The sequence below is a fragment of the Tunturibacter psychrotolerans genome (assembly GCF_040359615.1).
Classification (GTDB): domain Bacteria; phylum Acidobacteriota; class Terriglobia; order Terriglobales; family Acidobacteriaceae; genus Edaphobacter; species Edaphobacter psychrotolerans.
In genome coordinates this window covers 3,801,164-4,029,131 of sequence record NZ_CP132942.1, presented here as the reverse complement: position 1 = coordinate 4,029,131, position 227,968 = coordinate 3,801,164, and the positions used below count along the sequence as shown (strand labels likewise).

Sequence of the window (227,968 nt, the reverse complement as noted above, 5' to 3'; positions counted from 1 at the left end):
ACGGCAAGGGCAGAGGCGAGACGCGGGGGCCTCTCCACTGCGCTGGTCATGATGAAACTGTGAACAGCTTCGGTCGATATGACGAGCTTTTTGCTTTGGCGAGAAGCAGTGTGAGGAGTGGCGGCGAGAAGAGGGTGTGGAACTTACGTGGGAGTGCGGAGGAGTAGGTAGGCGCCGGTTATGCCGAAGAGGAGATCGGGTGTCCATGCGGCGAGGAGCGCAGGGAGGGTGTTGACGTTGCCGAGGGATTCGAAGATGAGGGCGACTACCCAATAGGTGATCGCAAGGCCGATCGCGGTGGCTATGCCGGTGAGCGAACCTTTCTTGCCCATCGATAGAGCGAAGGGGATGGCGAGGATAGCCATGACGAGGGTGATGAGTGGATAGGCGATTTTTTTGTTGAGCTGTACGCTGAGGCGTTTGGTGTCAAAGCCGGATTGCTTGAGGTCGCTGATGTAACGGGAGAGTTCGGTGTAGCTCATCTCCTGGGAGGGGATGTACTCCTTTTTGAAGTAGCTGGGCTGCTCGCGAATCTCGGGGAAGGTGGAGACGGTGAAGGGCTGATAGCTGGAGATCGTTTCGCCGGAGAAGGTGCGCTGCCAGCCGTTGTCGAAGATCCAATTGTTGACGTGGGGATCCCACTGAGCGGATGCGGCGAAGATGCGGCGCTGAAGGGTGAAGGTCGCGGGGTCGAACTCGAAGACGGTGAGGTTGGCGAAGGTGTCTTTTTCTGCGTTGAAGTATTGGTAGTAGAAGATGCGGTAGGGCTCGCCGGCGTTGTTGGTCTGGCCGGAGATCCATTGGCGGTCGGGGCGGGAGAACGTTTGGGTGGGTTTGTCTTTGATGATCGAGAGGAGTGCCTCCTGGCGGCGGTTGGCGGCGGGGAGGTAGAGCTCGTCGAAGATGAAGAGGCCGGCTGAGATGAGGATGGTGACTATTAGAACTGGCGTGATGATGCGGTAGAGGCTGATGCCGCTGGATTTCATCGCGGTGAGCTCTGAGGTGCGGCTGAGGGAGCCGAAGGTGACGAGAACCGCGACCAGGGCGCAGAGGGGCGTGACGTTGTAGAGGATATAGGGGATGAGGCTGACGAGGTATTCGCCTACGGTGATGAGAGGTGTGCGGTTTTTGAAGATGGGGCCGATGAGTTCGAAGAAGGTGAAGATGAGGAAGAGGGTGGAGAAGGAGCTGAGGACGATGGCGAAGTTGGTGGCGTACTCGCGCATGACGTAGTCGTCGAGCAGGAGAGGGAACTGTATGCGGGAGATGCTGCGGAAGCGGCGGAGGAGTGTGGCGATGTCATGCCGGGATCTCACGTTGGCCGACTCGTGACCGTTGCTGGTGAGGCGAGTGACGAGTTTGCTGAGCCAGATGCCGATGGTGGAGACTAGGCTGAGAGCGATGCCTCCGCGAGACATTTGATAGAGGAGGATGGCGCCCGCGGCGGCGAAGAGGAGGTTTGCTCCCCAGACGCCGAGGAAGGGAGAGAGCTTGCCGGATTGGGCGAAGGCTACTCCGACTGACGAGAGGAAGTAGTAGATGAAGACGAGAAGGATGGTGAGGACGAAGCCGGTGGATTTTCCTCCGCGCTTGGAGGAGATGCCGAGAGGGACGCCGACGAGCATAAGGACGAGGCAGGCGAAGGGATAAGAGAAGCGCTTGTTGAACTCGATGCGGTAGACGGAGGATTCGCGACCGCTAGAGGCTTTGATGGCGTTGGCGTTGCGCCAGAGCTCGGCGAGTGAGAGTGCCTGGATCGGCGTGTTGATGCGGCCGAGGTGGGCGTCTTCGGGGGCTTCGGTCTCGATGGGGACGTCGGTGCTGGTAAAGGTGGAGATGTTGTACTGGTTCGGGTCGGTAGAGGAAGTGTCGTGCTGGCCGCCGTTGAGGAGGTGGAGACGGATGGTCTGGGCGTCTGGCGTGTTGGGGGTGCCATTGACGACGACTGCCTGGTCGGCGGTGGTGATGTGAGGATCGGTTGGTTCGGTGAGGTCGGCGAGGAAGACATGGTGCCAGAGGGCGGCGCCTGCGGCGGGGGTAGCGTCCTGTACGTAGAGGACGCGGTCTTTGAACTCTTCGTAGAAGACGCGTGGCTGGACCTCGAAGGAAGCCTGCGAGGATTTGAGTGATTCGCCGAGGGCAATGAGGCCACTGGCGGCGCGGGGGGCGAGGTAGAGGGAGTTGAAGAGGCCCAGAACGAGGGCGACGGCGGAGACGATGGAGACGATGCGGACGAAGTCGATGGCGCCCATACCGCTGGCTCGCATGGCAGTGATTTCGCTGTCGGCGGCGAGGCGGGAAAGACCGAGGAGGATGCCTACCAGGACAGCCATGGGAATGGTGACGGTGAGAGCTGGCGGCAAAGTGAAGGCGATGATGCGGGCGACGTCTCCCGCTGTGGCGGAGTCGCGTACGACGAACTCGAGGATACGACCGAGATCGCGCATGAAGATGATGAATGTAAAGAGGGCTCCGCCGAGGAGGGCGTGCGAGGTGACTTCGCGGAGGATGTATCGGGTGATGATGCGCATTTGTTTGCTGCTTGGTTTGACTCGTTCAAGTGTATCGCGGGCGCGCCGGTTTGCTGGTTGAGAGGGAAGGGGTTAGCTCGGGAGCTTGGGGCGAGGCAACTCAGGCGGCGGTTATGCACTCCATCTTAGGGAGCACATACCGAACGAAAGGAAATCGCACGACTGGGAGTGGCCGGTGCGAGAGAAGTGTCTTGAGACGTGTCCGAAGTTACAACAGCTATAAGCAGGATTCAGGATTACGATGATTCGCTGATGTCGTTAGATATTTTCACCTCTGAACGTCGCGCCGCTGAGCTTTCGCCGAGCAGGATTTTGCTGGTGGATGATGATCCGGATATGCGTGCGTTGACGCGGACCTTTCTAGAACATGAAGGGTATGGGGTTTTCAGCTCTGGCGATGCGGAGCGGGCAGCGCAGATCTTTCGGAGTGTGCCGGAGATCGATCTTTTGGTGACCGATTTGTACATGCCGGGGAAGTCAGGCATGGAGCTGGCGCGGGAGTTGAAGGAGATTCGGAGTGAGCTGCCGGTGCTGATGATCTCTGGTGGGATGGTGGATGCCGCTCAGAAGCTGCGGCTGGAGCAGGAGGGATGGAGCTTTCTGGCTAAGCCGTTTCGACTTCCGGAGCTCCTGAGCACGGTGCATCGGATTCTTGCGCCAGCAGAGGCGCGGAGGTGGAAGGAGGCGCGGTAGGCTCCCTTCGGTGCGGGTGGCGTTAGTTCGGGTTATCTGTGTCAACGGTGGGCGTCGGAGCTAGCGTTTTTTCCATGAGGATGAAGTGGCAGGGAACGATGAGGATGTCTGGACGGACGTAGGGCGCTTCGCCGACGACCCGATATCCCTTCCGCTGATACCACGCGACAAGATCTGGCCTGAGATTAACGACGGAGATCTCGATGACGCTGGAGCCTTGTTCGCGGCAGAACTCTTCGCCGATCTCCAGTAGACGCGTTCCGATTCCGCCGCCCTGACGGTTCGGATCAATCGCGATCATTCCGATATAGCCGCGGTTGTGCTCGCGCAGTTCGGTGTAGATCAGACCGAGCAGCCCGACCGTGTCTTCGAGAAGCAGGAAGAAGCCCTTGTGGAGGTACTCTGCGACCTGCGAGGGATTGGTACGTTCGGTGCGCTTGAAGTAGTTGTCGGGGGCGAAGGCGCGGTTGATGAACGGGACCAGCAGGTCGGTGTCATCGATGGTGGCTAGTCGCAGACCGGCGACAGAATTCTCTGTTTGAAGAGTGCTCATTTTTTTCCTGACTGGTTTTGCGAGGATTTGGCGGCAGACTGTCGGTTTTTTCAGTGCGATTGTCTGGGCACTTTGACTGCTTTAGATGTTTCCGGATGCCCTAAGGGTTCGCGAGGAAGCGATAGCCGACGCCGCGGACAGTGACGAGGTGCTGGGGATCGGCGGGATCGTCTTCAATGTAGCGCCGTAGACGGACGATGAAGTTGTCGATGGCGCGGGTGTCTGTGTCCTCGTGGACTCGCCAGACATCTTCGAGAATGTCCTTGCGGGAGACGATGTGTCCTTCGCGTTCGGTGAGGTAGCGGAGGAGGTCGGCCTCCATGAGGGTGAGATGGGTGGTGCGGTTGGGGGCAATGAGCTCGAGGGCGTCGAATCGAATGGTGCGGTGGTTGAAGGAATATTCGTCGGTTTGACCGGTGGTCGAGGGCGGTGGAGTCGGGGTTGCGGTGTTCTGCCACGCGGTGCGGCGGAGGAGAGATTTGAGGCGTACGAGGAGGATATTCAGGTCGAAGGGCTTGGCGAGGTAGTCGTCGGCGCCGGCTTCGATGCCTTCTAGGACCTCTTCGGGGCGCGACCGGGCGGTGAGCATGAGGATTGGGGTGTAGCGGTGGGCTTCGCGTAGCGCTCGGACGATGGTGAAGCCGTCTGCGCCGGGGAGCATGCCGTCGAGGAGGATAGCGGCGATGTTTTCTTTCGGGGCGAGGAGGTAGGCCAGGGCGGAGTCGCCGTCGGATTCGTGATGGGTACGGTAGCCTTCGGCCTGCAGGTTGAAGAGGAGACCCTGGGCGAGGTGTTCTTCGTCTTCAACGAGGACGATAAGTGGGGAGTTGGGTTCGGTCATGAGTCTTCCCGGGTTGCTGTCGTGTTTCTATTTGTTACTGTTCTGGTCACGATTTGTGGAGGAGCTGTTCGATCAGAATGCGGAGCCCATTCCATGCAATCTGAACTCCGATGCAGAGAAGAATGAAGGCGACGACGCGAAGGATGCCGTGGGCTGTTGGGGGCGAGATGGTTCGGGCGATTTTGGGGGCGTATGCGTAGCAGAAGTAGATGAGGGCGGCGAGGAAGACTACCGCGATAAAGAGGCCCAGGTGGGCTAGCACTTTGTCCTCGATGCTTGTTTGTTGGTTGTGCACGCTCAGGGTGAGCATAACGACAATACAGCCGGGGCCCGCCGTGATCGGAAAAGTGAAAGGGTAGAACGCTTTTTGCCGGAGGCTGTAGATTTCATCTGGGGTGACGGCGGGAAGAGCGGCTTCGGTCTTCTCCGGGTTGGGGGCGCTGCTGTCTTTTTGATTCAGGAGGTCCCAGGCGATCATGGCTATGACGATGCCTCCGGAGAACTGAACGATGGGAAGAGAAATGCCGAAGAAGCCGAGCAGATACGAACCGATGAGTTCGATAACGGCTAAAAAGATAATGGTATTGATGGCGATACGGCGCGCAAGCCTGCGATAGATGTCAATGGGGGCAGCGCCGACGAGACCGAGGAAGATGAGCGCGGAACCGAGAGGGTTGATGAGTGGGAGGAGCGCGCTGAATCCCAGGGCGAAGTATTTCCAGACCAAAAGCATGGATGTTCACAAAGTTTTGGGATAACTACGAGCTTTTATGAATTGTACGTCGAGCTTTTGAAGGAGTCGTGTCGCTGGCCTGGGTTAAATGCTGCTAACGGAAGAATTGGGTGCGGCCAGGGGCAACGTGATGGTGATGGTGGTTCCCAGGCCTGGGCCGGGGCTAGTTGCGATCACTTCGCCGCCGTGCTGGCGGGCTATGTTTCGGACGAGGAAGAGGCCGAGGCCCGTGCCTTTGATCTTGGCCATGGCTCGACCGGGAACGCGGTAGAAGCGGGTGAAGATGCGTTTGAATTGGTTGGCAGGGAGGCCGACTCCGGTGTCGGTGACCTTGAGGGCAACCCATGTGTAGTTGGTGATCGCGAGAGAGCAGCGGATTTCGACGCCGTCGGGGGAGTACTTGACGGCGTTGTCGAGGACGTTGATGACCGCGGTGCGGAGGTCGTCGGCGATGCCCTGGGTGTAGAGGCGGACGGCGCCGGGAACAGGCTCGAGGACGATGCTTTCTGAGGCAAGGTGGTAGCGTTGCAGGGTGATGGCGATGCAGTCGGAGACGAGAGACTGCATGTTGATGAGGACGCGGTTCTGCTGTCGGTGGCGCTGGCCTAGTTGGCCGGCCTTCAGGACCTGCTCGACGGTGGCCAGGAGACGATCGGAGTCGGAGAGCATGATCTTGTAAAACTCCTGACGCTGCGATTCTTCGATGGGGCGGCGTTGGAGGGTCTCGAGGTAGAGGCGGATGCTCGCGATGGGTGTTTTGAGTTCGTGTGTTACGGCGTTGAGGAAGGAGTCCTGTCGCTCGTTGCGGCGGATTTCGCGGATGAGGAAGACAGTGTTGAGTACGACGAGGGCGATGAGCGCGGCGAAGAGGATGACACCAAGGATCGCGATCGCGAGGGTGCGTTTGTTCAGGATGATCCAAGTGATGTTGAGGGTGACGGCGAGGCCGACGGTGAGGACGCCCAGGGTGATGAAGGTGGCGATGGCTCCGCGGCGTCGGGTGATGTTCATAGCTTGGAGGAAGTATAGCGGGGTGGTGCTGCAGACGCTGGCTTCAACGAGGTGCAGAGCCGGCAGGGAATTGATGTCTGAGTCGCGAACGAGTGTGAAATGCGGTGTTGTCGACCGGTTTGATGGTGCAAACGTGTTGGTTGGGATAGGCCAGCTTATCCAATCGCAGTGGAAGACTATCCTGGCCGTGACGTTAGGGGTTTGCCTTCTTCCCCACCCGTCTCTTGCGCAACAAGCCTCCGTCCCTCTCGAGACGATCAAACAGCGCCTCAGCCTTCACCCAGGAGGCCATCCGTGCTCGCGCCCATCTCATTTGACTACGCAGTCATTCGCGTCGTCCCTCGCGTCGAGCGCGAAGAGTTCATCAACATCGAGGAGCCGGGGAGATAGTCGAGGGCGAGGTTGAGCCCGACGCTGGCGCGAAGGAGGTCGCGGATCTCCTGATCGGGTTCGTTGCGTCCGAGGGCGGGGTCGACCTGGGCGAAGACTAGTTCAGGAACGTTGAGGCCTAGGGTGCGGCCGATTTCGCCAGCGACGAGTTCTGCTACGAGAGCGAGGGGGCCCTGGCCAGCGCCGCGGAATTTAATGACGTAGAGGCCGAGGTCGTCAGCCTCGACAATTGCAGGAAGAGAGCCGCCTTCGCGAAGAGCGGTGACATACTGGGTGGCGCGGATGGTGCGAAGCATTGCTGCTTAGTGTAGCCGCAGAGAGCCTCTTTGGGTGCCAGTGGCTCTCTGCGGCTTGTGTCAGCGGACTTTGAAGTCGGCGCGGCAACCACGGTCTACCCAAAGGCCCCGACGGTCAACACCCCAGGTGTTGTCACGGACGCAGGGAGAGCCGCTGATTTGACGGACGAGTCGAACGTCGCCTCTGCCACCGATATCGCACCATCTTCTGTTGCCATCGTTGGACGAGCAGGTTATTACCGTGCTGGGTCCATATGCGGGAGGAGGCGGAGGTCCGCCGCCCCGACCGACAATGAACTCGGCGCGGCAGCCGCGGTCTACCCAGAGGCCCCGACGGTCGACACCCCATGTACTGTCGCGAACGCAAGCGGAGCCGCTGATCTGGCGGACCAGGCGTACGTCACGAGAGGGTCCGATGTCACACCAGTTTCGGCGGCCGTCATCGGAAGAGCAAGTAATGCGCGGCGGTGGCCCACCGTAGCCAGGTTGTGCGGTTGAAATAGAGGGGGCCGAAAATGCGGCTGCGATCAGAACGGTTGCTATTAGAAGGAGCTTCGTCGTGCGCGTCATCTTGCCTCTTTCGAGATTAAGATTTGTCACTGGCCCTTGCAGCGGTGGTTCCGGATGAGAATAGCGAGAAGTCAGGCGCTTGTCGAGGTTGGATGCGTTAAATTAGAAGGCCGTCACCTAGGAGGGATGACGGCCTTTCAATTTTGTTCGTTAGTTGGTTAGAGGACGCCGGCCGGTTTGGGGTTTTGGGGGTCAAATTTGGCGATCTGAATCTTTTCGGCGAGGCCGAGTTTGCTGAGGATCCAGATGCAGTAGTAGTTGATATCGAACTCGTACCAGGCGAGACCGTGACGTGCGCTGACGGGGTGGGCGTGGTGGTTGTTGTGCCAGCCCTCGCCACCGGTGAGGATGGCTACCCACCAGTTGTTGCGGGAGTCGTCTTTTGTCTCAAAGCGGCGCTTGCCCCAGAGGTGAGTGGCGGAGTTGACCAGCCAGGTGGCGTGAAGGCCGATCGTGACGCGGAGGAATGTTCCCCAGAGGACCATGCCGAGTGCACCAACGACATGGTGGCCTGCAGGTGCGAGGGCTGCTCCGAGAGCGACCTGAAGTACGCCGGTGATGACGAGAGGAAGGTAGTGGTACTTGCTCAGCCAGACGTGGACTGGGTCCTTGGTGAGGTCGGGAGCGTAACGGCCCAGGAGGGCAGTCTCGGAGTGAAGGGCACGGCCGGAGAGGATCCAGCCGGCGTGAGCCCACCAGGTGCCGTCGTGCGGAGTGTGGGGGTCGCCTTCGTGGTCGGAGTTCTGATGATGAACGCGGTGAGTGGCTACCCAGAAGATAGGACCGCCCTCAAGCGCGAGGCAGCCGCACATGGTGACGAAGTACTCGACCCACTTGGGAACTTTGTAGCCGCGATGAGTGAGCAGGCGATGATAGGCCACGCCGATGCCGACGTTGATCGCGAAGAAGTACATGACGAGGAAAACAGCGAGATTTTTCCAGGAGAAGAAGAAGAGGGAAGCGATCGCTCCGACGTGGAAGGTGCCCATGGCAATGGTGGTGATCCAGTTGATGCGGCCTTGCTGGTGCTCGCGACCCATGCGGAGGTCCTGCTTGATCTTCTGGGTGACTTCGGCGACGGCCGGAACTGTGGCGGCGAGATTGGGCGCTTTTACCGGAGCTTCTTCGATGGTGGTGAGGGGAGTCATAATTTGATCGCTGTCCTTGTGTTTCGGGTGCTTCTCAACTGCTAATACTGACGCTATCAGGGGTGACGAGGGACGTGGTGTAAGACTTTTGTAATGCCACCCAAACGTGGGAGTTGATAGGCTTGAAGTATGACAATTGGGACTAAAGTTGCACCGTTTAGCTTGAAGCCGTGGTTTAGCGAAAGAGTTTGGGGTAAGAGCGATCTGAGGCCCTGGTATGACGAGACCGGAACGAACGAGTTAGTAGGTGAGGCCTGGCTGACGGGGCCGCAATGTTTGGTGGAGACGGGGCCGCTTAAGGGGCAGACTTTGGCTGCGGTTGGGGAGAAGATGGGTGGCGAGTTTCCACTGCTGGTGAAGATCTTATTTCCGGCGGATAAGCTTTCCGTGCAGGTGCATCCAGATGACGCGCAGGCGAAGGCGATGGGAGAGACTCGGGGAAAGACAGAGTGCTGGTATGTGCTGGAGGCTGAGCCGGGGGCGACAGTCGCGCTTGGATTAAAACCTGGCGTGGGCGCGAAGGAGGTCGCGGCTTCTGTAGAAGGTGGGACGATGGAGATGCTGCTGGAGCATGTTCCTGTGTCGGTGGGGGACATGCTCTTTGTGGACGCAGGGACAGTGCATGCGATCGGACCCGGTGTCGTACTCCTGGAGACGCAACAGACGAGTGATGTGACCTATCGTCTGTATGACTATGGACGGCCGCGGGAACTGCATCTGGAGAAGGGTCTGCAGGTGATCAAGCCCAAGACTCAGGCCGGGAAGGTTGCGCCGCGAAAGATGGATGGGTTCATGCGGTTGATTGAGCAGAAATACTTTGTTGTGGATCGGTTTGAGCTGGGTGCGATGAGTGAAGAGACTGTGTCGCTCGATGGAGCGGGATGTCTCGTTGGGCTGGCGGGCAGAGGAGTGATCAGGACACCCGATGGGGAGTTGCAGTTGATTCCCGGGAAGGCTGTGGTCATTCCGATGGGAGACGTTAGCGTTGTTGTGGAGACGAGTTCCGGGGTTACGTTTGCGCGATGTGTGGCTCCGGTTTAGAGGAGTGATGTTATGACCGGTCGAAGCGCAAAGACTCCTGCAAAACACGTTGCTCTAATGCGCGGCATCAATGTTGGGGGGAAGAATATGCTGCCGATGAAAGAGTTGGTGGGACTCTTTTCGGCGGCAGGGTGCGGCGAAGTGGTGTCGTATATCCAGAGTGGGAATATTGTCTTCTGCGCGGAGGATAAGGTGGTGAAGCAACTCGATCGCGTGATTGCCAAGCAGGTGGAGGAACGGTTCGGGTTGAAGGTGCCGGTGGTGTTGCGGACTGCTTCGGAGCTAGATGCAGTGATCCGCGGAAATCCATTTTTGAAGGCTGGGGCTGCGGAAGAGATGCTGCATGTTTCTTTTCTGGCGGATCGGCCGAGCACCGATCTGGTGGCGGGGTTGGACTCTATGCGATCGGCGCCCGATGAGTTTGCTGTTGTGGGGCGTGAGATCTATATGAAGCTGTTGACTGGGGCGGCGAAGACGAAGCTGACGAATGCGTATTTCGATTCGAAGCTGAAGACCGTGAGCACGATGAGGAACTGGCGCACGGTTTTGAAGCTTGCAGAGATGACGGCCTGATTCGGCTTTGTTGGTTGCGTCGCGAGTTTGTTGTCGAGAGTTAGTTGAGGAAGACGCTTAGCTCGTTGGCGGCGTTGCGAAGATGGTTGAGGAAACGGCTCTGCATCTCGAGGACGGAGAGGCGGGGGGCGTTGCCGCTGAGATTGAGGGTGGCGACGACGCGGCCCGAAGCGGCATAGACGGGGACGGCGAGAGAGCGGAGGCCGACCTCGTACTCCTGATCGACGAGCGCGTATCCGTTGCGACGGACGTTGCGCAGGGCGAGGCGTAGCTTTTCGACTGAGGTGATCGTGCGAGTGGTGTGCGCGGTGAGTGTGGCTTTGGCGAGGTACTGCTCGAGTTGCTCGGTGGGGAGGTAGGCGAGGAGTACGCGGCCCATGCTGGTGCAGTAGGCGGGCAGACGGCTGCCGATATGGAGATCGACGGCCATGACGCGGCTGACCTGGGTGCGCGCGATGTAAACGATGTCTTCGCCGTCGAGTGTGGCTACGGAGAAGGACTCGCGGAGTGCGGCGGACATGCGCTCGAGGATGGGCTGGGCGGCGGTGGAGAGGGTGTTCGATGTGGTGTAGGTGTGGGAGAGGGTAAGCATCCGTGGACGGAGGGAGTAGCGCGAGCCGTCTTCTGCGCCCGCAAAGCCAAGCTTGGTGAGGGTGTAGAGGCAACGACGAACGGCGGCGCGAGAGAGACCGGTCTTTACGCTGAGCTGCGAGATGGTCATCTGGGGAGACTGCTGGGTGAACGCCTGGATGACGATGAGACCGCGGGCGAGCGAGGTCATGAAGTTGGGGTCGCCTGTGAAGATATCAAGGGATGAAGCGGGACTAGGTTTGGGTGCTGCGGGAGGAGCCGGAGGGAGGGAGGAATCGGACAATGCGAGGGTTTGGCGGGGGGTGAGGCTCATGCGGGTCTCTTTCCGTGACGTTATCGAAACGATTGTTCGATAGACGGACTATCACTACGATAAACGCACGCATTCAATATCGCAAGATATTACGAGGGGCCGGTTTGTATATCGGAGGAGGGTTTTAGCATTTACCGCAGTCACGGAGGAGCCCCAAAAGAATCACGCTTTTGTGGGGTTCTCCAGCAGGAGGGTGCTATCGATGGTCTAGAACGGCAAGCACATCTGCTGGTTCGGGGCGGACCCTAAAGTCAGCGTGAGCTTCTGCAAAGACGATGGTGTTGGTCTGATCGATGACGAAGACGGCGGGGAGCGGGAGGCGCCAGCTGGCTTCTGTGGCGTTGTGATAGCTAAGGCCGGCGTTGTTGAATGGGATGTTGATAAGAATGGACTGGTAGTAGCTGCGGAGGTCTGGCGGAATAGTGTGGGCTATGCCAAATTGCTCTGCGATGGTAGCGCCGCGGTCGGCAAGCAAGGGGTATTGCAGGCCGTGCTGCTCAAGAGTATTTGCGTTTTGGCGAGTGGTTTGAGGGGATATGGCAACGAAGATGGCGCCGCGCTTGCGCAGATCGGCGTGCAGATCGCGCCAGGCTTCGAGTTCGGTGACGCAGTAGGGATCCCAACGGCCACGGAAGAAGTTGATGACGAGCGGGCCGAGGGCGAGGAGATCGGTTGAACGGACAGGTTTGTGAGTGAGAGCGTCTTCGAGAGTGAAAGCCGGAGCTTGCGCCCCGGCTTTCAGTGTGCGGTCCTCGATGCCGGTGTTGAAGAGATCTTCGGTCGCCTTTTCGGAGATGGCGAGCCTTTCGGGCTGGACGAGGGCGCGTGTATTTTGCGTGATGCGGTCCAGTTGATCCTGAAGCGAGATGTTGAGAGCAGCGGTCACAACTACATTATTGCAGCTGTCTCTACGTTTTTGCTGGTGGTCTGGCTTTCAGCAACGTTCGTTTTGGCGTGGCAGGAAGCGGCGGCCCGGGACTGTTGCGCTACGGTTTTGTTGTGACTGGCGTTGGAGGCTACTGGAGCGGTCTTCATCTCCTTGATGAGAGTGACGAGACGGGCGAAGGCCTGTTCGCGCGCGGTTTTGTTGCCGGGCACGGTGTTGCCGGGATCTTCGCCGGCGCGCATGAAGCCGTGACCTGCCCCGTCGTAGGTGATGGGCTCATACTTTTTGCCAGCGGCTTTCATAGCGGCGGTAGTTGCGGGGATGGTGGCGCCGATGCGTGCGTCGTTGCCGGCGTAGAAGCCATAGACGGGAGCGGTGATCGTGGTTACGTCGGAGGGACCAGGTCCGTAGAAGACAAAGGCGGCGGAAAGATCTTTGCGATGAGCGGCGAAGGCGAAGGACTTGCCTCCTCCCCAGCAGAAGCCGGTGACGGCGATCTTACCGTTGGCTGCGGGGAGCTTCTTGCCGTAGTCCGCGGCTGCGTCGAGGTCGGCGTTGACGACGGCGGGATCGAGGCCAGAGACGGCTTTGACAGAGGCGTCCTGATCGGGGAAGGCGTCAGAGCCGCCGCCGTTGGGACCGAAGCCCGTGAGGAGGTCAGGGGCGATGACGATGAAGCCTTGCGCAGCTAATTCGTCGGCCATCTCTTTAGCCCAGTCGCTGAGGCCGAAGATCTCATGGATGAGAATGACGACGGGAGCTTTGGTTTTGACTTCGGGGTATATGACGAAGGCCTGGACGGTGCGGTCACCGTGCTTGAGAGAGACGTATTCATGATGGCGCGGGGAGGCCTCGAGGCGGGTTTTGGCCCAGTCCTGTGCGTGGATTGTAGCGGTGGCGAGGGGAAGGAGAAGAGCTACGGCAAAGAGTCTAATGGTGCGAGGCATCGTGAAAGTCATGGGGAGGAGTGTAGTACGCGATGGACGGGAGGGACAAGATGCCGCTCTTGATTTGTTGCCGAATTATTGTGAGTTCAATAAAGGCGCAGGAGTGATGCAACTTCGCAACGGCGATAGGTGGGCTTTTATACTTCGCGGATGGACAAGTTTCATTTGCGAGTTGCAGGGGAGGATGATGTTGCTGCGATCCGTGAGCTGATACAAGCATCGGTGCGGGGACTGCAGGCGGCAGACTATTCCTCAGAGCAAAGAGAGGGAGCGTTGGCTACGGTGTTCACCGTGGATAGTCAGTTGATTTCAGATGGCACGTACTTTGTGGCGATGGAAGAGGGCGGAGTAATGGCTGGATGTGGCGGGTGGAGCTTCCGGAAGACGCTGTATGGCGGGGATCATCAGGTGGAGAAGATTGAGTCGGAGAGGCTGGATCCCAGGTCGGACGCGGCGAAGATTCGAGCGATCTTTGTTCATCCTGATTTTGCGCGCATGGGGCTAGGAAGCCTGATTCTAGCCACCGCTGAAGAAGCCGCGAAGGCAGAAGGGTTCACTCGCTTTGAGATGGGCAGTACATTAACGGGTGTCACGCTCTACGGACAGAAGGGATATCGGGAAGTCGAACGCAGGAAGGTGCCGGTAGGCGGTCGAGAGACGATCGAGGTGGTGCGGATGGTGAAAGATATTGGCGAGATCTGCTGCGAAGGAGATCGTGAAGAAACAGAGAGCTTCTTTTTCAGATGACTCACCCCCACGCACGAGTGTCTTTTCCGAAAATTGAATTTTTCTTGGTGTGAGACTAGCTAACGAAAGATGGATCTCCGCCGTGGTCTCGATTCAAGCCGAGAAATGACTAGGTGTTGACGTTGGCGGGTGTGTAGTCTTCAGTTAGATGGAGGACCCACTCGATGGTTGAAATGCCGATGATTGCGAAAGGTGCTGATGAGCTTTACTTGCTGCCAGGGATGACGAATCGGCATGGCCTTGTAGCGGGCGCAACCGGAACAGGTAAGACCGTCACGCTGCAGGTCATGGCGGAAGCACTGAGTTCGATCGGCGTGCCCGTGTTCGCCGCGGACGTGAAGGGTGACTTGTCGGGTATCTCGCAGGCAGGGAAGAGTTCGCCGAAGTTCGATGTGCGCGTGAAAGCGATGGGATTCGGCGAGTGGAGCTTCGCTGGATGCCCAGTGGTGTTCTGGGATGTGTTTGGGAAACAGGGGCATCCGGTGCGTGCAACGGTGAGCGAGATGGGACCGCTGCTTTTGAGCCGGATTCTGAATCTGAATGACACGCAAACGGGCGTGTTGACTCTGGTTTTCAAGATCGCCGACGACAGTGGGTTGTTGTTGCTGGACATGAAAGACCTGCAGGCGATGCTGCAGCATGTGGGCGAAGCTGCGAAGGAATACCAGACGCAATATGGAAATATTTCGGCTGCGAGCATAGGTGCGATTCAACGGGGGTTGGTGGCGTTGGAGCAGCAAGGAGGAGATCTTTTCTTCGGCGAGCCAGCGTTGAACATCGATGATCTGTTGCAAGTAGATTCGAGCGGCAAAGGGGTAGTGAACATTCTGGCGGCAGATCAGTTATTGCAGTCGCCACAACTGTATGCAACGTTTTTGCTTTGGCTGATGAGTGAGTTGTTTGAGAAGCTGCCGGAGGTTGGCGATCTCGAAAAGCCGAAGCTGGTGTTTTTCTTCGATGAGGCCCATTTATTGTTCAACGATCTTCCTTCGGTTTTGCAGAATCGCATTGAGCAGGTGGTGCGGTTGATTCGGTCGAAGGGGGTTGGCGTGTTCTTTGTGACGCAGAATCCGATCGATGTGCCGGATACGGTGCTCAGTCAACTGGGCAATCGTGTGCAGCATGCGTTGCGGGCGTTTTCGCCGCGGGATCAGAAGGCAGTGAAGGCAGCGGCGCAGACGTTTAGGGCGAATCCGAAGGTGAATGTGGAGGCGGTGATTACCGAGTTGGGGGTGGGTGAGGCGCTGGTTTCGTTTTTGGATGAGAAAGGGATCCCCGGGATGGTGGAACGGGCGATGGTGTGTCCGCCGCATAGTCAGATAGGACCGATTACGCCGGAGCAGAGGGCTGCGATTATCAAGAATTCGGTAGTGGCGGGGGTGTATGAGACGGTGGTGGATCGGGAGTCGGCCTATGAGAGGTTGAAGGGGAAGGTGGGGGGTGGGGTGGCTGCGCCTGCGGGTGCTCCTTCGGCTGCGGGCTCGGGTTGGATGGGGAGTCTTGAGGCGGCTGGGAGTGCGTTGGGTGGAGTGCTTGGGTCGGGGGGATCGCGACGGGGGGATACTGTGCTGCAGGCGGCTGTGAAGAGTGCGGCTCGGACCATGGGGAGCACGGTGGGGCGGCAGTTGATCCGTGGGGTGTTGGGTTCGCTGTTGGGCGGGTCTAAACGGTAGACGGCGGCGATAGATTCACTGGCTACTTGGTGCAGGAGGAACATGTGCCGTAGACGAAGAACTCGTGGCTGGAGTACTTGAAGCCGCGGGGAAGCTTGGGGCGGGACTGCATCTCGCAGCCTTCGAGTTCGTGGACGGTGCCGCAGATGTTGCATTGGAAGTGGTGGTGGTGGGCCTTGCCGGCTACCTCGTAGCGGGTGGATTGGCCGGGAACATCGACGGGAGTGAGCCACTTGTCGTCGACCAGGCTGCCGATGTTGCGGTATACGGTGGCGATGCTTAGGGCGTCTACCTCTTTCTGGGCGAGGGCGAGGGCTTCGTCTGGGGAGAGTGGGCGATCCGCCTCGAGGAAGGCGGCGCGGATGGCGTCTTTCTGACGGGTGTTGCGGGTCTGAACCGTGGTTGGCATGAGTACGCTTGGCTAGCGTCTTATCCTAGCGTGTTGCGAAGATACTCTCAACTAGACGGTTTGATGGGGAGGGCTGAGTTGGCCCATTCGGTCGCGCGGAATGGGCCTGTCGCAGCTAGATAACCTTCATCAAGAGCAGGATGAGGACGATGAGCAGGATGAGGCTGATACCGCCTCCGCCGTAGTAGCCGAGGCCAGGTCCCATGCGATAACCGCCAAAGCCGAACACCAAGATCAGAATGAGCAGAAGGATAAGCATCTTTATTTTTTCTCCGTTCGGCGAAGTTTCGCCTGATGGAGGTGTGATGCGAATTTTGTTGCAGGCGCAATCGAAAAATTCTCTAGCCGTTCACTTTGCTGATACTCAGGTGATGTAGCGGGCACCCCCTCCCCCTACCCCCATGGGTATTTTGCAGGGAAGTTATTTGTTTGTGATGGTTTACAAAGGAGGTATCTCTGTAAAATATTGAAAACAGATTAGTTGCGCACAAAATACTTGTTTTGAGAGAGTTAGGGCGATCGGCTGAAGATTGCCCTCCTTACCCGCACGAAGGTGCCGACTAATTCGGACGCCTATTAACAGGATACCTGGTGGATAGGAGCGAATACGCAACGCGAAAAGTCGCGTCTGGAGCGGGTTTTAACGTTTCCGAGGCTTGACATGCGATTTTTAGGTTGTTTTGGTGATGAGGGATCGACTTCTCGGTATCGTTCGGTGCGGCAGTAGGGGCAATCTACCAAGTGATCCGCTGCGTGGCGGTATGCGGATTGGACTGCCTCAGCCGTGTCCATTTCGAGGGAGATGTCGTAAGGGGAGTGGGTTTCGGCGGGTAGCTCGCATTGCCGGCGCATCGCTTCGGTGAGGTTGTCTACGAGGAGGGAGCCCTCCGGACAGGATTGGATCGACATGTCGTGCCTCCTTTGAGAAAAGAGACTTCATAGAACGTACGATTTGGGTCCTGATTCGGATGGGCAATAAATGACCAGCCACATCGCATAAGTTTTGATGGGGCGCGGGTTGGATGGGGGATGTTGGTGCGTGGACGGGGAGGAGTCGCCTGAGGTCGCGGTCGATGCCTTTTGGCGTGGTTGATGAATTGGGCACGGGGCATAACATTGTTGCGTCTGAACGGTCTTACGGATATGAACGACGGCCCAAGCAGGTGAAGCGACTTATTTCATGGAGGCTGGTGCAATGACAAATCGAATGGCAGGAGCGATGGCGTCTGGCGTGGTGTTTAGTGTGGTTTTACTCGGTGCGGCTGGTGTCGGCTGGGGGCAAGGGGCCAAGGCGATGTATCCTGCGATGGCTCCGATAGAGCAGTACCGCGTGGCGAGCGTGGCGGAGGAGGTTGCGCTGGCTCGCAGTGCGGCGAATGTTGCCGTGAGTCGCGATGCCGAGGTGATGGTGCTCGGCAGTCATGGTTATGAGACTGCGGCGAAGGGGACGAACGGCTTCGTCTGCCTGGTCGAGCGTTCGTGGGCTACCAACTTCGATGATCCTCAGTTCTGGAATCCGAAGCTGCGCGCGCCGCATTGTTTCAATGCCGCTGCGGCACGGTCGGTGATGCCGGCGTACCTGAAGCGGACGGAGTTGGTGCTGTCCGGGATGCCGAAGGATCAGGTGGAGGCACGCATGAAGGAGGCGGTGGCGACGAAGGTGATTGGCGCGCCGGAGCAGGGGGCGATGTGCTACATGATGTCGAAGCAGGGCTATCTGAACGACTCGGTTGGGCACTGGCATCCGCATGTGATGTTCTTCCTTCCGACTACGGATGCTGCGAGTTGGGGTGCGAACCTCGACGGATCGCAGGTCTTCGCTGCGCAGGAAAACCCTGAGGCGGTGACGATTTTTATGGTTCCGGTGATGACGTGGTCGGATGGAACGATGGAGGAGATGAAGTGACGCTTTGAATGCTGTCGGCTAGTTTTCTTTTTCGAGTTCGACGACCATGACCTCCATCGGTTTTTCTCCGGCGTTGATGTCGGAGTGGAGGGTGTTGGGAGGCATGGCGGGGAGCCAGTAGGCTTTGCCTGTCTCCCATACGTGGGTCTCGGTGGCGCCGGACTGTTCGACGATGTTCATGGTGCCGCCGGTGAGCGCGATGATGACGCGGGGATGATCGTGGTGGTGCATGGCGAGGGGTTGGTTGGGAAGGACTACGGTCTTCCAGACCTTGACGTCTTCGTTTTCAAACTGCGGGGTGCGTTGGGTCTGGGCCGCTTTGTTTGTGACCTGCGAGATGACGGCAGAGGTGCTGAGCGCAGCAACGAGGAGCAGCGCGGCTCGGGTGAGGGGCTTCATGGGTGTCTCCTTTTGGCGATGAGTGTAGCACTCAGGGTTTCAGAGACGGTTCGCGCTTTGCGCTAGTGCCCACTCAAGCGACGAGGGTGCATGAATGGGGCACCCGGCAACCCGTCATGCGGTTTATCCCAGGTTCTTTGCGAAGTAATTCACTGTCTTTGCGCCGTTGTACAGAACGGCTTGTCCTACTTTTTCGAAACCCATTGCGAGATGGAACGCGTCCGATGCAGGGTTGGGCGGCTCTAAGTTCACTTCGCAGACGATTCGGTGTATTCCGGCGCGAGGTGCGGCAGCAAACAAATCTTCGTAGAGTAGCCTGGCAATTCCGTGGCCGCGCGCAGACTCTGCGACGATGACGCGATCTATGTAGACGAAGGATTGATACGCTCTCTTGAACCAGGCGAAGTTAGGATTCTGATAGGGAGCGGTGTGGTCCAGCGCGATCAGGAAAGCGGTTTTACCCTGATCTACACCTCTTGCATAACAAGCCATGCTCAAGATCGTGTTCAGGTGCGCGAGGTCTAACTCGGACGTTTCTTTGGCGTGGGCATTATTGAGTTGCAGGGTAATGCCTGCGTCGAGGCTGCCGAGATCTCTGTTAGTTCTCTCCATAGCCACCCTAGTCTATGGCTCAATTTTGAATTGGGCCATCCTCATCATTCGTTGCTGAGCCTTTTATGCCCCCAACACCGCCGAGTGGCTTGAACATCTTGCGCATCTGGAATGGTCGAGACGCTCTTTTTGGTTTGTTCTAAGCGAGGATGGTTTTAGGTTGCTTCTGAAAGATGCGATCTTTGAGGAGGATCGAGGGCCGTTCGAGAAGGCGAAAACTGAGAGTCGAGATAAAGGTATTGAAAGCCAAGAAGCCAAGCATCAACAAGAGACCGCCCGGCTGCAACCATGAGATCAGGCGCAGACGATGAAAGATATGCACGAAGAGGATGACACTTGCGGCGTGCCATACGTAAAAGCCATATGAGATACGTCCGAGATAGCGAAGTGGAGTCCACTCCAGAATAGAAACAAGCGGCGACCCGCAGATGCATTCTATGATCATCGCCGCAGCGAGCAGATCAATGAGAGTGTATCCCCAAGTCCAGGACGCATGTCCGTTGCGCATAAGCCAGAGCAGTCCAAACCATTGGACATGCATGTTCCACAGCAAAGAGCAGGCAACAGCGGCGGCGAGGACCAAAGCGAACGGTTTTCGCAGGACCCTAAGTTGAGAAATAGATAGAGTCGAAAGCACGGCGCCGGCAGCAAAGCCGTCGAGCTGATAGGGAGTAAGAAAGTATGCGTCCAGGTGTGGGTTGTGACTGGTCAGCACGAGTGTAGCCCTGAGAAGAGGAGAGAGGGCGACGACCGTCATCGCGAAGATGCGGAAGTGCTTTGTGGACATGAAAAAAACAATGAATGGCCATCCAAAGTAAAACTGCTCTTCGATAGAGAGCGACCACAGGTGGGTGCATAGACCAAATGCATCCGTCGGGTGAAGGACACGATGAATGTTGTAGGTATAAGTGGCTAGTGACCACAGTAAAGCTCGTTGATCTCGAAATTCGGAATTTAGATAGGAGGCCACAAAAACGAAGAATAGATACGCAAAATAGAGAGGAAGTATGCGGAGCGAGCGGCGAGCGTAGAAATGCTTGAGACGCTCGCTGAATGAGGCGATATCGTCTTTCGAGCTAAGCAAGAGGCCAGTAATGAGGAAACCGGAGAGAACGTAGAAGACCTGTACGCCAATCCAACCGATGGGCAGTACGCGAAGATGCATGAGAGCGACACCAACTGCACTAAGGGCTCGAAGCCCGTCAAGTCCCGGTACACGTCTATTCATTGAGCTCGTACTCTGCTGTTTAAGCTACGGTCACTTCAATTCATGTGATTCTATCTGCCGAATTTTTGTTTGCCTTGCATTTGGCTCATCATGCGTTGCTGGGCTTTGATGCCGCCACCACCGCCCAGGGACTTGAACATCTTGCGCATCTGGGAGTACTGGCGGAGGAGGTTGTTTACGTCTTGTACGCTGGTTCCGCTGCCGCGGGCGATGCGCTTGCGGCGGTTGCCGTTGATGATCTCGTGGTCGAGACGCTCTTTTTGCGTCATCGAGTTGATGATGGATTCGACGCGGGTGAATTGGCCTTCGTCTACGTTTTCGACGGCCTGCTGCATGCCGGCGAAGGGGCCGACCGAGGGCAACATTTTTAAGATGGACTTCATGCTGCCCATCTTTTTGATCTGACGGAGCTGGTCGCGGAAGTCGTCGAGGGTGAAGCCGTCGCCGGAGAGGGCTTTCTTGGCGAACTGCTCGGCTTTGCCGCGGTCGAGGGTGGATTCGGCGCGCTCGAGGAGGGTGGCGATGTCGCCGTGACCCATGATGCGGGAGACGATGCGGTCGGGGTGGAAGGGCTCGAAGGCGTCGGGCTTTTCTCCAGTTCCCAAAAACTTTATCGGCGCTCCCGTCACGTGGCGGATGGAGAGGGCAGCGCCGCCTCGTGCGTCGCCGTCCATCTTGGTGAGGATGGCGCCGGTGATGGTGAGGAGATCGTTGAAGGCCTTGGCGGAGTTGACGGCGTCCTGGCCGGTCATGGCGTCGGCGATGAAGAGGATCTCGGAGGGGTTGAGAAGCTTTTTGAGTTGCGCCATCTCGTCCATGAGAGAGGCGTCGATCTGGTTGCGGCCGGCGGTGTCGACGATGAGCATGTCGCAGCCGAAGTTGGCGGCTTCGCGCTTGGCTTCTTTGGCGAGGCGAAGGACGGCGTCGGTGCCGGGTTTTTCTTCGGTGAGTTTGCCCTCGTAGAGCTGGGCGGAGATGGAGCGGGCTACGATGGCGAGCTGCTCGCGGGCGGCGGGACGGTAGACGTCGACCGAGACGAGCATGGGGCGGTGGCCGGCTTTTTTTAGCCACTGGGCTAGCTTGCCGGAGGTGGTGGTTTTACCGGAGCCTTGCAGGCCGGCCATGAGGATTACAGATGGGGGCTGAGAGGCTTTCTGGAAGCGGGCAGCGTCGCGGCCCAGGAGATTGACTAGCTCGTCGTGGACGATCTTTACGATTTGTTCGGACGGGCTTAGGGCGGTGGCGACTTTTTCGCCGATGGCGCGGGTGCGGATGTGCTCGACGAGCTCGTTGACGACGGTGAGGTTGACGTCGGACTCGAGGAGGGCGAGGCGGATCTCGCGGATGGCGTCGGAGATGTTCTCGTCGGAGATGGTGCCCTGGCCGCGGAGGGTCTTGAAGGAACGCTGGAGTTTGTCGCTTAGGTTTTCAAACATGACTGCTACAAGTTTACAGGGAATGGCGGCGGAAGTGCGCCCTGCGCGGGCGGCGGTCACTTCGTGACTTGTATCACCCTTCGGTTGGCGCTCCCGTTGGTCGCGAGGGAATATCTTTGCCGACCAGCCGGAGGCTCGGGCGAAGCCGGTATACAGCCCACGAAGTGTGCGCTGCCCGCGTAGGGCGCTTTTTTAGCTTTAGTTGAGGACGCCGCCTTTGGCAAAGGTAATGGTGAGATCGACCAGGTGGGTGTTGGGGTCGGAGATAGCGTCGTAGGTGGCGGAGTAACCGGCGAGGGACTGGAGGGCGCTGTTGTTGTGGAGGAAGTTGGTGAGGTAGGTGGTGTCGTAGAAGTCTCCGGGGTTCATGTGCCAGGCGGAGTCGAATTGCTTCTGTTGCTCGGCGGAGAGGCCGAGGGCTTTGACGGTGTGGATGTGGTACTGCGGGCCGGGGTCGACGGTAATGGTGTAGGAGACGTGGTGGCTGAGGTGGTCGAAGGTGGCGGGGGCCTTCACCTTGGCGTCTTGAAAGCCTTTCGCGATGTAGGCGGCAGTGATGATGGACAGGCTTTGATTAAGAGCAGCGTCGGAGGCCATGTCCCCGGGCTTCATCTTGGCTTGTTTGTTGAAGTCGGCGGTGCTGATGATGTCGGAGCCGGGCCAGTTGAGCTGAAAGAGTTGGTAGGGCTGGCCCTCTTTGAGCGTGGCGGTGAAAGCGACGTCGATGCCACTGGGGGTGACCTGGGGCGGGGTCTGGGTGAGGTTGAGCACGGCCATGTCGAGGTAGCCCGCGTCGTGGTAGGCGCTGGTCAGTGCGTTGGTGATGGTAGTGCGGGTGGTGTTGGTGTCGAAGGGCTGATCGGTCTGGTTTTTGATTACGGGGTCGAGCCTGGGCTGCATGGTGGGCGAGGCGTGAACCACGGTGATCGTATGGACGCGGACCTGGGGGGAGTCGATGGCGAAGGCGATGGAGGTTGGGGTGGCTCCGGGCTGCGCGCTGACACCGATTGCCACGACGTTGGCGGTGACTCCTTTTTCGGCGACCATGGCTTTGAGGGCGGAGATGATGCTGTCCTTGAAGTCGCCGGTTGTGGGGACGACGCCGATGTAGAGGGGGACGCGAGCTTTGAGCGCGGCGGTGAGTTCGGCGGGAGACCACCAGACGAAGTTGGTGAAGGTGGCGGGCAGGAGATTCGAGTCCGGCATGGGCTTCAGGGTGAAGACGAGGCCTTTTTCATTGGAGGCAAAATTGATGTCTGAGAAGAGACCGGTGTCGCCGAGGTGCTGGGCGCCGGCTTGAAGCCCGTCTTGCGTCGAGGTCGCGCCGGGAGTTAGGCCGGTGACTTTGAGGAGATCGGCCTGCGAGTAGGCGGGGGCTCCTTCGAAGGCTATCGGAGGAATTATGAAGGTTTGGGCTGAGAGGGTGGTGATGGATGTTGCAAGGCAAAAGGTGAGGAGGGCCGATCGAATCGTCGAGAAGAGCATTGGAGGGAACTGTATCGCAAGGGAGGGCTTACAACAGAAATAATTTTCTGTGTGAGAAACGAAGGTGACGGGAAAGGTGCTGGCTAGGTGGGTACGTGGTTGATGGTGAACGCTTTTTCGGGGCGGAGGACGCGGATAATCGGTCTATGCAAGATGCGGGACAAGCTTCGGGGAACGTTCGAGTTGTGCGGGAGTTTGTTGCGTATCTGCGGGTGGAGAAAGGGCTTCGGCCCGCGAGTTGCGAGGCGTACCAGCGGGACTTAGAGCAGTTTGCCGAGCATGTTGAGATGCGGAATGGACTTCTGTTGGGAGCCGCGCAGGCGGATGTGAGTGGATTCATGGAGGGGCTGCGGGGGCATGGTGTGGAGTCGCGGTCGATTGCGCGGAAGCTGAGTTGTTTGCGTGGGTTCTATCGCTGGCTGCTGATGGATAAGAGAATTTCGCACGACCCGACGGTGAATGTGGAGACGCCTGCGAGCTGGAAGGTGCTGCCGAAGTCGCTGGCTGAGGGTGAGGTGGCGGAGATGCTGGAGCGGACTGCTGTTGCGGCGAGGAGTGATGATGCCGATGAGCTGGCGCTGCGGGATCATGCAATTTTGGAGTTGCTGTATGCGGGTGGGCTGAGGGTGGGGGAGATCTGCGCGCTGCGGGTGGAGGATGTACATCTCGATCAGGGGCGGGCGCAGGTGCGTGGCAAAGGCGATAAGGAGAGGATTGTGCCGTTCGGTCGGTCGGCGGTGGAGGCGCTGGAGAGGTATCTGACGGTGGGCAGGCCTGGGTTGGTGAAGAGTGGGTTGGAGAGGGCTAGTTATACCGTGCAGCGGGCGCTGTTTTTGAGTGTGCGAGGGAAGGCGCTGACACGGCAGTGGGTGTGGGAGATGGTGCGGTCGGCTTCGGGGACCGGGAGTAAGGCTAGTCCGCATATGCTTCGGCATAGCTGCGCGACGCACATGGTGGAGCATGGTGCGGATTTGCGCAGTGTGCAGACTTTGCTGGGTCATGCCGATATTGCTACGACGCAGGTTTATACGCATGTGGCGCTGGGGCATTTGAAGAAGGTGCATCGGGAGCATCATCCGCGAGGAAAGAGACGGGCTGAGGCGAGTTGAGTTGTAGTGGGATGCGAGAGCGGGCGCGCTTCGCACGATGCCCATCTCTCAAAGTCGAGACCCTTCGGCTTGTTCAGGGCAAGTTTGGGGCACCCGGTTTTCTGAGTGCCAGTCGATGCAGGTTAAGCAGAGTCCCTGAAAGTTGAGGATTTATGCGGGAAGAAGTCAGTGAATTCGACAGGTTAGCCGAGGGCTTTCTGGCGATGCTCGCGAATGAGCGCGGGGCGTCGGAGCATACGGTGCGGGCGTATGCGCGGGAGGTGCGGAGCTTTGCGGCGTATCTGGGCGAGACGTTAGGCAAGAGCTCGAACGTGGGTGCGGTGGAGCATCTGCATATTCGCGCTTACATGGGCGTGCTGTATGAACGGGGGTTGACGAAGGCCAGTGCGGCGCGGGCTCTGGCTGCGGTGAGGAGCTGGTTCAAATGGTTGGCGAAGGAGGGGAAGGTGGCGCAGAATCCTGCGCTGCTGGTGAGTACGCCGAAGCTGCCGAAGCATCTGCCGCGGGTGCCTAGTGTGGAAGAGGTGAATCGAGTTTTGAATTCGCTTGATGGCGAGGGTGCGGCGAAGAAAGATCAGGCTGAGGCAGCGGCGTGGCCGGAGCGGGACCGGGTGATCTTCGAGTTGTTGTATGGCTGCGGGATTCGGAACTCGGAGCTGGTGGGACTGAATATGGGCAGCGTGAAGTGGCGTGATGATGCGGTGTTGGTGAGAGGGAAGGGAAGGAAGGAGCGGCTGGTGCCGTTGGGAGACGAGGCCGCGGCGGCGCTGCGTGCGTATCTTCCGTTGCGGGAGGCGAAGCTGATGGCGGCGGGAAAAGGCGCGCTGGTGCATGAGGGGCCGCTGATGATGAACCTGCGGATGCGGGGGGACTGCAGGCTGACGACGCGGAGTGTGGGAAGGATTGTGAAGGCGATTGCGCTGAGCAGGGGGCTGGCGGCCGATGTGCATCCGCACACGCTACGGCATGCGTTCGGAACGCATATGTTGGAGGAGGGGGCCGATCTGCGGGCGATTCAGGAGATGCTGGGGCATGAGCGGCTGTCGACAACGCAGCGCTATACGCAGCTGACGGTGGGTCAGGTGCAGAAGGTGTATGACGAGACGCATCCTCGGGCGAAGTAATTTTTTGTGTGGTGGCCGGAGGGTGTTTTTGCTGGGTGTTTTGGTGAAAGCGGCGTTTCAGGTGTGGTGTTTTGATGGTGGGATCGTGGTGGTCTGTGGTGAGTTTGTGGTTTGTTGACCGTGCTTTTTTCGTGGTGGGAAAAGTGACAGACTTTTGAGATTTATTTTTGGGTACGTTGGTTTGAGAAGGCAGAGTTCGCGCTCACTTTGAATCCCGATGTCTTGAGAGCGACAAACGGGGTAGCCGCAGTTTGCAACTTTCTTCGATCCGGGCCGTCAATGTTTTTGCTGGCTTTGACTTTGCTTAGCATTTGGCGAAGACGTAAAAGTCGGCGAAGGATGTGTCGTCGGGATGAGCGGGGTCGTAGGGGTATTCGTTGGGCGTTGTTGATACGAGCGCCCACTCGGTCCGGTGTTTGGCGATCCAGTCGGTGAACCTGCGGTGGTGTACGTGCTTGTGGGGCCACTCCTTGACCATGTTGCTGGAGTAGACGATGACGAAGTTGTTGGCGGAGGCGAAGAGTTTTTCCATGTAGGCCTCGAAGACGTGGTCCTCGACGAGGTGGTAGATGACATCGAGGGACAGGGCGAGGTCGGCCCGGGTGCCTGGGGGGAGGAGATTGGCTTGGAAGAAGCGTTTGGTGGGGTCGCCAGTGAAGAGGCTGCGGCAGATCTCAACGGCTTTGGGAGAGATGTCGACGCCGGTGTAGCTGGGATAGTGGGCCAGTTTGAGTTGGGCGCCGTCGCCGCAGCCGTATTCGATGACGGAGGAGACTTGATTTTGTTCTACGAAGGCGTTGATGAATCGGGCTTTGAATTCGGCCAAGCGGTTGTAGCTGCCTGCACCGGAGTCGCCGCCCGCGCGGTAACGCTTGTCCCAATAGTCCACTGAGTTGGTGAATTGTGTTTTGCGAAGTTGAGCGAGTGCTGGTCCGAGTCCTGGCACGTTCTTCAGGAAAGACTTTACGCTAGCGAGCATCAAGTTCCTCATTTTCATGAATGGTGTGAGGCGTAACTCACCCTAGGTCTTTAGATGCAAGAGGAGGAGACGGGTTGGCAGACCGAAATTCTGTGGACTGTTTTTTTACGGACAGTTAACAATCTGAAGTTTTTATTTGTCCGAGTTCGTTGGCGTGAGGCCAAGGGAAAGAACGGCTTGAGGACGGGGTGGTGCATCCAATGAGCGAGAGGTACAGAATGCTGGGACAGTTTCGGCAGGGTGTGGGATTGGCGGCGGTGGGATTGGCCTTGATGGTGGGGCAGGGGTGTAAGAAGAAGCAGGCGCCTGCGGTTGCGCAGCCTGTGGTGCACGCAGCGCCGCGGCCCGCGCCGCCGGATTTTCCTGACGATCCTCCGGAGCCATTAAATGTCGATCAGCCTGTGCATCATGCTGCGCGGCACGTTGCGCCTCCTCCGGTCGTGCAGGCTCCGAGGCCGGTGGTTGATCCAAATGCGTTGGCTGAGGCACAGAGGCAGAGAGATGCGACGCTGTTTCAGCAGCAGCAGGCGGCTTCTCAAAGGCAGCAACAGGAGTTGAACGGAGTGGTTCAGCGAAGCTACAAACTTCAGCAAGATCAGCAGGCGGAGCCGCGAATCCAGGATCTTCCTGAGGTGCCGATTACGCAACAGGTCGTGCCTGGGCAGGAGCCCCCGCGAATTCAGGATAATCCGAACATGCCGCAGGCGCAACAGGCTGAGCCTGCGCCGACAGATGGGAACTCTGAGCAGCAGAGTGATCCGGCGCAACAGATGCCGCAGCCACAAAACTTCTAGGTTGCCAGTTTCAGCGGCTCGATATGAGTAGGATGTGGGCGGGCTCTGAGGCAGTGGCTGGGGAGATTTGGAAAGATTGTTGGGGGGCTATGGAGATTACGGTGCCTGGTCCGGTCTTTGTGGTGTGGCCGTTTTGGATGAGAGATGTGTTTGAGAAGGCCACCAGGACAGAGGGCGCGGATGGCGGCGGGACGGTACAGGGGGTGGTGCCGACGCAGAGGACGCGGCGGATGGAGAGGTGAGGGGAGGAGAATTCTGAGGCGTCGATGTTATGGGTGAGGGTGGCGGGGGCGGGGCCGCGGAATTCGGTGATCTTTTCGCTGAGGTGAGGAAGTTCGACGCGGAGGAAGTCTGAGGGGAGGTCGCTGAGATTTTCGATGGCGTGCCGCTCGATGATGCCGGGGCCGACGCGGAAGGCGCCGAGATGGGTAGGGGGACGGGTGATGGTGAAGGGTTTGGGTCGGTAGTGGATGATGTTTACGGGGCCGGAGTTGTTGAGGTAGACGAAGACGGTGGGGATGGCGGGGTGGTTGTGGACGGGGACCTTTTCGTGGGGGCCGTAGTGGACGCGAATGACTTTGAAGGTGTCGTTGGTGAGGATGGTGGTGTAGTTGGGGGGGAGGCTGGGGTTTTGCTGGGCTGTGAGGGAGATTGGGGCGGAGAGTAGCAATACCAAGGGGAGAAACTTGTTCAAGCGAGGCCTCCTGTGGGATGGCTTAGGGTGGCTGGGTGTTTGGGTAAGCGAGGGGATTGCCGTGGTGGGACAGCAGATCCCCTTCGGGGATGACAACTAGAACGACAACTGCAAGTGCAAGTCACTGCAACTGCAGGTGCAACGGCAAAACCAACTGCAACGGCAAAAGCGACTGCCACGGCAAAGCGACCGAAACTGCAGCGGCGTCGGTATTTGTTTAGTAGCGGGGGATGGTTGGGTCGATGGTGCGGGACCAGGCGTCGATGCCTCCGGCGAGGGATTGGGCATGCTCGAAACCCTGATTTCGCAACCACATAGTAACGCTGAGGGAGCGGGCGCCGTGGTGGCAGAGGACGACGATAGGGGCGTCGGGATCGAGTTCCGCGTGGGCGCGGGAGGGGATATCGCCCATGGGAATGAGGACAGAGTTGGGGAGGCTGGCGGATTGGAACTCCCAGGGCTCGCGGACGTCCAACAAAAGGGGGGCGTTGGGCTGCTGGCGGAGTTTGGAGAAGGCTTCTGCGGTAATTTCGGGCTCTAACATGATTTCAAGGATATCCTTGTAGATGGCATCGAGCACAGGGGCCTGACGGGTCTTAACGGGTCTTTGGTGACGATTGGTCAGTTTCAGCTGTTGAGTGGAGCGTGCCGGGTTGGGAATGTGGTTGAGCAGGGTGCATCCCGGTTGGTAAGCTTGTCGTTTTAATTAGGGAATTGATGGCTGCCTTGGAAGGTATTCCTGGGTTCTGGATTTCATTGGGGTTGGAGAGCGTGTTGGAAAAGGTTTTGATTGTTGAAGATGAGGTTCACGCGCGGAGTGGCCTTACAGAGCTGATTGAAAGCTGGGGCTATAGGGCGGAGTGTGCTGCCGATGGGATGGAGGGTCTGGAGAAGGCGGTCTCCTGGGCTCCGGCGATTGTTGTGACCGATCTGAAGATGCCGCGGATGGACGGCATGGAGCTGCTGAGCCGGATTGGCGAACTGCCGCAGAAGATGGCGGTGGTGATGCTGACGGCGCAGGGTTCGATTGAATCGGCCGTCGATGCGATGCGGCTTGGGGCGTACGACTATATTCCGAAGCCGGTGGACCCGCATCGTCTGAAGACGATTCTGCATAATGCGAGCCGGCAACGGGAGGCGGACGCTGAGCTAGAGGCGGAGGGAAGGCAGCAACGCGACACGGGCGTGCTGGGGCCGATGGTGGGCTCGTCGCCGCAGATGGTGGAGATCTTCTCGATGATCGAGAGGATTGCGCCGTCGAATGTGTCGGTACTGGTGACCGGCGAGAGCGGGACAGGCAAGGAGCTGGTGGCGCGGGCGCTGCATGACCTGAGTGCGCGGAGACTGAAGCCGTTTGTGGCGGTGAACTGCGCGGCGATTCCGGAGACGCTGATTGAGAGCGAGATCTTCGGGCATGAGAAGGGTGCGTTTACCGGGGCACTCGAGCGACGGGCTGGATGCTTTGAGCTGGCAGAGGAGGGAACGCTGCTGCTGGATGAGATTGGCGAGATGCCGATGGCGACGCAGGCGAAGCTGCTGCGGGTGCTCGAGGATCGGAAGCTGCGAAGACTGGGCAGCAAGATTGAGACGCCGGTGGATGTGAGAGTGGTGGCGGCGACGAATAAAGATCCTGAGAAGGCAGTTTCGAACGGAGACCTGCGTGGTGATCTGTATTACCGGCTGAATGTTTTTAATATCCAGATGCCTCCGTTGCGTGATCATTTGATGGACGTGTCCGCGATTGCGGAGAAGATGATCGATGATATGAACGAGCGACACCATTGCACGGTGGCTGGGCTGAAAGATTCGCTGATGAATCGGCTGGAGGGATACCAGTGGCCGGGCAATGTGCGGGAGCTGCGGAATACGATTGAGCGCGCGGTGATTCTTGCGGGCTCGGGGATGCTTGGGATTGAGCATCTGCCGCCGCACTTTGGGGAGCCGGGGTTCGCTCCACCTCCGAATAGAGTTGGTGGTATGGAGACCATTCTGGTTTCGCAAGAGGCGTCGTTCGAGGATGGTCAGCGACGGTTGGATGAGTCGAACTCGGTGCGGGTTGAGGTGGGGACTACGGTGGATGAGGCGGAGCGGCAACTGATTCTGAAGACACTGGTGGCGACGCATAACAACAAGACGAAGGCCGCGGAGATTCTCGGGATCAGTTCGAAGACCCTGCAGAATAAGCTGAAGGAGTATTCGAACGCTTCAGTGACGGAGTAACGATGCGGCTGAAGACGAAGCTCGTGCTTGCGGCGACGGGGTTGACGTTTGCGATCGTGCTGGTGCTGTCGGCACTGTTCGTGAGCGAGCTGTTGCGGCAGAGAATCGAACAGACGGCGGCAGCGAACGACGTGCTGGTGCACGAGGTTTGGCTCGAGACACGTAAGGCGGTGGAGGCAGGGCTGCGGGCGAATCCACCGGTGGACAAGAGCGATGCGGCGTTGCATGAGGCGGTGGTAAATGCGCTGCGGAGTCAGACGGCGCTGTCGGATGTGATGAATACGATTGTTCGCTACTCTCCTACCGTGCAGGACGTGAGTGTGACGGACGCGCATGGACTGACGCTGGTGAGCACGGACCCGGATGCGGTGGATGACAAGGCTGTGTTTCGGTTCAGTTTGGCGAGTGTGCAGAATGGGCCGATCTCGCGGCAGATGAGGGTTGTGTTCGGCAGGCCACGGGTGTTGGATATCTCGCAGTCGCTGGAGCGGAATGGGGTGCCGTTTCTGGTGGTGCATGTAGGGGTGCGGTCAACCTTTTTGAAGAACACGTATGAGCCGTGGCTGCTGGATGCGCTGATCTTTGCATCGCTGGCGGCGCTGGCGGCGATGTTGTCGGCTGGGCTGCTGGCGAATGTGGCGCTGCGTCCGCTTGAGGCTATCAGCGCGCGGCTGGAGATTTTGACGCGGGCTGCAGGAGCGATTCCGGAGCGGTTGGGGGAGAGCCGTGGTACGCGGACCGATGAAGTGGTTCGTGTGACCCGGACGCTGGACCGGCTGGGCGAGCAGATGCGTACACAGGAGGCCGGCTACACGGCGCTGCAGGCGAATTTGAACCAGATGCTGGATACGCTGCGCGATGGTGTGTTGCTGTTTACGGCGGACCGGCGCGCGGTGATGGTGTCGGATGCGGTGGCTTACTTTCTGGGAGCGCCTTTGAACGAAGATCACGAAAAGCTGGTGGGGATGCGGCTGGAGGAGATCTTTGCGCCGGATAGCGTGCTCGGAGAGGCGGTGTTGGAGGCGTTCGCCGAGGGCAGCCAGGTGAGTGCGCAGGCGATCACGCTGGAGGACGGGCGGCAGGTGCAATTCTCGCTGGACCGGATCGACGATGGGTTGAGCGGGGCGGGGAATGTGACGACGCTGTTGACGCTGCGGGATATGGAGTCAGTGGCGCAGCTCGGGCAGGAGATTGAAGTGGCGAGGAGGCTGGCTGCGATTGGGAGGCTGACGGCTGGGGTGGGGCACGAGGTCAAGAATCCGATTAATGCGATGGTGCTGCACCTGGAGCTGCTGCGCGGAAAGCTGGTGCCGGGTGGAGTTGAGGCGTTTGGCGGGGCGCAGCGGCATGTGGATATTCTGGCGGGAGAGATGCAGCGGTTGGACAGGGTGGTGCAGACGCTGGCGGACTTTTCGCGGCCGATGGAACTACATCTGCGGGAGCACGATCTGCGGCAGGTGGTGGGGATTGTGATGGAGCTGACGGCGGCCGAGATGCAGGAGAATCAAGTGCATGTCGTGGTGAATGCTCCGAGAGAACCGCTGACGGTGCGGGTGGATGCGCAACTGATGCAGCAGGCGCTGTTAAACTTGCTGCTGAATGGGATGCAGGCGATGCCCGATGGCGGGGCGATGGTGGTGCGGTTGAGGCGGGACCATCATTTTGCCGTTGTGGAAGTAATTGATGAAGGAGTAGGTATACCGCCAGAGCTATTACCGCGTATCTTCGAACTGTACTTCACCACCAAACCGAAGGGCAGCGGAATAGGATTGGCGATGACGTACAGGATTTTGCAGTTACATGGCGGAGCGATGGAGGTAAGATCCAGTGCGGACCCCAGTTCGGTCGAGCGAGGGACAACCTTTACGTTTCGGCTGCCGCTAGCGGCAGGAGCGGCCACCGAGAGCAGAAAGGCCGCCGCGGCTGGAGCAGTGCAGAAAGAGTTAGGGGAACGGGTTTGAAGGGTACGAGCAACATTATGCAGAAGATCGCATGGACGACTCTCTGGTTTGGTTTGGCAATAGGGTTGGCGGGCTGCCGGCATCAGCCGCTGCTCGCTCCGCTGCCGCCGGTGATGGCCCCGGTGGCGCTTGAGGACATTCCCGAGCCGGACAATCTTCCGATGGTGGAGGCGCCTCCGGAGAATCTGCCGCCGGTGCCGGTTTCGACCGAGGCGGGGAAACCGAAGCGAAAAAAGAAGCAGCCGCCGAAGGTTGTCGTGCCTGAGCCGGTGCCGGAGACGCAGGTGGCGAACGCTGCTGAGGCGCCGACGCCCGATGCTGCGGTCGGTGCGTTGACGGCGGGTGGCGAGACGAATCCGCAGACCAAGCAGGAGGCGGAGGATCTGATTGCCTCGATTGATAAGAGGCTGAATGCGCTGCCGGCGCAGAAGGTTGAAGAGCAGAAGGCCCAGGTGAGCAAGGTGCGGAACTTCTGGAAGGATGCGCAGGAGGCACTGAAGTCCGGCGATGCCGAGGGGGCGAAGACGCTGGCGACGAAGGCGAAGTTGTTGCTGGATGATTTGGAGAAGTAAGGGATACTCGTTGTTCCAGTAGCGGATCTGCGGGAGTCTCCGCTTCGCGATCTCAGCGTTATCAAAAGGTTGCGAGTTGGCGCACTTGAGCGTTGGGCGTAGTCGCGGCGCTTCGAACACAGACGATGTTCACACAATCGCGACGAGGATTATAATTCCGGCGGGCTCCGGGCCTGCTCCCCCCAAAATCTATGTTTTAGAGAGGCGATCATGAAATCGAGAATCTCGATATTTATGTCCGTGGCGGCGCTGTCGGCGCTGTCGGTTTGTATCCCGTATAGCGTTTATGCCCAACAAAACTGGAAAGCGGTGTTGGGCAGTCAAAGTAAAGATATGGGCAAGCTGGCCATCGCCTTTCTTCCGAACGAGCTTTGGATCCATGAGGGCGACAACATTACCTGGACCTCTGGCAGCGGTGAGATTCATACGGTGTCCTTCCTGATAGCTGGACAGGCGTACACCAATTTCAATGTGGGCTGTCCGGGGTTCTCGCCCAGTGGCACGAGTTTCGATGGCTCGAAGTGCGTCAGCGCCCCGCCGTTGGTGGAGGGACAAAATTTTACCGTGAGCTTTCCTAAACCTGGCAACTATAGCCTTGTCTGTCTGGTGCACCCGCACATGACTGGAGTGATCCACGTCCTCGCGGCGTCTGCGACTTTACCGCACGATCAGGCCTTCTATGACGCGCAGGGGGCGGAACAGCGGAAGAGTCTGCTGAACGATACCGATAAGCAGAGGGACATGGACGACATGCTGTCGGCGCACGTGCTGGCAAACAAGAACGGCGTGACTGCGGGCATTGGAGAGATGACCGTGACCGGCGCTGGATTTGAGTCGCTTTCCGTTGTGCGCTTTCTAAAGGGAACGATTGAAATTCACAAGGGAGACACGATCGAGTGGACCAATCTCGACCCGGCGTTGCCGCATACAATCACCTTCGGAGTGGAGCCGGCGAATCCCGTTCCTCCTTCCGGCAATGTGCCTTTGACTCTGGATGCGGACGGCGTATTGCATGCAACGATCAATTCGCAAGGGGACAACGTGCATTCGGGCCTTATTCTTGCGTCGCCGGAAAACCAGGTTGGCGTGCCACAGTCTCCTCCGGGCAACACGCGTTTCCGCATTACCTTCACGGAGGCGGGGACGTACAAATACATATGCGCGCTGCACGATGAGCTTGGCATGGTTGGCAAGGTGATTGTTCGGCCCTATTAGTCAATGACAAAGGGGCGGCGTCTATAGGCGTCGCCCCGAACCCCGCGAGGTTGCGGCAGAGAGCCGCGTCCTGGCGTCGGTTGGCACTTTTGTTGGTAGCGACAGAACTGCTATAGACTTACGCGGTGGCTCCGTGGCACTTTTTGTACTTCTTGCCGGAGCCGCAGGGGCACTCGTCGTTGCGGCCGACCTTTTCGCCAGCGTGACGAGGGCCGGTGCCGTTGGTTTCGGCAGAGGCTGAGCCTACGGAGCGGGCCTGCTCTAGTTCGCGTTGTTTCTTCTTTTGAAATTCGCGTTCGAGTGCATCGATAGTGGTGGAGGGAGCGCGGTTGGGTGGCGGTGCCGGTGCGTTTTGACGCGCGGCCGGAGCGTTGGTGTGTTGCGGTGGGCCGGATGGAGGAAGCGCGTTTTGGGGAGAGGCCGAGGCTAGCTGTTGCTGGGCTTGTTGGGCCTGGGCTAGAGCCTGCGCGTGGGCTTGTGCTTGTGCTAGCTGCTCGGCGGATTCGATGGGGGTGCCGTCGGGGCCGATGATCTGCATGCGGAAGAGGTGGCGTGCGGTGTCTTCCTGGAAGCGCATCATCATGCCTTCGAACATCTCGAAGGACTCTTTCTTGTAGGCGACGAGTGGATCTTGTTGGGCGTAACCGCGGAGGCCGATGCCTTCCTTGAGGTGATCCATTGCGAGGAGGTGATCCTTCCAGAGACCATCGAGGACCGAGAGCATGACGATGCGCTCGTGGTAGCGCATGGCTTCGGCGCCGAGGATCTGCTCCTTTATGTCGTAGCGGGCTCGAAGATTCTGGAAGATGGCTTCGCCTAGCTCGTGGCGATTGAGTGCGGTCGCGTCGATTTCTTTTTCGAGATGAGCGCCGAAGACGTCGTAGATCTGCGAGAAGAGAGGCTCGAGCTTCCACTCGTCGGCGTGGACCTTTTCGGGGGCGTTCTCGTCGAGGACGCTGGAGAGGATGGTGGAGGTGTAGTCGTCGGTGATGAGCTGCTTCTGATCGACGCCTTCCATGAGCTGGCGGCGAAGGCCGTAGACGGCTTCGCGCTGCTTGTTCATGACGTCGTCGTACTCGAGGACGTGTTTGCGGGATTCGAAGTTTTGAGTTTCGACGGCCTTCTGCGCGGCTTCGATGCGGCGGGAGATCATGCCGGATTCGATGGGGACGCCCTCTTCCATGCCGAGACGCTGGAGAAGCGTGGAGACCCACTCGCGGGCGAAGATGCGCATGAGGTCGTCTTCGAGCGAGAGGAAGAAGCGGGAGGAGCCGGGATCGCCTTGACGGCCGGCGCGTCCGCGAAGCTGATTGTCGACGCGGCGGGATTCGTGGCGTTCGGTGCCGAGGATGTGGAGGCCGCCTGCGCTGATGACGGATTCGTGCTCGGTTTTGGCTGCGCCATCGTGGGCGGCGGTGGCGGCGTCCCATGCGGCTTGTGTTGTTTCGAATTCCTGGCCGGTGTAGTAGAAGCGGACCATACCGGGGCCGGCTACGGGATTGATTGCGCCTTCGGCTGCGCTGACGGCGCGGGCTTGTTGTTTGCGGACGAGGTCTTGACGGGCCATGAACTCGGCGTTGCCGCCGAGGAGGATGTCGGTACCGCGGCCTGCCATGTTGGTGGCGATGGTGACCATGCCGAGACGACCGGCCTGGGCTACGATTTCGGCTTCTTTTTCGTGGAACTTTGCGTTGAGGACTACGTGGCGAACGCCTTTGCGTTTGAGGATCTCGGAGAGCAGCTCGGATTTTTCGATCGACGTGGTGCCGACGAGGACGGGCTGTTTTTCGCCGTGTAGACGGGCGATCTCGTCGGCTACGGCGAAGTATTTCTCCTTCGCGGTGCGGTAGACGACGTCGGGGTTTTCGATGCGGAGCATCTTGCGGTTGGTTGGGGTGACGACGATGTCGAGCTTGTAGATCTTGTCGAACTCCGCGGCTTCGGTCTCGGCCGTACCGGTCATGCCGCTGAGCTTTTTGTACATGCGGAAGTAATTTTGGAAGGTGATGGTGGCGAGCGTCTGGTCTTCCTTGCGGATGGCGACGCCTTCCTTGGCTTCGACGGCCTGGTGGAGTCCGTCGGACCAGCGGCGGCCGGGCATGAGACGGCCAGTAAATTCGTCGACGATGATGACCTCGCCCTCTTTGACGACGTACTCTACGTCGCGCTTGTAGAGGGAGTGGGCCTTGATGGCGACTTCGACGTGGTGCTTGAGGTCCCAGTTCTCGGGGTCTGCGATGTTGCCGATGCCGAGGAGGCCTTCGATCTTCTCCCAGCCCTCGTCGGTGACGGTGATGGAGCGGGTTTTTTCGTCAACGACGTAGTCGCCGGACCAGGTTTTGGTTTCGAGGGATTCGATGAGTTCGCCGAGCTCGAGCTTGGGGATGATGATGTTGACGCGGGCGTACTTGTCGGTGGTTTGGTCGGTGGGGCCGGAGATGATGAGCGGGGTGCGGGCTTCATCGATGAGGATGGAGTCGACTTCGTCGACGATGCAGTAATAGTGGCCGCGCTGAACCTGATCCTTGAGCTCGAACTTCATGTTGTCGCGGAGGTAGTCGAAGCCGAACTCGTTGTTGGTGCCGTAGGTGATGTCGGAGGCGTAGGCGTCGCGGCGCTGCTGGTCGTCGAGATCGTGGACGATGACGCCGACGGTGAGGCCGAGGAAACCGTAGATCTTGCCCATCCATTCGGCGTCGCGTTTGGCGAGGTAGTCGTTGACGGTGACTACGTGGACGCCGCGACCAGCGAGGGCGTTGAGGTAGCAGGGGAGGGTGGCGACGAGGGTTTTTCCTTCGCCGGTTTTCATCTCGGCAATCTTGCCGGAGTGGAGGACGATGCCGCCCAGGAGCTGGACGTCAAAGTGGCGCATGCCTACGGCGCGCTTGCCGGCTTCGCGGACGACGGCGAAGGCTTCGGGCAGGATGGCGGTGAGGGCTTCCTTTTCGGCGGCGTAACGCTCGTCGGCGTTCTCTGGGGTGTCGGCGATGTGGGAGATGGCCGCGGCGATGCGCTGGCGGAACTCGGCGGTCTTGTTGCGCAGAGCCTCGTCGGAGAGCGCCTGAATGGTCGGCTCGAGCGCGTTTATCTGCGCGACGGTAGGCTGGATGCGCTTGACGGCGCGTTCGTTACTGGTGCCAAAGACTTTTGCAATGACTGAGTTGAGCAAAACGATATCCTTCGGGGCGCATTTTGTCCCAAATACTAGTGTAAATGGTGCGGGAGGGTCGTGGGCTAACGGCTTGGCTGGCCGTTATTTACGCGGGAGAGAGTCGGGGCGCGGTTTAGGATTTCGAGCGCACGTAGACTGGGTCGCGTTTGAGGTAGGCAAAGCGGTATTTGGCGTCTTGTCCTGAGGGCGCGCAGAGATGGCCGGTGAAGGGGGCGTGGAGGACGTCGGTGCCGAAGGAGATCGCGACGAAGGCCGGGGAGTAACACTGGCTGTTGTCGTAGACTTCGCCGGAGACCCAGTGCAATTCGCCGGTGGCCTCGGCGTTCGCAGGGATGGCTACGGGGAGGATGATGGGGCCGGGGTGCATTCCGGGTGGGGATTCGAGGGAGATGGGAAGTTTGGTGTGAGAGGCGTCTTCGAAGACTAGCGCGGGCTGGCCGGAGACGGTGCAGGTTTGAGCACCGATGTTGCGTAGGACCAGGAGGGTGCCGGACTGCGACATACCGTCGAAGTTGCCGCCTTCGCTGTCGAAGGAGAGCGAAAGCTGCGCGGCGGTGCAGGCCAGCAGGGTCGACGCGGATTGCAGCGGGGTCGCGCTCGCGGAAGAGGCGAGGATGAGCACCACTGCGACTACTACATAGACCGCGTTCGAGGCTGGTTTGGTCACTGCGAGAATTTTAGTCTTTCTTTGCTGATCTGTTGAGATGTTTTCGTTGCGGTTGTATGCGGATGTTTATTTCGCTTGGTTGTCGGGCTCGAGGAAGCTGTATTCCTGTACGCAGCCTGGGAAAGTCGTTTGAACAGGTGCCTTCGGAGAGGGTAGCACTGATGATGTTTCGCGATGGTGAGAAGCGGAGGCACGATGTAAGCTGGCTTGTCAGTGCGGCTTTGGTTCAGGTGGAGCTTCTATGTTGAGTTACGCGCAGAGTAGCATGCTGGTGGTTGTGGCGATGCTGGTGTCAGTGTTCATGGTGCTGGTGCTCAACTGGGTGTGGCCGATTCCGAATCGTAAGCTTATCAACGATGTGACGGGATGGCAGCTGGGGATTCTGGGAACGACGTATGGCGTGATTCTGGGGTTCATGCTGTACACGGTGTGGATTGACTTTCGCGCGGCGGAGATCAATGCGGCGCAGGAGGCCAGCTCGCTGTTGAGTGTGACGCGGATTGCGTCGGCATTGCCGGCCGAGGAGCGGGAGGAGTTTCGAACGCTGGGGATGAAGTATGCCGATGCGGTGGTGCATCAGGAGTGGCCGGCGATGCAGCGCCAAGAGGAGAGTCGCGCTGGAGAGATGATCGAGGTAGATATGTGGAAGCTGCTTGCGGTGGTGAAGAACGACGCGAGTACGTCGAACAGTGTGGACCATCTGACCCAGGAGCTGAGTCAGCTTTCGGAGAGGCGGGGCTTGCGGGAGGAGCAGCTTCGAGTGCGGTTGCCGGTTGTGTTGTGGATTTTGCTGCTGGCGGGCGGAGGAGCGACGGTGCTGTCTTCGTGCATCCTGGGGAACGACAATAAATGGCTCCACTACTGCCAGGTGCTGGCGCTGACGTTTGTGGTTGCGGTGACGCTAACGGCGATTGCGGATCTGGCGAGACCGTTTGAGGGCTCGGTGACGGTGAGCCCGATTGCGTTTGAGCGCGTGCAGACGATCATGCAGCTGGATGCGCCACGGTAGCTGGAGTCACGTTCTGCGAAGGACGAGGAGCGTCATGTCGTCGACCTGGGGAGTTCCGGAGGCAAAGGAGTGGAGTGAAAAAAGGATGTCCTGTACGGCGGCCGCGGCGGAAGGCGAGTTTTGTTCGAGGACTGCGGCGAGGAGGCCCTGCTCTTCCCATTCGACACCGCGAGAGTTGATGGCTTCGGTGATGCCGTCGGTGTAGATGGTGAGGGTGTCGCCAGGGTTGAAGGCGAGGGTCTGCTCTTCGTAGGTAGCATCGGGGAGCAGGCCGAGGACAGGGCCGCCGCATTCGAGCCTGGTGACCTCGCTGTCGTTGAGCAGCAGAGGCGGATTGTGACCGGCGTTGACGTAGGTGAGGGTCTGCGCTGTGGGATCGTAGACGAAGAAGACGAGTGTGGCGTAGCGGCTGGCCGCGGAGGCTTCGTAGAGGAGGCGGTTGAGGTCTTCGATGACGGCGGTGACTGGGTCTTCGCGGTGATTGATCATGAGGCTGCGAAGCGAGGCGCGGAGGGTGGCCATGAGCAGGGCGGACGCAATGCCTTTGCCGCTGACGTCTGCGACGACACAGCAGAGGAGACCTTTCCAGGTGATGAAGAGGTCGTAATAATCGCCGCCGACCTCATCGGCGCTTTTATAAGTAGCTGCGGAGTCGATGCCGGGAACGGCGGGGAGAGACTGGGGCAAGAGTCGCTCCTGGACCTCGCGGGCGAGATCGAGTTCGCGGGTGACTTTGGCACGGTTGACGGCCTCTTCGCTGAGAGATTTTACGTGGCGGGCGGTCTCGAGACCGCGGCCCATCTGCTGGCTGAGTTCGCGGAGGAAGCGAAGCTCGTGGCGGAGGAAGTGCTTGCCCTCGGGTTTGGCTAGTGTGGCAAAGCCGCGTAAGCCAGTGCGGCCTTCGAAGGGTATGAGGAGTTGAGCTCCGAGGGCGTTGAGGGCGGCGATCTCATGGGAGGAGGCGAGGAGTTGCCAAGCGTCGGGCGTGTGCTTTTTGAAGGGGGAGGGCCTTCGTTCACGCTTGAGGCGGAGGATGGTGGCGGAGCTGGCGGGAAAGATGAAGCCGGAGGTAAGGTCGCGGGCGGCTCCCTGAGGGACGTAGTCGGAGTCTTCACGAAGCAGGATGTGGAAGGAAGAGAGGTGCAGGGCGGATGAGATGTTGCGGGGGCAGGTGACGAGCAATTCGTCAAGAGAGAGTGTGCGGCCGACTTCGAGCAGGATTTCTTCGAAGTGATCGCGAGAGGCATATCCGCTGGGGGTCAGCTTTTCCTTGAAGAAGCGGGTTATTTTCTTTTTTAGAGAAAGAGGTCTGTCGGTCATGTCAATTTTGGTGGAGCGGAGGCATGAAATCGCGGCCCCCTTATTGAAGCATAGGTATCTCCGTAGTTTCAGAGGTTCTTTTTTTAAAAGAAATGCGGGGAACGAGCACCACATTTTGCTGCGCAGTGATTTCTACGCAGGCAGAGTGCGAGGAGTTCCGTAAGAGTGGGTTTGGGTGACTAGTGGCCGCCCACGGCTTCGGGGTCGGGCTTGGCCATTTTGCTGGGCAGACGCATGATAAAGGGTAGCGGGGTAAGCAGGAAGATGGTGCACGCGAGGATGGCGAAGGCGTTTTTGTAGCTGAGCATGGAGGCCTGGCGGAGCATCTGCTGGTAGGCCTGGCCCATGGCCATCTGTGAGGCGTTGGCTGCGGACATTCCTTGCGACATCAGCATCTCTTTCATGTTGTCCATATAGAGGTTGTAAGGAACGCTGCCGCGGACGACGTTGGAGGAGAGAGCGACTTGCTGGACCTGCGAGTTGCGCGCGAGAAAGGTGGTGAGGAGCGCGGTACCGGCGCTGCCACCAAGATTACGTGCGAAGTTCGAAAGGCTGGAGATTTGATTGCTCTTGCTGGCGGGAACGCCGACGTAGTTGAGGGTGCTGATGGGGATGAAGATGAAGGCGAGGCCGATCACCTGCAACATACGCCAGAGGGTGACGGTGCCGAAGGCGGCGTTGAGGTCGAGGCGGGTGAGGTTGTAGATACCTATGGCTGTGACCAGATAGCCGAGGCAGACCATGAGGCGGGGATCGAATTTGCCGAGGCTGCGGCCGGCGACGAACATCATGATCATCATGACGAAGCCTGCGGGGGAGAGCACCATGCCGGCGCGTTCTGCGGTGTAGCCGAGTAGCCCCTGGAGATACTGAGGGATGAGGACGGTCGAGCCGAAGAGGACCATGCCAAGGACCAATTGTAAGAAGACGGCGGTGCCGAAGTTTCGATTTTTTAGCAGCTTGAGGTCGACGATTGGGTCGGGGTGGTGCCACTCCCACCAGGTGAAGAAGATGAGGGTGACGGCGGCGAGGATGGCGAAGGCGCGGATCATGGGGTCGCCGAACCAGTCTTTTTCCTGACCCTTGTCGAGGGTGAACTCGAGGCAGCCGACGCCCAGGGCCACGAGACCAAGGCCGAGGAAGTCGATTTTGAGGTGCTTGGCCTGCTCCCTGCGCTCTTTGAGGTGCGGTGGATCTTCGACCATGCGGTTGCTGAGGTAAAGCGAGATGAGGCCGATGGGGATGTTGATGAAGAAGATCCAGTGCCAGTTGAAGTTGTCGGTGATCCAGCCGCCGAGGGTGGGACCGATGGCGGGAGCGACGACCACAGCCATGCCATAGACCGCAAAGGCCTGCCCGCGCTTTTCAATGGGGAAGGTGTCGGCGAGGATAGCTTGTTCGCTAGGTGCGAGGCCGCCGCCGCCCGCGCCCTGAAGGATGCGCGCGACGATGAGAAGGGGAAGCGTGTTTGCGATGCCGCAGAGGAAGGAGCAGATGGTGAAGAGCGCGACACAGGTCATGTAGAAGCGCTTGCGGCCGAAACGGTTGGAGAGCCAGCCGGAGATAGGTAGTACTACGGCGCTCGAGACGAGATAGCTGGTGAGGACCCAGGTGGCTTCTTCCGAGCTTGCGCCGAGTGTGCCGGCGATGTGGGGCAGGGCGACGTTGGCGATGGAGGTGTCGAGGACCTCCATGAAGGTGGCGAGGGTGACCGTAAGGGCGATGGCCCAGGGGTTATGGTGCGGCTTCCAGGCAACTGGCGCGGCAAGGGCGGGTTTTGGCCGGGCGAGTGCTGGGGAGGGTGCGGTCATCGTTGCCATATCAGTCTCCTGATATGATATCAGCAGACTGATATGGTTTCTTTAAATTCGAACGGGAAAAGTAGACAGGCTGAGAGGAGACGGGCTGCGCTGATGATGAAGCGCATCCTAATTCATTTTCACAGCCAGATGGACGAGGCCCTGCGTCCTCAGGGAGTTACGATAGCGCAGCTGCGTTTGTTGAAGACGATTCGGGAAGAGCCGGGGGCGTCGGGGGCCCAGTTAGCTCGGTCGTGCTATATGACGCCGCAGTCTGCACAGTCGCTGCTGACGGGGCTTCAACGAGATGGATGGATTGTCCGGAGCAAAGGGCGAGGGAATGACCGGATCCTTGCGGCCCGTGTGACCCCTGAGGGAGAGAAGCTGCTGGAGACCGCGGAGAAGGCGGCGAAGTTAATCGAAGCGAAGTTGTGGCGGGGGGTGACCGAAGATTCGGTCGAGGCTTTGAATGGGGTGTTGGAGCAGTGTTTGGCGAATCTTGGGTCGGAATCGAATGGGGTCTAAATCGAACGGTTCTAATGGGTCTTAGGATTCGGCGGTGAGGGTTTTGAAAGAAGTCGGCCGGCATCAGGTTGGGCAGATGCCGGCTTGTGTCTATTCGGTTGATTTTTTGTGGAAGAGCGCGTGATTGATGTCGGGCCAGAACTCATGGAAGAGGAAGGTGCCGGCATCGATGCCGATGTTCTGGCCCCATCTGTCTGCTGTGTTGCCGAAGGTCCGCTCGCGCGATGGGTAGTAGAGGTTTGAGACGCCGGCTGCGGCACCAGCACCAACGACTTCACTGATGTTGAAGGTGTCGTGACCTGCGTCGTTGCGTGTGATGATGGCGCGGCTGAGAGAGTATCCTGCGCGTTTCCAGAAACCTCCTGTGCCCAGGGTGTAGTAGCGGGTGTCTTCGTGTGTGATGACGGGCACGATGAACTCGACGAAGTAGTTTTCGTTGGCTTGATCGACGAAGGCGTGCCAGTAATAACGGCCGTAGCCTGCCGCTCCCTGACCAAACTCCGGTGTGTTGTTGGTGGCCTGGTTGTAGCCTGCGACGATGCCTGGAAGGAAGATCGAGGAGTAGTCGAAGTTGTCGTGCGTGGCAGTGAGGAACTTCTCTTTTACGGTCTGCGGCGGGAGATGAACGTTTGCGCTGACGGCACGAAAGTTGGGAAATATGCCGAGGATGCGCTTGGTCTGCTGGCCTTCGCCCTGTGCGGCTTCGGCGGCTGAGTCGTGCGATGCCTGCTGAGCCTGGGCCTGGGGGGCGTCGGGATAGTCGGCGTTGCCGAGTGAGGATGAGGATGTTTCGATGCTTACTGTCTTGAGCGTGACTGGCTGATCCGAGAGGGAGGTAATGCTGTCCTGTGCGTGTGCGTTTCCGCAGAAAAGATACAGTGACAGGAACAAATTGGTGGTGCAGACTGCGTGGGATAGTTTTATTTTCATAGGCCTGGTCGTGTTCTTAGATAATTAGACGTGGATCTAGGATGTTTTGGCTAACTGAGAAGATTCATTCCGCCGTCATTTGATTGTCACACGCTCGAACCAGCGGTGTGACACGAGGTAGACGCAGATTTTCCCACTGTGATCTGTGCTTATCTGTGTTTGTCTCTGCCTAACGGAGGGTCGCGTGGAAGCGGAGACGAACGTAGTCTGCGGTCCAATTGCCGTTGGCGTCACATAGGATGGGCTCTAGCAGGGCGATGGTGTTGGTGACGGCAACGGCGCGATCGTGTGGATTGAGGCGGTCGAGGACGCCGTTGCGGAAGGTGTTGAGCCAGGACTCCATGCCGTTGGGTAGCGGCGTGGGGCGAGGAATGAGTTCGATCGATTGGACCGTGAAGCCGGCGGATTCGAGTAGTCGGCGATAGAGGGCGGGTGTGGGGAAGAAGCTCGCGGCGGTGGCCTCGGCATCGATGTGGAAGGGGGTGAGCGTGGCCTGGAGCGCTGTGCGGATTGCTGCGACGTTGCCGTGGCCGCCCATCTCGGCGACGAATCGGGCCTGTGGATTTTCGCTGCGGAGTGCGCGATGGACTCCTGAGAGCATTGCCTGGTGGCCGGAGATGCCGGTGATCCAGTGGAGCGCGGCGTTGGAGAAGACGGCGTCGAACTGATGGTTGTAGGGGAGGGCGGTGGCGTCGTGATGGTCTACAGAAAAGCTTGCGGGGCTGCGGAGGATGCGTTCATGGGCGGCGGCGAGCATGGAGGGTGAGGCGTCGACGCCGGTAACGATGGCGCCCGTCGCGGCGAGTTGTTCGGTGAGGGCACCGTCGCCACAGCCGAGATCGAGAATGTGTTCGCCTGCTTGTGGGGCGAGGAGTGCGACGACGCCCCCGGCGAGTGTGGCGACGAAGCGGCCGTTGGCGGCGTAGGCTTCGGTGTTCCAGGTCTGTCCGGTGGCGGGAGTCGTCATAGGGTCATTGTCCGACAGAGAGAGGGCGTCGATGAAGAAGATAAGAATTAACGACGGCCGGATAAGCGGAGCTGGATGGTTGGTCTTCGATTATCACGGTTTTTTGTCAGGGGATGGATGCGGTTCGGAGACCGGGCTTATCCAGATTTTTTGCGGTTCAATACTTCGAGAAGGACGACGGCTTCGTTGTGGTCGGTGTCCTTCGCGCTATAGAGGAGAGTGGCAGGTGCCTTGGCGATGGCTTGATGGAGCAGAGCCACCTGCTCGGAGTTATGTTTCAGCTCTGCCTGGTAGCGGGTTTTGAATTCGGCCCACTTTGCGGGGTCGTGAGCGAACCACTTTCGCAGATCGTTGGTGGGTGCGATCTCTTTGAGCCATAGGTCGACGCCGGCCTTTTCTTTGGTCAGGCCGCGTGGCCAGAGTCTGTCGACGAGAATGCGCGTGCCGTCTTCTTCGCAGGGTTCGTCGTAGACTCGTTTGATTCGGATGGTCAAGGTCGATTTTCCCGCCGGTGAAATCAGGAGCCGTAGCCGCGGTGCTTCATGGAGGCCAGTTCCTCGTTGCTGGGCCAGGAGATTGTCAGGAGAAAGACAGAGTCGCTCCGGGCTTCTACGTCGTGCCGGATAGAGGCGCCGAGGGTGAAGAGGGTTCCGGTGGGGAGATCGTGCGGCTTGCCGTTGACTGAGACGCGGATCTGACCCTTAAGGACGTGGAGAGAGAGGGTGCCGTCGGCGTGATGTTCTTTCATGCGGGCGTCGCTTTGCATAGAGATGAGGACGACTCTGAGGTCGTGTTTCTTGAATAGGGTCTTGGAGTAGAGGCCGGCTGGCCAGGGCTTTTTTTGCTCGGCGTCGGCAATCTCGCTGGCGAGGTCGAACTGCGCGATCTTGTCGATCATGGTGCCGTCTTGCTGGGAGGTTGTCATGGGCAGACGCTCCTTTGTTTGCTGAGAGTTTACTCCTCACACCGGAGAGATGCGATGGTGGATAGCGTGGACGAGAGCAAAGAGCGGTTGCGAGGCGGGGTGGGCGGTTGTTGCCTATACTTATGTTTCGCTGCGGTAGCAGATTGCGGCCGGCGGAAGAACGTTTTTGAGGAGTGGATCAGTGACTACGACGATGACAGCGGCAGTTGCGTTTGCGCGGGAGAATAAAGGGCGTTTTGTGGAGGAGCTGAAGGCGCTGTTGCGGATTCCTTCGGTGTCGACGGCTCCTGAACATGTGGGGGATGTGCGCCGAGCTGCGGAGTTTGTTGCCGCGGAGCTGAAGAGGATTGGGATGGAAAACGTTCGTCTGATTGAGACGACGACGGCGGGGCGGAAGGGGCATCCGATGGTGTATGCGGACTGGCTGCATGCGGCGCCGGGAGCTGATGGGAAGGCGAAGCCTACCGTGCTTTGCTATGGGCACTACGATGTGCAGCCGGCGGAGCCTCTGGATGAGTGGAAGACGCCGCCGTTTGAGCCTACGGAGCGCGATGGGAATATCTATGCTCGCGGTGCGGTGGATGATAAAGGGCAGATGTGGATGCATGTGAAGGCGCTTGAGTCGCTGATGTCGGCGGGTGGGGGGAAGCTTCCCGTGAATGTGCGTGTGATTGTCGAAGGCGAGGAAGAGGTTGGCGGCGAGGGGATCGCTGCGTTTGTGCGCGAGCATGGGGATCAACTGAAGGCTGATGTCGCGCTGGTGAGCGATACGGAGATGTTTGCACCAGAGTTGCCGACGCTGTGTGTGGGGCTTCGCGGGATGATCTATACGGAGATTGAAGCGCGTGGGGCGAAGGTGGATCTGCACTCGGGGATGTATGGCGGGGCGGCGCCGAATCCGTTTGTCGCTCTGGCGCAGGTGATTGCGAAGTTGAAGGATGAAAATGGAAAGATTTTGATTCCGGGGTTTTACGACAAGGTGCAGCAGCCTACTGCGGATGAGCTGAAGGCGTGGAAGGCGCTGCCGTTTGATGAAGAACACTATCGCCACACGGAGGTGGGGTCGACTGTATTGACGGGAGAGCCGGGGTTGAGTGTGCAGGAGCGGACGTGGGCGAGGCCGACGCTTGATGTGCATGGAATGCCGGGCGGATTTGTTGGGGTTGGGGCGAAGACTGTGATTCCCGCGAAGGCGGTGGCGAAGGTGAGCATGCGGCTGGTGCCGGATATGACGCCGGCGGAGAGCTTTGCGAAGTACAAGGCCTATGTTGAATCGATTGCGCCGAAGGGAGTGCAGCTCGAGGTGCGATTGATTCATGCGGGAGATCCGATTGTGGTGAGTACTGATAACGCTTACGTGAAGGCTGCTACGGAGGCGATGCGTGAGGTGTTTGGGAAGGAGACTGTGTTTGTACGTGGCGGCGGATCGATCCCGATTGTGGGGGATTTTGTGCGCGAACTGAAGATTCCGACCGTGATGATGGGGTTTGGGCTGCCGGATGACAACCTGCACGCGCCGAATGAGAAGTTTCATCTGGCGAACTTTCATCGGGGGATCGAATCGATTGTGCGGTTTCTGAGTGGTGTCGCGGCTTGATGCGGGAGGACCTGCCTCCGGTTGGTGGGTTTGTGCTCGCCGGGGGCAAGAGCTCGCGGATGGGGAGCGATAAAGCGCTTCTTGAGCTGGCGGGGAAGCCGCTTGTGCTGCATGCGACGACGAAGCTTCTACGGGTTTGCGCCGAGGTGAATGTTCTGGGCGGTGATACCGCACTGGGGCGATTTGCGCCATTGGTGCGGGATTTACATCCTGGATGTGGGCCGCTGGGGGGGATAGAGGCTGCGCTGCGGAGCTCGAAGTGCGACTGGAACTTGGTGCTGCCTGTGGATGTGCCGTTTCTGCCTACCTTTCTTCTGGATAACTGGTTGTGGTCGGTATTGCACAATTCTGCGGGTGAGGTCAGACTTTCGATGCTTGCAGTTGACGGTGCTCCGCAGCCTGCGTTGCTGATCATTCATCGAGAGATCGCGAGCTACCTGACTGCTTTTTTGGAGCGCGGGGAGTTTAAGTTGCTTCCGGCGCTTCGGTCGGCGTGCGATGAGATTGCGGCCAAACGGAATGTGAAGAGTGAAAGGGTTTTTGTGGAGATGCAGTGGGACGATCCATCTGCTCCGACTGTGACGGGCGACGGAGAGACGTGGCGAACGCCGACAGAAGCTCAGTGTAAGAACTCGGTTCGCTGGTTTGCGAACCTGAATACTCCGCAGGAGTTTGCAGACGCGGAACGGCATGTCGATGCGTTGGATACTTAGCGGGGGCGATGCGTTAGGCTAGATTTACGTCGTGATTTGGTTGGTGGGAGTGGTGATTATGGCTGAGCCGGATAAGAAGTTAGAGGGAGAACAGGTCGAGGTCACCGCGGATACGCCGCTTATTGAAAGCGTGTCGGAGGATGTGTCAGCAGAGGTCGGTGACTTTATTCAGCAGGCAGCTCAGCAGAATGAGGCGGCTGCGGACGCTTTGCCGGATGTGAAGAATAAGCCTGGGCCGTATATCTCGTTCGAGCATGTGTATAAGTCGTTCGGTGAGTTTGTGGTGTTGGAGGATGTGAGCTTCTACGTCTACCCGGGGGAGACGCTGTGCATTCTTGGCCGAAGCGGCGTGGGCAAGTCGGTTTCGCTTCAGATGCTGCTGGGTTTTTTGAAGCCGGATAAAGGAATGATCAAGGTCGCGGGTGAGAATATCTGTGGCTTCCAGGAGAAAGAGTTACAAGAGATTCGTCGGAAGGTGACGATGGTCTTTCAGAATGGAGCGTTGTTCGACTCGATTACGGTGGGGGAGAACGTCGCTTTTCCGATGCGCGAGCGCGGAGAGATGGCGGAAGACCAGATTCTGCAGGTAGTGAAGGGACTGCTGGAGATGGTGGGCGTGGCGGGGATGGAGGGCCTGCTGCCGTCCGACTTGTCGACCGGGATGAAAAGGTCGGTGGCGATTGCGCGGGCGTTGGCATCACAACCCGAGGCGGTGTTGTACGACGAGCCTACAACTATGGTGGACCCTCTAATGGCACATCTTCTTGGAGATTTAATCGAGCGGTTAAAACAGCAACTGCACCTGACCAGTATCGTTGTGACGCACGACATGCGACTGGCGAAGAAGTTGGCAGATCGAGTTGTGTTTTTGAGTGCAGGGAAGGCGATTTTCTTTGGAACCATGGAAGAAATGGAGCGAAGTCAGGACCCTATCCTTCAGGAGTTTCTGGCGCTTGACGAGTTGGTTACCCCAGTCTAGGAATTGTGAAGCGAGAGGCTACTTTTCTGGCTAAATCGACTTCAGTGAGTGCTTATACCGATGGTGCAAAGTATTGCGGTAACTGTTGCCAAGCTCCTGTCTGAGACGTATGCTCGAAGTAACACCAGTAATTCAAGTGACCCGCACAAACTGTAGCGATTTGCTTTTTTTAATCGACGGTATTCCTGAGCTCCGATTCAGGCATCCTAACGACTTAAGGCCCAGGATTATAAGTTGAAAGGCGTTCGCTATGGCGACACCGGATTATCTGCAGCAGGTCATTGTCTCAGAGAGAAAATACGCAGGCAATGGAAGGCGCGCGTCGAGAGCTGGCGGCGTATTCCGCAGGCCGTCGATCACTAGTACGGTCTGGGCGTCTCTTGACCTCGTGACGGTGGTGATTGCGGCGCTGGTGGCGTTACGATTTCGTGTGCAGCCGCCTGCCGATGTTTCTACTCTGCGTGTGTTACCGCACCTCATCAAATCTTCTCCAAATCTGCTGCCCTTCTACATCGGTTGGTATGGGGTCTGTCTGATCTTCTTTACGCGGTCATACAACCTGTATGGAACGATTCAGCACCACAGCGCGTTACATGAACAAAGGATGACGATCCAAGCCTCGTTGACCTCGGGGCTGCTCTTGTGTGGGACGCTTTACCTGTCGAGTGGCGAGGCGATCTCGCGGATCGTGGTTGCGTTGATGGTGTTGTTTACGACGGTGCTGCTGTGCTTGCGGCGCGCGTTGTGGCGGAAAATGGTCTACCGGCGATTCCGTGCGGGGATCGAGACGCGAAATGTTTTGATCGTGGGAGCAGGGCGTGTGGGGCATGCACTGAGGAACCATATCGACACACTGCAGCACCTGGGCTTTCGTTTCAAAGGCTTTGTTGCCTTGACCGAGCGCGAGGCGGAGTCCGGCAATGCGGACATGGTGGGTGATGTGAGGAACTGCCTGTCGCTGGCGCGGTCGCTGTTTGTAGATGAGATCTTTTTTTCTGTGCCGGCTGAAGAGAAGATGGTCATCAGCATGGTGGAGGAGGCTCGGATTGCGGGTATCGATGTCCGTGTGGTTCCGGATATGTATGACGGCCTGGCGTGGAATGCAAGGGTGGAGTATGTCGGCCAGTTTCCGACGATTCCATTGCATCGCAGGCATTTTCCAATGGGCGGATTCTTGTTGAAGCGGGTGCTCGACACTACGGTATCGGTGGTTGGTCTGTTGGTGACTTCGCCGATTATGTTGGCGATCGCTCTCGCGATTCGGTTGGACGGCCCCGGACCGATTTTTTACAAAGCGCAGAGGATTGGCCGAAAAGGGCGCACCTTCTCCTGTTACAAGTTCCGGACGATGGTGCAGAACGCGGACAAGCTGAAGGCAGATCTGGAACATATGAACGAGCGCGACAGTGTGCTGTTCAAGATCAAGAAAGATCCTCGGATCACTCGGGTCGGTAAAGTGTTGCGGAAGTATTCGCTGGACGAATTGCCACAGTTTTATAACGTGCTGAAGGGCGATATGAGCCTGGTCGGACCGAGGCCCCCCATGGCGGCTGAGGTGGAACAGTACGACCTTTCGCACCTGCGGCGGTTGGATGTGCTGCCGGGAATTACCGGATTATGGCAGGTGGAGGCGCGGCAGGACCCCTCGTTCGATAGTTACATTTCGCTCGATACGGCTTATGTGGAGAACTGGAACTTGATGATGGATCTTCGGATTCTGGCACGTACGGTGGGTGTGGTGTTAAGCGGGACGGGCTCCTAAATCGTTTTTTTGCGAGATTTGTAGATACCGCTTTTTCATGGGAAGACGGTATTGTGAGCCGCGGCTTCGATGTACGCCAAAACGAAAACATAATCTAAGCGGTAGACTTGAAGAGTGAAGATAGCGCTTGCCCAGATCAACCCGACGGTGGGGGACTTCGCCGGGAATACGAAGAAGATTCTTGAATATGCGGCTCGTGCCGAAGCTCTAAGCGTGGGTCTTGTGGTCTTTCCTGAACTGGCCGTGTGCGGCTATCCGCCAGCGGATCTTCTGGAAAAGGCGTCGTTTGTCGCGCGGGCCGAAGAGGTGGCGGCTGAGCTTGCAGAGTGGACCGCGGGTGTGGGGCGACCAGCGATTCTGTGCGGAACGGTGATGGCCACCAAAGCGAGTGTGGGCAAGCAGGTGAGGAATGTCGCGGCGCTGCTCGACGGGGGCAAGTTGAGCTTCGTGCAGCAGAAGATGCTGCTGCCGTTTTATGACGTTTTCGATGAGCAGAGATACTTTGAGCCAGCAGTGGAACAGACGCTGGTCTGTGTACGCGGTGAGCCGCTGGCCATCACCATCTGTGAGGACGCGTGGAACGACAAGAGTTTCTGGCCGCGGCAGATGTATACGGTGGATCCGGTTGAGAAGCTGATGGGGAAGTGGGAGGCGCAGTCGAAGGATCTGGTGGGCCGGCAGCGGGTTATTTTGAATATCTCAGCTTCGCCATATTGGCAGGGAAAGCCGCAGGTGCGCCAGAGCATGCTAGCTGCCCTGGCTCAGCGACATGGTGCGTTTGTGGCGATGGCTAATCAGGTGGGCGGCAATGACAGCCTAGTGTTTGACGGCTCATCTCTGGTGATTCGACCGGATGGCGAGGTGGTGGTGCAGGCTGCTTCGTTTGTCGAGGACCTGATTGTCTTCGATACCGAGGATGGAGCGGCTGTTGCAGCCGAGAAGCCGGTGGATGAAGTTGCTGCGATGTGGGATGCGCTGGTGCTTGGGACGCGGGACTATGTGAGGAAGTGTGGATTCAGCAAGGTGCTGGTGGGGCTGAGCGGGGGGATTGATTCGGCGCTGGTGGCGGCGATTGCGGTGGAGGCACTGGGCAAGGAGAACGTGATCGGTGTCGGGATGCCCACGGAGTACTCGTCGCTGGGCTCGATTGAGGATGCGAAAAAACTGGCGAAGAATCTTGGCGTGAGATTTGAGTTGCTGCCGGTTCATGACGTGTTCGCGCAGTTTCAGTTTTTGTTGCAGCCGCTATTCAAGGGGACACCGTTTGGACTGGCGGAAGAGAATCTGCAGCCTCGGATCCGCGGGACGCTGCTGATGGCGTTGTCGAATAAGTTCGGCGCGCTGGTGCTGACGACCGGGAATAAGAGCGAGATGTCAACCGGGTACTGCACGTTGTACGGCGACATGGTGGGTGCTCTGGCGGTAATTGGCGACGTCATGAAGACGCGGGTGTATGCGCTGAGCCGGTATGCGAACCGTGCGGGAGAGGTTATACCTCGGGCGACGATCTCGAAGCCTCCGTCGGCGGAGTTGCGACCGGGGCAGCAGGATACGGACTCGTTGCCGCCATATGACGTGCTCGATCCGATACTCGAGGCGTATGTGGAGCGGTACTGTTCGGCGGAGCAGATTGCCGAGGAGCAGGGCGTGGATGTGGCGCTGGTGAGATCGGTTCTGCAGCTGGTGGAGAAGAGCGAATATAAGCGGCAGCAGGCGGCTCCGGTGTTGAAAGTTACGAGAAAGTCGTTCGGAATGGGACGGCGATTTCCCATTGCGGTCAAAGTTCAGGTGTAATAGAGGAGCTGCGCGCATAGCGGCGGCGGAGGATGGTGTCTTTGAAGATTTCACAGTGGATGTTGGCAGGATTCGTGACGGCTCTAAGCGTTACGGTAACGGCGGGTGCGCAAACAGGGGCAGGAGCGGCGGCACAGCCGGCTCCGGCAGCGCAATCGGCACCGGCGGCACAGAAGGCTGGCGCTCCGTTGCAGTTGCAGAGCCTGGGACAGCAGACAAAGGCAGATCCATTTCCACCTGTGAATGAGAAGTTCTTTACGGCTTCTACGCCGACGGTGGATACGGTCAACGGTTTTTTGAAGGCGTTGTGGGGATATGATCCGAACCGCATCTGGCGGGTCGAGGCGATTCAGACTACCGCTGCTCCGAATGTGAGCAAGGTGGTGGTGTTTGTTTCGGACAAGAGTCCCAACGCAAAGGTGCAGCCGACAGCGTTTTTTGTGACACCGGATGGAAAGCATGCGGTTGCAGGCGATGCGGTCGTGCCGTTTGGCGTTACGCCATTCGCGGATCTGCGTAAGACGCTGCAGGCTCGCGCTGATGGTGCGACGCGTGGCGCGACGAGCAAGGATCTTCTTTTGGTCGAGTTTGCGGATCTGCAGTGCCCGCACTGCAAGGAAGCTCAATCCACGATGGACCAGCTGTTGAAGGACTTCCCGAACGCGCGTGTTGTGTACCAGAGCTTTCCGCTGGTCGATCTGCATCCGTTCGCGTTCAAGGCAGCGGCGTATGGGTACTGCGTGCAGAAACAGAAGAACGATGCGTACTTTGTTTACTCCGCGGCGGTGTTCGATACCCAGGGCGCTTTGACTCCGGAGACAGGGGATCAGACGCTGAAGGACGCGGTGACCAAGGCTGGGCTGGATCCGGCGGCGATCGATGCTTGTGCAGCGACTCAGGCGACCAAGGACCAGGTGACTGCTTCGATCAAATTGGCGCAGGATGTGAATGTCGAGCAGACGCCGATGCTTGCGGTGAATGGACATCTGTTGCCGCTGACTGGGATTCCTTACGAGACGTTGAAGACGATTGTGTCGTACCAGGCGTCGCTTGATGGAGTTAGCACGGGCGCGACAGGAGCGGCGGTGGGAAGCAGTTCGAACCCACCGACTTTAGGCAAGTAAGTAGAGATTGATTCAAAAGCCCCGGTCTTCCGACTGGGGCTTTTTTGTTTAGCTGGAAGAATTATTTAGCGGTGGTGGCGGTCGCCGATGAGTTTGACGGCGGCGAGAAGAAGCGTGAGGAAGCCTGTGGGGAGGCAGCCCATGGCGAGCATCAGCGAGAGCCAGCCGAGGTTTGTGTGGGGACCCTGGCGGGTGATGCCACCAAATGTCGTGAAGATGAGTGCGGCTGCGATGGCTCCGGTGCCGAAGATGAGGAGGCCGGTACGGAGGAGCTTGCGAGTGTCTGGCTGCATAGGGTGAGACGATTCCAGGCGGATGATGACGGGGATGGCGTTAGCGATAGGAGGCCAGCATGGCGTAGACGATGACGCCGGAGACGGAGACATAGAGCCATATCGGATAGGTCCAGCGCGCAAGGCGGCGATGCGCAGGAAAGCGGCCGGTGAGCGAGAGAAAGAAAGTAATCAGGATCATGGGAAGGCAGACGACGGCAAGAAGAATGTGCGGTGTCAGCAGAATCCAAAGATAGATGAAGCGAGCGATGGGATAGGCCCTGGGGAAGAGCATGTCGCCATGCAGGATGTGGTTCACGATGTAAGCGACGAGAAAGACGCTCGAGACGATGAAGGCGCCGAACATGCTGTTTCTGTGTGCAGTGATCTGGCGGCGACGGATGTAACGAAAGCCAAGGACAAGGAAGAAGGCACAAAGGGCATTGAGGACGGCGTCGAGTGCCGGCAGGAAGGCCAGGTGCGTTCCGGCGACGTCGACCGGAGGATGATAGTAGACCAGCCAGGCGAGGAAGAGCGAGGCAACTGCACTGATTCCGATGATGGCGGTGATGACTGAGGGTGGGGTGCGATAGTCGGGACTGACTGCGACGATGGGTGCGGGCATTTCGTTCCTTACTGGGTAGAAGATGGGTTAGAAGAGCAGGCGGCCCTGTGCGTTGAGAATCATGGCGAGCATCAGCAAGGGCAGATAGAGAACCGAGGTTTTGAGAAGATTGCGGGCGAGCGCGGTGTTGTCGGCCTCGTTGGAACCATGCAGAATGCGGGCAAAGCGGATGGTCGCATAGAGATACCAGAGGCCGAGAAGGGTCGCGACGATGGTGTAAGGGAGTCCAGTGATGTGGAACCAGCTGAGCCAAAGGCTGGTTGGGATCATGAGGACTGCGTAGAAGAGGGCTTGAACGACGGTGCTTTGCGCGGCGTAGCGGGCGTTCGGAAGATTTGGGGTGAGGCGGATTCCGGCGCGGGCGTAGTCTTCGCGGTACATCCAGCCGATGGCCATGAAGTGTGGGAACTGCCAGACGAAGAGGATGGCGAAGAGGGCGACGCCGGGCCACTCGATGACCCCGCGCGCGGCGGTCCAGCCGATGAGGGGCGGAAGAGCGCCTGGGAAGGCCCCGATGAAGGTGTTGATGGTGGTGACGCGCTTGAGCGGGGTGTAGATGGCGACGTAGCCGATGGCAGTGAGCAACGTCAGGGTGCCGGTGAGGAGGTTGGTGGTGTAGGCCAGATAGAGCGCGCCGAGAAACGTTGCTGCGAAGCCGAGGATGAGGCCGTGGGCGAGAGAGATGCGGCCAGCTGCCATGGGGCGGTCGGCGGTGCGGCGCATGAGTGAATCTGATTTTCGCTCGAGTGCCTGGTTGAGCGCGCTGCTGCCGCAGGTGACTACCGCGATTCCGATAAGCGCTTGCAGAAAACCTGCGTGGAAGGGACTGATTCCGCTACGGAGGCTGCCTAGATAGAAGCCGGCTCCAGCGGTGATGATGACCATCGTGGAGATGCGCAGTTTGAACAGGGTGGCGTAGTCGGCGAGCAGCGAGTGCGGCTTCGCGGGAGCGAGGACGTGATCGGTTGTCGCGGAGGTAGCCACAGAGTAAGGATAACGCGTTTGAGGTGCGGCGACGGGTTTGGCGTCGCCGCCTGGGCGCTATTCGGCAGACTCTCCGTGGACGGCTTCGGCGGCCATGGACTGCTTGGCCTGAGGGCGGAGGAGAGGGAAGAGGATGACGTCGCGAATGGATTTGGAGTTGGTGAGGAGCATGGTAAGGCGGTCGATGCCGATGCCTTCGCCAGCCGTGGGAGGCAGGCCGTAGCCGAGGGCGCGTACGTAGTCTTCGTCCATCTGGTGGGCCTCCGCGTCACCGCGGGCTTTTTCGGCCATCTGCTGCTCGAAGCGGGTCCGCTGGTCGTCGGGATCGTTGAGCTCGGAGAAGGCGTTGCCGACCTCGAAGCCGCCGATGTAGAACTCGAAGCGCTCGACCCAGTCTGGTTCGTCGGGCTTGTTCTTGGAGAGCGGGCTAACAGCCAGGGGAAAGTCATAGATGATGGTGGGCTGGATCAGCGGCTCCTCGATGCCCATCTCACCGCCACGCAGGGCTTCGGCTCGCAGCTCGAAGAGGTCGGAGATGGCTTTGCCGTAGGGTGCGCCCTTGTCGAGGACGAACTCGCGAACGAAGTGACAGTCCGCGCCGAGCCGATTGAGGGCGCGATCGAAGGAGGACTTTTCCGGATCGGCAAACTTCGCGCCTTCATTGAGCAGTGCTCTGAACTTTTCTTCGGAGGAAAAATCGTCGAACTTCGGCTGAATGGGTGCGTTTGGTGGCCACCACTTCATAATGGCCTCGCGCATGGAGAGTCTCGTCCATTTGCCTAGGTCGATCTCGTGGCCGTTGAAGTGGGTGATCGTGGTTCCATTAACTTCCTTGGCGACGTAGATGATGAGCTCCTCGCTGAGCTTCATCAGGTCGTGATAGTTCGCGTAGGCCTGGTAGAACTCGAGCATCGTGAACTCGGGGTTGTGGCGGGTGCTGATGCCTTCGTTGCGGAAGTTGCGATTGATCTCGTAGACGCGGTCCATGCCGCCGACGACGAGGCGCTTGAGGTAGAGCTCGGGCGCGATGCGGAGGAAGAGGTCGAGGTCGAGCGCGTTGTGGTGCGTGGTGAAAGGCTGAGCGGCTGCGCCTCCGGCCACTTGGTGCATCATGGGGGTTTCGACTTCGAGGTAGCTGCGTTGGTCGAAGAATTTGCGGATCGCGCGGAGGATCGCGGCACGCTTGACGAAGACTTCACGGACGTTCGGGGTTTCGGGCTCGGTTGCTTCGGGCAGCGTTTCGTTTGAGCTGGGGGCTTTGGATGCGCCGGTGTTCATGAAGAGATCGACGTAGCGCTGGCGATAGCGGAGTTCGGTGTCTTCGAGGCCGTGGTACTTGTCCGGGAGAGCGAGCATGGCCTTGGTTAGGAAGGTGATCGCAGGTAGATTGGCAAAGCTCCCGACGTGGACGGTGAGCTCGCCGGTGCGGGTGCGGAAGAGGCGGCCGCGGACACCGATGTGGTCGCCGAGGTCGAGGAGTTTGTAGAGCGCGAAGGCGTTTTCTCCGACGTCATCTTTGCGCACGTAGATCTGAAAGCGCTGGCCGCCCTGCTGAAGTTGCGCGAAGCCGGCTTTGCCCTGAACGCGAATCGCCATAATGCGGCCAGCGATGCTTACGTTGATCGGGTCGGCGTCAAACTGTTCGGCGGTGAGGGAGTCGTAGGCGGCGCGAAGCTCCGGGACGGTGTGGCTGGCAGCGTAGTGATTGGGATAGGTTGCTTCGGCGTGGCTGAGGCCGTCGAGCTGGCCGAGGGCAGCGATCTGCTGAAGCTTGTCGCGACGCTGCTGGTAAAGATTCTTTTCGAACTCCGACTCGTACACAGGGATTCCTTTGGCTTGATGTTGCTGACAACTCAGTATAGCGAGGCGAACCGAGAGGATCTTGTCGAGAGAAGTGTGCCATAAGGGAGTGTGCGTGGTGTAATGGTGCTGCTATGGCGGATGACGGAGCAGGGAAGAGCGAGAATGGCACGGGCGGCGGGGGGAAGGGTGCGCTCGGCGAGCTGGTGAAGGCGGAGTCAATGATTCAGTTGGCGATTGCGCTGCCGGCTGGGTGCGTGATCGGGTGGCTGGTGGGGAGTTGGCTGGATCGGCACTTTCATCAAAGCTGGATTTCGATTGTGGGGATTCTGCTGGGGGCTGTGGCTGGATTTACGCAGATCTTCAGGACGGCATCGCGGTACATCAAGCGTGGATAACGGGTTGGAAGAGGGCGATTTTGTGAGAACGTTGGAGAGCTTCAGCGACGCGGACTTCAAGCGGACAATCTGGAGCGCGCTGCGGTTGCTGGTGGTGATTACTGCGATTGCGGCCCCGGTGATCTGGTGGAAGATGGGATGGCAGTCGGCGGTGTTGCTGCTGGTGGGATCGCTGATCTCGGGGTCGGGCTTGTTCGAGTGGCTGCGGCTGATGACCGCCGTGATGGTGAGGATGGACGGCGGGGGGAAAGTGAAGCCGATGGGACTGATTTTGTTCGGTTTCTTCCTGCGGCTGGGGCTGACCGTGGTGCTGCTTTATGTTAGCCTTAAGATTCTGAATGGTTCGGTCTACGCGCTTGCCGCTGGCCTCGCTCTGGGTGTGTTTGCACTGACGGTCGAGGGTTTGAGGCTTATGAAAGCGTGGACGGTTTAGGCCGGGCGTTCGCAGATTACGTTTCGCAGAAGCTAATTTTTATATGCCGACACAGACACTCTTCACCCAATTTTTGAATCAGCACTTCGGTGCGTTTACGACCTCGTTTCTGCAGGCGCTGCACGTGCAGCCGAAGCACCCGGCATATCCGATTACGGATGCGTTTTCGATGGAGTTGCTGGTGTTTCTGGTTCTGGTCGCTTACTTCATCCTGGTGCGGATGACGTTGAGCGTCGAAAAGCCGGCCGGTGTGCAGCATCTGGCGGAGATTACCCATGAGTTCGTCTCGGAGCAGGGCTCGCAGATTATCGGGCATGGATCTGAGCGGTTCACGAGCTATCTGACGGCTCTGGGTCTGTTCATCCTGCTGGCGAACCTGATGGGGATTATCCCCGGGTTGAAGTCGCCTACTGCGTATGCGGTGGTTCCGCTCGGATTTGCGCTTGTTACATTCTTTTACTACCACTACCACGGTATTCGGGAGAATGGCTGGGCGTATGTCAAGCAGTTTCTGGGACCGGTGTGGTGGTTGTACCCGCTACTGCTGCCGATTGAAATCATCTCGCACCTTGCTCGCGTCCTGTCGCTCACGGTTCGTCTTTACGCCAATATGTTTGCGGGCGATCTGGTAACGCTGGCCTTCTTTTCGCTGGTGCCGGTGGGAATTCCGTTGATCTTTCTTGGGCTGCACCTTGGCGTTGCCGTGGTACAGGCTTACGTGTTCTTCCTACTTGCGGCGATCTATCTTTCGCTGGCAACGGCGCACGATCACTAGTGTTTCGCGCGGCTCGGGGCTAAACCCTGGGCTACTAAGTTTCGCTGCGTTGGGGCCTCCTCTCGCAGTGTGCAACAACACCGCATAGCGTGAGGGTGCCAGCACGGTGAGCATCAACCACCCACTGGCGGCGTATCCACGGAGGCAGGAGTAACACCATGAAGAAGTTGCAATATCTGTTTATGTCGTTGGCCGCGCTGCTTTTTGCGACGCCGGCTTTTGCGCAGGGCGCTGCCGCTGTTAGCCCCGGAGCCCAGTGGGTTCCTCTGGCTGCCGGTCTTGGCATGGCGTTGGCTGCTGGTCTTTGCGGTCTGGGTCAGGGTAAGGCGACCGCGTCGGCAACTGAGGCGCTGGCACGCAACCCGGGCGCTCGTCCTGGAATCTTTATCTTCCTGATTCTTGGTCTCGCGTTTATTGAGTCGCTGGCGCTGTTCACCTTCGTCATCATCTTCTTGAAGGTTCAGTAAGCTTCTGGATTGTTATTGGGAAAGGCCTCCGCTTCTGCGGGGGCCTTTTTTGGGGTCGGGTGTGTCCTGCCGGACGGGCCCGCTGCGCGCGGAGCGGGCACTTCGTGACTTTTACACCCCTTCGGCTGGGCCTCCCGCTGGTCGGCAATTATGATTCCGACCAACGAGAGGACCACCGCAGCTTGTCCTGCCTGGACCGGTATACGCGTCACGAAGTGACCCGAGCGCCCGTCCGGCAGGACAGTGTTATTTCACGTCGTAATTGAGTTGTAGGTTGCAGCTGTCGGGAGAGGCGGCGCACTCCTGTCGGCCTTGTTCGATCAAGGTCGAGTGGCTCGCATACTCAGCGAAGGAGACGGCTCCGCTAGGCAGGATGCCGAGAGCGCCTGTTGCGACGGCGGCTAATGCAATACCGATAGCTGCGGGGACGCTGATGCGTCGAAGCTGATTGAGGCGAGTGCTCTCGCTTCCTGGGCGGGTGTAGACGGCAGAAAGCAGCCGGAGATAGTAGAAGCAGGCGACGCCACTGTTGAGCAGGCCGATGATGGCGAGCCACATGTTCCCGCCGTGGATAGCAGCTGAGAAAACATAGAACTTGCCGAAGAAGCCGCCCGTGAAGGGGATTCCGATGAGCGAGAGCAGGAAGAAGCTGAGGAGGGCGGCGAGGTAGGGGCGCTTCTGGCCGAGGCCTGTGAAGTCGTCGATGGTTCTGGCGCGCTCGTCGTAGCCTGCGACCTGGGTAATGACAGCGAAGACACCGACGTTCATGGCCGAGTATGTTGCGGTGTAGAAGCACGCTGCGGCGATTCCATCAAACGGAAATGCGGTAAAAGCGACCAACAGGTAGCCGGCGTGGGCGATGCTGGAGTAGGCGAGCATGCGCTTAACATCGCGCTGGAGTAGTGCGCCGAGGTTGCCGATGGTCATCGACAGGGCGGCGAGAACCCACATCAGGATCGACCAGCGATGCTGGTAGAGGGGGAAGCTGGTGAAGGTGATGCGAAGAAGCACCGCGAAGGCTGCAGTTTTGGGGGCGGTGGACATTAGTCCGACGACCGGGGCTGGTGCGCCCTGGTAGACGTCGGGGGTCCAGACATGGAAGGGGGCAGCGGAGACTTTAAAGCCGAGGCCGATGATGATGAGGGCCAGCGCCGTGAAGGCCAGGGCCGGGGTCGTGGTCGTCTCGAGGCCGTGGGCGACGGCGTAGATGTTGGTCGATCCTGTGGCTCCGAAGGCCAGGGCTACGCCGTAAAGGAAGAAGGCTGTGGCGAAGGAGCCAAGGAGGAAGTACTTGATAGAGGATTCAGTGCCGGTGGCTTGTCCCTTACGGAAGCCGCACATGATGTAGGTCGAGATGGAGGAAATCTCGAGGCCTACGAAGACCATGAGGAGCTCAACCGAGCAGGTCATCAGCATCATGCCGACGGCGCCGAAGAGAGTAAGGGCGAAGTACTCGCCGGCGTGGCTGGCGTTGCCTTCAAAGAAGTCCAATGAGCCCAGAAGAGTGACCAAGACGACTGAGGCAATGACAAAGTGGAAGAGAACGGAGAAAGCGTCAACTTGAATGGTGCCCGAGAAGGCATGGATGGTGCCGAACTGAATCTGATACCAACTGGCGATGAGAGACCCGACGGTGCCGGCGATTGCGAACCAGCCAAGAGGCTTGCGGCTGGAGCCGGGCTTCAGGCATGGCTCTGCCAACATGACGAAGACGCCGACGAGTGTGAGGATGAGTTCGGGAAGGAGGGCCAGGACGTTGGATGACATTTACTTCGTGGCCTCCTGGGCGGCGGGTATCTGTGACTCCGTGTCGATTGGGATCGCCGAAGCGGCGGGTTCGACGGGTGGGGGCTCCTGCGCGAGATAGGTGCCTGCGGTGTCGATGGCTCGCAACCAGTAGGGGGATGCGACGCCCATGGCCAACATGACTGCGATGAGGGGCCAGAGTGCGAGGTGCTCGCGGGCGGTGACGTCAGGGACTGGTACGTCGGCGGTGTTCTCGTTCAGATCGCCATAGAAGACACGCTGAATCATCCAGAGCATGTAGGAGGCGGTCAGGATGACGCCGGTGGTGCCGAGAACCGTCCAGCCGATGTGGTGGGTGACGGACGACTGCATCGCGCCGGTGAGGACGAGAAATTCGCCGATGAAGCCGTTGAGCATGGGAAGACCGATGACCGACAAGGTGGTGATGACGAAGAGAGTCACCATCCACGGAAGCTTGGCTGCCAGGCCGCCGTAGTCGCGCATGTCGTAGGTGCCATAGCGCTCGTAGAGGATACCGAGGAGGATGAAGAAGGCTCCGGCACCGATGCCTTCGTTGAGGGTGGCATAGATGCCGCCGTCTAGGCCGGCGATGGTGAAGGTGAAGATGCCGAGGACAACAACGCTGACGTGTCCGAGTGCTCCGTAGGCGGCTAGCTGCTTGAGGTCTTTTTGGACGAGAGCGATGAGCGCGCCGTAGACGATGCCGATGGCTCCGAGTGCGATCAGAAGCGGGGCGATGTGGCGGGACTGCTCGGGGAAGATGCCAAAGGAGAAGCGCAGGATGGAGTAAAGGCCGAGTTTACCGACCAACACCATGACAGCGGCGGTGGGGGCTTCAGAGATCGCGTCCGTGAGCCAGCCGTGGAGGGGGAAGACGGGGACTTTGACAGCGAAGGCGATCAGGAAGGAGAGAGAGGCGAGCCAGAGGGCGGCGTCATTGCCAGAGATGTTGTGGGTGGCGGCAAGCTGAGCGAGCTCTGGGAACTGAAAGGTGCCGGTGCGCGCGTACAGCCAGAGCATGCCTACCAGCAGGATGGCCGACGGGATGAAGGCGTAGAGGAAGTACTTGATGGCGGCTCGGCGGCGATTGGCAGTGCGGCCAAAGGTGGCGATGAGAAGGGCCATCGGGACGAGGGAGAGTTCCCAGAAGGCGTAGTAGAGGAAGAGGTCGAGCGAGACGAAGATACCGAGCATCGCGACCTGCTGAAGGAGGAAGAGGGTGTAGAAGAGCTTTTTGCGGTCGCCTATGGTGTTCCATGAGATGAGGACGCCGAGGGGAGCGAGGAAGCCGGTGAGAACGATGAGCCACATGGAGAGGCCATCGACGCCGAGGTGATAACGGATGGCGGGAGAGTTGATCCACGCGGCGTTCTGCTCGAACTGGAAGGTGCCTGCGGCGGCTGCATAGTCGTAGCGTGCGGGCAGGTGCAGGGTGCAGACAAAAGTGATCAGGGTGACGGCGAGAGCACCCCATTGCATCAGCCTGCCTTTGTCTGGCAGCAAGGCCAGCAGGACCGCGCCCGCGAGCGGGACGAAGGTGATGATGGTCAGGATGGTGTGGTCGATATTCATCGTTTCCTTTAGGTGTTGCAAAAGCAAAGTGCGAATGAAACGGGTTCTTCTTTAGTGCATCCAGATGGAACGGCCAAAGATCATGACGAGCAGGACGGCGGCGGCTCCGAGTGCGAGCCAGCCGGCATAAGAGCGAATGTTTCCGGACTGAACGCGGCGAACGAGAGAGCTTAGGCCGCGAGTGGTTGCGCCCGCGGCTGCGCCTGAGCCGTTGACGATGCCGCCGTCGACGAGGCCGCCGAGGAAGAGGCGGCTGAACATGAGCAACGGTGTGATGATCAGGGCGCTATAAACCTCGTCGATGTAGAACTTGTTGAGGACGAGGTTATAGAGGGCTGGAGCGCGCCGGGCGAGAGCTGCGCCGGTGCCGGGCTTCTTGTAGTAGAAAACGAAGGCAATGAAGAAGCCGATGGCTACGACGAGAACTGAGACTGTCATGAGGCCGAGTTCCAAACCACGGGAGGACGTGGTGGTTGCGGCTTCGGCAATTGTTCCTGTGGAGAAGACGGGCTCGAGGAAGTGTTCGATCTCGTTATGACCGCCGAGAGCCGCTGGGATGCCTACCCAGCCACCAATGATCGACAGCAGCGCAAGGATGGCGAGCGGGACGGTCATGATCGCTGGCGATTCGTGGACGGCGTGCGCGTGATTGTCTTCGTGGTCGGCGACCATGACGGTGTGGGAGTCGGAGTGAGTGTGGACCGCGGCTCCATGTGCACGGAGGTCGGTGTGTTCCTCAAAGTGCTCGGGTCCGAAGAAAGTTTTGAACCAGAGACGGAACATGTAGAACGCGGTCAAGCCAGCGGTGAACAGACCCACAAACCAAAGCAGCTTGCCGAGGGGATTGGTTGAGACGAATGCTTGGTTAAGGATCTCGTCCTTCGAGAAGAAGCCGGCAAACGGCGGAATCCCTGAGATGGCGAAGACGCCCATCGTCATGGTCCAGAAGGTGATGGGGATTCGCTTGCGGAGGCCGCCCATTTTGCGCATGTCCTGCTCGCCCGAGAGAGAGTGAATGACGGCGCCGGCGGAGAGGAAAAGGAGCGCCTTGAAGAAGGCGTGAGTGAGGAGGTGGAAGATGCCTGCGGTGTAGGCTCCAACTCCGCAGGCCAGGAACATGTAGCCGAGCTGCGAGACGGTGGAGTAGGCGAGGACACGCTTGATATCGTGCTGCACCATTCCGATGCAGGCGGCGAAGATGGCTGTTGCGGCTCCGATGATGGCGACGACGCCGAGAGCGTAGGGGCTGCGGTCGAAGAGGACGTGGCAACGGGCGACCATATAGATGCCCGCCGTGACCATCGTTGCCGCATGAATGAGGGCGGAGACGGGAGTGGGGCCTTCCATGGCGTCGGGAAGCCAGACGTAGAGTGGGATCTGTGCTGACTTGCCGGTTGCGCCGAGGACCAGAAGAAGAGCGATAGCGGTGATGACACCGCCGTGCCAATCGGGATTGACACTGATCGCCTGGAAGACATGGGCGAAGTCCAGGGAGCCGAACTCACGAATGATCAGGAACATCGCTAACAGGAATCCGAAGTCGCCGATGCGGTTGACGATGAAGGCTTTTTTTCCGGCGTTGGCGGCGGAATCTTTCTGGAAGTAGAAGCCGACGAGCAGGTACGAGGCGAGGCCGACACCCTCCCAACCGACGAAGAGGAGGAGGAAGCTGTCGGCAAGGACCAGGACCAGCATGAAGAACATGAAGAGGTTGAGATAAGCGAAGAAGCGCCAGAAGCCCTCTTCATGAGCCATGTAACCGACAGCGTACACGTGGATGAGGAAGCCTACGCCGGTGACGACGCCGAGCATGATGAGGGTAAGGTGATCGACGGTGAAGGCGAAGTCTATCTGGAGGCCGGTGATTGCGATCCACGGCTTGCTGACGACTCGTAGGACTTCGGGGGCGCCATCGGCCTTCATGGTGATCCAAAGCCAAGCGACGAGGATGGCGGGAATCGCAGTGCAGATGAGTGCGACAGCAGCGACGAGTGCGCGCGAAAACTTACGGCCAAGGGTTCCGTTGATGAGGAATCCAACGAAGGGCACGATCGGGATGAGCCAGAGATAGTCAGAAGGCATAGAGGTCACGATTTCATCAGGTCGATCTGATCGACGTTCAGTGTCTGGCGGGTGCGGAAGATGGCGATGATGATGGCAAGGCCGACGGCTGCCTCGGCCGCAGCGACCACCATTACGAAGAAGACGAAGATTTGGCCGGAGACCTGATGCCACATGTGCGCGAAGGCAACGAAGGTGAGGTTGACTGCGTTGAGCATGAGCTCAATCGACATGAAGATGGTGATGAGGTTGCGTTTGATAAGGAAGGCTGCGACGCCGACGGAGAAGAGCATGGCAGCGAGGATAAGGTAGGCGGCGACGGGGACCTGCGCGGCTGCAAGAGAATTCATGGCGGCTACTGCTCCTTTCGCGCGAGCACTACGGCTCCGAGAATGGCGACCAGGATCAGAACGGAGGTGACTTCGAAGGGGAGAAGAAGCTTGGTGAAGAGCAGAGAGCTGATCTCGGTGATGTTGCTGGTGACGTGGTTCAGATAGCCGCCGATGTTCGAGGAGCCGAGGGCATGGCGCTCTGAGAGGAAGACGAAGCTGAGCAGGCAGAAGATCGCGGCGGCGCCTGGGAAGCCGACGATGTAGGCGGCGCGGCTGCCGTGGGTGCGTTCTTCTTCGCCGGCGTTGAGCAGCATGATTACGAAGACGAAGAAGACCATGATGGCGCCGGAGTAGACGATGACCTGTGAGGCGGCGAGGAACTCGGCTCCGAGCGACCAGTAGAGGACGGCGAGCGACATCATGACGACGACCAGCGAGAGAGCGCTGTTGATGGGATGACGCTGCAGGAGGAGATTGATTGCTCCTGCTGCGGCCAACCCGCCAAAGATGAGGAAGAGTGCCAGTTGCATGATGTTCCGCGATTCCTTTTTGGATCTCTTGAATCGTTTGAGACGCTTGAAACGGAGCAGACGGCGTTAGGGGCTATCTGCTGATTGTAAAACAGCTTGTTGCTACCTTTGTTGATGCTAACTGCGTAAAGCCATGACCAGGCTGGTGACGACGATATTGGCCATGGCGAGCGGCAGGAGAAACTTCCAGCCGAAGCTCATGAGCTGGTCATACCGGAAGCGGGGCAGCGTGCCGCGCACCCAAATATAGAGCAGGAGAAAAAAGAGGACCTTGGCGACGAACCAGAGAATGGGAAAGATGGCGGTGAGAATAGGGCCGCCGAAGTTATCGGGAAGAAGATGACCCAGGGGACTGGAGGCTCCCCCCAGGAAGAGGAGGCTCGCAACGCAAGCCACGGTGATCATGTTGGCGTACTCGGCCATGAAGAACATGGCGAACTTCATGGAACTGTATTCGGTGTGGTAGCCGGCGACCAGTTCGGATTCAGCTTCGGGGAGGTCGAAAGGAGCGCGGTTGGTCTCGGCGTACGCGGCCATTAAGTAGATAAAAAACGCGACGAATTGGAAGCCACCAAAGACATTCCAGCTGAGTATGCCGTGGGCGCTCTGGCTGTTGACGATGTCGCGCAGGCTGAGAGACTGCGCGCGGAGGACCACGCCGACCAACGAAAGTCCGAGAGCAAGCTCGTAGCTGATCATCTGCGAGGTGGCGCGGAGGCTGCCGAGGAGGGAGAACTTGTTGTTCGACGACCATCCGGAGAGCGCGATGCCATAGACGCCAATGGAGGTGATGCCGAGGATCACCAACAGACCGATGTTGAGGTCAGCAATCTGGAAGATATCGACTCCCGCGACCTGCGTGACCTGGCCGAAGGGAACGACGGAGATGGAGATCAGCGAGCACGCAAGCGCGATGATGGGCGCTACGATGAACAGTGGCCGTTCGGCGGCGAATGGCAGGAGATCTTCTTTGAGGAAGAGTTTGATTCCGTCAGCCATTGGTTGCATCAGGCCGAAGGGGCCGACGCGGGAAGGCCCCCAGCGGTTCTGGATGCGGCCCAAAAACTTTCGCTCCAGCAGGACTGTGTAAGCGACCGCCATCAGCGTGAGGACGAGCACCACCACAACCTTGAGGATGCTGAGCAGCAGAAATGTCTGAAATGGGCTGAGGTGGCTCACGGCGGTCGGTTGGGCTCCTGTAATTGTGTGCGTCTGCTAGTTTAGTGTTTTTCAGTCGGCTGCTGGTTGGATCTGGGTGAGGCCGGTTGGAGGACGAAGGCTCTCATTGTGCTGCAGGTCGGAGAGCATGGCGGAGTAACGGCCCAGGGTGCCCGAGGTAAACAGTGTATCGTTCGCTGGAAGGACGAGGTCGCGGCGGCTGCCGATTTGAACGAGACCGTTGGAGGATGCGGCAGGTTGAAGATGCTGGTCGTTGCCACTGAGCAACTGGAGACGCAGCAGGTTGTATCCCGGGACTAGTCGCTGGATCTCGTCGAGAATGGCGAAGGGGTCAAAGGGGCTTAGCTTCGGCTCCATGTTGTTCGCGGCTAGCCAAACGGCATGGCGGTCTGCTTCGCCGGAGTGAACACCGCGGGACTGGCCCATGTCGGCGCGGGTGCCCTTGCCGAAGGGAATCAGCTCGCGCATGTTGGCACCCATCTTGTCGGCGATGCGAACGATCATCTCGAAGTCGGTGCGGACACCGGCGCGGTCGCCAGCCTTGTTGACGAGCTGAAGGTCGCCATAGCTGTTGGTTACGGAACCGGATTTCTCATAGAGATTCGCGGCCGGAAGGATGACATCAGCCAGAGCGGCGGTCTCGGTAAGGAACATATCCTGCACCACGACGAAGGTGTTCTTCAGTGAGGCAGGATCGATGCCGTAACGGGAGACCGGGTTTGATCCGACGACGTACAGAGCAGAAAGTTCGCCGCGTTCGGCTGCTTCGAAGATCTCGATCATGTCGAGGCCGGGAGCGGCGGGAGTGTTGTACTCGGCAAAAGTGGTGTTACCTGCGAGCGGCGTATAGCCCGGTAGCAGGTCGGGAAGCAGGCCCATGTCGGCGGCGCCGCGAGAGTTGGCGTAGTCGGAGATGAGAGCGAACTTTGCTCCAGGAATGGTAAGGCCGAAGTCAATGAGCTTCTTGAGGTCTTTGCCGCGCAACTCGGACCCGATGAGGATGAGCAGATTCTCTTCCGCCTTGATGGCTTCGCGGAATGCCGCCAGAGCATTGGTGTCGGCTACAGCTTCGCTGGCTGCGGCGGCGTCTCCAGCGAAGTAAGAGGCTAGGGCGCTATAGCCGAAGGGAGCGAGATGGAGGAAGCTCTTCGCCTGGCGGCGGAGCTTGATCTCAGCGGAGTTGGCGACGTAGAGGCGAGCGCGGTGATTGCGTACATTTGTGCGAATGTTCCATGCTGTGCCGGGAGCTTGAATCGTGGGGTCACCACCCACCAGCAAAATTGCTGATGCAGTGTGAGTATCTCTGAGCGATGCTGTGCGTCCGGTGGTTCCTGCGAGAGCTTGCGCGAAGGAGACGTAGTCAGCTGTGCGGTGGTGATCGATGTTGTTGGTGCCGAGGACAGTGCGGGCGAACTTCTGCAACAGGTACGCTTCTTCGTTCGTCGTGCGGTTCGAGCCGATGACTCCAATGGTTTTGCCGCCGCGGGTGTCGCGAAGTTCGCGAAGCTTCTTTCCGGCGTGGTCGAGGGCGACCTCCCAGCTTACCGGCTTCAACTCGCCGTTCGGCTGGCGAACCAGAGGTTGGGTGATGCGGTCTTCGTTATTGGCGAAGTCGAACGCATAACGGCCCTTGTTGCAGAGAAAATCATTGTTGATCCCGGACTTGTCTCGGTTATCGCCGCGGACAATCTCGCTGCCGTCGGAGGTGGAGCGGACGCCGAGGGTGGTCTTGCAGCCGTCGCCGCAGTGGGTGCAGACGGTCGATACGTGATTCATCTCCCAAGGGCGAGTCTTGTATCGATAGGTTCCCGAGGTGAGCGCGCCAACGGGGCATGCGTCGATGCACATACCGCACTGCTCGCAGTCAACATGCGCGAGGTCGTCGGGGGACATCTGCGCTGGAACATTGGGGGCGATCACCGAGGAACTGCCGCGGGCCTGAATGCCGAGGGCAAAGACGTCCATGCCTTCGCCGCACATGCTGATGCAGCGGTAGCAGAGGATGCAGCGTGGGCGGTCGTAGTAGACGACGGGCGACCACTTTTGTTCTTCGCGGTGGTGCTTGGGCTCGGCGTAGAAGCTCTCGGCGGCGCCGTACTTGAAGGTCATGTCTTGCAACTCGCACTCGCCACCTGCGTCGCAGACAGGACAATCGAGCGGATGGTTGCCGAGGAGCAGTTGCAAAGTTGCTTTGCGCGCCTGAGCAATCTCAGGAGTTTCAGTCTGGACGACCATGCCTTCAGAGACCGGGGTGGTGCAGGCGGTCTGGAGCTTGGGCATCTTCTCGATGCGGACAACGCACATACGACAAGCAGCCTTGAGCGAGATGCCAGGGTAGTAGCAGAAGGCGGGAACCTCGATGCCGTTGGTCTTGCAGGCTTCGATAAGGAAGGTGCCTGCGGGGGCGGTGAGTTGTTTGCCGTCTACTGTGAATTTTACGTCTGGCATTAATGTGCTCCGACCAGTTGTTCTACGGTGATGATGGGGGTTCCGGCCTTGTTGCCTGCGATGTAGTCTTCAAACTCTTTGCGGAACTTCTTGACGAAGGCGATGGTAGGCATGGCCGCCGCGTCACCCAGCGGGCAGAAGGTGCGGCCCAGCATGTTTTCGGCGAGATACTGAACGTTGTCGACGTCCTTCTTATTCCCGCCGCCATTGTAGACGCGGGTGAGGGTCTTTTTGATCCAATCCGTGCCCTCGCGGCAGGGAATGCACCAGCCGCAGGATTCGTGTTGGTAAAAAGCGATGGTGCGCAGGGCGAACTCGACGATGGAGACGGTCTCGTCGAGGACTACGATGCCGCCCGAGCCGAGCATGGTGCCGGCTTTGCCCATCTGGTCGAAGTCGAGGCCTACGTCAATCTCTTCGGGAAGCATGACCGGGCAGCTTGAACCACCGGGAACGACTGCTTTCAACTTCTTTCCATCCTTGATTCCACCGGCGACGTCGTAGATCGCCTTGCGGAGCGAGTAGCCCATGGGAAGCTCATAGACGCCAGGGCGCTCGACGTGTCCACTGATGCCAAAGAGGCGCGTGCCGCCATTTCGTTCGCTGCCGAGCTTCGCATAAGCCTCGCCACCCATCAGCAGAATGTGCGGAGCATTGGCGATCGTCTCCGCGTTATTGATGACTGTGGGACCACCGTAAAGCCCGACCACAGCAGGGAAGGGCGGTTTGATGCGAGGCACGCCACGCTTGCCTTCGAGCGACTCCATGAGCGCGGACTCTTCCCCAACCTCATACGCTCCGGCGCCGGTTTGCGTGATGATGTCGAAGTCCACTCCAGTCCCGAAGATGTTCTTGCCGAGGAAGCCCTTTGCGTATGCGTCAGCAACGGCTTTTTCGACGATCTTGAGCAGGTAACGGTACTCACCGCGCAGATAGATGAAGCCGAGCTTGGAGCCTATCGCAAGACCGGCGATCATCGTGCCTTCAATGACGGCGTGGGGATCATGCAAAAAGATGACGTGATCTTTGCAGGTGCCGGGCTCGGATTCGTCGCCATTGACCAGCACGTACTTCGGCTTCTCCGACTGTTTCGGGACGAAAGACCACTTCATGCCCGTCGGGAATCCAGCGCCGCCGCGGCCTCGCAGCCCGCTGGCCTTCATCTCGTTGATGATCCACTCCGGGCCCTTAGCGATGGCTTCCTGAACAGCCTTATAGCCATCGAGTTCAACATATTTGTCGATATCAGTGGCACCCAGGCCAAAGCGGCGGGAGACGATCTTTACTTCATCGGGATGCGAGACGAGTGTTGGCATTTACTTTACGTCCTTTCCCTGGCCGTCGCGATATATCTGGAAGAGGACATCAACCTTGTCGGTCGTGAGATTGTCATGGAAGTCGTAGTTGATCTGGATGGCGGGCGCCCAGGAACAGGCGCCAATGCACTCCACTTCTTCGAGAGAAAAGACGCCGTCTTGCGTCGTCTCTTTATGACCGATGCCGAGTTTATGTTTGCAGTGGTCAAGGATCTCGTAGCCGCCACGCAGCATGCAGGAGATATTGGTGCAGACTTGCACGTTGTATTTGCCTGCGGGTTTGGTGCGCAGCATGGAGTAGTACGAAAGCACGTTGCGAACGTCCAACTCAAGGATGCCGATACGCTCAGCGATTTCGGCGATGACTTCATCGGAGATATAGCCGACCTCGTCCTGCGCATAAAGCAGCATCGGGACGAGCGCCGAGCGCCTGAGCGGGTAGATGGTAACGAGTTTGTCGAAGCGGGCGGCCAGCTCCGGCGAAAAGATCGTATTGGCTATTTCACTCACTCTGCATCATCTCCCGCGCCAGCCGTTCGGCGGCAAGGTCCATCTCTTCGGCGACACCGTTCAGTTTAACCGTTCCATCTTCCTGCATGTTGAAGGTGGAACGACCACCGTCACTCATTTCCATCATCTCGTGCGTGAAACGAAGCCATCGGCTTGCCACACGAAGTGTAATCTCTTCAGCCCCAACTTCGACTACTGCGTGATGCGTGCTGTTCATTCCGTGGGCGGCGGCGTAGGAGCGAAGCAACGAAGCCCACGATGTCCAAAGTTCAGCTCTGAGGCGCGCTTCGAGCATCAGAGGTTAGCGGTCGATCTCGCCGAGAACGATATCGATCGATCCGATGACGGCTACAACGTCTGCAAGGAGACGGCCTTTGCACATGGTTTCAAGCGCCTGCAGCGTGGCGAATCCCGGGTTGCGCATATGGACGCGATAGGGCTTGGCGGTTCCGTCGGAGACGACATAGTAGTTCATCATCCCGTGTGGCGCTTCGACGGAGCTGGTTGCCTCACCAGCCGGAACTCCAAAGCCTTCGGTTACAATCTTGAAGTGATGGATGAGCGATTCCATCTGTGTCTTCATTTGTTCGCGATTGGGAAGAATGATCTTTGGCGCATCCGCGACGATGTGTCCTTCGGGGAGACCATCCAATGCCTGAAGGCAGATTTTGACCGACTCGCGGAACTCCTGCATGCGGACGATGTATCGCGCCCAGACGTCGCCAACATCGGAAACCGGCACGTTGAACTGGAACTTCTCGTAGCCGGAGTAAGGCATGTCGCGGCGGACGTCGAAGTCGACGCCGGAAGCGCGTAGAGGTGGTCCGGTCACGCCCAACGCAATCGCATCCGCAGCCGAAAGGTGGCCGACACCTTTGAGGCGATTTACCCAAATGGGATTCGTCTGCAGGAGGCCTTCGTACTCCTCAACGTGTGCGGGGAAGTTTTTAAGGAAGGTGCGAATCCTGTCGTAGATATCGCGCGGTGGCTCGACGCTAAGGCCCCCGACGCGGACATAGCTAGTCATCATGCGCTGGCCGGCAACTGCTTCGAAGATGCGCAGCAAATCTTCGCGTTCACGGAAGCAATAGAGGAATACGGTGAGCGCGCCGATGTCCATGGCGTGTGTGCCGAGCCAGACCAGATGCGACTGGATGCGGGTCAGTTCGTTGAAGAGGACGCGAAGATAGATGGCGCGCTCGGGAATCTCAAGGCCCAGCAACTTCTCCACTGCGAGGCAGTAGGCGAGATTGTTGGTCATGGGACAGAGATAGTCGATGCGGTCGGTCATGGGGACGACCTGCTGATAAAACTTCGCCTCGCAGGTCTTCTCGATGCCGGTGTGGAGATATCCGATGTCAGGGGCCATCCCGACGATGGTCTCGCCATCGACTTCGATCACCAGTCGGAGAACTCCATGGGTCGAAGGATGTTGCGGACCCATGTTGATGATCATGGTCTGGTCGCTGGGAGGAGGGTTCTGGCGATTCCGCGCGGAGTTGGCGATTAACTCGTCAATGCCCGGATTAACAGAATCAACTGGCGTCACTCCGGTGAGTTCTTCAACAGGGGGAGTCATTAGCGGTAGCCCTCCACGGGGTAGTCCTTACGTAAGGGATGCCCTTTCCAGTCTTCCGGCATCATGATTCGACGAAGGTTGGGATGGCCACTGAAGTGAACTCCGAAGAGGTCGAAGACTTCGCGCTCGTAGAAGTTAGCGGAGGGCCATACTGAAGTAATACTGTCGAGCGAGGGGGCGTCTCCGTCAAGTCGAACGACGAGGCGAACGCGCTGCTTCAACTTATGCGACAGAATGCTGTAAGAGATCTGAAAGCGCGGATCGGAGGGATACCAATCGACGGCGGTGACATCCTCAAAGAAGTTGTAACCAGCTTGCTGAACCGCTTTAGCGGCAGCGATGATATTCTCGCCAGCTACTGTGATGGTGAGTTCGGCTCGATCGAACTTGGCATCGGTTGCGAGATTGGCGAGAGCTTTAACCGCGGCGTTGTCGGGATGCGCATCGAAGACGGCCTGTTTGCCTTTAATGGCTGAAGCGGGATCGTACATTAGAGGTCCCCTTTATCGTTCGCCCAGTCCAGGATGCCTTTTTTCCAGACGTAGAACAGACCGACAGCAACGAAACCGAGGTAAACAAGCATCTCGTAGAAGCCGAACATGCGTGAGCCGGTGATAGCGGGCAACCGGCGGAAGATCACCGCCCAGGGAAGCATGAAGACAGCCTCGACGTCGAAGAGGATGAACAGCATCGCGACCATGTAGAAGCGCACCGTGAAGCGGCCGCGAGCGTCGCCCACCGGATCCATGCCGCACTCATAGGCTCCAGCCTTGGTGCGTGAATTTTTGTGTTTTCCGATGACAAAAGAGGCGCCCACCATGCCTACAGCGAGTCCGAGAGCGACCAGGACCTGAAGCACGAGTGGAAGGTAGTTCCAAATGTAGGGGTAACTGTACATGGCCATCTTCGACTCTAAGATTGCGGCTGGCAAGTGTCAAGCGATTGTCAGGGTTGTGTGCGGCTATCGAAGTAATGCTATGTACATATCGATCAGGCTATTACCGAAGAGCGCACTGACTAGTCCGCCCAGACAAAGAAAACTTCCAAAGGCGAGCTTCGAAGCTGCGTCTGCCCTGCCGCGCGCCAGAAGTACTGCTCCATAGACCGCTGCGGCGAGGGTTCCGAGGAAGAGGGAAAGAATCGCCGGCCAGAAGCCCAGAAAGGCCGCGATCATGGCGAGCAGTTTCACATCGCCGAGTCCCATTCCGTCTCGGTGACGGACGGCTCTGTAGACCCAGCGGATGAGCAGAAGCAGGAACGCGCCTCCGCAGACCGCGGCGATGCGGCCGAAGATCAGGTTCTCCGGGCCGGTAAAGAAAAGGTTGCCGTGGTCGGTTACTCCGCCGGGACTGGTGAGCTGGATGTGGTGATTGCTGAGGACGATCTGGTCCTCGTTCGGGCCAAGAAAGAGTGCCTGCGCGCAGACGAGGAAGAGGGCAATAGCGATACCACTTAGCGTGAAGGAGTCGGGCAGGATCATGGTCTGCCAGTCCATCACCATCAGGCCGATGAGGAGAAAACCCAGAATCGCGAGTCCCAGACCAGTCAGGATGTGAACCGCCCACCACTCCGTCGAGAGCTGTAAGCCCGTGCCGAAAAACGAAGGGGCCAAAACCTGGGAGATGATGATTGCGAACCACATCCCCGTGGCAAGTTCAACCACCGGATAGTGCCACGAGATGGGTTCTTTGCAATTGCGGCAACGGCCATGCAACAAGGCCCAGCTGACGAGTGGGATGTTGTCGTACCAACGGATTCCGCCGCCACAGTTCGGACAATGCGAACGGGGGTGCACCACAGACTCGCGTCTGGGAAGGCGTGAGATGCAAACGTTGAGAAAGCTGCCGAAGAGTAAGCCAAGGATGAAGCCAACGGCCCCAAAGAGATAGAACGGAGTCACCTGAAAAGTATACGGGGGTTCTAGAAATCGACGTGCATGCGGACGGATTCGACCAGCACAGGACCGCGATCTTTGTTGTAGCCGGGGTGATCGACAAACTGTAGGTCGAGTGCGTAATAGAGTCCGCGCCACGTGTGCATGTTGTAGTAGCTCTCGAGAATGTCCTCGCGGGCATAGTTCAGGTTGCCGTCGCCGAGGAGAAAACCAAGACCGCCGAGCTTCAGATACTCCTGGTGATCTTTTTTAATGGCATTCGAGACGAACGCCAAGCCGACCTTGTCGTTAGGCCTCGACCATCTGCGGCCGGAGTAATCGCCCCCAAACTCCACAGTCTGATCGACTTCCGTGTAGGCAAAAGACTCATGCTGGCCTTCGTTCCATCCGAAACGGCCAAACATCCGTATGTCCTCGGTTATCTCCTGTTCGAAGTTCAAGGCGAAGCCGTACTTCACCGCGCTGAACTTCTCGACGTTCTGGATGACTGGCCGCGTGCCCTCGCCGGCGAGAAAAGCCTCATTGGCGTCGCGATATAAGCCCATGTGGGCGTGGTTCACATAGCTCAGGACACGGATGGTGCCTTTGCGTTCGGGTGGTAGCAGACTGCCCAGCAGGGGTTTGCGGAGTTCGAACTCCCAGTTCTGCCCGCTGGCCCGACGGAGAGCCCAGTCCAGATCGATTCCGTTCGCAATGGTGGGCATCAGCGCGAGTGCGTATCGTGCAGACCAGTCCTTGTCGTCGTATTCGCTGACTATGCCGTAAGTGTAGCCGCGAGTGTCGGCGGCGTAGTCCCACGCGCCGTTATTGTCGACAGTCCAGTTCATGAACTGCAGGTGGCTGTCGCTGCCGATGCTGTTGATGTCGAGAAAGTCGGGCAGGCTCATCTTGCCGACGTGAAACTCCAGGCGTCGCTCCGGCACCTCGGGGGCAAGGGAAAACTGCGTTCGGGCGTTCTCTACCATCTTGTCAGTGAAGCCGATGGTCTGGTGAACCTGCGCACGGGCCATGTAGGGCGTCGAACCAAGATTAGGATTGCGGACGACGTCGAGATTGGTAAAGCCAGCCAGTCCCAAGGCTTCACTGTCTCCTCGGCCACCCGCTGATTCAAGATCAAAGAGGCCGTCCAGCGCGTACTTTGGGTCACGGATTGCTTGTGCAGCGAGATAAAGCGTGCCAAGCAGAGATGTCTTGTATTCGCCGCGAGGCAGCAGGCTGTTTGGCCCTTGATAGGGGGAGTGAAAGGGTCCGTGCGCCTGAAAGATGATGTTTGCCTGGCCGCCGATGAGAAAGCGCGAATTTTCCCAGTGCGGAAACATCGTCGGGGTTGCGTCGTCGGTTTCGGCAGCGGTATCTGTCTCAGAAGACGGAGTCGGTGCGTCGGGCAGTTTCGCCGACGCTGCACTTGCGGCTGTATGTCTCTGCGCGGCAGCGAAGTGACAGGCGAGAAGTACGAGGGGGAGAGCACCCACAAGGCGGCTCTTTCTGAAAAAAGTTTCTATCATTGAACTGTTATCTTCAGGCCTGAAAGTGAACAGAGTGCGAATTGTCAGGCGAATTAGACCCTTCCAAACGTGGGGATGACTCAGAATGACGAGTTGCTCTGGCTTGCTGTCCACGATAGTATACCCCGGTAGGGTACAACGGAGATAAACAAATGTCGCATACAAAGTCGGCCCAAATTAAATTGCTCAACCGAGTAAAAAAAATTCGAGGCCAAATTGATCGTGTGGATCGCACTTTGGCGTCAGAGGATCATGAATGCGCCGAAGTGCTAATGCTACTCGCGGCGGCGCGTGGCGGAATCAATGGATTAATGGCTGAGGTGCTTGAGGATCATATTCGGCTGCATCTGCTGCAAGATGGACATGCCCCTCTGACTCCAGAGTTAGGGGAAGACTTGATTGACCTCGTGCGTGCTTATCTCAAGTAGGAGATGCTGCTTGATCTCCGAGAACCTCACGAGACCCGTTGCTTCATCGCTGTACTCAAACACGATTCACTTTGACTTTGATCCCACCACGACTAAACCCAATCCTGCGATCAAAGAGACGGTGCTCAGAATAGGGGACAGCGGAAGCGTGTCCTGGGTCTTGCGCGATATTTGCACCGGCCCTGCATCGACAACTTTTTTCTCGTGCGTAAAGGAGAGTCCGCCGGTAGCGTACCCGATGATTCCAAGGACGATGAGGAGAATTCCAACAATGGTTGCTGCCTTCATGGGTTGAGCCTTTCTTCTTCAGCGAGGATCGCGATCTCAGCTCTGATGCCGGCCACAACCTGTGCAGATGCATCGTCGCCTCAGTTTGCGAGCACACTTGCATGCAACCGAACCTCGGAGTAATCTGCTTTTACACGGGAAAGGAGGATGGTCCAGCCTATGAAAATTGACAGTAATAGTTGCACAACAATACGTGAGGTGACTGAGGCTTAGAGCGTCCATAGCTCTAGTCCTGGCGGTCTTTGTAGTCGAAAGTCCATGCCGAGGCCCAGTCCGAGTATGGACGCCTCAGGTCAATCTCAACAGTTCACCGCCAGACGGCTCGCTGCTCTCTAAGAGTGCGAGCCGTTTGCGTTTTAGCAGCATCCTAACGGTAGGATATTAACCATGAAACCTCTGGTAATTGCAGGACGAGCCTTTCAGTCGCGGTTGATCGTTGGTACAGGAAAGTACAAAGATGGCGCCGAGACCCAAGCCGCCATTGAAGCCTCAGGAGCCGAGATGGTGACCGTCGCGGTCCGCCGGGTAAACCTGGACCGGTCGAGCGAATCTCTCCTCGATTTCATCGATCCAAGACGCTATTTTCTTCTGCCCAATACGGCCGGGTGCTACACCGCCGACGAGGCGATTCGCGCTGCACGTCTGGGGCGCGAGGTGGGGCTATCGGATTGGGTCAAGATCGAGGTCATCGGCGACCAGCAGACGCTCTATCCTGACGTTCAGGCGACGCTCGAAGCTACCCGGGTTTTAGTCAAAGAAGGTTTCACCGTTCTGCCTTATACCTCGGACGATATTGTCTTCGCCAAGCGATTGATCGATGCTGGTGCGGCGGCCGTCATGCCGCTCGGTGCCCCCATAGGCAGCGGCCTCGGACTACAGAACACGGCCAACCTGCGCATCTTGCGGGAGTTCATCACCGAGGTTCCGTTGATCGTAGACGCAGGCGTGGGAACCGCCTCGGATGCTGCCGTTGCGATGGAGTTGGGCTTCGATGCTGTGTTGATGAATACTGCGATCGCAGTCGCGAAAGACCCTTTGTTGATGGCCGAAGCGATGCAGCATGCGGTTCTGGCGGGGCGGCAAGCCTTTCTGGCAGGCAGAATGCCGCGCAGGCTGTATGCCACCGCCAGTTCGCCGCTTGAAGGAATCTCTCGCTAGTGAGGAACAATCCTGCGGTGGACTCAACTTCGATAGTCCGAAGCCGACACGAGATGAAGTAAACTTCGCCCATGCGAGTCTTCGGCATCGATTGCGGAACGGAGTTTACTGGCTACGGGGTCGTGGAGGTGGATTGCGACGCCCGCACACCGCGTCTCGTCCATCTTGCTGCAGGTACGATCCGGCTCAACAAGAAAGAGAAGACACCGCAACGGCTCGCCCAGGTGTATGCCGAGCTGACGGCTCTGATGACCCTGCACCAGCCCGAGGTCATCGCCATTGAAGAAGTTTTCTTTTCGGCGAATGCAAAATCTGCGCTCAAGCTCGGCCAGGTGCGAGGTGTGGCGATGCTGGCAGCAGCAACATGCGGAATGCCGGTGGTCGAGTATGCTCCGCTCTCGATAAAAAGCTCGGTGGTTGGTTACGGATTGGCCGCTAAAGAACAGGTGCAGTTCATGGTCAGGCGTCTGCTGAACAACGAAGACGCCTTTGACTCCGCGGATGCGGCAGACGCGCTGGCGATTGCGATCTGCCACATTCATACGGCGCAGACGCTTCAACTGCAGGGCGCGCGCTGATGAGAGCAATTGCAAGCATTGTGTTTGGCTCGGCACTCTTTTTGTGTTTCAGTTTCGTGGCCACGGCTCAGACGTCTGAAGCTTCGGCTTCGCTCCCCGCTACAACCCCGTCTGAGGTTAGCTTCAAGTTTGACCGCGTAGGATTGCCGGTTCCACACTTTACTCTGCGGATCCATGAGGACGGTACGGGAACCTACCAGGCAGATCAGGCGGAGATTCCAGCAACGCCGACATCGATGCGAGGCCAGGCGGCGCAACACGTCGACCGGCCAATCAATTTGGCCTCCGGCACCGTTGCAAAGATCTTCAAGGAGGTGAGGGAACTGAATGATTTCAATGTCGAATGTGCTTCAAAGGCAAAGAACATAGCCGATACGGGCACCAAGACGCTCACATACAGCGGTTCAGATGGATCGGGATCATGCGTTTACAACTATTCTGAAAACAAGACTGTTCAATCGCTGACCGACATCTTTCTTGGAATCGCCTCCACGCTGGATGAGGGTCGTAAGCTGGAGTTTCTACATCGATACGATCGGCTCGGTCTCGATGCTGAGATAAATTCCTTCGCGGATGAGGTGAAGGAGGGACGTGCGATCGAGTTGGGAACGATCTCGCCGACGCTGGCCGCAGTTGCGGACGACACTGCAGTGATTCAGCGTGTTCGACTGAAGGCGGCAAAGATGCTGGAACTGGCGGCTGAGGGCAGCAGCCATTGAAGATTCAGTAAGCCCCGTTACAGCTACAGTTAGTTCAGTTGTTAGGAAGGACGAGCTGCGACAGAGATCGATAAAGCTCGGCCATCGGCTCCAATGCAAGTGATTCGGCGCGTGCCTGCGCTGAAATGCTGTCGGGCCACGCGGCGGAGAGTTGTTCGGCAGGGTGTCCCGCGGCGCGAAGGTTGTTCTGCAACGTCTTGCGCTTCTGCGCAAAAGACTGCTTCAGGAATTTGTTGAACCCGTCAGGATCTACTCCTAACTCAGTAAACCGTGGCGCGAAGTGAAGTCGCAAAACAGTGGAATATACGTCGGGAGGGGGCGAGAACGCGGACGGCGGCAGAGTAAAAAGGTGGTCAACCTGCGCATTCATCTGAGCCGTCGCAGAGAGTAAGCCATAGTCCCGAACTCCCGGAGCAGCCGAGACACGATCCGCCACCTCTCGCTGCATCATCAGAACGGCACGTGCGAGAGTGCCGGCGCTACCAGCCGCGAACAGTTGCAGCAGAATATCCGAAGTGATGTAGTACGGCAGATTGCCGATCACGTCCGCCGTCTCCCCTGTGGGCACGAGCGTTTGCAGGTTTATCTTCAACACATCGCATTCGAGAATCTGTACCTGCGGCTGGTCGCGAAAACGGAAGGTCAATTCGGCCGCAAGTGCCCGGTCGAGCTCCAATGCAATCAGCTTGTGGCAACGTCCTGCCAGAATGTCGGTAATCGCCCCATGACCTGGGCCAATCTCAATAACGGTCCGCTTGCTAAGATCACCAAGAGCATCGACGATGGCGTGACGGGCAGTGTCGTCGACAAGAAAATTTTGTCCCAGCTTCGGCTTACGTTTCATCTGCATCCAATGTTTGCGGTTTGTTGATGTGCTCTTCTATAGACTAACGGTTTGGTTGGAAAGATAAGGACGAAGGTATGCATATTGTTTTCGCGGCGTCGGAGTGTTCCCCTTGGGCAAAGTCGGGCGGTATGGCGGATGTGGTGAGCGCACTTCCACGGGCCCTGGCCAAACTTGGTCATCGAGTGAGTGTTTTTCTGCCCTACTATCGTCAGGTTGCGAAGGTTGTGCCGAAGCCTAAGGTTGTCCTCCAGAGTGTCACGATTCCGTTTCCTTCGTATAACCGCTTCGTTCGGATTCTTGACGGAGGTATAGCCGGAGAAGTCCAGACTTACTTCGTCGATTGCGCCGAATTCTTCGATCGCGAAGAGTTCTACGGCACGCCCTCCGGCGACTATCCCGACAACGCGGAGCGTTTCGGACTTCTCTGCCGCGCTGTCATAGAAGCCTCAAAAATACTCGGCGTTCCAGACGTGTTTCACGTGCATGACTGGCAGGCGTCGATGATTCCGATCATGTTGGGATCCATCTATTATTTCGATCCAGTCCTTCGTCACGTCCCTGCAGTGCAGACTATTCACAACGCGGGATTCCAGGGGTGGTTTCCTCCACAAGCCATTGAAAAGCTGCTGCTGCCCTGGGATTTGTTTACCGTCGACAAGCTCGAACACTTCGACAAGGTTGATTTCTTAAAGGGTGGCGTCGTGTATGCCGATGCCATCACAACGGTCAGTCGGAAGTACGCCGAAGAGCTTCAGACGGCGGAGTTTGGAAACGGACTCGATGGAGTGTTTCGGAAGCGAAGCGGAGATCTCCTCGGAATTACAAACGGTATCGACTCTGAAGAGTGGAATCCCGCGACCGACTCCCACATCGCGGCCCACTACACGGTACAAAACCTTGCAGGGAAAAAGGAGTGTCGCCGCGATCTGCTTCACGCTTATGGATTCGAAAATGTCAGCGATGACACCGCCGTTATCGGAGTCGTCTCCCGCTTCGCCACGCAAAAAGGCTCCGACTTCATTGTCGAAATCATGGATCGGCTGGCGAAGGAAGACATGGTGTTGGTGATACTTGGTAGTGGCGAAGAGTACTACGAGCGTTTGTTGGTAGAGATGGCGGAGCGCCATCCCGCAAAAGTGCGTGTGCAGGTGAAGTTTGACAATGTCATGGCGCACAAGATCGAAGCAGGCGCCGATATCTTCCTTATGCCCTCCCGTTACGAGCCGGGCGGCCTGAACCAGCTTTACAGTCTCAAGTACGGAACTATTCCTGTCGTCCGCGCGACGGGCGGTTTGGACGACACAATTGAGGAACAACCAAATGGGGAAGGGAACGGCTTCAAGTTTTGGGGCTATAGCGCGGACGCATTCCTCGAAGCAGTACAACGCGCCCTCGGAACCTTCCGCAACAAGGAGCAGTGGACGGCAATGGTGCGGCGGGGAATGGCGCAGAACTTCTCCTGGGACAAGCCGGCCGCCGAATATGTGCGCGTCTACGAGCGTGTCATCACCAATCGCAGTTAGGCGGGTCGTCTTCGTTGCAGCAGATAGTGCAGCGGAACTCCCAAGAGAATGATCCCCGTTCCGATGATGGAGTTCCGCGGCTGATCTGCAAACGAAAAAACCAGCAGTACCGTCGCCGCAAGAATGAAGAGGGCCGGTAACACTGGGTATCCCCAGATGCTGTACGGGCGAGCAGAATCTGGGTCGCGACGGCGAAATACGAAGATCGTGCTGGCAGTCAGCATATAGAAGAGCCATTCACCAAAGATGGCGAGCGAAAAGAGTGCTTGAAACTTGCCGATGGCCAGCAGCAGCAGCGAACTCAACACCGCCTGGAGGATCAGTGCTGTGGATGGTGTTTGAAATCGTGGACTAACGTGCGCCAGTTGCTTGAAGAAAAGCCCGTCACGGGCGGCTGCGAACGGCACACGCGCGCCGGACAGCGAAGATCCTACAAAGGTCGCGCAGATACTTACTGCCATCCCGATCGACACCAGCGTGGCTCCGGACTGCCCGGCCACCAGACGCATCGCGTCAGCGGCGGGTCGATCCGCTCCGGCGATTGCTGCTGCGGGCAGCACATATTGAATAGCCGCATTGGTCAGCATGTAGAGCGCTCCGACGATGGCAACGCCTCCGACCAACGCAAGCGGCATGCTGCGCTGCGGCTTCTTTACTTCGCCCGCCATGGTCACGACGTCGCTCCATCCGTCATAGGCCCAGAGGGCAGCGACGAGCGCGATCATAAAGCCTGTAAAGCCTCCGCGCGCTCCCGTAAAGTCTGTGCTGAAGTTGTTCCATGATCCATGCGCGCCCGCTGCCCCAAAACAGAAGCCTGCGATCACTACAATCAGCGCGCCCTTAAGCCACGTAAGGAGGAGTTGCACATTAGCCGATCTCCGGGTTCCGATGATGTTCAGACCGGCGATCAGCCAGGTCACCGCAATGGCGAAGATCTGCCCCCAGCCCAGATGCAGAAAGGCTGGCTGAGCGAAAAAACCGAAGATCGCAAAAGTACCCAGCACCCGCGCCAATCCTGCGGCGATGGTAGCGAGCGACGCGGGTTTGGCTACTGTGATTTGCGTCCACATGTAGAGAAAGCCGGTGAGGTCCCCATAGGCCTCCCGAAGGAAGGCGTATTCGCCGCCATAGCGCGGTCGCGCAGCAGCGATCTCGGCATAGGTCATTGCGCCGAAGAGAGAGAGCAGACCACCCACGATCCACACGACGTAAACCATGCGGGACGAGCCGACCGCTGCCATCATCTCTCTAGGCACCAAAAAAATTCCGCTGCCGATGATGATGCCCACAACAATGGAGGTTGCGTGAGATGCGTTCAAAACGCGAGGCAGTTCAGACTGGCTTTTTGGCATCGGTTTTCGGAGAGTAGCATACCGGTGCCGTCATCCCGAAAGGAATAACTAGCAGCTTTCCATCTTGCCCCGATATTTCAGACTCGAAAGACGCCAGAGGATCGGAATGAGATATTACAGTTCAGGTGGGGCGCGATAAAACATCTTACTTATAAGATGAGAGACGAACTTACTGGAGTGAACTATGGACTGGACACCTAGTGGCGGACTCAGCGGTGACATTGAAGACAGACGTGGTTCCTCTGGCGGGGGCGGCGGAGGATTTGGTGGCGGAGGGATCGGCATCATCGGCTTTTTATTCCTCCTCGTCATAAGCCTTGTCACAGGACGTAACTACATCGGCAGCTATCTCTCAGGCCATAGCGCGTCTCCCTCCTACACGCAGCAGAGTCCTACCGCAGGCAACCGTCCGGTAACCTCGGAATCTCCTCAAGAGAAGAGAGCAGCGCAGCTTGTCTCCTGGACGCTGGATGATGTGCAGAACACCTGGACGAAGCTTCTGCCCACGCAGACGGGAAAAAACTATCAGCGCTCCACACTGGTGTTATTTCGCGGACGAACTTACTCAGGTTGCGGTACTGCTCAGTCGCAAAGTGGCCCGTTCTACTGCCCGGCGGATGAAAAGGTCTACATCGACCTTAGTTTCTGGGATGAACTGAGACGGCTCGGCGGCAGCAACGCAGATTTCGCTCAGGCTTACGTCGTCGCTCATGAGCTGGGCCACCATGTGCAGGATCTGCTTGGCATCGAACGACAGGTCCGACAGCTATCAGCGCAACATCCATCAGAGAGCAATCGCCTTTCCGTCGATCTTGAACTCCAGGCCGATTGTTTCGCCGGTGTGTGGGCGCACAGCACGGCGCAGCGCAATATCGTTCACGACTCTGACATCGCGGCTGGTCTGCAAGCAGCAGCCTCTGTTGGCGACGACCATATCCAGCGCCTGGAACGAGGAACGGTAAGCCCTGAGAGCTTCACTCACGGATCTTCTGCGCAACGCGTTGGCTGGTTCAAGCGTGGTTTCCAGCAGGGAACCATCGCAGCTTGCAACACCTTCAAGACTGGCGGTGCAGTCCCGCCGACAGACAGCGCTGAGTAGCCTCAGGAAGCTTCATTCAACACAGGAAGTACCGCTTTGCCTGAAGCTTCCGCTGCAAAGTAGTTACGAATCTTCTCGGCAGTTGCCGAATTCACTACTGCAGTGAGAGCGTCCGGTCCAGCCTGCCTGATCCCACGCACGCTGCCGAAGTGTTCGATCAACCGTTGCCGGGTTCTCGGCCCAACGCCAGGTATCGACAACAACTCGCTGTCGCGGTCGCGCATCTGGCGTCGCTTGCGATGGTAGGTCACGGCAAATCTATGACTCTCATCGCGAATCTTCTGCATCAAGTGCAGCACGGGGGATCGCCGGTCAAGTACCACGGGCTCGTTCTCCTGCCCGTATACGTAGATGATCTCTTCTCGTTTTGCGATCGATGCAAGAGGCTGCAGTGTGACTCCGATCTCTTCGAGCGCCGAATATGCTGCATGCAATTGTCCGAGCCCTCCATCGATCAGGATCAGAGAAGGGAAGGGCTTCTTGTCTTCTTGCAGCCGTTTGTAACGGCGTTGAATCACCTCGCGCATGCTGGCAAAATCATCGACGCCCGTGACTGTCTTCACCTGAAATTTCCGGTAGTCAGACTTTTTCATCGCGCCATCTTCCCACACAACCATAGAAGCCACCGTTTCGGCGCCCTGAATGTGCGAGATGTCAAAGCACTCGATCCGGCGCGGTAGCTCTTCCAGTGTGAGCGCGTCCTGCAGTGCCTCTTGAATCGCTTTCATACCCGGCTGCAGCACTCGGAATCGCTGGTCGTACGATTGCTTCGCATTTTGACAGACGAGATCGACGAGCGAACGCTTTTCACCACGCTGCGGCGCAAGAATCTCAATTCGCTTGCCGGTCCGCCCAGTCAGGGCCTCCGCCAGCAGAGCCCGATCGGGAAACTCAACGGGAACGAGAATAGACCGGGGCACATAAGTCTGATCGAGATAGAGCTGTTTCAGCAGCGCAGAAAAAAACACTGACGCACTGAACGTCGCGCCAAGCTCCGATACAGCAGAATGCTGCACAACGGGGATGCCCTCGCCGATCTCCGGTGCGGCAGCCGCTGGATCCGGTTCTATGCGGGGCAGCGCCTCCAACTCATCCAGCTCCGCAACTGCCTCCGTCACTGCATCCGACGCGGATTCCGGCAGATCCTCCCAGAAGAAGTCGCGCCGGTCCACGATTTTGCCGCTGCGCATATGGAACAGGTTCACCGCCAGCATCTCGTTTTCGAAGTGGTAGCCAAAGACGTCGGCGTCTTCATTGTCGGTACCGGCCATTCGCTGTTTGTCCTGCATCTGGTGAACGGTGACGATCTGATCGCGCAGCCGCGCGGCCGTCTCGAACTGCTCAGCCTCTGCCGCAGCTTCCATCCGTTTCGTCAGTACCTGCTCGAGCTCGTTCGGCCGCCCCTCCAGAAAGAGCTGCACATCGCGAATGGTTTCGCGGTAAGTCTCCGGCGTCGTCAGCCCCTCCAGGCACGGCCCCAGGCAGCGCTTGATGTAGTACTGGAGGCAAGCGCGCGGATGGTACCGGGATAGATCGACCTTACAACTCGGAATCAGGAAGCTGCGATGGATAAGATCGACCAGCCGATAGGCAAGATTGCCTGGAAAGTAGGGACCGTAATAGGCCCCACCATCTTTACGCAATCTGCGGGTGACGAAGACCTTCGGATAGCGGTCGTTCATCGTCAGCTTGATGTACGGATAGGTCTTGTCGTCTCGCAGCAGAATGTTGAAGCGCGGCTTCTTCTGTTTGATGAGGTTGTTCTCAAGCGCCAGCGCCTCATGCTCATTGGCGACCGTGATGTACTCCACATCGACGGCCTCTCGCATGAGCGAGCCTGTCTTGGCATTGGCCTGCGACGCCTCCAGGAAGTAGGAACGCACCCGCGCACGCAGGTTTTTCGCTTTACCCACATAGATAACCTCGCCGTCAGCATTTTTGTAGAGATAACAACCTGGCTGAGTTGGGAGGGTTCGAATTTTCTGGTGAAGATCCATGCGTGTCGATCAAAATCCGCATCTTAGTGTAGATGCAGGTTTAGGAAATCTGCAGTGTGCACAGGTTTGCTCAGTAGATTTGACGCGGCAGCCAATCAAAAGTTCCCGAATGACGGCGATACGGAGAGTGGTCTAAATGTATCAGTCGTTGTAAGTATAAGAAAACGTTATGGTTGAAATCATTTTAGGATTGGCATTCCAATTGCATCTGTCGACCGTTGTGGATGAAGTTATTGGAACGCCCTACTAACCAGGAGAGTGAAAGAAATGGACTCCAAGAATCAGAGAGAGATGAAAATTAAATCTGCCTTAGTCGTTATGTTTGCTAGTGCCTTCGCGCTCACCTTCACGGTTGGCTGCTCGACCAAGAACTATGTCAAATCCCAAACCGCGCCGATCATCCAGGAGACAAACGACCTGGATACCAAGACCGCCGCTGACCACCGCAACATCGTCGATACGGACGAGCGCGCCAAGACCGGCATCGCGGGTGCACAATCTGCCGCCGACACAGCCAATCAGCATGCGCTCGCAGCTGGCCAGTCCGCAGATTCGGCAAATCAATCCGCCAAGGAAGCTTACAACCGGGTCGACAGCCTAAGCGGCGTCGTCGCCAACTTGGACAACTACAAGCAGATCTCGGATGTAAGTGTCACGTTTGCCTTTGACAAGTATGTTCTGACCGCGTCTGACAAGAAGCAGCTCGATGACTTGGCTGGAAACCTCGCCAACACCCGCGGTTACATTCTTGAAGTGACTGGCGGAACGGACTCGGTTGGTGATGCGCAGTATAACTACCAACTCAGCCAGCATCGTGCCGACGCAGTCGTCAACTATCTTTCCTCCAAATACAATATCCCGCCGCACAAGTTCTACCTGATCGGCATCGGCAAGGACCAGCAGGTTGCAAGTGACAGCACAGCCGAAGGTCGCGCGAAGAATCGTCGCGTCGACATCAAGCTGATGACCAATATGAGCAACGATCAGCCGAGCACTGCCGCCTCGGCCAAACCGAACGGACAGATGTAAACAACTCTCTCCGCAAGACCAAACGCGCCGGCATCATGTCGGCGCGTTTGCTTTTTAATCCCCTCACAAGCTTCGAGACAGATCTACGTCTTGAGCTTTCGATAGACAATTGCCAAGAGCGCAGACGCCAAAATAACCCAGGCAAACTGATACCAATAGAAAAACGGAAAGCCCCATAGCGCCGGCGTGGACTGCGCATAGACAATCGGGAAGCAAAGCCCAAGATAGGGCAGTAGAAGCAACAGAACCCACCGGCTCCTGCGTGTCCTTGATTCGGCTTTTCCTTTTTGTTCAGGCGTCATGGTGCAGAGCATAATGCATTTGATCAGAGATAGGGAAGCCATGTTCCTTCGGTAAGTCATCCGGTAAAGTTGAAGATATGTCCGAGTCCAACCCTGAGAATCTCCCCCAGAGGGCCGCTTCCGTTTCCACAGACTCAATTGGTGAGGCTGTAGCGATCATGGCGCGGCTGCGCGCCCCCGATGGCTGTCCCTGGGACCGCGAGCAGACCTTCGACTCTATCAAGCGACACACACTCGAAGAAACCTACGAGGTCTTCGACGCTATCGAACGCCGCGCCTGGCCTGACCTAAAGGATGAGCTCGGCGATCTACTGCTCCAAGTCCTCTTCTACGCGCAGATGGCCTCCGAGGCCGGCCACTTCGACATCCATGACGTAGCAGAAAATCTGAATGCCAAGCTCATTCGCCGCCATCCCCACATTTTTGCTGGTGCCGAAGCGGCTGATGCGAACGCCGTTCTGCGCAATTGGGAGCACATCAAACAGACCGAGAAGAAAGCATCCGCATCAACACAAGCCCCGATGCTGGACGACATCCCACGCTCGATGCCAGCCTTGATGGAGGCGGGTAAACTCGGCTCCCGAGCAGCAAAAGTGGGATTCGATTGGCCTGACACCGACGGCCTCTTCGACAAGCTGCACGAGGAAATCGGCGAACTCAAGGCTGAACTCGATCCGCCCTCAAGCCCTAGATCCCCGGGCGCGATCGAAGCAGAGCTGGGGGACATTCTCTTCACAGCCGTCAATCTCGCCCGACATCTCAAGGTTGACCCCGAATCGGCTCTGCGCACCACGAACGCAAAGTTTCGTCGGCGCTTCGCTGCAATGGAGTCTGCCGCGGGCAGCAGTGCCGCTCTGGCCGCGTCCACCCCCGATCAGCTCGAAACACTATGGAATCAGGCGAAGAACGCCGCCACCGAACCCACAAGGTCATGAACGAGAGCCCCCAAACTGCCATCCACATTCAGTCCCTTACCAGCCTTGAGCACTTTGAGCGCTGCGTCGTCCTTCAGCTCGAGGTTTGGGGTTACAGCGACGGTGATGTCATTCCACGGCGCGTCTTCGTCGTTGCGCAGCGCATCGGCGGCCAGGTTCTCGGAGCCTTCGACGGCGACACCATCGTGGGCTTCGCGATGTCCTTGCCGGGCTACCGCGACGGCAAACCCTATCTCCATTCGCACATGCTCGCCGTTCTGCCGCAGTACCGCAACTCCGGCATCGGCCGCCGCCTCAAACTCGCCCAGCGCGACGAAGCCATCGCACGCGGCTTCGAACTGATGGAGTGGACCTTCGATCCTCTGGAGATCAGGAACTCGCACCTGAACATCAGCCGGCTCGGCGTCATCGTTCGGCGCTACCAGGCAGATTTCTATGGCCCCTCATCCTCCCCATTGCAGGGAGGCCTCCCGACCGATAGGCTATATGCGGAGTGGTGGCTGCGCTCCGGCCGCGTAACCGATCTGCTACGCGGCGAGCCACAGCCGCAGCAGATCCTCGAACGCATTACAGTCCCGCACACCATCTACCAATGGAAGCAGGACCCCCAGCAGCGAAGCCTCGCGCAAACCCTGCAGAGTAATAACCGGGCGGCGCTCGAATCGGCATTCAAGCGCGGTTTGGCCGTGGTTGGCTACGAACGGGATGCTCAGGGCAATGGCAATTTCCTCCTGGGTCTCTGGAAATAACACCGGACAGATCTGATATATCAGTGCCGCACCGCAGTACAATTTGATTGAGCCCCGCACCAGACCCGCCACAATCCAGCAATTCGGAAAGACAGGACTGCAATGCTCAACATCGATGCGATTCACCTCCGCGAGATCAACCTGCCGCTCGCTCATCCCTTTGAAACCAGCTTCGGCCTCACCACCAGCCGCCGCATTCTCCTCGTAGAACTCGAATCTGAAGGTCTCACTGCATGGGGTGAGTGCGTTGCCGGCGAACACCCTTACTTTAGCGATGAGACCATCGACACCGCCTGGATCATCACAGAGTCAGAACTTGCCCCTCGCCTGCTTGAGGCTGATGTAGAGCGCGGCGGCAGTTGTCCCGATATCTTCCGCCAGGTCCGCGGCCATCGCATGGCGAAAGCTGCGTTGGAAAATGCCGTCTGGGATCTCGAAGCACAGGTGAAGCGTGTCTCGCTCGCAGATCTCCTCGGCGGAACCCGCGACGTAATTCCCTGTGGAGTTTCGATCGGCATCCAGCCCTCGCCCGCTCATCTGATGGACAAGATTGCCACCGAACTCGCCGCCGGCTATCAACGCATCAAGTTGAAATGCAAGCCAGGCTGGGACGTGAAAATCTTCGAAGCCGTCCGCGACCGGTGGCCCGACATCACGCTCAGCTGCGATGCCAACTCCGCCTACCGTATGAAAGACGTAGAAGACATCGTCGATTGGGACCGCTTCGATCTCCTCATGATCGAGCAGCCTCTCTGGTACGACGACTTCTACTTCCACTCCATGCTGCAGAAGCGCCTGCTCACCTCCATCTGCCTCGACGAGTCCATTCGCAATCGACGCGACGCTCTCGCCGCCATCGACATGGAGTCCTGTCGCATCATCAACATCAAGCTAGGTCGGGTCGGCGGCTTCAGCGAGGCCATCGCCGTGCATAATGCCGCAGAAGAGCGCGCCATCCCGGTCTGGTGCGGCGGAATGTTGGAAACAGGCATCGGCCGTTCGCACAATATTGCGCTCTCTTCGCTGCCGAACTTCTCGCTCCCCGGCGACGTCTCCGCCTCCAGCAGGTACTGGGAGCAGGACATCATTGAGCCGGAGGTCACAGTGAGCGATCGAGGGGAGATCACCGTACCAACCACACCCGGCAGAGGATTCGAAGTGCAACGTGACCGGATCGAAGCCCTGACCGTTCGTCGGCAAACGCTCCACGCGAAGGCCCGCGTGACGGCCTGATAGGTCCCGTTATCGATTCGGTAGCGGCGTATTCAACATCATCCGAATAGCGTCCTGGTAGCTCATTGGCCCAATCGTTTGAACGTCGCTGCCGGTTGACTCGGTATGTACGTTGACTGTCTTCAGCATCAGGGCACGCACGCTGAGCCGCATCGAAAAGTAAGTGAAGATCCATCGATCGCCGCCAGCGTCGGTTTGATTCAGCTCCAGTTTGCCCCCCGGATAGATATGGGCGAGCATGCCCCATCCGAAGTTCACACCACGCGAGATCGTCCCTTCCATGCGAACCAGGTAATGCGACTTGGTATCGATCCACACCCTTCCTTCAAGCCCGGTCAATGCCTCTGCTTCTGTGTTTGGAGGATTGAACTTTGGGTTCGGCTTGTAGTCGATTACGATCTCCAACGCGCCTTTATTTCTGCCTGACTGTGGCTGCCCCGGCGTGTAGGTGAAGATTGCTGAATCAGCCATCAAAGGAACTAATTTGTCCGCCATCTTGCGGTCCGATTCGGTATTCCGGATATGCCTGAAGAAGGCTGACGGAGATGCGATCATGTCGTTCAGGCGCTGCCGCTCCGCCTTATCCTGCTCATCGGTCAGCGGTTTTCCATCTCTCATAATCAGCCGCGCAACCGTTCCATCTTTGCTCTCAACGACGTCACGGACTACATCGCCCTTATCGCTGATTGTGTGAGTGCGATATCGCAAATAGGAGTCAATATGATGAAGTGCTTTGAGTTCATTCGCCGACGCGTCTACGATCCAGGAGCGCGGCGGTATCGACAGCAAGGATGCTTCGCCTACATCTTTTGTCGTAGCACCACCCTGTGCCTGCGCAAGCCCAGCGGCCGCGGGCAACAGCAGCAGAATAGATCCAATAACGACCCGGTAGAGTGATCTTCTTTGTTCTAAAACTGGCCTGAATCGCGGCCTACCCGCTGAAGCTGCGTTCTGCGCTTCCACCGTAGCCATTACCAACCGACACCTCTCATCTCCCCATTCTATGGTCTTTCATAAGACTCACCGAGCCCGGCAAAGTATTCGCGGTTTGCCTCTCGGCATGAGCTTGGGTATAGTTCGGGCAAGGTACACATGCAGTAGACAGGACCTCAAGGGAGAATAAAACGTCTATGAAACCAGCAGAGGGTTCCACCGTCATCGGTAAGTCGGTCGTCATCCGGGGACAACTCTCCGGAGATGAGGACCTTTACATCGACGGAGACATCGAAGGAACCATCACCCTCAAGGACAGCGGTTTGACCATCGGGCCCAACGCACGCGTTCGCGCCGATGTCACCGTCCGCGACGTCACCGTATTTGGTCATCTTACAGGCAACGTGCAGGCCACAGGCCGCGTCGATCTGCGCCAGTCCGCAATCGTCAACGGGGACATCCTCGCAGGTCGGCTCTGCATCGAAGAGAGTGCCATTTTGAAGGGAAGTGTAGAGCTAAAGCAAGCCTCCGGAACGCAATCTAAGTCCTCAGCTTCCGCCGCAACACCCTCTGCGCCAGTCGAGGCGAGCGCTCCTTTGTTCACTCAACCACAGGCATAGAACCAGAAAGGGAAGCGGGCTCATGCGCAGCCTTTTCGGCAGTAGCGAAAGTACAAGCAGTCCACGAGGCGGCGACACCGGTCGCATTCCTCGGCACTCCAGTGGATGGAAAGAGTTGATGAAGCACCTGCAGACGCAGGACTCACTACGCATCCTCGACATTGGACCCACTTCGTCCACCAACATCAACTACATCACCAGCCTCGGCCACAGCATCTACATGGCAAGCGTCGTCGACGAAGCATCGAAACCGGAGTGGCTCACTCCCGGCAAAGAGGGCGAGCCACCCAGCTTCGATGTCGATCGATTTCTTGAGAGCAATCTCAACTTTTCCGGCCGCGTATTCGACGTCGTCATCTTCTGGGACACAGCTGATTATCTTCCGGAGCCTCTCATTGCGCCAGTACTGTCCCGTATCCACAAGGTGCTTCAACCTGGCGGTCTTATGCTTGCTTTCTTTCACCAGACAAGCAGTCCGGAGACATTCTTCTGTCGATATCATCTGACCGATACCGACGTAGTGGAAATGCAGCGTGCGGGGAACTACCCATTGCTCAACGTCTTCAATAATCGCAAGATTGAAAACCTGCTCAGTGAGTTTAGTAACTTCCGATTCTTTCTCGCAAAAGACAGCCTTCGCGAGGTCATTATCACCCGATGAGGATACGGCTACTTTCCGGTCTTGGCCGGGCATTAGTTAGTGCGAAAAGCGAAGGCGCCTCAACTCGAGGCGCCTTCGCTTTTTCAAGGAACAATTCTTACGAAGTTATCCCTTCGAACTCTGCTTCCGGCGCTCGGCCCAGCGCTTCTTCATCGCATCGGCGATTCGTTTGCGGCCCTCGGGGCTCAATTTGCGTTTGCGAGGGGCCGTAGCTGCTGATGCTGTGGCAGCGGCGTTCTTGCTCCCTTTGGGACGGCCAGGGCCGGTGCGCTTAGCTGTTGCCGTCGTTCCGGCCAGTAACGCACGTGCCTGCTGTAGCTTTGCGATCTGGCCATCAATCTCGGCAATAATACGGCTAACTTCCACGTGTTACCTCCAATGGCAAGGTAGATCGAGTTATCGGAGTTCTATCTCGCCTACCAATTCTTGTTGCCACCTCATGACGATACATAAGTAGCTAAGATGATGCAAACAGTAAGTAACTCGTCCGTCTATTTCGTTTTGACTGTATTAGCTTCATGGTCGTCTGTTATATGTGCCGTTTTCGGAGCGCGAATCGCATACCCAGGTCCTGCTTCATCCAGCTCCTCGTGCCGCGCCCCCCCGAGGCCACGACGATGATGAGACTCATCAATGCACCTTTGCAGATCTTTCAGGGTTCCTTGTTTGTCTCGTGCAAACTCAGTCGCCATGCGGGTCAGCGCGTAGGTAAGGATGTCACTGTGATGCAAGTCCTCCATATCCGGCGCACGCCGAATATTAAGCCAGAGACGATGCACCAGCTGTACTTCGTGCGGTTCGATAGTAGGTGCGTGCGGTCCAATGTGGAAGCTAAGTGACTCGCCATCCGGTTTGATGACATAAAAAGTAAACTGTCGCTTTGGCTCAGGGAGTGCCTCCCATGCCTGGCCAACATGGTAGGCCTGCTCCTCAGCCGTAAGCTTAGTCGAGAGTCCAGAAACCACAGCCGCTGCATCCAGTGAGTTAGCCGTCTGCACGAGCGCCGAAAAGATATCTCCGGCAGGAACTACCAATAGAGAAATATGCTTCCCGAAGCTTTCCGCTACCGAAACAGCTTTGGTAAATAGCATCTGTTCATGCTCGCTGAATAACTGCTCGGATGCATCGACATACTCCGGCCCTCCGGCACCCATCATTCGGGCGGCCAGCACTACCAGGTCCTGATCGTCCGTATTCGTGTGCGTCAAAGCCCACTTCAACGCGAAAGGCGCGGCGGAATCGCGCATCGTCACCACTACCGCACCCGGTCGAATCTCAAGCGCTTCACGGCCTACATTATCCTGATGCTCCAGTTGAAAGTGCTCTTTCATCTGCAGCGTCGTCAGGTCGTGCCGACGTTTATTGTCTCTCTCCGAGAGAGAAAAAATCACAAAGAATGCAGCTGCAAAGACAATCCCACTTACCGTAGCAACCGATTTCGTAAATAAATTAACAATTGCAGTCGTAAGCAGAACCAGGAAGACACAAAGTAGTCCCAGAGGGATCTCTGTCTTTCCGATTCGAATATTAAGTGGCACCTTCCAGCCACGTTCACCCTTGTACTTCCACCGCAGCACAAGCATCGCAAGGGCATTGAAGGTAAAGCTCCAGATCACGCCAAACGCGTAGGCTTCGCCCAACATGATGACGTTGCCTCGAGTCACGAAGATCGTGAACATCTGCAGCCCGGCAACCAGGTTCACGATGCGAAAGCTGGTTCCGTATTTGCGTTGCGGCTTGCGAAACCAGTCTGACAGGACTCCATCCTCGGCAACCCGCATCAGCACGCCAGTCGAACCGACGATTGCGGTATTCACTGCTCCACCAAGAATCAGAAATCCCACGATCACCACAAAGACTCGGAAGCCGATCCGCACTGCCAGCGGACCCACCATAAACATTGCCATCCCGGCGATAAGGTTGTCGCGATACACCGGCACCCGCACCGTGTCCGGAATCAACATCACAGCCAGCAACGTGCCAATGCCGGTAAAAATGAAGCTGTAGATCGCGATCACGATCGCTGCACGCTTCAGGTTCTTCAGCTTCGGGTGTTCGATCTCGCGGTTCACCTGCGCCAGTGATTCCTCGCCGCTCATCGCAAGGACGGAGTGCCCAAACGCCATCAGGACGCCGAACAAACCAAGCGTCCGCATGAATCCCGTGTGCTTCAGAAATCCAAGAGCGTCCTTACTGAAGTGAAGATTGCCAGGCGTTGGCCAGGGCGGCAGGTGCGCTCCTACATGAATCGCCGAAAATACTCCCCACGAAAGCAGGATCACAACCATCACGGTCGTGATCTTCATCACCTTCAGCGCCTTATCGCTGGACTCTTCAATCCCTTTAGTGTTCTGCCACCAGAAGTAGGTAGTGATCAGCGCGGCAATCGCAGCAGAAGTACCGTCGATCGGCAACTGTCGAGCCGCCCCGCTCGAATGCATCACAAGCCTGCTGGCCCAGTGATGCGCGGCGCAAAGCCGCAACAGTTCATTCGCCAGACCCACAATGTACTGCCCGGCCGAGACGCCCGAGATAGGTCCCGTCAGAATATAGTCGAACATCAGCGCCGAGACGCTCAGCTTCGCAAAAGTCCCGCCCAACGCCTCCTTCACAATCCGGTAAACGCCGCCCCGCGTGAACATGCTGCAGCTCTCGACATAAACCGCACGCACCGCAAAACTGAACAGCATCACGCCCAGAATGAACCACGGCGCAGCCTTACCCACCGCCTCTTCCGCAATGCCGCCCGCATAAAACGCCGAGGAGCCCAGGTCGTTGAGCACAATTGCCGCGGCTCGCCAGAACGAAATGAAGGTGAGCATGACCGACGACGCCACCACCAGGCGAACGCGGTTCGATTGTGGCTTGTTGATAGTTTGTTTAGATCCCATTATGGTTTGCTGTTTGATAACCCGAACAGCCAGCGATACTGAATAACTTCAGCATGTGCGACGGCCACTCCCCGACCTCAAGTGGAACACTGCCAACACCCACCGGCAAGAGCAGAGTGTGATCCTGCTTCCGCCGTTGACAGCTATTCTTCATCCCCCAGCAACTCCTTCAAATCCTCTGCAAAACTCACCACAATCACGACCGCGGACCCCGCCATGCCAATAAAGAAGAGCGGAACAACAATCTTCGCGACGAGATGAATGACAAAATCCATGCGCATCTATTGTAGCTCTCAACCAGCTGAAAACTAACTTGAAATTCTCACCTCGATGTTAGACTTCAGACCGATGCGACTTATCCCCCTGCGACTTTGGGCCATGGCTGTACTCTCGGGTGTCCTCCAGGTTCTCCCGTTTCCCATCGCAGGGCCCGTGCCTGTCTGGCGAACCACCTTTTGTTGGATCGCACTCCTCCCCCTTATCTGGGCCATTCTCGCTAACGACAAGAACGACAACCCACTTACACTCCGTCGGGCAGCCGCCCTCGGCTATCTCTGCGGCTTCGTCTGGTACATGGGCAACTGCTACTGGATCTACCAGACCATGTATCTCTACGGCGGCCTTGCCAAGCCCGTTGCCGCTGGCATTCTCATTCTCTTTTGTCTGTACCTTGGCCTTTATCACGCTGTCTTTGGTACGTTGCTCGCCGCCTTCCGAAGCCGCTTCGGTCGTCAACTCGCATTGTTATTCGTACCCTTCGCGTGGGTGGCCGTAGAACTAGCCCGAGCCCGCATCACCGGTCTTCCGTGGGATGTTCTCGGCATCGCCCAAGTTGACAACCCAATGTTGATCCACCTGGCGCCCATCACAGGAGCCTACGGCCTCTCCTTCGTCATTGCGGCGGTCAACGCCCTCTGGCTCCTTCGCATCCGCCTTCGCGAGCGCCGCTACACCCGGCCTGTGCTCACCGCGGCGGGAGTCATCATCGTCGTCGTCTATATATTGGGTCTTCGCCTCATCGCAAACCCAAAGCCGTCGCCTACCACCGCGACAGCCACCCTCGTACAGGAGAATCTCGAGGTAGGAGCCGCCAACACCGGCCCGCAGCCGACAACTCAGCAGTTCCTCGACTCCTTCTCCTACCTCAGCCGCTACCCCTCGACGAAGTTTCTCCTGGGAACTCCCGAACTCCCCGGCACTCAGACGGTCTATCTCGTCCGCCCCCGCGCCTCCGAAGATGCCGACGTCAACGTCCCCGCCTCAACCAATCTCATTGTCTGGCCCGAATCGCCCGCTCCCTTCGAAGACATTGACCCCCAATTCCGCTCTGCGATGTCGGCTCTCGCCCAATCAGCGCAAGCTCCTATCATCGTCGGCAACATCGGCTTCCAGCCAAATCCCGCAAACAAATCGGGCTACACACCCTACAACCGCGCCTCCTTCATCAACGCCGACGGCGCCTTCGTCGGCCACTACGACAAGATGCATCTCGTTCCCTTCGGCGAATACGTTCCCTTCAAAGAGTTCTTCTTCTTCGCCAAAAATCTCCTCAACGAAGTAGGCACCTTCGAGCCCGGCGCGCAGCGCACCGTCTTTTCCACCGGTGGCCACACCTACGGCGTCTTCATCTGCTACGAATCCATCTTCGGCGACGAGATCCGTCACCTCACCCAACAGGGCGCCGACGTCCTCATCAATATCTCCAACGACGGCTGGTATGGAAACACCAGCGCCGCATGGCAACATCTCAACATGGTCCGCATGCGCGCCATCGAAAACCATCGCTGGATCCTGCGCGCTACCAACACCGGCGTTACCGCGGCCATCAACCCCTACGGTCGGGTCGTCTCCGCCTTACCACGCCATCTGCGATCCAGTCTCCGCGTCCACTTCGGCTACGAGCACGGCCTCACCTTCTACGCCGAGCATGGCGATCTCTTCGCCTACGCCTGCGCTCTCGTCACCACCCTCGGCCTGGTCTTCAGCCTGAAATCGAAATTCACGTAAACTAGAGATTATGCTTAGCGATCTCGAATACTCCTACTCCCCGGTCCGCGACAAAGTACGCGATCTGCGGGAGTATCTTTGACTCGGCCCGACTCCGCCGCGAACTAGCCGTCATTGAAGAAAAAATAGCCGATCCCACCGTGTGGGCCGACGCCTCGCGTTCGCAACCCCTCATGCGCGAACGCAAACGCATCGAAACCCTCCTCGCCGACGACGCTGAACTCGCTCGCCGCTCCGACGACATCGAAGCCTACTTCGAGCTCGCCCGCGAAGGCGAAAACACCGAGCCAGACCTCGTCCGCGAGATTCCCGCCCTTGTAGATTTCTCCGAAAAGCTCGAATCCAAGACCATGCTCTCCGGCGAAACCGATTCGCTCAACGCCATCGTCACCGTACATCCGGGCGCAGGAGGAACCGAGTCCCAGGACTGGGCCGAGATGCTCATGCGCATGTACATCCGCTGGGGCGAGCGCCAGAACTTCAAGGTTGAGATCAACGAAGTTCAGGATGGGGACGAGGCTGGCATCAAATCCGCCACCTTCACCATCTCCGGCGACTTCGCCTTCGGTCTTCTCTCCGGCGAAACCGGCGTCCATCGCCTCGTCCGCATCTCGCCCTTCGACTCCGCCAAGCGTCGCCACACCAGCTTCGCCAGCGTCTTCGTCTCGCCCGAAATCGACGACACCATCGTCATCGACATCAAGACTGAAGACCTCCGCATCGACACCTACCGCTCCGGCGGCAAGGGTGGCCAGCACGTCAACACCACCGACTCCGCCGTTCGCATCACCCACATCCCCACTGGCCTCGTCACGGGCTGCCAGAACGAACGCTCCCAGCACAAGAACAAAGAGCGAGCCATGAAGATGATGCGCTCAAAGCTCTACGAGTACGAACTCGACAAAAAGAAAGCTACAGCTCGCAAGCTCGAAGACTCCAAACTCGACATCAAGTTCGGCTCGCAGATTCGCAGCTACGTCTTGCAGCCCTACCGCATGGCAAAAGACCTACGCACCCGCGTCGAAGTGGGCGATGTCGACAAAGTCCTCGATGGAGACCTGGAGCCCTTCATCCGCGGCTACCTCCGCATGCGTCGCGAGGGCAACTTCCCAGCCGAAGCAATAGCGGATGACGACGTCGCATGACATCTGTCACTCTTCGGTGTGACAAGCAGCACTATCGCAGCAGGGAGGGAACAAGGGATACTCCTTCAAGTCGATGTCCGGCATCCTAAAAGAAATCGGCAGGAGAAGCCCTTGTATACCGAACTCACAAACAAACCCGACTACGGTGTAGACGCGCCCGCAGTCATGCGCAACTTCTTTCTCTTCGGCGCCGCCTGCCTGCTGCTAGCTATCTTCGCGCCACGCGTTCTTCACCTTGGCCCCATCGAGCTCAACACTCGCAGCATGTATTGGCCCGCAGGCTTCCTCATCGGCGAGGGCTTTCTCTTCCTGCTCTACGTCAAGGTAGGAAAATTCCGTCACCGCGACTTCATGCTCAGCCTGCACCCATGGCGTGGCGACGAAAACGTCCTGGACGTAGGCTGTGGCCGAGGCCTTCTCCTCGCAGGAGCAGCCAAACGCATCGCCGCTCTTTCCGGCACCGGCCACGTCACCGGCATCGACGTCTGGTCCAATGTCGACATGGGCGGCAACTCCGCGGCCGCCACCCAGCGCAATCTCGACCTTGAGGGCGTCTCCGACTACTGCACCCTCCTCAGCCAACCCGCACAGCAGATGTCTTTCCCCGACGCCACCTTCGACGTAGTTGTCTCCAATCTCTGCATCCACAACATCTACGACCAGCCAACCCGCCATCAGGCTCTGCTGCAGATCGTCCGCGTACTCAAACCGGGAGGCGTCGCTCTCATCTCCGATTACAAACTCACAGGCGAGTACGCCACGGAGTTTCGTAACGCCGGCCTGGTGGTCGAAAAAAAACGAGGTAGCCTCGTCACGACCTTTCCGCCCCTTACCGTCATTATCGCCCGCAAACCGATGTAACTCTGGCGCTTCCGTCGCATCCAATGTTGGAGCCGAGGAGGCACAAACGAGTGAGCACACCCAAGCCGGGCGCAACAAAGGCAGCAGACCCAAAAAGCACACCAGATGAACAAGCACCGTTGCGTAAACAGTTGATCGCGCTCCTGGATGGCGGTCAGGCCCATTCGACCTTCGACGAAACCATCAGAGATTTCCCCACCGGACACCGTGGCACAGTCCCACCCAATCTCCCTTACTCCGCCTGGCAGCTTTTGGAGCATCTTCGCATCACACAGCGCGACATCCTCAACTTCTCCGCGCCTCCAACCGGTGGCTACCACCCCATCGCATGGCCCGACGACTACTGGCCGAAGTCCCCCCAGCCACCCTCATCCAACGCCTGGGATCAGTCCATCACACTCATACGCTCCGACCTCGAACACTTCGAAGCCCTCATCAATAATCCCAGCTCCGATCTCTTCAAACCGTTCCGCTGGGGTGACGGACAAAACCTTCTCCGCGAGGCCCTCCTCGTCGCCGATCACACCTCCTACCATCTCGGCGAACTAGTCGTGCTCCGCCGCCTCCTGGGCGCCTGGCACAAGTAAACTCGTATTCAAAGGCACCCAACCCAAATGAATGAACCGGAGATCATCCGCAGCACCCTGGGCGTCACCACCGCAGAACATCCACGCACGATTGCCGTCATTGGACTCTCGGAAGACTCCGCCAAACCCAGCCACTACGTCTCCGCCTACATGCAGCAGCACGGCTACAAGCTCTACCCCATCAATCCCTCCATCCCCGACGTCCTCGGCGAAAAATCCTACGCCTCTCTCTCAGACCTCCCCATCAAGCCGGACATCGTCAACGTCTTCCGCCTGCCAAAGTTCATCCCCGCCATCGTCGAAGAGATGATCCAGCTCGGTCTCCCAAACCTCTGGGTCCAACTGGGAATCGTCAATCGCGAAGCCGCCGCCCGCGCAGAAGCGGCCGGAATTCACGTCGTTATGGACCACTGCATCATGGTCGAACACCGCCATCTGACACCTAGGTGACAAACACCCACAGTCCTAAGTCCTACAATTGAGATTGAATGAATAACGTACGCAAGTTCTCCGCCTTCCTGTTCCTCGTCTGCGCCTCTCTCTTCTTCACTCCCGCGCACGCGCAGCTGCAGGTCGTCGGCGACGGCGGCCCCGGCCCCGTCAAAGCCCAGCATCTCACCGCCGAACTCGTCTCCCTCTCCCCCGACATCGCCCCCGGCGGCACCCTCCAGGTCGGCCTCGTCCTTACCCTCGAAGAGCACTGGCACGTCTACTGGATCAACGCCGGCGACTCCGGTGAGCCGCCCAAAATCACCTGGACCCTCCCCGAAGGCATCACCGCCGGCCCCATGCTCTTTCCCATCCCCAGCCGCCTTCCCCTCGGCCCGCTGATGGACTTCGGCTACGAAGACGAAGTCGCCTTCCCCGTGCAACTCACCGCCGCCAGCTCGCTCAAGCCCGGCCCCACCCACATCGATGCTAAGGTCACCTACCTGGTCTGCCGCGAGGTCTGCATCCCCGGCAAAGCCCACCTCGGCCTCAACCTCAACATAGTCCCCGGAGCACCTGCCGCGCAGCCCGTCGGCGCCCTCGGCGAAGCCCTCACCCTCATCCCCAAGCCACTCCCAGCTGACACTAAACTCACCGTCACCGGCGGCAAAACCGACTTCGTCCTCAACCTCACCACCGGCGGTCGCGAAACCAACGCCGAGTTCTACCCCTCCGATCAAGACCAGATCGCAAACGCGGCCCCCCAACAGATCGAGCCAACCTCAGACGGCGTTCGTCTCCGCGTCCGTCGCTCCGAAGATCTGAAAACCCTCCCCGCCCAGCTCCACGGCGTGCTCAAGCTCTCCGATACCCAAGCCTACGAAGTTACCGCCCCCGTCACTCCTGGCGAAGTCGCCCCGGCCCCCGGTAGCAAAGTTGCAGGTAGCCCCGCAACCAGTAGCGTGACAACGGTCAGCGCCATTGGCCTCGCCTTCGTAGGCGGCATCATCCTCAACCTGATGCCCTGCGTCTTTCCCGTTCTCTTCCTCAAAGGTCTCGCCCTCGTTCAGTCCTCCGGACAGGAGCGCAAACATCTCCGCAGCCACGGCCTCGTCTATACCCTCGGCATCCTGGTCTCCTTCTGGATCATCGTCGCGGCCCTGCTCATTCTCCGCGCCACCGGCAGCCAGGCTGGATGGGGCTTCCAACTCCAGTCCCCAACCTTCATCGCTGTGCTCGCAGCGGGCCTCTTCTTCTTTGCCCTCTCGCTTGCCGGACAGTTCGACCTCGGCCTCTCCCTCACCAGCGTAGGCGGCGGCCTCGCCCAAAAGCAGGGTTACACCGGCAGCTTCTTCACCGGAGTCCTCGCCACCATCGTAGCCACGCCCTGCACCGCACCGCTCATGGGAGCAGCCATCGGCTTTGCTCTCGCGCAACCCGCCGGCATCACCTTCGCCGTCTTCACCGCCCTCGCGCTCGGCCTCGCCACTCCCTATCTGCTGCTCAGCTTCCAACCCGCCTGGACCCGCATCCTCCCCCGTCCCGGCGCGTGGATGGAGATCCTCAAGCAGCTCACCGCCGTCCCTCTCTTCGGCACCGCAATCTGGCTCGCCTGGGTCTACGGCAACCTCCACAGCGGCAACAGTCAGGGCGTCGACCACCTCACCCGCCTGCTCTGGTGCTTCCTCGCACTAGCCATCGCAGGTTGGGCCCTCGGCAAATGGCCCGCCAACTGGAAGAGCGCCATCGCGGCTCTTCTCATCGCTGCGCTGGGCCTCGCCATTCCGCTCTACCAGCCCAAAGACACCACTCTCGTCTGGGCTCCCTACTCACAACAATCCCTCGACCAGGCCCGCGCCGCCGGTCATCCTGTCTTCATCGACTTCACCGCCGCCTGGTGTCTCAGCTGCCAGGTCAACGAGCGCGCCGTCCTGAAATCCGCCGACGTCCAACATCAGTTCAGCAAAAACAACGTCACCCTCCTCAAGGCCGACTGGACCCAGTACGACCCCGAGATCACCAAGCAACTCGCCTCGGTCAACCGCAGCGGCGTCCCCACCTACGTCATCTACCCGGCGATGAAGAACTCCTCAGCCGACGTCCTGCCCGAACTCCTCACCAAAGACATCGTCCTCACCGCACTCGAAAAGGACGTGAAGCCATAACGACCGAATCCACACAAGCAGAAGATCCGCGACCTCATCAACAGTAAAACGGCGGCCTCTCGCGACCGACAGGAAGCCGCGTTTGCTTCAGACCCGTTGCCAAGGGCGCTCATCTTGCCGTAGTTGGCGGAATCAAATCTTCCGCAGCAACGATCTGCCATTGGCCGTCGCGTTTTACCCATACATCTGTCCAGACGAAGCGGCCGCGTCTCTCTCCCGCCGCATCCCTTTGCACCCAGGATTCGCTGCCTTGAGCAACAGCAGTCTTCCCGAAGAAACGAACCGACATGCCGTCCAGATGATCAGAGATAAAAGGTCCGGGGCCGCTGCGCGCATCCGCTATCGTCTGGGCTTTGTTCATCCCTCTTCCATCTGGATAGATCCACATAAAATCATCGGCCAGAATTCTCTCAGGCACGGAACTATCATTCGTGGCGACTGACTCCGCCCACTGTCGTTCACTCATCTCGATGTACTGTCGATCGCGCTCGCGTTGCCGATCACAGCCTGTCGTGAACACGACCAGAACGATCAGAGCCAAATTGAGAATCGTCCGTAGATTTGTCTGCGAACGACACAGGTGTCTGGATTTCATAACGTGAAGCCTAGTCCTGCCCCTCGACACAGTCGAGCTTGCATCTTGTTCTCGCAGCTGGTTCTTGCCTCCGAACCTTGCATCTGACCAATGTCCGTCGCAAAATATAACCTTGCGGAGGCCACCAATGTCTTACGGCAAACTCCTCGCCCTCACCCTTGCAATATTCACCGTCATCTTCACTCTCCCCGCGCTCGCCGTAGGCCCTGGCGCCACCGCCCCCGACTTCAAAGGCACCGACTCCAACGGCATCCAGCACACCCTCTCCGAGTACCGCGGCAAGTTCGTCGTGCTCGAATGGGCTAACCAGGGCTGTCCGTTTGACCGTAAGCACTATCTCAGCGGCAGCATCGAGTCGCAGCAACGCGACTGGACAGCCAAAGGCGTCGTCTGGCTCTCCGTCATCTCCTCCGCGCCCGGCGAGCAGGGATACGTCACCCCCGCGCAGGAGAACACCTACCTCAAGACCATGCACGCCGCACCTACCGCCGCCCTCCTCGATCCCGACGCCACCATCGCTCGCCTCTACGAAGCCAAGACCACACCACACATCTTCGTCATAGACCCCACCGGCAAGCTCATCTATCAAGGCGCCATCGACGACAAACCCACCACAGAGCAGTCCGACCTCAAGGGCGCCCGCAACTACCTCAACGAAACCCTAACTGCTGCCATGGCCGGCAAACCGTTGCAGGTCGAGAGCACACGCCCCTACGGCTGCTCCGTGAAATACGCCCACTAGCAGTCACCGTCACATCTTGAACGAGCTCTCCGCTGCTGCCTCAATCTCTGCTTTCGTCAGCACAACTTTACGCTGCGCCATCGACCACCTGTGTCCAAACGGATCGTTCAATTGGCCGTACCGGTCGCCCCAGAACTGATCAGCCAAAGGCATCACCACAATTCCGCCAGCAGCGACGGCCCGCTCCCACGCCGCATCCACATCGTCCACCTGCAAATGAATTACCACGGGCGAACCGTGCAATGCCTCCGGTGTAGAAGGCATTTCACCAGTTTTGTCCGAAAAATCATCCGACAGCATAAAGATGCCGCCGTTGATGCTCAAACAAGCGTTCATCACTCTTTCGGTTCCTGGAGCAAGATGCAGCTCTTGCTGCACCGCGCCAAACGCCTTCTTATAAAACTCAATCGCGGCAATGCCATTAGGGACCACCAGATAAGGAAACAGCGGCGACGCAGCAGCCATCACGACACCTCACAATAGAGTTGAAAAACACTCATCAAAATACCACTGCTACCGGCGTTTTTCTGCCTTTATCCGCGCAATCTCTTCCATCCGCTGCGCCAGCAGCTTCTCTCGTCCTTCATTCGTCGGATGGTAGTAGCGCCGCCCCGCAAGTCCCACCGGCAGGCACTCCATATCCGCCACGCGACCCTCCACATCATGCGCGTACTGATAGTCCTTGCCGTAGTCGAGCGACTTCATCAGCTTCGTCGGCGCATTCCGCAGATGCAGCGGCACCGGCTCCGCAGCCGTCGCTTCAATATCCGCCTTCACCGCGCCATAAGCCGTATAAACCGCATTCGACTTCGGTGCGAGCGCAAGATAAACCACTGCCTGCGCCAACGCCAGCTCCCCCTCCGGATGCCCCAGAAAATGCATCGCATCCCGCGCACTCAAACAAAGATTCAGCGCCTCAGGAGCCGCCAGCCCAATATCCTCCACTGCCATCCGCACAATCCGACGCGCACAGTACATCGGATCTTCACCAGCCTCAAGCATCCGTCCCAGCCAATACATCGCCGCATCCGGGTCCGAGTTTCTCACGCTCTTATGCAGCGCCGAAATAATGTCGTAGTGTTGCTCGCCCTTCTTGTCATACAGCAGCACCCTGCGCTGCAAAGCCTCCGCAGCCAGCGCTTTCGTAATCAGCTTCTCCCCACGACCCTCCGCAAGCTTCGCCGCCACATCCAGAGCATTCAGCGCGTTCCTCGCATCTCCACTCGAATACGAAGCAATCGTAACCAAAGCATCTTCATCCGCCTCAACGCCACTCGCTCCCAGCCCACGCTCAACATCCGTTAGCGCCCGTTGCAGCAGCCCAACCACCTGCTCTTCGGTCAACGCCACCAGGGTATAAACCCTGCATCGCGACAGCAGCGCCGCATTGATCTCAAACGAAGGATTCTCCGTCGTAGCCCCGATCAGCCGAATCGTCCCCCGCTCCACATACGGCAGAAACGCATCCTGCTGCGCCTTGTTAAATCGGTGAATCTCATCCACAAACAAAATCGTCCGCGACCCGAAGCTCGCCGCCTTCTCCGCCTCCACCATCACGTTCTTAATCTCTTTGATCCCACTCAACACCGCTGAGAACTCAATAAAACTAGCCTCCGTCATCTGCGCAATAATCTTCGCCAGCGTAGTCTTCCCGGTCCCCGGAGGCCCCCAAAAAATCATCGACGTAGGATCATCGCCTTCAATCGCCAACCGCAATGGCTTCCCCGACCCCAGCAGATGATCCTGCCCGACATACTCCGCAAGCGTACGCGGCCGCATCCTCTCCGCCAACGGCGCCTGCCGCCCACGCGCAGCCGCAGCGGCTATCGGACTAGCATCAAACAAACTCATTCACCCACCTGCTTCAAAGTCGCTTCCGTCATCGCCCTTTCTTTGATGCCGTCCTCAACGTCGATGCCGTCACCTACCTGGAAGTCGTCATCCTGAGCGGAGCGAAGGATCCCTGTATTTCGCTTTTGTTTTTTGTCTTGCCCGCTGCCCCCAGTTCGTTGCCTCGAAGCCTCATACAACAACAACGACCCCGCCACCGCCGCATTCAAACTCTCCACCGGCCCAGGGCAGGGAATCGTCACCCGCGCATCGCACATCTCGATCCACTCCGCCGCCAACCCGCTGCCTTCATTCCCAATCATCACCGCACAAGCCGAAATAAAATCCATCTCCTGCGCCGCAATCACACCAGAGTCCTCCGCCCCCACAGCCGCAATCAACCGAACACCACGGCCCTTTAACTCTGCGACCTCCGCAGCCGTCACCCCAACCACCGGCACACGAAACACACTCCCCACACTAGCTCGCAGCGCCTTCTGATTCCACGCACTCACAGTGCCCGCCGTAGTCAAAACACCACCAGCCCCAAACGCCTCGGCCGACCGTACCAGCGTCCCCAGATTCCCCGGATCCTGCACTCCCGCCGCAATCAAAATCAGAGCCATCCCCGAGCCATCAAACAAATCCGCCAAAGTCCTCACCGGAGGCACCATCAAAGCCGCCACTCCCTGCGGCGACTGCGTCTCCACCACACTCCCAAACACCTCATCCGTGACCCGCAGAACCTCCACCCCACGCGGCACAATCCTAGGCACCGCTCGCCGCTCACTCACAAACACACTCTTCAAAACCATCCCACTCCGCAGCGCCTCTTCCAGCAGATGGTCCCCTTCAATCGCGACCATCCCGCCACTCAACCGCGCATGGCCCTGAAACGCCGCTCGCAGCTGCTTCACCCGCGCATTCGCCCTGCTCGAAACCACCAACTCCGGAGTCTGCATCTCCCAAATCTTACGCCGTCGCCCGTCTCCCGCCCGCTTCGCTGTTCTTGAGTCCACAGAGGCGGTATGCTAAGGTGCGAGACTGCAACAATCGCAGCAGACCCCGGCCCCAGCGGACGGACTTACCGGCACAGGAGCAAGATTTGACCGCCGAAACACTCCGTATCCATCCCGACGAGCCCGAACCGGCGCTCATCGACTACGTCGTCTCCAGCCTCAACAACGGCAACGTCGTCGCGCTCCCCACCGACACCTTCTACGGCCTCGCCGTCGACCCCGTCAACCTCAAGGCCGTCGACCGCATCTACGACCTCAAGGCCCGCGCCCGCCACAAGCCCCTCTCGCTCCTCATCGCCGAGGTCGCCCAGGCCTACGAGCTCGCCCGCCAGCTCGACTCCGCCTTCGACCGCCTCGCCGAAAAATTCTGGCCCGGCCCTCTCACCATCGTCGTCAAAGCTGGCTCCAAACTCCCCCTCCGCGTCACCGCCAACACCGGCAACCTCGCCCTCCGCGTCCCCGAAGCCGCGATCCCGCGCGCCGTGGTCACTCGTCTCGGCTTGCCCATCACCGCTACCTCCGCCAACCTCGCCGGCCACCCCGAATGCGCCTACGCCACCGGCGTCCGCGAGCAGCTTGGCGACAAGATTCCCCTCATCGTCGACGGCGGCCCCACCGCCCGCACCACCGCCACCACCATCGTCGATCTCTCCGGCGGCGGCAACTCCTGGATGATCCTCCGCGAAGGCGCCATCCCCACCCACGAGATCGCCCTCGCCCTCCAGCACTAGCCATCTCCCAGCCAGCCCTAAAAAAATGCATCGAGCCCCGCAGCCTCAACCCTGTAGACTAGCTCGATGCAAAAGTTGAATCTTGTGGCATAGCCTTGGGTCTTCGCTCGCTCTCTGGGGAAAAATGATCGTGCCTCAATCCAATCTGCGCAGCCGGGACACCACGCGGAGCCTCGTCTTGCGCCGTCTCTTCGCGCTTTTTCTCTTAGTCGTCACCATATGGTGCGTCTGGGTCTACGAGCAGATCGACACCGTCGCCAGCCAGGACAACGCCCAACCCGCCGACGCCATCGCCGTCTTCGGCGCAGCCGAGTACTCCGGCCACCCCTCGCCCGTCCTCCACGCCCGCCTCGACCACGCCGTCGAGCTCTACCGCAAACAAATAGCCCCCCTCGTCATCACCCTCGGCGGCGGCACCGACAAAGATTCCGGCAACACCGAAGGCGGAGTCGGCCGCGACTACCTCCTCGCTAACGGCATTCCCTTCGCCAACATCATCGCCGAGACCCGCTCCATCGACACCGAACAACAAGTCCACCGTCTCGCCGCCATCGCCCACGAAAACAATCTCCACCACATCGTCGTCGTCTCCGACGGCACCCATCTCTTCCGCATCCGCAAGCTGTGCGAAGACGCCGGCCTCGATGTCTACACCTCACCCCGCCCCCTGCTCGGCCACATCAGCAACTACGACCTCTTCATGCGCTACGTGCACGAGATCATCAGCTACACCGCCCTCCGCCTCAATGTCAACGAAGGCTTCCTGCACAGCTGGCTCGAAGGCAAACCCGAAGTCTAGCTTGCTGTTGCTTTTCTTGTTGTCATCCCCGGAGGGGATCTGCTGTTGCCGTCTCTTCCCAACTCACAAACTCCCTCATCTCGACCGGAGCAATCGACAGCTTCACCGTCGGTTGCGCAGTAGAGAGACCCCCATATTTCGTGTTCACTTTGTTCGAAGCTTATGAACCCATGAAAATCACAGCCACAACCAAGCCACCCCTGCCGCAAACAACGTCGAGCAAAAATTAACCAAATCATTCCCCAGCCATCCCCGCTCTTCCACCGAAGCCCCCAGCAGGCTGTCAAACGCCAGCCCCGCACAAGCACAGACGAACACCACCACACCATCCCTCCACCGCGCAAGTCCCGACAATCCCGCCATCGCCACCAAACCCGCACCCAACATTCCAGCCAAAGTCCCACCCACGCTCACGCCCCCGTCTCTTCCCGCGGGCACCCGTCTAAACTTCGTGATCAACCAGGTCGGCCCACCCAACGCCTGCCCAACCTCCGATGACACGGTATCCGCTGTAGCCTCCGCCAGCGCCGCCAGACATCCGCCATACCATCCCACCGAAGCGCACAGGGCCGCCACCCCAAGGTTGGCCACCACCTGCGACGCCCTCCGTCCACTCCGAGCCTCAGCCAGCCCCCGAGCCTCTTTCTTCTTCCTCCCATACCGGGTTGCAGCGAAGGTGAGCACAAACAAAGCAATCAAAGCAGACAGCGCCGGCCTCGCAAGCAACCCCGCTGGCCCCCTCACCGCCAGAGCCAGGATCAGGCACACCAGCAGTCCCACCCCCGCCGCCGGCGGCGTCGCCGACCGCAGCGCCAACACCACCCCCGCAAACACCACGCTAAACACAAGAGGGAAGAGAAGCGACCCCACCGCACCCGTCATCGCCGCCTCGAAACAAGTTCCCACCGCCCCCAGCACCAGCGCAGGCACCACTACCACAACCAGCCATCTGGACTGCATCCGGTCCCGCGCCCGCGGAATCGCCTTCCCCCAGTGCGTATCTATCGCGCCCCCTTGTATTTCCTTGCTCATTCCGGCCTCACGTCTCTCCGTGATTTACAATCGAACCTTGAGCATAGCCAACACCAGCACCAACGCGGGAGCAGTTTTGCACTTAGCAGCCATTGAAGCAAAAGGAACCACCCAGTCGCGGTCACACCAGAACCCGGTTCGGCCTCGAGCCCACGTCCTCCGGTCTAAACTCAGCCTCGCAGCGATTCTCGCCGTTCTGGCACCGGGTCTGGGATTGATCAGCGGTTGCGGCAACAACTACCGCCCCGTCGTCAGCGCCATCAACCCTGTCGGTCCCGCCGCCCAGCCGCAAAAGTTTGCTGTGGCGATCTCCAGCACCGGCACACCGGCCAATCCCACCCCGGGCCTACTGACCTTCGTCGATTTCTCAGGTGACACAATCCTCATCACAGCCAACGTGGGCGTGGACCCCTATTACCTCATCCTCAATGGCGGCAACACCACCACCACCTCCACCAGCGGCACCACGGTCGCCTCTACCGCCAGCCTCGGCTTCACGCTCAACAGCGACCACACCTTCACCAGCTTCGACATCGACACCACCCTGCTCACCAGTCAGATCCTCCAGACCACGCTCCTCCCCGGCGCCAATCCTGTTGCGATCCTTCCCGCCGGCATCAGCACCTTCGTCACCGACCCCACCATCAACCCCGGCCAGGGCAACATCTCCCAGTTCACCGGCACTCCCCTCGCCCTGCGCCAACAGCTCAATCCAGCTCCCCCAATCGCTCCCTGCCCGGCTTCGACGCCCTTCACTCCCGTCTACACCGTCGGTATCCCCAATGCTCCACGGGTATACGCCATCAGTAAGCCCGTCGGTAGCGGCTGCGTAGGTCAAGTCTCCACCATCGAAACCTCGAGCAATACCATCGACCCCACCGCGCTTCCCGTCGGTCTGAACCCCGTCTACGGCGTCATGAGCGGCGACGGCAAACGTGCGTTCATCCTGAACCAGGGCGACGGCACAGTCTCGGTGATTAACGTACAAACCAACGCGCTCGATATCGTTCCCACAACTCCCCCAGGCACCACGAACCCGATCGCACTCTGCATCGCCCCAGCATGTACCAACCCCGCGACCGTCAACCCGCTCTGGGCAGACTTCGCCCCGGTCCGCAATGAGCTGCTCGTCGCAAATGCAGGCGATGGCGTCAATCCAGGCTCGCTCAGCGTCATCAGCATCCCACTCTGTTCGGCAACCGCTCAGGTCGGCAATCCAAACTGCGATCTCACCAATCCCGTCGACGCGATAGGCTTCGGCACCGTCGTCGCAACTGTCCCTGTCGGTGTAAATCCCGTCATGGTAGGTGTCCTGCAAGATACTGGCAACAGCCGCGCCTACGTCATCAACAGCGGCAATCCAAATCTGCCCTGCGCCGCACCGGGTGCCGCAGTCACAGCCGCCACCACCACTTGCTCCGTCTCCGTCATTAACCTCAGCACCAATACGGTCACGGCTACCATCCCACTTCCTCTCAGCATCAGCACCAACGCATCCACACCGGCTAAGAACGGTCATCCGAACTACATCGCCGTCACCAGTGGCACTCCCACCGGCAAGGTCTACGTCGTCTCGCCGGACTCCAACTTCATGACCGTTATCCGGACCGATATCGACGTCATAGACACCACCGTCGCGTTGCAGGGTGCCGGCGTCGCCGTTCGTATCACGCAACCCTAATCGAAAACACGCACGAACCGAACATCAGGCGCGGAACAATTCAGCCCGAAAAAAGAAGCCATCCCGCAAAGGATGGCTTCTTTCATTTCCATAGAAAAGCAACGTTCGGTCTATTATCCGGCAGCTCCCACCAGAATAATCGGCAGAGTCGGTGTCGTCGCTCCGCCTTCGTCCTCTACCGTCACGCCGAAAGCCTTCGCTTCTACGCCCTTCGGTAGCGGCGGCAGAATCACGCTGGCATTCCCGCGCGTATCCGGGCGGAAGGTTCCCGCTGCAATCGGATTCTGTCCCGTGGCCGGAATCAGCCAAAGCTCATATGTCTTCGTCGGCTGCAGCGGCGCCAGGTTCGTCGCTGTAAAGATCAACGTTCCCTTGCTGGCAACATAGGTGGCTCTCCCCTGCGGAACAGCCGGTGGCGCTCCCTTCACATTCAAAGTCACTCGCTGCGCCGTACTGTCGGTCATCGCGTCGAGAACCTGTCGCGCCGCCGCCTCATCCGCGGTCAGGTGGTCGATCCTGCCTGCCTGCTCGGTTACAGCGCTTCGCAGTGTCTCGCGTTGCTTATAAAGATCGCCCGCAACTAAAGACAGACCGGCAGCAACCGCCCAGCCGACCCACGGCAATACCTTGCCCGCAAATCCGCGCTTCGGCAGCTCCTCCTCGCTCGAGTAGATGCTTCCCGCACCGCGTCCAAAGCCTTCACTCGCAGCGACGCCTTCATTCGCAACTGTTGAAGTCGCGGTCTCAACAGGTCGATCGATCGGAATCGCCTTTTTCTCACGCGCTACCTGCTTCATCAACCGCTCGCGCGCCTGTGCAGACGGCGACTGCATATCCACCGTATGTGCATACGCCGCAAGGTCGCCCTGAATCTCCGCCAACTCTCGCCGTGCGTCCTCGGACTGCTCCACGTAGGCGGCAACTTCAGCCATCTCTTCCGGTGGAAGCAGCTGCATGGCAAACAACGCCAGATCTTCTGATGTGATACGCCGTGGCTCGCTCATGCTGGGAACGCCTTTCTCAGCGAGGTCAGCGCGCTGCGGATTCTTGTCTTAACAGTCCCTAGTGGATCGCCCGTCATCTCCGCAATCTCGGAGTGCGTCAACCCATCGAAAAATGCCATCTCCAGCGTCTTCCGCTGCTCCACCGGCAGCAGGTGAATGACCTCCCGCGCCTTCTCCATCAAACTGTTTCGTTCCGCTTCGTCCGCAAGATTGTAGTTCGAAGCCAGCGCCACATCGTCGACTGACTCAGTAGGCCGTTTTCTACGAAGCGCATCGATCGACCGATTTCTCGATACCACTGCGAGCCAGCCGCCAAGGCTACCGCGAGTTGCTACAAAACCATCAGGGTTGCGCCAGATCTGCATGAATACTTCCTGTAGGACGTCTTCCGCCGCCGCAGGATCTCTCAGGACCCTTAGCGCGACCGAGTACACAATCTTCGAATAGCGGTCGAACAGCGCCGCCATAGCGTACTCGTCCCCCCTCTGCACAAGGGCAAGCAGGGCAGCGTCGTCCTGCCCCGAGGGCGGTGGTGAATTCACGAGTCCCGTTTCTCTGTACATAAAACGCACCCACTACTGTTGCAGATTGCTCAAACTGTTAACTATTTGGGTTGACTAATGCAACCCATGTAACCTCAAGACAGTTACTTCTTCTAAATATTCACCAGAGCTACTTTACCCGAAAAGAAGAAACAACACAGTCTGTATCTGCGTTCACTGGCGAAATTGCAATCTCATTCTCATAAAGCAACGCGCAACTTCGCACTAGTGAATACACACGAAAGATCCGAACGTATGAGCAATCCCACCCCACCCCAACGCAACAAATCACCAAAGCACCGCATCGACAAGCTTCTCGTCGATCAAGGCCACGCTGCCTCTCGCGAACGCGCCCAAGCTCTCATTCTCGCCGGCCGCGTCCTCGTCGACGAGCAGCGTATTGACAAACCAGGCACCCCCGTCTCATCCGACGCCGTCATTCGCCTCCTCGGCTCCGATCTCAAATACGTCAGCCGCGGCGGCCTCAAGCTCGAGCGCGCCCTCGCCCACTGGTCCATCGACCTCACCAACTTACCCTGCGTCGACATCGGCGCCTCCACCGGCGGCTTTACCGACTGCATGCTGCAATCCGGCGCAGCCACAGTCCTAGCCGTAGACACCGGCTACGGCCAGATCGCTCAAAAACTCCGCGACGACCCACGCGTCACCCTCCGCGAGCGCACCAACGCCCGTCTCCTCACCCCCGGCGAACTCCTCACACCCAACCAATCCACCCCATCGTTCATCGCAATGGACGTCTCCTTCATCTCCGCGACGCTCGTTCTCCCCGCCGTATTGGCAGCCCTCAGCACTCCCACTCAGCCCTGGCAAGGCACCGCAGTCATCTTAGTCAAGCCGCAGTTCGAAGCCGGCCGCGCCAACATCGGCAAGGGCGGCATCGTCCGCGACCCCGACGCACGCCAAGCCGCAATCGAACGCGTCCGCGACTGCGTGCTCGAGCAGCACGGCACCGCCATCAATCTCATCGACTCGCCCATCCTGGGCATGGAGGGCAACCACGAGTACCTCCTCCATGCCCGCTTCCTCTAGTGGCGATCAGACATCTCGTACCGACCAACGGAAGGCCCCGGGGCGAAGCCGGTATACGAGTCACGAAGTGACCGCTGCCCGCGCAGGGCACATCTGGCGCATCTAGTGCTTCCCAAGCAAACCACCCAAAGCATTGCTCAGAGGATCAGCAGCGTTCCCCTTCTTCTGCCCGGTCGCGCCACCAAGCAGCCCCTTCGCCGCATTCGCTCCCACCGCCCCAGCAAGCCCCGCGACATTCGGGCTAAACGTAGGATTGCTCGTAGTCCCCCCAATCGCCACCGGGATTCCATTCTTCAGCACACTCCCCGCAACTCCTCCCAGCGCCGCACCGCCTGCACTCCCCCCCGGAATAAACCCAGACAGCGCACCAAGCGCCCCTGCCGCGCCACCGCCCGAGCTAGCCTGCTGTGTCCCTCCTCCACCCACAGACAACCCCGTAAGCTTCAGCACCACGTTATAGGCCAACGCACCACCAGCGCTCACGCTCCCTGCGCCCGTGGCTGTCCCCACTCCCGCAACATCCAGCGCAATATTATCCGTCCGGATATTCCCGCCCTCCTCACGCACATTCATACTCAACGAGCGAATATTTGTGCCTGATCCAGTTGCAGATGTAATCCGTCCTCCCGTAAACGAAGAAAGCGCCTGCAGCTTCGATCCCAGATCGAACCCCGCAAGCTGCGTATTATTAATCCTCACCGGCCCACTTATCACGGGAGTAGCCGTCGTCCCGGTCACCGCCAGATCTGTCGTCAGCGTCCCTCCCTGCAGCCGCGAGCCCGACGGTAGATGCACTCCCAGCGCCGGCAGAAACGCCTCCAGCTCATTGATCGAAACGCCGTTCCCAACCACCTTCAGGTTCAACGCCGTAGTCGGCCCACTCGACTGATACGTTCCCGCAACGTTGATCACCGCGCTGCCAATCGTAATCACCGCCTGCTGTATCGTGCCGCTCATAGCCTGTTCATTCTGCGCCATCGTGAACTGCAACTGCACTGGCTTCGCAGAAGGCACACCATCCTTCGCCAGCTTAATCCCCACAACCGTCGCAGCACCCTGCGCATTCAACGTCTGCCCATTCGACTGAATCTTAGCCTGCACATCCGCCACGCCGCTAATCCCCGCATCCGGAGGCGCAAACCCAGCCGAGCCAATCTCAACATGCTTCAGACTCACCGTCGCATTCAGCGGAGTGCTCGCATTATTCTCCTGGTTGAACGGACCAGCCGTTCCATTCGCAGCCACGCTCCCGCCATTCGGCAGCTGTCCGCTCAAACTAAACGGCGAAGCACTCTTCGGAGACAGATTCGTCACCTGCGCGTTCACCTGGCTATACACCGCGGTCCCTTGTTTGCCCGCCGTCGCCAGCGTAATCGTTCCATTCTTTATCTGCGCATCGTCCACGGAAAGGCTATTCAACATCGACGCCCCCTCCGCATTCGGATCCTTCGGCTTCACCTGTTTCGGCCCACTACTCTGCACCAGCGTCAGCTTCGGAGTATCCACCAGCAGTTTCGTCACGTGCATCTGCGTCCCACTCCAAGCCGCATCCAGCACCAAATTATCGATCGTCCCGGTCACGCCATCGGACGCCTCCACAAATCCCGCCGCCAGCGGATCGAGATGCTTCACCTCAAGATGCCCCGAAAAAGGCGTAGCCGAAGCATCCTGCTGATTGATCGGTCCCGCCGAACCCTTCAGCTCCACCGTCCCGCCCGCAGGCAAACCAGCCGAAGCCTCAAACGGAAACGACTTCGTAAACGCAAAATCCTTCACCTTCAAATTCACATTTTCATAAACACGACTCGTCGCACTAGCCGCCCCACTCGTTCCCGGGCCAGCACCCACAGTAATCCGCCCATTCTCAATATTCACCTCACCCACCGTCAGATTCGGAAACGCCTGCTTTGTCTCATCACTCTGAGAAGTCTGTGCGCTGCTATTCCCAATCGTCGAGTAGTTCCAGGTCCCATTCGCCGCCCGCAACAGTTGTATCTTCGGCGACTGCATCGAAAACCCGCGAATAATCACCTGCTTACTGAAGATCAAGGGAAACAGCTCCACCCCAATCTTCAACGTATCCGCCTGTATAAATGGCTGCGTGCTGAACCGCGGATCATCGGCGACCACTGCATTCTCCGCCTTCAGGCTCCCCGACAACACCGACAGGTCCACCTTCGCAATCGTCACCTTCCGCCCCAGCGACTTCGTCAGCGTCGACTCAATCTTTGCCTTGAAGCTATCCGTGTTGAGGAACAGCGGCACACAAATTGCCGCAAGGACGATCAGCGCCAGAACGGCACCCACCGCAATCAGGACCAACCGAACCGGTTTTCCCATGCCATCACCTCGTCCGTACTGTTTTCAAATGTGATGCCACCGCCAAAATCGATGTTGCACGCCCAATTGTGAAAGGACTTTCCTGGCCCGGGAATTCACCGCTGAATGATATGATCCTTTTCCTGCCCCCAGACCTGCACTTCCGGTAGGGAGCCCTTCAGCGAACCTTCAACGTCAGAGCTAGAGGTTACGTCTCATGGCGAAACGAAGCAACCGCAGTGTCCTGTTGGCAACCCTGTGGCTATCCGCCGCGACCCTCTCCGCGCAGGACGTGCCCGTCACCCCCGCGCCAAAACCTCAAGCAGCCACCGCCTCCTCCGCACCAGCCGGAGACGACGCCGATGCTCTCGCCAAAGCCACACAAAACCCCGTAGCCAGCCTCATCAGCGTCCCCATCCAGAACAACTCCAACTTCGGCGTAGGGCCCTACAACCGTACCCAGGACGTACTCAACATTCAGCCCGTCATCCCCGCTCGCATCAGCGAAAACTGGATGCTCATCTCCAGAATCATTCAACCCATCGTCTGGCAGCCCTACGCAGCTGAAAACACCGGCGGCGAGTACGGCATCGGAGACATGAGCCCAACCTTCTTCCTCTCTCCCGCCAAGCCGGGAAAGATCATCTGGGGTGCCGGACCAGCAATGGTCTTTCCCACCGCAACCAGCAGCGTTCTCGGACAAGGAAAGCTAAGCTTCGGCCCCTCCGTCGTCGCTCTCATTCAACCCGGACACTGGACCTTCGGATTTCTAGTCAACAATGTATTCTCCGTCGTCGGCTCCTCTCATCGCCCATCCGTCAATCAAATGACGCTCCAATACTTCATCACCTACAACCTGAAGAAAGGCTGGAACATCAACAGCGGCCCTATCATCACAGCCAACTGGCACAACGGCGCGAGTGGTGATGCCGCAGACGGAGACGACACGCCCCCCGGCGGACGGTGGACCATCCCCTACGGCGGCGGCGTCGGCCGAGTCATGCGCCTCGGGGTTCAACCTGTCAACATCTCCGCAAACTTCTACGGCAACGCCGTCCATCCTCCAGGCGCATCCTCCTGGGGCATGCGCCTCCAGATCGCTCTCCTCTTCCCAAAGAAGCCATAGCATCTTCCGGTAACAATTTAGTCATCCTGAGTGCGGCGAAGGATCCCTATATTTGTATTGCTTTTGCCTTTTTCCTTGCCCTCCAGTCGCCACCATCGCTTCACGTCACGCATCGAAAAGCCGGCCGACCATCGCCCAGAGATCGTTCAACGCCCATTCCCATCATCCAGTTACACTAAAGGTCCATGCTCCAGGCCGCCATCATCTCCAAGCCGCTCAAGCCGGAACTCGCCGGCATCCTCCGCGACCTCATCGCGTGGCTTGAAGCCCGCCACTACAACTACCTCCTCGATCCCGACAGCGCCACCTACGTCTCCGGCGTCAATCCCATCCCGCGCGTCGATCTCCCCAAACACAAACCCAATCTGGTCATCGTCCTCGGCGGCGACGGCACACTCCTAGCCGCAGCCCGAGCCTTCGCCCGCACCACCACCCCTATCCTCAGCATCAACCTCGGTTCCCTGGGCTTCCTCACCGAGATCCCCCTCTCCGAGCTCTACGCCACCCTCGAAGCCTGGTGCGACAACTGCGCCGAGATCGAAGTCCGCAGTATGATGCGCGCCGAAATCATCCGCGACGGCAGGCTCGTCAAACAGTGGGACGCCCTCAACGACGTCGTCGTAGCCAAAGGAACCATCGCCCGCATGGGCGACTACTCCGTCGAGATCGACCAGCAGGCCGTCGCCACCTTCCGCGCTGACGGCATTATTGTCTCCACGCCCACCGGCTCCACGGCCTATAACCTGGCCGCCAACGGCCCCATCGTGATGCCCAGCGTCAACGCCATGCTGGTCACCCCCATCTGTCCTCACCTGCTCACCATCCGCCCCATCGTCGTTCCCGGCGAATCTACTGTATGCGTCGAGGTTGTAGGCGTGCCCAACGAAATCTACCTCACCGTAGACGGCCAAGAGGCAGTCCAGCTCAAACTAGGGGACCGCGTCCGCTGCCAGCGCTCCGACGCAGCAGTCCGTCTGCTCCGTCATCGTCCCAACGGCCTGTTCAGCGTTCTCCGCTCCAAGCTCAAATGGGGCGAGCGCTAAAGCCGACCAAACGGGAGGCCCAAAGCAAATCACCCAGCAAGAAAAGGTACACAAGTCACGAAGTGACCGCCCGCCGCGCAGGCGGCCCGTCCGGCAGGACATGTGGCATCTCAAACAAACAAAACCAAAAATAAATTCAGAAAATCTGGCGCATTCTTTAGCCATCAAAAAGTGACTGTCAAAACACCACATCAGCCACGCAAATCACCACACCCACACCACCAAAACACCACACCAAAACACGCATTTTCGCCAAACCCCCAAGCAAAAACGCGCCCCCACCACAAAACAAAAATTATCTCCGCAAAGTAACCATCGGTCCACCGACCGGATGACAAAAAACCTTTCCATGGCTCAACGCAATCCGTCTCTGCGCCAACCCCGCCATCTCCGGATCATGGGTCACCATCACAATCGTATGGCCATTCCTATGTAAATCCTGCAGCAGCTCCGCCACAATCGTCTGATTCGCAGCGTCCAGATTTCCAGTAGGCTCATCCGCCAGCAAAATCGGCGGATTATTAATCAGCGCCCTCGCAATACAAACCCTCTGTTGCTCCCCACCCGACAGCTCACTCGGAAGATGCGAAACCCGCTCTCCCAAACCCACCCGCACCAGCGCCGCACGCGCCTCCGCCTCATCCGTCATCGAGTGAAAATACTGCGCCAGCATTACGTTTTCAATCGCCGACAAGTAAGGAATCAAGTGAAACTGCTGAAAGATAAACCCAATCTTGTCCGCACGAAATCGATCCAACTCCGTAGCCGTCATCGAAGCCACATCGACATTATCGATCTTCAACTGCCCCGCCGTAGGCCGGTCCAAACACCCAATCAAATTCACCAGCGTACTCTTACCCGACCCCGAAGGCCCTGTAATCGCAACCCACTCGCCCGCAACAATCGAGAACGTAGCATCCGCAAGCGCCCGTACCGCACCACCATGCCCCACATATTCCCGCGTCACGTTCTTCAACGCAATCACAGCGCAGTCGTCCCGCGTATCTCCGTGTGGATCGACCAACGGCCCGGTCTGTATCTTAGCCTCGCTCACACTCACTATCCTCTCACTCGCCTTTCAGCAGCGCAGCCGGCTGCAATCCACGCAGAACCCGCGCAGGGAACAGCGCCGCCATCGCAGCAATCACCACATTCAGCAACAGCACCAATGGCAATACTGACAGATGCGGTAGCGTCGCCGTGTGAAAGTTCCCCTCGCTGATCGCCCACGCCGCAGCAGACCCCACGACAAACCCCGCAGCAACACCCGCTAAGGCAAGCACCAGCGCCTCCAGCAAAAACATCCCCATCAACTGCATCTGCGATCCACCCAGCGCCTTCATTAAAGCAAAATCACGTCGCCGTTCTAACACACTCGCAGAGAGAGTCGCCAACACACTCACCGCCACCGTCAGCGCGATCAACAGCACCGCTCCATACATCAGTGAGTGGGTCTTATCCACGATCTTCGACTCGCCTTCAACAAGCTGCCGTACCGGCTGCACCTGCATCTCCGGCAGAGCCTGCCGCAGCCGCGCCATCGTGGCTTCCACGCTCGCCGCCCCACCCGGCACCTGCAACTCAATCACGCTAGGTCCCACGCCTGTCCAAGTGGTAAACGCAGCGAGCGGCATGTAGATGCGACTATCTTCATCGCCCCCGGTCTTGATCCGCCCTACTCCACGCGGCGTAACAGAGTGCCCTGCATAAGTAAGTTCGACCGCGTGTTCATTGCCGACAAACTGCGCCGCGCGCTGCCCAAGCAACGCAACATCTCCCGCCGAAGCTTCAGGCCAGGCATCCACCTGCCACCACGAATCCAACCGCCGCACCGCGGCAAAATCCGTACCGGCCACCACCACCGCCGTACCCGTATCAGTCGTAGCCACGGCGTAGGCAAACTCCGCCGCAACCGCATCCGCGCCAGCGGTCTCTCTCACCTGGGCCAAAGCATCCGCACTAAGAGGCGCCGAAGCAGGAGCCGTAATCACAACATTCGCGCCGAAGCTTCGAAACTCCTTATGCAGCTTCGCATCAAGATCCGCATAGAGCGTCAGCAGCGCCGTCGCAACACCTGCCGACACGGTCATCGCCACCAACGCCGACACACTTCGAGCCCTGCGATGCACCAGCGACCGCCGCAACATCCCGAACAAACTCAGCGTCGCCATTACGCATCCGCCCGCAGAATCGCCGAAGGCTCCATCCGCAGAGCCGTCCGTATCGAGGGCGTGCTTCCCGCAATCGCCACTACCAGCGCCAGCGCAACAACAACGGGCAGCAATACCGGAATCAACACCGCCTCCGCCGCGCCACCATCACCCGCAAAGATCTTCGCGCCTAGCCAGGCTGCAAGCGCCGAACCGAGCAAATAACCCATCGTCCCCGCAAGCACCGCCAGCAACCCAGTCTCCGCATAGAACAGCAGAGCAATCGAGCCTTTGCTCGCACCCAGCGAGCGCATCAATCCAATCTCCCCACGCCGCTCAAGAATCGCTGTCGCCATCGCAGCGCTCACTGCAAACCCCGCAGCCAGCAATGCCGCCGCACTGATCAGCCACATTAGACCGCTGATCCGTTTCAGCACATTGCCTTCACTCTGCTCCACCCTGCGAACCTGCTCCGCCTGTGCCCCTGGAATCGCCTCGCGAATCTGATAAGCAATCGAATTCGCATAAGGCCTGCAGTACCAGATCTCCCGCTGCTTCGGAGGCAGGGAATCGGGATCAACCCGCGCAAACGCATCCTCCGGCTTCGTCCGCGCAGAGATCTCGACTCGTGAGACGGCGCCGTTTTTACCTGCTATCGCCTGCGCAATGGGCAGTGGAACAAGCACATCCATTTCAGTTTGATCGCCCGTGGATACGATTCCCGTTACGTAGGCTGCGGTGTACCCTCCGCCTTCAAGGCTCGCCAATCGTCGCATCAGAAACTTGCTTCCAATTTGAAGATTGAGCTTTTTGGCCAAAGCAGAGTTTACTGCCACCTCCCAATGATCTGAGTCGGGTTCAGCGAGCGGCCATCTACCCTCAAGCCTCCACCATGGGTGCAGTTGTAATGTACCCGTTTTTAGGGTACCGAAGGCATGATCGAACCACATTCCTATCACGGAAACAGGAAAGGATGCTTCATTGGAGTCAATCAGACGGGCTTGATCGTTCAGCCGCAACTCCGGACTAACTCCAGTAATGTTGTTCGCCCAAAAGATCGTCTTCAGCTTCTCTAAATCGGACTCCTTCAGATAAACCCCACCACTTGCCGGCTTCACATCCACCCCACCCACCTTCACATCCAGTAGATCGGCCTTTGGGTACACAACGATGTTTGCCCCATACACCGCCAATTCCTTATGAATTCGATCCCCAATCGTAGTAGCCAACGCCAGCATCGCCGTCACAGCCGTTGTCCCAAGCAGAATTGCCACACCCGCCAGCATCTTGCGCCGACGCTGTCTGCGAAAGCTCTCCATGAGCAGTCGAAAGAACATTACCGTTCAAACACCGGCGCAAGCGCCCGCAGGTCCTCCGCCTGAATCACCAATTGCCCACCACCCACGGTCGACTTCAGCGGAATCGGATTACATCCACCCTTAGTCCCCATCGAATTCGCATTCAACGGCGAAGCGCACATCTTGCACGTAATCCCCTGGTCGCCGATATAGAACCCAACCGGTCCGCAGATCTGACAAGCATCCGCAACCGAAACAATATTTCCATCCGGCTTCCTGAACAGCAGAAACCGTATCTCCACATTGCCACCCTTGCCATCGTCCAGATGCACGCCATAGCGATGCAGCTTGTCGTCGTTCACATCAGCAGTAGGCAACGTCACCTGGGACCCCACCAACGTCACCGCCGCCGTCGGCGACAGCGCAGTCGAACTCTTCGCGTAGATAAACTCGGCCGTCGATAGAAAAATAAACACGAAGCTCGTCGCAACCACGGCCGTCATCCACATCTTCTCGCGTCTCTGTGTCCACTCTGCCCGTCGCTTATCTGCAGAAGTAGCGTTCACGGTCAACACCGCAGGCGTCCGCCGCTTGTATTCCATCAGCATCATCAACCCGGCCAGCGCCAGCATCGTGACGAAGAAGAAAAGATCATTCCGCACAATTGGCCCGATCAAGCGCATCTCCGTCGGGCTCGATGGCAGTACGCCATTCTCGCTCAACTCATGCAGCCCACTCACGATCAGCTGAAACGCCACAAAGTAAAGAATGACGGTCGTGACACGAAAGAATCGTTGCAGGTTGATCTTTACGCTGCCGCGAATAAACAACACCCCAAATACAACCGCGACCGCAATCCCAAGCAGCGTCCCGGTAAAGCTCAACAGCTCCGTCGAGTTCAACGTAACCGCCGACAGAATCAGCACCGTCTCCACCCCCTCGCGAAGCACCAGCAGAAACACAAAGAAGAACAGCCCAGCCTTCGACACCCCCGCTGCACCGGTATATTGCGAGATCTTCTCCTCGATCGATCCCTTCATCGTCCGCGCGGTCTTGTGCATAAACCAGATCATGCTGACAACGAACGCCGCCGCCGCCAACATCACCCAACCTTCAAACACATCTGTGTTGAACTGGCTCCGGGCGATCACCACCGCTCCCGCCACACTAGCCGCAATCGCCGAACCAAGTGCCCAGAAGACGGTGCGCTTCAGCTCCGGCCTCCCAATTTTGGACAGGTAGGCGAAGACGATGCCGACGATCAGAGATGCCTCGACCCCCTCACGGAGCGTGATGATAAATGCCTGTAACATAACGTCTTTCTCTTCTCTGGCGGCGCTTCTTGAAGCCGGCATCCGCCAGCCCCGAGCCCATTTCCACGAGGTTGGAGCTGCTCCTCGTTCCAGTATCTAGTGTATTGAGGACTATTTTGGTCGTCAATCAAAGTACCTCGATTATCAACCGCAATTTTCTTACGCCAGTAACAAAGGCGCCCGGTTATCCTTGCGGAATGTCCCCCCGTGTCTGGTTTCGTCTCTTCTGGACTCTTCTTTTTCTCCTCCCGATCGGTCTGATCGGAGGTTGCTCCAGAAAAGTCGCACAAACAGGGCCACCACCCGCCACCATCCTTCTCATCCGCCACGCAGAAAAACTCAACGACGGCCGCATCGATCTGTCGCCCATCGGCTTCGAACGCGCCCGCCTCCTTCCCAAAGTCTTTGCTCCCGGTGCAAGACCAGACCTGCCAACCCCCCAAGCCCTGTTCGCGACCCGCGAAAGCGCCCACTCCAACCGCCCCATTCAAACGGTGACTCCGCTGGCGGCAGCTCTCCATCTTCCCATCGACGATAGCTTCCGAGACCAGGACTACGTCGCCCTCGCATCCACACTTCTCAGCGGTAAGTACGCGGGCAAAGTAGTGCTGGTGGTCTGGCATCACGGAAAAATTCCCCAACTTGCTACGGCCCTCGGAGCGAAACCGCCCTACAAACCCTGGCCCGAGCAGCAATACGACCGCATCTGGCGAATCGACTACGCGGACGGCAAGGTCACGATCCAGGATCTCCCCTACGCGCTTCTGCCGGGCGATTCCCAATAAGCACTGTATTTCGAACCGAACTAGAGGGACCGCCGTATCCTCTGAAAGAATGACCGATCTATCAGAAAGCCTGTTTGCAAATCCGGTGTGGAGCGCCCTGCACACGAAGCATCGCCACTTCGCCCTCCAAGCCGGAGACGCTTGCCGCTATCCTGCCGATGTCGCTCCCTTCGCCGCCGTAACTTCTCCGAGCGCAGGCGCTCTCCTCCAACTTCACTCCCTCCTCGTGCCTGGCGAATCCGTTTGGATCGTAGGCGAAAGCTACCCCCAAACCGCGAAACTGGCCTTCGAACAGACCCTGGTCTGTCTCCAGATGGTCCTCCCTGCGGAGATTGCCCCCCCGGCGCCGACCACCGAAATCCTTCCGCTCTTAAATGACCATGCACGCGAGATGGTGGCCCTCACCGACCTCGCATTCCCAGGGTTCTTCCGCGCCAGAACCTGCGAGATGGGCTCTTACTTCGGTATTCGTTCCAACGGACAACTGATCGCGATGGGCGGGGAGCGCCTCATCCTCGACGGTTATCCCGAGATCAGCGGCATCTGCACGCACCCCGATTACCGCGGTAAAGGCTATGCGGAAAGTCTGATCTGGCATCTTGTAAGAAATCATCGTCGCGAAGGCCTCGTCTCCTGGCTTCATGTCACCGCCACCAACCAGCGCGCCATCAACCTCTATCGACGAATGGGATTCTCCGAGGCCCGTAAAGTCACGCTCCACCTCGTCTCTCGCAAAGATTAACGACGCCGGCTGCGTAACGGAGACGTCTAAACTTTGAAAAGTTCGAGGGCTCGTCCGGCGCCTATTTGGAGGTTCGATCTCCCCGAAATAGAATCAAAAATTCCGTCGACGTGAACCATCGCCAAGTGAGACGATCAGAATATGTTGGAAGAACGTAAGAACCGCTCGGCGGCCATTGTTCTGGGTTGCATCTGGATGGTCATGCTTGCCGTCTTGTCGTTCCTGCCCAACCACGACAAGCTCCTGTTGCACACAAGCGGGCACTATCATCGTTGGGGCCATCTGGTGGCCTTTCTTATCGTGACTCTCCTGCTCGCCGGCAGCGTCACTTCATTGAGGGCTCGATTCGCCCTCGCTGCCGTCATCGTGTCATTCGGATTTTTCTTGGAGTACGTCGAGCACATTGTCTACACCAACGCACTCGAGCGGTCCGACATCCGGATAGACACACTCGGCGTTGTCTTGGGCCTGATCATCGTGCTCGCCCGCGAAGAGTTCATCCGTATGCGGCGATTCGACTAAGAAACAGCAAGCCCGCCACGAAAAAATCAGTGGTTGCGATCCATTACAGTCAGAGCTTTTGCGATTGAATGGTGCGCCCGGAAGGATTCGAACCTCCGACCCTTTGGTTCGTAGCCAAATGCTCTATCCAACTGAGCTACGGGCGCACATTGCGTGGGTTGCAACCTTTTAAAGATATAGGAATTTTCCTCTTCTATCAAGAGACCGCCCTGATCTCCGGACCAAGGTTTATGACCTGACAACCATGGTCTACTTACCCTGAAAATGGCGCCGTACCAGAGGCAACCATCCCGCCACCATCTGCTGCAAACAGGGTATTGCAGGAGTAATCAAATGAAATCAGTATAAGAAAAAGCTGTCTCTTCTTCTCCGAGTATGGAACTCAGGCCTGGCGACTTGCGACTTCACGCAACGTCAAAACCTAAGTTGGTTCATGTCGGTCCCCTAAAGGCTTTTACGAAGCTCCGCGGAATCCAGGCCGACATGCAGATACCAATGAAAACCTTCGGTCCCGATCAGGGCGAAATTCATTGGAACGACGGCAGTGGCCGGATCGCTGACCTTATCAACGTAACGGTCACTCTCATCCGCCTGACCAATCCAAACACGGGCCTAGTCTCCATCGAGATGTCTCTCGAATACCTCATCACCTCGGCTGGGGCACGCACACCCGATGGCCGCCCATTCCCGGGGGCGACCTCCAGCTTCGATCCTGGCCGGGAAGATTACAACCTTTATCACGACGTCTACTTCCGAAACTCCTCAGGTGGGCTCGTCTATCACTGGGCCGTCGGTAAAGACTTCGCGCTCGTTTGCGGTTGGAACAGGCAGCATCGCTTCCATCAAAATATCGAGACAAACCAGCTGGACTGGTTCGACCTGGTCGCTCAATATCAATGGGAGGTCGGCGGCGCTTTCTATCGCTGTTGAACCTTCTGCCTGCCCCTCAATGCAAAAGGGGGCTGTCGCATTCAAAAGTCAACGAGGGCCCAGACAGATGTCTGGACCCTCGTCTGTTTGCCACACTGAAAATCTGGTGCGCGAACTTTCTCACCTATCAAGCCGCCGCCGCGCCATCTGGCTGAAGCTTCGCCTACGCAAACACCTTGAGCAGTAACTTCAAGATATCTTTCAGTGGCATCACTGTTAACAGCAGAGGAGTCAGCGGAAGCAGACTCGCTAGCACAAGGTGCAATAAGGTACGAGGATCAACCGGGAGGGGCTTCATCTTTTCGATGTAGGCGTAGCTGTTGCCTAGGTCTGCCAATGACTGGATATCAGCGCTGCCCAGCAGCGGTTCCTGTTCCGGAGTCTGATGTTCAATCCACTTCTGATGGAAAGAGCCGGTATAGTTGGTTGCCAACGCACCGTATTGATGGAGCCCGACGCGTTTTGTCTTGAGCAGAACTCCGGTAAAGACCATAAGCGGTCCCACGACGATAAGAAGAGCAATCACCACATAGGCAGCAATCGTCGGGGCGTAGGTGACTAAGGGGATGTGGTCATAGACGATCTCTCGAGCGAGCACGCCCGCGCTCGCTAGCGAAAAAGCGAAGAGAATGAGTCCAAAGAACCGCTGTGCGTCGCCCACAAAACCTAATCCCGCCGCTTCGTCCGGATGGGTCGGAAAGAGCTGCAGGTCTAGCTTGCAAACCCCGCTCAGAAAATGAAACCAGAGAAACAACCTCCAGAGCCAACGCAAAACAAGGAATTGAAAGAGCGGCATGCAGAATCCGACTAACCAATAGCCGGCCCATGTAAGGATGCCACCAGTCTCTGCACTACTTCTAAACCACGTAGCGACGTGATTCGGAATTTCTCTAAAGGACACCCACGAAAGAGCATAGGCAAGAGCAGCGATGACGACCTCAGCAATCACGGAATCGCGCAAGCGCAAACCACGATCGACGAGCCCATCAAATCGCTGAAAATCCTTCTCCCGTATAACTCCCGAGGTGACGAAGTGCGCAGCGGCCTCTGCGATGCGGGGCCCCAGCACGTTTTCGGCCAGCAGGAGCAAAGGGACAGCAAGGAGGAATCGAGTATATCCACTGAAATCCCGAAGGAAAGGGACAGGAACGTTGTGCCCAAAAGCTAACCCTTGCATCCCGGCCAATATCAGAAGTGGCAACCACGTGATCAACGCGGCAAAAATCGCTCTTCTCTTGAGGTAGGGAGATCCCTCCTTGATGAGCCCCACCCGCTTTTGTAGGGTAAACAGCGGTCCACCTTCCATGAGCAGGAAAGGCCGCGCAGCAAGTTTGGCATCTTCGTCCAGAACTCCTCCTGACGATTCGACTCCTGAACTCACAAGCTCATAGGAACGGGAAGATACTAACACTCATCCGGCGAGATGCGGTTCCATCCGCCCATTATTCCGGTTTGTTCCACCGGTTTGCTTTGAAAAACGAGGAAACCTCGGAGCATAAGCCGAGGTCTCAAAAGAACTAAATATATGGTGCGCCCGGAGAGATTCGAACTCCCGACCCTTTGGTTCGAAGCCAAATGCTCTATCCAGCTGAGCTACGGGCGCGCAAAACAGGGAAGTGAACTACAGAAACATCCTAAACTACCGAAAAATTGTCTCCGGCGACTAGCTCGCGACAACCGGCTCGGGCGGCGGAGGAGGAGCGAACATCGGCATGGTTTCGACGATATCGAGTCCTGCGCGCCGGAGCAGCTCATAGATCACCGGTTCGGTCAGACGAGTAGCGTCAAACTCAACCTTTACCGTCTTCTTTGCCTCATCCAGAGCCACCAGGCGGACCCCATACACCTCACGCATTTTGGCCATCGCCACGGCCGAGGCTTCAGTCGGAGGAACTCCATAGCGATAAAGAACATCAAGCTGTGTCATGGCTTAGATCATATCAGCGAGTCATCTCTGCTGAATCGACAAACTCCGACCGCTCTCACATCTTCGAGAGATAGCTCGTAATCTCAGGGCTGGTCCACACCTGCGCGCCGATGAACTTCCGCCGCAATACGCCCTGCTTATCGATAATGTAGGTCTCAGGAATCTGCACCGTACCATACAGCGCATTCACCTTCTGGTCCTCGTCGCGAACCGTCAGCACATCCACGTGATGCTCTACCAAAAAGCGCTTATAGACATCCGGGTCCTGATCCATGCTCACAGCAACAATCGCCAGCTCCGGCATCTGTTTCTGTAACGCCAGCAGGCTAGGCAGCTCTTCGATGCAGGGCGCGCACCAGGTCGCCCATAGGTTCAGCACGACCACCCGCCCGCGTAGCTTGCTCAAATCGACAGTTCGGGTACCGTCGCCCATCACAAACTGCGGCGCGGGTTTATCAATATTTCCCGGACGGCTGCCCCGGTCGCACCCCGCCACCAGCAGTACCCCAAACACTGCACTCATCAACAATCTACGCACAAGTCGCTCCACTTCCTATAATACGAAGTCGTGAGCGACCCGTCCCTCGAGCATCCCCCGAACCCTGACGAATCACCCGACCTGGAACTCTCTGTCATCATTCCAGCCCGCAACGAGCAGCGCTCGCTGCCCGCCTGCCTCGCCTCGATCCTCAGCCAGTCTGAGCCCGGTTTCCTCCTCGGCCAACAGTGGGAGCTGATTGTCGTCAACGATGACTCAACCGACGACACCCGCAGCATTGCCACCGAAGCCGCCGCGATTCACCCAGGCGTGATCGTCCTCGACGCCCCGGCCTTAGATCTCAGCGCTAACGCAGGATTCACCGGCAAGACCAACGCCTGCTGGACCGGTGCTCAAGCCGCACGTGGCAAATATCTCCTCTTCACCGACGCAGACACCCTCCACGAGACCAACGACATCTCCCGCTCCCTCCGCGAAGCCGATCGCCACAAAGTAGCTCTGCTCTCCTATTCGCCTCGTCAAATCGTCACCGGCTTCTGGCAGCACGCCGTCATGCCGCTGATCTTTTCAGAACTGGCCTCCGTCTACCCTTCCAAGCAGGTCAACGATCCCGCCCGCCGCCTGGCCGCTGCCAACGGGCAGTTCCTCCTCGTCGAACGCGAAGCCTACTTCTCCGTCGGCGGACATCGTGCCGTCGGAGACCGCATCCTCGAAGACGTCGCCCTCGCCGAGAACATCAAACGACCGCCCCGCACCATCCGCTTCCGCTACGCCCCCGAAGCCGTCTCCACGCGCATGTATCGGACCACCTCGGAGATGGTCGAAGGCTGGACCAAAAATCTCGCGCTCCTTTTCCCGAAGCCCGTTGCCCTCGCGCTCTGGCGAGTCCTCGATGTCATTCTCTTCTTCGGCTTGCCCATCGCGGCCTTTGGCCTCTATTGGCTACAGCCATGGCAGCGAAGCGTTATCCTTCTCATCTGGGTTCGAACGCTCTGGCGCTTCTATTCCCGGGTCGCCCGCTCGAACTTCCCAGCCATCGATGTAGCAATCTCGATACTGGGCGTACCTCTTTTCATCTATATGCTTCTTCGCAGCGTCATTCACCACCGCTTCAGAAAAACTGTTGTCTGGAAGGGACGTAACTACAACGCGGCCCCTTAGTTACGTTGGGTTTGCATCCACCCCTCTCTTAAACACGTCTAAACACAGGAATAACGATGATTTTTCTAACCCGCAAAGCCGAATTCTCCGCCGCCCACTTCTATTGGAATGAAGCCTGGTCGCCCGAGGAGAACCAACGCGTCTTCGGCAAATGTGCAAATCGCAACGGCCACGGGCACAATTACACGTTGGAGGTCACAGTTGCAGGCTCGATAGACCCCGTCTCCGGCTTCGTAGTCGATCTCAAAGAGCTGAAAGACATCCTCGAGCGGGAGGTCGTCAGCGTCTACGATCACCGGCATCTGAACCTCGAAGTCCCCGAGTTCAAAACCGCGATCCCGACAACAGAAAACATTGCAATCGCGATCTGGCAGCGTCTTGACAATAAAATTCCCCACGCAAAGCTGCACCGCGTCCGTGTCTACGAGATGCCCGATCTTTTCGCAGACTACTATGGTGAGCCATGAAAGCGCATCTTAATCGCCGCTACCACTTCAGCGCCTCGCACCGCCTCCACACCGAGGCTTACGACGCCGCGAAGAACCATACTGTCTTCGGCAAATGCAACAATCCTCACGGCCACGGCCACAACTACACCGTGCAGGTGACGCTAAGCGGCCAGGTGGATCCTTCAACCGGTATGGTCTGCAATCTCGCCGACCTCGACGCCTTCGCACAAACAAACCTCCTTGCCAGATTCGACCACATGAACCTCAACACCATGGATTGCTTTGCAAGTACAGTCTCCACAACGGAAAATCTAAGCATCGAGATCTACCGCATCTTCCAAAACTTTCCCGCTGCTCATCTTGAGCGGGTTCACGTCGAGGAGACCAGCAACAACTCATTCGACTACGCCGGCGACGCAACGCCAACGCCAGGCACGATCTGAAAGAAAGGCCAACCCATGCCACTGACCCCGGCCACCATTGACGCACCATCACTCGACAGTGTTTCCACACAGGATCTCTACCGCGAACTGCTTCTCCGCATCGGCGAAGACCCCACACGCGACGGCCTCCTCCGCACACCCGAGCGCATGGAAAAGTCCATGGCATTCCTCACCCGCGGCTACACGATGAACGTGACCGAGGTTCTCCACGAAGCTCTCTTCGACGTCGACTACGACGAGATGGTCATCGTAAAAGACATCGAGTTTTTCTCCCAGTGCGAGCATCATCTCCTACCCTTCTTCGGAAAAGCGCACATCGCCTACGTCCCCAACGGAAAGGTCATCGGGCTGAGCAAAATTCCACGCCTCGTCGACGTCTTCTCACGGAGGCTTCAGGTGCAGGAACGCCTCACTCGCCAGATCGGCGAAGCCATCACCGACGCAATTCATCCCCAGGGAGTAGCGGTCATCCTCGAGGCGCAGCACCTCTGCATGATGATGCGCGGAGTAGAGAAGCAACACTCCTCAACGGTCACCTCCGCGATGCTCGGCGTCTTCAAAACACAACTTCAGACGCGCAACGAGTTCCTTTCGCTCGTCCGCAGGCAGGGAAGCGGCTTCTAGCGGCTAAACTGGAGACTGCATGAATGGTCTCCTTGTACTCGATAAACCCTCCGGCATCACCTCGCATGACGTCGTCGCCATCGTCCGTCGAGCCACTGGCGAAAAGTCCATCGGCCATCTCGGCACTCTCGACCCCATGGCCACGGGCGTCCTGCCGCTTCTTCTAGGCCGCTACACACGCCTGGCCCAGTTCTTCGGACAGGCTGACAAACACTACGCCGGCCATATCCGCTTCGGCTTCGCAACCGACAGCTTCGACGCAGACGGAGTTCCAGCCGCCGAACCCCTCCCGTTGCACCTCACTCTCGAACAGCTTCAAACTCTGAGCCAAAAGTTTCACGGAGAGTTGGACCAGGTCCCACCCGTTTTTTCCGCAAAGAAGATCAACGGAGTTGCCGCCCACAAGCTCGCGCGAGCCGGAGTTGAGGTCGCCGTAAAACCCGCACGCATCACCATCCACAACTTTGAGTTAGCCTCCCTCGAAGGAGACACCGCATCCTTCGTCATGTCCGTCTCGGCTGGCGGCTATGTGCGTTCCGTGGCGCACGAGCTCGGCCAACTCGCGAACTGCGGAGCTCACCTCTCCAGTCTGCGCCGAACCCGCGCAGGCGCATTCGCCCTCAACCACGCCATCACCATCGACCAGCTAAAAAGTGCCTCCGTGGCCGAACTCGAAGCCCTCTTGCCTCACCCCCGCACGCTCCTTCCCGAGATGCCTTCGGTCACCGTGGACGATCAAATGGCAGGACGGATACGAAACGGAATGCAGGTCAACCTGCCCGACTTCTCACAGGCCTCATTGATCAAAGTATTCACCTCTCCGACCGATCTGCTCGCAATCGCGCGTCGCGTCGCCGGCACCCTGATGCAGCCCATCGTCGTCCTCGGCTGAGATCCGCGCCCGCGAATCACTTCTTCAGCAGCGGCGTCACCAACGGCAGAACATTTTTCACCACAACCTGATTTCCCGCACTCGTTGCATGAGTTCTATCGGCCTGCATCATGCCGTCAACGCCGAAGACGCCCTTCAGCAGAAACGGCAAAAGAGGTACATGATACTTCGCTGCCAGCATGGCGTACGTATCGGTGAACTGCTCGATGTAATCCGGGCCATAGTCCGGCGGAAGAGTAATTCCAGCGAGCACTACCTTAGTACCACTTGCCTTGAGCGTGCCAACAATCTTATCCAGATTTGTGCGTGAATCTTCAATGCGCAGCCCACGCAGCCCATCGTTCCCGCCGAACTCCACCACGACCACTGCCGGCTTCAGCGCGAGCACTCTGTCCAGACGCTCAACGCCATCCTTGGTTGTATTGCCGCTGATGCCCTCGTTGACGACCCGGTAGTTATATCCTTCCGCATCCAAATCCGTCTGAAGATAGTCGGGATAGCTCTGCCCTAGGTCAGTCCCATAGCCCGCCGTCAAGCTGTCGCCGAAGCAAACGATCACCGGCCTCTTATCTGCCACCGCGCCTTGTGCGTTCGGCATCATCGCAACCGGAGCCTCATCTCCCGTCGTCTGTCCCGAATCCATGGTCTCAACCGGCTTCGTTGCCTTCTCGGTTCGGCAGCCACTCAGCGAAAGCGCCATCACCAGAAGAGACAAGACCGATAAAATGATTCCAGACGCCGTTCTCCGCATCTCTACAAAGTAACAAAACCGTTGTCGAAGAAGGAGAGTCCCGAAGTTGACATACCAAACCCCCATGATCGCTGTGAAAGACCTCCGCAAGTCGATCCGCAACGGCCCCCGAACCGTCGACATTCTCAAAGGACTGGACTTCACAGTTCCAAAGGGTCAGTTCGCCGCCATCATGGGCTCGAGCGGTAGCGGAAAATCCACTCTCCTCGGTCTGCTGGCGGGCCTCGACACTCCAAGCGCAGGCAGTGTTCGACTCAACGGCACCGAGATAAGCTATCTTCCGGAGGACAAACTCGCCCAGGTCCGCGGAAAAACCATCGGATTCGTCTTCCAGTCCTATCAACTGATCCCCACTCTCACGGCCCTCGAAAATGTCCTCCTTCCGCACGAGTTGAACGCCGACACAAACGAAAACGGTATCCCCCGCGCACGCGACCTGCTCTCAAGCGTCGGCCTCGCCGAACGCATGGATCACTATCCGGTCCAGTTGTCCGGCGGCGAGCAACAGCGAGTAGCGTTAGCACGAGCCTTCATCCTGCGCCCTCCCATCGTCCTAGCGGACGAGCCCACAGGAAATCTCGACACCACCAACGGCGCCCACGTGCTGGAGCTTCTTCTTAACCTCAATCGCACCGAAGGCACAACGCTCGTACTCGTAACCCACGATCCCGTCTTGGCCTCCTACGCCAACCGCCGAATCACACTGCGCGATGGGCTCATCATCGCCGACGAAATCAACCCCACCCCGGCCGACGCTACCCGCGAAGCCGCCCTGACCGAAGGCTAGTGTGGCCACTCTCTCCTATCGTTCCGCTGCGAAGATCGCTGCTCGCGAGATGCACTCCTCCCGCGGAAAATTTTTCTTCGTCATCCTCTCGGTCGCGATCGGTGTCGCCGCGCTTACGGGAGTCCGCGGCTTCTCCTCGTCCTTCCGAAGCACTCTGCTCAATCGCGCCCGCGCGATCATGGCCGCGGATCTCTCCGCAAGGATGTTTCAGCAGCCAACCCCGGACCAGCAGAAGGCGCTCGACGAGATCGCCGCAACCGGCGTCGAGATCACCCCCGTCACCGAACTCCTCTCGATGGCGTCGTCCTCGAAGACCCTCGACCCGTTGCTTGTCTCGCTCAAATCCGTAGACCCCGCGATGTACCCCTTCTACGGACAAGTAGAACTCGCCCCAACCGCCCAACTAAAAAACGTACTAACTGCGTACACCGTCGCCGTCGCTGATGATCTTCTCGTGCGGTTGAACCTCAAAGTAGGTGATCAACTCAAGATCGGCACGCAGTTTTTTCGAATCGCATCAGTCGTCGTCAACGAACCCGACCGCCTGTCAGGAAGCTTCGCAGCAGGGCCACGCGTGCTCATCTCGCGCGAAGGCCTTGAAGCCAGCGGCCTCCTCGCCCCCGGAAGCCACGCCGGCCAGCGGTATCTCTTCAAAGTCCCCAGACCCGCCAACGGCGCCCCCATCTCCGACAAAGCTGTAGCCGACCTGAAGCTGCGCCTCGAAAAACTCCTCCCCGAGGCACAGGTCATCGACTACCGCGAGACCAATCCAGCGCTCACGCAAGGCCTCGATCGCGCCACCAGCCTGCTCTCCCTCATGAGCCTCGTCGCCCTCGTCCTTGGAGCGATCGGCGTCGCCATGGCCATGCGGGCGCACCTCCAACAGCGCCTCGACACCATCGCAATCATGAAGTCTCTCGGCGCGCGCTCCGGCCAGATCATCAAAATCTACCTCCTCCAGACCCTCCTCCTCGGTCTCGCAGGTGGTCTGTTAGGCGTAGCTCTCGGCGTCGCAGTGCAGCTTAGTTTCCCCCACCTGCTGGCGCGTCTCATCCACGTCGACACCGAGTTCAATCTCCAGCCTCGCACCGTCATCACCGGCCTGACCGCCGGTCTACTCACTACACTTCTTTTCACCCTGCCACCGCTGCTGGACATTCGCGGGGTCCGCCCCATCCTGATCCTTCGCCGAGCCGTCGAAGACAACGACGATCCCTTCGTCACCGCAGCGTGGCGCAAGATCACCAAAAATCTCGCGCAGGTCGCCGCTGCAATCCTCATCCTTGCAGGACTAGCAGCCATAGCAACCACACTCAGCGACTCGCTCGTCGTAGGTGAAGTCTTCTCATTCGGCCTCGTCGCCGTTCTAGCAGTGCTCCTGCTGGCCTCGGTAGGAGTCCTCGCCGGCCTCCGCTTCTTCCTATCAAAGACACGTCTCCATCTGCCATCCTCTCTTCGCCACGGTCTCGCCAATCTCTACCGCCCCGGCAACCCCTCCGCCGCTCTCCTCGCAGCACTAGGCCTGGGCGTCATGCAGATCATGACCGTCTATCTTGTCCAACAAGCAGTCGTCTCGGAACTCCACGTCTCCGCCGCCCCCAACCTCCCCAACGTCTTCCTCATCGATATCACCAACGACGAAGTCGCCGGAATCCGAGCACTGCTCAAGTCGCAACCAAGCGTCACTGCGCCACCAGAGCTCCTTCCCGTCGTCTCATCCCGCATCGTCGAAATCGACGGCGTCCCGGCAAATGAGGCAAAGCTGAAGAACTTCCCCAAGCGAATGCTCCGCTCCATCAGCCTCACCTGGTCCGCAACCTCTCCTCCAGGAACCAAAACGGTAGAAGGGAACTGGTGGTCTATCGATGAAAAACGCCCAGTCGTCGCCATCGAAAAACGTCAGGCCGACCGGCTCGGAGTCCAGGTAGGTTCACACATCACCTTCGCCGCACAGGACACGCAGTTCGTCGCCACCGTCGTGGCTCTCACAAAATCCGACGGCCAGCATGCCTACTCGCGCGCGGAGTTCATCCTGCCACAGCCCGCACTCGCTGGCCTGCCGGTCGTCTGGTACGGCGGCGTCCATGCCGACCCCAGCCACGTTGGCGATCTCCAGCGCGCTCTCTACCACTTCTTCCCGACCGTCACGGTAATCAACGTCGCCCAGGCGCTCGAAACCGTAAGAGCCGTAGTCATGCAGATCACCTACGTCATTCAGTTTCTCGCTGCATTTTCCATTTTCGCCGGCATCATCATTCTCGCCAGCTCGATCGCCGGAACTCGCTACCGCCGCATCCGGGAAGTCGTTGTCCTCAAAACCCTAGGCGCCACACGCGCCCGCATCGCCACCGTCTTCTCCATCGAATTCGCAGTACTCGGCCTGGTTGCAGGAGCCGTCGGCATTCTCTTCGCAAACATCATCGCGCGAGTCCTGCTCAACAAACTCACCGTCGCCTACCACTTCCAATGGCTGTGGACTCTCGGCGCCCTCCTCGGAACAGCAGTCCTGACGGTTGCAACCGGCTGGGTGGCAAGCCACCGAATCCTTGGCCGAAAGCCGTTGGAAGTTCTCCGCGAAGAATAATCGTATGATGGTTCAGGAATACGGGATCCGTGAATGAAAGTGGAAGAGGAGCAGACGCTCCAGATTCATCAGCAGCAGTTTGGTCAGCAGGGGCACGCATCCGCCGCGCCAGCCCGAGTCAATCTCATCGGTGAACACACCGACTACACCGGCGGCCTGGTCATGCCCATGGCGATAGGCTTCCATACCATCGCGGTCATCGGCCCCAGGCACGACGGACTCGCCATCTTTTACTCAGCAAACTACAAAGAGGAAGCCACCTTCGAAATAGCCTCTCTAAAGCCCACCCCGCGCGGTCACTGGTCCGACTATCCCGCCGGCGTCCTGTGGGCCCTCCAACAGGAAAATATCCCTATCGATGGCTTCAGCATGACTATCGCAGGAGACGTCCCGCTTGGCGCTGGTCTAAGCTCCTCAGCCTCGGTCGAGGTGGCCACAGCAATGGCTCTTCAACACCACGCCGGAGCGAAGCTCCCACTCGAAAAACTCGCAACTCTCTGCCGGCGAGCCGAAAACGACTACGTCGGCGCAAAGTGCGGCATCATGGATCAGTTTGTCGTCGCTGGCGCCGTAGCACATCGCGCGATGCTCCTTGACTGCCGCTCCCTCACCTTCGACCTTCTGCCGTTGCCCGAACACATACGCGTCGTCATCTGCAACTCGATGGTGAAACACGCCGTCGCTACGGGCGAATATGGCGATCGCCGCGATGAAGTCGAGGCCGGTCAGGCCGTTCTTCAGCGCGAACTACCGGGTATCAATCTTCTCCGCGACGCTACTCTCGAAGATCTCGAAGCCTGCAAAAGTAAGATGTCTTCGCCCAGCTACATGCGATGCCGTCACATCATCACAGAAAATCAACGTGTGTTGGATGCACGGGAGGCGCTGCTGAACGAAGACATGAAGCGATTTGGAACCTTGATGGTTGAGGCTCACACGAGCATGCGAGATGACTTCCAAGCAAGCTGCGCTGAGATCGACACGCTGGTCGAGATCGCCATGCAGCAGCCAGAGTGTTACGGTTCCCGCATCACCGGCGGCGGGTTCGGCGGATGCACGGTGAACATCGTACGCGCTGACGCCGCCGAACAATTCGTCGCAACGCTGCAGGAACAGTACGCGGCAAAAACCGGAATCGCGGCGCAATGCTTCGTCACTGCCCCCTCCGACGGTGCGCTCGCCTTGACGGCACACGGGGGCACCCATTGATTCCTCAGGCCCAGCAAAATCCTCACCGCCGCTTCAATCCTCTCAAGCGCGAATGGGTGCTCGTCTCCCCCCATCGAACGCAGCGCCCCTGGCAAGGTCAGACTGAGTCGAAGTCAACCGAGGTCGCTCTCTCCTACGACCCCACCTGCTATCTCTGCCCCGGAAATCTTCGCGCCGGCGGCGTACGAACAGACCAATACACCAGCACCTACGTCTTCGAAAACGACTTCGCCGCATTGAAGCCAGATGCTCCGCAATTTTCGAGTGATGAAGGCGACAGGGGCCTCCTGCTGGCAGAGGGCGAAAGTGGAATATGCCGCGTCATCTGCTTCTCCCCACGTCACGACCTTACGTTGGCGAAGATGTCGGTTCCCGAAATTCGCGCAGTCGTCGATGTGTGGAGCGAACAATACGCAGAACTTGGCGCCCGCGAAGACATCCATTACGTACAAATCTTTGAGAATCGCGGAGCGATGATGGGCGCGAGTAATCCCCATCCTCACGGCCAGCTATGGGCCAGCCGTTCGATCCCCGATGAGGTCGTCTCAGAGCTGGCCGGACAACGAGACTACTTCGCTGAACACCAATCAAACCTGCTGTGCGAATACCAAAAGCTAGAAGAATCACTCGGCGAACGCGTCGTCGCGCAGAACGCAAGCTTCGTCGCCGTCGTTCCTTTCTGGGCAGTGTGGCCGTTCGAAGTGATGATTCTGCCCCGACGCCACGTCACCGATCTGCAAGCCTTCACTGAGGCTGAGCGCTCAGACTTCGCTTCCATTCTGCATTCGGTCACGGCCACTTACGATCAGGTCTTCGACACTCCGTTCCCATACTCCATGGGGCTGCATCCTGCGCCGTGCGACGAGCACGAACACCCCGAGTGGCAGTTTCACGCCCACTTTTTCCCTCCCCTGCTGCGGTCCGCCACCATTCGAAAGTTCATGGTTGGATACGAATTGCTAGGTTCGCCGCAACGGGACATCACTCCCGAATCCGCCGCGGAAACACTTCGTCAAGCGAGCCTGCGAATCCCCAGGATCTAACAGGATGTGTCTACTCCCACCAAACGAATGATTCATCCAAAAAGGGAAGGCGTCGGGAGGTCGTCATTCCAGGGCTCACAAAGCTCTGGGCCAATGTTCCTGACGTTCCCAACCTTGGGATCAACCTTCCATGCCTCCAGGGCTACGAGAGAAGGTCTCAGGAGGTCCGTTGGAGGTCTGGCAGAATCGAGCGGCTCAAGCCACCTCTGATACTCCTCTGGACGCAGAATGACAGGCATTCTTGTGTGGATGGGCTGCATCACTTCGTTAGGATCTGTAGTCAGGATGGTGTACGTCTCCAACGGTTGGCGAGTCACAGGGTCGTTCCAACTCTCCCAAAGACCTGCCATCCCGAAAAGCCGCCTATCCTTCCTCGCGATCGCCCATGACTGCGTCTTCTTCCTCTTGGTATCCAGGCCCTGCCACTCATAGAACCAATCCGCAGGGACGATGCAGCGCCGTCGTCTGAACGCCTCGCGATAGGCTGGTAATGTCGCCACGGTTTCGGCGCGTGCATTGGTCATCTTGTTTGCTGCTTTGTCGTCCTTCGAGTAGAAGGGAATCAAACCCCATCGCATAAGCGTCAGTTCGCGGTCGCCTTCTTCATCCAGTCTCACGACCGGTAGGTGAATGCTGGGAGCGACGTTGTAGTTGGGTGCTAACACGACCTTCGGACTCACCTTCTTTGCATGAAACTCGTCCGCTATCTTTTGTTTGTCTGATTTGAGCCCATATCGTCCGCACATAGAGGGATTGTAAGTCCGATACGAAAAGCGCAGCACAATTCAGCGTTCCATCCTATCCCTCATAAATCTCCGCAAATCTTCACGAGTCTGTTCCAGCATTCAGTTCTGTATGCGAGAATTCTCAGGTCAACACTCCACCCCAATGCTCGTATCTTGCCAGGAGCAATCGATATGCCCGAAGAGATCGTAAAAGTTTTAACCTTTGAAATCGAACGTGACGGGGACTCAGCCGTTGTGAAATGTCACGGCCGATTCGTAGCAGGCACCACCGAAGAGCTCTACCAAGAGGTGAAGCATCTTCTGCCTCAGTTGAAACTGGTAGTGATTGACTTACAAGACTTGACCTATGTGGACAGCATGGGACTTGGCGCGTTGGTGCGACTGTACTCAACTGCCAAGCAAACGGGATGCGAGTTCAAACTGCTTCACCTTGGGAAGCAGCTTCGAAACGTGCTGAAGATGACAAATCTTCTTTCCGTCTTCGGCCAGGCGGAGGACCACGGCATCAACATCGCCTGATTTGTCCTTGTTTGGCGTTATTGTCGTTTTGTGGATTGCTCGCGACTAATAGCGCCTGGACGCTCCCGCTAGCAGGTTCCGCTAACACCGGTGAGCAGGCCATTTGTGAATGTGATAGTTCCGCATGGCAGTTTCACTGTGTGAGTCAAGCCTTTTTCGCCATTGGTTGCGATATGCGACCCAATCAAATCGATCGTGCCCTGTCCTACCGCCGAGGTCCCGCCGGTGACCTGAATACGTGCGTCGTAGTCGATTGCATTGCCCGAAGAGTGAAGATCAATGTAGGGCGCAGTGGTAGCACTGTTGCCCACTTCTACACCTGCAGCGGCGCCCCCAATGAACAACTCCTGGTTGTTGATCACGAGAGGTCCATTGACAGTCGTACGACCCTGCGTCGTGTTGCCGTTAGAGCAGGTACTGAAGACGTTCGTTCCAGAAGTGAACGAAACCGCTAAACACTGTGCCTGGTTGAATCCCGGCGGAGAAAAGGCATAAAGCTGTGTCGCAAACGGGTGCGAGGCCGATCCGTCGGAATAGCTGGAATCAAACTGCAACGGAATCGAGCTGCAGTTCGCTGTCGCTGTTGCTCTGCACGTTGCAGCCTGATGCAAACCAATAGGAGGTCCGCCCCCTCCGGGAAACCCGACCAGAACCCCGTCATCGTAAGCAAACGGAACCCAAAATCCATGATGCCAACCGGAGTGAGGAGCCCCTACTGATCGTTGATCCTGCACGGTAAAGGCGGAGACCATCGCGTTGCCCCCGCCGGCAGTCGCCGTATAGCCAAGATATGGTCCGCGGCTGAAGTTTGAGTTTGGCAAAACGGTACTGTCCGAGCCAGAGTTGTTGAACATATTCAACTCAATTCCTTGAGCCTGCACGAGAGGATCGTGATTACCTACCTGGACAATAGCGTTGATCGCCTCCAGCCCGTAATGCTCATCCTTCTCCGAACTAACGACAATAGGAACCATCCCAACACACGCGCCATTCGAAGACGCCGTGCCCGTCGTGTAATTGCAATTATGGGCTCCGTAAAAAGGGGAGGCATCGTTCGGCCCCTTATCGTTGATTTCAATGTGGAGCGCGGGGGTGAGCCGCAAATCAGCCTGCGCTCCGGGATTGGTCGTCGCGGGAGACGTGTCCGTCAGTGGGATAGACAACTCCGGGTTCTGGAAGGTGCGGGCGCTCGAATCGCCAGTAAGATTTACCTTGCCCGACAACACTTGAGGTGAAGCGGTTGGGTTCTGCACGAGGCAATTCGTCGCAGCCGCTGCACGTGGATTATCGCTTGTGGTCTGCGCAGACGCCACGCTCCCTAATAGGACGAGAAATCCGATAGGTTGAATGATTTTTTGAATCGACATGATGGCTCCTGCCTGTCACGAGCGGTCGGTTTCTCCCGAGTCTATCCCAGCCGTTGCAGCGACGCTCTTCGCGAATCGATGCTCCCCAGCCGCCGCCGCTTTCGCAGAAGTCGCCATTCCTTCCGATTTAGCTTGCCGCAGCGGCGTGGCCTCATCGCAGTCGTTAGCCGGTCAAACTGGAGTGAGCCTCTCTGCCGCAAGTAAATACCACAAAGGTGGTACTCCCCTCCCCAAACTGGTATGGGATTATTCTTTGCGCCTCCCCGGAGCAAAATCATGATGCCGAAATGCCCAGAATGTATAAGCCAAGGTGAAGTCCGACGGTCCCATCGTCATCCACTCGATAAGATCTTGAGCATGATCTTTCTCTATCCGTTCCGATGTGATCGTTGCGACCGTCGCTTCTTCCGCTTTCAGAAGCCGTCGTATCAGCACGCGATGCCGAGATAAATCAGCAATAGAAGCAACAGAATCATCGCAATACCATCGTGAGTTGAGATTACGAGGGAGCCTTCTTGCGCTAGCTTGGCCTAGCGTGTGCGAGGCGGTTTATTCGTGCTGTCATAGGTGATGTCGATCTTCCCATTGTCGCGGCTTTCAAGGCTATAGGGCCACTCCGTAGTGTAGTTCCCATCCGGCAGCCGGCGACGATAGCTTGTCACCTTGTCGCCGATGTAGACGCCGCCTGACCCAGCGATGACAAAGCCGCTCGCGGCCCTTGAAGATGCGTTTACGTTCTTTTCAACATAACCATTGGAATCGGAGACGCACCCCATAAACACATTGTCGTTGCCCTTGTCGAAGAAACCATTGGTATAGCTATCTTCCGTTTCGACAGCCGTTATGATGTTCCGTGCGCCCGATACGTACACCGCGGCCTCAGTTCCCACGGTTCCCCCATTCCAGATCACTTCACCGGAGGTGAACCGGTCATTCGAACCTGCGAGGTGAATCCCGGCTGTGCCGTTCCGCTCGATCTGAAAATTAGTGAATCCACTATTCGTGCCTTCTGTGTAAATGCCATAGACGCCGTTATCGAACACATAGAAGTTGTCGAAAAACAGCATGTAATTAAAAGCATTAATGTGAATGCCATCCCCCGAGCAATGCGAAAACATGACCTCCTCTACATGGCCCCATTTTTGAGCATTGACCGGAGCCGTTTCCTTACTGGCGGTGTTCCACTCCGCCGGCCCGGTGGACGTAGGAGCAACGAAAAAGCAATTGCCGCTCCCTCCCTTTTCAGAGTTACCATCAAGCGTCAGGCCAGTGATGCTGAAGTTGAACGCGTCTACAGGCACGGTCAGAACATTTGCCGCGGTATGTGGCTTCAGCAACAGGACAGAAGTGCCCCATCCATCGCCCTTCATATGCACATAGGACCGGAGTGTGAGTCCTGTGGTGATATAGACACCCGCCGGGAAGTAGAGGACACACCCGTTGTGCGGAAGAGCGCGCGCCACACACGCCGACATCGCGGAATTGATGGCTGCCGTGTCGTCGGCACTCCCATCACCTCTGGCCCCGTACTTAGCAACGCTGATCGCAGATACCCCGATCGGCGCGACGGTCGCGGCGACACCAATCCCTACGTTGCCTGTTGTCGGCTCCGCTGTCTGAGCACGAATGGAGCAGGGGAACAGCAAAGTACTCAACACAAATACCGACAGACAACTCGAAACGCGCTTCATCGTATGCCTCTGATGACGGCCCATGGACAAAGCAATTCTAAGAGGGGAAGGACTACAGGGATGTCATCAAAATGTCATCCCTTTGCCTTATCTTCCGCGGTCAAGCCGCGCGTCGGCCATCGCGTCAGGACATCCGCCGACCACGCCTCAATCGCTCAAACTGGCCAAATTTCTTGTGTCCCATAACAGTGCGAGTTGGAACCGCATTGAGTGGACTCGTAAAATTTGATGTCTATTGTGGGAGCAAACTCGAAAGAGGAATTGCACTGTTTTGAACGCCATACCCCATGCCATTCGGATGAAAGTTGTCGGTGGAGTAGAACGTTGGCAGCAAGAAGTCCGGGTGTGCCGGGTAGGCCATCGCCTGATCAAAATCAGCTACGGCGACGACGCCGGGGAGTTGTGAACCTGTCGTTCGGATCCATGCATTCACTGCACGGCGTTCGGTAGATCCTGGGTTCTCTGGGCCGGGGTTGATATCTCCGTTATATGGATCGGCCGCAGTCGGCACCAGCGCATCGGTGGTGCAATATTCCGCAGGCGGGATTGTAGCGAGGACTACTCGTACGCCTGCTGCCGATGCTTGTGCCACGATGTTCGTCAGCGATGCCTCTACGGCGGAGGCCGAAACGCAGTCAATTCGAAGATCAACGCCACCGGTGTAGATGACGACGGATTTGATACCGGGCTGCTCTAGCACGTCATGTTTGAAGCGATCTATCCCTGCAACGGATGAACCGCCGGCGGTCAGTGCATCTTCTCCTGCAGGATTGCCCAACAGGCCCGCATTGAGCACGCCCAGACTGTAACCGGCAGTATTGAGCGAACGCGCCAACCAGTCGGTCGGTCGGTCGTTATTCTGCGTCGGCACGAATACGTTCGGAATCGGATAGGAGTTGCCGCTCCCGATGTCCGAATTATGCCCGTCCACCGAAGAGCTGCCAAAGAAGGCTATAGTGCCGGCGAAAGGACCGTATGCCTCGACACTGGTCATCAGGAACCACTCTGTGACGGCTTGGTTGAAAGAAGCCCCGCCCGCGTCGGTCGTCGTATCGCCAGCCCCGTTAGGTGTTGCGAAGTTGTTTGACACTTGAGAATCATGCTCTGTAAGCGGTGGGTAAGTCCCTGTCACATACATGGACACGGCGAGCCACTGGCCAAAAGTGTACGTAACCTTCACAGGATCGGAGTCGATTTCCTGGTTGGGCTGCAGCGTAACGGAAGTGCTGCCGTTGAACGTGAGAGCTGCATCGTGCGTAGGATCGATTGCTCGCGTGGCTGCTGCTGTAAGGGCGACGGCAAGTCGCGCAGATCCAATCGTGATAGGTGTCGTGCCGAAGTAGTTTGAAAAGTGCACTCGCTCTTCCGTAGCCCCAATGGTCGGAAGGATCATGAAGCGGAAGCTCTGCTCATTCCCACCCGGGTCTTCCGGACTTGACAAAGCATTCTGTGGAGACGCACCCCACGCTACTACCCACTGCGAAGCCGCGGATGCTGATGCCACGGTGGTGGGGGGCTGTGAGCCGGAACAGCCCACCAACGATGTTAGTACGGCTAGCGCGACGACCGACAACCAGCGAAAAGACTTCACCATTTGGAAGACGTGTCATAGCGAAAAAAAGTTTACGCGTAACGTTAGAAGGTCGCTCAGAGCCGAAGAAAATTTGGTGCCCCAAGACAGCGCGAGTTGGAACCGTTTTTCTAGCAACCTCCTAAAACTCGATGCGCTTTCGTCAACACCTCTGGTTTTAGGCAAGATAGATGCTTTCGGTATTCGGAGTTCGTTGATTCGAGTACTTAGAGTCTCGTTGACCACACAGAACAGAGGGTTATGAAGCGCTTCTTGCAACGATACTTTCGGATCCTAATCAGTATGGAACACATGAAGGTCGCCGCCTTAATGTTGGATAAGAACTGTCATCGCGCACAGTGTGCTTCCGCCGACTTCTCGTCCTCAGGTGCAATGACTGGTCACGAACCGACCTCATTCGATCTGGAAACTCGTCTCATTCCCTGCGCTGCAATACCGCAAGTCAGGTTTCGGACCGATGTATTGAACTTTCATGCAAATAGTCAACCATTGATGATGCGTCGAAACGTCGTCATACTCTACGCGGCCCGTAAAGTACATATCATAGGCCCCACTCTTAACCTTGTCGTAGGCTAATTGTGGCAATGGCCGATCCTCACGTGGATGCATCGCAACATGTCCAAGGGGTCCGATTATGGGCAACGGTATGCCAGGAACCGCGTTAGAAGCCTTCGAGACAATATTGTTGATCTGGCTCTGATTCGCGTCACGGGGCAGTACCGTTCCGCCTAAAAAGGCCGCCTTCACGTTGAGAGCCGGTGTTTTACCGCTATTCGAGAAGATCACTGTCGCCTCTGGGTTGCGGCCTGGCTCGAAACTGATTAACTCGAAATCCTCGATTGCAATCCAGGCCCGCCTTTCCAACCTATAGTTTTCCTTTGTTTCGTCCAGCGTCTTCTTAAACGACTTCTCAGACGATAGCCGCGCCTTCTCAAGCAATAACGCTTGAGTGTTCAACGTTTGCGCCGCCTTCTGCATCCCGTCACTTATAGACTCAGCACTCTCTGCAAAGCGTTGGGCAGCTATCGCGTTTCGCTCGGATGCTTGAATGAGTTTGTCAGTCTGCTTTCCACCGTCTGTCATGATCTGAGTCTGGGCATACATAATCAAGACTTGGAATACCGCGCACACTACCAGCGCCAGCGTGAATACTGCAATCAGCCAGTGAGGTCTTCCAGACTCATGCGATCCTTCTCCGCCACTCTTATGGCCTAAAAATTTGACAGGCATAGCTGTATCTCAGGGTAAGTGTATTGAACTACCAGACCTGGGACAGAGGACAGAGTTTACGGAGTTTTGAATAGATCGTTGCTCGGTCGGAAGATATGAACAACCCGCCGAAGCAATAAAAGTATGGGAGATAACACCGTAAGTCAATGGCTGTTCCTCTAACGGAGGCTACCTCGGCCTCTTAGAAGGTCGCTCAGAGGCGATGCAAGTATGGTGTCCCCGATGAGATTCGAACTCATGTTATCGCCGTGAAAGGGCGGTGTCCTGGGCCGGGCTAGACGACGGGGACACTCCAGGTTGATGGCGTCGGCAGGCCACCCGCGCCACTCCCAACGCTAACAAGGCACTCAGTCTCTGTCAAAAACTGGCGCGCCGCAACCACGCACGGCATACTGGTAGGGATGCCCGCGCAACTCCACACCATTCAATCGAGTGCCACACCATCGACTCGTCGCAGTTTCAGGTATCTCGACGCTCTTACGACCGCTTTCGTCGTCATCCTGCTCGTATCCAACCTCATCGCACAAAAGGTCTGCCTTTTCGGTCCATTCTCCATCGGCCCATGGTCCATCGGCCCATTCGCTATCAGCGGAGCGGTCATTCTGTTCCCCATCACCTACATCTTCGGAGATGTCTTCACCGAGGTCTACGGCTTCGCAGCCTCACGCCGCGCCATCTGGCTGGGCTTCTTCGGCACCGCACTCCTCTATCTCATCGGAGCCATAGTCATCGCGCTGCCCTCCGCACCGGGCTGGCGTAACCAGCAGGCCTTCTCTACCGTCTTCGGCTTCATCCCGCGCATTCTGGCCGCTAGCCTCATCGCCTTCTGGGCCGGCGAATTCGCCAACTCCTACACCATGGCGCGGCTTAAGCTGTTCACCAACGGACGCAGGCTCTGGACCCGCACCATCGGTTCCACCGTCGTCGGCCAGGCGGTCGACACGATTCTCGTTATCACACTGACCTTCGGCGGAATTTATCCTGCCCGCACCCTGGTCAACATCATCCTCACCGGCTACACCCTGAAGGTCGGCTACGAGGTAATTGCCACTCCGATCACGTATCTTGTCATAAACTGGCTGAAACGCGTTGAGCACTCCGACGCGTTTGATCGTCACGAAAGCTTCAATCCGTTTTCATTTGCTGAAAAAAGCACTCTGGACGTCTGACATACGGCCCCGGAATCCCCCTGGCTCGGTTCAAAAAGTCTTTAGATACATATTCCGAACCTTTCGTGAGGAGATGGTCATCTAAACTGAAATCCTGAGATGTTGCCGGTAAAACGTTGATCCGCAGAATCTTGCGCCTGCAAAATCTTCCTGCCCACCGCTTATTGCAACTCTCTCGGTGGCTTGTCGTCGAAGTTGTCGCTTGTGAAGGAGAAGTTCTGTGCCTCTGATTCTGAACACACCCCGCGTCCTTCCTATCCTTGTCTGCGCCGCTGCATGCCTGGTCGCAGGTTGCAAGCCCGCCGCTGCTCCGCCTCCCCCAATGCAGGCGATGCCGGTCCAGGTAGCGCCCGTATCGCTTTCGCCTGTACCCAACTCCGACACCTACGTCGCCACCATCAAGAGCCGCCGCTCCTCCACCATGCAGCCGCAGGTCGACGGAAACATCGTCAAGATCTTCGTGAAGTCAGGCGACGTGGTGAAGCCCGGCCAGGTGCTCATGCGCATCGATCCCTTGAAGCAGATGGCCTCGGTCCAGTCGCAGCAGGGAACTCAGGCGCAGAAGAAGGCCCTCTACGACTACAACAAGATCGAAGTCGAACGGCAGCGTAAACTCTTCGAAGCCGGAGTCGTCTCGCGCGATACGTATGATCAGGCCAACCAGGCCTTCGAGAACTCCAAGGCCGACTACGACTCCAACGCCGCCCTCACCGACACTCAGAAGCAGCAACTCGCCTACTACGACATCCGCGCCCCCTTCAACGGCGTCGTTGGCGACATCCCCGTCCACCTTGGCGACTACGTCTCTCCTACCACCCTCCTCACGACGGTAGATGAGAACGCCGACCTCGAAGCCTACATCTACATCCCCACCGAGCGAGCCTCGGAAATTCGCAAGGGACTCCCCGTCGCGATCATCGACACAGCAGGCAATGTTCTCGCGAAATCGACCATCAACTTCCTCTCGCCTCAAGTTGATAACGGTTTGCAGAGCATCCTCGCCAAGGCAGATATCCCTCGCACCGCCCAGCTCCTTCGCAACCAGCAGCTGGTCAAGGCCCGCGTCACCTGGAGCACAGCCCCTGCTCCCACGATCCCTGTCCTTGCTGTCAGCCTCGTAGGCGGCCAGACCTTCGTCTACGTCGCCACGCCCAAAGGTGACGGGTACGTCGCTCACCAAGTGCCGGTGACAGTTGGCGAAACCGTCGGCAATACCTATCCCGTTCGCGCCGGTCTCAAGACCGGAGAAAAAGTGATCACCTCGGGCCTGCAGTTTTTGCAGGAAGGCGCGCCGGTCAAGCCCCTGGGTTAAGCAACTGGATTCATTCATTCCTGCGGAGTCTGCTTAGGCTCCGCACCGTCTCAAGCACTACCCCGGGCCAGCCGCTCCGGTTAGAGGTCAGCCTTGTTCGTAGATTTCTTTATTCGTCGTCCGATCTTCGCCACGGTCTGTGCGCTTCTCATCGTGCTCGCAGGTGCGGTCTGCATCCCGTCCCTCCCGATCTCGCTCTATCCTGATCTCGCGCCGCCGCAGGTCATCGTCAGCAGCAACTACATCGGCGCAAACTCCAAGGACGTCGAGTCCGCTGTCACCATCATCCTCGAGCAGGCCATCAACGGCGTCGAGGGCATGCGTTACATGAGCTCCACCAGCTCAAACGACGGCACCTCGGCCATCACCATCACCTTCCAGACCGGGTACGATCTCGACATCGCTGCCGTCGACGTACAAAATCGCGTCGCCACCGTTCAAGGCCGTCTCCCTGCCACAGTCAACAACACAGGTATCAGCATCACCAAGGCGAACTCCAACTTCGTCTTCGCCGCCGGCTTCATCTCGCCCGATCACTCCCTCTCGCCATCCTTCATCTCGAACTACCTCGACGTCTACGTCAGCGACGCGCTCAAGCGCGTACCCGGCGTCGGCGCGGTCGTCATCTTCGGCGAGCGTAAATACGCCATGCGCCTGTGGCTTGATCCGAACCGCCTCGCTGCCCGCGGCCTCACCGCACTCGACGTCACCAACGCACTCGCCGAACAGAACGTCGAGGTGCCCGCCGGCCAGCTTGGTCAGCCGCCCTCCGACCCCAAGCAGCAGTTCCAAATGGCAATCCGCGCCATCGGCCGATTCGATGACCCCAAACAGTTCGACAACATCGTCATCAAAAATAATCCCACCGCAGGCGGAGTCGTCCTCTTCAAAGACGTTGGCCGAGCGGAGCTAGGCGCCGAAACTTACAGTACCGACCTCAAATACTCTGGCGGAAACGCCATCGGCGTTGGCGTCCAACAGCTCTCCAATGCCAACGCCCTTGACGTCGACAAGAAGTGCCGCGCCGTCCTCGCAGAGCTTCAGAAAAACTTCCCGCCCGGCATGCAAGGCATCATCGCCGTCGACACCACCCTCGTCATCGGCGAATCCGTCCATGAAGTCGTCACCACCATCGGCGAAGCCATCATCATCGTCGTCATCGTCATCTTCCTCTTCCTGCAGGACTGGCGCGCCACCATCATCCCGGCTGTCACGATCCCTGTCTCGCTCGTCGGCACCTTCGCTTTCATCAAGATCTTCGGCTTCAGCATCAACTCGCTCACCCTCTTCGGCATCACCCTCGCCACAGGTCTAGTCGTGGACGACGCCATCGTTGTCATCGAGAACGTGCAGCGCCACCTCTCCGGTCACTCCGTCATCCCCGAGCGTCACGAACTCAGTGAGCCCGACCCCTACGCCCCCGACACTCTCGCCACAGAGAAGACCGGCTCCGGCATGGAGCAGACCTCCTCCGATCCTCACAAAGCCACCAGCATCGCCATGGCCGAGGTCACCAGCGCCGTCATCGCGACCTCACTCGTGCTCATCTCGGTCTTCATCCCGGTCAGCTTCTTCCCCGGAACCACCGGCATTCTCTACAAGCAGTTCTCGCTCACCATCGCATTCTCCATCGCGATCTCAGCCTTCAACGCACTCACGCTCTCGCCCGCGCTAGCTGCTATTCTCCTGCGCCCCGAAGAGAAGAAGACAGGCATCATGGGCCTGCTTCTCAACCCCATCGAAGCCGTCATCCAATGGGTCATCCGAACCTACGCGCGCGTCGTCACCTTCGTTGTCCGCATACGCTACGTCATGTTGATCTTCTTCGTCGGAGCCCTCGCAGCCACGGCGTTCATGTACAACCACGTACCCACCGCCTTCATCCCTCAGGAAGACCAGTCCTACTTCCTCATCATCGTGCAGACGCCCCCCGGAGCCTCTCTCAGCTACACCACCGAGTTCGCCGACCGTGTCTCTGACGTTGTTCGGAAGAACGACGGCGTCTTCGGAACCTTCTCGGTCATGGGCTTCTCACTCGCCGGCGGCAGCTCGCCCAACTCCGGCCTCATCTTCGCGCCGCTAAAGCCCATTAATGACCGTACAAAGATGGGCGAGAAGTTCACCGCAAGAAACATCGTCCTCGATGTAGGACCAAAGCTCTTTGGCGTCCCCGGCGGTATCGCCTTCGCTGCAGAGCCCCCCGCCGTTGCCGGTCTCGGCACCGTCGGCGGCTTCCAATTCATCCTGCAGGACGGCGGTCGCAACAGCTTCGACGACATCGCCCGCGTGGCCCACACCCTCGTCGCGCAAGGCAATGCTCCCGGCTCCGGGCTCATCGCCATGAACACCCAGTTCACTTCCAACGATCCGCAGCTTCAGGTCACCGCTGACAGACAAAAGGCCGAAACTGTAGGCGTTCCCTTCACCCAGATCACCGCTGCCCTCGGAACCTTCATGGGCTCCAGCTACGTCAACGACTTCAACTTCAACAATCGCTCTTACCGCGTCTACGTTCAGGCTGACGAGCAGTATCGTCGCAACGCGCAGGACCTGCGTCAGTACTACGTCCGCTCCAACACCGGCCAGATGATTCCTCTCGACAACCTAGTCTCCGTCCAGCAGATCTCCGGACCTCAGGTCATCAACCACTACAACCTCTTCCGCTCTGCCGAGATCGATGGTTCGCCCGCTCCTGGTCTTAGCTCGGGTCAAGGCAACCAGACCATGGTCAAACTCTTCGAGAAGGCCAAGCTCCAGGGCATGACCTACTCGTGGACCGGTCTTGCACTCGAAGAAGTAGAGTCTGAAGGCAAGGCCATCATCATCTTCGGCCTCGGCCTACTGGTCGTCTACCTCACCCTTTCGGCCCAGTACGAGTCCTTCGCTCTACCATTCATCATCCTTCTCGCTGTCCCGATGGCCATTCTCGGCGCACTCTCGCTCGTCTCGCTCCGCGGTCTGGTCGACGACGTCTACGTCCAGATCGGCCTCGTCATGCTCATCGGTCTGTCTGCCAAAAACTCCATCCTCATCGTGGAGTTTGCCGAGCAGCTTCTCGCTCAAGGCCGCTCCATTACCGAAGCCGCGATCGAGGCAGCCGAACTCCGTCTCCGCCCCATCCTGATGACCTCCATCGCTTTCATCCTCGGCGTGGGTCCTCTCTACTTCGCCACCGGCGCCGGAGCCTACGGCCGTCACTCGGTCGGTACCGCCATCGTCGGAGGCATGGTGCTCTCCACCATCCTCAACCTCTTCTTCATCCCGGTCCTCTACGTGATCCTGAAAACCATCCTAGGCAAATTCTCTGGCAAAAAAGCGGCCCCAAGCAGAGAACTACCCAGCCACTAACAACCCCGTAGCTCCTCCCGTTGATCGCACGAGCCATTCCTCGCGACCAACGGGAGCACCAACCGAAGGGGTACACAAGTCACGAAGTGACCGCCGCCCGCGCAGGGCGCCCGTCCGGCAGGACACACCCTAAAAACGAAATGCCAGTCGGGCTATCATGCTCCATGGCAAAACAAAGCATCACAGCTCACAAAAGCTGGCTCCCAAACGCCAACCACCCCACCACCGACTTCCCCCTCACCCATCTCCCCTACGGAGCCTTCACCGCCGAAGGCCAGCAGCATCTCTGCGTCGCCATCGGCACCCACTTCCTCGACCTACACGCCTGCGCCACCTCAGGCCTTCTCCCCCCAACCCTGACAGAGTCCTGCCAGGCCCCAACTCTCAACCTGCTGATGTCCCAAGGCCACCAAGCCTGGGCTCTCCTCCGCAGGACCATTACCACCCTCCTCCACGCCGACGCAAAGCCGGAGCACAAGGAAAAGGCCGAAGCCGCACTCCACTCCATCGCCGGAGCCACCCTCAAAAAACCGGTCTACGTCCCCAACTACACTGACTTCTATGCCTCCATCCACCACGCCAACCGCGTAGGTCAACTCTTCCGCCCCGACCAGCCTCTTCTCCCCAACTACAAACACATCCCCATCGGCTATCACGGCCGAGCCTCCTCCATCATCGTTAGCGGCGAACCCATAGTCCGTCCCATCGGCCAATCCCGCCCGCCACAGGAAGAAGATCAACCCAACTTCCTTCCCTCCAGCAAGTTAGACTACGAACTTGAACTGGCACTTTACATAGGCGAACCCAGCGCACTTGGCATTCCGATCCCCATCTCCAGCGCCGCCGCACACATCTTCGGCATCAGCCTCCTCAACGACTGGTCTGCCCGCGACATCCAGTCCTGGGAGTATCAACCCCTCGGTCCCTTCCTCGCCAAAAACTTCTCCACCACCGTCTCCCCCTGGGTCACTCCCATCGCCGCCCTCGATCCCTTCCGCGCCCCCGCATCTCCTCGCCCTGCTACCGACCCGAAGCCCCTCCCATACCTCCACTCCGCCGAAGATCAGAAACGCGGAAACCTGGATGTAAAACTTGAGGTCTTGCTTCTAACCAAGACCATGAAAGCCAATAAGCTAGAACCTCTCTCGCTCAGTCAGTCCAACGCACAAGACCTCTATTGGACTCCCGCCCAACTTATCGCCCACCACGCCAGCAACGGCTGCAACTTACAGGTAGGCGACATCCTCGCCACCGGAACCATCTCCGGCTCCGCCGAAACTTCCGCCGGCTGCCTCCTCGAACTCACCCGCAACGGCGCCCAACCCATCCTCCTCCCCACCGCCGAAACCCGAACCTTCCTCGAAAACGGCGACGAGATCATCCTTCGCGGCTCCTGCGAATCCCCCGGCCACCCCCGCATCGGTCTTGGCGAGTGCCGCGCCACCATCCTTCCTGCCCTCACCTGACCACCCTAGCCAACCCCAACCCCCTTGAACTATCCTCATCCTGCACGCAGGCCACCACGCCTGCCGCACCGGAGACTTCCTATGGCAACACACGCCCCGACCCAGACCCTGTCCCAGCCCGAATCCACCACCGACTTCCTCCCCCTCAAGGGCACAGATCACGTCGAGTTCTATGTCGGCAACGCCCGCCAGGCCGCCTACTTCTACCGCGCCGCCTTCGGCATGTCCCTCGTCGCCTATGCCGGCCCCGAGACCGGGCAGCGCGACCGCGCCAGCTACGTCCTCCAGCAGGGAAAGGTCCGCTTCGTCCTCACCACCGCTCTCCGCACCGACTCCGACATCGCCCGCCACGTCGACAAGCACGGCGACGGCGTCCACTCCATCGCCCTCTGGGTCGACGACGCCCGCCAGTCCTGGCTCGAAACCACCAACCGTGGCGCCCGCAGCATCCAGCCCCCCACCGAATCCAAAGACGATAACGGCACCGTCATCACCTCCAGCATCGCGGCCTACGGAGAAACCGTCCACACCTTCGTCGAGCGCACCAACTACACCGGCGCCTTCCTCCCCGGCTTCAAGGCCGTCCCCAACGACCCCATCGCCCGCCCCGTAGGCCTCCTCCACATCGACCACATCGTCGGCAACGTCGGCTGGAACTCCATGAACCAGTGGGTCGACTTCTACCGCGACGTCATGGGCTTCGGTCTCTACCAGCACTTCGACGACAACGACATCTCCACCGAGTACTCCGCCCTCATGTCCAAGGTCATGGCCAACGGCAACGGCTACGTAAAATTCCCCATCAACGAGCCCGCCGAAGGCCGTCGCAAGTCCCAGATCGAGGAGTACCTCGACTTCTACGGTGGCCCCGGCGTCCAGCACATGGCCCTCGCCACCAATGACATCCTCGCCACCGTAGCCGCGATGAAGCAGCAGGGCGTCGACTTCCTCACCGTCCCTCACTCCTACTACACCGAGCTGCAAACCCGCATCGGCAAGATCGACGAGCCCATCGAAGAGCTCGAAAAACTCGGCATCCTCGTCGACCGCGACAACGAAGGCTACATGCTCCAGATCTTCACCAAGCCCGTCGAAGATCGCCCCACCGTCTTCTACGAGATCATCCAGCGCAAGGGAAGCCGCAGCTTCGGCAAAGGCAACTTCAAAGCTCTCTTCGAAGCCATCGAACGCGAACAGGAGCTACGCGGAAACCTCTAGCCACATTTCGTGACGTGTATACCGCTTCGATCAAGAGGCTCGGGCCGACCATCGGGAGGCCCAAGGCGAAGCCGGTATACACCCCACGAAGTGGGCGCCGCCCGCGCAGGGCGCACTTAATCTATTTGTTCCAAAAATGTATCTTTATACGTCAACCATGCATAATCATTAGTGTTGACGCGGCTTTTGCGATCCTCCATGCTCATCATGGAGACACATTCAACATGAGCACGCAACCAATCGAGATCACCTCCCCGGCGATTCTCGCCAACATCGCATCCACCCCGGCCACCTTCCTCATGTGTCCCCCCAAGCTTTACGACGTCAACTACGTCATCAATCCCTGGATGGCCGGCAATGTCCACGCCTCCTCGCGCACCCGCGCCGCAGAGCAGTGGCAGCGCCTCTACGAAGCCGTCCGCACCATTGCCGACGTCCAGCTCGTCGAACCCCAACCCGGTTCACCCGACATGGTCTTCACCGCCAACGCAGGCCTCGAGCGCAACGGCACCGTCGCCATCAGCAGCTTCTTCCACCCCGAGCGCCAGGGCGAAGAGCCCCACTTCCGCCGCTGGTTCCAACTAGCCGGTTACACCATCGTCGACACGCCCCGCACCACGCCCTTCGAAGGCGAAGGCGACGCACTTTTCTCCACCGACGGCACGCGCCTCTGGGTTGGCTACGGCCCGCGCACAGACTCCTCCAGCCACACCCCCTTGCGCAAGATTTGGAACATCGAGGTGACCTCACTCCACCTCATCGACCCACGCTTCTACCACCTCGACACCTGCTTCGCCCCACTGGCAGGCGGCTACATCATGTACTTTCCCGAGGCCTTCGACAAAGCCTCTCGCGCAAAGATCGAAGCCTTCTATCCATCCGAAAAGCGAATCATCGTGAGCGAGTCCGACGCCATCTGCTTCGCCTGCAACGCCATCAACGTCGCCCGCACCATCATCCTCAACAACATCAGCATCGATCTCCGCAACCAACTCGAATCCCGCGGCTTCAACATCATCGAAGTCACCCTCACCGAGTTCCTCAAAGCCGGCGGCGCCGCCAAGTGCCTCGTCATGAAACTAAGCCGACCTGAGAGAGAAGCAGCTAGCTTAGCTTCATAAAACTTGGCCGTTCCCTTCATCCTTAACTAAAAGATCGTCATCTCGACCGAAGCTGCTCACAGTCTCATCGTGAGCAGCGCAGCGGAGAGCCCCGCATCTCGCCTTTGCAGTTGCCTTTGTTTTTCTTGTTGTCATCCCCACAGGGGATCTGCTGTTGTCCTAGCCTCTACCTTAGCCGCTCTTCATCCACAGCAGACCCCTACTCAAACCGCAGATGAACCTCGCCCGCAGCCGAAAACTTCACATTCGCCGAAGACTGCGGATCTGCAGTAGTCACTCCCGTCCAGCTTCCCGTCGTCACCCACTGCCCAGCCTTCAACCCACCTGTCCTCTTAGAACCCTCATTCGCCAGCCACGGCAACAAACGCATCAGGTCGCCGGAAGTATTCGATCCCGTCCGCTCAACCCTCACCGCATCATCGACGGCGATAAAGACATGCTCGGTTTTAAAATCGATCTTCTGCCAATCCGCAACCGCCGGCCCATACACCAACCCACCATGCATCTGCAGATCGCCAATCATCGACAGCCGCGCCGCCTTCAACGGATCCCGCAGTCCACTCTCGATCACCTCTATCACCGGATGACAACTCGCAATCGCGCCCTCAACCTCCTCTGAGGAGTAGGGTGTAGTCCTCGACGGAAGATCCGCTCCCATCAAAAAAGCAATCTCAGACTCAAGCCCGCGATATCTCCTCATCCCACCAATGACTGCTCCGTCCCCCGCAATCCACGCCGACGGCATCGGTGCAAACAACGGCGTAGCCTCCGCGCTGGGAGCCCCAATCTTCCACCCGCCGATCTCTCCATAAGCTTCCGCAATACGATCCTGCAGCGCATAGGCCTCATCAATATCTTTCGGCTGCAGAGCCTCCGGTAAATCCTCAATTGGTTTTCCCGTTCGTCGCGCATCCAGCAGCAGATCCGCCGCCTCGATCAATTGTTTCTCTCTCTCACCAGTCATCATGTCGTCCAGTGTCTCTCAACCAACCCAAATTTGTCTCGCACCCACGCGAGTTGACGCATCGACCCACACGCCAGGGCATCTTGCTTTTGGGGATGCATTTGTCTTTCTTGTTGTCATTCCCGAAGGGAATCTGCTGGTGTCTTTTTTTCTCTGCCGTTGCTCTTACCCTCTACTCCGCATAAAGACAACGCTGCTTGTCCAAAACCCTACCCACGAACTAGTTCGCAGCACCGGTCTTCCCCAAACTCAACAGATTCGCAAACAACCGATAAGCCCCCGGCACTCCCTCCGGCAACTCCCGGTACAGCGCCAACGCCACATACACATAAGCGCCCTTGCCCGTCTTCGCCACCAGCAGCCCACCCTTCTGCGGATCCTGCCCCGGATCATGCGTCTCCAGTGGAGCAACATACTGCGAGTCCCACGTCCCCATAAACCCGTGCCCCCGCTCCTCCACCCACCCATCGAAGTCCCGCTCCGTAATCCTGTTCGGCCAACTCAACACCGGGCTGTCAGGCACCACCAACTTCACCGGGGCCTTCTCGTCCACCACCTTCTCGGCATCACCCAGCGAATACGAGTACGGCCCGTAGTCAAAATTCCCCAGGTTGTACTGCACAATCACCACGCCACCATTCTTCGCAAACTGCAGCAACTGCCCATTCGCCGCAGCCAGCCCGGGATGCGCCGCATAGGCCCTCACCCCCAACACCACCACGTCATACCCACTCAACCTCCCGGCAGCAACATCATTCATCGTCAAGGTCGCAGCATGCACGCCAAGATTTTCCAACGACGCCTGCACCTCATCCCCAGTCCCCGGCAGATACCCCACCTTCAACCCCGGAGCCATCTTCACATCCGCCCCCCGCGCCCGATAAGTCGCAGGCCGATACAAATTCGCCGGCAACAACCCCGCATACCCAACCGTCTTATACCCCTCGCGATAATCCTTCCCCGCATAGCTCGCCACCGCGGTCATCGTATAAGCCTTTTCAGCCATCTTCATCGGAGTCACCACAAACGGCACATCCACCGAATCCCCATCCTTCGCCAGTGAAAACTCCGCCTTCTCCGGCGACGCCGTCCACCCCTTCGGCAACTCCAGCTTCACCGTCCCCGTCGCCGCGCCCTTCACATTGCTCTTCACCTTTGCCGATACCATCAGCGTCTTCTCCGTCAGCGGCACCACCCCCGCCGAAGGCGACATCGCCACCGAGATCGCCGGAGCCACCACCAGCGGCTCATACACCGTCCCTTGCCCCGTCACCCGATGCAGCGTCTGCACCTCCTGCCCAAGCTTCACCTCCACGCCGTCATAGTCCACCGTCACCCACGCCGTCAGAGCGGGCAAGGGAAGCGAAGCATTCCGCAACGTCGGATCAGCCACATCGTAGTAAGACTGCTCAATCCCTGGCCGCGTAAACGGAGGCCGTGTCACCTTCGCATCTTCAGGCAGCTTCACCTGAAACGAATCGTCATAAGCCTCTCCACTCACAATCGTCTTTGCTGCCGTCTTCGCCCCCGCGTCCTCAAACGTCGCACCCGCATTCGAATCCAGCCCCGCAGCCTTCAACGTCACTGGCACCTTGCTCCCATTCGCCACGCGGATCTGCACGCCAAAGCTCTGCCCCGGCACCGCTGTCACAAACGTCTCCGCCCCATCTCCAAACCGGGTAAACGGCCCACCGTCCGCCTTCCCCGCAACCTGCGCTCGCAGACTCAGCCCCAACGCCTGCACAATCGCATCATTGAACTGCACCCTCTTCACTCGCAGCTCATGCAGCAGATCGTACTTCTCCCGATCCGTCAGCCCACTAGCCTCAACCTTCGCAATCAGCTCATCCGTCGCACGCAATCCATCCCGCAAAAACGGAGCCGTCTTCTCCGGCGCAGCAATCTTATAAACACCAACCGCCTGCTCCACCAACCCATCGATCTTCGTCAGATCCTGCTTCAAAAAAGTCGTCTCATCCGGAGCCAACGAACTCATCCCCACAAGCGTCACATCCACGCCATCAAAAAAACTCTTCTCCTCCTCGCCCGTCTTCACCCGCGAAGCATACCGGTGATACTCGACATCGAACCTCCCCGCCGCCGGCACGCCCATCCCGCCGTTCTGCGTCTTCTGCAGCCCCAGCCCCATCCGCGCAAACTGCAAGTAAGTCATCCCCAACACCGAGCTATACTCGCCCTCCGGCACCATCACATTTGCCTTCGGAGTCTCCGTCGTCCACTCCTTCGTCACGTAGTTATAGAAACGTGCCGGAGCATACTTTCCCGTCGCATAGTCATACATCCCCTTCGACGTCACCGAGAAAAACGGCTCCCGCGCATAAACCTTCAGCGGACTCCACGGCATCAACCCCGCCGCAATCTGATCCGGAAACATCTTCGGATCACCCGCCGCATCGAACACCTCCTGCGCCATCTCACCCGACACCTGATGCTGCCCATGCCCATCCGTAATCCCACCCACAAACACCGCCGTCACCACCAGCGGCCGATACAGCCTCACCGCCCTGACAGCGTCGTACAAAACACGATCATTCCCCCAGTTCTCCAGCGCTTCTTCCTTCGTCTTCGAGAACCCGAAGTCCACCTCCGTCCCCCACATCTGATCGATCCCCATGTAGCGCCCCGCCGCCAGCAGCTCCTGCGTCCGCACCAACCCCAGCGCGTCATCAAAATCCGCAGACATCAAATTCTGCCCACCCTCACCCCGAGTCAGTGTCAGCATCGCCACATGCGCGCCCTGCCCACGCGCCTCATACGTCAGCATCCCGCCATCCTCATCATCGGGATGCGCCACAATCATCATCAAACTCGCCCGCGTCCGCAGCTTCACCAGGCTTTGCCACAGCGCAGCCGACCCGTCATTCGCAGCAATCCCGCGAACCCCAAGCGCCGCCTTCACCTGCTCCGCGGCCAGATTCGCCTTATCCATCCGCGCTGCATCCCGCAGCTCCTGGCAGCTCACCACCCCACCCGCCACCACCAGCCCCATCACTGATACCGCTGCCAAACCCGCAACAACCCGTATGGAAGTCATTGCTTTCTAATCTCTCACACCCTAACGCCTCAAATCACGCACGAAAGACCACCATCCGCGCCCCCATCTCACTCGTACTTGTAACCAGTAGCCAAATTCCGAGTCCCATCTATGGCAGTAAGCTGTAAACAGAAGGAACCACGCCATGCTCCTCCGCAAGTCTCCCAGCCCCGAAGCCACCATCCGCTCCTCCGAAATCACTCCCCAAAGCGTCTTCGAGCAGCCCCATCCCACCCGACGTCGCTTCCTCACCGGAGCCGCCACCCTCGGCGCAGCCGCCCTCGCCGCGCGCACCATCCCCTCTCTCATCTCTCCTCCGACAACGGTCGAAGCCGCAGAGCAGCTCGTGACCATCCCCAGCAAATACAACCTCTCCGACCCCGAAACTCCACTAGCCAAGGCCAGCACCTATAACAATTTTTACGAGTTCGGCACCGACAAGTCCGACCCCTCGCATGAAGCCCACCGCCTGCCCACCCGCCCCTGGCCCATACAAATCACCGGCATGGTCAAAAAGCCTCAGACCATTAACATCGACGATCTCATCCACTATCGCCCGCTCGAATCGCGCGTCTACCGCTTCCGTTGCGTCGAAGCCTGGTCCCTGATCATCCCCTGGGACGGCTACTCGCTCTCCGAGTTCATCAACTTCTGCCAGCCGCTCGCCAGCGCAAAATACGTGCAGTTTTTCTCCTACAACAACAAGAGCGTCATGCCCGACGAGCCTTCCGGTTACAACTGGCCCTATCGCGAAGGCCTCCGCATGGACGAGGCCATGAACCCACTCACCCTCCTCACCTTCGGCTGCTACGGCCAGGTCCTGCCCAACCAGAACGGCGCCCCCGTCCGCGTCATCGTCCCGTGGAAGTACGGCTTCAAATCCGCAAAATCCATCGTGCGCTTCCACTTCACCGACAAGCAGCCCGAGACCACATGGAACGAAGCCGACGGCCGCGAATACGGCTTCTACTCCAACGTCAATCCCAACTACGACAACGCCCGCTGGTCCCAGGCCCACGAGCGTCGTCTCGACTCAAGCGTCTTCCCCCGCAACATCCCCACGCAAATGTTCAACGGCTACGGCGATCAGGTCGCCAGCCTCTACGCCGGCATGGACCTCAAAAAGTTCTACTGAAAGACAATATGCCGGAGTGGCTCTGGCTCCGATTCCGAGCCGACACTAACGATAAAGAGATGAATCGTTAAGCGGGGATGACTCCGATCTGTTTGAGGAGGGTGAGCTCGTCGGAGCTGCCCCAGCGTTCGACCATCTTGCCGTCTTTGAACTTTGAGATCTGCATTCCGCGGATCTTTACCTTTTTGCCCGTGGGCGCGATCTTGCCCAGCGGACCCTTGTGGGTGCCGGTGAGGGTGTAGGCGAAGGCGATGGAGTCTCCGTCCTGGACGATAGTCTCAGGGGCAACACTGAGGTCGGGAAAGGCGGTGCGCATTCCGGAGAAGAATGCGCGGTACCCAGCGGGACCCGGGACCTGACCTTCGGCGGGGTCGTGATCGACGCAATCGGGGGCGACGACCTCATCGATGAGTTCGAATTTGCCTGTGTTGACGGCTTCGGCGAATTTGCCGACTGCAGCTTGTGTGGATTCTTTACTCATGGCGGTCTCCTTGCGAGTTGAGTGTCGCATGGCAGAGTCTGCGCTGCAATCTTCGATGGAAGTAGATTTTGCTACCTCGATCTGGGGATGTCGTCGTCAGCGAATCGAAGATGTCCCCCCACAGCGGTAAGCAGAAAAAATAATCCGCCGCTACACTAACGAGAGCCGATCATGTCCAAGCGCGCCATCATCCTCCTCAAAGTCCTAACCCACCTCCTCTGCCTCGCTCCGATCGCCTGGCTCGTGCACTTCTACACCTCAGGCGCGCTCGCCCTCAACGCTGACCCCGTCAACTACATCACCCACTTCACCGGCGACTGGACCCTCTACACTCTCTTTGCCTCTCTCGCCATCACCCCCATCCGCCGCTTCTCCACCAGCCTCGGCTTTCTCATCCGCTTCCGCCGCCTCATCGGCCTCTACGCCTTCTTCTACGCAACCCTCCACCTCGCCACCTACATCTTCCTCTTCTCCGGATACGACATCACCACCGCCATCACCGGCCTCCGCGCCGGCCACCCCGGGGTCCTCGTCACGCAATGGAAGCTCATCTGGCCCGGCATGGTCGAAGACCTCTTCAAACGCCGCTTCATCCAGGTAGGCCTCTTCGCATGGCTCCTCCTCCTCGCCCTCGCCTGCACCTCACCCGCCTTCATCATGCGAGCGATGGGCGGCAAAAACTGGCAGCGCCTCCACCGCCTCGTCTACGTCGCCGGAATCGCCGGAGTCATCCACTTCTGGTGGCTAGTCAAAAAAGGCAACAACGCCCCCTGGAAGGTCACCGTAGTCCTCACCATCCTCCTCCTAGCCCGAGTAGCCTACGCCGCAATGAAGCGCCTCAAAAAGCCCACCCCAATTCCCACCCGCACCAGCTCCGTCTAGCCTCTGCATTGCCGTTGCCGTTGCCGTTGCCCGTTCTTTTGTTGTCATTCCGCAGCGCAGCGGAGGAATCTGCTGTTGTCGTTGCGGTTGCTGTTGTGGTTGCTCTCGCACCACGAGCCACCATCATCCCACCACAAACTCACCACGAAAAGCCCACAATCAAACACGCGCGTAGTGGGTCAGTCTGCAGTGAATGGTTGAATTTGCCGATAACCCGACTTTGCAGGAGCTACGAGATTACTTCCGGTTTGCCACTGACTCGGGAGTGACTATAACTTCCTATAAGCCGACTTCTGAGGAGCTATTTGTTCTTCGTAAGAAGTCTTCATTTGATGTGCCATCAAATGGCTTCCAGAGAAGACTTACTTGCTGCGAAATCACCTGGAGACAGCGTCGCCATTATCGGCTCAGTGGCTGCTCGGTTTTTGTATCGCGATCCATTCGTCCACGCGCGTATCGAGCACATCAAGTGGAAGCGCACCGGAGTCGATCACGAGGTCGTGGAATTTGCGAATGTCGAACTTTGCTCCGAGTGCTTTCTGCGAACGTTCGCGTAGTTCGATCAGTTTGAGTTGGCCCATCTTGTATCCAAGCGCCTGCCCCGGCCACGCAATATAGCGATCGACTTCGCTTTGGATATTGGTTTCATCGACGGAAGAGTGGTCATGGAAGTAGTCCACCATCTGCTGGCGCGTCCAGTGCTTAGAGTGCACGCCTGTGTCCACGACAAGCCGAATAGCACGCCAGATATCACCTTCCAGTCGTCCGTAGTCGCTGTAGGGATCCCGGTAGAAGCCGACTTCTTTACCGAGCCGTTCGCTATACAGTCCCCATCCTTCGCCGTAGGCAATGTAGTTTCCCTGCTGGCGAAACGCGGGAAGTCCAGTCTGCTCCTGTGCGATGCTGTTCTGCAGATGGTGGCCCGGGAGGCCTTCGTGATAGGCGATCGCTTCGACACCCTCCAGCCCACGGTCAGAAAAGTTGTAGGTGTTTACGAAAACCTTTCCCGGACGTTTGCCGTCGGGCGTGCCTGTCTGGTAATAAGCCGCGGATTGCTGCTTCTCCATGTATTCAGGCACAGGAAGCACTTCAAGTGGTGCCTTGGGAAGCACACCGAAGAGATCGGGCAGCTTGGCCTTCATGTCGTTGATATACAGATTGTACGAGTCGATGAGCTGCTGCCTTGAAGTGGGATGTAACTTTGGGTTGGCCTTCACAGCCGCATTGAAGCTCTTCAGGTCGCCGTAGCCAAGCTTCTTGGCGATCGCCAGCATCTCGACCTCGTCGCGTGCCACCTCCGCGAGCCCGATCTGATGAATTTCGCCCGCGCTCTTGTTTAGCGTTGTGCTTTGGCGAATGAGAAAAGCATAATACGCGTCGCCATCGGTGATCGCCCAGACGCCGGCTTCCGTACGCCCGTGCGGAATGTACGTCGTCGAAACGTACGTGCCGAAGCGCCGATAGGTTGGGTACACCTGCGAGGTGATCGCCATCATCACAGCTTCGCGAATGCGCTTTTGATCGGCAGTGCTTACCGTAGCGGGAAACTTCTTCAGCGGCGCAGCGAAAGGCGAATCTTCAGGCTTGATCGCAAGAATGGCGTTCACCTGAACTACGACCTGCTCAAGCAGAAACTTCGGTGGAACGCGTTTGTCCGCAACACCGGCATCCATATCGGCGATGATTTGCGAGAACGGCTTGGAGACGGTATTGAGGCGAACGATGTAGTCGTCATAGTCCTTTGCTGTGTCGAAGGCGGTGGAAGCAACGAGTCGCGGAAAACCCGTGTGGAAACCACTGAACTGGCTGACAGGCATCTCCCATTCTTTAAAGGGAGCGGACTCCTGATCTTCCACAAAAGATCTCGTCAATAGTTGCGCCGAGATCCTGTCCTGGTCAGGAACTCCGGTGGTGTCAATGGCCTTCAGCCGGTCGAGGAAGATTTGCTCGCGCCTTAGTTGATCGACAAACCCTGGACCGGAGTAGTCGCTCCATTGGTTGTTGTAGCGCTTGTCGCCAAGATAAGTGGCGAATTCAGGAGAATGGCGAAGGTTGTCCTCCCAATATTCGGCAAAAAGCGCTTTGAGCTGCTTGGAACGTTGCTCTGGCGTACTCTGTGCATGGATCGGAGAAACCGGCAAGCACGCGAAGATAATGGTCACTAGGGCTGCGTTCGAGGGGCTGGTCATTCTCATTGCTGATGCCTTCCTTCGCGACGATCTGCGGGGAGTCATTGCTGTAGAGCACAACAACGTGGACCGGAGTTTGGGCGAAATCATAATACTCGAACCACGTAAGGAGGCGGTGCGTTCGATGGGCGGCATGCTGGACGCAAACAGAAAGACAAAACAGGAGGGGCAGGTCTGTCCAATGGTCGATCTCCAACCCTCGGATAGAGTTAACAATCCTTGGTAGCCTTCGAACTCAGCAGATTTTTTGCCTAACTACCATTCGAACTTGGCGTCGAAGTACATGAAAAACGGGGTTATGGGAAACTTTGGTTCCTTGGAGTTCAAGCTGACCCACGAGCAACACCCGCCCCTATCGTTCGGAGATCGTTCCAACCATAAGCCACCACCGGAAGCATCACCCCACCCACTTCCATCTCCTTTGAAGCCACCCGCACACCACCCGACCGCGAATAAAAGCCACCAGAAGAGTTATCTTCAAGCACCCAGGCCACCATGCTCCCGAGCCTTCTCTTCTTCAACGACCCAGCCAGCCTCTTCAAAAGAGCCATCCCAATCCCACGCCGCTGCGCCTCCCGCAACAGGTAGATCGCAAACAACTCCCCATCGAACCCCTCCACAGGCTCACGAATGGCCCCACCACCAACGAACCCCACCACCTCACCATCCACCTCTGCAACGAACACATCCACATCAAGCCCAAGCCACTCCCGCCACGAACCCTCCCGCTGCTCCACCTCCAGGCTCGCCAGATAAGCCTCCGGCACGATACCCGCATACGTCGTCCGCCAGCTCTCCACATGCACCCGCGCAATCGCATTCGCATCCTGCACCGTAGCAACTCGAATCCCGCTCATGCGCTCACCATAGCCTTCGCCCACCATACGATCAACCCATTTACTCAAGGCCGCAGGGGAATTCCTTAGTACGCCGAAAAGCTGTCAAGCCCCCAACCCACCAAAACCCGCGCCAATCCAGCACAATCGCGTGGCGTATGAGTTACCCTCCAGTCGCTATACTTAATACAGGCACCTAATCAGGCCGGGCAGGAACAAGTAGCTAACCCGCTGATAATAAGTATTTTGTGCGTAACCCATTTATTTGCAATATTTTACAAGTGACTCCTATCTATAAATCGATGAATCAAAATACCTTACGCCCAAAATACCCCCAAAAGGGGGAAGGGGTACCCTCCAGAGTTCAAAACGCAACTTCGAGACGCGGGACAGGTCTAACCCGCCAGAGGCGTTCATGCGAAGGCTCTTGCTCATCCTCGTAGCTCTATCGATCGCCGCCCCAGCGCATCCCCAGGCCAGGCCCACCGCCAAACCCGCAAAGCCCAAGCCCTCAATCCCTGCAAAATCCGCCCTACTCACCCAGCAGGAACGAGCTCAGCAACTCCTCAACCGCTTCACCTTCGGCCCGCGCCCCGGCGACCTCGAAAAAGTCCTCGCTCTAGGCCCCGACAAGTGGTTCGAGCAGCAGCTCAACCCCGCCAGCATCCCCGACACCGCACTCGACCACCGCCTCGCCGACTACACCACCCTCACCCTCCAGCCCGAGCAAGCCCTCCAACTCTTCCCCGATCACTTCACCATCGGCCAGATCGCCGAGGGCCGCCGCCCGTACCCCGACGACCCCCTCCTCATCGCAATGTACGAAGTACAGGTCGCAAAATTCTACAAAGATCAGGACCTCCACAAACTAAACGCCGACGGCAAACCGAACCTAGCCCCACCCACCGAAGCCGAAGCCGCCGCGCAAAAAAAGACCGACCAGGAAACCGCCGCTCGCGTAGCCGGAGAACTCTTCGCCCTCCCTAAAAATCAGCGGATGCCCACCCTCATCAAGCTGACCATCCCCGACCGCATCGCCTTCACCACCTACGTCTCCGGCGACCAGAAAAATCTTCTCCTAGCCGACTTCAATCCTCGCGAACGCGAGATCTTCACCGGTATGGCCGCCAACGCCGGCTCCCTTAAAAACATCATCAACGAACTCTCCGAAGCCAAGATCCTGCGCGCCATCCTCAGCGAGCGCCAGCTCCAAGAGGTCATGGCCGACTTCTGGTTCAATCACTTCAACATCTTCATCGGTAAAGACTCTGACACCTGGTACACCACCAGCTTCGAGCGCGACGCCATCCGCAAACACGCCCTCGGCAAGTTCCGCGACCTGCTCCTCGCTACCGCCTCCAGCCCGGCCATGATGATCTACCTCGACAACTGGCTCTCCATCGGCCCCGAATCCCTCGCCAACGGAGTCAACCCCGCCAATCCCAACTCCAACCGTGGCAACAATGGCCTCAACGAGAACTACGGCAGGGAAGTCATGGAGCTCCACACGCTTGGCGTCAACGGTGGCTACACCCAGGCCGACGTCACCGCCCTAGCCGCCATCCTCACTGGCTGGACCGTCGAGCGTCCCAACCAGGCCGGCCCCTTCCTCTACGACTACAAGAAACACGAACCCGGCCCCAAGCAATGGCGAGGCCACACCATCTCGTCTGAACCAACAGCGCAACCAGGCTCTCCCACTAACACGCAGGCAGGGTTGAAAGAGGGAATCCAAGCCCTGACCCTCCTCGCCGCCGACCCACACACCGCGCACTTCATCAGTTACAAATTAGCCCAGCGCTTCATAGCCGACGAGCCGCCAGCCGCCCTCGTAGACCGCATGGCCGCCACCTACCTCTCCACCGACGGTGACATAAAATCCATCCTCCGTACCCTCGTCCAGTCACCCGAGTTCAACTCGAAAAAGTACTTCCGCAACAAGGTCAAAACTCCAATGGAGTTCGTAGCCTCCGCCTTTCGCACCACCGACACCAATCCCATTAACCCAGCCGCCCTCGTCGAAACCCTCAAGTCGATGGGCATGCCCCTCTACTACGCACTCCCGCCCATCGGTTACTACATCACGGCCGATCGCTGGATGAACTCCTCCGCCCTGGTCAGCCGTCTAAACTTTGCTTACTCGCTCACCGAAGGCAAGCTGGCCAACCAGAAGTTCGACGCGGCCCACGTTCTCGCGCTAGGCCTCCTCTCCCAACCATCCGCTACGCAAAGCCCGGAGGTATCTGCGAAAGAAAAATCTAACCGCGCGAACTTCTCCGAGGCTCTACTCACCTCCGAGCCCACCGCCGATCAACCCAGCCAGGCTTCTCCCCCTCCCGCCGGCCGAAACGTCGCCCTGGGAGTTCTCGAGTCGACCCTCATCGGAGCCGAAGTTTCCGTCCAAACCAACCAGCTCATCGGGAAGCAGATCGAGCAGCTTTCCGCGACCAACTCGACCGACACTCTCAACCTGCTCACCGCTCTCGTGATGGGCAGCCCGGAGTTCCAACTTCGCTGACAGAAGAGTCATCAGATCGATATGAGTCGAATGGATCGCAGAAAATTCGCTGCTTCGCTCGTGGCAGCAAGCCTGGGTAGCAGCCAGGTCCTTGCCTCGAAGGTAGGGAACTCCTCTCCACCAAATCCACAGCAGCTTCATCTCAAACCCAACGGTTGGATGCCGAACAGCCCACTCCCCGTTCTTCTATATCGAAGCGCACTTCCATCGAGCGCCAATCTCGCCGCCGACATGGAGCGGATCTTCGCCGCCAATGGATGGCCGCCGCAGTGGCGTAATGGCGTCTATGCCTTCCACCACTACCACTCCACAGCGCACGAGGTTCTTGGCTTCGCGGCCGGCCACGCAGACCTGATGCTGGGTGGTGAGGGTGGAGAAACCGTCACCGTTCACGCCGGGGACGTCCTCGTCCTCCCTACTGGCACTGGCCACTGCCGCATCTCAGCGTCGCACGACTTCCTTGTGATCGGTGCCTACCCGGAGAACGAGCACTGGGACATCTGTCGCAGCACAGCAAGTCCCGAGACCCTCGCCAGCATGCGCAAAATTCGCTTCCCACAATCCGATCCGCTCACCGGTTCCAGCGGCGCACTTCCTAAACTCTGGATCTGATCGCATCTCGCCTGTCCTAAGGAAACAGCCGCTCCTTACGCCACGCGTCACCATCGCGCGAAAACAGGAAACGATCGTGCAACCGCCCCGCTCCATCCTTCCAGAACTCAATCCGCTCATGCCGCAGCAAATATCCCCGCCAATAGCCCGGTCGTGGAATCTCGCCCGGGAACTCCGCTTCCAATTCCTTCACGCGAGTCTCCAATACCTCTCGCGAAACCAGAACTCGACTCTGCTGCGAAGCCGCTGCCCCTAGCTGGCTCAATCGTGAACGGCTGTGAAAGTACTCATCCACATCTTGCGTGGGTAACTCCGTCACTGTCCCCGAGACTCGAACCTGACGTCTTAGCGACTTCCAGTGAAAGCACATCGCTGCCCGCGGATTCTCACTCAACTCCGTCCCCTTCTGGCTGTCCACATTCGTATAGAAGCGGAATCCTTCGGTATCCACTTGCTTCATCAGCACCATCCGCACACTTGGCATGCCATCGCACGTAGCGGTAGCCAGTGCCACTGCACTCGGATCATTTAGCTCCCCAGCCTCAGCGTCCTTCATCCACCGTTGAAACAACGCAATCGGATCACCCGCCGATTCCAGCCCGTCTGCATCCATCACACCCCCACAGCACGACCGGTTAATCCGACCCGCTTCCGTTCACTAACCAATACGATGCAAATTTAGGTCAACCCGTCGAACAAGTCTGTCCTTAACCGCGCTGCCTGCGGTTCAGCCACAGCCACAAGAGAGTAAAACTCCTCCGCTCCATATCGTTCAAAGATATCCCTTGTCTTCTCCATCAACGGCGCCTGCGACACATGTTTTCGAAAAGCCTCGGTCTTCCGCTCGCGCACGGTTCGGATATCCAGAGTCACTGTCCAGGGCATCATCATTGCGGGCTGTCGGTCAGGCATCAGAAAATTCGCAGTCACGTAGTACAACCGGCTTGCCCTATGCGCCTCTCCCGCATTGGGATATCGTTTCGGCTGCCCCGACCAGTGAAACGCTGCCGTCGTTAGCATCGAAGTCATCATGTGATCTGCGTGAGTATTCTGTCCTCCGTCACCGCCGAAAGTAATCACGACGTCTGGTTTGAATCGTCGCATCCGCTCTACCAGCCTCTCAGCCGCCTGTGAGAAGTGAACAAACTCCAGATGCCCGTCCTGATAATCCAGGAGCTCATGCCGTGCCACACCCAGCACTTCGCACGAAGCACGAAACTCCTTTCGCCGCATCTTTCCGAGCGCTTCCCCATTCGCAGCATCGCCTCGATTCGTTGCCGCCTGACCATCCGTCAGGCAAATCACGTAGGTCTCAACTCCTCGATTCGCCGCCAGTGCCAACGCTCCCCCAAAGGCGTAGCACTCATCGTCCGGATGCGCCACGACACACATCAACTTCAAGCCCACTCAGCTTCCTCCAGGCCTTTATCGAGATCAGCATCTTCAAACAAAAGTTCTTCTTCAAGCGCAGCATCAGGATCAGCCCCACGGACTGGTGCGAAGCTTCTTCTGTGGAGTGCGCAAGGCCCAATCTCAGCCAACGCCCGACGATGTTCTGGCGTCCCGTACCCCTTATGCGAAGCCAGCCCGTATCCCGGATGCACGGTATCTAACTCCCGCATCAGCCCATCCCGATGCACCTTTGCGATCACCGAAGCCGCCGCAATCGAAAGACTCAGGGCATCTCCATAGATCAGCTTCGTTTGGCGACATGGATGATCCACGCGCATAGCATCGATCAGCAAATGATCAGGCACCAGCGTCAATCCCTGCACCGCGGCCAGCATCGCCATTCGTGTTGCCTGATAAATATTCACCCGGTCGATCGTCTCAGCATCGATCTCCGCTACGCAAACCGCCAGCGCCATCGCACGTATCTGGTGATCTAGCGACTCGCGCTCCTCCCGCGTCAGCTGTTTGGAGTCTTTCAGCCCCGCGTTCGCCAACTCATCCAGGTTCTCTGGCAGAATCACCGCTGCTGCCACCACCGGACCAAACAGTGCCCCGCGCCCGACCTCATCCACCCCGGCTATCCGTTCGAAGCCGTAGTACCGCAGTGCCTGTTCCGGTGCATCGCTGCAAATCAACTGCTTCAGCAAGCGCTGTTTCGCAGTAGCCGCCGTCACTGTTTTCGACGCACGTGTGGTGGGTTTCGAAGCCATGCTCTTCAAGATTCGAGTGTATATTCACCACGCACAACGAAGCCACGACCGAAGTCGTGGCTCAGTGGAAAACAGGGAATTGAATGCTTACTTGGCCGCGCGCTCAACCTCGCGCAGACGAGCAGCCTTACCGCGCAGACCGCGCAGGTAGAACAGCTTCGAACGGCGAACTTCGTAGGAGCGAACCTTCTCGACCTTGTCGACGACCTTGGAGTTGTACGGGAAGATGCGCTCGACGCCCTGGCCGAAGCTCATCTTGCGAACCGTGAACGATCCCTGTGCGCCCTTGCGGCAGGCAATTACCATGCCTTCAAACGCCTGCAGACGCTCTTTTTCGCCTTCGCGAATCTTTACTTGAACTCGAACTGTATCGCCAGGGGCGAACGCGGGTAAATCGGTCCGCTCAAACTTGGCGGCCAGTTTCTGCATAATCGGATGAATGGACATGACACAACTTTCCTATGTTGGACTCGACCTTTAGTGTACACGAAATCTGCACTTTCCGGGTCGAAAACTGCTCAAGAAGCGCGGTCACAACCGCCTTATCCTCTTTATTCCTCGTATCCTCGCAACTCCGCCAGAATCTCACGGTCCTCCTCGGTAATCTCGATCTTCTCAAGCAGATCAGGGCGGTTCTCCAGAGTTTTCTTCAGCGCCATTCTTCTCCGCCAGCGCCGGATCGCCTCATGATTGCCACCCGACAGCGCCTCCGGGATACTCACCCCCATAAAGTCCGCCGGCCGAGTGTAGTGCGGATAGTCCAGCAACCCACCAGCGCCGTAGGTTGACCTCGGCGGCCCGTCTGCAGAGTCGGAACGATCCGCGACCTCTTCAGCGCCAAAGCTCTCAAATCGCGATGAGTCGGGATTTCCCAGCGCCCCCGGCAACAGCCGAACGACAGCATCGACAATGACCGCAGCCGCCAACTCCCCACCCGACAAAACATAATCCCCAATCGAAATCTCACGATCGCAGAACAACTCGTTCACTCGCTCATCAACACCCTCATATCGCCCACACAAAATAACGACCCGTTCTGTCACCGAAAGCTCTTGAGCCAGCGACTGAGTGAACGGCTGCCCTTGCGCCGAAAGCAGAATCACCGTCTCTTTCTTCTTGTCCCTGCCAATCTTCGGAGAGAGATTCAACGACTTCATCGCCTCATAGATGGGTTGTGCCTTCAACACCATTCCTTCGCCGCCACCAAACGGCCGATCATCCACCGTTCGATGGCGATCGTGCGTGAAACTGCGCAGATCGTGTGTGGCAATCTGCACGAGACCCGTAGTGTGGGCGCGCTTCAGAATCCCGAAGTCAAACGGGCCGGCAAAGAAATCGGGAAAGATCGTGATGATGTCAAAGCGCATAGACGATAAGTGCGGTACAGCCGCTTGTTTTCGAACTCCCAGACTGCACCATATCACTTGGAAGTTGTGAAGTCCGGCGACTGATTCCAAACGAAGATCTCATCGGGAATGACCTGTGCTCCATTATCTTCATTCAGGTCGTCGCGGCGAGACGAAAGAGCGTCTCCGTGTTTGAACTAAAGCGTGCTGTTGCTCTCCTGATGTTACTTCCGGTATCTCTCACCATCATGGTTTCAGCACAGCAGCCGACGTCTTCGAATCCGGGTGCGCCATCCCAACTCGCTCTCACCCTCCCCGAAAACCACAGACTCCTCTCGATTGATGAGTCCTATAAGCCAACCGACAACTCCTCGAGCGCGGAGGGAGGAGTCATCCGCGTCGTCCCTAGACCTCTCACAAAGAAACTGCCGTCTCAGAAGCCCTTTCGCACAGCGGCCTTCGGCATCAAGGCGAATACATTAGGAGCCGGCGCGGAACTCGCCACGCCGCTCTTTCGCCGCTTCAATCTCCGCTCTGGTGCCAACTTCTTAGCCTTCGCCTATCCCTTTGGCATCGACGGCGTCAACTACAACGCAAATCTTCACTTCAGGTCTTCGCAGCACACCCTCGACTGGTTCCCCCTGGGATACAGCTTCCACATCAGCCCCGGCATCCTCTACGCCAAAAACACAGTCTCCTCCACTGCCGCCGTACCGGCGGGACAGCAATTCTCCCTTGGCGATCAGAACTTTATCAACAGCGTCGCCGATCCGGTCCATGGCAACATGTCGCTCGCCTATCCCCGCAAATTTTCCCCTATGCTGTTGCTGGGCTTCGGCAATGTTCTCCCGCGCAACAGCCGGCGCCTCTCTATCCCTGTTGAGCTAGGAGTCGCTTACACGGGCGTTCCCACCATCAACGTCAACCTCACCGGTACCGCTTGTACCAACCAGGGATGCACCAGCTTCGCCACCAACTCCGAGGCACAGATTAGCCTCAAGCAGGAGATTCATAAGATCAACGAAGACCTCAAGAAGGTGCCCGTCTACCCGATCCTCTCGCTAGGCGTGGCCTACCACTTCTAGTTTTTCTCGGCGGAGATTCGATTGACCTCGACAAGACCTTCAGGCAGCTTCATCTCGATTCGTTTCGACTCCGCATTCACCGCGACCAGGAAAGCCTTCACAAACGGAATAAGAATCTCATCTCCTGCAGCAGACTCTACCTCCAACAGTGGCGCAGCGTCGGTGAGCCGGCGCGCTCCATCCGCGGTCGTAGCAAACTGAACGTCTTCGACCACACCTATTGCCGTCGCTCCGTCGTACACGGTACAGCCAACTAACTCGCTGATGTAAACCGAGTCATCGTCCAGTGGAAGCCGCTCCTCGCGAGGCACAAGCACATCCAACCCGGCGACCGCCTCCGCGTCCGAGATCGTTTCGATGCCCGCCAACTGCAGTACGACGCGACCCTCGTTTTTGCCAACCGGCAGCCAGAACCCCATAACTTCCGCGGCACGTGCCTCCGACTCCTCTCCTGCGAAGCCCGAAGGCGCAAGAAAGACTCTCGCCGGCTTCTCGAAGCGTTCCGGGAAATCGGTAAACAACTCCGCCAGCACCTCACCCTTACGACCCTGAGGTCGAAGCAGATGTGCTAACACAATCCAGGCTGGAGTGGTTTGCGTCATAGAGCAAAACCTGACGAGATGCGAGAGCCCAGACGCCGGAAGCTATCCTGAACTTTAGGGCGCAGGGGGTGGATCCTCTTCCACGATGTCGAGCGAAAACCGGTGCTTCAGCTTCATGCTGGCTGCGCTAAGAATTGTTCGCATGGAACGTGCTGTTCGGCCTTGTTTTCCGATTACTTTACCAACATCGCTGGCAGCGACCCGCAAGCGAATCGCGGTACACTCGCCATCTTCTACGGCCTCGACCGATACGCTGTCTGGGTCGTCCACCAAGGCACGGGCTATCTCCGCTACAAGGTCGGTCATGTTCTTTACAGGGTTATTCCCTGCAGGAAACTGGGTTGCCTGTGTCATCGCACACCTTCTGGGTCTGGGAGTCACGATGCAGCGCTCAAGCTCTTTCCCTTTGTCTCGTCTACCGCGAGATCTACCAGGAAGTTGCTGCAACGAGCGATACACCGGTCGCAGGAAGTCCAGGGTTATAAACCCCGGGCCCTCTGCTTTGCAAGGCCACTGCATTTCGACTGTGCAATACCAAGGAGTCTACGTGAAACGGTGCTCGGACGTGCTTCAAGGAACCTATTGTGGCAGCTATCTTTGGGAACCATTACCTCATGCCCAAAGATAGCATTGACCAGTAACTCCTAGGCTGCGGCAACTGCCTCTGCCGGCTTCTGTGCCATCAGTTTCCCCACACGCTCCGATAGCTGTGCGCCGTTGCCGGTCCAGTAATCAATGCGGTCGCGTTTCAAATCAACGGTCGCGGGGTTAGTGCGCGGATTATAGGTTCCTACCACTTCGACCGAACGGCCATTGCGGGCGCGGTCCTTCTCGATAACAACGATGCGGTAATGTGGCTGCTTACGCGCTCCAACGCGCGCCAAACGAATCATCAACACGGGCGATGCCTTTCAGAACATTATTGGTTTGGGTGACATAGCCGCGCTGTCGATCTCTTTTTGGACAGGGACTTTAGGTACATTACCCAACAACTAAGTATGGCTGAAAATGCGCCTTTTAGCAACGAAGAAGCGCAAACTTCCTCAGTCTGGCGGAAAAAGAAAGCGCAGAACGTCCCCAAATCGCTCCGACCACGCATTTTCGTCATGAACCGCCCCGTCGGCCTTCATGAAAGCAAGGTCAACCCCCGACTGCCAGCCCCGCTTTATCAACTGCCGTTCCAAATGGTCCGCATCCCGCACATGTCGCACCCCCTCTGCCGTGCCGATGTCCAGCCAGATACGTGCCGCGGGCCTCGGTCGTGTCTGATCAACCACGTTGAAGATGCTCCGCTGATCCCACCACAGTGATGGTGACATCACTGCCAGTTTGCCAAACACCTCCGGGTACGAAAACCCCAGATAGAGCGAGATCAGCCCCCCTAGTGAAGACCCTCCCAATCCCGTGTTCCTCTCATCGCTCAACGTACGGTAAGAACGGTCAATCAGTGGCTTCAACTCCTCTACCAGCAGCCGCCCATAACTGGATCCCTCACCCCCGCCCATCTTGATGTCGCGCGTCGGGGTATACTCCGCCATGCGACGAAGGCCTGTATTTGCAACACCGACGAGAATGACCGGTTCAATCTCACCGTTGACACTCAGCTCGTCAGCCGTCGTATGCGCCTTCCAGGTTCGTCCTGCAATGTACGAGGTGCGCCCGTCGAACAAATTCTGCCCATCGTGTAAGTAGAAGACAGGAAACCGGCGGTCCTCCTCCTCCAGATACTGTGGCGGCAGATAGACCGAAACAAACCGGTCGTCCGGCAAAATCTCCGAATGAAACTTACGTACGCTGTATCTCGGATTAGAATCCAGATCGTCTGCGATATGCTCGGTGATTGCTTCTTCAGAAAAAAAGGCGGCCACCGGCTCGCGCTCAACGGACGTAAGCGCCGGAATTGAATGAGATTGCGATGATTGTTTCAATGCGAAGGAAATTGCTCCAATAAACTACGATTGCATCAGACTAGCAGAGGGAGCCCGATGAAACGCGAATACCACAAATGGTTCTCACCTTCCCTCGGTCGCGACATGGAATTGCTGATCTTCGGGCACGCAGGCTATCCAGCCGTAGTCTTCCCCACCTCCTGTGGCCGCTTCTACGAGTTTGAAGATCGCCATATGGTCAGCACCGTTCGGGACAAGCTCGAACACGGCCACCTCCAGCTCTTCTGCGTCGACTCGGTCGACGGCGAGAGCTGGTACAACCGCGATGTCCAGCCACGCTGGAGAATCGCCCGTCAGGTCCAGTACGGCAACTACATCATCAACGAAGTCGTCCCCCTCATCCGTCAACTCAACCAATACTCTGGTCTTGGCAGCATCGGCACCAGCTTCGGCGGTTATCATGCGATGAACATCGCACTCCGCCACCCGGATGTCTTCACCGGCATGCTCTCCATGAGCGGAGCCTTCGATCCCTCCAACTTTCTCCGCGGCTACTACGACGACGACTGCTACTTCAACATCCCCATGCATTACCTCCCCAACATCAGCGACTCCTGGTATCTCGATCGTTACCGCCGTAACAGCTATGTCCTCGCCACCGGCGTTCACGACCAGTGTTGGAACGACAACGAACGCATGGCGCAGATATTTCGCAACAAAAACATCCCTTGCCGCCTCGATGTCTGGGGCGACAACACTGGTCACGACTGGTCCTGGTGGCAGAGAATGCTGCAAACCTACCTCTAGCCCATCGGCCGAACCTCTCCCATAACCCATCAACGGAGGATTTCAGTGAAGAAGATCGGTGTTCTTTTCGGAATGGAAAATACTTTTCCCGGCGCATTGGTTGACCGCATCAACGCGATGGAGATCGAGGGCATTCAGGCTGAGTTTGTCTGCGTCGGTGGCGTACATATGGCCGCGCCCTCCGGCTATGCCGTCATCGTCGATCGCATCTCGCACGACATGCCCTTCTATCGCTCCTTTCTCAAGAACGCGGCCCTCACCGGCACCCAGATCATCAACAATCCCTTCTGGTGGTCAGCCGACGACAAATTCTTCAACTACGCCCTCGCCTCCAAACTCGGCGTAGCCGTACCAAAAACAGTCCTCCTCCCGCATAAGAAATTTCCGCCGCAAATCAACGAACGTTCCCTCCGAAACCTGCAATTTCCCCTCGACTGGGATGGCATCTTCGAATACGTCGGCTTCCCGGCATTCCTCAAACCTCACGATGGCGGCGGCTGGCGCGACGTCTTCCACGTCCACAATCGCCACGAGTTCTTCCACGCCTACGACCAGACTCGCGATCTCTGCATGACCCTGCAGGCTGCAGTCAACTTCCAGGAATACTTCCGCTGCTACGTCGTCGGCCAGACGGACGTCCGCATCATGCCCTACGATCCGCGCCGCCCCCACGAGCATCGCTACGTCCTCGACCCGCCGGAGTACGACAAGAAGCTCCTCAAGCGCGTCGAAAAAGATGCCCTCACCCTCTGCAAAGCCCTCGGCTACGATCTAAACACCGTAGAGTTCGCCGTAGAAGACGGCATCCCCTACGCCATCGACTTCATGAATCCCGCACCCGATGCTGACCTCCACTCCGTAGGCAAGGAAAGCTTCGACTGGATCGTCGACAAAGTGTCAAAGCTCGCCGTAAAGAAGGCGCAATCCTCTACTAAAGCTAAACATGAGTTGAGCTGGTCCTCTTTCCTCGCGCCATCAACCGGGAAATCGGCATCGAAACCCGCAGCAACGCCTGCACCGAAGAAGACCGAAAAGAAGAAGACCAAAAAAGAAGCCTAGTTTTCGCGGCCCTGAAAAGCAGTGATACTCTTCTGACTCACAACCATAAGCGGAGAACGCATGCGGCCATCCTTCACGCTAGGCATCGAAGAGGAGTACCAGACAGTCGACCCGGAAACCCGCGATCTGCGCTCGCACATCGCCACCGAGATGCTCGCCAAAGGCAAGCTCCGCCTCGAGGAGCGTGTCAAAGCCGAGATGCATCAATCCGTCATCGAGGTCGGCACGCGTGTCTGCAGCAACATTCAGGTCGCCCAGGAAGACCTCTTCGATCTCCGTCGCAACATGATCGCCCTCGCCGAAGAGCACGATCTCCTCCTCATCGCCGGCGCCACCCACCCTTTCGCCGACTGGCGCGTGCAGGAGATCTACCCCGATCCCCGCTACGCGCAGGTCGTCGAAGACCTGCAACTCGTCGCCCGCGCCAATCTCATCTTCGGCCTCCACGTCCACGTAGGCATTGAAGATCGCGAAGCAGCCATTCGCGTCATGAACTCGCTTCGTTACTTTCTCCCCCACATCCTCGCGCTCTCCACCAACTCGCCCTTCTGGCTAGGCATGGAGACCGGCTACAAGAGCTACCGCGCCAAGGTCTTTGAAAACTTCCCCCGCACCAACCTGCCCGACAGCTTCTCCAGCTATTCCGAGTTCGAAAGCTACGTAAACCTGCTCATCAAGACCAACTCCATCGACAATGCAAAAAAAATCTGGTGGGACGTTCGCCCCCATCCCTTCTTCGACACGGTTGAGGTCCGCATCTGCGACATCCCTCTCCGCGCGCAGGAGTCCATCGCCATCGCTGCGCTCATTCAGGCCACCGCCTGCAAGCTCTGGCATCTCCACTCCCGCAACATAGACTATCGACAATACTCCAGAGCTCTCCTCATGGAGAACAAATTCCGCGCCGTCCGCTACGGCATCGATGGCAAGATGATCGACTTCGGCAAACAAACCGAAGTGCCGGTCCGCGATCTCATCTATGAGTACCTCGTCTTCGTCGATGACGTTCTTGACGAACTCGGCAGCCGCAGTGAGATCAACTACATCCACACCATGCTCGCGCAGGGCACCGGAGCCGACCGCCAGCTAAAAGTCTTCCGCGAAACCGGCAACCTCAAATCCGTCGTCGACTACATGGCCTCTGAAACCCGCGCCGGCCTCTGAAAACCTATCGTTGCTTACGAAATCGGGAGCCAGAGAAGATGCCGATATCGTTTGAGGTCTTTCCCGTCATCGCGAGGTCGCAAAGAATCTCTCCAACCACGGAAGAAAATTTGAAACCATGACCGGAGAATCCGGCAGCAAGGCTCACCTGCGGATAGTTGGGGTGCGTATCGATAATGAAGTGTTCGTCCGGCGTCATCGTGTACATGCAGGTCGCTGTGTGAGAGATCTCTCCATTGAGCGCGGGAATTCTACTTCCGATGGCGGACCTGATTGCCGATTCATCTCGCGGATGGATGCGCCGATCAATCGTGGACGGCGTGCATGTTTCGTCGCCAGAGTGAATCCCGACCTTTGGGCTCCCATCTTCGCTTATTCGCGGAAGACCATAGAACAACGGCGATCCCTCAGGCTCCCACAGGAAGACCGGGAACACTCCACGATCAAAGCTGGAAGACTCGTAAAGAGGCCTAAGCCAGAACAGGACCCTGCGCGAGACGACGACCGGCATCGAAACGCCTGGTACCAACTCCGCGAACCAGGAGCCGACAGAAAGCACCAACGATTTTGCATGATAAGTGTGCTTGTCCGTGGTAACGCTTACGCCGTCACCATCCGGAGCTGCAGTCCACGAAAGCATGGGTTCTTCGAAACGAAGATCTGCTCCGAGCTTCGATGCAACGCGTAGGTGCTGTCTGATACATTCCTCGGGTTTGAGATAGCCCGCCTTCTCTTCGTAGAAACCTACTTCATCGTCTGCCAGGGCAAACTGCGGAAAACGCCGACGCATCTGGTTAGAGTCCAACAGCTCGTGTCCAAGACCGTGTGTCATGGCACTTCTCAAGCAACCCGCCACGAGCGTTCCTTTGAGAGGTCCGATAGAAATCCCCCCTGTAATGCTCAACAGGTTCTCGTCGCTCTCTTCTTCCAACTCATCCCAAAGCTCGTAGGCCCTCAGAACAAGCGGAACATAGGCAGGGTCTTCGAAGTACGCCTGCCGAATAATGCGCGACTCCCCGTGCGACGACCCTTTATCATGAGCGGGAGTAAAGGCCTCCAGCCCCAACACGTTGGCGCCTCGCTTAGATAAGTGGTATGCCGTGGCGCTTCCCATAGCGCCGAGGCCAACGACGATCACGTCAAATGTGCTTTCCAGCGTCACCTCCACGGTGCAACAGATCAAGGATTGAGGGACCCAAAGCCCCCTTCTCTAAACGATATGTGGTCAGAAGGACTTTTTGTCTCATCGACCTCCTTTGTGCGGGAGAATTTCCTTTTGGTTAAAACCTGTCAAGCCCCAGAACCGCAAATCACTGCGCCAGACAAGCAGATTCGCATGGCACAATACCCCGCCAAGCCCGGTATAATTAAAACAGGCCCAAGAGAAACCCCGACCTGTGTGTCGGGGTTTTTTGTTTCGGTCAATAACCTCAATGAGAGGGAGACTTTGCCGAGAGCTATACCAAAGTAGTTGTACTTTTAGAACTTTACATTTGTGGGAAAAAGGGAAGTCCAGACCTAACTCTCAACGATCGAAGACTTTAGCACAAAATACGCCGGGGGAGGGGTACCGCAGCGACTACAATCGTCTCCCTTTTTCTCCTGTAACGTTTCAGTAACAAGCTATCTTAGTAAGAAGTTTTATCCGGAAGGCAGCACTCATGGTTGATCAAGCAACGCAGGCAGTACCAGACCTCCGCACTACCGCATTTCCCGCAGAGTTCATCCCCGGCGCCCGCAACGCCGTCACCACCTGTCTCCGTATTCAGCCCAACGAAAAGGTCACTCTCATCACGGACGAGCGCTGCCTCACCATCGCGGCCTCGCTCGTTGCGGAACTCGATCGCATCGGTTGCACCTGGAACGCTTTTGTACTCGAAGCCCTGGCCCCGCGCCCACTCATCGATCTCCCGGCCGCCATCCTCGAAGACATGGAATCATCCCAGGTCAGCATCTTCGCGGTCGAGGTTCAGCCGAACGAACTACATAGCCGCATGCAGATGACCGACGTCGTCAACCGTCGCCGCATGCGCCATGCCCACATGGTCAACATCACCCCCGAGATCATGACCCAGGGCATGCGCGCCGACTTCCTCGCCATCGATCGCCTGTCCCAGGCAGTCCTCGACAAGGTCCGCGCCGCCACGTATGTCCGAGCCACCACCCCTGCCGGCACAGACATCCACGCTCAGCTCAACCCGGAATACCGTTGGTTCAAAACCTCCGGAATCATCAGCACCGAAAAGTGGGGCAACCTTCCCGGCGGCGAATGCTTTACCGCTCCCGGCGAGGTCAACGGTGTCTTTGTCGTCGACGGAGTAGTCGGCGACTTTCTCTGCGCTCGCTACGGCATCCTCCGCGCCCACCCCCTCACCATCAACATCGAAGGCAATCGCATCACTCGCGTCTCAAGCGAGAACAAAGCCCTTGAGCGCGACTTCTGGGCCTACACCCACACCGACGAAAACTCAGATCGAGTCGGAGAATTTGCCATTGGTACCAACATTGGCGTCGATCGCGTCATTGGCAACATCCTGCAGGACGAAAAGTTCCCCGGCATCCACATCGCCTTTGGAGATCCCTACGGCGCCCACACCGGCGCGCCGTGGAAGTCCTCCACCCATATCGATGTAGTCGGTCTCGAGTTCAGCATCTGGCTAGGTGACGCCCAAGGCGAAGAGCAGATCATGCGCGACGGCGAGTTTCTAATCGACGCTTAGCCAAACCCAGACCAGGCCCGTTGGGGGAGGTTCGGTATTCAAAAGCTCTAGTGCGAATCTACTGTGGTTTTGCTATCGGTTTTGAATTGATAGGCCTTGGTGTCGACGCCTTGGTTATATCTGACATCGGAATAAACAGCGGTCCGGTAGTCCTCCGACGGCATATAAAAGCTTTGCTTCAAGGTAATACCGCGGGCTGGGTCCACCCAGATCGTCATATGTGTGCAATTATTGCGGACCGATGGATCTTTCGGGACCAGGTCCAACTTGGCCGTCTGCACCCCGTTCAACATCTCGTCCCCTAAATCAGAAATAGTCCATGCTTTAGCCATCTCTTTGCCACTTCCACCAAACCCAAGAGTAAGAAAGCTCTCCATTTGAGCCTGGTTTCCCTTCGGAGTAATGATCGTCTCATGGTCGGTGCCAGGATCGAATAGAGTTAGCGTCCCATTGCGATATTCCAGGATTTTGGTGGAGGGCGAAGTCACTTTGGCCCCCATGACAGTCTTCCCACTTTCTTTCTTGAAGTAGATTGTCCCTTTTTGCGTTGTCGTTTGTTGCACGACCTTCTCGTAGAGATCCCACTGAAAGCTGGCTTCAGCCGACTGGAATTTCAAGCTCGCCGCATCCATCTGCCGAAGAACTTCGTCCAGGTGGCCGGCCTTTGGCTGCGCCACCGCAGAAAGCGCAACGGGGCCCAAAGTGACTGATGAAAAGAGAAGTGATGCAACGATACGACGAATAGTGACCATTGGTAAGGCACTCCCAGAGTGAGATACGATCTTTGTTAGGAAATTAGCGGAGCACCCAGGCGTTGTAAGCAACGATTTTGCCCTGAGCGTCACGAATGGGCTCGTACCGTTCGAGTGATACCTCGCCTGATATTGGTTCGATCACACGCAAAATCGCCGCGCGGCGTTCAGGGTCGTTGCGAGCGCCGCTCATATCATCGGCGCGAACCTGATAGATGAAGCGGCTGCTTCCGCCGGAGGTTCCCGCCTCTCTGACCAGCACCTCGCTCGCATGGAGAGCAACTGTCTCAACCGGTTTGTCCTTGAAGTCGATCAAATGAGGTGAGACGAACATAAAGATCAGAATAGCTGTCACCATGACGTCATAATGGAAACTTCCTCGTTCGTAGGCCCAGAAGATGTAGTTGCGAATCAGTTTGAACATGAATTAACTCCTGCCTTGTTGCTTGCCGATGACCGTGTCGCCGTTCATATAGGGCACTAACACATCTGGGACTCTAATCGTGCCGTCAGACCGCTGATAGTTCTCCAGAATCGCGAGGTAGGTGCGGCCTACAGCGAGGCCGCTTCCATTTAGAGTGTGAAGAAACTCGGTCTTTTTCGCTCCAATGGGACGATAACGGATATTTGCCCGGCGGGCTTGGAAAGACTCGAAATTAGAGCAAGAAGAAATCTCCCGATAGAGCTGCTGCCCAGGCAACCACACCTCGAGGTCATAGGTTTTAGCAGCAGAAAATCCCATATCCCCTGTGCAGAGCAGCATTCGTCTATAAGGGAGACCAAGGCGCTCCAGGACGGTCTCAGCATGGCGGGTTAGGAGTTCGTGCTCTGCATTGGAGTCCTCGGGTCGTGCAAACTTGACCAGCTCGACCTTTTGAAACTGATGTTGACGGATCATGCCGCGAACATCCTTGCCGTAAGATCCAGCTTCGGAGCGGAAACATGGAGTGTAGGCGCAGAAGGACGTTGGAAGCTGCGATTCGTCGAGAGTCTCGTCGCGGAAAATGTTTGTGACGGGAACCTCGGCGGTGGGGATAAGCCAATGATCACTCTCTTGATATACGCCTGGCTGGTAGCTGCCTTTATCGTCGCAATGAAATAGATCTTCGGCGAATTTGGGCAGCTGACCGGTGCCGAAGAGGGACTTGGAGTTGACCATGTAAGGCGGCAGGACTTCGGTATAGCCGTGTTCGCCAGTGTGAAGGTCGATCATGTAGTTGGCGAGGGCGCGCTCAAGGCGAGCTCCCTGTCCGAATTGAATAACAAAGCGGGAGCCTGAGATTTTGGCGGCGCGGCTAAAATCGAGGATGCCCAATGCTTCCCCCAGGTCCCAGTGAGGTTTTGCGGGAAAGTCGAAGACAGTTTTCTCGCCCCAGACCTTTTCCTGTCGATTCTCGTCGGCCGATTTTCCGATAGGAACGCAGTCCTGAGGCAGATTGGGGAGAGCTTGCAGGATCTCTTTCAAGCGTTCGTCGGAGATTACTGCAGAGGATTCAAGCGACTCCGTTTCAGATTTCAGGGCACGTGTCTGATCGGTTTGTGCTGTTGTATCCGCGCCCTCACGCCTCAGTTTTGCGATCTCTTCGGTAAGCCTGTTTCGCTGGGCCTTTAGTGTCTCCACTCGGGTGATAGCTTCGCGCCGCGCGCGATCGACTTCGACGAAGCTACCGAGCACGACGGCAGGATCCATTCCCCGATTACGCAACTTCTCTTCTACAAAGGCCAAATTAGCCCGAACAAATGCAAGATCAATCATCACCTCTCATTTTAGCGTCTTCCCGAAGCGATAAGGACTTGCAATCTTTCCGCAATACTTTCCATTTACCCTAATGTGATACGAAAGCCTGTTCTTGTCCTTCTATCGTGTTTTTTTCCCTGATTGCTCTATCTTCGGCGCGGTCTGATGTCTATCACGCAAAGCCGAAACTCGTCGTGATTCTGGTTATCGATCAATTTCGCGGCGACTATCTCGATCGCTATCGAGATGCGCTGAAAACACCGAATGGGTTTAATCTCTTTCTGAGGCGTGGGGCCTACTTTAACTCTTGCTATTTTGATTACGCCAACACAAAAACGGCTCCAGGACACGCGACCATTGGGACAGGGGCGTATACAGACGGCCACGGCATCGGTAGTAACGAGTGGTGGGACTTAAGCCGCAATGCAGACCGGGTGATTTCGTCGGTCGAAGACGAGCGGTATCGTCTGGTGGGCAACTTTGACGATCTACCTATCCCAGTTCCTCCGGCGCCTGCTCCGAATGATCCTCGAATTGGATCTTCGCCGATCAATCTGCTTGCTACGACTATCGGGGACGAAGTTCGACTCGCGACGCAGGGGCAGGCAAAGCTGTATGGCGTATCGCTAAAAGATCGGGCAGCGATTCTGCCGGCCGGACAGACTGCTAACGGGGCGTTCTGGATCGACAACTCATCGGGCCGTTTTGTCACTTCAACCTATTACATGCAGAAATTGCCGGACTGGGCGACGAAGTTCAACAAAGGTCCGAGGATAGCGCAGGCAGTAAAAGAGGCAGGTCTTGACGGAACGACGCAATTCTACTCACTCGTAGGGCATACTCCTGCTGCGAACAGTTACGAGCTGGATTTCGTCCGCGCTCTTATCGAGGGGAGTCGATGGGCCAGAACAGTGTGACGGATGTGCTCACGGTTAGTCTGTCAGCTAACGACATCCAAGGACATCAGTTTGGACCGGATTATGACGCTCAGCGTGAGATGGTCATTCGCCTGGATCAGGACCTCGACAGCTTCTTCAGCTACATTGACAAAAAGATTGGCTTGGAAAATGTGATGGTCGCGCTGACCGCGGATCATGGAATCGGGCCAATTCCCACGGAATCTGCGAAGCTGGGTGTGGCTTCGGCGCGCCTGGATTTGGACGCTCTTACTGAAGCGATTGACGAGAGTTTAAATGCCCGGTTCTCTCCGAATAAAGGCGTGCATTATTTTATGCCGACTCAAGAGCTGCCATATCTGGCGCTCGATCCTCGAGCTTTTGGCGCCGCATCTGAAAAGGATGCCGAGCAGGCTGTGGTCGACGCGATTCCAACGGCTGTCAAGAAGCTAGGCGCTTCGGCATTGCCTCCAAACACTCTGCTCACGCCGGAAGCTATTCGGAGGTATCAAGAGAGCCGCGTCGACGCCGATCCGTCGATTTACTTCAGCCGCACTCAGGTTGATCTGGAGGCAGGAAAGGTGCCCAACACGGAGTTTGGACGCCTCATTTCCCATAGTTACACCGATCACGGTGGATGGTATGTGATGATCTTCCCGACAGCGTACCAGATGGAATAATTAACCGGGATACAGACGACGCATTTCTCTCCTTGGAGCTATGACCGACATGTGCCACTTGGTTTTTTTGGGGAGGAGTTTTTGCCAGGGCTGTATCGCGAGCAAGTTGCCCCGGTGGACCTCGCGGCTACGTTTGCGTCTGTTTTGGGAGTTAATGCGCCGTCCGCTAGTGTTGGTCGGGTTCTAACTGAAGCACTGCGACCAGCCAATGCTGACGGGCGGTAAGGTACCGCTAAACTGTTTAAGTATGAGAATGGAATCATGACAGTGAGCGCGTCTGCACGAACCAAAGAACCTGACATGCGGGTGAAGGTTGCCGGTATTGAGTTTTGTTCGCCGGTAATTGCGGCGAGCGGAACCTTTGGCTATGGGGTCGAATTTGAGGACATTGTCTCAATATCTCGGATAGGAGGGTTCGTTACCAAGGGGCTTTCGCGCGAGCCCATGGCAGGTAATCCGGCTCCCCGAATCATCGAAACCGCCGCGGGGATGATGAACGCGATTGGGCTGCAGAATATGGGGGTTCGAGCCTTTATCGCAGAAAAGCTACCCAAGCTGAGGAAAATCAAAGGAGCGGTCATTCTTGCGAATGTCTTTGGTTTCACTATCCAAGATTGCCTTGAGGTAATCAAAGCCCTGAACGACGCCCCGGACATAGCGATGTATGAGCTGAATGCGAGTTGTCCCAATACCAGCCATGGAGGCATGGTCTTTGGGACCGATCCTCCGCAACTTTGGGAGCTGGTAGCACGCTGTAAGGCGGTCGCTCGCAGGCCTTTGATGGTCAAGCTTTCGCCAAATGTCACGGATATTGGATTAATGGCGCGTGTTGCTGCAGATGGGGGAGCCGACGCTGTTTCGCTCGTCAACACCTTCGTATCTTTGGCGATCGATGTTGAGACGCGTCGTCCTCGTATCGGCAACATTACCGGAGGGCTCTCCGGACCTGCCATCAAGCCAATTGCCGTGCGGATGGTGCACGAGGTTTCAAAGAATGTGACGATTCCTATCGTAGGTATGGGAGGAATTGTTCGGCCCGAGGACGCGGTGGAGTTCATGATGGCTGGAGCGACTGCGGTACAAGTCGGGACGGCTAGCTATGCGGATCCACGCGCCGTCGAGAATATTGCCAACGGGATGAAGCGCTGGTGTATTGCACACGATGTAGCTCTGGTAAGCTCGCTAACCGGATCGGTCCTGCTCTAGCGACATGTCGTCGGTGTGCTGGCTTAGAATAGTCAGGTGATGATTGAACACGACATTGACTATTTAGCCGCTCCTACTGATTTTCGTAAGATCCGTCGCGCTCTGCTTTCTGTTACCGATAAGACTGGACTCGTTGATTTTGCTCGAGTCCTCGCTTCATTCCGAGTCGATCTAGTTTCGACAGGAGGAACTGCGCGTGCGCTACGAGAAGCTGGTCTTCCGGTGCGCGATATTAGCGACCTGACTGGATTTCCCGAAATGCTCGACGGGCGAGTGAAGACACTTCACCCAAAAGTTCATGGTGGGATACTACATATACGTGATAACGCGGATCATAGGGCGTCAGTCGCTGAGCACCAGATCGAACCAATCGATATGGTAGTGGTAAATCTGTATGCGTTTGAGAAGACTGCGAACCGACCCGGAGTTTCGTTCGCGGATGTAATCGAAAATATCGATATCGGTGGACCGTCGATGGTTCGGTCAGCGGCGAAGAACTTTGCCGATGTAGCGATTGTGACCTCTGTCGCAGACTACGCCCGGTTGGCAGATGAGATGGCAGCGAACTCCGGTAGTTTGAGTCGCACGACGCGATGGAATCTAGCCAGGGCTGCCTTCGCGGTCACAGCGGCTTACGATGCGGGCATAGCGACGACACTGGAAAGCATCGAAACTCCGAGTGGCAGAGCTATCTTTTCGAAAGATCAGTTGCCAGCAACAATCCGAGTCAATGACCAGCTACTCAAGACACTTCGCTATGGCGAAAATCCCCACCAGCGGGCTGCATTGTACACAGATGGCAGCGAAATGGGCATTGCTAACGCTAAGCAGTTGCAAGGTAAGGAACTTAGCTATAACAACATTGTAGATTTGGACGCCTGCTGGGAGTTAGTGAGCGAGTTCGACGAACCGGCAGTGGTTATCATCAAACACACTAATCCCTGTGGGGCTTCAACAGGAGCGACTATTGCCGAAGCCTACCTTCGGGCACTCGAGGCAGATCCAGTGTCGGCTTTTGGCGGAGTTATTGGAATCAATCGCGAAGTGGATGCCGTAGCGGCGGAGCAGATCGTCAAGCTTTTTGTTGAGGCGATCGTAGCGCCCTCGTTCACCAATGAAGCCCTGGAACTTTTTGCGGCTAAAAAGAATCTCAGGCTTATCAAGATCTTGCCCACTGAAACCCCGTGCGTTTTGAAGCAAGTTTCCGGAGGGCTACTCGTGCAGAATTCCGACCGACTAGGTATCAGCGACGGAGAGCTTCAAATCGTCTCCAAAAGAAAGCCTACCGCGGAGGAGTTGCGGGCCATGGTCTTTGCCTGGCGGGTCTGCAAGCATGTCAAATCGAATGCGATAGTCTACGCCCGATTTAGCGACGGACACGGGCAGACGGTCGGTATTGGGGCAGGTCAGATGAGTCGGGTGGATGCAGCCCGATTCGGTGCGATGAAGGCTGTACTGCCGCTAAATGGTACGGTTGCCGCTTCCGACGCCTTTTTCCCCTTTGCCGACGGTCTGGAAGTCGTGGCGCAAGCTGGTGCTACAGCTGTAATCCAGCCCGGAGGCTCAGTGCGGGATGTCGAGGTCATCGAGGCTGCAGATCGGCTGGGCGTGGCAATGGTATTTACGGGGGTCAGACACTTTCGTCATTGATAATCTTCCAGATTCCCGCTAATGACGGATATAATCACCGCCATGTTGCCGCAATTGGCTGGTCTCGCTGCCTGCATCCAATCCGGACGCGGGATCGTCTAACCAGTGTCTGGCAGCATCGCTTCAACTTTATTCCGTCGGCACAGGAAACGAACTCATGACGCTTTTTTTACGTGCCTCTTCTATTCGCGATTTTCGTTTGATCCCCGCTGCCGCGGCTTTTTTTGTGGCCCACATCATGTTCGCTCAAACTCCAGGCGGGTCGAAGATCCCGGTCTCAACTTCGGCTCAGCCTGATCGGGCTTCTTCCTATTATCACTACAGCCTGGCCCGGCTTTACGAAGATATGGCGGTTAACGCGGGCCGGTCGGACTACGCCACACAAGCGGTGGAGCAGTACAAGTTAGCTCTGGATGCCGATCCGAGTTCGCATCTTCTCCAAGATGGGTTGGCCGATCTCTATTTCAAAATTGGCCGTATTCGTGAGGCTGTGACGGCTGCTCAGGACCAGGTGAGCAAAAATCCTGACGACATAGAAGCTCATACGCTCTTGGGGAAGGTCTATCTACGTTCTCTCGGGGACATGCAAAGTCCGCAATCGGGCCAAATGCTTCAACTGGCGATTGCTGAGTATGAAAAGCTCGCTCAATTGAAACCGGGCGATGTGGAGACTCATCTTTTGTTAGGCCAGCTCTACGGTCTGAATCATGATTCGGGAAAGGCGGAGGCAGAATTCAAAGCAGCCCAGAGCATCGACGCAAATTCGGAAGAAGTTGCGCTTAATATGGCGCGGCTCTATAGCGAGCAGGGTGATCCGAAGCGCGCTGCAGATGTACTTAGTTCGGTGCCGGTTGACGATCGTTCGCCTCGCGTCGAGTTCGCTCTGGGTGCGAGTTACGAGCAACTGAAGAAAAATAAGGACGCGATCGCTGCATACCATCGAGCTCTGGATCTTGAGCCAGACAATCTGGATACTGAGCGCGGTCTTGCCAATGCACTACTAGCTGATGGTCAACTGGACGAGGCGTTGAAGGTGTTAAATGTCATCGTTGCTGCTGAACCGCAGGACGCGCAGTCGCAGATCCATATCTCGGAGATCGAACGCAGACAGGGCCACTACGACGAAGCGCTCAAGACACTCGATAAGGCAAAGCCATTGGCTCCGGACTCGCTCGAGCTTACCTACAATGAGGCGCTTATCTATGACTCGCTGGGGCGCTATGACGATGCGACTGGAGTCCTGACTAAGCTGGTGGCAGATACTGCGCATCCGGATGGGAAATATACGGATGGAGAGAAGGCGAATCGCTCGATCTTCCTGGATAGGCTAGCCATTATCTATCGCGAGGAGAACAAGACCGCAGAGGCGGTTGCTGCCTACAAGCAGATGGCTGCGCTCGGTGGTGATTACGTCAAGAGTGGTTATCAAGGGCAGATCGATGCGTATCGCGATGCTCACCAGTGGAAGGAAGCTACTGCGACTGCTGCTGAAGTAGCGAAGCTGATGCCGAATGATCATGGGATTCAGCTGATGTATGCGGGGCAACTCGCTGATACAGGTTCGGTTGATGGAGGTGTCGCACTGGCAAATGCGCAGTTGGCCGCGACAAAGGGAACTGCGGACGAGCGCGATTCGCATCTGGCTTTGGCCCAGATTTATACGCGTCTCAAGCGGTTTCAGGAAGCGTCTGCTGAGTTGACGAGCGCTGATGCGCTAGCCACGAAGCCTGACGAGAAGCTTTATGTGGCGTTCCTGAGAGGTGCGCTTTACGACAAGCAGAAACAGTATGATCTTGCGGAAGCTGAGTTCCGGAAGGCGCTTGTCATCGATCCGCAGAACGCTACCGTGCTCAACTATCTCGGCTATATGCTGGCCGATCGCGGTGTTCGGCTTCCGGAGGCGTTGACGATGATTCGGAAGGCGGTTGAACTCGATCCGCAAAATGGTGCGTTTCTGGACTCGCTTGGCTGGGTTTACTACAAATCAGGTCAATATGCGTTGGCGGAAGAAAATCTTCGCAAAGCGAACGAGCGGATCAACACCGACCCCACCGTTCACGATCATCTCGGTGAGGTTTATGAGAAGACCGGGAACCTGAAGATGGCGGTGGCACAGTGGGAGCGGTCGATGACTGAGTATTCCCGGTCCCTGCCGGCCGATGCGGATCCTGCGGATGTTGCGAAGGTTGAGCATAAGCTTGAGAACGCTCGCGTGAAGCTGGCGAAGGTCGGGACTGTTTCGGTCAAGTAGTTAGTGGGTAAGTGTGAGGCCTCTCGAGCAAGCTCGAGAGGCCTTTGCCATTTACACTAGAGTCGACTATGGCAACGGATCTGCATCGATGCGCGGTCGTCGCCGAACCGGGCGACCTGCTACTGACTCGCGTTTACCCGGCACCTTTTCGGCCTTCGCGGACTCCGTTTCAACGGGACCGGGAGCGAATTGTGCAGGCTCGCGCTTTTCGGAGACTTGCGGGGAAGACGCAAGTTTTTACGAGCCGCGCGTCGGATCATTTTCGTAGCCGATTGACTCATACGATTGAGGTCGCGCAGATTGCACGGGCGGTTGCGGCTGCGCTCAGGCTGCAGGAAGATCTGGCCGAGACGCTGGCATTGGTCCATGACATCGGACATCCTCCGTTTGGACATGCCGGGGAACGGGCGCTCGACCGCTGTTTGAAGAGGCATGGCAGCGGCTTTGATCACAATATCCATGCTTTGCGAATCGTTGAGCACTTCGAGTTGCGCTATGCCGCGCATCGTGGGCTGAACCTGACGCTTGGCGTTCGCGAGGGCATCATCAAGCATTCGCGTGACTACAGTGTGGAGAAGCATCCCGATCTGGCAGGCTTTCTGCTGGATCAGAGACCACCGCTCGAGGCTCAGTTGATCGATCTGGCAGATGAGATCTCCTATCTTACGGCGGACCTTGATGACGGCGTCGAGTCCGGGCTGCTCGAGATTGGGCATATCTGCGAGCATGTGGAGATCGTCGCGCGCTGCTATAAGACCGTCGAACGAGAGCATGTCGGGGTCGATGAGAAGTTCCTGTTCAACGAAGCGTTGCAGTTGATGCAAAACGTTCTTACCGACGATTTGATTGAAAATACGGCTCGCAACACGCTGGCGATTGGAGCGGAGTCGCTGGCTGATATTCGCAGACACGCCAGCCGGCTCGCTTTGTTTTCGCCTGAGGTTGAAGCGCAGCGTCTCCAGGAGAAGCAGTATCTCTACGACACCCTCTACACCTGTCCGGCGCTTGAACATGAGCATGACAAGGCGGAGGAGGTGGTTACGGCGTTGTTCGACTACTGGATCAACGACCCGGAGGAGCTGCCGGTGAGCCACTTCGAGTCGGTGGAGAACCAGGGCCTGGCCCGCGTGGTGGCAGACTATATCGCTGGAATGACGGACAGCTTCATTCTGTTGCAATATGCGCAGATCAAGCGGGCTGTGCGTCGGTAGAGCTTTTGAGCGATTTAAAAGTGCACGACCTCTTATGGGACGGGGTACACTTTCAGCCACATGAGCTTCAGTCCGGCGAACATTACGGCGCTGGTGATTGCAGCCAGCTTTGCGGCTGGGCTGAATATCTATGCCACCGTACTGACGCTTGGGCTGCTGGCTCGCACGCATTGGGTTGCACTGCCTCCTGGACTTGATTCGCTGGGGCACACCTGGGTGCTGGTGGTGTGCGGGATTATGTTTGCGATCGAGTTCGTGGCCGATAAGATTCCGGCGTTCGACATGATCTGGAACGGTTTGCATACGGTGGTGCGAATTCCGATTGCTGCGCTGGTGGCGTATCACGCGAGCTCCCAACTGTCGCCGCAGATGCAGATTCTGGCGACGGCGGTTGGTGCGGCGGTGGCGCTGGCGGCGCACGGGTCGAAGACTGCGCTGCGTGCGGCGGTCACGCCGAGCCCGGAGCCGGTATCCAATATTGCGCTGAGCACGTCGGAAGATGTGGTGGCCGTTGGGCTGACGTGGTTTGCTACACACCATCCGGTGATCGCTGCTTCGGCTGCTCTACTTTGTCTGGTGGCTGCGGGTCTGGCTGCGCGAGCGCTGCTTCGGGCTATACAGAAGCCGTTACGCCGGTTGTTCGGCACCGATCTTGAAGAGAGCCGGAGCCAGGTGAAGCCGCTCCCGTGATGGTACCCCCTCCCCCTCCACTACCCTCGTATAAGTCGTTTATTTTCAGCTATTTGATGGGTAGTCTCTCCTGTAAATTCGTCATTGCAAAAGGGTTGCGGCCAAATTCGTCTTATCAAAGGGTTTAGGCATTAGCGGACCTCTTGAACGCGAAAAAGCCCCGGTTGGCCCGGGGCTTTTTCGCATCTATGTCTAGTATAGCTTTTTGGCGATAACTGATACGCCACGCGTAAGTGATTCGTAATGAATTGTTTAGTTGGTTTAAGGGCTTGACAGATTTCTGATGAGCACGTGAATACGATCAACTCAAGGTCATTGGAGGTTAGCGTGAGCGATCAGACTCCGTTGCACTTCGTCTTCTACTTTGCTGCACCACCCGACAAGGTTTGGGAGGGCTTCGTCTCTCCTGAGTCTAACCGTGTCATCTTCATGGGCGCCGAGCTGGAAACGGACCTGAAACCTGGCGGTCCGATGAACTGGATCGGTTCTGGACCGGATGGCAAACGTACTGCCTATGTTCGGGGCGAGGTGCTCCAGTCTGACCCGCCTAAATTCCTGCAGTACACATTTGCCGTGGGCGCTTCCAACGATACCTCTCGCGTCTCGATAGAACTTGCGCCGGAGAGCGAGGCCACCAAGGTCTCTGTGACGCACGACCAATGGAAGGAGGGTGACGCGGCCTACGCCACTTCCGCGGATGGGTGGCCACGTATTCTTTCCCGTCTGAAGACACTGATCGAAACAGGCAAGACGTTCAAGCCTCACTGAGACGTGGTTGATCGGTGCCTGGAGTGAAAGCGTTTAGCGTGTCGATGGCATCTGGAGCTCGAAGAGTTTTGCCGGGTCTACGTAGGTGCCTTGCCAACGGACCCCGAGATGGAGGTGAGGGCCGGTGGCGCGTCCCGAGGCTCCGCTGAGTGCAATGATCTGGCCGCGACGAATGCGACGGCCGACGGTGACTTCGATCTTCGAGAGGTGCATGTAGACGCTCATGAGGCCCAGGCCGTGGTCGATGACGACGCAGCCGCCTTCGAAGTAAAGCGGACGTGCCAGGACGACGCGGCCTGAATTGATTGCGGCTACGGGTGTGTGCAGCTTCGCGTGGTAGTCGAGGCCGTGATGTACGCTCGCTACCTTTCCGTTGAAGAGGCGCTGGTTGCCGAAGGAGTCTGACTCGGGTGCGAGAGGTAGGGGAGGGAGGAAGCTGGCTGACCATTGCCGCGTGGGGGCTGAGGTAGCGAAGGCTTTGTCTTTGACGATCTTGTCTGCGGCGATTTGTTTGAGTGCTTTGGGGGCGGGCTCGACGAATTTGTCCGAAACAGATAGCGGAACCTGGAGGTAGGGCGCAGTTTGGATCGTCAGCTCCTGGTGGAGTGTCTGGTGGGTTCCGTCTTTGAGATTCGCTTCGACGGTGAGTGGGTAGCTGCCTGGGGCAAGTTCAACATCGACTCCGGCGAGCGCGAACCAGGTGCGGTGGTCGGAGTTCGGGAAGAAGAGAACGTGGTGAGTTTGCCAATCGCCGGTTACTGAGAGAGCTTCGTTTGGGAGTGAGAGGGTGATGAGATATGGCGATCCGTTCATTAAGGGGGTGGGGGAGACCTGGATGGCGTTGTCGGCGAGCTTGTTGGCGCCGCGAGCTGGAGGCGCGAGGGAGAGGAGCATTGCGGCGGCGAGAGTAAGGATTCGTTGGAATGCACGGAGCATGAGATGTGAGTGTAACGGGAGAGAGCGGATTGGTGGCGAGCTGAATTGTTGCTAAAGGCGGCGCGGGCGGGAGATGTTGCCGCGGTGATATTCTAGCCAGAATCAGTAGGAATGAGGCCTCGTTTCATGTCAAACCCCAGCGCACCAGAGCCCACATCGTTCGAATCCCCTGAAAACATAGAATCCACCGAATCGTTTGACGCGATTCTTTCTCAGTATGAGCGGACGCATTCGCGGCGGTCTGGCGAGGGTGGAAAACAGATAGCGGGGACCGTGGTTGCGGTGTCTGCTGATTCGGTGTTCGTCGATATTGGGTATAAGACGGAGGGCGTGTTGCCTCTGACTCTGTTTCAGAGCGCGGGTGAGACGGTTGAGGTGGGGAGTAAGCTGCAGGTTTCGGTGAAGGGCCGGAACGAAGAGGGATACTACGAGCTGTCGCGGATGCGGGTGGAGCAGCCGAAGGATTGGAGCGCGCTGGAGAAGGCGTTTGCGGATAAGGCTGTGATTGTTGGGACGGTGACGGGCGTGGTGAAGGGTGGATTGACGGTGGATGTGGGCGTGAGGGCGTTTATGCCTGGCTCGCGTAGTGGGGCGCGGGATGCCGCGGAGATGGAGAAGCTGGTGGGGCAGGAGATTCGCTGCAGGATTATTAAGCTGGATGCGACGGAGGAGGATGTCGTCGTCGATCGGCGTGCGGTGGCGGAGGAAGAGGATCGCGCGACGAAGGACAGGCGGTATGCGGAGATTCGTGAAGGCGATTTGGTTTCGGGAACGGTGCGCAGCGTGACCGACTATGGCGCGTTTGTCGATATCGGGGGAGTGGATGGGTTGCTGCACATCAGCGATATTTCGTGGGCGCGGGTAGAGAAGCCGGCGGATGTGCTGACGGTAGGGCAGCAGGTGGACGCGAAGGTGTTGAAGGTGGAGGCGGCGGGGAAGAGAATTTCGCTGGGGATGAAGCAGCTGCTGGCGCATCCGTGGGATGCGGTGGCGGGGAAGTATTCGGCGGGCGAGCGAGTGCGAGGGGCGGTGACGCGGGTTACGGACTTCGGCGCGTTTGTGGAGCTGGAGCCGGGCGTTGAGGGGATGGTGCATATCTCGGAGATGTCGTGGGTGAAGAAGGTGAGGAAGCCGGCGGATTTGGTGAAGCCGGGGGATGTGGTGGAAGTGATGATTCTCGGGGTGAGTGTGGCGGAGCGGCGGATGTCGTTGGGGCTGAAGCAGACGCTGGGGGATCCGTGGGTGGATGCTGCGGAGAAGTTTTCGGTGGGATCGCAGGTGGAGGGGCCGGTGACGAGCTTTACGAAGTTCGGCGCGTTTGTGCAAGTGGCCGAGGGCGTTGAAGGCATGATTCACGTCAGCGAGATCAGCGCGGAGAAGCGGGTGGAGCGGCCGCAGGATGTGTTGCGCGTGGGGCAGGTAGTGAAGACGAAGGTGCTCGATGTGGATAAGGAGAAGCGGCAGATCAAGTTGAGTATGAAGCAGTTGGTGCCGACCGGATTGGATGAGTACATCGCGGAACATCACGATGGAGATTTGGTGACGGGGCGGCTGATTGAGGTATCGGGCGATCACGGGACGGTGGAGCTGGGTGAGGGGATTCGTGCGCGGGCGGGGTTGGTGGTGGAGGGTGCGGTGAAGGAAGAGGCGAAGTCCGGGGCGCCGGATCTGTCGTCGTTCAGCTCGATGCTGGCGGCGCGATGGAAGAATGGGCCGAGCGCTGCTGAGGCGAAGGCTGAGCCGGTTCGGGTGGGGCAGATTCGCAGCTTCCGGATTACGCTGCTGGATCGCGAAACGAAGAAGGTGGAAGTGCGGTTGGTCTAGAAGATTATCAAGAATAAATTCGCAGTAGCGTGATGTGCTATTAACCCTTCGTTTTCAATAGGCTGCGGAGAATTGCGGAGACGAGGTGTTTGGCGCGGTGGTTGTGGATGCGTTTTGCGGTGAAGATTCCGCGCTATATTAGATTTATCGTGTTCAGCCTTGGGCCAAAACCGAATGTGCAGAGCTCCTGGAGAATATTCCTTGCGCTGCTTTGCATGTTGCTGGTTTTGGCGACCGGGACGGTTCAGGCTGTTCACTCCCATCCAGTTGGCGATATCTCTCATGCGGACTGCGCGCTCTGCGTCACGGCGCACGTAGCTGTCGAGGTTGCCCAACCGCCGGTGACATTGGCTGTCGCCTCTGTCGTATCCGCTATTGAGGTCTTCGATCCGCCGACGCGGATGAAGACTTTTTTTACGTTTGCACTCTACACCCGACCACCGCCTGTTGACTCTGTTCTCGCTTAGAACGGTTGTCAAAAAAATCAGGTTGAAATTCAAGGGGGTTGTGTATGCACACGTCAATACGACGGGTCATTTTCGCACTATTCGCAGTTTTGTTTGTTTTCAGTAGCACGGGCTTGTGGTCGCAGTCTGCTGGAAATGCTGGTACCGTTGCTGGCACGGTCACGGACGCAACGGGCGCTATTGTGCCTGGGGCCACTGTCTCGATTGAGAATCCAGTCAGTGGTTACAGCCGAGTCACAACGACGGATGGTTCGGGTCATTATCAGTTCACGAACCTGCCGTTGAATCCTTATCACGTGGTGGTTTCGCTGACGGGGTTCGCTTCGTCGACCCAGGATATTCAGGTCAGGTCGTTTGTCCCAATTGCGGTGAAGACTACTTTGATGGTGGGTGCGACTTCGACGGTTGTGGATGTGACGGGAAGCGATCTGGTAGAGAACGATTCGACGTTTCATACTGACGTGGATCGTGGACTGTTCGACAAGTTGCCGCTGGAGAGCCAGTCGTCTTCGCTGAGTTCGCTGGTGACGTTGGCGTCGCCTGGAGTTGCAGCGGACTCGAATGGGCTGTTCCATGGGCTCGGCGACCATGCGTCGAACTCTTTTTCGATCGATGGTCAACCGATTACAGATCAGCAGAGCAAGGTCTTTTCGAATCAGATTCCTTCGAATTCGATCCAGTCGATTGAGGTGATCTCAGGAGCGCCGCCGGCTGAATTTGGCGGTAAGACGAGTCTTGTGATCCAGGTGACAACGCGGTCGGGACTTGGGGTGAGGAAGCCGACCGGTAGCGTGACGACATCGTATGGGACGTTCGGGTCGGCGACCGCTGGAGTCGATTTGAGTTATGGCGGAGAGAAGTGGGGGAATTTTATTGAGGTCGATGGTCTGAATACCGGGCGCTTCCTCGATCCTCCTGAGTTTACGGTCTTCCACGACAAGGGCAATGAGGCTAATGTGTTCGATCGTATAGACCGGCAGCTTACGCCTGTCGATTCGATCCATTTGAATTTGAACTACAGCCGTTCGTGGTTTCAGACGCCAAATGCGTTCGACAATCTGAATGTGCAGAACGTGATTAGCGGCGGTGGGGGAGCGAATCCTATCTTCGGAAATGTTGGTAATACGGACCAGCGTTCGAAGATCGGAACCTTTGATATCGCACCAACCTATACGCGAACGATTGGGGCGAACTCAGTCTTCAACTTCGGTCCTTATATTCGTAAGGATCAGTATGACTACTATCCGAGCGGAAACCCGCTGGCCGATCTCGGGCCACCCAATCTGCAGAACCAGACGATCTCCCAGACAAGGTCTCTTACGAATGCCGGAGTGCATACCGATTTTTCGTATGTAAAGGGGATCAACAACATCAAGGTTGGCGCTAACTACTCGCAGACATTCTTGCGGGAGAGTGACACGCTGGGTGTGGTCGCAAATACGTTCAACTCTCCTTGTACGGATGGCGCGGCGAATCCTGTGAATGGATTTACCGATCCGTCGCAGTGCGCGGCGGCGGGGTTGTTTCCGAACGACGGCATGCTCGCCAAGACGCTGGGATCTCAAACGCTTGCCTTCAATCCGGTTCTGCTGCCGTTCGATTTGACTCGTGGCGGTGGGCAGTTCAACTTCATCGGCCGGACCGATGTGAAGGAAGTCGCCTTGTATGTTGAGGACCAGATCAAGGCGGGTAACTGGCTCTTCAATGTTGGTATTCGCGGGGATCTTTATAACGGTTTGACGGTTGCGCGTCAGGCGGAGCCTCGCGTGGGCATAGCTTATAGCGTGAAGCAGACTAATACGGTTCTGCGTTTGTCGTATGCGAGAACGCTCGAGACTCCGTTCAATGAAAACCTGGTGCTTTCGAGCGAGGGTTGCGGAAATGAGGTGCTCTCACCGCTTCTGCTTTGCACTCCTGGCGTGTCGGGAAATCTGCAGCCCGGTTACCGCAATGAGTTTCACGCGGGTTTGCAACAGGCGTTTGGAAAAAACTTTGTGATCAGTGGCGATTACATATGGAAGTACACGCACAATGCGTTTGACTTCAGTGTGCTTGGCAACACGCCGATTACGTTCCCAATCGATTGGCACAACTCGAAAATTCCTGGCTTCGCGTTGCGAGCTGATGTTCCTAACTTCCACAATCTCTCAGCGTTTGTTGTGATGTCTTCAGTGGCTGCGCGGTTCTTCCCGCCGCAGGTTGCTGGAGCAGGCGCGACAGTGGGGAATGGCGGTTTTCCGTTCCGTATCGACCACGACGAGCGCTACAACCAGACGACGCATGTGCAGTATCAGATAGCTGGAAAGCACAGCCCGTGGGTTGGTTTCAACTGGCGGTTTGACAGCGGTCTGACTGCGGGTTCGGTACCTTGCTACAACGTGACTGATCCGAACAGTTTGTGCAATCCGGCGAACGGTGGCCCGTCAATCACAATCAACGGGCAGCCGGGAATCGATCTGAGTGGGTTGACGCCTGATCAGCAGTTCCAGGCTGGGCTGACCTGCAACGGTGTGAAGGCTACTCCGTTTGTTGGCATCCCGGGCAATCAGTGCCTTGCTTCGCAGCTTACTTCGAAGCTGGTTTCGATTCCTGCACCGGGAACGGAAAACGATGACAAGAATCCTCCAAGGATTCAGGAGCGTAGTCTATTTGATGCTTCGATTGGCCAGGATAACTTGTTCAGCGGGGATAAGAACAAGTGGAGTCTTCGTCTGACTGGTGTGAACATTACCAACAAGTACGCACTCTATAACTTCCTCTCGACCTTCAGCGGTACGCACTATGTCACACCGCGTGCTCTGACGGCAGAGTTGGGTTTCCACTTCTAGTAGAAACGATTAGAACGATGGATGGGCAGTGGATGATTCCACTGCCCATTTTTTTTCTGGTGTGGGTGGTTATTCCGCGGCTTGTAACTTCGTTTGCTTCTCAAGATCCTTGAGGGTCTCTTTGCTCAAGGCTTTTTCATGCAGGAGAAGCTCTGCGGCGCGGACGCGGGGCGTGCCGTGGAACCACTCCTGCACGATGTTGTTTTTGAGCAGGTTGGTCACGGCGAGAAGGCACATGCCCTGATGGTGCGCCATCCACGAGCGAACTAATTCGGGTTGATTGCTCTGGGTGTAGTCGGCTGCTTCATAGAAGCCATAGGCTCCGGTCCAATCCATGGATGCCATGCGCCGAAGGTTGGTGATGGCGTCTTTGCGAAGAAGAGGGAGCGCTAGGAAGCTGGAGTAGGGCGAGATGACAGGGCCGTCTTCGGCTCCGTACTTCAGTGCGAGTTTCGGAATGCCCCAGGCCTGATAGCCGTATCGACCTTGAGGATCTTTTTTGGAGAAGCCGGATTCGGAGATTCCCCAGGGGCTGTTGTGGACGTGGTCTTTTTGAATGCGGACGGCGGATTCGAGAGAGCGCGCGATGAGAGTGTCGGGGAAGGTGCGCATCCAGAGGGAGGGCATCATGTATTCGAACATGGTTCCGGTCCAGGAGAGGAGAGCGGCGCGTCCGTTGACGAGGACGTGGGAGCGGTCGAGGCGGAACCAGGACTGCTGCGGGATGTCGCCCTTTGCGACGGCAATGAAAGATGCGATGCGAGCCTCGGAGGCGAGGAGATCGTAACAGGCTGAATGGAGCTCGTGGGTGATGCCGTCGTAGCCAATGGAGAGGAGTTGGCGCGATTCGACGAGGAGAAAGCCGTACTCCATGGCGTCGGCGTGGCGCTCTGCTTCGCTGGCGATTTTGGTCAAGTCGGATTTCAGTTGGGCGAGACATCTTTTGGCGGTGGAGAGTAGGGCGAGAAGTTCTGTGGCGGAGGTGGCGAGCGCGGAGCCGCTGGGGATGTCGCGTGATGCACCGGAGAGCTTCGATTCCAACTCGGTGACGAAGTCGGCCGCATCGAGGAGGGTGGGGATTATTTTGTGTTCGGAGCCGTCGAGTTGAGGTGGAGCGAAGAGGGCGTCGAACTGGGGAAGGAGCCAGGGGGTGTACTGCTCGGCGAAGACCGATAGCGCGGTGAGACGGTTGGAAACCTCGTTGGTGAACCAGTCGTCGCTGTTGTGATTTGGGGTTTGTGGGATGGATCGGAGATGTGATCTTACGGCTGTTGCTGCGGGTTCAGCAGGCGCGAGTGTGGGCGTTGCTTTGACGGAAGGGTGTTGCATCTGTTTCAAGGTCGCGAAGGTATCCGGGTCGAGGAGAGGGCGCTTGAGGAGATCGAGCGCACCGGTGCGCAGCGTGTAGAGGGAGGCAGCGAGGTTGCCGCTGTCAACTGCGGAGACGATGTGCGGTGGGATGGGGCGGAGGGTTTCAATGTCGTACCAGTTGTAGATGTGGCCGCGCTGTTTTTCGAGGCGGTCGTAGGTATTGAGTGTGCCTAGTGTGGACTGGGCGAACTCGGGTAGGGTGAGGAAGCCGAACTCGTAGGCTGCCTGGCGGGCGTTGAAGAGCATGCCGAGGTTTGTGGGGGAGAGCTTTCGGATTTGAAGACTGTTTTGTTCTTCGACGTTGTCGGGAATGAGCCAGTGATTTTTCTCGTCGCCGAAGTCGTGGAAGTATCGCCAGATGTGGAGTGCTTGCTTTTGAAGGAAGTGGGTGTCTTCTGTAGTAAGGGGGCCCTCTTCGCGGGTTGCCGGTGAGTTTAGCCAGATGGCGACGAGAGGTGCGATGGCCCAGAGGATGAGGACAGGTGAGGCTGCGATGAGAGACCGGATGTTCGTGAGGGCGAGGGCGACGGCGATAACCAGGGCGGCGACGGGCGAGAGTTGGAGATAGATGTCGAGTGGTGTTCGGGATTTTCCCGATTCGGCTTGCGCGGCTGTCTCCCATTCGAGCATGTGCTTGCCTGATACCAAGGTGCGGCTTAGGGAGCGGACGATGGCATCAATGGCGAGGAACATGTGGTGAGGCAGGAAGGTGAGGTTCAGCATGGTGAAGCCGAACGAGGCGCCAAAGGTGAAGAAGCCTTCGCGAGCGCCGACGAAGCTGAGTTTGGATAAGGCGCGGCCGAGGTTGAAGGCTAGTTGAACGAGGACAGGGAGGAGGAGGAGGACGACGCCGGCGATGGTCCAGTAGAGCGCGCCGCCGGGGAGGATGAACCAGCCGAGGAGAAAAAGGAGGAAGGTTACTGGTTCGACGAGGCTGCGGCGGAGGTTGTCGAAGATCTTCCAGCGCGAGATGGTGTTGATGGGATTGGGAACGGATTTGCCGGATTCGTCGGGGACATCGGCGAAGAGCCAGCGGGCGATCTGCCAATCGCCGCGCACCCAGCGATGTTTGCGACGGGTGTGGGCGGAGTAGTGTGAGGGGTAATCGTCGATGATTTCGATGTCGGTGACGAGACCGGCGCGGGCATAGGAGCCCTCGATGAGGTCGTGAGAGAGGAGAGCGTTGCGAGGGAAACGACGGTCGAGCACCTGGTGGAGGATTGCGACCTCGTAGATGCCTTTGCCTGCGAAGCTGCCTTCGCCGAAGAGGTCCTGATAAACGTCGGAGACTGCTCGGGTATAGATGTCGAAGCCGGTTTCGCCGGAGTAAAGGGACGCGAGGCGGGAGCGTGATGCGGAGGAGACGCTGACGCCTACGCGCGGTTGGAGGATGCCGTATCCCTGGGTGACGATGCGGAGACGTGGGTTGACGATCGCCTGATTGAGCGGATGCGCCATGGTACCGACCATGCGGGCTGCGGTGCCGCGTGGGAGTTGGGTGTCGGAGTCGAGCGTGATGACGTAGCGAACGTGTTGCAGGGCTTCGACTGGTCCGGCTTTGAGGGGGAAGCTGTCGAGTTCGTTGAGTAGAAATTTATTGAGGTCGAGTAGCTTGCCGCGCTTGCGCTCCCAACCCATCCAGACGCCCTGGCGGGAGTTGAAGACGCGGTAGCGATGGAGGAGAAAGAAGGCTCCGCCTTTTGCGCGGGGGTACTTTGCGTTGAGATGTTCGACACACTCGACCGCTAGTTTGGCGAGCGAGTTGGAGTCTTCGTCGAGTGGGCGAGCTTTGGTGTCGGGCAGGTCTGTGAGTAGGCCGAAGTGGATGTTGGGGTCTTGATTGGAGAGGTAGCGGGCTTCGAGTTCGTCGAAGAGTTCGCGGACCTGGATCTCGCTGAGGAGGAGTGTGGGGACAACGACGAGGGTGATGGCGTCGTCCGGGACGCCCTTTGAGAGATCGATTTTTGGGAGAGACTGGGCACTCATCAATGCGGTGACGGTGTTGTTGATGAGATCGACTCCGCCCTGGGTCGCGGGAAGGAGGGCGAGCAGGAGTGTACCTATGATCGGCCAGAAGGCGTGATGAGGGACGAGCGGCGCGATGATGGCGACGATGAGAAGGCAGGAGAGCGTGAAGATGCCGAGGATGTAGAAGTCTTCGTTGAAACGGCGGATGAAGGTGCGGGTGCGTTCGATGAGGGGCGGGTGGTATCCGATGCGACGGCTTAGAGCAGGGAGGCCTTCGGCGAAGAGGTAGTAGCCGATGTGCCTTGTGCGCATTGCGAGGCGGGGATCAGGATCGGAGGTTGCAAAGGCTTCGCGTGCGAGCCTAAGGGCGATCTGCGCGGTTTCAACTTCGGTGGCGTCCGCGTCGTGCGCGAGTTCAGCTACCCGCATGTGATAGTTGTGGCGGGTCTCGTCCTCCATGTGAGCGAAGACGTCTGCTGGGTCCTGGCGGAGGATGGAGTCGAAGGCGATGAGAGGCTCGAGGACGTTGCGCCACTCGAACTGATTGAGGCGGCGCATGCTGTGGAGGATTGCGGAGAAGGGAGACTGCTCGATGGGCGGGAGGGGGCCGGCGGCGAAGGCTTCTTCGGCGCGGTCGAGGATGTATTCGAGCTGTGCGAGCTTCAGAGCCTGTGGCAGAACTGTGATCTCTTCGAGCAGGAGGGCGTCGCGCTGCTGGGCCTGCTGGACGTAGACGGTGAGTGACTCGTCGGACCAGATGCCTTTTGCCGCGACGAGATATCCCTCAGTGAGGTTGATGGCTCGTGGCAGCTCCTCGTTTTGATTGACTCTTACGTGAGGGAGAGTTGAGAAAGTTTCGGCGGTGTTGTCTCCCGCGATGAGCGCGGACTCGAGCATGCGGGTGCTCTCGAGGAGTTCGAGTTCGGGGGTGAGCTCATGAATGGAGGCGGTTTTGCGGCAGGTGCGGAGGACTTCGGCGAGTCGCTGCTTGAGGCTGGTGAGGCGTGCTGCGAGGCCGGTAGATTTTGTGCTGGCCGGAACCATCTCCCATTGATGACTCAGTGCGTTGGCGCGCTCTCGCAGCTCCTCGTCTGAGACCGATGGTCTTTCGGGCAGGCCTGCAGTCGGCATCTCCAGTGCCGGAGCGGTGGGGGGTAATGCGTGTTCTGCAGTGAGCGGATTCTCTGATGATGGTGCCATGGAACCTTTCTCGTATTGTTCTGCTGCTAAGGCGAGTGATTTTGTTCAAATATGTTAGTGCTGATTGAGATGCCGTGTTGAGCCTACCTGTAGCTTGCGGCCTGCATCTCAAACATGCTCGCATAGAGCCCATTTTTGTCTATGAGCTGTTGGTGATTGCCTTCTTCGATCAATCGACCGCCGGAGAGGACGACGATGCGGTCGGCCATGCGTACGGTGGAGAAGCGGTGAGAGATGAGCAGAGCCATCTTTCCCTGGGTGAGTTCGGCGAAGCGCTCGAAGACTTCGAGTTCGCTGCGTGCGTCGAGGGCAGCGGTTGGTTCGTCGAGGATGAGGAGTTGGGCGTCGCGGAGATAGGCGCGGGCGAGGGCCATCTTTTGCCACTCTCCACCGGAGAGCTCCACGCCACCTTCGAAGCGGCGGCCGAGCATCTGGTCGTAGCCGCCGGCTAGTTTCGCGACGACGGTGTCGGCGAGGCTTTTCTGGGCGGCGACCTCGATGTCGCTGTCTTCATAGGGTTGATCAACTCGTCCGACCCCGATGTTCTCGCGTGCGGTCATCTCAAAGCGCATGAAGTCCTGAAAGATGACTCCGATGTGGCGGTGGAGATCTTCGAGGACGTATTCGCGGAGGTCAATGCCGTCGAGTAGAATCTCGCCTTCGGTGGGGTCGTAGAGGCGGGTGATGAGTTTGACGACGGTGGTCTTGCCCTGGCCGTTTTCGCCGATGAGCGCGATTCTTTCTCCGGGAGAGAGGGTGAGGTTGAAGTTCTTGAGGACGGTTCGGTTGGTGCCGGGATAAGTGAAGGAGACGTTGCGGAACTCGAAGCCGGTTCGGATTGGAACTGGGGCGGGAAGGCCGTCGGTTTTGGAGAGGACGGTCGGCTTCATGTCGAAGAAGGCGATGAGGTCGGTGAGGAAGAGGGCCTGGTCGGCTATGCCGGAGGCGGTGGAGAAGACTTGCTGGAGGTTGGAGCTGGCCTGCTGGATGGCGGTGGTGAGGAATCCGAATTCACCGATGTTGTAGGCGCCGTGAAGGGTACGCCAGATGACGTAGACGTAGGCTCCGTAGTATCCGAGGGTGCCGATGACGCCTAGCAGACCACCTACGATGAGCTTTGACCTTGAGAGGGTTACATCTTCGAGGTAGATCTGATCGGCGAGCGCTTGAAATCTTCCGGTGAAGAACTTGTTCAGGCCGAAGAGCTTTACTTCTTTTGCGCCTTCGCGGCTACCGGCTACTTGTCGCAGGTAGTCCATCTGGCGTTTGGCGGGAGTCTGACGGAAGTTTTTGGCGTAACCGAGGAAGGCGTAGTGGGTTTCGCCGAGGAACGATGGAAGAACGCCGAGCGCGAGAAGGAGAACCAGCCAAGGGGAGGCGAACGCGAGCGCCGCTGAAAATGCCAGGGTCGTGATGATCTGCGTGACCAGGCGACCTAGCTGTTGAATCATTGCGAGGCGATCGGTGGCCTGGACGCGAGCGCGTTCGAGGCGATCGTAGAAGACGGGGTCTTCATAAGTGGTGAGGTCGAGACGTGCGGCCTGCTCCATGACGCGGACACTGACGTATTGCGTATAGCGATTCGCGAGGAGCGAGTCTGAGTAGTCGATGGCGCGAGTGATGAGGCCGAGGGAGACGTTGAGGGCTACTTCGGCGATGACGAGCTTCCAGAAGTTGGGCGCGAGTGCGTGACCGCGGATCACTTCCGCGATGTCGTTCAGGATGTAGGCAGCTATCTTCGCGATGCCGAAGGGAAGAGTGGCGACGATGACGCGAAGGAATAGCCCCCAGGTTACGACGGCTCGTCCTGACTGCCAGAGGATACGCAGAACGGCAGGCATGTTTCGGAGAGCGCTGATCCGATCGCGCCATGGACTCGCAGCATTCACACGGTCTTTCAAATGGCTCCTAAAGTGAGACTGCAAAAGAGTAAGGAAGAGTCACATAGAAGGTATGTCTGGATTAACTGGATGCAGTAAAGCTATCAGGTGTTGGATACATTGTGGGTCAGTGATTACACGGCGGCTGTTGGTGCGTAGAGTTCGTCGAATGGGGTGCGAAGGATGGGCTCCAACATTGAGCCTGTTGAGACAGAAGGCGGCGGTCGACGGACTTGTGGGAAGAGAGAACTAGTGCTTGCTGGAGGCTGCTTGCGAGGATGCCTCCTTCGACAATTCGAAGGCTTTTTTTGAGTGCTCATGGGCTTGTTGGGATAGCTCGTGTGCGGTGAGGTGATCGCCTTTGCCGTGGGCGGTTGCTGCGGCAGAGTGGGCGTGGGCGGCTTTGTTGTGATACTCGGCGGCGCGGTCGTGCGGGCTTTGCGGCATGATGGTACTCCTTAGTTGGTTGGATGCGGGTGGTGGGTTTGAAGAGATTTTGTTGATAGTTAGTTTTTTGGAGGGGTGGGGGTGGCTGGGGTGAGCCAGGGCTTTGGGCGGGTGACCCAGAGGATGGGCTGGCGAATGGGGAAGGTGCGTTGGAGCTCGAGGTTGGGCGGGTCGGGGGGGAGGGTCTTCCAGAGGGTGACGTACTCGGGGCGATCGTAGGCGCGGGCGGCGAAGAGGAGGCTGGGTGGGCGGATGGGGAGGGAGGCGAAGTAGGTGGCGTCGGCTCGGTAGGGCCAGGTGCCGCGGTTTAGGAAGTATGGATAGAGGCGGGCGATGACGGTGTGCATGCCGGGGCCGTCCTGGAGTTCGTAGTCCCAGACACTCTCGAAGCGGGTGGAGAGGAGGAGGCAGATGGCGGCAAGCATGTCCAGGTTGAAAAGGGTGTTGCGGTAGGGGTTTGGGGTGGTGAGTTCGTGGGGGAAGGTGCCGTCGGCCACGATCTGGGCGCGGAGTGTGGAGCTTTTGTACTGGTGGCGGAGGGTGGTGAGGGGGCGGTCGTCTTTGGGCTCGGTGAGGTGGGCGATGGCGGCGGCCTGGAGGAGCCATGAGGTTCCGAGGTGGCTTTTGGTGTCTCGGGCGAGGCCGGCTAGGCGCGAGGTGTTGAGCCAGTCGAAGTAGTCGGTGAACCACTTCGTGAGGGTGGTGAGTTCTTCGGGGGGCAGGGCTTCGGAGTTGATGAGGAAGGGAAGGGATTGGACTACTTCAGCGAGGTGGACTGCTTCGACGACGCCTTCGGGGCGTCCATTTTTTGCGGGGGGGATGGTCTGGGCGTAGAGGATGCTGGGGGTCATGCTGGTGGCGGGGTCGACGAACCAGGCGCGGAGGTGGGCGGCGGCTTGTTGGGCGTAGCGTGTGTCGCTGGTGAGGAGGTAGGCGGCGGCGAGAGCGGGGACGTAGAGGCCGAGGTTGAGCAGGGCATCGCGATGGGCGGTGAAGGCGTCGGGGTTGGGGGCGGTGTGCTGGACCCAGGGTGCGGTGGGGTTGGCGGGGTCGGGGAAGTAGTCTTCGGCTTCGGAGTAGAAATCGTGGGGGGTGCCGGGACTGCGAGGAGCGGGAAAGGCGGTGAGGGGAAACGGGGGTTGGGTGAGGTAGCGGTTGGCCTGGGCGAGGATACGGTCGTGGTCGATGGCGGCGACGTCGGGGCGGGCGGTGGGTTGGCTTGGGGGTTTGGTCTGAGGCTGGGTTTGGGCGGAGAGGAGATGGGGAGTGAGGAGGAGGGTGGCGGCCTGGGAGCAGAAGGTGCGACGGGTGACGGTCATCGGGCTCAAGTCTCTCCGGCGGCAGGTTACCACGAAGTTCAGGGATCGGTTGAGAGGGGTACCCCCCTCCCCTCCAAGGGTATCTTGTGCGTAACGCTCTTTTTATCAATAGCTTGCAGACGGTATGCTGCTGTAAAATATTGTAAATAAATAGGTTGCTTGCAAAATACTTTGAATCAACGAGTTAGCAGGGCAAATACGTTCACTAACCCAATGTCGTTGGCTTTTGGGGGCGACATTTCAGTTCTCGGTTATCGGGCTTTCTCGAAATTACGATGCCATCTTTATGTTTCGCCAGGCAGAAGCAACAGACATCCCACGTTCGATAATTTGAAGGAATTTCGTGCCCTACGGAACTCTTTTTGGGCCAGTGCTTATTCCAACATGCTCGACACATGCTATGTCTGGACTTTCCGGTGCTGATGCCAGCCATGCTACCGCAGCACAAAGCCTTGGGTTAGCCAACGTATTTATTGCGTTAGCAACAATAGAAAACCCCGGCTCAGCCGGGGCTTCTATTGGTCCTGTTTCTATTTTATCAATTCGATAGAAACTCATGCGCCATGCGAATGTTCTTGTCTGGCGCGGGGATTTGCGGTTTTGGGGCTTGACAGATTTTTAGAGGGCTTCGGGTTTGAGAACTAGATTTTGACCCTGGCCGCTGGCTCTGGTCGTCAGGGAGCGGTTTCTGTCTTCTATGCGGCCGAAGGTGCTGACCAGGAGTCGTTGCATCTTAGCGGCGGCGCCGGTGACTGCGGTGGGGATGTCGGAGGAGTCGTTGGTGACGGCCAGCGACTGATGGCGTTTAGGACGAACTTCGAGGCGGCAGCGTTTGTCTTGCGCTCCTGATTTGTCTCCGTTTTCGTCGCTGAGATGAACCTCAACCCGGGTGATGTCGTTTTTGAAGTGGTCGAGGATCCGATAAAGGTCGGAATGGATTAGGTTGGAGAGTTTTTTGTGCATTGAGATGTTTTTATCGCTGCTGATCTGAATCTGCATTCGTTAAACTCCTTCTCACTTACATGCACCTTTAGACGCGGCAGGGCGGTTTTAAGTGGCCGACTTTTTTGCACAGGCGGAGTTATGGGTGGAGCGAGTTTCTCTCCAGTGGCACTCTGGTGGCAACAAGCGTTAAACTTGTCGATCTTGAAGATCCTCGCATCTCTGCGGTCGTCGGGAGGGACGTTTGAGGAGAGCGAGTGAGGTTGCGCTATGACCAGCAAGGCGAAGCACTACCGGATCGGAGATGTGACGGTAACGAAGATCCATGAGGTGGATCTTGAGAGCTTCAGTCTTGCGACTCTGCTGCCCGGCTTTCGCGCTGAGGTGTTGAACGAGTGTCCGGACGGGATTGCGCCGAGGGTTGGGTCGTCTGGAAAGGAGAATATTGTTCTGAGCGTGCATACGTGGCTTGTGAGAACGCCCGAGCACACCATCCTGATTGACACTGGAATTGGCAATGGGAAGAATCGTCCTTCGGCGTCAATCTTTCATCAGCTTGATACTCCGTTTCTCGATCGGCTCGGCGTTGAAGGTGTGGAACCGGAGGAGGTGGATTATGTGCTCCTGACGCATCTGCATGCGGATCATGTTGGGTGGAATACGCGAATGGATGAGGACGGAGTGTGGGTTCCTACGTTTCCAAATGCCACGTATATGTTTTCGGCGGTGGAACAGAGATATGGCGCGGGCCTGCACTATGAAGACGGCCGCGCGGAGGCTGTGCGCTCGGCGGTGAATCTGGGAACTCCCGTGCGTACTCCGACGCGGGGGACTTATCTGGATAGTGTGGCGCCGATTCTCGAGGCTGGGCGGGATGAGTTAATTAAAGTCGATGGAAGAGAAGTGCTCGAGGGGATCTCGTTTGTTCCGACTCCAGGGCACAGCATCGATCATGCTGCGATCGTTCTTCGATCGAAGGGGGAAGAGGCCTTGTTCGGCGGCGATGTGCTGCATCATCCGGTTGAGATTTACCAGCCGGAGATGGCTTCGATGTTTTGTGAGTTTCCGACTGAGTCGCGTGGTTCGCGACTGATCTTGCTGGATCGTGCGGCTGAGACGGGGGCTACTTATTTCAGCAGCCACTTTAGCGATAGCTCTGCGGGACGGATTACGCGGAAGGGAAGTAGCTATGGGTGGGAGTTTGTTTGAGTGGCGGTGAAGTTGGCGCAAAGGCAGATTTGCGACGTTAGAGAGCGGAACAGCGATCTCCGAGGAGGAGTCTCTGAGATCGCTGTTCCCCTCAGCTTTCCTGCAAGCTTAGTTTGTTGATTTGAGTTGGTGTACGAGCTGGCTGAGATTTTCGACGGTTACCAGGTCCGTTAGTTTTCCTTCTTTGTCGAAGGTGAAAAACTCTGTGCCGTCCACGCGAATGCTTTTGTTGGTCGCGGCAATGACGCCTTCGGGGGTGGGGAGATCGCCTCTCTGAGTACCGGTGATGATAAAGCGAATGGCGGCTGTATTGCCGTCGACGACCGTCGTTAGATCGGTGATCTTCACGTCGGGAAACGGTCCAACGAACCTGCCGATTCGACTGACAAAAGCAGCGCGGCCGTTCACTTCGGTTCCGTTGGAGTCGACGCGGAGGTTTTCTGTTACAAGATCGCCGTTTTTGCTGAAGTCGCGGTTGTTGAAGTTTTTGTGGAACTGAGAGACGTTGTTGAGAATGAGCTTTTCGTAGGTGCTGTATTGGTGTGGGTTGTGTGTCGGAGCGGCGCTCGTGTCTTGAGCGGCACTGGCTTGAGCGAAGCAGGCTCCCGGAGGTACGTCAGCACAGCTTCGTGCTGCTGCCTCCGAATGTCATATACAGTTTAGGCGCCCACAAGGCGGAGGAGAGTGGCAGTGTGCCGCGCCGCCGGCTGCGGGTGCCCTTGTTCAAAGAGAGTGTTCCTACGATTCAAGCGGGGGAGGGGCCCGCCGGCATCGTTACGGTGTGCGGAGAGATTCGTTTTGAAGGCGTCGGCATACCGGGTTTTTTTGCTCAATCGGGTGAACCGATGATTGAGCACTTTGATGGGCCGGATGGGTTGCGAGAGCATTTCATTGTTCTTCTTGCGGAGTCTGCGCGACCTCAATTTGGAACTCGGCCTCTGACGGAAGCTCTGTTGAAACAGTGCCTGATTCTGCTGTTGCGGCGGAAGATCGAACGCGGCGGCGCACCTCTGCCGTGGATTGCGGCACTGAGCGACAGAGGACTCTCCAAGGCGCTGCATGCAATTCTTCATCGTTACTCGGAGCCATTTACTGTGGAAACGCTGGCTTCGATTGCCGGGATGAGCCGCGCGTCCTTTGCCTCCCGCTTTACGAAGGCCTTTGGTCAGACGCCAATCTGTCTGTTGAGGTCGGCGCGTCTTAGCCGTGCGAGGGAACTTCTGGCTACGTCAGATGGGTCGATTGATCAGGTTGCTCGCTGTGTCGGCTTTTCGAGCCGGAGCAGCTTCTCGCATGCTTTTCGTCAGGCATACGAGATCGATCCATTAGCGTTCCGTTCCAGTTCGCTGGTTGGAGCGGACTCGACCTCTTGAGGAGGATTTGATCAGGAGATGGCGGTGGTGACGAGCGATTGGGCTTCGGTTTGGATTTGTTTTAGGTGGTCTTTGCCTTTGAAGCTTTCGGCGTAGATCTTGTAGACGTCTTCGGTGCCGGAGGGGCGGGCGGCGAACCAGCCGTTTTCGGTGGAGACTTTGAGGCCGCCGATGGGGGCGTGGTTGCCGGGGGCTTCGGTGAGGATGGCGGTGATGGGCTCGCCGGCTAGCTGCTTTGCTGTGACTTGTGCGGGGGAGAGTTTGGCTAGTTTTGCTTTTTGATCTTTGGTGGCTGCGGCGTCGATGCGCTCGTAGACGGGGTTGCCGTATTTGGCGGTGATTTCGGCGTAGAGCTGGCCGGGATCTTTGCCGGTGCGAGCGGTCATCTCGGCGGCGAGGAGGCCGGGAATGAGGCCGTCTTTGTCGGTGGTCCAGACCTGGCCGTTGCGGCGGAGGAAGGTGGAACCGGCGGACTCTTCGCCGACGAAGCCGAGGGTGCCGTCGATGAGGCCATCGACGAACCACTTGAAGCCTACGGGGACTTCGAGCATGGGGCGTTGGAGGCCTTTGGCGACGCGGTCGATGATGGAGGAGGAGACGAGGGTTTTGCCGATGCCGACTTTGTCGGACCAGTCGTGGCGGCTGGTGAAGAGGTATTGGATGGAGACGGAGAGATAGTGGTTGGGGTTGAGGAGGCCGGTGGTGCGGGTGACGACGCCGTGGCGATCGTGGTCAGTGTCGGCGGCGAAGGCTACGTCGTACTTTTCTTTGTTGGCGATCATGCTGGCCATGGCGTAGGGGCTGGAGCAGTCCATGCGGATGCGGCCGTCCCAGTCACAGGTCATGAAGCGGAAGGTGGCGTCGACGTTGGGGTTTAGGATTTGTAACGGAAGATGATACTTATCGGCGATGCGGGGCCAGTAGTGGACGCCGGCTCCGCCGAGAGGGTCGACGGCTAGCTTGAGGGTGGTGCCTTTGAGGCAGTCGAAGTCGATGACGTTGGCGAGGTCGTCGACGTAGGAGGTGATGTAGTCGTGGCGGTGGGTGGTCGATGCGTTGAGGGCTTTGGTGTAGGGGATTTTTTTTACGGCGGTTAGGCCCGCGGCGATGATTTCGTTGGCTCGGTTCTCGATCCACTTGGTGGCGGTGGTGTCGGCGGGGCCGCCGTTGGGTGGGTTGTACTTGAAGCCGCCGTCCTCGGGTGGGTTGTGGGAGGGGGTGATGACGATGCCGTCTGATTGATGATCTTTGTGCTTCGCGTTGTAGGTGAGGATGGCGTGGGAGAGCGCGGGGGTGGGGGTGTAGGCGAGGTCGGTGTCGACCATGACTTCGATGTTGTTGGCGGCGAGGACCTCGAGGGCGGTGGCGAAGGCGGGCTCGGAGAGGGCGTGGGTGTCTTGCGCCAGGAAGAGCGGGCCGGTTGTGCGCTGGTCGCGACGGTAGTCGACTATGGCCTGGGTGATGGCGGCGATGTGGTCTTCGTTGAAGGCGGTGTTGAAGGCGCTGCCGCGATGGCCGGAGGTTCCGAAGGCTACGCGCTGTGCGGGGATGGCGGGGTCGGGGTGGAGGGTGTAGTAGGCGGTGATGAGGCGGGAGAGGTTAACCAGGTTGGCTGGGAGAGGAAGATGGCCGGGCTGGTTGGGGGTCTGAGTTGGATGGTTGCTCATGCCGTTGGTGTCCCTCTCTGGGTGGCTTTGATTTGTTATGACCTTTGACACTATATGGGATGCGTGTGGTGTGGGAAGTGAATGCCGCGCCCGGAGGTTGGGAGGATTTGCGATGACACTGAAGTCGCAGCGGAAGATGCTTGTATTTTGGGTGCGGTTAGCCTAAAACGGGAATGATCCGGGTTGTGTGTTTTGATTTGGAACACTGCTGGGCTGCTACTGGCTGCCTTCGACGTGCGCCGCTGAGTTTTGATCGTTGAACAATGGCTGGTTTCGTTCGCTGAGTGCGCGGGGCCTGTCCATGAGGGGTTGGATGGGCCTGGTACGACGGATTTTGCTGCACGGGGTTGGGCTTGCGGGGTTGTGGGCCGCGGCTTTGCCGGTGTTCGCGGTGGAGGCGACACTGGTGGCAGACGCTCATGTGAACAGCGCGCGGCCGGCGGTGAATAGTGGTGCGATCTCGAATTTGAATGTGGGCGGCGGGTATACGGCGCTGTTGCAGTTTGATTTGTCGACGCTGCCGACGGGGACTACGGCGGCGCAGGTGTCACGGGCGACGCTGAGGCTGTATTGCAACCGGATGGATACTGCCGGGCTGGTGAGTGTGCAGTCGGTGAACGGGAGTTGGGGCGAGTACAGCGTGACGTATGGGTCGCTGCCGGCGCTGGGGAGTGCGACGCAGACCGTGTCGGTGGGGCAGGCTGGGGCTTATGTTGCGGTGGATGTGACGGGGCTAGTGCAGGGATGGATTAGTTCTCCGTCGACGAATAATGGGGTGGCGCTGACGGCGGGAGCGGCGGTGTTGCAGTTCGATAGCAAAGAGAATGATCTGACAGGCCATGCGGCTGTGCTGGATGTGGCGCTGGCTTCCGGTGGGGTGACTGGAGCTACCGGGCCTGCGGGGCCACAGGGACCGGTTGGACCTGCGGGGGCTGCAGGTGGGACGGGGCCGGTTGGACCTGCGGGGGCGCCTGGGTTGAGCTTTCAGGGGGCTTATGCGGCGGGTTCGACCTATGCGCTGAATGATGTGGTGACGTATCAGGGGTCGAGCTTTGTTTCGTTGACCGGGGAGAATCGGGGGAATACGCCTGGAGTGGCGGCGCAGTGGTCAGTGCTGGCTCAGGGTGGTACGGGTACGGGATCTGGTAGTGGTACGGGTGGGCTGGCGTATGAGGGAACGTATGCTTCGGCGACGAACTATGCGCTGAATGATGTGGTGACGTATCAGGGTTCGAGCTATGTCTCGCTGATTGTGGCGAACCATGGGAATACGCCGGGGCTCAGTCCGGGGGATTGGGGCGTGCTGGCGTTGGGAGCGGTGGGGATTCAGGGGCCTCCCGGAGCCACTGGAGCACAGGGTTTGCAAGGGTTGACTGGACCGGCTGGGCCGACTGGGGGTGCGGGTCCGACGGGGGTTACGGGTGCGGCGGGCGCGCCGGGGCTGCCGGGGTTGGTGTACCAGGGGAGCTACGCTTCGACGACGAACTATGCGTTGGGGGATGTGGTGCTGTTCCAGGGGGCGAGCTATGCTTCGCTGCTGAACGGGAATCATGGGAATACTCCCAGCTTGAGTCCGGGGCAGTGGGGCGTTCTGACGGCGCAGGGGCCGACGGGTGCGACGGGAGCGCAGGGGCCGCAGGGAGTCGTCGGTCTGCAGGGATCGCCGGGGTCGGTGGGGCCGAATGGGCCACAGGGGCCTCAGGGATTGCAGGGGATCCCCGGGCAGGCGGGGGCGCAGGGGTTGGCCGGTGCTACGGGGGCGCAGGGGTTGAGTGGGCCGATGGGTCCTGAGGGGCCTGCGGGACCGGTGGGCATGACGTTTCGGGGGACCTATTCGTCGGCGGTGAACTATGCGTTGGCGGACGGGGTGCTGTTCAATGGGTCGGCGTATGTGTCGTTGGTGGCGAATAACGTTGGGAATACTCCGAGCTTGAGCCCTGCACAATGGTCTTTGTTTGCGACAGGGTCGCAGGGTGCACAAGGGCCAGCCGGGCCAACTGGTCCGCAGGGTTTGCAGGGTCCAGCAGGGGCTGCGGGTGCGGCGGGAGCGCAGGGGGCGACGGGAGCGACTGGGCCGCAAGGGCCGCCGGTGGCGAACTTCACAGGGAACTATGTTTCGTCGACGAACTATGGGCTGCATGATGCGGTGAGCTTCGATGGTTCGACGTATGTTTCGTTGGTAGCGGGGAATGTTGGGAATACGCCTTCTCTAAGCCCGGCGCAGTGGGCCGTGTTGGCTGCGCAGGGTATCGCGGGGCCTGCTGGTGTGGCGGGATCTGCTGGACCGGCTGGTCCGACGGGCCCTGGTGGAGCGGCGGGCGCGACGGGAACTCAGGGGCCTCCCGTGAGCTTTTTGGGTGGATGGCTGGTGGGGACAAGCTATCAGGTGGGCAGTGCGGTGAGTTTTGGCGGATCGAGTTACATTGCGCTGGTGGCGAATGGTGGGAGAGAGCCGGATGTGAGTCCGACGTTTTGGGGCGTGTTGGCGCAGGCTGGAGGGCAAGGACCAGTGGGGGCCACCGGTGCTACCGGCTTGCAGGGGCCGACGGGGTTTCCGGGAGCGCAGGGGCCTGCGGGGCCGACCGGAGCTACGGGGGCGGCGGGACCGACGGGTTTGACTGGGGCTACGGGGCCCGCGGGGCCACAGGGAGTTGCTGGACCGGCTGGGGTGGCGGGGCCGGCGGGGTTGGTTTATCGGGGGAGCTACTCTTCGAGCACGAACTATGGATTGAATGATGCGGTGAGTTTTTTGGGGTCGAGTTACATCTCGCTGGTAGCGAGCAATCAGGGGAACACTCCGAATGTAAGCCCGTCGGTGTGGGGTGTGCTGGCGGCGCAGGGTGCGGCTGGAGCCGCGGGAGCGACAGGTGCGACTGGTGCTCAGGGGACGGTGGGCGCGCAGGGTCTTCAGGGAGTTGCGGGTCCGACTGGATCAGCGGGTGCGGTGGGAGTGACGTTTCGCGGGGCTTGGGGTGCTGCGGTTGCTTACCATACGAATGATGTGGTCAGCTTCAGCGGATCGACCTACCTGGCGACCACGGGGTCGACGGGCTCGGAGCCGGATATCTTTCCGTCGGTGTGGGCAGTGCTGGCGCAGAACGGAAGTACCGGTGCGACGGGGCCTGCTGGTGCGACGGCTTCGGTGAGCGTGGGGACGGTGACGACGGGCGCAGCGGGGACGCAGGCTAGTGTGAGCAATGTTGGGACGGGGAGCGCGGCGGTGTTGAACTTCACGATTCCACAGGGTGCTGCGGGCGCGAATGGCACAGGCGGAGGTGGAGGTGGTGGAGGGACGAGTGGGATTCCGTTTGCTTCGATCTTCCACTCGGTGTCGTTCAATCTGCTGTTTCACTCGGTGAACAGTGCGGTGGATGCGACTACGGAGAGCGATTCTGTTTTGACGTGGGTTCCAGCGGGATGCACGGCTACGCAGCTGAGTGCGTTTTCGCGTCAGACAAATACGGTAAATGTGATTCTGCGGCAGGGGACGCCTGGGAATATGGCGAATACTTCGCTGGTCTGTACTGTGGCTCCGGGAGGGGCTTGTACGGTGAACGGGAATGTGGCAGTAGTGGCGGGGAACTTTGTGGATTTTACGGTGACGGGCGCTAGCGGGACGGATTCGTCGATGTGGGTGGCACTGGTTTGTAATTGAGGTGGGGCATCCTGCCGGACGGGCCACTGCGCGTGGGGCGGTCACTTCGTGACTTGTGTACTTTCTTGGTGGGGGATTTGCTCCGGACCTTCCGTTGGTCGGCGTGGAGATTTTCAGAGGCCAGCGGCGAGTGAGGTGCGGAGGTCTTTTGCGAGCGTGGTGAGGGTGGTGAGTTGAGCCGGTGTGGGTGCTTTGAGGATGTGCTCGATCTTGCGGGCGATGTCGGTGCCTTGCTGGTAGCCGAACATGCCGAGAGAGCCGGTGAGCTTGTGCGCGATGTTGTAGGCTTCGAGGCGTGGAGCTTCGGGGAGTGCGCCGGAGGCGGCGATGGAGGCGGTGCGGTCGAGCAGGTCGAGACGTTCACGCAGAGTGGGGAGATTTTTCTCCCATAGGGTGGCGAGGACGTTGTCGATCTGGTCGTTTTTTTTCGTCTCGGTTTTCTTCATATTTTCTTCATGTGGATTGGCTCTGGCGAGGCGATTCGCCGGGGAGGCCGACTACCTAGAGACTATGCGGGTAGTTTACTGCTGATCGTGCAACTGGGGAGAGTGAATGTCACCTGATTGCACCAGAGGTAACGGATTGCTTGTATTTCGCTGCGCTTCGGGCCGAAGGGCATAGCCACCATCGTTTGATGATTTTGGGAAACCAAACTGTCGATTCGGCTAGTCTTTCCAGCCGAGGGCGGTAGAGATCTGCTCGGCGAGGGTGAGGGGATCGAAGGGCTTGAAGAGGATTCCCGCAAGGCCGAGGCCTGCGAAACGCCTCTGATCGACTCCCTGAACTTTTGCGGTGAGGAGCAGGACGGGGATGTGGGCGATGGCAGGAGTCTGCTGCATTCTGGCGAAGGTGGTGGGGCCGTCAACGCCGGGCATCATGACGTCCATCAGGATAGCGTCGGGTTGTTCGGCGGAGGCGATGTCGATGCCTTCGGCGCCGGAGCTGGCGGTGAGGATCTGCCAGCCTGCGGTGGCTTCGAGGGACAGAGCAGCTACTTCGCGAATGTCATCTTCGTCGTCAATGATGAGTATGCGTCGCATGAGAGGCCATTCTCTCATGCAACGTGAGTTAGCGGAGTTGTCTTGCTGGCTTCCTGGCTCGGGGACTTACGCGGCTGGGCCGGCGGCGGCGAGGTCAGAGAACTTGGTGCGGAGGCGGTGGACCATGGAGAGCACGAGCTCTTCGACCTCCTGGGGCTGGACCTTGGCCTTGGTTAGGAATTCGGTGGGGCCGAGGCGGAGTTTGGCCATTTCGGTTTCGGAGATTTCTCGGCCAGAGTAGACGACCAGCGGCATGGTGCGCAGGGTGGGCTGCTGGCGGAGCCACTCGACGAGCGAGAAACCATCGCCGTCGGGGAGGGTGAGGTCGAGAATGAGAAGGTCGGGTGGCCGGGTGATGCACTGGCGGATAGCCTGCTGGCGGGTGGCCGCGTGATCGATGTGGACGGCGGCGTCATGGAAGCTGGCGGCGAGGACACTGGCGAGGTCTTCATCGTCTTCGACGAGGAGGACGTAGGCGGGGCCTTCGCCCTGGTGGAGAACTCGGCCTAGTTCTGCGAAGAGAAGATTTTCGTTGAATGGCTTCTGCACCCAGCCCTGGGCGTCGCCGGTGAGTTGGGGGCGGAGGGTGGAGGAGAGAACGCTGAGGACCACGACCGGGATGTTGGCTGTGACGGGGTTGTTGCGGAGGCGTTGGAGAGTCTCCCAACCGCTGAGGCCGGGCATGTAGAGGTCGAGGAGGATCGCTTCGACTTGATGTTCGGCTGCGAGGACGAGGGCCTGTTCGCCGGAGTTGGCTTCGACGACGGTGTAGCCCTGGCGAGTGAGGTGTTCGGAGACGACGGTGCGGATGCCGGCGTCGTCGTCGCAGACCAGGATGGCTCCTTCGCCACGTGGCGGAAGCTGAGAGGGGACGGCGACATCAGACGCGCGGCTGGTGCGGGGAAGCATCATGTAGAGCGTGGTTCCGGGGCCAAGGTTGCGCTGAGCCCAGATGGAGCCGCTGTGCTGCTGGACGATGCTGCGGCAGATGGCGAGGCCGAGGCCGGTGCCACCTTTCTGGCGGGCGTCGGAGGGTTCGATCTGCTGGAAGCGGTCGAAGATGGTGTCGAGCTTGTCGGAGGGGATGCCGCGGCCTTCGTCGACGACTTTGAGGAGGATGGAGTCGGAGGCGGCCTCTGTGTGAATGCGGATCGTGGAGGCGGCGGGAGAGAACTTGATGGCGTTGGAGAGAAGGTTGGTTAGGACCTGGAGGATGCGGTCGGCGTCGCCGTCGAAGAAGAGGGCCTCGGGATAGGCGGCCTGGGCAACGGTGGAGGGCTCGAGCGCGAGATGAACGGTGTTCGCGTCGGCCATAGGCGTCATGGTGTCGATGGCCTGCTGGGCTAGATCGCGCAGGGAGCAGCGGCGAATCTGCAGGGGAGCGCGACCGGACTCCATGCGCTCAAGGTCGAGGATGTCATTAATGAGGCGGATGAGGCGGTCGGTGTTGGTGACGGCGATGCGGAGGAGGTTGAGTGCTTTGGCGTCTACGTCGCCGATGATGCCGGAGGAGAGGAGACCGAGTGCGCCGCGAATGCTGGTGAGGGGAGTGCGCAGCTCGTGCGAGACGGTGGAGATGAACTCGTCTTTGAGGGTGTCGAGTTCGGAGCGGTGCGTGAGCTGAAGAGTGTGCTGATGCTGCTGCTCGCGGGCCTGGCTCAGCTGATCGGAGAGATCGCGGTTGATACGTTGGACGCGCAGAAAAGCGAAGAGCAAAATTGCGGAGGTTGTGAGGAGCGAGAGATAGCCAAGTAGAGGAAGGATGTGCATTTTTTCCGGTAACCTATGGTAACTGCATATCAACTTGTCGGTAACAAATTTTGGTGACCGTTGGAAAACTTATATCACGTACGTGTCAAAGCGCAGTTTGGATGAGGGCTCGGTCGAAATGTTCAGTGAACCCCGATCCGGTACGGAAATATTCTGATTTCAGGCTGAGGATGACAGAAAAATCGTGTTAGTGGGAATAACACCTCCGTGGGTTATCAGAGATGACAACATTGGAGGGAAAGCACTTAGGCGCAAAAAAGGCCGCGTTTTCCGGAGAAAAGGCGGCTTTTCGCGGGTTTTTTGGGGTTTAAGCGGTTACTGCAACCTGGTCGAGGATACTGGCCCATTTCTTGCCTTTTCGGGCGGCCTGGGCGTTCTTGTGGAAGGCATAACCGGTAATCAGGGGGAGAGCGAGGGTGGCTTCCGAGAAGACCATCTGCTCGTAGGTTAGGTCGACTTTGCCCCAGCTGGAGGCCTCTTTGAGGGTAGAACCGGATAGGGCGCCGTCGCGGGCGTCGGCTACGGTGATCTGGATGGCGTACTTGTGCATGGAGGCTTCGACGCCGAGGATGTCGGCGGCTACGACGATGTCCTGTGCGAAGTTCTTGGGGACGCCGCCGCCGATCATGAGCAGGCCGGTGGTGGGGTTGGCGATTTTGAGCTGGGTGATCTCGTAGAAGTCCTTGGCGGAGTCGATGGAGACCATGGGCTTGCCCTGGCGAGCGTGCTGGTGGGCGACGAGGCCGAAGCCTGCGGAGCAATCGGAGAAGGCGGGACAGAAGATGGGGACGTTCTTCTCGTAGGCGGCGAGGACGATGGAGTCGCGGCCTCCAGCTTGTGGAGTCTTGCCGTTCTTCGAGAGGTAGGCGCCCATCTCGCGGATGAACTCGCGGGAGCTGTGGGGCTTGGGATCGAGGGAGTTGGTGATCTGGTGGGTGGTCTCGTCGCAGATGCGGAGCTCTTCTTCGTCGATGAAGGTGTCGTAGATGCGATCGATCATGAGGTCGCGGAGCTCGGCGTCACCTGCGCCGTACTTGTACTCGTCGCCAGCGACGTAGTGGTTGAAGCCGAGGGCTTCGAAGAAGTCCTGATCGACGATGTTGGCGCCGGTGGAGACGATGGCGTCGACCATGTTGTTGCGGATGAGGTCGACGAAGATCTTTTGGAGGCCGGCGGAGATGAGCGAGCCGGCAAGGCAGAGGATGACGCCGCAGTCGGTGTCGCGGAGCATCATGTCGTAGATGTTGGCGGCGCGGTGGGTGTCACGCGCGGAGTAGGCCATGTGGCCCATCGCCTCAACCAGGGGTACGACGTTATGTTGTTTGATGTCGAGGTGCTGGATGGGGCGGGCGAGAAGTTCTTTTTTTGTCGGCATAGCTCTACAAGGATATCAATGTTTTGGTCTGGATTGGCGCGGGTTTTATGTGAATTTAACAATGGGCGACGAAGCCAGGCCGGTGGGTTGACTGTGCGCGGTGCATTTCCTGATCAAACTGCCGGCTGGGCTGCGCTAACTGCTTATTTCTGCTTCGTTTCAGTGCAACGATGCGTGATGATTAGCTACGATGAGATCTTTACGAAACAGCCTGATCTATCTTTGTGGACTGGTTCTGCTGTTGCAAGCCGGATTCGCGCAAGAGGCGAGTTTCCGTATCACGCCGCTGCATCCCGTACAGGAGCTGCGGGAAAGGGCGCTCACGGCGCAGCCACCAAGGGAGCACGGGAGCTTTCGCGCACCCGATCTGGTGGAGTTGGTCAAACTCGATTCCACGATCAAGCTCGATGTGCGGTACGCAACGGCAGACAATTTTCTTAGTACTCCGGTGTATACCGAGGCGCGGACCTTTCTTCAGAGACCGGCAGCCGAAGCGTTGCTCCGAGCTGCGGCCGAGCTCAAGATTCGCGGATATGGCCTGATCCTCTACGACGGCTATCGTCCGTGGTATGTCACGAAGATGTTCTGGGACGCGACGCCCCGGGACAAGAGGATGTTTGTCGCCGATCCAGCTACGGGCTCTAAACATAATCGCGGATGCGCAGTGGATCTCACTTTGTACGATCTGGCAACGGGCAAAGAGGTGACGATGCCTAGTGGATATGACGAGATGACTGGTCGCGCGTATGCCTACTATTCCGGTGGCACGGTTGAGGAACGCGCTCACCGTGCCCTTCTACGCGAGGCGATGAAGAAGCAGGGGTTTGAGGTGAACCCCACCGAGTGGTGGCACTTCGATTACAAGGATTGGAGACAGTATCCGATCCTGAATGTGAAGTTTGAAGATCTCGGCCACTAGGGATCACGCTGCTCCACCAGGGGGTTGCCGACACTTGTGTTTCAGGCTGGGTCACCGAACCAGCGATGGATCGTTTCTTCCAGAGCTGTCAGGTTCGGATCCGCGTCTGCGGCCCATGCTACGAAACCGTCAGGTCTCAGGAGCAAGGCTGCGAGGCCTTTGTTATCTTTCGCCTGGGCGCGCACGTATTTCAGACGCCCGTTCCATCTTCTGCCCAGCGTGCTCAGTTCTTCCTTGGCTGACAGGTCGAGCAGAAGTCCGCTTCCGTCCCTCAGGATCGGGCCGAGGCGCGAGCCGTCCTCAAACTCGAGGTCGGGTGCGCTGCGGCCGATGAGGGGATGGTCGCCGGGAAGGTCGTATCGCAGCAGGATGCCGGAGATCTTTTCGGCGAAGTAGGTCGTTCCATCCTTTGTGTTGATGAGATCGCGGATGACACTGGTAATGGCTTGAGCGTGAGGGTCTGGGCGCATGATGGCGACCTGCGCGCGTGTCCAGTTGAGAGCCCAGGCTCCGACGGGATGACGCTCTGCGGTGTAGGTGTCGAGCAAATCTTCGGGAGCCCATCCCTTGATGGTTGCGGCTAGTTTCCAGCCCAGATTCATGGCGTCGCCGAGGCCGGTGTTGAGTCCCTGGCCTCCGAGCGGTGAGTGGATGTGCGCGGCATCGCCGGCAAGTAGCACACGGCCTTTTCTGTAGGTCGTCGCCTGACGCGCGCGGTCGGTGTAGCTGGTGGCCACGTGCAGCGTCTTGATCGTTACGTCGGTGTTTGAGACTCGGCGAAGAATGGCCTGCAGGGATTCGAGTGTGATCTCCTGCTCGCGATCGAACGCGGCATTGTCGAAGTCGACGAGTCCAATGCGACCGGGGCCAGGGCCATTCACGTACATGCCATGGGGTGTGAGATTAAAGCCGAGTTGCAGCTTTTCAGGGTCGGCGAGCTCGGCCCATGCGCTGTAGCCGGTGAACTCGGGGTCGGTGCCTGCGAATTCGAAGCCTGCTACCTTTCGAATTGTGCTGCGGCCACCGTCGCAACCGACGAGCCATTTGCATTGGAACGACTCGTTGCCTGCATGAACAGTCACACCATCTTCGGATTCAGTGAAGTCTGTGACTGGCATGCCTCGCTTCACTTCAACGCCGAGTTTCAGGGCATGCTCCGCCAGCACCTCTTCAAGTCCTTCAAGGGAGGCCAGGCCTCCGGCGGCGGACGGGCCCTGCACGAGATATGGTTGGCTGGAGAGGTCGATCTTTTTCGCATCGAGCATGATGCCAGCGAAGTGGCCGGCAAAGCGCTGCGCGGGCGCGGAGGTGTTTGCCTGCGCGTTCAATGCGAAGCCTAGCCTCGTGGGGTCCATCCACGCAAGCGAGGATTCGCGTACGTCTTTCAGCATTCCTCGCCGATAGAATGCGTCGACGGAGGGAAAGTTCAGTCCGCGCATTCCCATCCAGCCTTCTTTGAGCGGCGAGTGCGGATCTTCCATTCGCTCGAGGACGAGCACTGATGTTCCTGCCAGCCCAAGTTCAAAGGCGAGGAAGAGACCTACCGGTCCGGCGCCAGCAATTACTACGTCGTAAGCCAATTGATATTTCTCCGTGTAAAGAATCTCTTCTGTCATCTACGGTTGATCGAGGAGGATGTTCCCTCCTTGCTAGCACTGCAAAATGGCGTTTGGCCTAGTGTGCAGCGGTGCATTTCGCGACGATAAGGGTGATGTCGTCGTGCTGCTCGTGCGGGCTGAATTGCTGGATCACGTCGATGGTGGCGGAGAGGATCTCCGCAGGTGCAAGGTGAGCGTTTCGTTGGAGCGCGGCGATGAGGCGGTCTTCGCCGAACTCCTCTTCCGACTCGTTGAAGGCTTCGGTCACGCCATCGGTGTAGAGGGCGAAGATGTCGCCGGGAGAGAGCTGGCAGTCGACGGTGGGGGAGTGCCACTCCTCGAAGAGACCGAGGACGGTTGCGGTGGGATGGAGGAGCTCGACCTTTCCTTTGTCGCGGAGCAGGATGGCACAGAGGTGGCCGCAGTTGGCGTAGCGGAGACACCCTGTGGTGTCGTCGTAGTCGGCGAAGAAGACGGTGGCGTAGGCGCTGTCGGTGGTGTTCTGGAAGAAGAGGCGGTTGACGGATTGAAGAAAGAGCTGGGGTTCGTCGCGGGCGAGGGCGAACTGGCTGCGCAAGTTGGCTTGCAGGTTTGCCATGAGGAGGGCGGCGGCGATGCCTTTGCCGGCGATGTCTCCGATGACAAGGCCGAGACGCTGATTGCCGAGTGCCAGGAAGTCGTAGTAGTCGCCGCCTACGTGGCGAGCCTGGATGCAGATGCCAGCGTAGTCGAGGGTTTTGAGCGGTGGTAGGGTCTGGGGGAAGAGGCGTGCCTGTACCTGCTTGGCGATTTCCAGCTCCTGCGCGCTGCGGCGCTCCGCCTCGATGCGTTCGGCTGCCTGGCGTCGCTGGCGTTCGATCTCGCGAGTGATCTGATCGGAGCCGAGAAGTTCGAAGGAGTTTCCGTCGATGTCGTAGAACCCGGCGACTGTGCCTCCGAAGAGGGTCTGCTGGGGAGGATGGTGAAAGCGAACGCCGCGGCTGCGCCATTGCTCGTACGTGGCGTTGATGTCTTCGGAGAGGAAGCCTACCTGCGTGTTGCGCCCGATGAGTTTGTAGTTTTCAGTTCCGGGCCGGGGGGCGATGAGGGCCAGGACCGTGGAACCGTCGGGCGGCGCGATGGCAACCCAGCGGCCGTCGAAGTCGTAACGAGCGTCTGCGACGACGCTGAAGCCTAGCTGGTCGACGTAGAACTTGAGGCTCAGGTCGTGATTGCGGACGTAGATCGTGGATTTGAAGACGCGCAGGTAGATGCACTCGGGGCAGTCGCGGTATCCCGTTTCGGCGATCAGGGAGGGGGCGGTCACGAGGCTTGCGGTGCTGGGTTTCAACGGATCTTCCTTGAACGGATTTTGGTCGGCGGACGACTGGTTGAGGTCAGACCCTGGTTGCTTCTGCGGAACTGCGGTCGATCATCGCTCCGATGGTAATTGGATTTAGGTGGATTGTCTCAGACCCGGCTTGGGCATCGATCAAGGCTTGGATTGGAGGAAGGCCTGGACGGCTTTGTCGAAGGCGGCGGGCTGGTCGTACATGATGAAGTGGCGGGAGTCGTCGATGCGGATGGGTTGGAGATTGGGCTTGGTGGCGTAGGCGGTGGTGTAGAGGGCTGTGACCTGTTCGACGGGACCTTGCGCTGCTTCGTAGGGATAGAGGAGGGTCATCGGGGTTTTGATGGTGGAGAGTTGGGAGCGGAGGTCGGTGCTGAGGTCTTCGAGCATGGCGTTGGCGAAGACAGTGCGGTCGGAGGCGAGGGAGGAGGCAGAGACCTGGCGTTGGCCTTCGGGGTCTTTGACCATGCGATTGGTGTAGAGGGGTTGGGTGGCGGCGAATTGGTCGTTGGGCATAGCGATGAACTGGTCGTGCATTTCGAGGGCCTGGGGACGGACGGTGTCGACCGTGGCGGCGGGGTTGAAGACGAGGCCGTAGTAGGGGAGGGTGTCGATGATGAGGAGCTTGCTGACGTCTTCGGGGTGGGCCTGGGCGAGCATGAGGGCAAGGAGGCCGCCCATGGAGTGGCCGATGACAGGGATCGGCTGGAGGTGATTTTCGGCGATGTATTGGTGGAGCTGCTCGACTACGGGGGAGAGGATGGGGCCGGTGGCGTTGGGGCCTGCGGGTTCGCCGGCGAAGCCTGCGAGTTGAACGAGGTGAAGGCGGTACTTCGCGGTGAGGAGCTTGCCTTCGGCGGCGTAGACGTCGCGGGAGCTGGCCAGGCCTGGGAGGAGGAGGACGTCGGAGGCGGTGCCGCGGGGTGCGCCTTCGATGACGACGGAGAAGCGGGTGGGGGCGGTGGTGATGGTCTGGGTGGCGGGCTTTGCCGGGGTGGATTGGCCGAAGAGCGGTTGGCGCAGTAAGAGGAGAGCGGCGAGCAGGAAGAGGAGCGCAAGGAGGCGGAGAGCGGTGCAGGAGGCGGTTTGAGTGGGAGAGGTCATGATTGGCTCCTAATCGTTTCTTGACTTGAGTGTGCCGCGGTCGGGGCCTGGATGCCAGTGTTTCGAGTCACTGTTGGCGGGTGACAGTTGTCATTGTGAGAGTGGATATGAGATTGCGGGCTGATTTTTATCTTCCGTTGAAGAGGCCGTCGAGTTGTAGGCTTAGGGTGAGGGCTTTTACGTGAACGTGAACTTTGCGGAACGGGCACATAACCATAACTGGAAGTTGGACCCGATTGTGCGGTCACTGCTGGATACGGACTTTTACAAACTGCTGATGCTGCAGTTTATCTGGAAGAACTTTCCCAAGGTGCATGTTACCTCGGAGGTTACAAATAGGACGGTGTCGGTGAGGCTGTCGGAGGAGATTCCGATGGCGATGCTGGTGGACCAGATGGAGCATGTCCGGGGGCTGAGGTTTCGCAGGTCGGAGATTATCTGGCTGGCAGGGAATACGTTTTATGGGACGCGGTCGATCTTTGAGCCGGCGTTTCTGGAGTGGCTGGAGAGGGATTTTCGGCTGTCGGAGTACACGGTGACGGAGCACGATGGCCAGCTCGTCATACGGTTTGACGGGCTGTGGACCGAGGTGACGATGTGGGAGGTCTACGGGCTGGCGCTGGTGAGCGAGATGAAGACGCGAGCGGCGTTGAATACCTTGAGTGAGTTGGAGCTGGATGTTTTGTATGCGAGAGCGAAGACGAAGCTTTGGGAGAAGATCGAACGGCTGCGTGCAGTGCCGGAAGTGAGGATCTCGGAGTTTGGGACGCGGCGACGGCATAGTTTTTTGTGGCAGGAGTATGTGGTGCAGGTCATGCGGGTGGCGCTTGGGGCGAGCCTGTCGGGTACGTCGAATACGTTTCTTGCTTACAAGCATGACTTGGAGGCGATGGGAACCAATGCTCATGAGTTGCCGATGGCGATGGCGGCGTTGACGGACGGGGATGAGGCGCTTCACGCGTCGCAGTATCGCGTGTTGGAGCTTTGGCAGAAGAGCTATGGCGGGGAGCTGTTGATTATGCTGCCGGATACGTTTGGGACGACGCAGTTTTTAGAGGGGGCGCCGGATTGGGTGGCGGATTGGACTGGGCAGCGGTGCGATAGTAAAGACCCTTTTGCTGCCGGGGATGAGTATGTCGCGTGGTTGACGGCGAGGGGGAGAGACGCGAGGAAGAAGCGCTTGATTGCTTCGGATGGTTTGGATGTGGACGATATTCTTCGGCTGCATGAATACTTTCATGGGCGGATTCGGTTTAGCGCTGGATGGGGGACGCTGCTGACGAATGATTTTCGTGGGTGTCATCCGAGGGGAGAGACTGCGCTTGAGCCGATCAGCCTGGTGTGCAAGCTGATGACGGTGGAGGGAAGGCCGGCGGTGAAGTTGTCGGACAATGCTCGGAAGTCGACTGGGCCAGTGGAGGAGATTGCGCGGTATCGGCGGGTGTTTGGGAGTGTGGCTGTAGAAGGGGCGCTGGTTACTGTTTGATGTGGCCTGCCGGCCGGGCTCGCTGCGCGCGAGGCGGTCACTTCGTGACTTGTGTCCTATGCTCGCGTTGCTTGTCTGTTTATTTTTCTTGCGTAGAGCACACGTATACTTTTTTGCATGACGGGTTGGATGGGCGCGGTGCGGGTTGCGGCAGCAGTAGTTTTGCTTCCGGTGATGCTGGTTCAGCAGGGAACGGCCTGGGGCAGGGATGGGCACATGATGATTAATCGGTTGGCGGGTGCTGCGCTGCCGAGTGATGTGCCAGAGTTTTTGCGATCGAAGCAAGCACTGGATGCGTTGGAATACTATGGGCCGGAACCGGACCGGTGGAAGTCTCCGCTCGAGCCCGAACTGAGCGCGGCTGGGTTTTCGGAGCACTTTATCGATCTCGAGTGGGCGGATCTGGTTGGCGAACTGCCGAGAAAGCGGTATGACTTTGTGCGAGCGTTGGCGTTTGCGCAGAAGTCGCATCCCGATCTGCCGCTGACGCCGGAGAAGGTAGGGCTGCAGCCATATGTAACCGTCGAGGTGTGGGAGCGGTTGAAGAGTGCGATGCGTGACTATCGGGCTTTGAAGGACGCGCATAAGGATACGAAGCCCTCCGAGAGCGAGATAGTGTTTCTTGCGGGATGGCTTGGGCATTATGTTGCGGATGGTTCGCAGCCGCTGCATACGACGATTCAGTACAACGGATGGACGGGGCCGAATCCACAGGGGTATACGACGGAGCATAAGATTCATGCCCAGTTCGAGTCGACTTTTGTCTCTGCGAACGTGAAAGCTAGTGAAGTGGCGCCGTTGATTGCAGAGAAGCCAGTGGTGATGGGGGATGTGTTTACCGATTACATGGCTTATCTGCGACATACGAACTCGCTGGTGGAAAAGACGTATCAGCTGGAGAAGGCCGGGGCGTTTAACGGTGCGGGAACACCAGACGGGAAGGCGTTTGCCGAGGAGAGGCTTGCGGCGGGAGCGACGGAGTTGCGGGACATGATCTATTCGGCCTGGGTGAAGAGCGCGGAGCCGTTGCCGCCTTCGAAGTGGTCGGACTAGAGGCTCGGATTGGATGCAGTTGAACTCAAGATTATTGAGAGGTAGCAACAGGTATTCGAGATAGGTCTATTTTTCGGATTGAGTTGTTGCCGAGAGAAGCGGGTATTGATGGTGTTCGACTCGCGCGAGAAGCTTTCGCAGAAATGGCGTCAGTATAAGTGCAAAGGTTGGGATAGCGAACACGGCCAGGATGGTCCAAAGGAGAAATGCATGCCACTCCCAGAGCCAGAGCTGGCGGGAGAGAGCCAGCGGATGTTCGTGAGCGGCGTGAAAAAGCTCGTTTGCGGAGAGGGGCATGGGCGCGGTACCGAACAGTCGGCTAGCGAGGTGGATGAAGGGAACTAAGAGGATCAGTTGCAAGGGGTAGACGATGTGATTTGCCAGTTGCGATGCGGCGAGATTGAGTCGGAGGACAAAGGCGAGGGCGAGACAGAGAAAAGTAGTGCTGCCGAGGATTGGATTGATGCCGATGAGAAGGCCGAGGGCGATGCTCCACGCTAGTTTTTGGGGAGATGCTCCCATGCGCAGGAGCGCGAGGATGGGAAGGGCGACGCGGCGGTAGAGCCAGTTGTGATGGACGGAAGCGGAGAGGGCATCGTCGTGGGCGTTGAGGTTTGGTTCGCGGGGCTGCACTGCTTACAGGATAGACTGCGCGAGGGGGCTTCGTGCGATGGCGCGGGCTTCAAATGAGTGAGGATCGGATCTGGTGAATTTTTTTCGGGCTGTGGGACGTTGCGTTCGAATGGTTGGGATGTTTGTTGTAGCTGGAACGGAACTGGCGGTGAAGCAACCGGAGACGCGGCAGGAACGAGCCGATTGGCTACATCGTTTTTGTGCGCGGGCGATGCGGGGGATGGGAATTGAGATTGACGTCTCGGGCAGTTTTCCGAAACGGGGAGTGGTGATCTCGAATCACCTGAGTTATCTGGACATCGTGGTGTATGCGGCGGTTCATCCGTGCGTGTTTGTTTCGAAGGCGGAGATCGCAGGTTGGCCGGTGGTGGGGTGGATGACGACGATGTCGGGGACGGTTTACGTTGCGCGGGGACATGGCGGATCGGCGATGAAGGCGCGGGAGGGGATGCAGGCGGCGGTGGACGCTGGGTTGCCGGTTGTGTTCTTTCCTGAGGGGACGACGAGCAATGGGAGTGGGCTGTTGAAATTTCATAGCGGGCTGCTGGCACAGGCGATCGATGGAGGGGCTCCGGTTACGGCCGCTTGTATTCGCTATGGATTCGGAGAGGACAATGGACCGGATGTGAGCGTTGCGGATGACGTTTGTTATTGGGGAGAGCGGAATATGTTGGGGCATATTTTTACGTTTCTTGGGTTGCGCGGGGTGAGGGCAGAGGTTCGGTTTGCCGAGGAGCCAATGGAGTTTTCAAGCGATACTCTGCATAGGAAAGAGGCGGCGGTGGAGGCGAGGGCAGCTGTGGCTACGCTTCGGTTAGGTAACACAATGGTGGGAGAAGAGCGGGTACCGAGGTAGGTGCACCATTTTTGATTCAACGAA

General features: G+C 58.1%; 211 protein-coding genes and 3 tRNA genes (1 of these 214 only partly in view). 99 read left to right on the top strand and 115 right to left on the bottom strand.

Annotated elements, in window-relative coordinates:
- A protein-coding gene (locus tag RBB77_RS16865; RefSeq protein ID WP_353062903.1) for a hypothetical protein crosses the window boundary here: on the top strand, window positions 1-167 show its 3' portion. The gene continues 70 nt to the left of window position 1, outside the view; only the last 167 of its 237 coding nucleotides appear in the window; its start codon lies beyond the left edge, outside the window; it ends in the stop codon at window positions 165-167.
- Here the strand turns inward: RBB77_RS16865 and lptF are convergent.
- On the bottom strand, window positions 144-2,531 hold the full coding sequence (lptF, locus tag RBB77_RS16860) for an LPS export ABC transporter permease LptF (protein ID WP_353062902.1): 2,388 nt from the start codon (window positions 2,529-2,531) through the stop codon (window positions 144-146). The genes RBB77_RS16865 and lptF overlap by 24 nt on opposite strands.
- Window positions 2,532-2,729: 198 nt before the next feature.
- On the opposite strand from lptF, the gene RBB77_RS16855 reads away from it, so the two are divergent.
- On the top strand, window positions 2,730-3,224 hold the full coding sequence (locus RBB77_RS16855) for a response regulator (RefSeq protein ID WP_353062901.1): 495 nt from the start codon (window positions 2,730-2,732) through the stop codon (window positions 3,222-3,224).
- Window positions 3,225-3,246: 22 nt separating this feature from the next.
- Here RBB77_RS16855 and RBB77_RS16850 read toward each other — a convergent pair whose 3' ends face one another.
- The 4 genes from RBB77_RS16850 to RBB77_RS16835 all read right to left on the bottom strand — a co-directional run bounded on the left by RBB77_RS16850 (window position 3,247) and on the right by RBB77_RS16835 (window position 6,362).
- On the bottom strand, window positions 3,247-3,777 hold the full coding sequence (locus RBB77_RS16850; protein WP_353062900.1) for a GNAT family N-acetyltransferase: 531 nt from the start codon (window positions 3,775-3,777) through the stop codon (window positions 3,247-3,249).
- A 100-nt stretch (window positions 3,778-3,877) separates the two neighbouring features.
- Window positions 3,878-4,618: a response regulator transcription factor gene (locus RBB77_RS16845; RefSeq protein ID WP_353062899.1), complete on the bottom strand. Its 741-nt coding sequence runs from the start codon at window positions 4,616-4,618 to the stop codon at window positions 3,878-3,880.
- A 46-nt stretch (window positions 4,619-4,664) separates the two neighbouring features.
- The gene (locus RBB77_RS16840) at window positions 4,665-5,351 is read right to left on the bottom strand and encodes a MarC family protein (RefSeq protein WP_353062898.1); all 687 of its coding nucleotides are present in this window, start codon (window positions 5,349-5,351) and stop codon (window positions 4,665-4,667) included.
- 84 nt (window positions 5,352-5,435) lie between these two features.
- Window positions 5,436-6,362 (bottom strand): sensor histidine kinase, encoded by a 927-nt coding sequence (locus RBB77_RS16835; RefSeq protein WP_353062897.1) that lies wholly within the window; start codon window positions 6,360-6,362, stop codon window positions 5,436-5,438.
- 168 nt (window positions 6,363-6,530) lie between these two features.
- On the opposite strand from RBB77_RS16835, the gene RBB77_RS16830 reads away from it, so the two are divergent.
- A complete protein-coding gene (locus RBB77_RS16830; RefSeq protein WP_353062896.1) occupies window positions 6,531-6,752 on the top strand; it encodes a DUF3037 domain-containing protein in 222 nt (73 codons plus the stop codon).
- Here RBB77_RS16830 and RBB77_RS16825 read toward each other — a convergent pair.
- The 3 genes from RBB77_RS16825 to RBB77_RS16815 all read right to left on the bottom strand — a co-directional run bounded on the left by RBB77_RS16825 (window position 6,680) and on the right by RBB77_RS16815 (window position 8,766).
- On the bottom strand, window positions 6,680-7,048 hold the full coding sequence (locus RBB77_RS16825; protein ID WP_353062895.1) for a HipA family kinase: 369 nt from the start codon (window positions 7,046-7,048) through the stop codon (window positions 6,680-6,682). The genes RBB77_RS16830 and RBB77_RS16825 overlap by 73 nt on opposite strands.
- A gap of 60 nt (window positions 7,049-7,108) precedes the next feature.
- Window positions 7,109-7,618 carry a DUF3011 domain-containing protein gene (locus RBB77_RS16820; protein ID WP_353062894.1) on the bottom strand — a complete coding sequence of 170 codons (510 nt, stop codon included), beginning with the start codon at window positions 7,616-7,618 and terminating at the stop codon, window positions 7,109-7,111.
- A gap of 158 nt (window positions 7,619-7,776) precedes the next feature.
- Window positions 7,777-8,766: an acyl-CoA desaturase gene (locus tag RBB77_RS16815; RefSeq protein ID WP_353062893.1), complete on the bottom strand. Its 990-nt coding sequence runs from the start codon at window positions 8,764-8,766 to the stop codon at window positions 7,777-7,779.
- A gap of 129 nt (window positions 8,767-8,895) precedes the next feature.
- Here RBB77_RS16815 and RBB77_RS16810 point away from each other — a divergent pair, with 129 nt between their 5' ends.
- Window positions 8,896-9,807 carry a type I phosphomannose isomerase catalytic subunit gene (locus RBB77_RS16810; protein WP_353062892.1) on the top strand — a complete coding sequence of 304 codons (912 nt, stop codon included), beginning with the start codon at window positions 8,896-8,898 and terminating at the stop codon, window positions 9,805-9,807.
- Between the two features lie 12 nt (window positions 9,808-9,819).
- On the top strand, window positions 9,820-10,380 hold the full coding sequence (locus RBB77_RS16805; RefSeq protein WP_353062891.1) for a DUF1697 domain-containing protein: 561 nt from the start codon (window positions 9,820-9,822) through the stop codon (window positions 10,378-10,380).
- Window positions 10,381-10,420: 40 nt separating this feature from the next.
- Here the strand turns inward: RBB77_RS16805 and RBB77_RS16800 are convergent, their stop codons facing one another.
- The 3 genes from RBB77_RS16800 to RBB77_RS16790 all read right to left on the bottom strand — a co-directional run bounded on the left by RBB77_RS16800 (window position 10,421) and on the right by RBB77_RS16790 (window position 13,117).
- Complete coding sequence (locus RBB77_RS16800) at window positions 10,421-11,284, bottom strand: IclR family transcriptional regulator domain-containing protein (protein ID WP_353062890.1); 864 nt, start codon at window positions 11,282-11,284, stop codon at window positions 10,421-10,423.
- 196 nt (window positions 11,285-11,480) lie between these two features.
- Window positions 11,481-12,170, bottom strand: a complete 690-nt coding sequence (locus RBB77_RS16795) for a peroxiredoxin family protein (RefSeq protein ID WP_353062889.1) — start codon at window positions 12,168-12,170, stop codon at window positions 11,481-11,483.
- 2 nt (window positions 12,171-12,172) lie between these two features.
- Complete coding sequence (locus RBB77_RS16790; RefSeq protein ID WP_353062888.1) at window positions 12,173-13,117, bottom strand: dienelactone hydrolase family protein; 945 nt, start codon at window positions 13,115-13,117, stop codon at window positions 12,173-12,175.
- 129 nt (window positions 13,118-13,246) lie between these two features.
- Here RBB77_RS16790 and RBB77_RS16785 point away from each other — a divergent pair, with 129 nt between their 5' ends.
- Window positions 13,247-13,864: a GNAT family N-acetyltransferase gene (locus RBB77_RS16785; RefSeq protein WP_353062887.1), complete on the top strand. Its 618-nt coding sequence runs from the start codon at window positions 13,247-13,249 to the stop codon at window positions 13,862-13,864.
- A gap of 164 nt (window positions 13,865-14,028) precedes the next feature.
- On the top strand, window positions 14,029-15,537 hold the full coding sequence (locus tag RBB77_RS16780; RefSeq protein ID WP_353062886.1) for a helicase HerA-like C-terminal domain-containing protein: 1,509 nt from the start codon (window positions 14,029-14,031) through the stop codon (window positions 15,535-15,537).
- Between the two features lie 22 nt (window positions 15,538-15,559).
- Here the strand turns inward: RBB77_RS16780 and RBB77_RS16775 are convergent, their stop codons facing one another.
- Window positions 15,560-15,946 (bottom strand): Fur family transcriptional regulator, encoded by a 387-nt coding sequence (locus RBB77_RS16775; protein ID WP_353062885.1) that lies wholly within the window; start codon window positions 15,944-15,946, stop codon window positions 15,560-15,562.
- Between the two features lie 115 nt (window positions 15,947-16,061).
- The gene (locus RBB77_RS16770; protein WP_183975324.1) at window positions 16,062-16,205 is read right to left on the bottom strand and encodes a DUF3309 family protein; all 144 of its coding nucleotides are present in this window, start codon (window positions 16,203-16,205) and stop codon (window positions 16,062-16,064) included.
- A 936-nt stretch (window positions 16,206-17,141) separates the two neighbouring features.
- Between RBB77_RS16770 and RBB77_RS16765 the strand changes: the two genes are divergently transcribed.
- Window positions 17,142-17,852, top strand: coding sequence for a hypothetical protein (locus RBB77_RS16765; RefSeq protein ID WP_353062884.1), 711 nt, complete (start codon window positions 17,142-17,144; stop codon window positions 17,850-17,852).
- 18 nt (window positions 17,853-17,870) lie between these two features.
- Here the strand turns inward: RBB77_RS16765 and RBB77_RS16760 are convergent, their stop codons facing one another.
- The 5 genes from RBB77_RS16760 to RBB77_RS16740 form a co-directional block, all read right to left on the bottom strand.
- Window positions 17,871-18,251 (bottom strand): hypothetical protein, encoded by a 381-nt coding sequence (locus RBB77_RS16760; RefSeq protein WP_353062883.1) that lies wholly within the window; start codon window positions 18,249-18,251, stop codon window positions 17,871-17,873.
- Between the two features lie 123 nt (window positions 18,252-18,374).
- A complete protein-coding gene (locus RBB77_RS16755; protein WP_353062882.1) occupies window positions 18,375-18,863 on the bottom strand; it encodes a GNAT family N-acetyltransferase in 489 nt (162 codons plus the stop codon).
- Window positions 18,864-19,002: 139 nt separating this feature from the next.
- The gene (locus RBB77_RS16750) at window positions 19,003-20,091 is read right to left on the bottom strand and encodes an acyltransferase family protein (RefSeq protein ID WP_353062881.1); all 1,089 of its coding nucleotides are present in this window, start codon (window positions 20,089-20,091) and stop codon (window positions 19,003-19,005) included.
- 50 nt (window positions 20,092-20,141) lie between these two features.
- A complete protein-coding gene (gene ffh / locus RBB77_RS16745) occupies window positions 20,142-21,527 on the bottom strand; it encodes a signal recognition particle protein (protein WP_353062880.1) in 1,386 nt (461 codons plus the stop codon).
- 198 nt (window positions 21,528-21,725) lie between these two features.
- Window positions 21,726-23,012: a POTRA domain-containing protein gene (locus RBB77_RS16740; RefSeq protein WP_353062879.1), complete on the bottom strand. Its 1,287-nt coding sequence runs from the start codon at window positions 23,010-23,012 to the stop codon at window positions 21,726-21,728.
- Window positions 23,013-23,158: 146 nt separating this feature from the next.
- On the opposite strand from RBB77_RS16740, the gene RBB77_RS16735 reads away from it, so the two are divergent.
- Both RBB77_RS16735 and RBB77_RS16730 read left to right on the top strand, forming a co-directional pair.
- Window positions 23,159-24,121, top strand: a complete 963-nt coding sequence (locus RBB77_RS16735; RefSeq protein WP_353062878.1) for a site-specific tyrosine recombinase — start codon at window positions 23,159-23,161, stop codon at window positions 24,119-24,121.
- Window positions 24,122-24,273: 152 nt separating this feature from the next.
- Complete coding sequence (locus RBB77_RS16730) at window positions 24,274-25,245, top strand: tyrosine-type recombinase/integrase (protein ID WP_353062877.1); 972 nt, start codon at window positions 24,274-24,276, stop codon at window positions 25,243-25,245.
- Between the two features lie 304 nt (window positions 25,246-25,549).
- Here RBB77_RS16730 and RBB77_RS16725 read toward each other — a convergent pair whose 3' ends face one another.
- Window positions 25,550-26,224: a class I SAM-dependent methyltransferase gene (locus tag RBB77_RS16725; RefSeq protein ID WP_353062876.1), complete on the bottom strand. Its 675-nt coding sequence runs from the start codon at window positions 26,222-26,224 to the stop codon at window positions 25,550-25,552.
- A 200-nt stretch (window positions 26,225-26,424) separates the two neighbouring features.
- On the opposite strand from RBB77_RS16725, the gene RBB77_RS16720 reads away from it, so the two are divergent.
- Entirely contained in the window at window positions 26,425-27,018 is a 594-nt protein-coding gene (locus RBB77_RS16720) for a hypothetical protein (protein ID WP_353062875.1), read from the top strand.
- Between the two features lie 10 nt (window positions 27,019-27,028).
- Here the strand turns inward: RBB77_RS16720 and RBB77_RS16715 are convergent, their stop codons facing one another.
- Both RBB77_RS16715 and RBB77_RS16710 read right to left on the bottom strand, forming a co-directional pair.
- Entirely contained in the window at window positions 27,029-27,712 is a 684-nt protein-coding gene (locus RBB77_RS16715; protein WP_353062874.1) for a hypothetical protein, read from the bottom strand.
- 217 nt (window positions 27,713-27,929) lie between these two features.
- The gene (locus tag RBB77_RS16710) at window positions 27,930-28,256 is read right to left on the bottom strand and encodes a rhodanese-like domain-containing protein (protein WP_353062873.1); all 327 of its coding nucleotides are present in this window, start codon (window positions 28,254-28,256) and stop codon (window positions 27,930-27,932) included.
- A 227-nt stretch (window positions 28,257-28,483) separates the two neighbouring features.
- Between RBB77_RS16710 and RBB77_RS16705 the strand changes: the two genes are divergently transcribed.
- The 4 genes from RBB77_RS16705 to RBB77_RS16690 all read left to right on the top strand — a co-directional run bounded on the left by RBB77_RS16705 (window position 28,484) and on the right by RBB77_RS16690 (window position 33,680).
- On the top strand, window positions 28,484-29,932 hold the full coding sequence (locus RBB77_RS16705) for a sigma-54-dependent transcriptional regulator (RefSeq protein WP_353067651.1): 1,449 nt from the start codon (window positions 28,484-28,486) through the stop codon (window positions 29,930-29,932).
- A 2-nt stretch (window positions 29,933-29,934) separates the two neighbouring features.
- A complete protein-coding gene (locus RBB77_RS16700; RefSeq protein WP_353062872.1) occupies window positions 29,935-31,893 on the top strand; it encodes a sensor histidine kinase in 1,959 nt (652 codons plus the stop codon).
- 17 nt (window positions 31,894-31,910) lie between these two features.
- On the top strand, window positions 31,911-32,465 hold the full coding sequence (locus tag RBB77_RS16695) for a hypothetical protein (RefSeq protein WP_353062871.1): 555 nt from the start codon (window positions 31,911-31,913) through the stop codon (window positions 32,463-32,465).
- A 210-nt stretch (window positions 32,466-32,675) separates the two neighbouring features.
- Complete coding sequence (locus tag RBB77_RS16690; protein WP_353062870.1) at window positions 32,676-33,680, top strand: cupredoxin domain-containing protein; 1,005 nt, start codon at window positions 32,676-32,678, stop codon at window positions 33,678-33,680.
- 118 nt (window positions 33,681-33,798) lie between these two features.
- Here the strand turns inward: RBB77_RS16690 and secA are convergent, their stop codons facing one another.
- Together secA and RBB77_RS16680 are read right to left on the bottom strand one after the other, a co-directional pair.
- Entirely contained in the window at window positions 33,799-36,849 is a 3,051-nt protein-coding gene (gene secA / locus RBB77_RS16685; RefSeq protein WP_353062869.1) for a preprotein translocase subunit SecA, read from the bottom strand.
- A gap of 115 nt (window positions 36,850-36,964) precedes the next feature.
- Window positions 36,965-37,519: a DUF4232 domain-containing protein gene (locus RBB77_RS16680; protein ID WP_353062868.1), complete on the bottom strand. Its 555-nt coding sequence runs from the start codon at window positions 37,517-37,519 to the stop codon at window positions 36,965-36,967.
- Window positions 37,520-37,760: 241 nt separating this feature from the next.
- Between RBB77_RS16680 and RBB77_RS16675 the strand changes: the two genes are divergently transcribed.
- Window positions 37,761-38,528 (top strand): DUF4239 domain-containing protein, encoded by a 768-nt coding sequence (locus tag RBB77_RS16675; RefSeq protein WP_353062867.1) that lies wholly within the window; start codon window positions 37,761-37,763, stop codon window positions 38,526-38,528.
- A 6-nt stretch (window positions 38,529-38,534) separates the two neighbouring features.
- On the opposite strand, the gene RBB77_RS16670 is transcribed toward RBB77_RS16675, so the two are convergent.
- Together RBB77_RS16670 and RBB77_RS16665 are read right to left on the bottom strand one after the other, a co-directional pair.
- On the bottom strand, window positions 38,535-39,848 hold the full coding sequence (locus tag RBB77_RS16670) for a PP2C family protein-serine/threonine phosphatase (RefSeq protein WP_353062866.1): 1,314 nt from the start codon (window positions 39,846-39,848) through the stop codon (window positions 38,535-38,537).
- Between the two features lie 179 nt (window positions 39,849-40,027).
- Entirely contained in the window at window positions 40,028-41,659 is a 1,632-nt protein-coding gene (locus RBB77_RS16665) for a DHA2 family efflux MFS transporter permease subunit (protein ID WP_353067650.1), read from the bottom strand.
- 102 nt (window positions 41,660-41,761) lie between these two features.
- Here RBB77_RS16665 and RBB77_RS16660 point away from each other — a divergent pair, with 102 nt between their 5' ends.
- Window positions 41,762-42,172 (top strand): MarR family winged helix-turn-helix transcriptional regulator, encoded by a 411-nt coding sequence (locus tag RBB77_RS16660; protein ID WP_353062865.1) that lies wholly within the window; start codon window positions 41,762-41,764, stop codon window positions 42,170-42,172.
- 90 nt (window positions 42,173-42,262) lie between these two features.
- Here RBB77_RS16660 and RBB77_RS16655 read toward each other — a convergent pair whose 3' ends face one another.
- The 4 genes from RBB77_RS16655 to RBB77_RS16640 all read right to left on the bottom strand — a co-directional run bounded on the left by RBB77_RS16655 (window position 42,263) and on the right by RBB77_RS16640 (window position 44,994).
- On the bottom strand, window positions 42,263-43,102 hold the full coding sequence (locus RBB77_RS16655) for a hypothetical protein (RefSeq protein WP_353062864.1): 840 nt from the start codon (window positions 43,100-43,102) through the stop codon (window positions 42,263-42,265).
- A gap of 169 nt (window positions 43,103-43,271) precedes the next feature.
- Window positions 43,272-44,069, bottom strand: coding sequence for a class I SAM-dependent methyltransferase (locus RBB77_RS16650; protein WP_353062863.1), 798 nt, complete (start codon window positions 44,067-44,069; stop codon window positions 43,272-43,274).
- Between the two features lie 137 nt (window positions 44,070-44,206).
- Window positions 44,207-44,563 (bottom strand): DUF488 domain-containing protein, encoded by a 357-nt coding sequence (locus RBB77_RS16645; protein WP_353062862.1) that lies wholly within the window; start codon window positions 44,561-44,563, stop codon window positions 44,207-44,209.
- A gap of 23 nt (window positions 44,564-44,586) precedes the next feature.
- On the bottom strand, window positions 44,587-44,994 hold the full coding sequence (locus RBB77_RS16640) for a cupin domain-containing protein (protein WP_353062861.1): 408 nt from the start codon (window positions 44,992-44,994) through the stop codon (window positions 44,587-44,589).
- Between the two features lie 193 nt (window positions 44,995-45,187).
- Between RBB77_RS16640 and RBB77_RS16635 the strand changes: the two genes are divergently transcribed.
- From RBB77_RS16635 to RBB77_RS16610, 6 genes are all read left to right on the top strand, one after another.
- Window positions 45,188-46,591, top strand: coding sequence for a dipeptidase (locus RBB77_RS16635; RefSeq protein ID WP_353067649.1), 1,404 nt, complete (start codon window positions 45,188-45,190; stop codon window positions 46,589-46,591).
- Window positions 46,591-47,304, top strand: a complete 714-nt coding sequence (gene mobA, locus RBB77_RS16630) for a molybdenum cofactor guanylyltransferase (RefSeq protein ID WP_353062860.1) — start codon at window positions 46,591-46,593, stop codon at window positions 47,302-47,304. The genes RBB77_RS16635 and mobA overlap by 1 nt, the downstream gene beginning before the upstream one ends.
- Window positions 47,305-47,362: 58 nt before the next feature.
- Window positions 47,363-48,283 (top strand): ABC transporter ATP-binding protein, encoded by a 921-nt coding sequence (locus RBB77_RS16625; RefSeq protein WP_353062859.1) that lies wholly within the window; start codon window positions 47,363-47,365, stop codon window positions 48,281-48,283.
- Between the two features lie 250 nt (window positions 48,284-48,533).
- Window positions 48,534-50,045 carry a sugar transferase gene (locus tag RBB77_RS16620; RefSeq protein ID WP_353062858.1) on the top strand — a complete coding sequence of 504 codons (1,512 nt, stop codon included), beginning with the start codon at window positions 48,534-48,536 and terminating at the stop codon, window positions 50,043-50,045.
- 114 nt (window positions 50,046-50,159) lie between these two features.
- Window positions 50,160-51,839, top strand: a complete 1,680-nt coding sequence (locus tag RBB77_RS16615) for an NAD+ synthase (protein WP_353062857.1) — start codon at window positions 50,160-50,162, stop codon at window positions 51,837-51,839.
- A 32-nt stretch (window positions 51,840-51,871) separates the two neighbouring features.
- Window positions 51,872-52,963 (top strand): thioredoxin domain-containing protein, encoded by a 1,092-nt coding sequence (locus RBB77_RS16610; RefSeq protein ID WP_353062856.1) that lies wholly within the window; start codon window positions 51,872-51,874, stop codon window positions 52,961-52,963.
- Window positions 52,964-53,028: 65 nt separating this feature from the next.
- On the opposite strand, the gene RBB77_RS16605 is transcribed toward RBB77_RS16610, so the two are convergent.
- From RBB77_RS16605 to RBB77_RS16590, 4 genes are read right to left on the bottom strand one after another with little or no spacing between them, the layout of a single operon-like run.
- Entirely contained in the window at window positions 53,029-53,256 is a 228-nt protein-coding gene (locus RBB77_RS16605; RefSeq protein WP_353062855.1) for a hypothetical protein, read from the bottom strand.
- A 40-nt stretch (window positions 53,257-53,296) separates the two neighbouring features.
- The gene (locus RBB77_RS16600; RefSeq protein ID WP_353062854.1) at window positions 53,297-53,860 is read right to left on the bottom strand and encodes a DUF420 domain-containing protein; all 564 of its coding nucleotides are present in this window, start codon (window positions 53,858-53,860) and stop codon (window positions 53,297-53,299) included.
- Window positions 53,861-53,887: 27 nt separating this feature from the next.
- Window positions 53,888-54,844, bottom strand: a complete 957-nt coding sequence (gene cyoE, locus RBB77_RS16595) for a heme o synthase (RefSeq protein ID WP_353062853.1) — start codon at window positions 54,842-54,844, stop codon at window positions 53,888-53,890.
- Between the two features lie 57 nt (window positions 54,845-54,901).
- Window positions 54,902-56,665, bottom strand: coding sequence for a lysine--tRNA ligase (locus tag RBB77_RS16590; RefSeq protein ID WP_353062852.1), 1,764 nt, complete (start codon window positions 56,663-56,665; stop codon window positions 54,902-54,904).
- Between the two features lie 113 nt (window positions 56,666-56,778).
- On the opposite strand from RBB77_RS16590, the gene RBB77_RS16585 reads away from it, so the two are divergent.
- The 4 genes from RBB77_RS16585 (at window position 56,779) to RBB77_RS16570 (ending at window position 58,717) form a co-directional block, all read left to right on the top strand.
- Window positions 56,779-57,042 carry an AtpZ/AtpI family protein gene (locus RBB77_RS16585; protein ID WP_353062851.1) on the top strand — a complete coding sequence of 88 codons (264 nt, stop codon included), beginning with the start codon at window positions 56,779-56,781 and terminating at the stop codon, window positions 57,040-57,042.
- Window positions 57,043-57,064: 22 nt separating this feature from the next.
- Complete coding sequence (locus tag RBB77_RS16580) at window positions 57,065-57,475, top strand: hypothetical protein (protein WP_353062850.1); 411 nt, start codon at window positions 57,065-57,067, stop codon at window positions 57,473-57,475.
- Window positions 57,476-57,518: 43 nt separating this feature from the next.
- On the top strand, window positions 57,519-58,250 hold the full coding sequence (gene atpB / locus RBB77_RS16575) for a F0F1 ATP synthase subunit A (protein ID WP_353062849.1): 732 nt from the start codon (window positions 57,519-57,521) through the stop codon (window positions 58,248-58,250).
- 158 nt (window positions 58,251-58,408) lie between these two features.
- Window positions 58,409-58,717 (top strand): ATP synthase F0 subunit C, encoded by a 309-nt coding sequence (locus RBB77_RS16570; RefSeq protein ID WP_183788973.1) that lies wholly within the window; start codon window positions 58,409-58,411, stop codon window positions 58,715-58,717.
- Between the two features lie 246 nt (window positions 58,718-58,963).
- Here RBB77_RS16570 and RBB77_RS16565 read toward each other — a convergent pair whose 3' ends face one another.
- The 15 genes from RBB77_RS16565 to RBB77_RS16495 form a co-directional block, all read right to left on the bottom strand.
- Window positions 58,964-60,484, bottom strand: a complete 1,521-nt coding sequence (locus RBB77_RS16565; RefSeq protein ID WP_353062848.1) for an NADH-quinone oxidoreductase subunit N — start codon at window positions 60,482-60,484, stop codon at window positions 58,964-58,966.
- Complete coding sequence (locus RBB77_RS16560; protein WP_353062847.1) at window positions 60,485-62,056, bottom strand: complex I subunit 4 family protein; 1,572 nt, start codon at window positions 62,054-62,056, stop codon at window positions 60,485-60,487. It abuts the gene before it with no gap.
- Between the two features lie 51 nt (window positions 62,057-62,107).
- Window positions 62,108-64,138, bottom strand: a complete 2,031-nt coding sequence (gene nuoL / locus RBB77_RS16555; RefSeq protein WP_353062846.1) for an NADH-quinone oxidoreductase subunit L — start codon at window positions 64,136-64,138, stop codon at window positions 62,108-62,110.
- 5 nt (window positions 64,139-64,143) lie between these two features.
- The gene (gene nuoK, locus RBB77_RS16550; RefSeq protein ID WP_353062845.1) at window positions 64,144-64,467 is read right to left on the bottom strand and encodes an NADH-quinone oxidoreductase subunit NuoK; all 324 of its coding nucleotides are present in this window, start codon (window positions 64,465-64,467) and stop codon (window positions 64,144-64,146) included.
- A gap of 5 nt (window positions 64,468-64,472) precedes the next feature.
- On the bottom strand, window positions 64,473-64,979 hold the full coding sequence (locus RBB77_RS16545) for an NADH-quinone oxidoreductase subunit J family protein (protein WP_353062844.1): 507 nt from the start codon (window positions 64,977-64,979) through the stop codon (window positions 64,473-64,475).
- Window positions 64,980-65,096: 117 nt separating this feature from the next.
- Window positions 65,097-66,158: an NADH-quinone oxidoreductase subunit NuoH gene (gene nuoH / locus RBB77_RS16540; protein WP_353062843.1), complete on the bottom strand. Its 1,062-nt coding sequence runs from the start codon at window positions 66,156-66,158 to the stop codon at window positions 65,097-65,099.
- 51 nt (window positions 66,159-66,209) lie between these two features.
- Entirely contained in the window at window positions 66,210-68,606 is a 2,397-nt protein-coding gene (locus tag RBB77_RS16535; RefSeq protein ID WP_353062842.1) for a molybdopterin-dependent oxidoreductase, read from the bottom strand.
- Window positions 68,606-69,922 carry an NADH-quinone oxidoreductase subunit NuoF gene (gene nuoF, locus RBB77_RS16530; protein ID WP_353062840.1) on the bottom strand — a complete coding sequence of 439 codons (1,317 nt, stop codon included), beginning with the start codon at window positions 69,920-69,922 and terminating at the stop codon, window positions 68,606-68,608. Before nuoF ends, RBB77_RS16535 begins: the two co-directional genes overlap by 1 nt.
- Entirely contained in the window at window positions 69,923-70,432 is a 510-nt protein-coding gene (locus RBB77_RS16525; RefSeq protein WP_353062839.1) for an NAD(P)H-dependent oxidoreductase subunit E, read from the bottom strand. It abuts the gene before it with no gap.
- Window positions 70,425-70,727 (bottom strand): transcriptional regulator, encoded by a 303-nt coding sequence (locus tag RBB77_RS16520; RefSeq protein ID WP_353062838.1) that lies wholly within the window; start codon window positions 70,725-70,727, stop codon window positions 70,425-70,427. Before RBB77_RS16520 ends, RBB77_RS16525 begins: the two co-directional genes overlap by 8 nt.
- A 6-nt stretch (window positions 70,728-70,733) precedes the next feature.
- Window positions 70,734-72,011 (bottom strand): NADH dehydrogenase (quinone) subunit D, encoded by a 1,278-nt coding sequence (gene nuoD, locus RBB77_RS16515; protein ID WP_353062837.1) that lies wholly within the window; start codon window positions 72,009-72,011, stop codon window positions 70,734-70,736.
- Window positions 72,011-72,502, bottom strand: coding sequence for an NADH-quinone oxidoreductase subunit C (locus RBB77_RS16510; protein ID WP_353062836.1), 492 nt, complete (start codon window positions 72,500-72,502; stop codon window positions 72,011-72,013). Before RBB77_RS16510 ends, nuoD begins: the two co-directional genes overlap by 1 nt.
- A complete protein-coding gene (locus tag RBB77_RS16505; RefSeq protein WP_353062835.1) occupies window positions 72,502-72,909 on the bottom strand; it encodes an NADH-quinone oxidoreductase subunit A in 408 nt (135 codons plus the stop codon). The genes RBB77_RS16510 and RBB77_RS16505 overlap by 1 nt, the downstream gene beginning before the upstream one ends.
- A 63-nt stretch (window positions 72,910-72,972) precedes the next feature.
- On the bottom strand, window positions 72,973-73,911 hold the full coding sequence (locus tag RBB77_RS16500; RefSeq protein ID WP_353062834.1) for a prepilin peptidase: 939 nt from the start codon (window positions 73,909-73,911) through the stop codon (window positions 72,973-72,975).
- Between the two features lie 20 nt (window positions 73,912-73,931).
- On the bottom strand, window positions 73,932-75,410 hold the full coding sequence (locus tag RBB77_RS16495; protein WP_353062833.1) for a carbohydrate porin: 1,479 nt from the start codon (window positions 75,408-75,410) through the stop codon (window positions 73,932-73,934).
- A 152-nt stretch (window positions 75,411-75,562) separates the two neighbouring features.
- Here RBB77_RS16495 and RBB77_RS16490 point away from each other — a divergent pair, with 152 nt between their 5' ends.
- The gene (locus RBB77_RS16490) at window positions 75,563-75,838 is read left to right on the top strand and encodes a metal/formaldehyde-sensitive transcriptional repressor (protein WP_353062832.1); all 276 of its coding nucleotides are present in this window, start codon (window positions 75,563-75,565) and stop codon (window positions 75,836-75,838) included.
- 66 nt (window positions 75,839-75,904) lie between these two features.
- Here RBB77_RS16490 and RBB77_RS16485 read toward each other — a convergent pair whose 3' ends face one another.
- Window positions 75,905-76,126 carry a DUF3185 domain-containing protein gene (locus tag RBB77_RS16485; protein ID WP_353062831.1) on the bottom strand — a complete coding sequence of 74 codons (222 nt, stop codon included), beginning with the start codon at window positions 76,124-76,126 and terminating at the stop codon, window positions 75,905-75,907.
- A gap of 387 nt (window positions 76,127-76,513) precedes the next feature.
- On the opposite strand from RBB77_RS16485, the gene RBB77_RS16480 reads away from it, so the two are divergent.
- From RBB77_RS16480 to RBB77_RS16470, 3 genes are all read left to right on the top strand, one after another.
- Entirely contained in the window at window positions 76,514-77,284 is a 771-nt protein-coding gene (locus RBB77_RS16480; protein WP_353062830.1) for a thiazole synthase, read from the top strand.
- A gap of 71 nt (window positions 77,285-77,355) precedes the next feature.
- Window positions 77,356-77,862, top strand: a complete 507-nt coding sequence (ruvC, locus tag RBB77_RS16475; protein ID WP_353062829.1) for a crossover junction endodeoxyribonuclease RuvC — start codon at window positions 77,356-77,358, stop codon at window positions 77,860-77,862.
- Window positions 77,862-78,581, top strand: coding sequence for a hypothetical protein (locus RBB77_RS16470; protein ID WP_353062828.1), 720 nt, complete (start codon window positions 77,862-77,864; stop codon window positions 78,579-78,581). Before ruvC ends, RBB77_RS16470 begins: the two co-directional genes overlap by 1 nt.
- A 34-nt stretch (window positions 78,582-78,615) precedes the next feature.
- Here the strand turns inward: RBB77_RS16470 and rsmA are convergent, their stop codons facing one another.
- Window positions 78,616-79,431: a 16S rRNA (adenine(1518)-N(6)/adenine(1519)-N(6))-dimethyltransferase RsmA gene (rsmA, locus tag RBB77_RS16465; protein ID WP_353062827.1), complete on the bottom strand. Its 816-nt coding sequence runs from the start codon at window positions 79,429-79,431 to the stop codon at window positions 78,616-78,618.
- 71 nt (window positions 79,432-79,502) lie between these two features.
- Here rsmA and glgA point away from each other — a divergent pair, with 71 nt between their 5' ends.
- Window positions 79,503-80,951: a glycogen synthase GlgA gene (glgA, locus tag RBB77_RS16460; protein WP_353062826.1), complete on the top strand. Its 1,449-nt coding sequence runs from the start codon at window positions 79,503-79,505 to the stop codon at window positions 80,949-80,951.
- Here glgA and RBB77_RS16455 read toward each other — a convergent pair.
- Complete coding sequence (locus tag RBB77_RS16455; RefSeq protein WP_353062825.1) at window positions 80,948-82,303, bottom strand: APC family permease; 1,356 nt, start codon at window positions 82,301-82,303, stop codon at window positions 80,948-80,950. The two genes, glgA and RBB77_RS16455, sit on opposite strands and share 4 nt — an antisense overlap.
- Window positions 82,304-82,487: 184 nt before the next feature.
- Here RBB77_RS16455 and ypfJ point away from each other — a divergent pair, with 184 nt between their 5' ends.
- Window positions 82,488-83,402, top strand: a complete 915-nt coding sequence (ypfJ, locus tag RBB77_RS16450) for a KPN_02809 family neutral zinc metallopeptidase (protein WP_353062824.1) — start codon at window positions 82,488-82,490, stop codon at window positions 83,400-83,402.
- 2 nt (window positions 83,403-83,404) lie between these two features.
- Here the strand turns inward: ypfJ and uvrC are convergent, their stop codons facing one another.
- Entirely contained in the window at window positions 83,405-85,399 is a 1,995-nt protein-coding gene (gene uvrC / locus RBB77_RS16445) for an excinuclease ABC subunit UvrC (RefSeq protein ID WP_353062823.1), read from the bottom strand.
- Window positions 85,400-85,690: 291 nt separating this feature from the next.
- Between uvrC and RBB77_RS16440 the strand changes: the two genes are divergently transcribed.
- A complete protein-coding gene (locus tag RBB77_RS16440) occupies window positions 85,691-86,428 on the top strand; it encodes an OmpA family protein (protein ID WP_353062822.1) in 738 nt (245 codons plus the stop codon).
- Between the two features lie 83 nt (window positions 86,429-86,511).
- Here RBB77_RS16440 and RBB77_RS16435 read toward each other — a convergent pair whose 3' ends face one another.
- Complete coding sequence (locus RBB77_RS16435) at window positions 86,512-86,730, bottom strand: DUF3311 domain-containing protein (protein WP_353067648.1); 219 nt, start codon at window positions 86,728-86,730, stop codon at window positions 86,512-86,514.
- Window positions 86,731-86,807: 77 nt separating this feature from the next.
- On the opposite strand from RBB77_RS16435, the gene mazG reads away from it, so the two are divergent.
- From mazG to menC, 3 genes are all read left to right on the top strand, one after another.
- Entirely contained in the window at window positions 86,808-87,665 is an 858-nt protein-coding gene (gene mazG, locus RBB77_RS16430; RefSeq protein ID WP_353062821.1) for a nucleoside triphosphate pyrophosphohydrolase, read from the top strand.
- Window positions 87,662-88,414, top strand: a complete 753-nt coding sequence (locus tag RBB77_RS16425) for a GNAT family N-acetyltransferase (protein WP_353062820.1) — start codon at window positions 87,662-87,664, stop codon at window positions 88,412-88,414. The genes mazG and RBB77_RS16425 overlap by 4 nt, the downstream gene beginning before the upstream one ends.
- Window positions 88,415-88,516: 102 nt before the next feature.
- Entirely contained in the window at window positions 88,517-89,647 is a 1,131-nt protein-coding gene (menC, locus tag RBB77_RS16420) for an o-succinylbenzoate synthase (RefSeq protein WP_353062819.1), read from the top strand.
- 9 nt (window positions 89,648-89,656) lie between these two features.
- Here the strand turns inward: menC and RBB77_RS16415 are convergent, their stop codons facing one another.
- Window positions 89,657-90,619 (bottom strand): hypothetical protein, encoded by a 963-nt coding sequence (locus tag RBB77_RS16415; protein ID WP_353062818.1) that lies wholly within the window; start codon window positions 90,617-90,619, stop codon window positions 89,657-89,659.
- Between the two features lie 158 nt (window positions 90,620-90,777).
- On the opposite strand from RBB77_RS16415, the gene RBB77_RS16410 reads away from it, so the two are divergent.
- Together RBB77_RS16410 and RBB77_RS16405 are read left to right on the top strand one after the other, a co-directional pair.
- The gene (locus RBB77_RS16410) at window positions 90,778-91,200 is read left to right on the top strand and encodes a bactofilin family protein (RefSeq protein ID WP_353062817.1); all 423 of its coding nucleotides are present in this window, start codon (window positions 90,778-90,780) and stop codon (window positions 91,198-91,200) included.
- Window positions 91,201-91,318: 118 nt separating this feature from the next.
- Window positions 91,319-91,861, top strand: a complete 543-nt coding sequence (locus tag RBB77_RS16405; RefSeq protein ID WP_353062816.1) for a class I SAM-dependent methyltransferase — start codon at window positions 91,319-91,321, stop codon at window positions 91,859-91,861.
- 105 nt (window positions 91,862-91,966) lie between these two features.
- Here the strand turns inward: RBB77_RS16405 and RBB77_RS16400 are convergent, their stop codons facing one another.
- From RBB77_RS16400 to RBB77_RS16390, 3 genes are all read right to left on the bottom strand, one after another.
- Complete coding sequence (locus RBB77_RS16400) at window positions 91,967-92,227, bottom strand: hypothetical protein (protein WP_353062815.1); 261 nt, start codon at window positions 92,225-92,227, stop codon at window positions 91,967-91,969.
- A gap of 125 nt (window positions 92,228-92,352) precedes the next feature.
- Entirely contained in the window at window positions 92,353-94,752 is a 2,400-nt protein-coding gene (locus RBB77_RS16395) for an APC family permease (protein WP_353062814.1), read from the bottom strand.
- A 143-nt stretch (window positions 94,753-94,895) separates the two neighbouring features.
- Window positions 94,896-95,033 carry a hypothetical protein gene (locus RBB77_RS16390; RefSeq protein WP_183975451.1) on the bottom strand — a complete coding sequence of 46 codons (138 nt, stop codon included), beginning with the start codon at window positions 95,031-95,033 and terminating at the stop codon, window positions 94,896-94,898.
- A 97-nt stretch (window positions 95,034-95,130) separates the two neighbouring features.
- Here RBB77_RS16390 and lnt point away from each other — a divergent pair, with 97 nt between their 5' ends.
- The 6 genes from lnt (at window position 95,131) to RBB77_RS16360 (ending at window position 101,946) form a co-directional block, all read left to right on the top strand.
- The gene (lnt, locus tag RBB77_RS16385; protein ID WP_353062813.1) at window positions 95,131-96,759 is read left to right on the top strand and encodes an apolipoprotein N-acyltransferase; all 1,629 of its coding nucleotides are present in this window, start codon (window positions 95,131-95,133) and stop codon (window positions 96,757-96,759) included.
- Between the two features lie 10 nt (window positions 96,760-96,769).
- Window positions 96,770-97,904 (top strand): peptide chain release factor 2 gene (gene prfB / locus RBB77_RS16380; RefSeq protein ID WP_353062812.1). Its coding sequence is split into 2 segments (ribosomal slippage): window positions 96,770-96,838 and window positions 96,840-97,904, totalling 1,134 coding nucleotides; the frame shifts between segments, so codons are not numbered across the junction.
- Between the two features lie 111 nt (window positions 97,905-98,015).
- Window positions 98,016-98,765: a class I SAM-dependent methyltransferase gene (locus tag RBB77_RS16375; protein ID WP_353062811.1), complete on the top strand. Its 750-nt coding sequence runs from the start codon at window positions 98,016-98,018 to the stop codon at window positions 98,763-98,765.
- A gap of 50 nt (window positions 98,766-98,815) precedes the next feature.
- Complete coding sequence (locus tag RBB77_RS16370) at window positions 98,816-99,352, top strand: DinB family protein (protein ID WP_353062810.1); 537 nt, start codon at window positions 98,816-98,818, stop codon at window positions 99,350-99,352.
- A gap of 27 nt (window positions 99,353-99,379) precedes the next feature.
- Window positions 99,380-99,802: a CoA-binding protein gene (locus RBB77_RS16365; RefSeq protein WP_353062809.1), complete on the top strand. Its 423-nt coding sequence runs from the start codon at window positions 99,380-99,382 to the stop codon at window positions 99,800-99,802.
- Between the two features lie 38 nt (window positions 99,803-99,840).
- Complete coding sequence (locus RBB77_RS16360; protein WP_353062808.1) at window positions 99,841-101,946, top strand: protein-disulfide reductase DsbD family protein; 2,106 nt, start codon at window positions 99,841-99,843, stop codon at window positions 101,944-101,946.
- Window positions 101,947-102,055: 109 nt separating this feature from the next.
- On the opposite strand, the gene RBB77_RS16355 is transcribed toward RBB77_RS16360, so the two are convergent.
- Window positions 102,056-102,412 (bottom strand): nuclear transport factor 2 family protein, encoded by a 357-nt coding sequence (locus RBB77_RS16355; RefSeq protein ID WP_353062807.1) that lies wholly within the window; start codon window positions 102,410-102,412, stop codon window positions 102,056-102,058.
- A 256-nt stretch (window positions 102,413-102,668) separates the two neighbouring features.
- Between RBB77_RS16355 and RBB77_RS16350 the strand changes: the two genes are divergently transcribed.
- Window positions 102,669-103,283, top strand: a complete 615-nt coding sequence (locus RBB77_RS16350) for a redoxin domain-containing protein (protein ID WP_353062806.1) — start codon at window positions 102,669-102,671, stop codon at window positions 103,281-103,283.
- Window positions 103,284-103,292: 9 nt separating this feature from the next.
- Here the strand turns inward: RBB77_RS16350 and RBB77_RS16345 are convergent, their stop codons facing one another.
- From RBB77_RS16345 to RBB77_RS16335, 3 genes are read right to left on the bottom strand one after another with little or no spacing between them, the layout of a single operon-like run.
- Window positions 103,293-103,748 carry a VOC family protein gene (locus RBB77_RS16345; protein ID WP_353062805.1) on the bottom strand — a complete coding sequence of 152 codons (456 nt, stop codon included), beginning with the start codon at window positions 103,746-103,748 and terminating at the stop codon, window positions 103,293-103,295.
- 48 nt (window positions 103,749-103,796) lie between these two features.
- Window positions 103,797-105,134, bottom strand: a complete 1,338-nt coding sequence (locus tag RBB77_RS16340; protein WP_353062804.1) for a replication-associated recombination protein A — start codon at window positions 105,132-105,134, stop codon at window positions 103,797-103,799.
- Complete coding sequence (locus RBB77_RS16335) at window positions 105,131-106,132, bottom strand: TrmH family RNA methyltransferase (RefSeq protein ID WP_353062803.1); 1,002 nt, start codon at window positions 106,130-106,132, stop codon at window positions 105,131-105,133. The genes RBB77_RS16340 and RBB77_RS16335 overlap by 4 nt, the downstream gene beginning before the upstream one ends.
- An 86-nt stretch (window positions 106,133-106,218) precedes the next feature.
- On the opposite strand from RBB77_RS16335, the gene RBB77_RS16330 reads away from it, so the two are divergent.
- Together RBB77_RS16330 and RBB77_RS16325 are read left to right on the top strand one after the other, a co-directional pair.
- Window positions 106,219-106,863, top strand: a complete 645-nt coding sequence (locus RBB77_RS16330; protein WP_353062802.1) for an L-threonylcarbamoyladenylate synthase — start codon at window positions 106,219-106,221, stop codon at window positions 106,861-106,863.
- 130 nt (window positions 106,864-106,993) lie between these two features.
- Window positions 106,994-107,662 (top strand): YdcF family protein, encoded by a 669-nt coding sequence (locus tag RBB77_RS16325; RefSeq protein WP_353062801.1) that lies wholly within the window; start codon window positions 106,994-106,996, stop codon window positions 107,660-107,662.
- 177 nt (window positions 107,663-107,839) lie between these two features.
- Here RBB77_RS16325 and RBB77_RS16320 read toward each other — a convergent pair whose 3' ends face one another.
- Window positions 107,840-108,694, bottom strand: a complete 855-nt coding sequence (locus tag RBB77_RS16320; protein ID WP_353062800.1) for a DUF92 domain-containing protein — start codon at window positions 108,692-108,694, stop codon at window positions 107,840-107,842.
- Window positions 108,695-108,770: 76 nt separating this feature from the next.
- Between RBB77_RS16320 and RBB77_RS16315 the strand changes: the two genes are divergently transcribed.
- Window positions 108,771-110,375 (top strand): YncE family protein, encoded by a 1,605-nt coding sequence (locus tag RBB77_RS16315; protein WP_353062799.1) that lies wholly within the window; start codon window positions 108,771-108,773, stop codon window positions 110,373-110,375.
- Between the two features lie 113 nt (window positions 110,376-110,488).
- Here RBB77_RS16315 and RBB77_RS16310 read toward each other — a convergent pair whose 3' ends face one another.
- On the bottom strand, window positions 110,489-111,379 hold the full coding sequence (locus tag RBB77_RS16310) for an anti-sigma factor (protein ID WP_353062798.1): 891 nt from the start codon (window positions 111,377-111,379) through the stop codon (window positions 110,489-110,491).
- Window positions 111,376-111,942 (bottom strand): RNA polymerase sigma factor, encoded by a 567-nt coding sequence (locus tag RBB77_RS16305; RefSeq protein ID WP_353062797.1) that lies wholly within the window; start codon window positions 111,940-111,942, stop codon window positions 111,376-111,378. The genes RBB77_RS16310 and RBB77_RS16305 overlap by 4 nt, the downstream gene beginning before the upstream one ends.
- A 234-nt stretch (window positions 111,943-112,176) precedes the next feature.
- On the opposite strand from RBB77_RS16305, the gene RBB77_RS16300 reads away from it, so the two are divergent.
- Window positions 112,177-112,971, top strand: a complete 795-nt coding sequence (locus tag RBB77_RS16300) for a TlyA family RNA methyltransferase (RefSeq protein WP_353062796.1) — start codon at window positions 112,177-112,179, stop codon at window positions 112,969-112,971.
- 102 nt (window positions 112,972-113,073) lie between these two features.
- On the opposite strand, the gene RBB77_RS16295 is transcribed toward RBB77_RS16300, so the two are convergent.
- Window positions 113,074-115,311: an AsmA family protein gene (locus RBB77_RS16295; RefSeq protein ID WP_353062795.1), complete on the bottom strand. Its 2,238-nt coding sequence runs from the start codon at window positions 115,309-115,311 to the stop codon at window positions 113,074-113,076.
- 196 nt (window positions 115,312-115,507) lie between these two features.
- Here RBB77_RS16295 and RBB77_RS16290 point away from each other — a divergent pair, with 196 nt between their 5' ends.
- Window positions 115,508-116,416, top strand: a complete 909-nt coding sequence (locus RBB77_RS16290) for a neuromedin U (RefSeq protein WP_353062794.1) — start codon at window positions 115,508-115,510, stop codon at window positions 116,414-116,416.
- A 185-nt stretch (window positions 116,417-116,601) separates the two neighbouring features.
- A complete protein-coding gene (locus RBB77_RS16285; protein ID WP_353062793.1) occupies window positions 116,602-117,459 on the top strand; it encodes an NAD(+)/NADH kinase in 858 nt (285 codons plus the stop codon).
- A gap of 295 nt (window positions 117,460-117,754) precedes the next feature.
- On the opposite strand, the gene RBB77_RS16280 is transcribed toward RBB77_RS16285, so the two are convergent.
- From RBB77_RS16280 to RBB77_RS16265, 4 genes are read right to left on the bottom strand one after another with little or no spacing between them, the layout of a single operon-like run.
- A complete protein-coding gene (locus RBB77_RS16280) occupies window positions 117,755-118,513 on the bottom strand; it encodes an ABC transporter ATP-binding protein (RefSeq protein ID WP_353062792.1) in 759 nt (252 codons plus the stop codon).
- Window positions 118,514-118,526: 13 nt separating this feature from the next.
- On the bottom strand, window positions 118,527-119,630 hold the full coding sequence (locus RBB77_RS16275) for an ABC transporter permease (RefSeq protein WP_353062791.1): 1,104 nt from the start codon (window positions 119,628-119,630) through the stop codon (window positions 118,527-118,529).
- Window positions 119,630-120,946, bottom strand: coding sequence for an ABC transporter permease (locus RBB77_RS16270; RefSeq protein WP_353062790.1), 1,317 nt, complete (start codon window positions 120,944-120,946; stop codon window positions 119,630-119,632). The genes RBB77_RS16275 and RBB77_RS16270 overlap by 1 nt, the downstream gene beginning before the upstream one ends.
- Entirely contained in the window at window positions 120,946-122,220 is a 1,275-nt protein-coding gene (locus tag RBB77_RS16265; protein ID WP_353062789.1) for a Fe-S-containing protein, read from the bottom strand. The genes RBB77_RS16270 and RBB77_RS16265 overlap by 1 nt, the downstream gene beginning before the upstream one ends.
- Window positions 122,221-122,417: 197 nt before the next feature.
- Between RBB77_RS16265 and RBB77_RS16260 the strand changes: the two genes are divergently transcribed.
- The 3 genes from RBB77_RS16260 (at window position 122,418) to RBB77_RS16250 (ending at window position 124,269) form a co-directional block, all read left to right on the top strand.
- Window positions 122,418-123,005 carry a hypothetical protein gene (locus RBB77_RS16260; protein ID WP_353062788.1) on the top strand — a complete coding sequence of 196 codons (588 nt, stop codon included), beginning with the start codon at window positions 122,418-122,420 and terminating at the stop codon, window positions 123,003-123,005.
- A 49-nt stretch (window positions 123,006-123,054) separates the two neighbouring features.
- Window positions 123,055-123,747, top strand: a complete 693-nt coding sequence (locus RBB77_RS16255; protein ID WP_353062787.1) for a GNAT family N-acetyltransferase — start codon at window positions 123,055-123,057, stop codon at window positions 123,745-123,747.
- A gap of 141 nt (window positions 123,748-123,888) precedes the next feature.
- Window positions 123,889-124,269 (top strand): hypothetical protein, encoded by a 381-nt coding sequence (locus tag RBB77_RS16250; RefSeq protein WP_353062786.1) that lies wholly within the window; start codon window positions 123,889-123,891, stop codon window positions 124,267-124,269.
- 69 nt (window positions 124,270-124,338) lie between these two features.
- Here the strand turns inward: RBB77_RS16250 and RBB77_RS16245 are convergent.
- Window positions 124,339-124,415 (bottom strand) — tRNA-Arg (locus RBB77_RS16245).
- A gap of 337 nt (window positions 124,416-124,752) precedes the next feature.
- Between RBB77_RS16245 and RBB77_RS16240 the strand changes: the two genes are divergently transcribed.
- Window positions 124,753-125,199, top strand: coding sequence for a hypothetical protein (locus RBB77_RS16240; RefSeq protein ID WP_353062785.1), 447 nt, complete (start codon window positions 124,753-124,755; stop codon window positions 125,197-125,199).
- A gap of 163 nt (window positions 125,200-125,362) precedes the next feature.
- On the opposite strand, the gene RBB77_RS16235 is transcribed toward RBB77_RS16240, so the two are convergent.
- From RBB77_RS16235 to RBB77_RS16220, 4 genes are all read right to left on the bottom strand, one after another.
- The gene (locus RBB77_RS16235) at window positions 125,363-126,580 is read right to left on the bottom strand and encodes a hypothetical protein (RefSeq protein WP_353062784.1); all 1,218 of its coding nucleotides are present in this window, start codon (window positions 126,578-126,580) and stop codon (window positions 125,363-125,365) included.
- A 145-nt stretch (window positions 126,581-126,725) separates the two neighbouring features.
- Window positions 126,726-126,802: transfer RNA gene (locus RBB77_RS16230), tRNA-Arg, on the bottom strand.
- A gap of 60 nt (window positions 126,803-126,862) precedes the next feature.
- Window positions 126,863-127,126, bottom strand: a complete 264-nt coding sequence (locus RBB77_RS16225; protein WP_353062783.1) for a hypothetical protein — start codon at window positions 127,124-127,126, stop codon at window positions 126,863-126,865.
- Window positions 127,127-127,181: 55 nt separating this feature from the next.
- Window positions 127,182-127,664 (bottom strand): TlpA family protein disulfide reductase, encoded by a 483-nt coding sequence (locus RBB77_RS16220; protein ID WP_353062782.1) that lies wholly within the window; start codon window positions 127,662-127,664, stop codon window positions 127,182-127,184.
- A 30-nt stretch (window positions 127,665-127,694) separates the two neighbouring features.
- On the opposite strand from RBB77_RS16220, the gene RBB77_RS16215 reads away from it, so the two are divergent.
- From RBB77_RS16215 to truB, 5 genes are read left to right on the top strand one after another with little or no spacing between them, the layout of a single operon-like run.
- Entirely contained in the window at window positions 127,695-128,786 is a 1,092-nt protein-coding gene (locus tag RBB77_RS16215) for a glycosyltransferase (RefSeq protein ID WP_353062781.1), read from the top strand.
- 56 nt (window positions 128,787-128,842) lie between these two features.
- A complete protein-coding gene (locus tag RBB77_RS16210) occupies window positions 128,843-129,253 on the top strand; it encodes a 6-pyruvoyl trahydropterin synthase family protein (protein WP_353062780.1) in 411 nt (136 codons plus the stop codon).
- Complete coding sequence (locus RBB77_RS16205; RefSeq protein WP_353062779.1) at window positions 129,250-129,678, top strand: 6-carboxytetrahydropterin synthase; 429 nt, start codon at window positions 129,250-129,252, stop codon at window positions 129,676-129,678. Before RBB77_RS16210 ends, RBB77_RS16205 begins: the two co-directional genes overlap by 4 nt.
- A gap of 15 nt (window positions 129,679-129,693) precedes the next feature.
- Window positions 129,694-130,302, top strand: coding sequence for a GTP cyclohydrolase I FolE (gene folE, locus RBB77_RS16200; RefSeq protein ID WP_353062778.1), 609 nt, complete (start codon window positions 129,694-129,696; stop codon window positions 130,300-130,302).
- Between the two features lie 19 nt (window positions 130,303-130,321).
- Window positions 130,322-131,194, top strand: coding sequence for a tRNA pseudouridine(55) synthase TruB (gene truB, locus RBB77_RS16195; RefSeq protein WP_353062777.1), 873 nt, complete (start codon window positions 130,322-130,324; stop codon window positions 131,192-131,194).
- A gap of 16 nt (window positions 131,195-131,210) precedes the next feature.
- Here the strand turns inward: truB and RBB77_RS16190 are convergent, their stop codons facing one another.
- Window positions 131,211-131,909 (bottom strand): arylesterase, encoded by a 699-nt coding sequence (locus RBB77_RS16190; protein WP_353062776.1) that lies wholly within the window; start codon window positions 131,907-131,909, stop codon window positions 131,211-131,213.
- Between the two features lie 100 nt (window positions 131,910-132,009).
- On the opposite strand from RBB77_RS16190, the gene RBB77_RS16185 reads away from it, so the two are divergent.
- From RBB77_RS16185 to RBB77_RS16170, 4 genes are read left to right on the top strand one after another with little or no spacing between them, the layout of a single operon-like run.
- Window positions 132,010-132,732, top strand: coding sequence for an ABC transporter ATP-binding protein (locus tag RBB77_RS16185; protein WP_353067647.1), 723 nt, complete (start codon window positions 132,010-132,012; stop codon window positions 132,730-132,732).
- A gap of 1 nt (window position 132,733) precedes the next feature.
- Window positions 132,734-135,316: an ABC transporter permease gene (locus RBB77_RS16180; RefSeq protein ID WP_353062775.1), complete on the top strand. Its 2,583-nt coding sequence runs from the start codon at window positions 132,734-132,736 to the stop codon at window positions 135,314-135,316.
- A gap of 33 nt (window positions 135,317-135,349) precedes the next feature.
- The gene (gene galK, locus RBB77_RS16175) at window positions 135,350-136,525 is read left to right on the top strand and encodes a galactokinase (protein WP_353062774.1); all 1,176 of its coding nucleotides are present in this window, start codon (window positions 135,350-135,352) and stop codon (window positions 136,523-136,525) included.
- On the top strand, window positions 136,522-137,568 hold the full coding sequence (locus RBB77_RS16170; protein WP_353062773.1) for a UDP-glucose--hexose-1-phosphate uridylyltransferase: 1,047 nt from the start codon (window positions 136,522-136,524) through the stop codon (window positions 137,566-137,568). Before galK ends, RBB77_RS16170 begins: the two co-directional genes overlap by 4 nt.
- 32 nt (window positions 137,569-137,600) lie before the next feature.
- On the opposite strand, the gene RBB77_RS16165 is transcribed toward RBB77_RS16170, so the two are convergent.
- Window positions 137,601-138,350, bottom strand: a complete 750-nt coding sequence (locus RBB77_RS16165) for an SOS response-associated peptidase (RefSeq protein WP_353062772.1) — start codon at window positions 138,348-138,350, stop codon at window positions 137,601-137,603.
- Window positions 138,351-138,485: 135 nt separating this feature from the next.
- Between RBB77_RS16165 and RBB77_RS16160 the strand changes: the two genes are divergently transcribed.
- Complete coding sequence (locus RBB77_RS16160; RefSeq protein WP_353062771.1) at window positions 138,486-138,833, top strand: STAS domain-containing protein; 348 nt, start codon at window positions 138,486-138,488, stop codon at window positions 138,831-138,833.
- A 68-nt stretch (window positions 138,834-138,901) separates the two neighbouring features.
- Here RBB77_RS16160 and RBB77_RS16155 read toward each other — a convergent pair whose 3' ends face one another.
- From RBB77_RS16155 to RBB77_RS16135, 5 genes are all read right to left on the bottom strand, one after another.
- Window positions 138,902-140,200 (bottom strand): hypothetical protein, encoded by a 1,299-nt coding sequence (locus RBB77_RS16155; RefSeq protein WP_353062770.1) that lies wholly within the window; start codon window positions 140,198-140,200, stop codon window positions 138,902-138,904.
- A gap of 530 nt (window positions 140,201-140,730) precedes the next feature.
- On the bottom strand, window positions 140,731-141,891 hold the full coding sequence (locus RBB77_RS16150) for a right-handed parallel beta-helix repeat-containing protein (RefSeq protein ID WP_353062769.1): 1,161 nt from the start codon (window positions 141,889-141,891) through the stop codon (window positions 140,731-140,733).
- Window positions 141,892-142,123: 232 nt separating this feature from the next.
- Window positions 142,124-143,485, bottom strand: coding sequence for a GDSL-type esterase/lipase family protein (locus RBB77_RS16145; RefSeq protein WP_353062768.1), 1,362 nt, complete (start codon window positions 143,483-143,485; stop codon window positions 142,124-142,126).
- Window positions 143,486-143,875: 390 nt separating this feature from the next.
- A complete protein-coding gene (locus RBB77_RS16140) occupies window positions 143,876-144,712 on the bottom strand; it encodes a hypothetical protein (protein ID WP_353062767.1) in 837 nt (278 codons plus the stop codon).
- A gap of 211 nt (window positions 144,713-144,923) precedes the next feature.
- Window positions 144,924-145,001: transfer RNA gene (locus RBB77_RS16135), tRNA-Glu, on the bottom strand.
- Window positions 145,002-145,113: 112 nt separating this feature from the next.
- Between RBB77_RS16135 and RBB77_RS16130 the strand changes: the two genes are divergently transcribed.
- The 6 genes from RBB77_RS16130 (at window position 145,114) to RBB77_RS16105 (ending at window position 154,346) form a co-directional block, all read left to right on the top strand.
- A complete protein-coding gene (locus RBB77_RS16130) occupies window positions 145,114-145,881 on the top strand; it encodes a queuosine precursor transporter (protein ID WP_353062766.1) in 768 nt (255 codons plus the stop codon).
- A gap of 220 nt (window positions 145,882-146,101) precedes the next feature.
- Window positions 146,102-147,193 carry an efflux RND transporter periplasmic adaptor subunit gene (locus tag RBB77_RS16125; RefSeq protein ID WP_353062765.1) on the top strand — a complete coding sequence of 364 codons (1,092 nt, stop codon included), beginning with the start codon at window positions 146,102-146,104 and terminating at the stop codon, window positions 147,191-147,193.
- A 93-nt stretch (window positions 147,194-147,286) separates the two neighbouring features.
- Complete coding sequence (locus RBB77_RS16120; RefSeq protein ID WP_353062764.1) at window positions 147,287-150,541, top strand: efflux RND transporter permease subunit; 3,255 nt, start codon at window positions 147,287-147,289, stop codon at window positions 150,539-150,541.
- A 164-nt stretch (window positions 150,542-150,705) separates the two neighbouring features.
- Window positions 150,706-152,007, top strand: coding sequence for a fumarylacetoacetase (gene fahA / locus RBB77_RS16115; protein WP_353062763.1), 1,302 nt, complete (start codon window positions 150,706-150,708; stop codon window positions 152,005-152,007).
- A gap of 81 nt (window positions 152,008-152,088) precedes the next feature.
- A complete protein-coding gene (gene hppD / locus RBB77_RS16110; protein WP_353062762.1) occupies window positions 152,089-153,225 on the top strand; it encodes a 4-hydroxyphenylpyruvate dioxygenase in 1,137 nt (378 codons plus the stop codon).
- A gap of 224 nt (window positions 153,226-153,449) precedes the next feature.
- Complete coding sequence (locus RBB77_RS16105; protein WP_353062761.1) at window positions 153,450-154,346, top strand: dimethylarginine dimethylaminohydrolase family protein; 897 nt, start codon at window positions 153,450-153,452, stop codon at window positions 154,344-154,346.
- Window positions 154,347-154,545: 199 nt separating this feature from the next.
- On the opposite strand, the gene RBB77_RS16100 is transcribed toward RBB77_RS16105, so the two are convergent.
- The gene (locus RBB77_RS16100; protein WP_353062759.1) at window positions 154,546-155,313 is read right to left on the bottom strand and encodes a 2-keto-4-pentenoate hydratase; all 768 of its coding nucleotides are present in this window, start codon (window positions 155,311-155,313) and stop codon (window positions 154,546-154,548) included.
- Window positions 155,314-155,530: 217 nt separating this feature from the next.
- Window positions 155,531-158,365, bottom strand: a complete 2,835-nt coding sequence (locus RBB77_RS16095; protein WP_353062758.1) for a PIG-L family deacetylase — start codon at window positions 158,363-158,365, stop codon at window positions 155,531-155,533.
- Window positions 158,366-158,510: 145 nt separating this feature from the next.
- On the opposite strand from RBB77_RS16095, the gene msrP reads away from it, so the two are divergent.
- Window positions 158,511-159,500: a protein-methionine-sulfoxide reductase catalytic subunit MsrP gene (msrP, locus tag RBB77_RS16090; RefSeq protein WP_353062756.1), complete on the top strand. Its 990-nt coding sequence runs from the start codon at window positions 158,511-158,513 to the stop codon at window positions 159,498-159,500.
- A 67-nt stretch (window positions 159,501-159,567) separates the two neighbouring features.
- Here msrP and RBB77_RS16085 read toward each other — a convergent pair whose 3' ends face one another.
- Entirely contained in the window at window positions 159,568-159,981 is a 414-nt protein-coding gene (locus RBB77_RS16085; RefSeq protein WP_353062755.1) for an ester cyclase, read from the bottom strand.
- A 171-nt stretch (window positions 159,982-160,152) separates the two neighbouring features.
- Here RBB77_RS16085 and RBB77_RS16080 point away from each other — a divergent pair, with 171 nt between their 5' ends.
- The gene (locus RBB77_RS16080) at window positions 160,153-160,863 is read left to right on the top strand and encodes a sulfite oxidase heme-binding subunit YedZ (RefSeq protein WP_353062754.1); all 711 of its coding nucleotides are present in this window, start codon (window positions 160,153-160,155) and stop codon (window positions 160,861-160,863) included.
- Between the two features lie 407 nt (window positions 160,864-161,270).
- On the opposite strand, the gene RBB77_RS16075 is transcribed toward RBB77_RS16080, so the two are convergent.
- Window positions 161,271-163,052: a DUF885 domain-containing protein gene (locus RBB77_RS16075; protein WP_353062753.1), complete on the bottom strand. Its 1,782-nt coding sequence runs from the start codon at window positions 163,050-163,052 to the stop codon at window positions 161,271-161,273.
- A gap of 323 nt (window positions 163,053-163,375) precedes the next feature.
- A complete protein-coding gene (locus tag RBB77_RS16070) occupies window positions 163,376-163,957 on the bottom strand; it encodes a GNAT family N-acetyltransferase (RefSeq protein ID WP_353062752.1) in 582 nt (193 codons plus the stop codon).
- Window positions 163,958-164,303: 346 nt separating this feature from the next.
- Here RBB77_RS16070 and RBB77_RS16065 point away from each other — a divergent pair, with 346 nt between their 5' ends.
- Both RBB77_RS16065 and RBB77_RS16060 read left to right on the top strand, forming a co-directional pair.
- Window positions 164,304-166,406 carry a DUF1800 domain-containing protein gene (locus tag RBB77_RS16065; protein WP_353062751.1) on the top strand — a complete coding sequence of 701 codons (2,103 nt, stop codon included), beginning with the start codon at window positions 164,304-164,306 and terminating at the stop codon, window positions 166,404-166,406.
- A 30-nt stretch (window positions 166,407-166,436) separates the two neighbouring features.
- A complete protein-coding gene (locus tag RBB77_RS16060) occupies window positions 166,437-167,018 on the top strand; it encodes a cupin (RefSeq protein ID WP_353062750.1) in 582 nt (193 codons plus the stop codon).
- Between the two features lie 16 nt (window positions 167,019-167,034).
- On the opposite strand, the gene pdxH is transcribed toward RBB77_RS16060, so the two are convergent.
- The 5 genes from pdxH to trmD all read right to left on the bottom strand — a co-directional run bounded on the left by pdxH (window position 167,035) and on the right by trmD (window position 170,547).
- Entirely contained in the window at window positions 167,035-167,631 is a 597-nt protein-coding gene (gene pdxH, locus RBB77_RS16055) for a pyridoxamine 5'-phosphate oxidase (protein ID WP_353062749.1), read from the bottom strand.
- 65 nt (window positions 167,632-167,696) lie between these two features.
- Window positions 167,697-168,425 (bottom strand): PIG-L deacetylase family protein, encoded by a 729-nt coding sequence (locus tag RBB77_RS16050; protein ID WP_353062748.1) that lies wholly within the window; start codon window positions 168,423-168,425, stop codon window positions 167,697-167,699.
- Entirely contained in the window at window positions 168,416-169,180 is a 765-nt protein-coding gene (locus tag RBB77_RS16045; protein WP_353062747.1) for a ribonuclease HII, read from the bottom strand. Before RBB77_RS16045 ends, RBB77_RS16050 begins: the two co-directional genes overlap by 10 nt.
- 87 nt (window positions 169,181-169,267) lie before the next feature.
- The gene (gene rplS / locus RBB77_RS16040) at window positions 169,268-169,627 is read right to left on the bottom strand and encodes a 50S ribosomal protein L19 (protein ID WP_218884516.1); all 360 of its coding nucleotides are present in this window, start codon (window positions 169,625-169,627) and stop codon (window positions 169,268-169,270) included.
- Window positions 169,628-169,731: 104 nt separating this feature from the next.
- Entirely contained in the window at window positions 169,732-170,547 is an 816-nt protein-coding gene (trmD, locus tag RBB77_RS16035) for a tRNA (guanosine(37)-N1)-methyltransferase TrmD (RefSeq protein ID WP_353062746.1), read from the bottom strand.
- 167 nt (window positions 170,548-170,714) lie between these two features.
- Here trmD and RBB77_RS16030 point away from each other — a divergent pair, with 167 nt between their 5' ends.
- Window positions 170,715-171,611: a hypothetical protein gene (locus RBB77_RS16030; RefSeq protein ID WP_353062745.1), complete on the top strand. Its 897-nt coding sequence runs from the start codon at window positions 170,715-170,717 to the stop codon at window positions 171,609-171,611.
- Here the strand turns inward: RBB77_RS16030 and rimM are convergent.
- The 4 genes from rimM to RBB77_RS16010 form a co-directional block, all read right to left on the bottom strand.
- Complete coding sequence (rimM, locus tag RBB77_RS16025) at window positions 171,608-172,213, bottom strand: ribosome maturation factor RimM (protein WP_353062744.1); 606 nt, start codon at window positions 172,211-172,213, stop codon at window positions 171,608-171,610. The genes RBB77_RS16030 and rimM overlap by 4 nt on opposite strands.
- Before the next feature lie 54 nt (window positions 172,214-172,267).
- Window positions 172,268-172,567: a KH domain-containing protein gene (locus RBB77_RS16020; protein ID WP_353062743.1), complete on the bottom strand. Its 300-nt coding sequence runs from the start codon at window positions 172,565-172,567 to the stop codon at window positions 172,268-172,270.
- 290 nt (window positions 172,568-172,857) lie between these two features.
- On the bottom strand, window positions 172,858-173,106 hold the full coding sequence (rpsP, locus tag RBB77_RS16015; RefSeq protein WP_183761839.1) for a 30S ribosomal protein S16: 249 nt from the start codon (window positions 173,104-173,106) through the stop codon (window positions 172,858-172,860).
- A 150-nt stretch (window positions 173,107-173,256) separates the two neighbouring features.
- Window positions 173,257-174,141, bottom strand: a complete 885-nt coding sequence (locus RBB77_RS16010) for an alpha/beta hydrolase (protein WP_353062742.1) — start codon at window positions 174,139-174,141, stop codon at window positions 173,257-173,259.
- Window positions 174,142-174,198: 57 nt separating this feature from the next.
- On the opposite strand from RBB77_RS16010, the gene RBB77_RS16005 reads away from it, so the two are divergent.
- The 3 genes from RBB77_RS16005 to RBB77_RS15995 are packed head-to-tail and all read left to right on the top strand — an operon-like array spanning window position 174,199 to window position 177,132.
- On the top strand, window positions 174,199-174,909 hold the full coding sequence (locus tag RBB77_RS16005; protein WP_353062741.1) for an esterase family protein: 711 nt from the start codon (window positions 174,199-174,201) through the stop codon (window positions 174,907-174,909).
- 45 nt (window positions 174,910-174,954) lie between these two features.
- Complete coding sequence (locus tag RBB77_RS16000) at window positions 174,955-175,968, top strand: ATP-grasp domain-containing protein (RefSeq protein WP_353062740.1); 1,014 nt, start codon at window positions 174,955-174,957, stop codon at window positions 175,966-175,968.
- A gap of 60 nt (window positions 175,969-176,028) precedes the next feature.
- Window positions 176,029-177,132, top strand: a complete 1,104-nt coding sequence (locus RBB77_RS15995; RefSeq protein WP_353062739.1) for a carboxylate-amine ligase — start codon at window positions 176,029-176,031, stop codon at window positions 177,130-177,132.
- A 4-nt stretch (window positions 177,133-177,136) separates the two neighbouring features.
- Here the strand turns inward: RBB77_RS15995 and solA are convergent, their stop codons facing one another.
- The gene (solA, locus tag RBB77_RS15990; protein ID WP_353062738.1) at window positions 177,137-178,270 is read right to left on the bottom strand and encodes an N-methyl-L-tryptophan oxidase; all 1,134 of its coding nucleotides are present in this window, start codon (window positions 178,268-178,270) and stop codon (window positions 177,137-177,139) included.
- 523 nt (window positions 178,271-178,793) lie between these two features.
- On the opposite strand from solA, the gene RBB77_RS15985 reads away from it, so the two are divergent.
- A complete protein-coding gene (locus RBB77_RS15985; RefSeq protein WP_353062737.1) occupies window positions 178,794-179,852 on the top strand; it encodes an aminopeptidase in 1,059 nt (352 codons plus the stop codon).
- A gap of 47 nt (window positions 179,853-179,899) precedes the next feature.
- Here RBB77_RS15985 and RBB77_RS15980 read toward each other — a convergent pair whose 3' ends face one another.
- The 3 genes from RBB77_RS15980 to serS are packed head-to-tail and all read right to left on the bottom strand — an operon-like array spanning window position 179,900 to window position 182,360.
- Window positions 179,900-180,604, bottom strand: coding sequence for a LolA family protein (locus RBB77_RS15980; RefSeq protein WP_353062736.1), 705 nt, complete (start codon window positions 180,602-180,604; stop codon window positions 179,900-179,902).
- Between the two features lie 43 nt (window positions 180,605-180,647).
- Window positions 180,648-181,028: a hypothetical protein gene (locus RBB77_RS15975; protein ID WP_353062735.1), complete on the bottom strand. Its 381-nt coding sequence runs from the start codon at window positions 181,026-181,028 to the stop codon at window positions 180,648-180,650.
- Window positions 181,029-181,031: 3 nt separating this feature from the next.
- Window positions 181,032-182,360 (bottom strand): serine--tRNA ligase, encoded by a 1,329-nt coding sequence (gene serS / locus RBB77_RS15970; protein WP_353062734.1) that lies wholly within the window; start codon window positions 182,358-182,360, stop codon window positions 181,032-181,034.
- A 176-nt stretch (window positions 182,361-182,536) separates the two neighbouring features.
- On the opposite strand from serS, the gene RBB77_RS15965 reads away from it, so the two are divergent.
- From RBB77_RS15965 to RBB77_RS15930, 8 genes are all read left to right on the top strand, one after another.
- On the top strand, window positions 182,537-183,259 hold the full coding sequence (locus RBB77_RS15965) for an alkaline phosphatase family protein (RefSeq protein WP_353062733.1): 723 nt from the start codon (window positions 182,537-182,539) through the stop codon (window positions 183,257-183,259).
- The gene (locus RBB77_RS15960) at window positions 183,241-183,918 is read left to right on the top strand and encodes an alkaline phosphatase family protein (RefSeq protein ID WP_353062732.1); all 678 of its coding nucleotides are present in this window, start codon (window positions 183,241-183,243) and stop codon (window positions 183,916-183,918) included. Before RBB77_RS15965 ends, RBB77_RS15960 begins: the two co-directional genes overlap by 19 nt.
- A 261-nt stretch (window positions 183,919-184,179) precedes the next feature.
- Window positions 184,180-185,124: a dihydroorotate dehydrogenase gene (locus tag RBB77_RS15955; protein ID WP_353062731.1), complete on the top strand. Its 945-nt coding sequence runs from the start codon at window positions 184,180-184,182 to the stop codon at window positions 185,122-185,124.
- Between the two features lie 39 nt (window positions 185,125-185,163).
- Complete coding sequence (purH, locus tag RBB77_RS15950) at window positions 185,164-186,774, top strand: bifunctional phosphoribosylaminoimidazolecarboxamide formyltransferase/IMP cyclohydrolase (RefSeq protein ID WP_353062730.1); 1,611 nt, start codon at window positions 185,164-185,166, stop codon at window positions 186,772-186,774.
- Window positions 186,775-186,931: 157 nt separating this feature from the next.
- Window positions 186,932-189,025, top strand: a complete 2,094-nt coding sequence (locus tag RBB77_RS15945) for a tetratricopeptide repeat protein (protein ID WP_353062729.1) — start codon at window positions 186,932-186,934, stop codon at window positions 189,023-189,025.
- 68 nt (window positions 189,026-189,093) lie between these two features.
- Window positions 189,094-190,236, top strand: coding sequence for a dGTP triphosphohydrolase (gene dgt / locus RBB77_RS15940; protein ID WP_353062728.1), 1,143 nt, complete (start codon window positions 189,094-189,096; stop codon window positions 190,234-190,236).
- Between the two features lie 60 nt (window positions 190,237-190,296).
- On the top strand, window positions 190,297-190,926 hold the full coding sequence (locus RBB77_RS15935; protein ID WP_353062727.1) for a DUF4126 domain-containing protein: 630 nt from the start codon (window positions 190,297-190,299) through the stop codon (window positions 190,924-190,926).
- A gap of 327 nt (window positions 190,927-191,253) precedes the next feature.
- Window positions 191,254-191,694 (top strand): SRPBCC domain-containing protein, encoded by a 441-nt coding sequence (locus RBB77_RS15930; protein ID WP_353062726.1) that lies wholly within the window; start codon window positions 191,254-191,256, stop codon window positions 191,692-191,694.
- Between the two features lie 33 nt (window positions 191,695-191,727).
- Here RBB77_RS15930 and RBB77_RS15925 read toward each other — a convergent pair whose 3' ends face one another.
- Complete coding sequence (locus tag RBB77_RS15925) at window positions 191,728-192,630, bottom strand: M23 family metallopeptidase (RefSeq protein WP_353062725.1); 903 nt, start codon at window positions 192,628-192,630, stop codon at window positions 191,728-191,730.
- Between the two features lie 126 nt (window positions 192,631-192,756).
- On the opposite strand from RBB77_RS15925, the gene RBB77_RS15920 reads away from it, so the two are divergent.
- The 3 genes from RBB77_RS15920 (at window position 192,757) to RBB77_RS15910 (ending at window position 197,749) form a co-directional block, all read left to right on the top strand.
- A complete protein-coding gene (locus RBB77_RS15920; protein WP_353062724.1) occupies window positions 192,757-194,454 on the top strand; it encodes a 30S ribosomal protein S1 in 1,698 nt (565 codons plus the stop codon).
- A gap of 89 nt (window positions 194,455-194,543) precedes the next feature.
- The gene (locus RBB77_RS15915; RefSeq protein ID WP_353062723.1) at window positions 194,544-194,921 is read left to right on the top strand and encodes a hypothetical protein; all 378 of its coding nucleotides are present in this window, start codon (window positions 194,544-194,546) and stop codon (window positions 194,919-194,921) included.
- Window positions 194,922-195,034: 113 nt separating this feature from the next.
- Window positions 195,035-197,749: a TonB-dependent receptor gene (locus RBB77_RS15910; RefSeq protein WP_353062722.1), complete on the top strand. Its 2,715-nt coding sequence runs from the start codon at window positions 195,035-195,037 to the stop codon at window positions 197,747-197,749.
- Window positions 197,750-197,818: 69 nt separating this feature from the next.
- On the opposite strand, the gene RBB77_RS15905 is transcribed toward RBB77_RS15910, so the two are convergent.
- The 5 genes from RBB77_RS15905 to RBB77_RS15885 all read right to left on the bottom strand — a co-directional run bounded on the left by RBB77_RS15905 (window position 197,819) and on the right by RBB77_RS15885 (window position 206,933).
- Window positions 197,819-202,288 (bottom strand): glucoamylase family protein, encoded by a 4,470-nt coding sequence (locus RBB77_RS15905; protein ID WP_353062721.1) that lies wholly within the window; start codon window positions 202,286-202,288, stop codon window positions 197,819-197,821.
- A gap of 83 nt (window positions 202,289-202,371) precedes the next feature.
- On the bottom strand, window positions 202,372-204,189 hold the full coding sequence (locus RBB77_RS15900; RefSeq protein WP_353062720.1) for an ABC transporter ATP-binding protein: 1,818 nt from the start codon (window positions 204,187-204,189) through the stop codon (window positions 202,372-202,374).
- A gap of 228 nt (window positions 204,190-204,417) precedes the next feature.
- On the bottom strand, window positions 204,418-204,615 hold the full coding sequence (locus RBB77_RS15895; RefSeq protein ID WP_353062719.1) for a DUF1771 domain-containing protein: 198 nt from the start codon (window positions 204,613-204,615) through the stop codon (window positions 204,418-204,420).
- A 59-nt stretch (window positions 204,616-204,674) separates the two neighbouring features.
- The gene (locus RBB77_RS15890) at window positions 204,675-205,934 is read right to left on the bottom strand and encodes an alginate lyase family protein (protein WP_353062718.1); all 1,260 of its coding nucleotides are present in this window, start codon (window positions 205,932-205,934) and stop codon (window positions 204,675-204,677) included.
- 618 nt (window positions 205,935-206,552) lie between these two features.
- Complete coding sequence (locus RBB77_RS15885; RefSeq protein WP_353062717.1) at window positions 206,553-206,933, bottom strand: HPF/RaiA family ribosome-associated protein; 381 nt, start codon at window positions 206,931-206,933, stop codon at window positions 206,553-206,555.
- A gap of 213 nt (window positions 206,934-207,146) precedes the next feature.
- Here RBB77_RS15885 and RBB77_RS15880 point away from each other — a divergent pair, with 213 nt between their 5' ends.
- Window positions 207,147-208,085, top strand: coding sequence for an MBL fold metallo-hydrolase (locus RBB77_RS15880; protein ID WP_353062716.1), 939 nt, complete (start codon window positions 207,147-207,149; stop codon window positions 208,083-208,085).
- A 108-nt stretch (window positions 208,086-208,193) separates the two neighbouring features.
- Here RBB77_RS15880 and RBB77_RS15875 read toward each other — a convergent pair whose 3' ends face one another.
- Entirely contained in the window at window positions 208,194-208,601 is a 408-nt protein-coding gene (locus tag RBB77_RS15875; protein ID WP_353067646.1) for an ester cyclase, read from the bottom strand.
- Between the two features lie 176 nt (window positions 208,602-208,777).
- Between RBB77_RS15875 and RBB77_RS15870 the strand changes: the two genes are divergently transcribed.
- The gene (locus RBB77_RS15870; RefSeq protein WP_353062715.1) at window positions 208,778-209,458 is read left to right on the top strand and encodes an AraC family transcriptional regulator; all 681 of its coding nucleotides are present in this window, start codon (window positions 208,778-208,780) and stop codon (window positions 209,456-209,458) included.
- Between the two features lie 11 nt (window positions 209,459-209,469).
- Here the strand turns inward: RBB77_RS15870 and pgm are convergent, their stop codons facing one another.
- The gene (pgm, locus tag RBB77_RS15865; RefSeq protein WP_353062714.1) at window positions 209,470-211,125 is read right to left on the bottom strand and encodes a phosphoglucomutase (alpha-D-glucose-1,6-bisphosphate-dependent); all 1,656 of its coding nucleotides are present in this window, start codon (window positions 211,123-211,125) and stop codon (window positions 209,470-209,472) included.
- Between the two features lie 313 nt (window positions 211,126-211,438).
- Between pgm and RBB77_RS15860 the strand changes: the two genes are divergently transcribed.
- Window positions 211,439-214,780, top strand: coding sequence for a DNRLRE domain-containing protein (locus RBB77_RS15860; RefSeq protein ID WP_353062713.1), 3,342 nt, complete (start codon window positions 211,439-211,441; stop codon window positions 214,778-214,780).
- A 113-nt stretch (window positions 214,781-214,893) separates the two neighbouring features.
- On the opposite strand, the gene RBB77_RS15855 is transcribed toward RBB77_RS15860, so the two are convergent.
- The 4 genes from RBB77_RS15855 to RBB77_RS15840 form a co-directional block, all read right to left on the bottom strand.
- On the bottom strand, window positions 214,894-215,226 hold the full coding sequence (locus RBB77_RS15855; protein WP_353062712.1) for an Hpt domain-containing protein: 333 nt from the start codon (window positions 215,224-215,226) through the stop codon (window positions 214,894-214,896).
- 219 nt (window positions 215,227-215,445) lie between these two features.
- Window positions 215,446-215,820 (bottom strand): response regulator, encoded by a 375-nt coding sequence (locus tag RBB77_RS15850; RefSeq protein WP_353062711.1) that lies wholly within the window; start codon window positions 215,818-215,820, stop codon window positions 215,446-215,448.
- Window positions 215,821-215,886: 66 nt separating this feature from the next.
- Complete coding sequence (locus RBB77_RS15845) at window positions 215,887-217,590, bottom strand: ATP-binding response regulator (protein WP_353062710.1); 1,704 nt, start codon at window positions 217,588-217,590, stop codon at window positions 215,887-215,889.
- Between the two features lie 307 nt (window positions 217,591-217,897).
- Window positions 217,898-218,965: a 1,9-bis(guanidino)-5-aza-nonane synthase gene (locus RBB77_RS15840; protein WP_353062709.1), complete on the bottom strand. Its 1,068-nt coding sequence runs from the start codon at window positions 218,963-218,965 to the stop codon at window positions 217,898-217,900.
- 190 nt (window positions 218,966-219,155) lie between these two features.
- Here RBB77_RS15840 and RBB77_RS15835 point away from each other — a divergent pair, with 190 nt between their 5' ends.
- Window positions 219,156-219,884 carry a M15 family metallopeptidase gene (locus RBB77_RS15835; protein WP_353062708.1) on the top strand — a complete coding sequence of 243 codons (729 nt, stop codon included), beginning with the start codon at window positions 219,156-219,158 and terminating at the stop codon, window positions 219,882-219,884.
- Window positions 219,885-219,925: 41 nt separating this feature from the next.
- Here RBB77_RS15835 and RBB77_RS15830 read toward each other — a convergent pair whose 3' ends face one another.
- The 3 genes from RBB77_RS15830 to RBB77_RS15820 form a co-directional block, all read right to left on the bottom strand.
- Window positions 219,926-221,500, bottom strand: a complete 1,575-nt coding sequence (locus RBB77_RS15830; RefSeq protein ID WP_353062707.1) for an FAD-dependent monooxygenase — start codon at window positions 221,498-221,500, stop codon at window positions 219,926-219,928.
- Between the two features lie 58 nt (window positions 221,501-221,558).
- Window positions 221,559-222,812, bottom strand: a complete 1,254-nt coding sequence (locus RBB77_RS15825) for a PP2C family protein-serine/threonine phosphatase (RefSeq protein WP_353062706.1) — start codon at window positions 222,810-222,812, stop codon at window positions 221,559-221,561.
- A gap of 141 nt (window positions 222,813-222,953) precedes the next feature.
- Entirely contained in the window at window positions 222,954-223,916 is a 963-nt protein-coding gene (locus RBB77_RS15820) for an alpha/beta fold hydrolase (protein ID WP_353062705.1), read from the bottom strand.
- A gap of 181 nt (window positions 223,917-224,097) precedes the next feature.
- Between RBB77_RS15820 and pncB the strand changes: the two genes are divergently transcribed.
- Window positions 224,098-225,402, top strand: coding sequence for a nicotinate phosphoribosyltransferase (gene pncB, locus RBB77_RS15815; RefSeq protein ID WP_353062704.1), 1,305 nt, complete (start codon window positions 224,098-224,100; stop codon window positions 225,400-225,402).
- Window positions 225,403-225,519: 117 nt separating this feature from the next.
- Complete coding sequence (locus RBB77_RS15810; RefSeq protein WP_353062703.1) at window positions 225,520-226,455, top strand: nuclease; 936 nt, start codon at window positions 225,520-225,522, stop codon at window positions 226,453-226,455.
- A gap of 66 nt (window positions 226,456-226,521) precedes the next feature.
- Here RBB77_RS15810 and RBB77_RS15805 read toward each other — a convergent pair whose 3' ends face one another.
- On the bottom strand, window positions 226,522-227,088 hold the full coding sequence (locus RBB77_RS15805; RefSeq protein WP_353062702.1) for a DUF2062 domain-containing protein: 567 nt from the start codon (window positions 227,086-227,088) through the stop codon (window positions 226,522-226,524).
- Between the two features lie 73 nt (window positions 227,089-227,161).
- Between RBB77_RS15805 and RBB77_RS15800 the strand changes: the two genes are divergently transcribed.
- Complete coding sequence (locus tag RBB77_RS15800; RefSeq protein WP_353062701.1) at window positions 227,162-227,944, top strand: lysophospholipid acyltransferase family protein; 783 nt, start codon at window positions 227,162-227,164, stop codon at window positions 227,942-227,944.
- Window positions 227,945-227,968 lie beyond the last annotated feature (24 nt).

Bases quoted from the DNA above. Each gene is read 5' to 3' on its own strand.
- lptF (WP_353062902.1), bottom strand. From the start codon at position 2,531: ATGCGCATCATCACCCGATACATCCTCCGCGAAGTCACCTCGCACGCC.
- RBB77_RS16850 (WP_353062900.1), bottom strand. From the start codon at position 3,777: ATGAGCACTCTTCAAACAGAGAATTCTGTCGCCGGTCTGCGACTAGCC.
- RBB77_RS16845 (WP_353062899.1), bottom strand. From the start codon at position 4,618: ATGACCGAACCCAACTCCCCACTTATCGTCCTCGTTGAAGACGAAGAA.
- RBB77_RS16840 (WP_353062898.1), bottom strand. From the start codon at position 5,351: ATGCTTTTGGTCTGGAAATACTTCGCCCTGGGATTCAGCGCGCTCCTC.
- RBB77_RS16835 (WP_353062897.1), bottom strand. From the start codon at position 6,362: ATGAACATCACCCGACGCCGCGGAGCCATCGCCACCTTCATCACCCTG.
- RBB77_RS16825 (WP_353062895.1), bottom strand. From the start codon at position 7,048: ATGCTTCGCACCATCCGCGCCACCCAGTATGTCACCGCTCTTCGCGAA.
- RBB77_RS16820 (WP_353062894.1), bottom strand. From the start codon at position 7,618: ATGACGCGCACGACGAAGCTCCTTCTAATAGCAACCGTTCTGATCGCA.
- RBB77_RS16815 (WP_353062893.1), bottom strand. From the start codon at position 8,766: ATGACTCCCCTCACCACCATCGAAGAAGCTCCGGTAAAAGCGCCCAAT.
- RBB77_RS16810 (WP_353062892.1), top strand. From the start codon at position 8,896: ATGACAATTGGGACTAAAGTTGCACCGTTTAGCTTGAAGCCGTGGTTT.
- RBB77_RS16805 (WP_353062891.1), top strand. From the start codon at position 9,820: ATGACCGGTCGAAGCGCAAAGACTCCTGCAAAACACGTTGCTCTAATG.
- RBB77_RS16800 (WP_353062890.1), bottom strand. From the start codon at position 11,284: ATGAGCCTCACCCCCCGCCAAACCCTCGCATTGTCCGATTCCTCCCTC.
- RBB77_RS16790 (WP_353062888.1), bottom strand. From the start codon at position 13,117: ATGCCTCGCACCATTAGACTCTTTGCCGTAGCTCTTCTCCTTCCCCTC.
- RBB77_RS16780 (WP_353062886.1), top strand. From the start codon at position 14,029: ATGGTTGAAATGCCGATGATTGCGAAAGGTGCTGATGAGCTTTACTTG.
- RBB77_RS16775 (WP_353062885.1), bottom strand. From the start codon at position 15,946: ATGCCAACCACGGTTCAGACCCGCAACACCCGTCAGAAAGACGCCATC.
- RBB77_RS16770 (WP_183975324.1), bottom strand. From the start codon at position 16,205: ATGCTTATCCTTCTGCTCATTCTGATCTTGGTGTTCGGCTTTGGCGGT.
- RBB77_RS16765 (WP_353062884.1), top strand. From the start codon at position 17,142: ATGACAAATCGAATGGCAGGAGCGATGGCGTCTGGCGTGGTGTTTAGT.
- RBB77_RS16760 (WP_353062883.1), bottom strand. From the start codon at position 18,251: ATGAAGCCCCTCACCCGAGCCGCGCTGCTCCTCGTTGCTGCGCTCAGC.
- RBB77_RS16755 (WP_353062882.1), bottom strand. From the start codon at position 18,863: ATGGAGAGAACTAACAGAGATCTCGGCAGCCTCGACGCAGGCATTACC.
- RBB77_RS16750 (WP_353062881.1), bottom strand. From the start codon at position 20,091: ATGAATAGACGTGTACCGGGACTTGACGGGCTTCGAGCCCTTAGTGCA.
- ffh (WP_353062880.1), bottom strand. From the start codon at position 21,527: ATGTTTGAAAACCTAAGCGACAAACTCCAGCGTTCCTTCAAGACCCTC.
- RBB77_RS16740 (WP_353062879.1), bottom strand. From the start codon at position 23,012: ATGCTCTTCTCGACGATTCGATCGGCCCTCCTCACCTTTTGCCTTGCA.
- RBB77_RS16735 (WP_353062878.1), top strand. From the start codon at position 23,159: ATGCAAGATGCGGGACAAGCTTCGGGGAACGTTCGAGTTGTGCGGGAG.
- RBB77_RS16730 (WP_353062877.1), top strand. From the start codon at position 24,274: ATGCGGGAAGAAGTCAGTGAATTCGACAGGTTAGCCGAGGGCTTTCTG.
- RBB77_RS16725 (WP_353062876.1), bottom strand. From the start codon at position 26,224: ATGCTCGCTAGCGTAAAGTCTTTCCTGAAGAACGTGCCAGGACTCGGA.
- RBB77_RS16720 (WP_353062875.1), top strand. From the start codon at position 26,425: ATGAGCGAGAGGTACAGAATGCTGGGACAGTTTCGGCAGGGTGTGGGA.
- RBB77_RS16710 (WP_353062873.1), bottom strand. From the start codon at position 28,256: ATGTTAGAGCCCGAAATTACCGCAGAAGCCTTCTCCAAACTCCGCCAG.
- RBB77_RS16700 (WP_353062872.1), top strand. From the start codon at position 29,935: ATGCGGCTGAAGACGAAGCTCGTGCTTGCGGCGACGGGGTTGACGTTT.
- RBB77_RS16695 (WP_353062871.1), top strand. From the start codon at position 31,911: ATGCAGAAGATCGCATGGACGACTCTCTGGTTTGGTTTGGCAATAGGG.
- RBB77_RS16690 (WP_353062870.1), top strand. From the start codon at position 32,676: ATGAAATCGAGAATCTCGATATTTATGTCCGTGGCGGCGCTGTCGGCG.
- RBB77_RS16675 (WP_353062867.1), top strand. From the start codon at position 37,761: ATGTTGAGTTACGCGCAGAGTAGCATGCTGGTGGTTGTGGCGATGCTG.
- RBB77_RS16670 (WP_353062866.1), bottom strand. From the start codon at position 39,848: ATGACCGACAGACCTCTTTCTCTAAAAAAGAAAATAACCCGCTTCTTC.
- RBB77_RS16665 (WP_353067650.1), bottom strand. From the start codon at position 41,659: ATGACCGCACCCTCCCCAGCACTCGCCCGGCCAAAACCCGCCCTTGCC.
- RBB77_RS16660 (WP_353062865.1), top strand. From the start codon at position 41,762: ATGATGAAGCGCATCCTAATTCATTTTCACAGCCAGATGGACGAGGCC.
- RBB77_RS16655 (WP_353062864.1), bottom strand. From the start codon at position 43,102: ATGAAAATAAAACTATCCCACGCAGTCTGCACCACCAATTTGTTCCTG.
- RBB77_RS16650 (WP_353062863.1), bottom strand. From the start codon at position 44,069: ATGACGACTCCCGCCACCGGACAGACCTGGAACACCGAAGCCTACGCC.
- RBB77_RS16640 (WP_353062861.1), bottom strand. From the start codon at position 44,994: ATGACAACCTCCCAGCAAGACGGCACCATGATCGACAAGATCGCGCAG.
- RBB77_RS16635 (WP_353067649.1), top strand. From the start codon at position 45,188: ATGACAGCGGCAGTTGCGTTTGCGCGGGAGAATAAAGGGCGTTTTGTG.
- mobA (WP_353062860.1), top strand. From the start codon at position 46,591: ATGCGGGAGGACCTGCCTCCGGTTGGTGGGTTTGTGCTCGCCGGGGGC.
- RBB77_RS16625 (WP_353062859.1), top strand. From the start codon at position 47,363: ATGGCTGAGCCGGATAAGAAGTTAGAGGGAGAACAGGTCGAGGTCACC.
- RBB77_RS16620 (WP_353062858.1), top strand. From the start codon at position 48,534: ATGGCGACACCGGATTATCTGCAGCAGGTCATTGTCTCAGAGAGAAAA.
- RBB77_RS16610 (WP_353062856.1), top strand. From the start codon at position 51,872: ATGGTGTCTTTGAAGATTTCACAGTGGATGTTGGCAGGATTCGTGACG.
- RBB77_RS16605 (WP_353062855.1), bottom strand. From the start codon at position 53,256: ATGCAGCCAGACACTCGCAAGCTCCTCCGTACCGGCCTCCTCATCTTC.
- RBB77_RS16600 (WP_353062854.1), bottom strand. From the start codon at position 53,860: ATGCCCGCACCCATCGTCGCAGTCAGTCCCGACTATCGCACCCCACCC.
- RBB77_RS16585 (WP_353062851.1), top strand. From the start codon at position 56,779: ATGGCGGATGACGGAGCAGGGAAGAGCGAGAATGGCACGGGCGGCGGG.
- atpB (WP_353062849.1), top strand. From the start codon at position 57,519: ATGCCGACACAGACACTCTTCACCCAATTTTTGAATCAGCACTTCGGT.
- RBB77_RS16570 (WP_183788973.1), top strand. From the start codon at position 58,409: ATGAAGAAGTTGCAATATCTGTTTATGTCGTTGGCCGCGCTGCTTTTT.
- RBB77_RS16565 (WP_353062848.1), bottom strand. From the start codon at position 60,484: ATGTCATCCAACGTCCTGGCCCTCCTTCCCGAACTCATCCTCACACTC.
- RBB77_RS16560 (WP_353062847.1), bottom strand. From the start codon at position 62,056: ATGAATATCGACCACACCATCCTGACCATCATCACCTTCGTCCCGCTC.
- nuoL (WP_353062846.1), bottom strand. From the start codon at position 64,138: ATGCCTTCTGACTATCTCTGGCTCATCCCGATCGTGCCCTTCGTTGGA.
- nuoK (WP_353062845.1), bottom strand. From the start codon at position 64,467: ATGAATTCTCTTGCAGCCGCGCAGGTCCCCGTCGCCGCCTACCTTATC.
- RBB77_RS16545 (WP_353062844.1), bottom strand. From the start codon at position 64,979: ATGCAACTGGCACTCTTCCTCATCTTTGGCGGGTTGGCCGCAGCAGGA.
- RBB77_RS16535 (WP_353062842.1), bottom strand. From the start codon at position 68,606: ATGCCAGACGTAAAATTCACAGTAGACGGCAAACAACTCACCGCCCCC.
- nuoF (WP_353062840.1), bottom strand. From the start codon at position 69,922: ATGCCAACACTCGTCTCGCATCCCGATGAAGTAAAGATCGTCTCCCGC.
- RBB77_RS16520 (WP_353062838.1), bottom strand. From the start codon at position 70,727: ATGCTCGAAGCGCGCCTCAGAGCTGAACTTTGGACATCGTGGGCTTCG.
- nuoD (WP_353062837.1), bottom strand. From the start codon at position 72,011: ATGACTCCCCCTGTTGAAGAACTCACCGGAGTGACGCCAGTTGATTCT.
- RBB77_RS16510 (WP_353062836.1), bottom strand. From the start codon at position 72,502: ATGTACGATCCCGCTTCAGCCATTAAAGGCAAACAGGCCGTCTTCGAT.
- RBB77_RS16505 (WP_353062835.1), bottom strand. From the start codon at position 72,909: ATGTACAGTTACCCCTACATTTGGAACTACCTTCCACTCGTGCTTCAG.
- RBB77_RS16495 (WP_353062833.1), bottom strand. From the start codon at position 75,410: ATGATAGAAACTTTTTTCAGAAAGAGCCGCCTTGTGGGTGCTCTCCCC.
- RBB77_RS16490 (WP_353062832.1), top strand. From the start codon at position 75,563: ATGTCGCATACAAAGTCGGCCCAAATTAAATTGCTCAACCGAGTAAAA.
- RBB77_RS16485 (WP_353062831.1), bottom strand. From the start codon at position 76,126: ATGAAGGCAGCAACCATTGTTGGAATTCTCCTCATCGTCCTTGGAATC.
- RBB77_RS16480 (WP_353062830.1), top strand. From the start codon at position 76,514: ATGAAACCTCTGGTAATTGCAGGACGAGCCTTTCAGTCGCGGTTGATC.
- ruvC (WP_353062829.1), top strand. From the start codon at position 77,356: ATGCGAGTCTTCGGCATCGATTGCGGAACGGAGTTTACTGGCTACGGG.
- RBB77_RS16470 (WP_353062828.1), top strand. From the start codon at position 77,862: ATGAGAGCAATTGCAAGCATTGTGTTTGGCTCGGCACTCTTTTTGTGT.
- rsmA (WP_353062827.1), bottom strand. From the start codon at position 79,431: ATGCAGATGAAACGTAAGCCGAAGCTGGGACAAAATTTTCTTGTCGAC.
- glgA (WP_353062826.1), top strand. From the start codon at position 79,503: ATGCATATTGTTTTCGCGGCGTCGGAGTGTTCCCCTTGGGCAAAGTCG.
- RBB77_RS16455 (WP_353062825.1), bottom strand. From the start codon at position 82,303: ATGCCAAAAAGCCAGTCTGAACTGCCTCGCGTTTTGAACGCATCTCAC.
- ypfJ (WP_353062824.1), top strand. From the start codon at position 82,488: ATGGACTGGACACCTAGTGGCGGACTCAGCGGTGACATTGAAGACAGA.
- uvrC (WP_353062823.1), bottom strand. From the start codon at position 85,399: ATGGATCTTCACCAGAAAATTCGAACCCTCCCAACTCAGCCAGGTTGT.
- RBB77_RS16440 (WP_353062822.1), top strand. From the start codon at position 85,691: ATGAAAATTAAATCTGCCTTAGTCGTTATGTTTGCTAGTGCCTTCGCG.
- RBB77_RS16435 (WP_353067648.1), bottom strand. From the start codon at position 86,730: ATGACGCCTGAACAAAAAGGAAAAGCCGAATCAAGGACACGCAGGAGC.
- mazG (WP_353062821.1), top strand. From the start codon at position 86,808: ATGTCCGAGTCCAACCCTGAGAATCTCCCCCAGAGGGCCGCTTCCGTT.
- RBB77_RS16425 (WP_353062820.1), top strand. From the start codon at position 87,662: ATGAACGAGAGCCCCCAAACTGCCATCCACATTCAGTCCCTTACCAGC.
- menC (WP_353062819.1), top strand. From the start codon at position 88,517: ATGCTCAACATCGATGCGATTCACCTCCGCGAGATCAACCTGCCGCTC.
- RBB77_RS16415 (WP_353062818.1), bottom strand. From the start codon at position 90,619: ATGGCTACGGTGGAAGCGCAGAACGCAGCTTCAGCGGGTAGGCCGCGA.
- RBB77_RS16410 (WP_353062817.1), top strand. From the start codon at position 90,778: ATGAAACCAGCAGAGGGTTCCACCGTCATCGGTAAGTCGGTCGTCATC.
- RBB77_RS16405 (WP_353062816.1), top strand. From the start codon at position 91,319: ATGAAGCACCTGCAGACGCAGGACTCACTACGCATCCTCGACATTGGA.
- RBB77_RS16395 (WP_353062814.1), bottom strand. From the start codon at position 94,752: ATGGGATCTAAACAAACTATCAACAAGCCACAATCGAACCGCGTTCGC.
- RBB77_RS16390 (WP_183975451.1), bottom strand. From the start codon at position 95,033: ATGCGCATGGATTTTGTCATTCATCTCGTCGCGAAGATTGTTGTTCCG.
- lnt (WP_353062813.1), top strand. From the start codon at position 95,131: ATGGCTGTACTCTCGGGTGTCCTCCAGGTTCTCCCGTTTCCCATCGCA.
- RBB77_RS16365 (WP_353062809.1), top strand. From the start codon at position 99,380: ATGAATGAACCGGAGATCATCCGCAGCACCCTGGGCGTCACCACCGCA.
- RBB77_RS16360 (WP_353062808.1), top strand. From the start codon at position 99,841: ATGAATAACGTACGCAAGTTCTCCGCCTTCCTGTTCCTCGTCTGCGCC.
- RBB77_RS16355 (WP_353062807.1), bottom strand. From the start codon at position 102,412: ATGAGTGAACGACAGTGGGCGGAGTCAGTCGCCACGAATGATAGTTCC.
- RBB77_RS16350 (WP_353062806.1), top strand. From the start codon at position 102,669: ATGTCTTACGGCAAACTCCTCGCCCTCACCCTTGCAATATTCACCGTC.
- RBB77_RS16345 (WP_353062805.1), bottom strand. From the start codon at position 103,748: ATGGCTGCTGCGTCGCCGCTGTTTCCTTATCTGGTGGTCCCTAATGGC.
- RBB77_RS16340 (WP_353062804.1), bottom strand. From the start codon at position 105,134: ATGAGTTTGTTTGATGCTAGTCCGATAGCCGCTGCGGCTGCGCGTGGG.
- RBB77_RS16320 (WP_353062800.1), bottom strand. From the start codon at position 108,694: ATGAGCAAGGAAATACAAGGGGGCGCGATAGATACGCACTGGGGGAAG.
- RBB77_RS16310 (WP_353062798.1), bottom strand. From the start codon at position 111,379: ATGAGCGAGCCACGGCGTATCACATCAGAAGATCTGGCGTTGTTTGCC.
- RBB77_RS16305 (WP_353062797.1), bottom strand. From the start codon at position 111,942: ATGTACAGAGAAACGGGACTCGTGAATTCACCACCGCCCTCGGGGCAG.
- RBB77_RS16300 (WP_353062796.1), top strand. From the start codon at position 112,177: ATGAGCAATCCCACCCCACCCCAACGCAACAAATCACCAAAGCACCGC.
- RBB77_RS16295 (WP_353062795.1), bottom strand. From the start codon at position 115,311: ATGGGAAAACCGGTTCGGTTGGTCCTGATTGCGGTGGGTGCCGTTCTG.
- RBB77_RS16290 (WP_353062794.1), top strand. From the start codon at position 115,508: ATGGCGAAACGAAGCAACCGCAGTGTCCTGTTGGCAACCCTGTGGCTA.
- RBB77_RS16285 (WP_353062793.1), top strand. From the start codon at position 116,602: ATGCTCCAGGCCGCCATCATCTCCAAGCCGCTCAAGCCGGAACTCGCC.
- RBB77_RS16275 (WP_353062791.1), bottom strand. From the start codon at position 119,630: ATGGCGACGCTGAGTTTGTTCGGGATGTTGCGGCGGTCGCTGGTGCAT.
- RBB77_RS16270 (WP_353062790.1), bottom strand. From the start codon at position 120,946: ATGTTCTTTCGACTGCTCATGGAGAGCTTTCGCAGACAGCGTCGGCGC.
- RBB77_RS16265 (WP_353062789.1), bottom strand. From the start codon at position 122,220: ATGTTACAGGCATTTATCATCACGCTCCGTGAGGGGGTCGAGGCATCT.
- RBB77_RS16260 (WP_353062788.1), top strand. From the start codon at position 122,418: ATGTCCCCCCGTGTCTGGTTTCGTCTCTTCTGGACTCTTCTTTTTCTC.
- RBB77_RS16255 (WP_353062787.1), top strand. From the start codon at position 123,055: ATGACCGATCTATCAGAAAGCCTGTTTGCAAATCCGGTGTGGAGCGCC.
- RBB77_RS16250 (WP_353062786.1), top strand. From the start codon at position 123,889: ATGTTGGAAGAACGTAAGAACCGCTCGGCGGCCATTGTTCTGGGTTGC.
- RBB77_RS16240 (WP_353062785.1), top strand. From the start codon at position 124,753: ATGCAGATACCAATGAAAACCTTCGGTCCCGATCAGGGCGAAATTCAT.
- RBB77_RS16225 (WP_353062783.1), bottom strand. From the start codon at position 127,126: ATGACACAGCTTGATGTTCTTTATCGCTATGGAGTTCCTCCGACTGAA.
- RBB77_RS16210 (WP_353062780.1), top strand. From the start codon at position 128,843: ATGATTTTTCTAACCCGCAAAGCCGAATTCTCCGCCGCCCACTTCTAT.
- RBB77_RS16205 (WP_353062779.1), top strand. From the start codon at position 129,250: ATGAAAGCGCATCTTAATCGCCGCTACCACTTCAGCGCCTCGCACCGC.
- folE (WP_353062778.1), top strand. From the start codon at position 129,694: ATGCCACTGACCCCGGCCACCATTGACGCACCATCACTCGACAGTGTT.
- truB (WP_353062777.1), top strand. From the start codon at position 130,322: ATGAATGGTCTCCTTGTACTCGATAAACCCTCCGGCATCACCTCGCAT.
- RBB77_RS16185 (WP_353067647.1), top strand. From the start codon at position 132,010: ATGATCGCTGTGAAAGACCTCCGCAAGTCGATCCGCAACGGCCCCCGA.
- galK (WP_353062774.1), top strand. From the start codon at position 135,350: ATGAAAGTGGAAGAGGAGCAGACGCTCCAGATTCATCAGCAGCAGTTT.
- RBB77_RS16160 (WP_353062771.1), top strand. From the start codon at position 138,486: ATGCCCGAAGAGATCGTAAAAGTTTTAACCTTTGAAATCGAACGTGAC.
- RBB77_RS16155 (WP_353062770.1), bottom strand. From the start codon at position 140,200: ATGTCGATTCAAAAAATCATTCAACCTATCGGATTTCTCGTCCTATTA.
- RBB77_RS16150 (WP_353062769.1), bottom strand. From the start codon at position 141,891: ATGAAGCGCGTTTCGAGTTGTCTGTCGGTATTTGTGTTGAGTACTTTG.
- RBB77_RS16145 (WP_353062768.1), bottom strand. From the start codon at position 143,485: ATGGTGAAGTCTTTTCGCTGGTTGTCGGTCGTCGCGCTAGCCGTACTA.
- RBB77_RS16140 (WP_353062767.1), bottom strand. From the start codon at position 144,712: ATGCCTGTCAAATTTTTAGGCCATAAGAGTGGCGGAGAAGGATCGCAT.
- RBB77_RS16130 (WP_353062766.1), top strand. From the start codon at position 145,114: ATGCCCGCGCAACTCCACACCATTCAATCGAGTGCCACACCATCGACT.
- fahA (WP_353062763.1), top strand. From the start codon at position 150,706: ATGGCAAAACAAAGCATCACAGCTCACAAAAGCTGGCTCCCAAACGCC.
- hppD (WP_353062762.1), top strand. From the start codon at position 152,089: ATGGCAACACACGCCCCGACCCAGACCCTGTCCCAGCCCGAATCCACC.
- RBB77_RS16105 (WP_353062761.1), top strand. From the start codon at position 153,450: ATGAGCACGCAACCAATCGAGATCACCTCCCCGGCGATTCTCGCCAAC.
- RBB77_RS16100 (WP_353062759.1), bottom strand. From the start codon at position 155,313: ATGATGACTGGTGAGAGAGAGAAACAATTGATCGAGGCGGCGGATCTG.
- RBB77_RS16095 (WP_353062758.1), bottom strand. From the start codon at position 158,365: ATGACTTCCATACGGGTTGTTGCGGGTTTGGCAGCGGTATCAGTGATG.
- msrP (WP_353062756.1), top strand. From the start codon at position 158,511: ATGCTCCTCCGCAAGTCTCCCAGCCCCGAAGCCACCATCCGCTCCTCC.
- RBB77_RS16085 (WP_353062755.1), bottom strand. From the start codon at position 159,981: ATGAGTAAAGAATCCACACAAGCTGCAGTCGGCAAATTCGCCGAAGCC.
- RBB77_RS16080 (WP_353062754.1), top strand. From the start codon at position 160,153: ATGTCCAAGCGCGCCATCATCCTCCTCAAAGTCCTAACCCACCTCCTC.
- RBB77_RS16075 (WP_353062753.1), bottom strand. From the start codon at position 163,052: ATGACCAGCCCCTCGAACGCAGCCCTAGTGACCATTATCTTCGCGTGC.
- RBB77_RS16065 (WP_353062751.1), top strand. From the start codon at position 164,304: ATGCGAAGGCTCTTGCTCATCCTCGTAGCTCTATCGATCGCCGCCCCA.
- RBB77_RS16060 (WP_353062750.1), top strand. From the start codon at position 166,437: ATGGATCGCAGAAAATTCGCTGCTTCGCTCGTGGCAGCAAGCCTGGGT.
- pdxH (WP_353062749.1), bottom strand. From the start codon at position 167,631: ATGGATGCAGACGGGCTGGAATCGGCGGGTGATCCGATTGCGTTGTTT.
- RBB77_RS16045 (WP_353062747.1), bottom strand. From the start codon at position 169,180: ATGGCTTCGAAACCCACCACACGTGCGTCGAAAACAGTGACGGCGGCT.
- rplS (WP_218884516.1), bottom strand. From the start codon at position 169,627: ATGTCCATTCATCCGATTATGCAGAAACTGGCCGCCAAGTTTGAGCGG.
- trmD (WP_353062746.1), bottom strand. From the start codon at position 170,547: ATGCGCTTTGACATCATCACGATCTTTCCCGATTTCTTTGCCGGCCCG.
- rimM (WP_353062744.1), bottom strand. From the start codon at position 172,213: ATGACGCAAACCACTCCAGCCTGGATTGTGTTAGCACATCTGCTTCGA.
- RBB77_RS16020 (WP_353062743.1), bottom strand. From the start codon at position 172,567: ATGACACAGGCAACCCAGTTTCCTGCAGGGAATAACCCTGTAAAGAAC.
- rpsP (WP_183761839.1), bottom strand. From the start codon at position 173,106: ATGATTCGTTTGGCGCGCGTTGGAGCGCGTAAGCAGCCACATTACCGC.
- RBB77_RS16005 (WP_353062741.1), top strand. From the start codon at position 174,199: ATGAAACGCGAATACCACAAATGGTTCTCACCTTCCCTCGGTCGCGAC.
- RBB77_RS15995 (WP_353062739.1), top strand. From the start codon at position 176,029: ATGCGGCCATCCTTCACGCTAGGCATCGAAGAGGAGTACCAGACAGTC.
- RBB77_RS15985 (WP_353062737.1), top strand. From the start codon at position 178,794: ATGGTTGATCAAGCAACGCAGGCAGTACCAGACCTCCGCACTACCGCA.
- RBB77_RS15980 (WP_353062736.1), bottom strand. From the start codon at position 180,604: ATGGTCACTATTCGTCGTATCGTTGCATCACTTCTCTTTTCATCAGTC.
- RBB77_RS15975 (WP_353062735.1), bottom strand. From the start codon at position 181,028: ATGTTCAAACTGATTCGCAACTACATCTTCTGGGCCTACGAACGAGGA.
- serS (WP_353062734.1), bottom strand. From the start codon at position 182,360: ATGATTGATCTTGCATTTGTTCGGGCTAATTTGGCCTTTGTAGAAGAG.
- RBB77_RS15960 (WP_353062732.1), top strand. From the start codon at position 183,241: ATGGGCCAGAACAGTGTGACGGATGTGCTCACGGTTAGTCTGTCAGCT.
- RBB77_RS15955 (WP_353062731.1), top strand. From the start codon at position 184,180: ATGACAGTGAGCGCGTCTGCACGAACCAAAGAACCTGACATGCGGGTG.
- purH (WP_353062730.1), top strand. From the start codon at position 185,164: ATGATTGAACACGACATTGACTATTTAGCCGCTCCTACTGATTTTCGT.
- RBB77_RS15945 (WP_353062729.1), top strand. From the start codon at position 186,932: ATGACGCTTTTTTTACGTGCCTCTTCTATTCGCGATTTTCGTTTGATC.
- dgt (WP_353062728.1), top strand. From the start codon at position 189,094: ATGGCAACGGATCTGCATCGATGCGCGGTCGTCGCCGAACCGGGCGAC.
- RBB77_RS15935 (WP_353062727.1), top strand. From the start codon at position 190,297: ATGAGCTTCAGTCCGGCGAACATTACGGCGCTGGTGATTGCAGCCAGC.
- RBB77_RS15925 (WP_353062725.1), bottom strand. From the start codon at position 192,630: ATGCTCCGTGCATTCCAACGAATCCTTACTCTCGCCGCCGCAATGCTC.
- RBB77_RS15920 (WP_353062724.1), top strand. From the start codon at position 192,757: ATGTCAAACCCCAGCGCACCAGAGCCCACATCGTTCGAATCCCCTGAA.
- RBB77_RS15905 (WP_353062721.1), bottom strand. From the start codon at position 202,288: ATGGCACCATCATCAGAGAATCCGCTCACTGCAGAACACGCATTACCC.
- RBB77_RS15895 (WP_353062719.1), bottom strand. From the start codon at position 204,615: ATGCCGCAAAGCCCGCACGACCGCGCCGCCGAGTATCACAACAAAGCC.
- RBB77_RS15890 (WP_353062718.1), bottom strand. From the start codon at position 205,934: ATGACCGTCACCCGTCGCACCTTCTGCTCCCAGGCCGCCACCCTCCTC.
- RBB77_RS15885 (WP_353062717.1), bottom strand. From the start codon at position 206,933: ATGCAGATTCAGATCAGCAGCGATAAAAACATCTCAATGCACAAAAAA.
- RBB77_RS15880 (WP_353062716.1), top strand. From the start codon at position 207,147: ATGACCAGCAAGGCGAAGCACTACCGGATCGGAGATGTGACGGTAACG.
- pgm (WP_353062714.1), bottom strand. From the start codon at position 211,125: ATGAGCAACCATCCAACTCAGACCCCCAACCAGCCCGGCCATCTTCCT.
- RBB77_RS15860 (WP_353062713.1), top strand. From the start codon at position 211,439: ATGGGCCTGGTACGACGGATTTTGCTGCACGGGGTTGGGCTTGCGGGG.
- RBB77_RS15855 (WP_353062712.1), bottom strand. From the start codon at position 215,226: ATGAAGAAAACCGAGACGAAAAAAAACGACCAGATCGACAACGTCCTC.
- RBB77_RS15850 (WP_353062711.1), bottom strand. From the start codon at position 215,820: ATGCGACGCATACTCATCATTGACGACGAAGATGACATTCGCGAAGTA.
- RBB77_RS15845 (WP_353062710.1), bottom strand. From the start codon at position 217,590: ATGCACATCCTTCCTCTACTTGGCTATCTCTCGCTCCTCACAACCTCC.
- RBB77_RS15840 (WP_353062709.1), bottom strand. From the start codon at position 218,965: ATGCCGACAAAAAAAGAACTTCTCGCCCGCCCCATCCAGCACCTCGAC.
- RBB77_RS15835 (WP_353062708.1), top strand. From the start codon at position 219,156: ATGAGATCTTTACGAAACAGCCTGATCTATCTTTGTGGACTGGTTCTG.
- RBB77_RS15830 (WP_353062707.1), bottom strand. From the start codon at position 221,500: ATGACAGAAGAGATTCTTTACACGGAGAAATATCAATTGGCTTACGAC.
- RBB77_RS15820 (WP_353062705.1), bottom strand. From the start codon at position 223,916: ATGACCTCTCCCACTCAAACCGCCTCCTGCACCGCTCTCCGCCTCCTT.
- RBB77_RS15810 (WP_353062703.1), top strand. From the start codon at position 225,520: ATGACGGGTTGGATGGGCGCGGTGCGGGTTGCGGCAGCAGTAGTTTTG.